Here is a 220,819-nt window from a genome sequence, read left to right on the forward strand (position 1 = left end):
TCCTGGCAACAGGTCTCCGTCGGACGCCACCGGGCCGGTGAACGCTGCGACGTCCACGTCGGCCCCGACACCCTCCAGTTCTGGATCGGCAACGAGCTGCTGCGCACCGTGCGACGCGACAGCACCGGCCCCGTCCGCAACAAACGACCCTTGGGAGGTGCACTGACCAAGACCCGCAGGACAAACTGACGTAAGGAGTGTCAAGGATCAACCGACGTAAAACCGTCAACCATCAGCCGAATGCCTACAGGGGCGCTCACGGCTGGGCGCTCACGGCCAACCGGTTCAGCCGGCCAGCTCGACCACGGCGATCGGCTCGTAGTGGGGGCGCCCCTTGGCCTCACCACGGTGCGACGCGAAGAGGGTGACCTCGTCCGCCGTCCACGCCGGGCCGGCATACGCATCGAGCACGCGCAGCCACCGTGTGGCCTCGAAAGGGTGGCGTGAGCGGGCCACCGTGAGGTGCGGCGTGAACGGCCCGCCCTCGGGGCTGGCGCCGACGTGGCTGCAGGCGCGGCGCACGGCACGCGCCAGGCCGGCAAGGGACTCCAGGGACTCCGGGTCCCCGTCGACGCCCATCCAGGTGACTCTGGCCTCATAGGGATTGGGAAAGGCGCCGCCACCCTTGAGGCGCAGCGACATGGGTCGACGTTCGCCCACGGCCTCGGCGATCCCGTCGACCAGGGACTCGACCAGCCGGCTCGGCACGTCGGCCATGAAGGCGGTGGTGACGTGCCAGAGGCTGGAGTCGGTCCACCGCAGGTCCGGGCCGGCGTCACGGCGGGGGTCGAGGAACTCGGCGAGGTCCTCCAGGGCGGTCTCGGTCGGCACGACGGCGGCAAAGATGCGCATCAGGCCATTGTGGCCGCGCCACGCTCGATTAGATTGGACGCCGGGAGGAAGGGGCCAACCATGCAGCTGACGTCGTTGCGGCAGGACTGGACCCTGCCGCGCACGTGGTTCGTGTCCGCTCGACTGCTCGAGGTGGCCGCCGCGGTGGCAGTCGTCGCGACCGCCTACCAGAGCTGGCTGGTCTTCCAGTCGACGGGGCAGAGCTACGGGGCAGACGGGGAGCCGCGCACGGAGGCGACACCGTTCCTCGACAGGCTGTTCGTGTTCGCGATGTACGGGTTCGGCTTCGGTCAGTCTCCGACGGGGATGCTCATCGGATCGCTGCTGCTGCTGGCAGTCCTCGGCATGCTCCACTTTGCGCAGCCGGTCAGCCACGCCGGACTCCTGCGCTGGGAGACCTTCGCCGTCTGGGTGGCCGCGGTCCTGCTGAACCTGGTCTTCGTGGTGTCCTCGGCAGTGGGACTGGTCCGCGGTGACCCCAACGCACCCTCGGCGGACAGCGAAACCGTCACCTACGATCCCGGGCCCAGCACGACCGAGCAGCTGCTCAACGGTCTGGCCATGCCTGTCGTCTGCCTCTTGCTGCTGGCACTGGTCGCGATCTGGTGGCTGCGGCTTCCGGCGGAGTTCGACGAGCCGGACGACGAACAACCCGTCCGAGAGCCCCGCCGCTGGCGTCCGGCGCCGGCCCAGGACGCCAACATCGACGACCTCACCCTCGACGGTGTCGAGCTGATCGAACCCGTCGAACGCCTCCACCCACGCACCAGCAGCGGCGACGGGTCGACGGCGAGCGGCTACGACGACTACTTCCGACGCTTCTAGGTCCTGAGCTCCTCGCGTCCCGGCCCCGAAACCGGCCCGAAACCGGACCCGGTCGGGCGAACCCCGTCACCCGCGTCCGCCCTCGGTCCCGACGAGGCAGGATCTTTATCGAACGGGTGCTTCGACCGGGTCTGTCGCGCACGGCGCACAGCGTCCGATTCGTTAGGCTTGCGGTGTGATTTCCAGGGACGACGCCATGTCGATGTTGGGCGCCGTGACGACCCTCCGTGAACAGGTCGAGCAGGCCGGTCTGCCCCTCGACATCCCCGACGTCGTGGTCGGACGGGCCACCCGCGATGCCCTCATCAAGCAGCTCGACGACTACGTCATCCCGCGGCTGCGCTCCCTCGACGCGCCCCTGCTCGCGGTGGTCGGTGGCTCGACGGGGGCCGGCAAGTCCACCCTGGTCAACTCCATCGTGGATGCCGAGGTGAGCCGCTCAGGGGTGCTCCGCCCGACGACGACCACCCCTGTCCTGGTCCACCACCCCCAGGACGCGCGGTGGTTCTCCGACGACCGCGTGCTGCCGGGGCTGAGCCGGGTGACCGGGGCTGCGGCCAGCGCCGGGGTCAACGCCCTGCGCCTCGTCGTGTCGAGCTCGCTGCCCCCCGGCATGGCCCTGCTGGATGCTCCCGACATCGACTCCGTGGTGAGTGCGAACCGGGCACTCGCGACCCAGCTGCTCGCGGCAGCCGACCTCTGGCTCTTCGTCACGACGGCCGCCCGGTACGCCGACGCCGTCCCGTGGGACCTGCTGCGCCAGGCGTCCGAGCACGGCACTGCCATCGCCATCGTGCTGGACCGCGTGCCGCCCGAGGCGATGGCCGACATCCGCAGCCACCTCGCCTCGATGCTGCGTGAGCAGGGTTTGTCCACCGCGCCCATCTTCGGGATCCCGGAAGCCGACCTGACCGACGAGGGACGGCTGCCCGAGCCCGACGTCGCCCGCCTCCGTTCGTGGTTGACCGCGCTCGCCAGCGACGCCCGCGCCCGCTCGGTCATCGTCAAGCAGACTCTCGACGGCGCCCTCGGCAGCCTCGACCACCGCGCTGGCGTCCTCGTCACGGCCTCCCGGCAGCAGGCCCAGGCGGTGGACGCCCTGCACGACGCCGCCGAGGCGGCATACCGCGAGGCGCTGGCCAACGTCGAACACGGCATGACCGACGGCACGCTGCTGCGCGGCGAGGTGCTGGCCCGCTGGCAGGAGTACGTCGGCACTGGCGAGTTCTTCAAGCAGGTCGAGTCGACCATCTCGAAGGTGCGTGACCGGATCACGGCGGCGCTGAAGGGTCAGGCCCCGCCCGCGGGCGACCTGGGGGAGGCGCTCCAGACCGGGGTCGCCGCCCTCATCAACGCCCAGGGGCAGGGTGCCGCCGCGACGGTCGCGCGCACGTGGCGCCAGCTCCCCGGCGGAGATCGGCTGCTCGAGCAGACACCGGAGCTGTCCAAGGCGTCGACCGACCTGGCGCCACAGGTCGAGCGGCTCGTCCGCGACTGGCAGGTCGAGGTGCTCGAGCTGGTGCGTGGCGAGGGCAAGGACCGCCGCACCACGGCACGCATCGCGGCCTACGGCCTCAACGGCATCGGCGTGATCCTGATGCTCGTGGCGTTCGCCCACACCGGGGGCCTGATCGGGGCCGAGGTCGGCATCGCCGGTGGCACCGCGGTGCTCGCCCAGAAGGTGCTCGAGGCGATCTTCGGCGACCAGGCGGTGCGCGACATGGCGGCCAAGGCGCGCAAGCGCCTGCTCGAGCACGTGCAGGAGCTGTATGCCGTGGAGCGACGTCGCTACGACGGTGCCCTCGACGGGGTGGAGACGACAGAAGGCCAGGCCGAACGCCTGGCCGACGCGGCGGCAGCGGTGAAGGCGGTTCGATGAGCCCGTTGAAGATGGGCAGCAAGCAGGTCAAGTCCGTGAGTGTCGAGGAGCTGACCGCGCGCACCCGTGCCCTCGAGCAGGCGGTGGCCGCTGGGGGGAACCAGCTCGACCCGGCCGCGGTGGCGTCCGCTCGCGCGGTGGTCGACAAGATCGCCGGACGAATCTCCAAGACCGGCAACCACACCGTCGTCGCCCTCGCGGGGGCAACGGGTTCCGGCAAGTCCAGCCTGTTCAACGCCCTGGTCGGTTCAACCGTGGCCATGGTCGGGGCCCGCAGGCCGACGACGTCGCGCCCTGTGGCTGCGGTGTGGGGCGACGACGACGCCACGGACCTGCTCGACTGGTTGTCCGTGGCCCAACGCCACCACGTGGACCCGCTGACGACGGACCCGACCGGTGGCCCCGACAGCCCGTGGAACCTCGACGGGCTGGTGCTTCTGGACCTGCCCGACTTCGACTCGCGGGTCGAGGCGCACCGCGCCGAGTCAGAGCGAGTGCTCGAGCTCGTCGACGTGTTCGTGTGGGTCACCGACCCGCAGAAGTACGCCGATGCTCGACTGCACGACGACTATCTCCGCACCTTGTCGACCCATCACGCCGTGACGGTCGTGGTGCTGAACCAGGCCGACCGCCTTTCCTCGGACGCGATGGGCCAGATCCGTCGCGACCTCGCGCGGCTGGCGGCGGAGGACGGCATCCCGGGGGTCCAGGTGATCTCGACCTCGGCCACTGCTGGCACGGGGATCGACGACCTCCGGCTCCGCCTTGCGACGGCGGTCGCTGCCCAGAACGCGGCCCAGCATCGGCTCCTAGCCGACGTCTCGGCCAGCGCGACCACCTTGCGCGGCGGGGTGGCCCTGACCGAGCCGACGCTGTCCGACACCGTGGACGCGGAGCTCGTCAACGCGCTCGCCCGTGCTGCCGGGATCCCGACGGTCGTGGCAGCCGTCGAGAGGGACTACCGCAACCAGGCCTGGGGACGCACCGGGTGGCCGTTCACCCGCTGGGTGCGCGCCCTGCGCCCCGACCCGATGAAGCGGCTGCGCCTCAACACCCGCGATGCGGTGGAGGAGAAGCTCGCCGTCACGGCAGGTGACGTCCGAACCGTTTTCGGGCGTTCCTCCCTTCCCCCGCCCACCCCGGCAGCCCGGTCGGCCGTCGAGCTGGCTACCCGAAAGGTCGGGGACGAGGCCGCAGAGGGCCTGCCCAACCGGTGGGCCGAAGCGGTCGCCGACGCGGCGACGCCGCCCGGTCCCGAGCTGGCCGACGCCCTCGACCAGGCGGTCGTGGGCACGTCGCTGAAGATGCGCCCCCCGATGTGGTGGCAGGCCTTCGGGCTCGCCCAGCTACTTCTTGCCTTCGTCGCCGCCCTCGGGTTCCTCTGGCTAGCCGCGCTCGTGGTGATGGGGTGGCTGGCGCTTCCCGACGTGGACCCACCACGGCTCGGACCTCTGCCCTACCCATTGCTGATGTTCGCCGGGGGCCTGCTGCTGGGGCTGGCGCTCGCAGCACTCGCCCGCACCCTCGGGCGCGCAGGCGCCCGTCGCCGTGGACAGCGAGTCCGGAACATGTTGACCGACAAGGTCGCCGGGGTCGCCCGCGAGCGCATCGTGGGTCCGGTGCGGCTGGTCCTGGACCGGCACCGCGCCACCCGTGAGTCGTTGGACCGGGCGGGGGTGCGGCTGGCCCCGGCCAGCTCGCGACGCTAGACGTCCCGACACGGCAGCGATGCGGCACGGATGCGCCGGGGTTCGTGCACAGGCACGTCCAGCCCCCTGACACCGTCCACAGGCGCTCCGGCGCACGCTCGTCCGCGGCCTCGCGTTGCCTCACTGTTGCGTCCAACCCACAGGGAAACGACACAGATGAGGTGAGCGAGATGAACGAGTCCTACATCACGGTGACCGGGCGAGTGGTCGCCGATCCGGAGTCGCGCACGACACGCAACGGAGTGCCCTTCGCGGCCTTCCGGCTGGCGTCGACGGTGCGACGGCCGAACCCGAAGACGCGCGAGTACGAGGACGCCGGCACCAGCTTCTACAACGTCACGGCCTTCAGGTCGCTCGGCGCCAACGTGGCCCACTCGCTCAAGAAGGGCGAGCCGGTGGTGGTCTACGGACGGCTGCGGGTCAACCAGTGGATGCGCCAGGACAACACCCACGCGACGTCGGTCGAGATCGACGCCTACAACGTCGGCCACGACCTCAGCTGGGGCACCACCGCGCTGACGCGGGTGACCCGCGCCCAGCTGGACACCAACGACCGGATGGCCGACGAGGGCGTCCAGGGTGCGATGGCGGCGCTCGAGGGTGAGCTCCCGGCCCAGGAGGAGGACTTCGGCTCCTACGACCCCGGCGACCTGGCCGCTCGACGCAGCACAGGGGACGAGCAGGACACCGGTGATCCCGAGACGGACGACTACGTGGTGGCCCAGGAGCCGACGGGCCTGGTGCCTCGCGGAGAGGGCGAGCGCGAGCTCTCGACGGTCTGACGCGGATTCGGGCGTGGGGGCCCCGGCCGATAGCCTTGCCCCCATGCCCGAGTTCATCTACGTCATGTCGAAGGCCCGCAAGGCCCACGGCGACAAGGTCATCCTCGATGACGTGACCATCTCCTTCTACCCCGGCGCCAAGATCGGCGTGGTGGGGCCCAACGGAGCCGGCAAGTCCTCGGTCCTGAAGATCATGGCCGGGCTGGACCACCCTTCCAACGGTGAAGCCCGCCTCACGCCCGGCTTCACGGTCGGGATCCTCATGCAGGAGCCCGAGCTCAACGAGGAGAAGACGGTCCTCGGCAACGTCGAGGAGGGGGCCGGCGAGATCAAGGCCAAGCTCGACCGCTACAACGCGATCTCCGCGGAGATGGCTGAGCCGGACGCCGACTTCGACGCCTTGATGGAGGAGATGGGCAAGCTCCAGGAGGCCATCGACTCCGCCGACGCCTGGGACCTCGACTCCCAGCTCGAACAGGCCATGGACGCCCTGCGCTGCCCGCCGCCGGATGCGGACGTCACCGTGCTCTCGGGTGGGGAGCGCCGCCGCGTCGCGCTGTGCAAGCTGCTTCTCCAGAAGCCGGACCTGCTCCTGCTGGACGAGCCCACCAACCACCTGGACGCCGAGTCGGTCCTGTGGCTCGAGCAGCACCTCGCGGCCTACCACGGCGCCGTCGTCGCCGTGACCCACGACCGCTACTTCATGGACAACGTCGCCCAGTGGATCCTCGAGCTGGACCGCGGTCGCGCCTACCCCTACGAGGGCAACTACTCGACCTACCTCGAGAAGAAGCAGGCGCGCCTGCAGGTGCAGGGCAAGAAGGACGCCAAGCTCTCCAAGCGCCTCAAGGAGGAGCTGGAGTGGGTCCGTTCCAACGCCAAGGCCCGTCAGGTGAAGTCCAAGGCGCGTCTGGCGCGCTACGAGGAGATGGCGGCCGAGGCCGACCGGACACGCAAGCTCGACTTCGACGAGATCGCCATCCCGCCGGGGCCGCGGCTGGGCTCGACCGTCATCGAGGTCAAGAACCTCAAGAAGGGCTTCGGTGACCGCGTCCTCATCGACAACCTGTCCTTCACCCTGCCGCGCAACGGCATCGTCGGGGTCATCGGCCCCAACGGCGTCGGCAAGACCACCCTCTTCAAGACCATCGTCGGTCTCGAGGAGGCGGACAGTGGCTCGGTCAAGGTGGGCGAGACGGTCAAGATCTCCTACGTCGACCAGAGCCGAGGCGGCCTGGACCCGAACAAGAACCTCTGGGAGACCGTCTCCGGCGGCCACGACTACATCAACGTGGGCCACGTCGAGATCCCGTCCCGCGCTTACGTGTCGCAGTTCGGGTTCAAGGGCCCTGACCAGCAGAAGAAGACCGGCGTCCTCTCGGGTGGCGAGCGCAACCGCCTCAACCTGGCGCTCACCCTCAAGGAGGGCGGCAACCTGCTGCTCCTTGACGAGCCGACCAACGACCTCGACGTCGAGACCCTCGGTTCGCTCGAGAACGCCCTGCTCGACTTCCCCGGCTGCGCAGTGGTCATCAGCCACGACCGGTGGTTCCTCGACCGGGTGGCGACCCACATCCTCGCCTTCGAGGGTGACGACGAGGACCCGGCCAAGTGGTACTGGTTCGAGGGCAACTTCGAGTCCTACGAGGCCAACAAGGTCGAGCGCCTCGGGGCCGACGCGGCGCGGCCGCACCGCGTCACCTACCGCAAGCTCACCCGAGACTGAGCGTCACGCCGGCGCGGACGAGCTAGCCGGCGCGGACGAGGCGCAGGCCGAGTTCGGCGTAGGCCGCGCCGATGGCTTCGGGGGAGCGCTTGATCACTGGGTCGTACCAGCGGGCGACGTCGACCGCCATCGACATGAGCGCCAGGGTCGTGTCGGGCACGTCGTCGACGGTGAACTCACCGCTCGCGACACCGGCGGTCACGACGTCGCGCACGACGGCGTCGATCTGCTTGCGCAGCGTCAGGACGGCGTCGCGGTGCTCGGGAGTGAGGTTCGCGAACTCGTACTGCACGATGCGAGCCACCCGGAAGTGCTCGGCGTGCCAGGTGGCGAACCGGCCCATGATCGCCCGCAGCGCCTCGGTGGGGGAGCTGGCGCTGCTCGCGGCAGCCAACAGCATGTCGCGGGCGACCTCGTGGCCCTCACGGCTGAGCTGGTAGAGCAGCTCCTCCTTCGAGGAGAAGTGGACGTAGACGCCCGCCGGGGACAGCCCGGCCCGCGACGCGATGTCTCGCGTGGTGGTCGCGTGGAAGCCCCGGTCGGCGAACGCCTCGGCCGCTGCTTCGAGAAGTCGGTGGGGCGCGTCTGTGACGGAGTCCACGGTGCGTACGGGACTGGACATGGTTGACAGCATGCCTCAGCCATCGCAGACTAAGCAAGCGCTTAGTCACCTTGGAGGAATGTCATGCCCCGCAATGTGTACGGTCCCGACCACGAGTCCTTCCGCAGCTCGGTCCGCGAGTTCGTCGAACGCACGCTCAAGCCGCGTGCCGAGCAGATGCTCGAGGTGAAGTCGGTCGACCGCGACATCTGGAAGGAAGCCGGCAAGCAGGGCCTGTTCGGTCTCGACATCCCCGAGGAGTTCGGCGGTGCCGGAGCCGATGACTACCGCTTCAACGCGATCGCGGCCGAGGAGATCGCCGGCTTCAACTTCGCCGTGTCGTCCTGCTTCGGGATCCACTCCGACGTCTGCCCGCCCTACATCGTCGACCTCGGCACGCAGGAGCAGAAGGAGCGCTGGCTCCCGGGCATGGCCAACGGTGACCTGATCTGCGCCATCGCGATGACCGAGCCGTCGGGTGGTTCCGACCTCGCTGCCCTCAAGACCACCGCCGTCCGCGACGGCGACGACTGGGTGCTCAACGGCTCCAAGACGTTCATCACCAACGGCTACCAGGCAGACCTGGTCATCGTGGCCGCCCGGACCGACCCTGCCAAGGGCGCCAAGGGCATCACCCTGTTCATGGTCGAGGCGGGCATGGAGGGTTTCAGCCGTGGTCGCAAGCTCGACAAGGTCGGGCAGGAGGAGGCTGACACCTCCGAGCTCTTCTTCGAGGCCGTGCGCGTCCCCGACGCCAACCGGCTCGGGGCCGAGGGTCTCGGCTTCATCTCGATGATGCAGCGCCTGCCCCAGGAGCGGGTCGGCGCGGCGGTGGCCAACACCGCCCACGCCTTCCAGATCTTCCGCGAGACGGTCGAGTACACCAAGGAGCGCAAGGCGTTCGGCCAGCCCGTGGGCTCGTTCCAGCACAACAAGTTCAAGATGGCCGAGCTGCAGACCAAGCTCGAGGTCACCCAGGCGTACGTCGACGACTGCATCGCGGCGCACGCCGAGCAGAAGCTCAGTGCCGTCGACGCAGCCAAGGCCAAGTGGTGGTCCGCCCAGGTCCAGAACGACGTCCTCGACGAGTGCGTCCAGCTCTACGGTGGCTACGGCTTCATGAACGAGTACCGCGTCGCTCGGGCCTGGCGCGACGCCCGGGTCTCGAAGATCTGGGCAGGCTCGAACGAGATCATGAAGGAGCTCATCGGCCGTGACCTCGGACTCTGAGGTGAGCGCCGGGCAGGGGGTCCACGGGGGAACGGTCGCCATCGTCACCGGAGCCTCGCGGGGCATCGGGCTCGGTATCGCCGAGAAGCTGGTTGCCGAGGGCGCCCGAGTCGTCATCACGGCGCGCAAGCCCGAGGCGCTGGCAGCGGCCGTGGAGCACCTCGGCGGCGAGTCGAAAGCCATTGGTGTGGCAGGAAATGCCGCCGACGAGGCACACCAGGACGAGGTCATCCGAGTCGCCCACGAGCGGTTCGGAGGCCTCGACCACCTCGTCAACAACACTGGCATCAACCCGGCCTACGGCCCCATGCTCGACGCGCCGCTCGACGTGGCGCGCAAGATCATGGATGTCAACGTCCTAGCCGCGTTCTCGTGGATCCAGAAGGCCGTCGCCTCAGGGCTGGGCCGAGACGATCGGCCGGGAGCCGTGGTGAACGTCGCGTCCATCGCCGGGCTCGGCGCCACCGGCACGATCGGTTGGTATGCCGTGAGCAAGGCCGCCCTGATCCACCTCACCGTCGAGCTGGCCTACCAGCTCGGACCCGCCATCCGGGTCAACGCCGTCGCGCCGGCGATCGTGAAGACCCAGTTCGCCCAGGCCCTCTACGAGGGTCGGGAGGAGAAGGTGGCGGCGGCCTACCCGTTGAAGCGCCTGGGTGCGCCGGAGGACATCGCCGGAGCCGTGTCGTTCCTGCTGTCCCCGGACGCAGGCTGGGTCACCGGCCAGACCCTCGTCGTCGACGGAGGCGTCACGCTCGGGGGCGGCCTGTGAGCCCTGACCTGACGGGGCGCGGGGTCATCGTGACGGGCGCCGGCAGGGGGATCGGCGCTGCCTACGCCAGGGCGTTCGTGGCAGTGGGCGCCAGGGTCGTGGTCAACGACCTCGACGCGGAGGCAGCGGAGTCCACCGCGCTCGAGCTCGGGGCCGTCGCAGTCCCTGGTGATGCCTCGAGCGAGGCGGGCGTGACAGCCCTGGTCGGGGCGGCTCGTGAGCACCTCGGAGAGGTCGAGGTGTTCTGCGCCAACGCAGGCGTGGCTCGCGGGGGGACCGAGGCGGTCGACGAGAAGGCCTGGGAGGTGTCGTGGAACGTCAACGTGATGGCCCACGTCCGCGCCGCCAAGCTGCTCGTTCCCGAGTGGGTCGCGCGCGGGAGCGGCACGTTCATCGCGACCGTTTCTGCCGCGGGCCTGCTGTCGATCCCGGGCGCGGCTCCCTACGCCGTGACCAAGCACGCCGCGCTGGCCTTTGCCGAGTGGTTGTCGATGACCTACGGCGACAAGGGGATTCGGGTTCACGCCGTGTGCCCGCAGGGGGTGCGCACCGACATGCTCTGGAACTCCGGCTCTGCCGGCAGAGCCCTCATGGAGCCGGGCGCGGTCGATCCCGATGACGTCGCGCGCGACCTCATGACCGCGATGGACGACGGACGGTTCCTCGTCCTTCCCCACCCCGAGGTCGCCGAGATGTATGCCGGCCGGGCCGCCGACCCGGATCGCTGGCTTGCCGGAATGCGCCGGATGGCGGCCTCCCTCCCGGCGGTCACCATGGGCACCGGCTGACAGCGTGATCAACCACTGACACCATGGGCACCGACTGACTCTGCCCCTGACACTAGCCCTGACACTGACACTGACACTGACATCGGAGACTCCGTGAAGGCCTGGCAGGTCACCTCCCACGGCGAGCCGGCTGACGTGATGTGGCTGACCGAGCGCAGCGAGCCGCGCGTCCAGCCGGGCCACCTGTTGGTCCGCGTCCTGGCCGTTGCCCTGAACTTCCCCGACGTGCTCATGGCACGCGGCCACTACCAGGTGCGACCGGACCTCCCCTTCACCCCGGGAGTCGAGGTCTGCGCCGAGGTGCTCGAGCTCGGCGAGGGCGTCACGGGGATCGCCGTGGCCGACCGGGTGGTGGGCACCACGGCCGTCCCCCACGGCGGGTTGGCGCAGGTGTGCCTCATGCCCGCGACCGGCGCCTTCGCCGCACCGCCTTCACTCTCCGACGCCCAGGCGAGCGCCCTGACGATCGGCTACCAGACGGCCTACGTGGGGCTGGTCCGTCGGGCCGGCCTTCACGCCGACGAGACGCTGTTGGTGCACGCCGCGGCGGGCGGTGTCGGCTTGGCGGCCGTGCAGGTCGGCAAGGCCCTCGGTGCGCGGGTCGTCGCCGTGGTTGGCAATGCCGCCAAGGCAGACGTCGCCCGCCAAGCCGGTGCGGACGTCGTGGTCGACCGCTCGGCCGGCGACCTCGTGGCCGCCCTCAAGGGGGCAGTGGGACCCGACGGCGCCGACGTGGTGTTCGACCCGGTGGGTGGCGACGCCTTCGAGGCGTCGACCAAGGTCGTGGCCTTCGAGGGGCGGATCCTCGTCGTGGGCTTCACCAGCGGGACCATCCCGACGCCGGCCCTCAACCACGCGCTGGTCAAGAACTACTCGATCCTGGGGCTGCACTGGGGGCTCTACCTCCAGCGTGACCACGACGTGGCTGAGGCTGCCCACCTCCAGCTGGGGAAGTGGGCATCAAGTGGGGCCATCAAGCCCTTTGTCTCCCAAGAGGTGGCGTTCGAGGACGCGCGCAGTGCCCTCACCCGGCTCGGAGCCGGAGAGAGCACTGGACGCATCGTGGTGCTCGGCGCCTGACGTCAGCTGTGGGCAGCCGCCGGCTCAGCCGGCGAGGCCCTGGGCGACCTTCTCGAGGGCGTCGTAGGAGTCGTTGAGCCCGACCTCCATGCCGGACGCGAGCACCAGCTCGACGGTCTCGGGGGAGTCGTACGTGATCACGGCCCGAAGTGTCGTCAGGCCGTCCTGCTCGGTGAAGGTCGACTGGATGAGTGACGGCGGGCTCTGGATGTTGTCGAAGACCTCGGTGTGCACCAGGCGGCCCGGAGGGTCGAGCTCGCGGTACTCGCCGGAGAACGACACCTCGTCACCACCAGGGGTCACCTGGGCAAAGTGCCAGCGACCACCGACACGGAGGTCGACCTCGCAGACGGTGACGTCGCCGTGGCCGGCACCCCACCACTGGCGGATGTGCTCCGGCGTGGTCATGACCTCGTAGATGAGGGCGGCGGGCRCGGCGAAGGTTCGGGTGATGACGAGCTCGCTTCCCTGCTGGGTGACGGTGGCCCGCTGGTTGGTTTCGGCAGCTGTGTTGCTCATGACTTCTCCTCGTGGTGTGAGGTGGTGGGTGTGTCGGGGTGTGCATCGGGGGATGCGGGTCCCTGGATGCGGTTGAGGTACGCGTCGAGGTGGTCGAGGTTGGCCTCCCAGTGGCGGCGGTACTCCTCGAGCCAGGACGTGGCGCTCCTCAATGGCGTGGCGGTGATCCGGCAGTGACGCCGCTGCCCGTCACGGTCCTTGGCGATAAGCCCGGCCCGCTCCAGCACCGACAGGTGCTTGGAGATGGCCGGCAGGGTCATGGCGAACGGCTCTGCGAGCTCCCCGACCGTGAGGTCACCCCCGGCGAGGCGCTCGAGGATGGCGCGCCGCGTGGGGTCGGCCAGGGCGGCGAACGTGCTGCTGAGCTGATCGGGGTCCATTGTCCTTAACCGTTCGGTTTATTAACTGATGAGGAAACTATCGACCTGAGGACGCCCGGCTGTCAAGGGGTATGCCGCATCGCCGGCGTAGCGTGAGAACGTGCCCCGAACCCGAAGCCAGGACCTCAAGCCCTGGCTTCGCGCCGTCTTTGCCCTTCCGAATGCGTTGTACGCCAACGGGTTCGGATGGATCCTCGGTCACCGGTTCCTTCAGCTCACGCACACCGGACGCCACAGCGGAGAGCGCTTCACGGTTGTCGTGGAGGTGGTGCGCCGCGACAGATCGACCGGTGAGGCGACCGTCGTGTCCGGCTACGGCAGGAGCTCCGACTGGTTCCGCAACCTCGAAGCAGGCGGGCCGGCCGCAGTGGACTTCGGTCGCGGACCCAGGCCCGCGGCATACCGGGTCCTGGGGCTCGAGGAGGCGCAGGAGGTCTACGCCGCCTATGAGCGGCGCAACCTGCTCATCGCACCGCTGGTGCGGTGGACGCTGACCACGTTGCTCGGCTGGCGCTACGACGGGAGCACCGGAGCCCGCCGGCGCATGGTCGCCGAGCTCCCGATGGTCGCCTTGCGACCGTCCCGGAGTCGACCGGTTCAGTCGAGCGGGCCGCCGGCGACGTAGATGACCTGGCCGGAGACGAAGCCGGCCTCCTCGGAGCAGAGGAAGCCGATCGTGGCGGCGATGTCCTCGGGCTGGCCGACCCGCTGGACGGGGATCGCGGCCGCCGAGTGGGCGATGAAGTCCTCGAACGAGACTCCCAGCCGCTCTGCCGTCATCTTGGTCATCTCGGTCTGGATGAACCCCGGGGCGACGGCGTTCGCGGTCACGCCGAACTTCCCGAGCTCGATGGCGAGGGTCTTGGTGAAGCCCTGCAGGCCCGCCTTGGCCGCCGAGTAGTTCACCTGGCCGCGGTTGCCCTGCGCAGAGCTGGAGGAGAGGTTCACGATGCGGCCGAACTTCTCCTTGGTCATGTAGCCCTGGACGGCGCGCGTCATGAGGAAGGAGCCACGCAGGTGCACGTTGATGACCGCGTCCCAGTCCTCCTCGGTCATCTTGAAGATCAGGTTGTCGCGGGTGATCCCCGCGTTGTTCACCAGGATCGTCGGCGCCCCGAGCTCGTCCGCGACGCGCTGGACGGCGGCCTCGACCTGGGCGGCATCAGCCACGTCGACGCCCACAGCCAGCGCCCGGCCGCCGGCGTCGGTGATGGCCGAAACCGTGTCGGCACAGGCTGACTCGTCGAGGTCGAGCACGGCCACGGCGTGTCCCGCCGCGGCGAGACGCTTGGCCGTTGCTGCACCGATGCCGCGGGCGGCTCCGGTGACGATCGCGGTGCGCTGGGTGCTCATGCGGGACTCCTGTGAGGGCTTGGCGGGTGAGGTGTCCCGGCGAGTGTACTAAGCGCGCGCTTACCCCTGAGGCGACCGGTGGCGTGAAAAGGCTGTGGGCTCGGGCACAATGGGTTCGCTGGAGGCCGTCGACGTCCTTCTTCACCACGGCCCCAGGACGAGGGCTGCTCTACGACGAAGGCGATGCATGGAAATCTGGCCCGGCAAGTCATACCCGCTCGGCGCAACGTTCGACGGCACCGGCGTGAACTTCGCGCTGTTCTCGGAGGTGGCCACCAAGGTCGAGCTGTGCCTCATCGACGACGAGGGGGCGGAGACCCGCGTCCCGCTGCCGGAGGTGGACGGCTTCGTGTGGCACGCCTACCTGCCCGGCGTCCAGCCCGGGCAGCGCTACGGCTACCGCGTCCACGGTCCCTACGACCCGGCCAACGGTCACCGCTGCAACCCCCAAAAGCTGCTGCTCGACCCCTATGCCAAGGCGATCGACGGTCAGCCGGACGGCGACCAGTCGCTGTTCTCCTACGACTTCGGGTCGCCGAGCGAGGACCCGGCCAAGGCCAACGTCGAGGACAGCCTCGGCCACACGATGATGGGTGTGGTCATCAACCCCTTCTTCGACTGGGGCCAGGACCGCCTCCCACGGCACGAGTACCACAACACCGTCATCTACGAAGCCCACGTCAAGGGCCTCACCGAGACCCATCCCGACATCCCGGAGGAGATCCGCGGCACCTATGCGGGGATCGCCCACCCGGTGATCATCGAGCACCTCAAGAACCTCGGCATCACGGCCATCGAGCTGATGCCGGTGCACCAGTTCGTCAACGACTTCACGCTGCGCGACAAGGGCCTGTCGAACTACTGGGGCTACAACACGATCGGGTTCCTCGCCCCCCACAACGGCTATGCGGCCTACGGCACGCGCGGCGAGCAGGTGGCGGAGTTCAAGGGCATGGTCAAGGCGCTCCACGAGGCGGGCATCGAGGTCATCCTCGACGTGGTCTACAACCACACCGCCGAGGGCAACCAGCTCGGGCCCACCATCTGCTTCCGCGGGATCGACAACGCGGCCTACTACCGGCTGGTCGACGAGGACAAGGCCCACTACTACGACACGACCGGCACCGGCAACAGCCTGCTGATGCGGCACCCCCACGTACTGCAGCTCATCATGGACTCGCTGCGCTACTGGGTGACCGAGATGCACGTCGACGGCTTCCGGTTCGACCTCGCGGCGACGCTGGCCCGCCAGTTCCACGAGGTCGACAAGCTCTCGGCGTTCTTCGACTTGGTCCAGCAGGACCCGGTGGTCAGCCAGGTCAAGCTCATCGCGGAGCCCTGGGACGTCGGCGACGGCGGCTACCAGGTCGGCAACTTCCCGCCCCTGTGGACCGAGTGGAACGGCAAGTACCGCGACACCGTCCGCGACTTCTGGCGTGGCGAGAGCGCGACCCTCGGCGAGTTCGCCTCGCGCCTCACCGGCTCCAGCGACCTCTACGAACACAGCGGTCGCAAGCCCATCGCGTCGATCAACTTCGTCACCGCCCACGACGGCTTCACGCTACGGGACCTGGTGTCCTACAACGAGAAGCACAACGACGCCAACGGCGAGGACGGCAACGACGGCGAGAGCCACAACCGCTCCTGGAACTGCGGCGTCGAAGGTCCCACCAAGGACAAGAAGGTCAACGCGCTCCGGCTGCGGCAGCAGCGCAACATGCTGGCGACCCTCCTGCTCTCGCAGGGCGTGCCGATGCTGCTGCACGGTGACGAGCTCGGTCGCACCCAGGGCGGCAACAACAACGGCTACTGCCAGGACAACGAGATCTCGTGGATCGACTGGGACCTCGACCAGGACCAGCTCGACCTCATTGCCTTCACGCAGCGGCTCGTCGAGCTGCGCCGCGACCACCCGGTCTTCCGTCGCCGTCGCTTCTTCGCCGGGTCGGCCGACCACGGCGGCGAGAGCGCCGTGGGCGACATCGCGTGGTTCGAGCCGGGCGGCAACCACATGGACGAGGACTCCTGGGCCAACGGTTACGCGCGCTCGATGATGGTGTTCCTCAACGGCCAGACCATCCCGGAGCCCGACACGCGTGGGCAGCAGACCCTCGATGACCACTTCCTCGTCATCTTCAACGGCCACCACGAGGTGCTGCCGTTCGTCCTCCCGGGCAAGGAGTACGGCGAGCGCTGGGTCACCGAGCTCGACACCTCCGCCCAGGAGGTCGAGGCCAAGGAGTACAAGCCCGACGCCAAGGTCAAGGCCAACGGCCGCAGTGTCATCGTGCTGCGCTGCCCTCGTCCGCTTCCGTCCGGATCGCCCGCGGGAGCGGCCGCCGCCCGCCGATGAACGAAAGGCAGACACGTATGCCGAGTGGTGCAGCGCCGCACCGACCGGGACCCGGGCGGGTCGTGCCGTCCTCGACCTACCGGCTGCAGGTCCAGCCTGAGTTCACCTTCGGCGATGCTGCCGACCAGGCCGACTACCTTGCGGCACTGGGGGTATCACACGCCTACCTGTCGCCGATCCTGGCGCCGGCGCCAGGATCGGCGCACGGCTATGACGTGGTGAGTCACGAGTTCCTCAACGAGGAGGCCGGTGGGTCGGAGGGCTTCGACCTGCTGACGGGCGCCCTCCGGCAGGCGGGGCTGGGGACCGTCGTCGACGTGGTGCCCAACCACATGACGACCCCGACCCCGGCCTCGCTCAACCATCCGTGGTGGTTCCTGCTCCGCGACGGCCGCGAGTCGGACCACGCCCACTGGTTCGACGTGGACTGGGAGGCCGAAGACGGTCGGGTGCTCGTTCCGGTCCTCGGACAGCCACTGGAGTCGGTCCTCGCCGCGGGCGAGCTCGCCCTCGAGTCCGGGGGAGGCCCCCACGGCAACGAGACCGTGCTGCGCTACTTCGACCACGAGTTCCCCGTGCGAACCGGGACCGAGGGGCTCGACCTGCCGGAGCTCGTGGCTGCCCAGCGCTATCGACTCTGCGACTGGCACGAGGGTGGGAGCCGGCTCAACTACCGTCGCTTCTTCGACGTGACGACCCTGGCTGCCGTTCGGGTCGAGGTCGAGGACGTGTTCGACCACACCCACCGACTGTTGCTCGAAGAGTTCCGGGCCGGCACCATCGACGGCTTCAGGATCGACCACCCCGACGGGCTGGCAGATCCCGGCGGCTACCTCGCCCGGCTCGCGGACGCGACCGGGGACGCCTGGGTCGTCGCCGAAAAGATCCTCGAGGGACACGAGCAGCTGCCCGACGACTGGCGCTGCGCGGGCACGACCGGTTACGACACGATGCTGCGCGTCCAGCAGGTCTTCGTCGACCCTGCGGGCGAGCAGCCACTGACCGACCTGCTCACCGAGCTCGTGGGGGAGCAGCAGGACCTCGAGGCGGTGGTCCACACCGCGAAGCGACAGGTCGTCGCCCAGGTGCAGCAGGCAGAGGTCAACCGGCTGATGCGACTCGTCGGCCGGGTCCTCGTCGGTGAGGACCAGGCTGCCCTGCGACGTGGACTCGAGGCCCTGCTCGTGTCGATGGATCGCTATCGGGCCTACCTCGCCCCCGGGGCCGAGCCGGATCCCGAACAGCTCGCAGTGCTGGCTCACGCCGAGGCCCGGGCAGCCGAGCTGGTCTCGGAGGAGGACCGCGACGCGTTGGCGATGGTGGCCCAGCTCGCGTCCGGAGGGCACCTGCCCGGTGCGCAGGTCGACACCCGCGGTGCCCAGCGCGAGTTCGTCGTGCGGTTCCAGCAGACCTGCGGACCGGTGATGGCCAAGGGCATCGAGGACACCGCGTTCTACCGCTTCGCCCGCCTCACGGGGCTCAACGAGGTGGGCGGGGACCCCGGCCGCCTCGGCCTCGCCCCGGGCGAGCTGCATGCCTTCGCCGCCCGGCAGCTCGCCACCTGGCCGACGACGATGACGACGTTGTCGACCCACGACACCAAGCGTTCCGAAGACGTGCGAGCCAGGCTGTCCGTCATCTCCGAGGTGCCGCAGGAGTGGGCCCAGTGGGTGAGCGCGGCCCGTGACCTGGCCGCTCCCCACCGAGGATCCCGGCTCGACGCGCCCACCGAGTACCTGCTCTGGCAGACCGCCGTGGGCGCGTGGCCGATCAGCACCGACCGGCTGCAGGCCTACGCCACCAAGGCGGTGCGCGAGGCCAAGCAGCACACGACCTGGACCGAGCCCGACGCCGGCTACGAGGCAGACGTGGCGGCGTTCGTCGAGGCACTGACGACGGAGCCGGCTCTCACCGACCACCTCGCGGAGTGGGTGGAGCTGACCGCGGACGCTGCCCGCGCGACCACGCTGGGACAGAAGCTGCTCCAGCTCGTCGTCCCGGGCGTCCCGGACGTCTACCAGGGCACCGAGCTCGTCGACCTCTCGCTCGTCGACCCCGACAACCGTCGTCCCGTCGACTACGCCTCGCGTCGCGCCCGGCTCGCCCGGCTCGACGCCCGCGAGGCCCCGGGCGACGTCGACGACGAGAAGCTGCTCGTCACCTCGCGGGCGCTGCGGCTGCGGCGTGACCACCCCGAGTGGTTCACGGGCGGTCAGGCCACGTATGCCGCCGTCCCCACGTCGAACGAGCACGCCCTGGCAGTGGGTCGTGGCGATGCGGACGGGGTGCAGGTGGTGGCCGTGGCGACCCGACTCAGTGCGCGGCTGCGGTCCGACGGCGGGTGGGGCCAGGCGACGATCACGCTGCCCGAGGGCAGCTGGGTCGACCTGCTCGACGCCGACGGCCCCGGACGACCGGTGCACGGCGAGATGGAGCTCGCGGGCGTGCTGCGTGCCCTTCCGGTTGCCTTGTTCGTACGGCATGACAGCCTTGACCCGCGATGAAGACGGCTGACATTGAGATGAACACGGCGGAGACAGTCACGACGCTCCTGCCAGGGCCCGAGCTCACGGTCTGGGCTCCCCACGCCCACACGGTAGTGGTGGAGTGGGCTCTCGACGACGCCGCGGCCGAGCGCTCGGCCATGGAGGCCAAGGGGGACGGCTGGTGGCGCTGGCAGGCGCCCGCGAAGGTGCCGTCCACCGTGGGGCCGGGGACGGCGTCATACCCCGTCCTCGACTATGGCTTCCGGCTCGACGGCGGTCCGGTGACCCCGGACCCGCGGTCCGCATGGCAGCCGCATGGCGTGCACGCGGAGAGCCGCTACTTCGATGCCACGGCGCACACCTGGCGGGACGCCACCTGGGCTGGACCGCAACAGGGCGAGGGTGTGCTCGGCGGGGTCGTCTACGAGCTGCACGTGGGGACCTTCACCCCCGAGGGCACCCTCGATGCGGCGCAGCACCGGCTGCAGCACCTGGTGGACCTCGGTGTCGACGTGGTCGAGCTGATGCCGGTGGCGTCGTGGCCGGGGCGCTGGAACTGGGGCTACGACGGCGTCGGGCCGTGGGCCGTCGACGCGGCGTACGGCGGCCCGGCGGCTCTCCAGCGGTTCGTCGATGCCTGCCACCGCCTGGGGCTGGGCGTCTGCCTCGACGTGGTCTACAACCACCTGGGGCCGGTGGGGAACTACCTGTCCCGGTTCGGGCCGTACTTCTCCGGCACCCATCCGACACCGTGGGGCGACGGACTCAACCTCGACGGCGAGGACAGCCTGCACGTTCGGCGCTGGATCGTCGACAACGCGCTGCGCTGGTTCGGCGACTTCCACGTGGACGCACTGCGGCTCGATGCCGTGCACGAGCTGCACGATGACTCCGGTCGACACGTCCTCGCGCAGCTCGCCGACGAGGTGGCGGCGCTGAGTGCGCGACTGGGACGCCCGCTCGACCTGATCGCCGAGAGCGACCTCAACGACCCCCGCACCGTCACGCCCACGGGCGAAGGCGGGCACGGCATGGACGCGCAGTGGGACGACGACGTGCACCACGCCCTGCACGTCACCCTGACCGGCGAGACGCAGGGCTACTACGCCGACTTCGCCGGGCACTGTCCGGCGTTGCCCGACGGGGGGCCGCTCGCGGTCCTCGCCAAGACCTTGAGCAGGGCCTTCCTGCACGACGGCAGCTGGTCGAGCTTCCGCGAGGCTGACTGGGGCGCCCCCGTCGACCGCGCACGACTGGACGGGCGGCGGTTCCTGGCCTACCTGCAGACCCACGACCAGGTGGGCAACCGGGCGCTGGGCGACCGCATCTCCGCCCTCGTCACCCCCGGCCGACAGGCGATCGGCGCGGCCCTCTACCTCACCGGACCCTTCACCCCGATGGTCTTCATGGGAGAGGAGTGGGCAGCGCGGACGCCGTTCCAGTTCTTCACCGACTTCGACGACCCCGCGATGAAGGTCGCCGTGACCCAGGGCCGGCGACGCGAGTTCGAGGCCCACGGGTGGGCGGCCGACGACGTCCCGGACCCGCAGGACGAGCAGACCTTCCGCCGCTCGCACCTGAGCTGGGCCGAGCTCAGGGGAGAGGACAACGCGCGGATGCTTGCGTGGTATCGCGACCTGATCTCGTTGCGACGCATGGAGTTCGACCTCAACAACGGGCGGCTCGACGAGGTCGAGGTCGACTTCGACGAGAGCGACGGGTGGCTGGTCGTGCGGCGTGGCGCGTTCCGCATCGTCGTGAACCTCGGGGAGTCGCGCTGGACGGTGCCCCTCGACGCCGAGCCGGAGAGCGTTGTGCTCGCCTGGGAGCCTGCGCAGACCCGGTTGCGCGGCGGTGGCGTGCACCTGCCGCCCTTCACCGCGGCGGTCGTCCGGATGGGTCAGCCGACCCTGGGCTAGCCGACGGGGAGGTCGTGGGCCACCCAACCTCTCAGGACGAGGACTCCTTGACCCGGACCATGCCTTCTTGCGCCACGGTGGCCACGAGGGTGCCGTCGGCCGCGAACATCCGCCCGATGCCCAGACCGCGTCCGCCGGAGGCGGAGGGCGACTCCTGGCTGTAGAGGATCCACTCGTCGGCGTGCACCGGACGGTGGAACCACATGGCGTGGTCGAGGCTGGCCGGTCGCAGGCGCCGGTCGGTCCACGTCAGTCCGTGTCGACGGATGACCGGCTCCAGCAGGGTGTAGTCGGAGGCGTAGGCGAGAACAGCGGCGTGCACCAGTGGGTCGTCTGGCAGCCTGCCCAGGGCCTTCATCCAGACACTCTGGTGGGCCACCTGCTCCGGACCGGGAGCGACGAAGAGGTTGTTCTCGACGTGGCGGTGCTCGATGGGGCGCTTGGTGAGGTGACGGGCGCCCGGGTGGTCGATCCCGCCGAACTCGTCGGCCAGGGATCGCAGCTGGTCGGGGCCCGGGACCTCGGGCATCGGGTCCTGGTGGTCCAGTCCGCCGGACTCCTCCTGGAAGGAGGTGATCATCGACAGGATGGGCAGGCCGTCCTGGATCGCGTGCACCCGCCGCGTGGAGAACGAGTTGCCGTCGCGCATCCGCTCGACGGCGAACCGGATCGGCTTGGTGTCGTCGCCCGGGCGCATGAAGTAGCCGTGCAACGAGTGGATCCGCCGCGCCCCGTCGCCGTCGTCGATGTCCTGCATCGTCCGACCGGCGGCCATGACGCACTGCGCGAGCACCTGTCCGCCGAACACCCGGCCGTGCGGCATCTTCTGGCTGCGCCCGAGGAAGACCGTGGCACCTGACTCGCCGAAGTCGGCCCGGTCCCCGACCCCTTCGACGGTGATCCGGGCGGTACCCAGCTCCTCGAGGTCGAGGGTGTCGAGCAGGTCAGCCAGCGGGTCGAAGTCGGGGGAGCTCTCGTCGGTCACGCACCGACCCTAGCGGGGCCGCCCACCCGCTCACGCAGCAGACCGAAGGCCCCTGCTCACGCCGGCGGCGGTGACCGCTCACGCGACGAGCGGTGACCGCTCAGGCAACCAGCGGTGACCGCTCACGCGACGAGCGGTGACCGCTCAGGCAACCAGCGGTGACCGGCCGTGACGCGAGGGACGGGCTGACTGGGCGTCCGCCCAGGCCAGTGCGAGGCGTTCGACGGCCTCGTCGACGACCTCGGGCGAGTGCCCGGTGAAAGGCAGTCGGACGAAGCGTTCCATGCCGCCCTCGACGGCGAACTGAGCGCCCGGTGCCAGGACGACGCCGCGCTGGTCGGCCGCAGCACACAGGGGAGTGGACAGTGCATCCGGCAGTTCCACCCACAGGCACAGCCCTCCCTCCGGCATGCGGAAACGCCACTGCGGCAAGCGATTTCGCAGTGCGCCCACGAGCGCGTCCCGACTGGACACAATGGCAGCGCGCCGCTCGGTGATGATCTGCTCACGGTGGGCCAACAGGTCTGTCAGCACCAGCTGTTCGAGAACCGGGGCCCCCAGGTCGAGGGTCAACCTCGCGCTCACCAGGGTCGCCATCAGCTCACGCGGCGCGCGGATCCAGCCGACGCGCAGGCCACCCCAGAAGGACTTGCTCGCGCCGCCCAGCGTGACCGTGCGTGGGTGGTGTGCCGCGAGCGGCCGTGGCATGACCAGGCTGGGGTCGTGGGCCAGGTCGACGAGCGTCTCGTCGACGATGCCGACCGTGTGCGTGCTGGCCAGCGCGCCGGCCAGGTCGGCTCGCTGCGCATCAGGCATGAGGGCGCCGGTGGGGTTGTGGAAGTCGGGGATCAGGTAGGCCGCCCGGGGAGCGGTCTGCCGCAACGCGGCATCGGCCGCATCCACGTCCCAGCCGTCACGATCGAGCGGCAGGGCAACGGGACGTGCGCCCGAGCGACGCAGCGTGTCGATGGCGTTGGGGTAGGTCGGGCTCTCCAACAGCACCCGGTCGCCGGGCGAGAGCAGGGCCCGGGCGGCAACTGCCAGACCGGCCAGCGCTCCGCTGGTCACCATGATCTGGTCGGGGGTGGTTGCCAGCCCCCGCTCCGTGAAGCGGTCGGCCAGGGCTTCACGCAGGCTGGTCAGGCCCAGCGGGTGGTATCCCGTGCCGGCGAGGTAGCGAGGCAGTTCGAGCATGGCGCGCTCGTAGGCCGCCACCGTCCCGCCCGGGGCGCTCATGGAGGCGCAGGTCAGGTCGACGACATCACCGACGAGCTGGTCCGAGATGGGGTGCAGTGCGGTGCCCTGGCGCCGGCCAGACGTCTCCCCCGGTAGGGCCGCGACGCTCCCGGAGCCCTGGCGGGAGGCCAGGTAGCCGCGGTCGCGCAGCTCGGCATACGCACGGCTGACGGTGGTGCGGCTCACGCCGAGGGCGCTGGTGAGGTCGCGCTCGCTGGGTAGCCGGGTCCCGACCGGGACTCGACCATCGGCGACGAGCAGCCGGACGGCGTCGGCGAGGCCGCGGTAGGCCGGGGTCGTCTCCAGGGCTGCGCCGAGCATGGGGACCAGCCGGGACGCTGAGATGCTTCGTGCCACCATGCAGACCACTTTTGCACAATTGGATATGGAAGAACAGACCAATCAAGTCCAACCTTGGGTGCATGACCCGAACCAGCCTGGCCTCGATGACACCGGTGGAGCAGCTGCGCGCCGGGCGGACCACCCGGCGACTACTCCAGCTCGCCGTCGGCCTGACGCTCTACGGGGTCTCGATGGGCATGATGGTCCGGTCAGGTCTGGGGCTCGACCCGTGGGACGTCTTCCACTACGGGATCGCCCAGCACCTGCCGGTCAGCTTCGGAACCGTGACGATCATCGTGGGCGTGGCCGTGTTGCTGTTGTGGATCCCGCTTCGCCAGTGGCCGGGCCTCGGCACGGTGGCCAACGTCATCGTGATCGGCCTGGCGACCGACGCCACGCTCGCTCTGCTCGATGCGCCTCGCGCCATGCCTGTCCGGGTGGCGCTGCTGCTCGGGGGGATCGTGTCCAACGGCCTGGCGGGCGCGCTGTACATCGGCAGCCAGTTCGGTCCCGGTCCGCGGGACGGCCTGATGACGGGCTTGGTGCGACGCACCGGACGCAGTTTCAGGTTGGTGCGCACCAGCATCGAGGTCACCGTGCTCGTCGTGGGCTGGCTCATGGGCGGTGTCGTCGGCCTCGGCACGATCCTGTATGCCGTGTTGATCGGACCCGTGGTGCAGGTGTTCCTGCCGATCTTCACCGTGCCGTTGGACTCGCCGCGCACCGGCCGGCTGCCGGGTGGCAGCGCCGGCTCAGGCGTCGAGGGCCAGAACGAAGGGCAGCACGCCAGCGGCGCCGGCGCGACGCAGAGCGGCAGCGGCGACGGTGAGGGTCCAGCGCGAGTTGGCGACGTCGTCGACGAGCAGGACGGGGCCGTCGAGCCCGCGCAGCGCTGACGCCTGCTCGGGGCCGACCTCCAGACGGCCCCAGACACCGGCGAGCCGGAACGCGCTGTTGCCACCCGCTTCGCCGACCGGACCACCGTCCACCGGGTCGAGGGCGCCGAGCCACTGCATGCGGCCCAGCTCGGCGATGCCCCTGGCCAGCGACTCCACGAGCTGTGGCCTGGTGCGTGAGGGCACCATGGCGACGGCCACGGGACGCTGTGTCCACCCCCAGTCGCGCAGGATCGGCACGCACGCACGCAAGAGCTCGGGCGGCACCTCGGCATCGGGGGCCCTCAGCAGGCTGCGCAGCTGCTGTCCCCAGCCGAGGTCGGTCAGCCGCGCCACCGCGCGCCCGGTCTCCATGGCCTCGTCGGCCTTGATCTTGCCGCGGACGGGCACGCCGAGACGGTCCATTCCTGACGGCCACTGCGCGCGGGACTCCAGCTCCACGCCTGCACGCTCCAGCCGCCCACGGGCGGTCGTGACCGCAGTCTGCGGGATGTCGGTCGGGAACCAGACCCCGGCACACGAGTCGCAGCGGCCGCAGCTCGCAGCGGAGTCGTCGTCCAGCGACTCCTGGAGGAAGGCCATCCGGCACTCCGCTGTCTGCTCGTAGGTCACCATCAGGTCCTGCTCCCGGACGCGAGCGGCGGTGACTCGCTGATAGCGCTCGGCGTCGTAGCTCCACGGCTGACCGGTCGAGGTCCACCCGCCGGGCACCCGCTGGACCGCGCCGTCGACGTCGAGCACCTTGAGCAGCAGCTCGAGCCGGGTGCGACGGATGTCGACGATCGACTCGAGGGCCACGGTCGACAGCGCCTTGCTCGACTCGGCCAAGGCAGTCAGCACCGCGTCGGCCTGCTCCTGGCGGGGCATCGAGGCCGAGGCGAAGTAGGCCCAGATGTCCTTGTCCTCCGGGCCCGGCAGCAGCAGCACGTCGGCACGCTCGGTCGCGCGGCCGGCACGACCGACCTGCTGGTAGTAGGCCACCGGTGACGACGGCGCACCGAGGTGGAGCACGAACCCGAGGTCCGGCTTGTCGAAGCCCATGCCCAGTGCGGACGTCGCGACGAGCGCCTTGACCTGGTTGTCGCGCAGCATCGCCTCGAGCCGCTCGCGGTCGGCCGGGTCGGTGCGCCCGGTGTAGGCGCGAACCTCGTGGCCGGCCTCGCGCAGCGCCACGGCGATGTCCTCGGCGGCCGAGACGGTCAGGGTGTAGACGATCCCGCTGCCGGGCAGAGAGTCGAGGTGGGCCAGGAGCCAGGCGAGGCGCTGCTCGGGAGAGGTCAGCGCCATGACGCCGAGCCGCAGCGAGTCGCGGGCGAGCCCGCCCCGCAGCGTCAGCACGTCGTGGCCGCCTGCCCCGAGCTGCTCGACGACGTCGGTGACGACGCGGGCGTTGGCGGTGGCCGTCGTGGCGAGCACGGGGGTGTCGGCCGGGAGGGTGGTGAGCAGGTCGCGGATGCGGCGGTAGTCGGGACGGAAGTCGTGGCCCCAGTCGGAGACGCAGTGTGCCTCGTCGACGACGAGCAGGCCACAGCGGCGGGCGAGGTCGGGCAGCTGCTCGTCGCGGAACCGCGGGTTGTTGAGTCGCTCGGGGCTGACCAGGAGGACGTCCACCTCGTCGGCCGCGAGGGCCGCGGAGACCTGCCCCCACTCCTCGGCGTTGGCAGAGTTCATGGTGACCGCACGGATCCCCGCCCGGCCGGCCGCCGCGACCTGGTCACGCATCAGCGCGAGCAGGGGCGAGACGATCACGGTCGGGCCGGCACCGGCGGCCCGACGCAGAGCCGTGGAGACGAAGTAGACCGCCGACTTGCCCCAGCCCGTCCGCTGCACGACGAGCACGCGCCTCCGACCGCCCACCAGCGCCTCGACCGCGTCGAGCTGGCCGTCGCGGAACTGCGCGTCGTCGCGCCCCACCAGCCGGCGCAGGACGCTCGTGGCGGAGTCACGCAGGTCGGCGCCCGGGTCCTCGCCGAGCTCAGCGCGCCGGTCGAGGTCTGCAGTGGTCTCCATGGCGACCACCGTATGCCGCGGACCTGACACCCCTGCGAGGATGTCCACATGGCCCCCGACCACGACACCCACCAGGGCACGCAGCAGGTCACCGACGACGCGCCGGCGCAGACCATCGCCCGGGCATCGCGCTACCGGGTCAACGTGCCGTTGCGCTGGAGCGACATGGACGCCTACGGCCACGTCAACAACGTGCAGTTCCTCCGGTTGCTCGAGGACGCCCGGGTGATCGGCTTCGAGGACTGGTTCGGGCAGGACCGCTCGGTGCTCGACGAGGGCATCCTCGTGGCCCGTCACGAGATCGAGTACCTCGCACCGCTCCTCTTCCGCGTGCCCCCGATCGTCGTCGAGATGTGGGCCACCAAGATCGGCGGTGCCGGTTTCGACCTGGCCTACGAGGTGCGCGACGGCCGCGCCGCGACCGAGGGTGGGGACGGCGACATCATCTATGCGCGCGCCGAGACCACCCTCGTCCTCTATGACTTCACGACGAGCACGCCGCGGAGGATGGACCAGACCCTGCGCGCCATGCTCGAGGAGCACTCGGGCAGCCCCGTCCCGTTCCGCTGGCGACGACGCTGATGGAGCTGACCTTCCCGGACCTCCAGGGGATCGACGACCTGCGCACCTATGTCGCGCGCGCCAAGACGGCCGACGAAGACGGTGCGATCAGACTGCAGGCCCAGGGCCAGACCCTCGCTGCCTACGTCGGCGTGCTGCCGGGCAGCGGCCTGATGGCCGAGGGTGTGGTGATCGGTCTGAGGGCCATGCCGCTGGCCGCGCCCGCCGACGTCGACGTCACCGTCGCCCTCAGTGCGATCAGTGACCGGCTGGCACGGGGATCCGGCACGACGCTGCCCCTCCCGCCCTTGACGGTCAACGTCGCCTGGGCGGCGATGGCGCCACCGCGTGGCGGCTGGGAGCGCGTGGGTGCCCTCACCGCCGACGAGGTGTATGCCGTGGCACGCCACGGCATAGAGGAGGTCGCCTCCGGTGCGCCCGCCGACGCGGGTGGAGCAGCGGTGACAGCCCTCCGCAAGCAGGTGTGGGGCCGGCTCACGAGCACGACGCCGCCGGTGCCCGCAGGTGGTGCGTTCGYGGCATACGTGCTGGGCTTCGTCGCGCCGAGCCAGGGTCCGGTGCCAGCTCATGCCGCGGCGCCGGACTCAGAGGTGACGGTGTGGGCGCAGGGCCGCTGGACGCGGCTGTCCACGCCCGCAGGTCACGTCCTGATCCGCTGACCGGCCACCGCCACGAGGCTCGCGACGACGCTGAGCCCCAGCCACATCGTCACGAACACCGGTACGTCCTTGCCGGCGGCCGTGTGGCGGGCCGCGAACACCGCGCCGGCCGCAGCGATGCCGAGCACAGAGCCGAGGACGTCGGCGAGCTGGAGCGACGAGGAGGTCGAGCCGTGTTCGGACGCCGGTGTCAGCGTGAGGGAGAGCACGGACAGGCTCGCGGTGCCCAGGCCCATCCCGAGTCCGCACGCGACCAGGGCCAGGGCGACCAACCACGGGTGCCAGTCGAACTGGGTGACGGCCACGACTCCGAGCAGTCCCACGGTCAGCAGCAGCCCTCCGGCGACCACGAGCTCGTGGCGGCGCCCGGCCCAGCGGTCGCGGCCCTGGACCCACGACCCTGCGGACCAGCCGAGTGAGCCGACGGCGAGGATCGTGCCGGCAGTGGCGAGGGTCTGCCCGCGTTCGTTGACGAGCATCAGCGGGATGTAGGTGATGGTGCCGAAGAACGAGCAGGTGAGGAGGAACCGGGCCAGCATCACCGACGGCAGTCCTCGACGCATCAGCCAGGTCCCCCCGGGGAGCAGCAGCGGCGCGATGCCGGCGATGCCGAGGACGCCGACCAGAGCGACCACGGTCTTGGGCGACCAGCTGAGGTCGAGGTCGTGAGTGCCCCATTGCAGCGCCCCTGCGGAGGCCGCTATCAGCACCCCGAGCCAGGCTGCCCGCGCATGCTCTCGCCGGTCGCGGCTGGAGCCGTCGATCCCCTCGCTGGCGCTGGCGATCTGCCCTCGGCGGGCGAAGACCATGACGAGGGCCACGACGACCGGGAGCACCACGAGCCAGAACACCCAGCGCCACGACCACGTGGTGGTGACCCACGCAGAGATCGGCGGACCGAGCAGCGAGGGGAGGACCCACGCGGCCGAGATGACGCTGAACACCTTGGGGCGCAACGACTCCGGATAGGCGCGCCCGATGACGACGTAGCCCGCGACGATGATGAGGCCGGCGCCGAGGCCTGCCACACCGCGTCCGGCGAGGAACGGTCCGAAGGCCTGTGAGCCGCCGCAGAGGGCGCACCCGGCGGCGAAGAGCACCTGTCCGGCAAAGAGGGACGGCAGCGGCCCGGAGCGGTCGCACCACACCCCGGCGAGGACGATGCCCAGCAGCTGGGTCGTCAGCATCACCGAGAACGCGAGTCCGTAGGACCGGACGGCGTCCAGCTCGCGGGCCGCGTCCGGCATGGCGGTCGAGACCGCCATGCCCTCGAACGCGATGACGGTGATCAGGGCAAGGAGCGAGATGGACAGCAGCAGGTAGCGCGGGTGGAACACCCCCACTCGGGCCTCGCCCTGGTCCGACCCCGGGCCAACGCCCCTGGTGTCACCCCCACTTGCGAGCTCTCCGTGCGACGGGTGCGGAGTCGGGCTGGTCACCGGCTCAACGGTACGCCGCGCTCGGCGAGCACCTCGGCAAGGGTGTCGATGCGGTCGGACACGATCCCGTCGACACCGAGGTCGAACAACCGGTGCATCTCCGTCGCGTCGTCGATGGTCCAGACGTGCACGTGCTTGCCCATCGCGTGGACACGTTCGACCAGAGCGGGGGTCACCAGGTCGAGTCGGCGACCACCGACCACGTGCCCCGTGGGGATCTGAAGGACGGCGGCGGGGGAGCGCAGCCAGCCCGCGATCCGCTGCGGGGCCAGGCGGAGGGCGGCGACCTCGGCCGGCCCCGTCGCCGTCGCGAGCCCGGGCCCGAGCAGTCGACGCACGGCTCGCAGCCGACGGTCGGAGAAGGAGCCCACACACACCCGGTCGATCGCGCCGTGGGCGTGGATCACCTCGGCGAGGGGCTCAATGGCGCCCGGGGCCTTGACGTCGATGTTGAGGCGGGCGGAGGGGAACTCCTCCAGCAGGTCGGTCAGCAGCGGGATCGTCTCGGTCCCGTTGATCCGTGCGGACTGCACTGCTGCGTAAGGAAGTTCGGCGATCCGGCCGTGCCGATCCGTGACCCGGTCGAGCCGCAGGTCGTGGAATGCCAGCAGCACGCCGTCGGCCGTCGCGTGGACGTCGGTCTCGAGGTAGCGGTAGCCCATTCGCACGGCCTCGCGGAAGGCCGCCATGGTGTTCTCGAGGTGCAGGTTCGCCGGGAGCTTGGCGCCACCGCGGTGGGCCAGTCCGATGGGCGTCGGTGCGTCGAAGAAGGCAAAGTCCGCTGCTCTCACCGGTCCATTCTTCCCGGACGTGGTGATCGTCGTGGTGCCGGATGCCACCCTCGCCCCCCGTCGGGGTGAATGTGGCCCGCGGAATTGCCCACCGCGTTCACCCACATGCCTCTGACCTGCAGGAATACACTTGCTGTCAGCCAGTGCTGACGGGGCACGGCGGAGGGGGGATTTGACCATGCACGACCAGCTCGACCTCCTACGGACGCTCTCCGCCTTCACTGCAGACCTCGTCAGCGAGTACGACATGGAGGACATGCTCCAGAACCTCGCCGAGCGGGTCACCGAGGTCCTGGGGCTGGCTGGCAGCGGCGTCTCCCTCGACGTCGACGGGCGGTTGTCCTTCGTGTCGGCCGTGACCGGTCCCGTAGCGAAGCTCGAGCGCCTGCAGGAGTCGCTCCAGCGGGGGCCCTGCGTCGACTCCTGCTACTCGGGGGTCGTGGTCGCGATGGGTGACGTCAGGGACGCGGAGGACCGCTGGGGCGACTATGCCCAGGTCGCCCTCGGCCTGGGGGTCCAGGCCGTGGCAGGGATCCCGATGACGTTGAAGGGCAAGGGAATCGGTGCCCTGAATCTCTACGCGGCCGATGTACGTGACTGGTCCGTCGAGGATCTCGCCGCGGCCCAGGCGATGGCTGACATGGCCACGGCCTACCTCGCCAACGCGTCGCGGCTGCAGCAGCAGGTGGACCTGTCGGAACAGCTCTCCCGCGCCTTGACCTCGCGGGTCGTGCTGGAGCAGGCCAAGGGCGTGCTCGCCGAGGCGGCGCATGTCAGCGTGGACGAGGCGTTCCAGCGGATCCGCGTCTGGGCGCGCAACCACAACACCCCGCTGCACACCGTGGCGGCGCAGGTGGTCGAGGACGGCCTGAGGCCCTGACCCGAGCGAGCCCCGGCGGTTCTGGTCCGCGGGGCTGATTAGTTGTTGGAGCTGCCGGGCGTCATGACCAGGCCCGGCAGGTCGCCGCGCCGCCAGGCGGTCCGCCGGGACCTCAGCTCCGCGACCAGCGCGCGCTCCCGCGCGATCCAGGGCTGTCGCGCCGGGTTCACCACGAGTCGCCCGTTTCGGGGCACGAACGGCTCCAGGTTGCGCAGCACGTCCTCCGCCTCCGTCAGCTGGGCGACGAGCGCCCGCACCGTCTCGGACGGCAGGTGGCGGGCCGGCGGTATCGGGGCGGGCGAGCGCTGGGGCTCGGTCCGTGCGGTGTGGGACTCAGCCCGGGAGTCGGTCGGGGACTCGGACTCGGAGTCGGCCTGGGACTCGGCCTGGGTGTGGTTCTCGAGCTGCTGCGTCACGGCTACCTCCGCATGGCGTGCCTACAGGGCACTGCCGTGCGGTCCAGAGCAGTCATGGTCTCGTCGTCCCCCGCCCCGGGCGACGACCCCCCGATCATAGGCTGACCTGCGCGGCTGCGCACCCTTTGGGGACAAAAAACCGCAATTGGGACAGCACTGCACCATCACCATCACCACCAGCACCAGCACCAGCACCAGAACCGGGACGCGGAGGAGGGGTATGCCGCGTGGTGACCACGCGGCATACCCTCCTGGAGCGTGCTGCTAGAGCGCCGCCCAGACCGTGGTGTCCGTGGGCACCAGGCCGTCGTCGGTGAGGGGACCCGAGGCCACGAGGACCGACGCGCCGTCGGGGAGGGCTACTGGTTCGGTGCCGAGGTTGGCCACCACGAGGGTGTCCTCACCCTGACCGGTGTTGACGAGGGCGACCACGTCGTCGTCGAAACCCTCGGCGAAGACCAGTCCGCCGGTGCCGAGGTCGCGCTCCCGGCGGGTCCGCAGCAGTGACCTGTAGAGCTCGAGGGTCGAGCCCTCGACGCCGTCCTGCTGGTCCACGGCGTACTCGCCGTAGATCTCCGGCTGCGGCAGCCACGTCTGGTCGGAGGGCCCGAAGCCGAAGGACGGAGCGTCCTTCACCCAGGGGATCGGCACGCGGCATCCGTCGCGACCCAGCTCCTTGCCGGCGGAGCGCAGGTAGGTCGGGTCCTGCCGGGACGCACCGGGCATGTCGGTCGAGTCGGGCAGGCCGAGCTCCTCGGCCTGGTAGAGGTAGGCGCCGCCGGGCAGCGCCAGCATCAGCTGCGTGGCCGCACGGGCGCGCTTCAGGCCGAGCGCCCGGTCGGGCTGCGGATCCTCGGCGCCGATGCCGTTCGGACGCCGCTGGCCGACGGGCAGGCCGAGCCGCGAGGCGTGCCGCACCACGTCGTGGTTGGACAGCACCCAGGTGCTGGGCGCACCGACGGAATCGGCTGCTGCGAGGGAGGACTCGATGACTTCACGCAGGTCCGCGGCGCGCCACTGGGACTGCAGGAAGTCGAAGTTGAACGCCTGGTGCATCTCGTCCGGGCGGACGTAGCGCACCGCGCGCTCCTGCGGTCGGACCCAGGCCTCGGCGACGAGGATGCGGTCGGGCTCGCCGTACTCGGCCAGCACCTTGTGCCATCGACGGTAGACGTCGTGGACCGCGTCCTGGTCCCACATGGGCGGCATCGGGGCGCCGGGCTTCACCTCGCCGTCGAGGATGTGCAGCTCGGCGTCGTAGTTGGGCAGGCCCTTCTCCTTGATGAGGCCGTGCGCCACGTCGACCCGGAAGCCGTCGATGCCACGGTCGAGCCAGAAGCGCAGGATCGACTCGAACTCGTCGCCGATCTCGGGGTTGTCCCAGTTGAGGTCGGGCTGCTTGACGTCGAACAGGTGGAGGTACCACTGGCCGGGCTGGCCGTCGGCCTCGGTGATGCGGGTCCAGCCGTCGCCACCGAAGACGGAGTGCCAGTCGTTCGGGGGAGTGCTGCCGTCGGCGCCCAGTCCGTCGCGGAAGATGTAGCGGTCGCGCTCGGGGCTGCCCGGACCCGCGGCGAGGGCGGCCTTGAACCACTCGTGCTCGTCGGACGTGTGGTTGGGCACGAGGTCGACGATCACCTTGAGGCCGAGCTCGTGGGCCTTCGCGACCATGGCGTCGGAGTCCGCGAGGGTGCCGAACAAGCCGTCGATGTCGCGATAGTCGGCCACGTCGTAGCCGGCGTCGGCCTGGGGTGACTTGTAGAAGGGGCTGAACCAGACCGCATCGACGCCGAGCGCCTTGAGGTAGTCGAGCCGGGCGGTCACGCCGGGCAGGTCGCCGATGCCGTCGCCGTCGGCGTCGGCCCAGGACCGCGGGTAGATCTGGTAGATCACGGCATGGCGCCACCAGGCCGCGTCGGCCGAGGCAGCGGGGTGGATGGGTGCGGGTCGGGTGGATTCAGAGGAGAGGGTCGTCGTCACGGTCAACCATGCTGACGCATAGAACGCGTTCGGGGAAACCAGCCCTCCACCGTCTTGCACTGCGAAACCGACGTTGTCGACGACTGCGCGAAGACGACCGGCGCCATGCCGCCGCCGAAGGCCAGGGCGCTGACCGCCATCGAGAACGTGACCTCGACTCGTCCGGTTTGCCGTGGCCTCGGGGCGGGGCGACTTGTTGCGCGGCTCTGGTCACGGGCGGTCTGAATCGGCGCCTCATGACGACGTGCGAGCAACAGGTCGCGGGGAGTGATCAGCCGGTATGCCGCGTGGCTGGGCCACGCGGCATACCGAACCGTGGCTGGTCCGTCAGTCCTCGAGGGTGTTGACCATCGACTGCGCGGCGCGTTCGAGGTAGTCGCGCAGCAGCAGGTCGTTGGCCGGCGGCAGGTCGAGGGTGTCGACGGCTGCCATCATGTGGAGCAGCCAGCGGTCACGCTGCGCGGGGGTCACCTCGAAGGGGTGGTGGCGCATGCGCAGCCGCGGGTGGCCACGCTGCTCGGAGTAGGTGCCCGGTCCGCCCCAGTACTGCTCGAGGAACATGCGGAGCCGCTCCTCCGCGGGGCCGAGGTCGACCTCGGGATAGAGCGCCCGCAGCGGTTCGTCCTGCGCCACGCCGCGGTAGAACTCGTGGACCAGCTTGCGAAAGGTCTCGTGACCGCCGACCTGGTCGTAGAAGCTGCCGGACTGGTCGCCTCCGGGCGTCTGGGGGAGCTGGGTGCTCACGGTGTGCCGCCTGCCGGACCGAACGGCGTCATGACCGGCGCCGTGACGCCGTTCGCGTCGAAGGCCTCCTTGACCCGCTCACGGATCTCACGCGAGACGCCGTACTGCTCCTCGGGTGCGGTCTTGGCGATCACGCGGATCGTGACGACCGACCCGGTGATGGACTCGACACCCACCACCTGTGGTTCGTCGAGGAGCTTGTCCTGCCAGTCGGGGTTCTGGTCGAGGTCGTGCACCACGGTGCGGATGAGGGGGATCACCTTGTCGAGGTTCTCGGAGTACGCCACGGGGATGTCCACGAGCGCTGTCGACCAGCCCTGGCTCTTGTTCCCGATGCGGATGATCTCGCCGTTGCGGATGTACCAGACCACGCCCGAACCGTCGCGCAGCCGGGTGACCCGCAGGCTGACCTCCTCGACCGTGCCGGTGGCCTCGCCGGTGTCGATGACGTCTCCGACGCCGTACTGGTCCTCGAGGATCATGAAGATCCCTGACAGGAAGTCCTTCACCAGGCTCTGGGCGCCGAAACCGAGCGCCACCCCGCCGACGCCGGCCGTGGCGAGCACTGGTCCGAGCTGGATGCCGACCGTGGTCATGATCGTGAGGATCGTGATCAGGACGACGACGAAGGTGACCATGCTTCGCAGCAGCGAACCCATCGTCAGGGTGCGCTGACGGTGCCGCTCGTGGGCCGCCCCGGTGGCGTGGGCCAGGACGCGGCTGGCGCGAGTGGTGTCGCGGCTGCGCCGCGCGTCGGACTTCGCGATGGTCGCGGCGACCACCCGACCGATGGACCGCAGCGCCAGCCATCGCAGGATGACGGCCGCGAGCACGGTGATGACGATGTTCAACGGCTTGCCGGTGAACCAGTCCCAGACTTCGTGGGGGGTGACCTCGCTGAGTGCCTTGAGGAATGCGACTGCCTCAGGCATCGGCATCCCGCTGCTGGGCGCGAAGGGCGCGGGCGATCGGGTCGCGGTTCTCGACCACCAGGCGACGCAGGGCCGCGGGGGCATCCTGGTGACCGGTCAGCCACGCCTCCGTCGCCTCGTGGAGGCGCGCATCGGCGAGCGCCATCGGGTAGAAACCGCGGACGAGGATCTCGACGATCGCGTGCGACGTCTTGGTCTCGACGGTGTCGAGCATCGCGACGTACTTCTCGACGTAGGGCTCCAGCAGACGGGTGTCGTGGACGTTGCCGAAGCCGGCGGCCACGGCCTCGAGCACCGAGTTGGGCAGGCCGTCCTCCTCGACGCCGCGATGCCAGGCAGTTGCCTTGGCCTCGGCGGTGGGAAGGGCGGCGCGCGCCTGCTCGGCGCGCTCGCGACCGGTGGCGGTGTTGTCGCGCTGCAGCTCGGCGTCGATGTCGTCGGTCGTGGCCTCACCGCAGGCGGCGAGCGAGGTGAGCAGCGCCCACCGCATGTCGGTGTCGACCGCGAGCCCGTCCAGGACCTGCGTGCCGTCGACCAGACCGCGCAGGTATGCCGCGTCGTCACCACCGCCCTGGTGCGCGGCATACGCGCCCACCAGCTGGAGCTGGGCGTCGCTGCCGGGCGCGGCCGACAGGGCCAGCTCGCGCAGGGCCGCCGCCGCCGCGGCGAGCGTCGGCTTCCTGTGCTCGGGCGCGACGTAGAGGCGCAGGGTAGTCGACAGCTGGCCGAGCAGGGTCCGCAGCAGTGTCGAGTCCGACTCGCCGGGCAGGGAGGCCAGCACGAGGGAGACGAAGTCGCGGGCGCCCATCTCTGCGTCGCGGGTCATGTCCCATGCGGCACCGAGCACCAGGGCGCGGGGCAGGCTGTCGGTGAACCCACGGGGGTGCGCCAGGGCAGTCGCGAGGGAGCGAGGGTCGAGGCGGATCTTGGCGTAGGCCAGGTCGTCGTCGTTGACGAGCAGCAGGTCGGGCGCGGGACGACCGATCAGCTCGGGCAGGCCGGTCGACTCTCCGTCCACATCGAGCTCCAGTCGGTCGGTGCGCACGAGCGCGTCACCTTCGACAGAGTAGAGGCCGACCGCGAGACGGTGCGGGCGCAGCGTCGGGTAGTCCGGCGCGTGGGTCTGGGCGATCGCGGCAGAAGAGATCAGGCCCTGGTCGTCGGTCTCGATCTCGGGGCGAAGCGTGTTGACGCCGGCGGTCTCGAGCCACAGCTTGGACCACGTGCCGAGGTCGCGACCCGAGGTCTGCTCGAGCTCGTGCAGCAGGTCGGCGAGGGTGGTGTTGCCCCAGGCGTGCTTGGCGAAGTACGCGCGCAGACCGGCGGTGAACGGCTCACGCCCGACGTAGGCGACGAGCTGCTTGAGGACCGAGGCGCCCTTGGCGTAGGTGATGCCGTCGAAGTTGACCTCGACGTCCTCGAGGTCGTGGATCGGGGCCACGATCGGGTGGGTGGAGGACAGCTGGTCCTGGCGGTAGGCCCAGGCCTTCTCGGAGGTGCCGAACGTCGTCCAGGCGCTTGCCCACTGGGTGACCTCGGCCTGGCAGGTGGTCGACGCCCACTCGGCGAAGGACTCGTTGAGCCACAGGTCGTTCCACCACTTCATCGTGACGAGGTTGCCGAACCACATGTGGGCGAGCTCGTGGAGGATCGTCAGCGCCCGGCGCTCGACGATCGCCTCGGTGACCTTGGAGCGGAAGACGTAGACCTCGCTGATGGTCACGGCCCCGGCGTTCTCCATCGCACCCATGTTGTACTCGGGCGTGAAGAGCTGGTCGTATTTCTCGAACGGGTACTCGCAGTCGAACTCGTCCTCGAAGAAGGCGAAGCCCCGCTTGGTGCAGTCGAAGATGTTGTCGGCGTCCAGGTGCTCCAGCAGCGACTGGCGGCAGAAGATACCGAGCGGCACGGTGCCGCGCCGCGTCTCGACCTCGTCGCGAACCACGGCGTACGGCCCGGCGATCAGGGCGGTGATGTAGCAGGACATCCGAGGCGTCGTGCCGAACGCCCAGGTGGCCGCACCCTCGCCGGCCGGGGTCGGTTCGGGAGTGGGGGAGTTGGACACCACCTGCCAGTGGTCCGGCGCCGTGACGGTGAACCCGAAGGTCGCCTTCAGGTCGGGCTGCTCGAAGACGGCAAACATCCGCCGGCAGTCGGCCACCTCGAACTGGGAGTAGAGGTAGACCTCGCCGTCGACCGGGTCGGTGAAGCGGTGCAGCCCCTCGCCGGTGTTCATGTATGCCGCGGTGGCGTCGACTGTGAGCGTGTTGCGCTCCGCCGTGGTCGGCAGCTGGACGCGAAGCCCGTCGAAGTGCGTAGCGGGGTCGAGCGCCTCACCGTTGAGGGTGATCGCCTCGACCGACGGTGCGATGAGGTCGACGAAGGTCGCTGCCCCGGGCTCGGAGCTCGTGAACGTCACGGTGGTCGTGCTGCGGAACGTGGTGTCCGAGGTCGTGAGGTCGAGGACGACGTCGTAGTGGTCGACGGCGATGACGGCGGCGCGGGCGGTGGCCTCGTCGCGGGTCAGGTTCTTGCCAGGCAACGGTGCTCCTGCGGAGGTTCGGGGTGTGTTCGAAGTGCTCGGCGGCCATCCTCGCACGGCCGGGACGGCGCGGGACCACCGCTTGCGCGGCCGTCGGGGGCCAATGGCAGGATTGCGGGCGTGACCGTAGCCGAGACTGCCGAGAACGCCGAGACCGCCGAGAACGCCGACACCCTGACGTCTGCCGAGTTCTGGTTCGACCCGTTGTGCCCGTGGGCGTGGATGACCTCTCGCTGGGGCATGGAGGTCGAGCGGGTCCGCCCGGTCGACATCACCTGGTCGGTGATGAGCCTGTCCGTGCTCAACGAGGACCGAGACCTGCCCGACGGCTACCGCGAGATGATGGACCGCGGCTGGGGCCCGGTGCGCGTGATCATCGCCGCGGCCCGCGAGCACGGTGACAAGGTCATCAAGCCGCTGTACGACGCCATGGGCACCCGGATCCACCTGGAGGGCGAGCGCGACTACGCGAAGGTGATCGTCCCGGCACTCGAAGAGGTGGGCCTGCCGCCCGAGCTCGCTGACTTCGCCGACAGCGACCTCGTCGACGACGAGCTGCGCGCCAGCCACCAGCGCGCCATCGACCTGGTGGGCGACGAGGTCGGCACCCCGGTGATCGCGGTCGACGGCCAGGCCTTCTTCGGCCCTGTCGTGAGCCCGGCGCCCAAGGGTGAGGACGCCGGACGCCTCTGGGACGGTTGCGTCCTGGTCGCCTCGACTCCCGGGTTCTTCGAGCTCAAGCGGTCCCGCAACGTCGGCCCCATCTTCGACTGAGGAGCACACCATGCGCGTACACATCGGCGGCGACCACGCGGCATACGACCTGCTCGGCGAGCTGGTCACCTTCCTCGAGGCCGAGGGTCACGAGGTGACCAACCACGGGCCCCACGTCCTGGACGCCGAGGACGACTACCCCGTCTTCGTGCTCCGGGCTGCGGAGGCCGTCGCGGCCGACCCCGAGTCGCTCGGTGTCGTGCTCGGAGGCTCCGGAAACGGTGAGCAGATGGCCGCCAACAAGGTGAAGGGCATCCGTGCGGCCCTGTGCTACAACGCCGAGCTTGCCACCCTCGCCCGTGAGCACAACAACGCCCAGGTCATCTCGATCGGCGGTCGGATGAACACGGTCGAGGAGGCCAAGGCGATGGTCGCTGCCTTCCTCGCCACCCCGTTCTCCGGCGCTCCACGGCACCAACGGCGGATCGACATGGTCAGCGCCTACGAGCACGACGGCACGCTGCCCCCGCAGCCCTGATCTGCGTGGATGATGCGCGCGGTGGGGTGAGCTCCGACTACTGTTGACGGACGGGCTGGAACAGGGGCCGGCCCGCCCGCAGACGTCAAGGGTGCCCCCGCACCTGCCTTGCCGAAGGATCTCACCGTGGACATCGACAGGACGGTGCTAGCTCGCCGCTCCGTGATGTCCCGCGTCCAGCGCGGCCGGGTCAGGTTCGTGCGCTGGGGGCAGGCCGTCACCGCCATCGGCATCGTCGTCGTCACCGCGGGCCTGTGCTGGGCCATGGTGCGGTGGACGAACTACGTCCCGTTCTCGACCTACGTCCCGCTGGCCGTCCTCGCCGGACTGTTCCTCACCCCGAGGGTGCTGGCTGTCGTCGACGGCGCCATCCTCATCGCAGGTGGCTACACGATCTGGGAGAGGGAGATCACCCAGCCGGCCCTGTTGGGCGCCTATGCCGTCCTGACCCTCGTCATGATCATCATGTTCTCGGTCGCCACGTCGCGGGCCAGGCTCGGCGTGCAGGGAAACCTCGGCGAGTCGATGCTGGTCGACCTTCGCGACCGCCTGCGGACCCAGGGCGAGCTCCCCGAGCTGCCCGCCGGATGGGGAGCCGAGCTGTCGGTCCTGTCGGCCTACGGCGACTCCTTCTCCGGGGACTTCCTCGTCACGAGCAGGTCCGACGACGTCCTCGAGGTCGTGCTCGTCGACGTCTCGGGCAAGGGAATCGCAGCCGGCACCCGGTCGCTGTTGCTGTCCGGCGCGTTCGGCGGCCTGCTCGGGTCGATGCCGTACGACCGGTTCCTCCCGGCGGCGAACTCCTACCTGCTGCGCCAGGACTGGGAGGAGGGGTTCGCCACCGCGGCGCACGCCATGATCAACCTGACCACCGGTGAGTTCAGCCTCGGCTCCGCCGGGCACCCGCCGGGGGTGCGGTTCTCAGCCGGCTCGGGCCGGTGGGAGGTGCTCGAGGTCGAGGAGGGTCCCGTCCTGGGCGTCACCGAAGGCCCGGCCTTTCCGCGGATCCAGGGCCACCTGGGCCGTGGTGACGCGCTGCTGCTCTACACCGACGGAGTCATCGAGGTCCGCAACCGTGACCTGCGCGACGGGATCGACCGGATGCTCGGGACCGCTGAGCGGATGATCGGCAAGGGCTTCGAAGGCATGGCGGCCAAGATGTGCGCAGCCGCCCGTGCCGGCGAGACCGACGACCGGGCTGCCGTGCTCGTCTGGAGACGCTGAACAACCAGGCGGGTCACGGCCCCGACCCTCACCCCGCCGCGGTGGCTGCCTGGCGCTGGGCGGCGCGGCGGGTGATGTCGGCGCACTCGATGCAGACCGACTCGGGAATCACACCCAGCCGCATCAACCAGCCGAACACGATGCACCCCACACACACCCCGGCAAGGGCCTCCAACGCGGGGAAGACCACCATCACGACGCCGATCAGCACCACCGGAACGCTCGTGCCGGCGAGCCACAGGATGGTGGCTGCCGAGGTGAACGCCGCGCCCACGGCCGCGGCGAACCGCTTGGGTGGTCCGGCGGTGTACCGCGGCGTGGCGGACACCCTTGGCCGGACCCAGCGGTTCACGAGGATCGCCACGGGGCTGGCCGACGGCCCCCAGCCGGTGCGGAGCACGAAGTCCACCGCGAGCACGGCATACAGCCACCACTGATGCGCGGCGAGGGCGACGACACCCAGCACGAGGACGACGGCCGCGATGAGGCGCACGGTGACGTCGTCGACGATGTTGGGGAACCGGGAGATACGCATGTAGACATTATGGGTTACATAAGTGCTGGTTATCCATCGCTGTGTCGCAGGTCAAGACGCGGCGCTGCCGCCGCGTCCCAGGCTGCCTAGGCTGGTGCAGTGGACGGTGTCGTGGAGGGTGACGTGAAGGGCGACGGACGGGTGCGTTCCTACAACGCGCGCCGGGGTCGCCTCTCGGCGCTCACCCTCGAACGCATGGCAGTCCTCGGCCCCCGTCACTCGATCGCGGCGGACGGGCCCCTGGTCGCCCAGGAGGCCTTCGGTCGGGTCGCCCCGGTCGTGCTGGAGATCGGCTGCGGCCACGGAGCAGCGGCGCTCGCCTACGCCGCCACCCACCCGGCGCACGACCTGCTCGCGGTCGACGTCTTCACCCCGGCCCTGGCACGGATGCTGGCCGAGGCGGACCGACGCGGCCTGACCAACCTGTGGATGCACCGCGGTGACGCCGTGGAGCTGCTGGCGCAGCGGGTTGGCGTCGCGTCGCTGGCCGGGATCCACGTCTTCTTCCCCGACCCGTGGCCCAAGGCCAAGCACGCCAGGAGGCGCTTCATCTCCCGCGAGACGCTGGACCTCATCGCTTCGCGGCTGGCCCCCGGTGGCAGCCTGCTCGTGGCCACCGACCACGACGGGTATGCCGCGCACGTGCGGTCGGTGTTCGCGGCGCGGGGCGGGTTCGAGGTGACCGAGGGTGAGCGACCGCCGTGGCGGCCGACCGACGGCTTCGAGGCCAAGGGGCTGGAAGCCGGACGACGAGTGAGCGAGTTCCGCGCGACCCCGCGTTGACACCCGGGACGCTGAACTGGGGAAGAGCACGACCCGTTGGCACGGGAAGGCCCTCGCGCCCCGGGGTGGATCCCGGGACACGAGGGCCTGACTGAGCGGGCGACGAGAATCGAACTCGCGTAGCTAGTTTGGAAGACTAGGGCTCTACCATTGAGCTACGCCCGCGTGGACCGGCCGCCGTCGGGGCGTCAGGTCCGAGGCGTTAGCCTAATGCCCGCGATCGTGTGGCCAGAAATCGGCTCGCCGTCGACGGGGTATGGCGCAGGTTGGTAGCGCGTCCGCTTTGGGAGCGGAAGGCCGCCGGTTCAAATCCGGCTACCCCGACAAACAGCCAAGCCTGCGCAGGCTGCTGCCGGGGGAGCCGGATCAGGGGGCCGGGTCAGGGAGCCAGGGACCCCACTGACCGATCAGCCCTTGCCGCCTCCAGCGCGGAACTGCTGCCAGGCATCGCTCATCCGGTCGGCCTGGCCCTGCGTGAACATGTTCATGCAGGAGTCCTGCGAGTAGTCCATGAAGTTGTGGATCGGGTCGACCCCCGGCGCGGCGCAGGTGTCGGCGCCCACTGGGCAGTCGAACTGCGGGATCGCCTCGGGCGCTGTGTCAGCCACCCAGTCGCCGTTCGCGGCGCATCCGTGGGCGAAGGTGTGCTCGAGCATCAGCCAGTGGCCGGACTCGTGGGTGAGGGTGTCGCCCCCGGTGTACTTCGTGTAGCCCAGTCCTGTCCCGCCAGGCATCGACTCGGCCATCATGACCACGCCGTCGATGTAGTCGCGGCCGTTGTTGTAGCCCTTGGGGAAGTACGCCCAGCCGAGCAGGCCGCCACCCTGGGTCCCGTAGACGTTCAGGGTCGTGGCGTCACCGGTGTACAGCGCCCTCTTCATGTCGCGCTCAGCACCGCTGCCGGGGACTGCCGCGTACCACGCCGGGTTGGTCGTCCAGGTCGTGTCGACCAGCCGGAAGCGGAAGGGGGTGTCGGCTGCGTCGGAGGCCGTCGCGCCGGAGTACGAGTCGTTGAGCACCTTCATCTGGGCGGCAATGAGCTTCTGCCAGCGCGCCTTCTCCGCCGCGGTGAAGGCATCCTTGTCGACCATGTGGAAGACGGTGTCGATGCGCACACTGCCGTCGGCCAGGGTGGGCAGGTCATTGAGGACTCCGTAGGCGTTGGCCTCGTTCTTGGGGTAGAGCGCGGGCTCGGCGGCGGTGGAGCCGGGCTTGACCCTCGCGCCGCTGGCTCCGGCGTCGGCTGAACCGGGCAGGCAGGCGGCGACACCGGGTGAGGTGACAGCGGCTGCGTTCACGCTGGCAGCCGTGCCACCGCCCAGGAGGGCGAGCGCGCCGGCGGCGGTCAGTACGGCCAGGCGGAACGGGGTGCGGATACGCATGGATGTTCCCTTCGACAGATGAGCCCCGTCGTGCGGTGACGTGGGGTTTTGTGGACGTTACCCGGCGAAATGTCCCGGCGGGACGTACCGATGACGGAGAATTTCCTTCGACGCGGGAGGCGAACGGTGCCGCACGACGGTCACAGGCCGTACTCCTCCAGCAGGCGCAACCAGATCTCGCTCATGGTGGGATACGAGGGCACCGCGTGCCACAGGGACGTGAGCGGCACCTTCCCGACGATCGCCACGGTGGCCGCGTGGACGAGGTCGGCGACGTCCTGCCCGACGAACGTGGCCCCGACGAGGACGCCGCCGTCCTCGTCGACCACGATCCGCGCCTGGCCCTGGTAGCCCTCCGCCTGCAGCCCCGGACCTGCGGCCGAGTCCATCGGCAGGTCCACGACCCGGACTCGTAGCCCGCGTTCCCGCGCCTGCTCCTCGGTGAGACCCACGGAGGCCACCTCCGGGTCGGTGAAGACCACCTGGGGTGACCCCACAGCCACTGCCCACGGCGTGGTCCGGGTGGGGTCGGGCTCGCGCCCGGCCGCACGGGCGCCGACGAGGTCGCCGACCGCGCGGGCCTGGTACTTCCCCATGTGTGTGAGGAGGACCTGACCGTTGACGTCGCCCACGGCATACAGCCACGGCTGGTCGCCGGGGACGCCCTCGACCTCCATCTGCTCCGTGACCTGGACGTATCCCTCGTCGTCGAGCTGGCCGCCGACCGCCTCGACGCCGAGGGACTCGGTCGCGGGGGTCCGGCCGACGGCCACGAGGAGCTCGTCGGCGATGACGCTCGTGCCACTGGACAGCTCCACGGTGATCTCGCCGGTCGGTCCGAGTCGGGAGACGGACTCCGCCTTGGTCCCGAGCCGGAGGTCGACGCCGTCACGCTCGAGGGCTTCGGCGACCGCCTGGCCCGCGAAGGCTTCGTTGCCGCCCAGCAGTCCGTCGTTGATCTCGATCATGGTCACGGTCGAACCGAGTGCGGCGTAGACCTGGGCGAGCTCGCAGGCCACCACACCCCCGCCGAGCACCGCGAGCCGCTCGGGGATGCGCCGACTCGTCGTGGCTTCCCGGTTGGTCCACGGTCTCGACTCACGAAGGCCCGGGATCGGCGGGACGGTGGGAGCCGTGCCGGTGGCCAGGATCACCGCGTGACGGGCCCGGATGGTGCGGCCGTCGACCTCCACGGTGCGCTCGGCGACCAGGCGGCCCTCACCGCGCAGGAGGGTGATGCCCACGTGGTCGAGCCAGCCGACCTGACCGCTGTCGTCGAAGGTGTCGCTGGTGCCCACCCTGTTGACCCACGAGTCCCGGCGGGCGAGCACTCCTTGCGGGTCGAGGTGGGCGCCCTCGGAGCCCTGCACCCGCTGCGAGGCCCGGGTGGCGTGGATCGGCCGCAGCAGTGCCTTGCTGGGGGAGCAGGCGTAGAAGCTGCACTCACCGCCCACGAGGTGCTTCTCGATGATCGCAACCGTCAGTCCGGCCTTGTGAGCGCGGTCGGCAGCGTTCTCGCCCACGGCGCCGGCCCCGACGACGATGACGTCCCACTCCTGCGGCGCGTCGGACACGCTCTGATCTGGCATGTCCTCAACGTAGACGGCGAGTCCGAGGAGTGCTCGGCGGCGGGATGTGGGCCCCGGCCGCGACGGCCCCGGGGGATGGTCCCCCGGGGCCGTCGGCGTGACTGGTCAGGGTCAGAACGCTGAGGTGCCGTTCGGGGTGCCCAGACCGGTGGGGCCGTCCCAGCCGGCCTTGGCGGTGCACCAGGAGGCGCACGTCCCGTTGGATCCCGAGGTCACGTCGAACAGGCCCGCCGGGTTGGCGTACGGCAGCGTGTTCGCAGAACCGGCGGTGTTGCCGCTCAGCGCGTAGACCGAGGCGACGATCGGCGCCGACAGGCTGGTGCCGCCGTACTGGGCCCACGAGGACGAGGTCCTCGACGTCGGGGCGTACGTGGCCAGTCCGGTCGCCGGGTCGGCCACGGCAGAGACGTCCGCGATGGCACGACCGCTGCAGCTGGTCATCGCCGAGGTCTGACCGGCCGGTGCGGCGTTGAGGGTGGTGCAGCCCGAGCCGGCTCCGTTCCACGCCGACTCCGACCACCCGCGGGCGCTGGAGTCCTTGACCAGGGAGGTCCCCCCGATGGCCGTCACGTAGTGCGAGGACGCGGGGAAGCTGCCGCCCTGGTACCCGTTGTCACCGGTCGACGCGGTCACGGCGATGCCGGGGTGGTTGTATGCCGCGCCGTACGAGCTGTCGGGAAGGTCACCTCCGCCGTAGCTGTTCGAGATGGCTGCGACGCCGGGCTGCTGGGCCGCGGTGTTCACGGCCGCCCCGAGGTCGGTGAGGCTGGCGCTGTTGGCCTGGACCAGGACGAGCTTGCAGCCCGGGCAGGTCGCCGACAGGGCGTCGAGGTCGAGTGCCTGCTCGCCGGCCCAGCCGACGTTGAAGCGGGGCAAGGACGTCCCGCCCGTCTGGTTGATGATGCGCAGACAGCCGTTGGCGGTGGTGCAGGCGGACAGGCCCCACTGGGCGCGGTAGACGCCGAGGTCGCGCTCCGCGTTCGGGTAGCCGTAGGCGTCGACGATCGCGACCGTCCGACCGCCGGCGGGCAGCCCGGTCACCTTGTAGGCGCTCTGGATGTCGGTGGGGGTCTTGCCCGAGATCGCATGAGGCGTGACCACCGCGCCCGCGGGGCTGACCGCCCGACCGCTGGCGTCGACCAGCTTGAGTGCGTGGCACGCCGCGACCGTGGGCGAGCTGGGGGTCGCGCACACGCGTTGGGCGTGGGCGCTGGGGGAGGGGGCTGCCGAAGCGGCGGTGACCGCGGTCGTGACGAGCCCCAGGGATGCCGAGGCCGCCAACGCGACAGAGAGGATCTGCGTACGCATACGAGGTGTCTCCTGACATGGAAGGGGGCGGCCACTACCGCCCCACGCGTCGAAAGACTCACGGCGAAGGCCTGGTCTGGCAATGGATGTTTGCGGCCAAAGCGGTTGCAGGGGAAGAAATGGGATGACGGTGGGACGGCAGTGGGATGCCGCAGGGAGATCCTTGACGCAAAGTCGTGACGGATGTCATGGGCGCCCGGGCGAGCGGTGTGGCCGCGAGCCCACGCGGCATACTCCTGAGGCTGGTGTGCCGCCGGTTCGGAGCGTGGGCGCGCAGCGGCTACGATGAGGCGTTGGCCCGGTCGCCGCCTGTCACAGCCGGCGCAGCGGGCCTTCGCATTGCCCCACCGTGAGGTGACGAGCAGTGCCCCGCACCAGGGGCACGCCCAGCACCAGCGCAGAAGCACCCACGCCCAACACGTACGCATCACGCCCCCCACGACCTTGGAGTATCCCGCAGTGAAGAGTGCCGTCGAGACCCTCAACCCGACCCGGGTCAAGCTGACCGTCGAGGTGCCGTTCGAGGAGCTCAAGCCGAGCCTCGACGCCGCCTACGCCACCATCGGCTCGCAGATCCAGGTGCCCGGATTCCGCAAGGGCAAGGTTCCCTCGCGCATCATCGACCAGCGGGTCGGTCGCGGCGCGGTCCTGCAGGAGGCCGTCAACGAGGCGCTGCCGCAGTTCTACGGCCAGGCCGTCGAGGAGAACAAGGTCCGTCCGATCGGGCAGCCCGAGGTCGACGTGACCGAGGTGCCGGCCGAGGACGGCCAGGAGCTCAAGTTCACCGTCGAGGTCGACGTGCGTCCCGAGGTGAAGCTCCCCGAGGACTTCAGCGGGATCACCGTCGAGGTCGACGAGGCCAAGGCGTCCAACGAGGACGTCGAGGCCCGGCTCATCGCGCTGCAGGAGCGGTTCGGCACCCTCAAGGGTGTCGAGCGCCCCGTCGAGAACGGTGACTTCGTCTCCATCGACCTCAAGGCCACGATCGGCGAGGACGAGATCGACTCCGTGACCGGCATCTCCTACGAGGTCGGCTCGGGCAACATGCTCGACGGGCTCGACGAGGCGCTGACCGGGATGGCAGCCGAGGAGACCAAGTCCTTCACGGCGCCCCTCGCCGGTGGCGACCGCGAGGGCGAGGACGCCGACGTGGTCGTGACCGTGCAGTCGGTCAAGGTCCGCGAGCTGCCTCCGCTCGACGACGACTTCGCCCAGCTGGCGTCGGAGTTCGACACCCTCAAGGAGCTGCGCGAGGACGTCACCAAGCAGGCCGACCAGGCCGCCAAGTTCGAGCAGGGCGTCCAGGCCCGCGACAAGGTGCTCGAGCACCTCCTCGACACCATCGACATCCCGGTGCCGGACGGCGTCGTGGAGGCCGAGGTCAACCAGCACCTCGAGGGCGAGAACCGCCTCGAGGACGCCGAGCACCGCGCCGAGGTCGACGCCAACACCCGCAAGGCGCTCAAGGCCCAGTTCCTCCTCGACGCGATCGCCGAGAAGACCGAGGTCAAGGTCGAGCAGCCCGAGCTCATCGAGTACCTCGTCATGTCCGCCCAGCAGTACGGCATGGACCCGAACCAGTTCGCCCAGGCCATCGACCAGCAGGGTCAGGTGCCCGCGATGGTGGCCGAGGTCGCTCGTCGCAAGGCGCTCGCCGCCGTCCTCGAGCAGGCCACGGTCGTCGACACGGCCGGCCAGCCGGTGGACCTCAACGAGGTCACGGCCACCGACGTCGCCTCGCAGCTGTTCGAGGGTGACCACGAGGGCCACGACCACGGCACCACGAGGGTCACGACCACGCCTGATCGAGTCAGAACGGGGTCATAACAACCCATAACGTATGCCGCTCAGCCCTTCATAGGGTGAGCGGCATACGTCATTTGGGTGACCCGCATCAGCGCCGCCACACCGGACCATGAGGCATGGACATCAACTCCTTCCACAAGCTGCGGACCGCGGTGCAGGAGAACGCCCACCCGGCGGACCAGCTCGCGACCACCAGGCTTCGCCACGCGCTGCACGCAGCCCTCAATGCGAGCGGGTTGTTCGACGAGGTCGAGTTCGGGCACACCGAGGACCCGACCCAGCTGGTGATCGGGGTCTGCCGCTGCGCCGACGACGTGCTGCCGTGGGAGGCGGGCATGGGGGTCGAGCGGCTCTGGCTGTCCGTGGCCACCGACGTGCCGTGGGAGGCCCACACGATCGGGTGCACCGACAGCCTCATGGAGTTCGAGGGGGCGGTCACCGTGGACGACAGTGGCCACTTCATCACGGTCCACGTGGTGGCAGAGCCGTCTGCCACGACCATGGACGCCATCGTGGCCCGCCGGGCCGCCGACGAGGCAGCGGCGCCGGTCGGCGCCGAGTCAGAGCCCGCCCGCGGCTGAGCAGCCGGCGACCGAGCAGCCGGCGACCGAGCAGCCCGCGACCGAGCCGCCGGCGACCGAGCCGGCTCAGCGGGACGGAGGCGGAGCGGTCGTCGTCCCGATCCGCAGGTCGGTCGGTTGCACCGCGTCGTCGGGGCGCTGGCCGTCGAGCAGCTGACGCAACATCTCGCCCATCAGCCGACCCTTGGCGAGGCCGTGCTGGTCGATGGTGGTGAGCGTGCCCGCGAACCACGGCAGCTCGACCCCGTCGAACCCGGTCACGCTGAGGTCGCCGGGAACGCTCAGGCCGAGCTCTCCCGCGGCGCGCACGACACCCATCGCGAGCAGGTCCGACTGGGCCACGATCGCCGTGGGACGCTGCGCTGGGGGGATGTCCAGGAGCAGCCGTGCCGCGATCGCGCCCTGCTCCACGTCGGGGATGGCAGTCTGCGCGAGGCGCGGCGTCGCGGGGGTGTCGGTGCTGTCCGCCCCGAAGACGTCCAGGAAACCGAGTGCGCGGTCCCTCGTGTCAGCGAACCCCGCCGTGGCCACGTCGTCCCACGAAGCGGGACCGGTGGGGGAGTCATGCCGCAGCGGCATCATCAGGTGCGCCACGCGCCGGTGCCCCAGGTCGGTCAGGTGACGCCCCAGCGCCGCCGTGGCGCCGCGGTTGTCCAGGGAGAGCTGGGCGACGCGTGGGTCGGCGGGAGACCCGTCCCCCAGCATGGGTATGCCGCGTGCCGCCAGGTGGTCCACCGCAGGGTTGCTGTCGGGGCCGCACAACGAGAAGACGACGGCATCGAGGGCCGTCGCGGACAGCTGGGTGATCGCGCGTTCGGGGGTGCCTGCGGGCTGGGCGATCAGGAGCATCCCAGCCGGGATCTCGTCGAGCACCTGGGAGAGGCCGTCGAGCACGCTGACGGCGAACGGGTCGCGGAACGCGTGCAGCAGCCGACCCTCGACGACCACGCCCACGACCCCGGACCGGCCCTGACGCAGCGACGACGCGAGGGGGTCCGGCCCGGCATACCCGAGCTGCTCCGCTGCGGCGAGAACGCGTGCCACCGTGTCGGGTGCCACCGGGCCCTTGCCGCTGAAGGCGAGGGAGGCTGTCGACGTCGAAACCCCGGCAGCCTGCGCGACGGCGCGCAGGGTCGGTCGAAGTTGACGGGCGCGACTCATGGGGTAGACACTATCGAATCGATTCGACCGAATCGATTCGATCGCTCCGAAACCATCCCGAAAGAGCATGCAGTGACCCAGCCGACCGCCCCCGACACCGCCCGTGGGGCCACCCCGTCGACCACCGCTTCGACCACCGCTTCGACCACCTCAACCACGGCCCGGGCCATCCAGGCCCGCAACGCCGTCTTCGTGGTCTTTGCGTTGGCCGGCATCGCCTTCGCGACCTTCGCGTCGCGGATCGCGGACAGCAAGGTCCAGCTGGGGCTCACCGCCGGTGAGCTGGGGCTGACCCTGTTCGCGGCGTCCGCAGGCTCGCTCACGGCGCTGCCCTCGGCGGGTCGCATCGCGGGCAGGTTGGGTGCGTCCCGGACCATCCAGCTAGGCATGGTCTTCGGTTTTGCCGGTCTGGTCGTGATCGCCGCAGCCGTCGACCTGTTCGAGTCGCGCTGGGTCATGGCCGTCGGCCTCTACCTGCTCGGCATGGGCGTCGGGGTCTGGGACGTCGCGATGAACCTCGAGGGTGCGGCGGTCGAACGGCTGCTCGGCAGGACCGTCATGCCGCACTTCCATGCCGCGTTCTCCGGGGGCACCGTCCTGAGTGCACTGGTCGGCGCAGGGATGTCGTGGGGCCATGTCCCCCTGCTCGTGCACTTCGTCGGCGCCATCGCCCTGTCCGCGGTTCTCGGGATCTGGGCCCTGCGTTCCTTCCTGCCCCGCGAGGCCGAGGTCTCGGACCCGGACCAGTCGACGGACGCATCGCCTGCCAAGGCCCGGCCCCGTTCGGCGTGGCTCGAGCCGCGCACCCTGATGATCGGTCTCGTGGTCCTGGCGGCTGCGTTCACCGAAGGCACCGCCAACGACTGGATCTCGGTCGCCTTCGTCGAGGGTCACGGCGTCCCGGCCTGGGCGGGCGTGCTCGCCTTCGCCTCGTTCCTGGCCTTCATGACCCTCGGCCGGCTGGTCGGGACGCGGTTGCTCGACACCTACGGTCGCGTCCCGGTGCTGCGCGTCACCTTCGCCCTGGCTGCGGTCGGTTCACTCATGGTGATCTTCGGGCCGGCCTGGATGGCCTACGCCGGTACCGCCGTGTGGGGCGTCGGCGCGTCGCTGGGCTTCCCCGTGGGGATGAGCGCCTCGGCGGACGACCCCGCCCGCGCCGCTGCCCGCATGTCGGTTGTCGCGACGATCGGCTACACCGCCTTCATCGCCGGACCGCCCATGCTCGGCTTCCTCGGCGACCACTTCACGGTGCTCCGCGCCCTGATCGCCGTCACGGGCATGGTCGCGCTCGCCATGCTCGTCATCCCGGCCACCCGCGAGCTGGCGCGCGTCCGCGCGTCCGAGCCGGTGAGCCCTCCCTCAGCTTGAGTGCTGTGCGCTCAGGGCGAACATGGAGCGGATCGGGGACTTCTGCCCACCACGACCGCGTTAGGGTCACTGACAGGCAAGGACCTCAAGTGATGGAGACATGGTGAACGAGATTGTCGCCGCGGGCGAGGGCCCGCAGGGTGGTCTGGACGACCACATCTACAACCGTCTGCTCAAGGAGCGGATCATCTTCCTCGGCTCCGACGTGCGCGACGACAACGCGAACGCGATCTGCGCGCAGCTGCTGCTGCTCGCAGCGGAGGACCCGGGCAAGGACATCTGGCTCTACATCAACAGCCCCGGCGGCTCCATCTCCGCGGGCATGGCGATCTACGACACGATGAAGTGGATCCCCAACGACGTGGCCACGGTCGCGATGGGCATGGCCGCCTCGATGGGGCAGTTCCTGCTCTCCGCCGGCACCCACGGCAAGCGCTACGCCACGCCGCACGCCCGCGTGATGATGCACCAGCCGTCCGGTGGCATCGGGGGCACCGCCTCCGACATCAAGATCCAGGCCGAGCAGATGCTCTACGTCAAGCGCCAGATGGCCGAGCTGATCGCCGAGCACACCGGTCAGACCAAGGAACAGATCGAGAAGGACTCCGACCGCGACCGCTGGTTCAGCGCCGAGGAGGCCAAGGAGTACGGCTTCGTCGACCACGTGTTCAGCAGTGCCGCCCAGGCCGGTGGCCGTGGCGGCAGCGACGACAACCCGGTCACCCGGGACAAGTGAGGGATCGACACATGAACGCCAACATCAACCCCTCCATGCACGGCGGACGCCAGGGCGGTCTGCAGGTGCCCGGACCGTCGAGCCGCTACATCCTGCCGTCCTTCGAGGAGCGCACCTCCTACGGCATGAAGCGGCTGGACCCCTACACCAAGCTCTTCGAGGACCGCATCATCTTCCTCGGCGTGCAGGTCGACGACGCGTCCGCGGACGACGTCATCGCCCAGCTGATCGTCCTGGAGTCCCAGGACCCCGACCGCGACATCCTGATGTACATCAACAGCCCCGGTGGCTCGTTCACCGCGATGGCCGCGATCTACGACACGATGCAGTACATCCGTCCCGACGTGCAGACGTTCGTCATCGGACAGGCCGCCTCGGCCGCCGCGGTGCTCCTGTCGGCCGGCGCCAAGGGCAAGCGGTTCGCCCTGCCCAACGCGCGGATCCTCATCCACCAGCCGGCCCTCGAGGGCGGCATGGGTGGCCAGGCCTCCGACATCGAGATCCAGGCCAACGAGGTGCTCCGCATGCGCACCTGGCTCGAGGAGACGTGGGCCAAGCACTCCGGGCGCACGGTGGAGCAGGTCCGCAACGACATCGAGCGCGACAAGATCCTGTCTGCCGAGGAAGCCAAGGAGTACGGCCTCATCGACGAGGTCCTCGCGTCCCGCAAGGGCACCCTCGAGGGCTGACCCTCACCGGGGGCCTTCGTCCCCGACCGCGCACCATCCGGTATGCCGCCCGCTCACCTCGAGCGGGCGGCATACCGGCGTGTGGGCGTCTCGGAACGGCACACTGGTGGGGTGCGTCCGACCGCCATGAAGCGTGCGCTGCTCGTCGTCCCGCTGATGTTCGCCGCCCTGCTGGTGCTGCCGTCGGCTCCCGCGTGGGCGTGCTCCTGCGCCTCCGCGACACCGGTGCAGTGGGTGGATCGGTCCGACGTCGTGCTGCGGGGCACCCTCGAGGACGTGGACAAGCCGTCGGGGCCGGCAGTGCTGCAGCCGAGCGATCCCAGCGTGACGTACCGGTTCGCCGTCTCGGAGGTGTTTCGCGGTGAGGCCATGGAGACGACCTACGTGAGCTCCAGTGCCTCTGGGGCGTCGTGCGGACTGGAGGGCCTGCAGCCGGGGCGTGAGTACGTGGTCTTCGCCCAGACCCGCGGCGACACGCTCTGGGCCGGCCTGTGCGGCGGAACAGCCAGGGCGGCCAGCGGGCTGGTCGCGGACGTGCGGGAGGTCACCGGCCCGGGCCACGAACCCGTGCGACCCGGTCTCGTCGACGAGGCTGCGCGGCCCCCTGGCGCCGTCTCGGCAGCCCCCGAGGGTGCCTGGCTGGTGCCCCTGGTCGGCGGTGGCGTGCTCGCCCTGGTGCTCGTCGGTGCGCTGGTCGTGGTGCTGCGCCGGGGTCGCCGACGCGCCTGAGAGGGCGGCCGATCGGCCTGGCGGCGCCTTGTCCGCCCTCAGCGGACAAGGGCGACGAACACCCGACTCGGCGGTTTCAATGGAGCGAAGGCGGTACTTCGCGCTGTAGCGTCGGAGCGTTGCCCGTCCGAAGGGGAGGGGTGCACCGTCAGGCACATTCGTCAGACAGCTCGTCAGACAGACCGGAGGACTTCGCGTGGCACGCATGGGAGAAGGCGGCGACCTGCTGAAGTGCTCGTTCTGCGGCAAGAGCCAGAAGCAGGTCAAGAAGCTCATCGCCGGTCCGGGCGTCTACATCTGCGACGAGTGCATCGACCTGTGCAACGAGATCATCGAGGAGGAGCTCGCCGAGTCCTCCGAGCTGGGCCTCGACGAGCTGCCCAAGCCGCGCGAGATCTTCGAGTTCCTCGAGAACTACGTGGTCGGCCAGGACGTGGCCAAGCGGTCCCTGGCCGTCGCGGTCTACAACCACTACAAGCGGATCCAGGCTGGCGAGGCGGGCGGCAAGAAGGACGCCGAGTCGGTCGACATCGCCAAGTCCAACATCCTGCTCATCGGCCCCACGGGGTGTGGCAAGACCTACCTCGCGCAGACGCTGGCCAAGATGCTCAACGTCCCGTTCGCCATCGCGGACGCGACCGCCCTGACCGAGGCCGGCTATGTCGGCGAGGACGTCGAGAACATCCTCCTCAAGCTCATCCAGGCCGCGGACTACGACGTCAAGAAGGCCGAGACGGGCATCATCTACATCGACGAGGTCGACAAGATCGCCCGCAAGAGCGAGAACCCGTCCATCACCCGCGACGTCTCCGGCGAGGGCGTGCAGCAGGCCCTCCTGAAGATCCTCGAGGGCACGACTGCGTCGGTCCCGCCGCAGGGCGGTCGCAAGCACCCCCACCAGGAGTTCATCCAGATCGACACGACCAACGTGCTGTTCATCGTGGGTGGCGCGTTCGCCGGTCTCGAGAAGCTCATCGAGTCGCGCAACGGCAAGAAGGGTCTGGGCTTCGGCTCCGAGCTGCACAACCCCAAGGACCTGGCCGACTCGATCCACGAGGTGATGCCCGAGGACCTGATGAAGTTCGGGCTCATCCCCGAGTTCATCGGCCGCCTCCCGGTCATCACCACGGTCAGTCCGCTGGACCAGGAGTCGCTCGTGACGATCCTGTCCAAGCCGCGCAACGCGCTGGTCAAGCAGTACAAGAAGATGTTCGAGATCGACAACGTCGAGCTCGAGTTCACCGACGACGCCCTCGAGGCCATCGCCGATCAGGCGCTCAAGCGCGGCACGGGTGCCCGCGGCCTGCGCGCGATCATGGAGGAGGTGCTCATGCCGGTGATGTTCGACGTCCCGAGCGACGAGGGCATCTCCCGCGTCGTCGTGAGCCGCGAGGTCGTCCTCGACAACGTGCTGCCGACGATCGTTCGGCGCGACGAGGAACCCAAGCGCACCCGCAAGCGCTCCGCCTGACACCCTGGCCGCGGCGTCGCCCGACGACGTGTTGCTCGCCGGTGGTCACCAACCGCCCGTTCGGGGGGTGTGGTGACGTGCAGGTGGCAACAAGTCGGGGTGAGACCGGTCAGTGGTGGGGGCTGTCGTCGCGGCTCAGCAGCCAGACGCTGAAGGTGAGCAGCGCCACGGCTGCGATCGCGGCATACGTGAGCGACACCTCGCCCTTCACCGCCTGCTGGCCGGACAGCATCGCCACCGCCCAGAAGGGGACCGTCGCGGCCGCGACCACGGCGCCGCGACGGGCCCACCGCCGCAGGCTGAGCCGCGGGACGGGCACGGCCCCCGGCAGGCTGGCGGCGAGGCTTGCGGTGAGGTGCAGGACCAGGCCCGCCCAGGCCGCGGCGAGCAGGGTCGCCCAGGCAGTCGTGCTGCCCGGGACGGGTACGGCGGCGAGCCAGTGCAGGGCGTGGCCACCGAGCAGGACCGTCACGAGCCCGGAGTCCGGCTCGACCGCCGCGTAGACGGTGAGCGCGACGAGGACCACCGCGGCCACGATGATCGGGTGCGGCGAGGCGGCCAGGGTCAGCACGAGGAGGGCCAGCGAGGCGCTGACGAGCACCCCACGGAGCACGAGCTGGGAACGCGACATCAGCGACTCACCACCCGCGGCGCCCGGGAGCGGCGGCCGAGGTCGCGCAGCACGAGGTCGAGGGTCCCGGGGCCGGCCCAGGGGACGATCGGCACACCGGTCTGACGGGCCCGGCTCATCTCGTGGCTGCGTTCGAGGAGGCGAAGCCGCCACGCCAGCCGGGTCTCGGTGGGCTGGTCGGCGGCGGCTGGGGACAGCTGGGCCAGCGAGGCCTCGGGGATGTCCGGTCGGGCGAGGTCGGCCGGCAGAGTGTCGACGGTGACCACCGAGATCCCACGCCGCGACAGGGAGACGGCGTGGGCCAGGATCGCGGGGGAGATGGCCGGTGTGAGGATGACCGCGAGGGTGCCGGCCGACACGTGGTGGCGCAGCTGCGAGCGCAACCGCTTCTCGTCGCTGACCGTGCTGTCGGCGACCCGGACCCGGGCCAGGACGTCGAGCAGGCGGCGCAGGTGGTGGCTCCCGGCGGCAGCCTTGACGTGCGGCAGGTCCTTGGCGCCGAGCACGAGCAGTCCGACCCGGTCGCCGGTCCGCAGGTAGTGCTCGGCGATGGCCCCGGCTGCGCGAACGGCGTTGTCCAGGCTGCTGCTCGACCCGCCGACTCCTTCGCTGCGGCCGATGTCGTTCATGGCGTCGACGAGCAGCAGGATCTCGCTGTCCTGGTCGGCGTGGGTCGCGGTGACGTGCAGTTCCCCGGTGCGCACCGACACCGGCCAGTGCACGCGGCGCAGCCGGTCGCCGAAGCGGAACGGGCGGATCTGGTCGAGCTCGCCGCCGTCACCCGGGTGGTGCGAGCGGTTCTGCCCGACGAGGCCATCAGGCCGTGGGACGGGCACGCGGGCCGTGAACGTGTCGGGCAGTGGCACCGTCGGGATCGCGGGGAGGGAGACGGCCTCGGGCTCCCACCGGAAGGCGCCGAACGCCCCGCTCACGGCCACGGTCGCCGGTCCCAGCGGACGATGGCCCCAGCGAGTGCTCTGGCAGACGACCTCGAGGGACTTCGGTGCAGCGGTGTCGGCGCCGAACGCCGTTGCAGCGGCACGGAATCCGGGGCTGAACGTCGTGTGGGGCGTCGGCAGCAGGACCAGGCCTGCCTCCTCGACGCCGGGGCCGGGCGCGATGGTGGCGACCCACTTGGTGGCCTGGCCCTCGCGCAACAACGGATGGGCCACGGCCGCGTGCGCTGCGGGCGACCCCGCCGGTCGGACCGCGGTCGCCCACAGCCCCACGAGGAGCATCGGGGTCCCGAGCACGAGGGCGTCGGGGCGGCGCAGCACGACGCCCACGCCGACGAGCAGCAGCCCGAGGAACAGGGCCCGGATGTGTGCCGACGTCACCCGCCAGCGCGCTTCCAGCCGGCGTCCGGGTACCGCCGTCACGGACGCTCGAAACCGGTCCGCGGGCCGGCTGCGGTGGCGGTGGGCGTGGGCACCGAGGTGAGCACGCTGTCGACGACGCTGGCGGCGGACACGTCGTTCATCCACAGCTCGGGGCGCACGGTGACGCGGTGGTCGAGGCAGGCGTGGGCCACGGCCTTGACGTCCTCGGGGGTGACGTAGTCGCGGCCGCGCAGCACGGCATACGCCCGGGAGGTCAGGAGCAGTGCGAGCGAGGCGCGGGGGGAGGCACCCATGAGGAGGTTCTGGTGTGTGCGCGTCGCGGCGACCAGCCGCACGCAGTACTGACCGACGCCCTCGTCGACGGTGACCGTCTCGACCGCCTGCTGCATCTCGATCAGCCCGGGCCCGTCGGTGACGGCGCCGACTTCCTGCGCCTCCTGCTGGCGCGCCATCCGTCGCTGCAGCACCTCCCACTCGTCGGCCGCGTTGGGGTAGCCGAAGCTCACCCTCAGCAGGAACCGGTCGAGCTGCGCCTCCGGCAGCGGATAGGTGCCTTCGTACTCGACGGGGTTCGCCGTGGCGAGCACGTGGAACGGCTTCGGGAGCGCGAACGTCTCCCCCTCGACCGTGACCTGCCCCTCCTGCATGGCCTCGAGCAGGGCCGACTGGGTCTTCGGCGGCGTGCGGTTGATCTCGTCGGCGAGGAGCAGCCCGGTGAACAGGGGTCCCTTGCGGAAGGAGAAGTCGTGGGTGCGCTGGTCATAGAGGAACGACCCGGTCAGGTCGCTGGGGAGCAGGTCCGGGGTGAACTGGGCGCGCGCGAAGTCCAGTCCCAGTGCCTGCGCGAAGGACCTCGCCGCGAGGGTCTTGCCCAGCCCGGGGAAGTCCTCCATGAGCACGTGACCACCGGCCAGGATGCCGGACAGGACGATCTCCAGGCTCTGCCGCTTGCCGACGACAGCGCGTTCGACCTCGGCGAGGATGGCGGTCGCGCGGGACGCGACCTGGTCGAGGGTCAGGGTCACTTAGAGCTCCTCCAGAGTGGTGATGAACGCCGCGAGCTGGGCGGCGGTGACGCGAGTGGTCGGGCTCCCGGCGAGGTATGCCGTGAGCTGGGGTCCCAGCGCGACGGTGGCGTCGGCGGTGGTGTCGTCAGGCGTCGTGCCCTGGGCGAAGGTGAGGCCGCGGCGGTCCCGCAGTCTTTCCACGGCGAGGCCGCTCAGGGCGGCATGGAGCCGGGCGGCGGAGGCCGAGTCGCCCGAACCGGCTTCACGGATGTCGACAGCCAGGCGGCTGATCCGCGAGTCGGCGCCGCGGGGCGGAGCTGACTCCGTGAACGTGTTGTCCCAGTCCGTCGACTGCCGGGACTGCCACAGCCACTGGGCGAGCACGGCGAGGGCCGCGAGCATGGCCAGCGCGGCAAGGAGCATCCCCGCGTTGCCGAGGACGGGGACCGACACCGCGAGGGCGCCCACGGCCACAGAGACGCCGAGGACCACGAGAATCAGCTGGGCAGGTGCCAAGCCGGAGAGGCGGCGGATCACCGTGCGGCCGCCCCGGCTCGGCCAGCCCTGGCCTGCGCGAGCTGGGCGACGGTCCGCTGGAGCTCGGCCTGCACCTGCACGAGGGCCACGCGCGCCGTCGTGCGCTGCTCCTCGGTGATCGGGTGACGGGAGAACCGAGCCTCGCGGTAGAGCGCGGCCAGGGTGTCCAACGGTGCCCGGTCGACCCGGTACGAGCGCAGCACCGTGCTCACGAGCTCGGCCGACGTGCGCGAGTCGTCGTCCCTCACGCCGGCGCCGCGGACGGCGTCCTCGAGCGACACCCAGGCGGCGATCACGGCGTTGGCGGGGGTGCCCCGGGCGAGGAGCTCCACGCCCTCGCGGGCGCCCTCGAGCAGGACCTCGGGGAGGACGTCGACCGTGCCCTGCGGAGCGGCGGCATCGGCGCGCGTCGCCCAGCGGTCGCGCAGCGCCCGTCCGATGGCCACGAGCACCACGATCACGACCACCGCGAGCACCAGCTTCATCGCGAAGCCGACCAGGCTGACCAGCAACGGGTCGCTCGTCCGGACCGGTGCGGCCTTCAGGCCCTGGTTGGTGGCCGAGGGGATGGGGCCGGGTCCGTACTCCTCGCCCGGAGCCTTGGAGTCGGGGCCGGAGAAATCCTGCCGCGCGAAGACTCCGACCGGTCCGGCCGCGGACACCCAGGCGGCGAGCAACAGCGTTGCCAGCGTCCCCACCCCCAGGCCCAGTCCACGTCGCGTCACGGTCATCGACCTTAGGGATCTGGGCCCGATGTGGCGAGCGGATCGCCCCAATCCGTGCACAGTTCGTTACGCAGCGATGAGTTCTGCACTCCTGCCGGGTCTGTCCTCATGTGGCACCGATGTGCCTAGGCTGGACCAGCTGGTCGGAGGACTGCTGGCTGGGCGGACCAGCTCCTCGGAGGGCTGTGGACGGGACGACGAAAGGGGACCTGATGACCGAGGTGCGCGAGCGGCCTGACGTGGAGGACTTCCCCGAGGCCACCGACGGCTTCAGGCGAGAGCTGACGGCCCACTGCTACCGCATGACGGGGTCGATCCACGACGCGGAGGACCTCGTCCAGGAGACCTACCTGCGGGCGTGGCGGGCCTATGCCGCGTTCGAGGGGCGCTCGTCCGTGCGGACGTGGCTCTACCGCATCGCCACCAACGTCTGCCTCACCGCCCTCGAGGGCAAGGACCGCCGGCCGCTCCCCGCTGGGCTGGGGACGCCGTCGAGCAGTGCCGGCGACCAGCTGGTGGAGTCCACCGAGGTGTCCTGGCTGGAGCCAGCCCCGGACCCCCTGGTAGCGGGGGAGACGTCCGACCCGGCCGCCATCGTCGCGCAGCGCGAGAGCATCCGGTTGGCCTTCGTCGCGGCCCTCCAGCACCTGCCGGCCCGCCAGCGCGCCGTTCTCATCCTGCGCGACGTCCTGCGCTGGAAGGCCTCTGAAGTCGCCGAGGCGCTCGAGACGAGTGAGGCCGCGGTCAACAGTGCGCTGCAGCGCGCCCACGCCCAGCTCGCAAAGGCTCGCGTCACGCAGGACGACGTGCAGCCCGAGCTCGACCCGCAACAGCAGGAGATGTTGGACCGCTACGTGAAGGCGTTCTGGGACAAGGACATCACCGCCATCGTCGGGATGCTCACCCGCGACGCAGTGTGGGAGATGCCGCCGTTCACGGGCTGGTACCTCGGGGCAGAGAACATCGGCCGGCTCATCGACACGCAGTGCCCCGGTGGTGAGCACGACATGCCCATGGTCGCGACGAGCGCCAACGGCCAGCCGGCGTTCGGTCTCTACATGCGTCAGCGCGACGGGTCGTTCGCCCCGTTCCACCTCCAGGTGCTCACGCTCGACCGCACAGGCAAGGTCAGTCACGTCGCGGCGTTCTTCGACGCGGCGCTGTTCGACACGTTCGGGCTGCCCGCCTCGCTATCGGCCGGCTACACCGGTCCCTCGTGAGGCCGCAGGTGCCCGCCGCGACCGGTCACAGCCGGCCGCCCAGCGCAGTGGAGCTGCTCGAACGGGCCATCGCGTACACCCGTGCCAGCCTGGTCCTGGTGACCGAAGCCGACCTCGACCGCGCGACGCCCTGTCACGGGTGGTTGCTGCGAGACCTGCTCGGCCACATGGACGACTCGCTCGAGGCGATGGCAGCCGCGGCCCAGGCCACCTCGCTCAGCCTGGTGCCCTCCGTGCCACCGACCGAGGGCGCCGACCTCCTCGACAGCATCTGCATCCGGGCTCGGGGACTGCTCGGCCACTGGCAGCCGGTGCGTGGCTGCGCGGCGGACGCCGACATCGACGTGGCCGAGCTCAGCCTGCCCCGTGAGCTGCTCGGGGCGGTCGGCGCCCTCGAGATCGCCCTCCACGGATGGGACGTCGCCGAGGCGATCGCCCAGCCCAGGGCCATCCCGCCGGAGCTCGCCATGGACCTGTGGCCGGTGGCTCGCGACCACATCACGGCCGCCGACCGCCCTTTCCGCTTCGGTTCGCCGGTCGAGGTGTCGGACTGGGCGACGCCCGCGACGCGCCTGCTGGCCCACGCTGGCCGGTCGGCGCGGTGGTGCACACCGGTCTGAGCCTCGCCCCGGCCGGCACCCCGCCGGCACCCCGCCGGCACCTCGCCGGCACCTCGCCGTCGCCCGTGCTGGCGCCCCTGCCACGAGCCGGACCGGTAGAAGTTTGCGGCCCCACCCGCGAGGATGGGGCCATGTCCTCGGGGTTCCGGTTGCGCAGCGGTGACATCGGCCCCATCCAGCAGAGTCCGGTGACCTGTGGGTCGGCCTGCCTCACCGTCGCCCGCATGCTCGTCAACCCGGCCTTCGCACGCTGGATCACCACAGGTGAGGGCCCGCGCGGTGACGCACCCGCGGGAGCGACCGAACAGGAGCGCTTCGCGGCATACGAGCGCGTCGTCATGCGGCGCACCAACCGCCTGTATGCCGGGGGACGACGACTCAACCTGCCGTGGCCGCGCGCACTGGGCACGCCACCCTGGGGCGCCCGCAAGGAGCTCGAGTTCGGTGCCTCCCGCCGGGGCACGGACTACGAGCTGCGACCGGTGCGGCAGCTCACGCGCGGGGGACTCCGGGAGGCCCATGCCCGGCTGGTCGAGGTCGTGGCCGACGGCGAGCCCGCTCTGCTCTACATCGGCAACGGCCTGCTGCCGCGACACGTCACCCTCGTCCTGCCGGGTGACGGTGACCGCGTCCTGGATGTCTACGACCCGGCGACCGGTCAGGTGACCCTGCTCGACGAGGGACGCTTCGCCAGCCGTGAGCTGCGGATCGCGGGTTGGGATGTTCCGTGGATCACGGTGCAGCCCAACGGAACTCGTCGAGCTCAGGCCTTCGGCTTCTCCACCGGGATCAGTTCGGCGTCGCGCACCTCGGGCATCTCCGCCTCCGCGTAGTCGACAGTGCCGGTGATCCGGCCCGCCGCGCGCAGGTCGGCCTCGGCGAGCCGCACCCGCTCCGCCCACTCGGCAGAGCCGGCCAGCACGATCGAGGCCACCTCGGCACGCATGCCGACCTTGGCCTCCGACTTGGCCTTGCGCACGCCCGCCAGGGCCTCGCCCACGGCCGTCAGGACGTTCGCGTCGCCGCCGGCTCCCGCCGCCGTGTCCGCGGTCGTCGGCCAAGGGGCGCGGTGGACCGAGCCCTCGTGCCACCACGACCACACCTCTTCGGTCACGTAGGGCAGCATCGGCGCGAAGAGGCGCAGCAGCACGTCGAGGGCGATGCGCAGGGCGGCCCTGGCTGACGCGGCCTCGGCCTCGCCCTGGCCGCCGTATGCGCGGTCCTTGACCAGCTCGAGGTAGTCGTCGCAGAAGGTCCAGAAGAACGTCTCGCTCACCTCGAGCGAGCGCGTGTGGTCCCAGCCCTCGAACCCTGCGGTCGCCTTCGAGACGACGTCACCGAGCTGGGCGAGCATGGCGCGGTCGAGCGGGTTGGTGACGGCCGTCTCAAGCTCCCCGTCAACCTCCCCGAAGGAGAGGGCGAACTTCGTGGCGTTGAGGATCTTGATCGCCAGGCGACGACCGACCTTCATCTGCCCGGTGTCGTAGGCCGCGTCGGCGCCCAGGCGCCCACTCGCCGCCCAGTAGCGCACGGCGTCGGCGCTGTGCTCCTTCACGACGTCCTCTGGGGTGACGACGTTGCCCTTGGACTTGCTCATCTTCTTGCGGTCGGGGTCGAGGATCCACCCTGACAGGGCGGCGTTGCGCCACGGGACCGAGCCGAACTCGAAGTGCGACCGGACGACGGTCGAGAACAGCCAGGTCCGGATGATGTCGTGCCCCTGGGGGCGGACGTCCATCGGGAACACGCCCGCGAACAGCTCGGGGTCGTCGCGCCAGCGACCGGCGATCTGCGGAGTCAGCGACGACGTCGCCCACGTGTCCATGATGTCGGGATCGCCGACGAAGCCGCCGGCCTGACCGCGCTGTGACTCGTCGTAGCCTTCGGGAGCCTGGGCCGCGGGATCCACCGGCAGCTGGTCCTCCGCCGGCACGAGCTGCTTGTCGAAGACCGGCTCGCCGTTGTCGTCGAGCGGGTACCAGACCGGGATCGGCACACCGAAGAATCGCTGGCGCGAGATCAGCCAGTCGCCGTTCAGGCCRCTCACCCAGTTCTCGTATCGGGCCTGCATGAACGCCGGGTGGAACGAGACCTGGCGACCGCGCTCGATCATCTCGGCGTTGAGCTCCGCGTCGCGCCCGCCGTTGCGGATGTACCACTGCCGGGACGTGACGATCTCGAGCGGCTTCTCGCCGCGCTCGTAGAAGTTGGCCTTGCGCTGGGTGGGCTTCGGCTCCCCATCGAGGTCACCGGACTCGCGCAGGGCAGCCACGATCGCCTCGCGTGCGCTGAAGGTGGTCTTCGTCGCGACGTGCTCGGAGAACAGCTGCTCGCCCGGACCGCCGACCAGCCACTCCGGCACCTCGGCCTGGATCCGGCCCGAGCGGGTGATGACGGACCTCGTCGGCAGCTGCAGCTCACGCCACCACAGCACGTCGGTGAGGTCGCCGAACGTGCAGCACATCGCGATGCCGGCGCCCTTGTCGGGCTCGGCGCCCGGGTGGGCGACCACGGGGATCTCGACCCCGAACAGCGGTGAGCGGACCGTCGAGCCGAACAGGCCGGCATACCGCTCGTCGTCGGGGTGGGCGATCAGGGCCACGGCGGACGGGATCAGCTCGGGCCGGGTCGTCTCGATGTAGATCGGACCGTCCTCGCCGTGGAAGGCGACGCGGTGGTAGGCGCCGGGATAGTCACGCGCCTCCAGCTCGGCCTGGGCGACTGCGGTCTGGAAGGTGACGTCCCACAGCCCTGGCGCCTCGGACTGGTATGCCTCGCCGCGCGCGAGGTTGCGCAGGAACGCCTGCTGCGCAGTGGCTCGCGAGTGGTCGTCGATGGTGCGGTAGCTGATGTCCCAGTCGAGGCTGAAGCCCATCCTCCGGAACAGCGACTCGAAGGCCTTCTCGTCCTCGACCGTCAGCTCGTCGCAGAGCTCGATGAAGTTCTGCCGCGAGATCGGCAGGGTGTCGGCTGCCTTGAGGCTCTTGGCGTCACCGCGGTGCGGCGGCTCGAAGTCCGGGGCGTAGGGCAGCGAGGCGTCGCCGCGCACGCCGTAGTAGTTCTGCACTCGCTTCTCGGTGGGCAGCCCGTTGTCGTCCCAGCCGATCGGGTAGAACACCTCGAGGCCCTGCATCCGCTTGTAGCGCGCCATGCAGTCGGTGTGGGTGTAGGAGAACACGTGCCCCATGTGCAGGCTGCCGCTCGCGGTCGGGGGCGGGGTGTCGATCGAGAAGACCGCCTCGCGACCCTTCCCGAGTGCTGCAACCCGGTCGAACGCGTAGGTGCCCTGGTCCCGCCATACCTGCGCCCACTTGTCCTCGAGCCCGTCGATCGAGGGCTTGTCGGGGATCGTGGCGGCGCCGGACGTGGTGGGTGCATCGGTCATGGCGTGAATCTTCCCATCCCCCCGCGCTGGGTGACGAACTGGTTGCGGGTATGCCGCGTCCGGGCCCGCGTCAGGGCCCACGTCCGCCTGCCCGGCCCGCTCCGCGCGCCCTGCGGATCTGCTGCACCCCTAGGGTGGCCCCATGGAGCCCGTCTACACCCCCGTCATCGGGTTGGCCCGCGCGTTGTTCGCCGCCCAGGGCCTCAAGATCACCCTGAAGGGCACTGAGCACCTGCCGAGGCACGGGGGAGCGGTGATGGCGATCAACCACACCGGGTACTTCGACTTCACGTATGCCGGGCTGGCGGGTGTCGACGTCGGGCGCTACGTGCGCTTCATGGCCAAGAAGTCGATCTGGTCCAACCCGGTGGCCGGGCCGTTGATGCGGGGGATGAAGCACATCCCGGTCGACCGCGAGGCCGGTCTGGGGTCGTTCGACGCCGCGCGCGACGCGCTGCGCGCCGGCGAGATCATCGGGGTGTTCCCCGAGGCAACCATCTCTCGGTCCTTCGAGCTCAAGGCGTTCAAGTCCGGCACCGTGCGCCTCGCGCAGGAGGCCGGGGTCCCCGTGCTGCCGACCACGATCTGGGGTTCGCAGCGAGTCTGGACCAAGGGGCAGCCCCGTCGGATGGGCCGGCACGGCATCCCGCTGCTCATCACGGTCGGCCCTCCCATCGAGGTCGGCGCCGACGAGAACGCCGTGGCCGCCACTGCACGGGTGAGGGCAGCCATGGACGCCCAGCTGCGCGCGGACCAGGCGGTCTATCCGGCGTGGCCGGACTCCGAGCGACACCTGCTGCCGGCACGCCTGGGCGGCACCGCGCCGACCCCCGAGGAAGCGGACGCCATGGACGTTGCCGACCGCCGCCGCCGTCGCACGACCTGACCGTCGTTGCGGCGCCGGATGACGGTCGGCGCCCGTGCTCAGGACTTGTTGTGTCCGGCTGCCTTGCCGTTGGCCTTGGGCTTGTCGTGGCCCAGCGCCTTCCCCTTCGACGTGGCCTTGCCGTGGCCCAGGGCCTTGCCCTTGCCGCGACCCTTGTCGTTGGCGTTGGAATCGGCCCTTGCGGCGACTTTGGCGGCGGCTTTGACGGCCTTGTCGTTGGCCCTGGCGCTCACCCTGGCCTGGCGGATGGCCCTGCGGGTCTCCCGCGCCGAGGCGTGGCCGTTGCCGTGGCCGTTGCCACCCGACACCCCGGGCCCGCTCGGCGGCGGGACGACCGGCGGCGTGCTCGGCGGTGTGCTGGGCGGGGTGGTCGGGGGAGTGGTCGGTGTGCTCGGCGTGGTGGGCGTGGTCGGGACCTCGGTGGGCGTCGACGGCGTCGAGCCCTGGGGGACGAAGGACGCCAGCACGATCTCGGTTCCCTTCGACCGTCCCGGCAGGGTCACTGTCTGAGGTGTCCTGCCACCGCCCGTTGCCGGTGGCTCGTCGGTGCCGGGCCGACCTGGCACGACCGGTGGGTTCTCGGTCGTGGCGTCACCATCGGAGGACGGAGACCCCGGGCGGGCCGGACCCTCTGCCGTGACGAGCGGACCCCCTCCGTGATCGCCGAAGAGGCCATCGATGGCCACGGTGATGAGACCGCTCATCGCAGCCGCCATGCCCACGCCACCGACGGCGAGCCCCCACACACCCACTCCGACGCCGACCCGGGCCGGCCGGCTCAGGGCCCCCGTCACAGACCCGACGGCAGCCAGGGAGATCGCCGGCGGGGACCCGGTGGCGGCTGCCTCCAGGCCGAGTAGCTCGGCCAGGGGGAGCTGCTCGACAGCGCCCACGGCCGGTCCGGCTTCGGCCCCGATGGCCGCGCCCACCGCGCCCGCGGTCACGATGGTCGTGGGGGGCGCAGCGTGGGCGGGGCCTTTCGCCGTCGGTGCCGGACCAGCGAGGGCTGCTGTGATGAGCGGGGTGACGAGCCGCACGTCGGCGACCTCGCCATCGCGACCGGGAGCGCGGAGGGCCTCGGTCAGCTCCCCGAGCGACATCGTCAGGCGCTGCTCGCTGCTCTGGACGAGGGCCAGCACGTCAGTGGGCTCGTGGTCGGTCAGGCGGGACGTGGCATCGCGATCCAGGTTGGCGACGAGCCCCATCGCGAGCACCTCCGCCTGCTCGGGTGGGCACGCCCGCAGGGTCTCGATGGCGTGGTCCACGTCGTCGCCGGTCGTCGAGGCGGTCTCGGGTGCGGTGCTCCCGGTGTCAGTCCTCAGGCTGCCTGCCGCGGCGGCCCGAGCCGAGCCGATGATGAGCTCGAGCCAAGCGTCCTCATCGGGAGGGCAGGCCATCAGCTGAGGGAGTGCCGCGGTCCACGCGCCGAGGGCCAGGTCTGACAGGGCGGCGGGGTCAGCGTCGGTCGTGACGCGCAGGTACCGCATCAGCACCGGGTTGGTGGCCGCGTACAGTCGTGCGAAATCGTCCTCGACGCCCCCCTGGGCGCCGAGGAGGTATGTGGCGATTTCCCACGGCACGCGCCCATTCTCCTCCGGTTGACGGTCAGTCTGCCTCAGCCGTTCGGCCCGGAGTTGGCGATTTCAGTTGTGGATCCGGTGCTCGACGTGCTTAGCCGCAGGTCACAGGGCTGACCGAGTCGGATGACGCCTGGCAGCGTGTCCGATGTCGGCGGGCTGAGACGGCGTGTCCGATGTCGACGAGCTCAGACGGCGTGACCGAGGTGGGCCATCGCCTGACGCAGCAGCGCGCCGTGGCCACCGTCCATCTCCTCGAGCAGCGAAGGGGCCACCGCCTCGTCGGGGGTGAGCCAGGCCGGGTCGAGGGCGTCCTGCTGCGGCTGGCAGTCGCCCGCGACCGGGACGACGAATGCGAGTGACACCGCGTGCTGCCTCGGGTCGTGGAACGGGGTGACGCCCGGTGTGGGGAAGTACTCGGCGACCGTGAACGGCAGGGGGCTCGCCGGGATCTGCGGCAACGCCATCGGCCCGAGGTCCTTCTCGATGTGCCGGATCAGGGCGTCGCGCACGCGTTCGTGGTAGAGGACGCGACCCGAGACGAGCTCGCGGTTGATCGCTCCGTCGGAGGCTCGCAGGAGCAGGCCGACTGCGGTGAGCGCCCCCCGCTCGTCCACACGTACAGGGACGGCATCGACATAGAGGATCGGCAACCGCTCTCGCGCCGCATCGAGCTCCTCGCGGGTCAACCAGGACTCACTGCGGCCGAGTTCGAGGTGGCTCATGTCCCTGTTTCTACCAGTCACCCCACCGCATCACCTTTATCGGGTCACTACACCTGGACCCGACAAGGGTGGGAACGGCGGGAGAAGGGTCAGGACCAGTAGACCCGGCCGGGGTTGAGGATCCCGCGCGGGTCGAAGAGGGCCTTCACGGCGCGCTGGCGCTCCAGCTCCCGCTCGCCGAGCTCCTGCGCCAGCCACGGGGCCTTGAGCGTGCCCACACCGTGCTCGCCGGTGATGGTGCCGCCCATCTGCAGGGCGGCCGTGATGATCTCGGTGAAGGCCAGGTGCGCGCTCTCGCGACTGGCCGGGTCGGCGGGGTCGAAGAAGATGCTGGGGTGCAGGTTTCCGTCGCCCGCATGCCCTGCCATGACGATCTCCAGTCCGCGCTGCGCGGCGATGGCCTGCCCGGTCCGGATGAGGTCGGTGAGCCGTCCGACCGGCACGCAGACGTCCTCCAGGTAGCGGGCGCCCTTGGCCTCCAGCGCCGGGCTGAGCGCCCGCCGCCCGGCGAGCAGCAGATCGGCCTCCGTGGGGTCGTCGGCCACGGCGACGTCCACGGCACCCGCGTCGGCGAGCACCGCGGCATACCGTTGCACGTCCTCGGCCGTGTGGTCGGGGCGGTCGGACTGCACGAGCAGGGCGGCCTCGCAGTCCTGCGGGAAGCCGTAGTCGGCCAGCGACTGCACGGCGGCGATGGCGGCTCGGTCGAGCAGCTCGACGAGCGAGGGCACGTGACGTTCGAGCCGCAGGCCGACGATGGCGCGCCCTGCCGCGTCGAGCGAGTCGAACGTCGCGAGCACCGTGAGCGCGGGGTCGGGCGCAGGCACGAGCCGGGTGGTCACCTCCGTGATGACGCCGAGGGTGCCCTCGGACCCGACGAACAGCCCGGTCAGGTCGAGTCCGGCCACACCCTTGGCGGTGCGGTGGCCGGTGCGGATCACCTCGCCCCCGGGCAGCACAACCTGCAGGGCGCGCACGTAGTCGGCGGTGACGCCGTACTTGACGCAGCACAGCCCGCCCGCGTTGGTCGCGACGTTGCCGCCGATCGTGCAGAACGCCGAGCTCGCGGGATCGGGTGGGTAGAACAGGCCCTGCGCCGCGGCGGCGTCCTTGAGGTCCTTCGTCACGACCCCGGGGCCTAGCACCGCCAGGCCCTCGAGCGGGTCGATGGTGGTGATCCGGTCGAGCCCCTCCAGGTTGAGGACCACGCCGCCCTCGATCGCCACCGAGCTGCCCGTGAGGCTGCTGCGGGCACCTTGGGGCACGACCGGCGTGCGCGTCTCGTGGGCCCACCGCATTACTTCGACCACGTCGCCCAGGTCTCGGGCCCGCACGACCTCGAACTGGTGGGGAGCCGTGGCACCCACCGACTCGTCCACGGCGTAGGTGGCCTTGACGTCGGGGTCGGTGACGGCGCGGATGGGCAGCGAGGTGTCCGTGCTCATCCTCGGAGCGTATGCCGCGGGGCCGGCTCCTCGCCGCTGCGCCGGTCCACGAAACCCGCCTCTGCGTCGAAGGCGGCTCGGCGGGAGGCCCGCCGCAGGGTCCCGAGGACCGCTCGGCCGGTGACCGCGATGAGGACGACGTTGGTCAGGGCTCGCCCGATGTCCCACCAGAGCGAGGTGGCCAGTGAGAAGACCCCGAACCGGCGCAGGTTCTCCCAGGGGGCGGCACCCGCCACGAACGAGACGTCGCTGGCGAGCCCGCTGGCGAACGGCCAGAAGGAGAAGTTGAGGGCCACGCCGTAGAGGAGCCCGGACACCGCGCCATAGGCGGCCAGCGTGACGAGCTCCCAGCGCGCCGGCACGCGGGGCAGCAGGCCTGCGCCGAGGCCGACCCAGGCGGCGCCCAGCATCTGATAGGGCAGCCAGGGCCCGACACCGCCGGTGATGAGCGCGGACGCGAAGAGCGTCGTGGACCCCAGGACGAACCCGAAGCCTGGACCGAACACCCGGCCCCCGAGGACGAGCAGGAAGAAGACCGTCTCCAGACCGGCGGTGCCGGCGCCGAGCGGGCGCAGCGCGGCACCCACGGCCGACAGAACGCCGAGCATCGCCACCGCCTTGACGTCGAGCCCTCCCTCGCTGATCTCGAACAGCACCACCGCCATCAGCAGCGGCAGGAGCAGGGCGAACAGGAGCGGCGCGTCGGCGCTGTGGCCGAGGCGGGAGTCCGCGGTGGCGAACAACGGCCAGCCGAACGCGAGCAGCCCGGCGACCGACACGAGGACGAGCGCCACGGTGGAGCGAGGACGAAGCGCGATCACCCTGATCGGTGAGGCCATCAGCGCACCCCTCCCGCCGTCGCCGTGACCGCGGCCTGCACCTGGTCGAGCCGGAGGAGCCGGGTCGGCGCGAGGACCTTGGCGACCTGAGGCGCGAACGCGGGGGAGTCACACAGGATGTTCGCCGCCGGGCCGTCAGCGACGACCCTGCCTTCCGACATCACGACCACGCGGTCGGCGACGTTCGCGGCGAACTCCACGTCGTGGGTCGCCACCACGAGGGCGCGGCCGCTGGCCGCGAGGTCGCGCAACAGGTCGCCGAGGACCGCCTTGGCGGGGTAGTCCAGACCGCGTGTGGGCTCGTCGAGCAGCAACGCGCCCGGTGCGGCAGCGAGCTGGATCGCGAGAACGAGGGCGAGCTGCTGCCCCTCGGAGAGGTCGCGTGGATGGTGGTCGTCGGGTATGCCGGGTGCGAGCCTGTCGAGGGTGGCCCGCGTCGAGCCGGGCTCCGCTGCCGCCTCGTGGTCGGCCTGGCGGCACTCGGCTCCCACCGAGTCGAGGTAGAGCAGGTCTGGCGCACTCTGGGGCACCAGCCCGATGTGGCTGCGCCGGACCTTGGGGGACTCGGTGGCGGGGTCGACCCGGCCACCCGTGGCGGTGAGGACGGTGACCTCGCCCGCGCTGCGGCTGCCCGTGCCGTGCAGGGCCCACAGGAGCGAGGACTTGCCGGAGCCGTTGCGACCCATGAGGACAGCGACCTCTCCATCGTGCAGGGAGAGGTCGACCGAGCGCACGGCGGCCACGCTCCCGTGCCTGACGTCCACGCCCACGGCTGCAACCCGATCGTGGCCACCCGTGGTTGAGGTGACAGGCGCGGGAGCGGTGGGGGACCCGTCGGCGGCAGCGTCTGCGGCGCGGGTCAGGTCCCGTCGAAGGGTGGTCGCGGCCCGCCTGGCGTCACGGACCGTCAAGGGCAGCGGTTGCCAGCCGGCCCATCGACCGAGGTGGACGACCGGTGGGGCGAGCGGAGCGGTGGCCATGACGTCCCGCGGGAGGCCGTCGCTGACCGTGCCGTCGTCCGCCACCAGGATCACGCGGTCCGCGGTGCCGACGATGCGCTCGAGCCGGTGTTCGGACAGCACCACTGTCAGGCCCAGGTCGTGGACCAGGCGCGACAGCGTCGCGAGGACCTCCTCGGCTCCCGTCGGGTCGAGCGCCGACGTGGGCTCGTCGAGGACCAGCAACCGGGGGCTCGCGGTGAGGACCGAGCCGATGGCGACGCGCTGCTGCTGGCCACCGGACAGGTCGCGCAAGGGCGCATCCCGCAGGTCCGCGATCCCGAGCAGGTCGAGCACCTCCTCGACGCGGCGTCGCATCGCCGGGGGATCGAGGGCGAGCTGTTCGAGCGTGTAGGCCAGCTCCTCCTCCACCGTGTCGGTCACGAAGCCGGCCAGCGGGTCCTGCCGCACCACCCCCACGATGCCGGCGAGGTCCCTCGGACGGTGCGTGCGGGTGTCCCGACCGCAGACGGTGACCCGTCCGGAGAGGTGGCCACCGGTGAAGTGCGGGACGGTTCCGTTGACGGCGCCGAGGAGGGTGGTCTTCCCCGAGCCCGTGCGGCCGGTGACGACGACGAGCTCCCCCTCCTCGAGCACGAACGACGCCTCGCGGAGGGCGGGGCGGGGGCTGCCGGCATACCGGATGGTCACGGCGTCGAACACGACCGGCGCCCTGGGGTCGGTGCTCATCGACCACCACTCCTTCGGGCTGCCGGAGGGGCCGGAGCCACGAGGGCGGGCACGGCGGCCAGCAGGATCCCCAGCACGGCGAGGAGTGGCAGCGCCGGTGCCGCCAACGGCTGGATCGGCAGGGCGAGGGCGTCGGGTGCTCGCCCGGCCTGGACCACCATGAGTGCAGCGGCCGCCACCCCGGCCCCGGCGACCAGCCACTCCGGGAGGGCCCACGGGTCGGGCCGGTAGACGCTGCGCTGCACGCTTGCGCCACCGACGCGCACGCCGATGGCGGACAGGGCCAGCCCCAGGGCAAGCATCGGCATCCCGATCACTGCCGGTGCGGTGCCGTCGAGCAACCCGTACATGCCGACCCCGGCGCCCATCAGCCCGGAGAGGGTCAGCGCCCCGGTGAGGCGGCGGGTGGCGGCCGACTGCTCGGAGCGTCGGCCGTAGCCGCGCGAGTCCATCGCCGAGGCGAGGGACAACGACCGGTCGAGGGTGTCCTGCAGCACGGGCAGGGCGACCCGGCCGACCGACCTGATCCCGCCACCGCCCTCGCCGCGCAGCACCCTGGCGCGACGCACGCGTTGGACACTCTCGGCGAGCTGCGGGGCCACGGTCACGGAGATGACGACGGCGGTGCCGATCTCGTGCAGGGCGCTGGGCAGGGCGCGAAGCAGCCGTTTGGGGTTGGCCAGCGCGTTGGCGGCCCCGATGCACGCGATCAGGCTCGCGAGGCGCAGCCCCTCGGCGGCGGCAGCGAGGACGCCCTCGAGGTAGAGCGGGCCCAGCACCGTGATGCCGGGGAGCTCGACGCTCGGCAGCCAGTAGAGCCGCGTGGTGCCGAACTTGAAGCCCACCAGCACGTGCAGCACCACCCTGAGCACGATGATGAACCCGCCGAGCACGAGGTAGAGCCGGAACGCACGCGACCACGGCGAGCTGCCGCGCCTGGCCGCGACGACCAGGCTGGCCACGCTCACGGCCAGCAGCAGCAGGAGCGGGTTGTTCGTGCGCGAGCAGGCCACCGCCAGCCCGATCGCCCACACCCACCAGGCGACGGGGTGCAGGTGACGGGACAGCGGTGTGCCGGCGGCGCGCACGAGCGGCTACGCGGTTCCTCGACGACGCACTGCGAGGTATGCCGCGCCGGCACCGACCAGCCCCACCAGACCGAGGCCAGCGAGCAGGGTCAGCGGCGAACCGGAGTCGGGCGTGGCCGATGCTGCGTTGTCCGACTCACCGCTGCCGGTGGAGCCGGCGGAGGTGGTGCCCGATGACGTCGCGGAGGTCGTGGTGGTGCCTGGCGAGGTCGTGGTGGTCGACGGCTTGGCGCCCGGAGTCGCGCTGCTCGGCGATCCCGGCCGGGTGCCGGCGCCAGCGCCTGTGCCGGCACCGGCGCCGGCCGCGGGGGTCGAGCCGGAGGTGCTGGAGCTGCTGGGCCGGGCCGGGGTGGTGCCCGCGGGTTTGGGTGCGGGTGGCTTGCTCGACGAGCTGGAGGCGCTCGGCTTGGGCGACGGCTTGGGCGTGCTCGGGCTGGCAGCCGGAGGCGGGCTGCTGGGGGCGCCGCCGGACCCGAACGCGAACCCGATCACGGTGCCCGGGGCGGGGTTGTAGCTGGCCACCCCCGAGCTGCTGTAGGTCCACGATCCACCGCGCGAGGCATGGAAGAACGCCCAGTAGGCGTTGGCCGGCGGCATCTGGACGCACGGGTCGCTGGCCGGTGTCCCGTTGATCCGGCACACGACGGTGCCGGGGTAGCGCTGGGGGCTCACCACCGTGGCCACGGCCTTGAGGGCGGACATGGCCGACGCCGGATCGCCAGGCGCGCAGGACGTTGACGAGCTGGATCCGTAGTCGATGACGACGGTGACCCCGGACGTGCCCGAGCACGCCGCCGCCTGGGCGGCCCCGCCCGGGAGGGCGAGGCCGCCGGCGACGACGAGTCCGGCGACGGCGACGAGGCGCGCGAGCAGCCGCATCAGGCGTGCACGCCCTTGCGCCGTGCCAGCACGATGGCCCCTGCTCCGGTGAGCAGCAGCAGCGCTCCGAGGAGGGTCGCCGCCGCCACATCGGCACCGGTGAAGGCCAGGTTGCCGGGCACGGCCGATCCGGGGTCGGAGGGGTCGGCCGGCGCCGGCGCGGCCGCGGTGGTGCTGGTGCCGGCACTGTTCGAGCTCGTCGAGCTGGTCGAGGAGGTCGTGGTGGAGGTCGTGACCGCGGGGCAGTCGAGTTCGGGCGCCGTGGCGTCGGCGCCGACGGCCGACACTGCGTACAGCGGCGTGCCGGCGAGTGCGAGGGCGGCCTGCGACGTCGAACGACGGTCCTGGTCCACAGGGGCTGCGGCGGTTCCGGCGTCTGCCTGGTCGTCGTAGGCGGTCTGGTCGTAGGCGATGCCACCGCGAACGCCTGCCGGGAACGTGCAGCCGTACTGCAGTGCGGCGACGAACGATGCGGCGCGACGAGCATTGGCGCTGCGTCCACCTGCCAGGAAGGCCTGTCCGGCGAGACCGGTGGTGTTGGCGTTGAGTCCTGTCTGGGGTCCGCCGCCTCCGACACCCCCCGACGCTGCCTGGCGCGTGGCGAGGTAGTCGAGGCCTGCGCTGACCTGAGCCGTCGCGCCGCCGATCGCGATCAGGGCCTGGACGGCCATGGCCGTGGCATCCGGGTCCGCGGAGGCAGGATCGGTGCAGCCGGCATCGGTCATGAACAGCAGGAAGCCACCGTTCGAGCACTGCTGGGTCAGCAGGTACGCCCGCGATGGGGCGCTCGTGGTGACGGCGGCCCGGTGCAGTCCGATGAGGGCGAGTGACTGGCCGAACGTGTTCGAGAAGTCGCCGTACTGCGACTGGTCCGAGAACCGGCCGTTCTGTGCCTCTCGCGCCTGCAGGGTCGCGACGAGGTTCTGACCCCCGAAAGCGGTCGGGTCCACACCTTGCGCGATGGCGACGTTGAGGAGCTTCGCGACCGCGCCCGCCGCGATCTCATTGGGATCGCCGAAGCCGACGTAGTCGAGGACGTGGTTGGCGAGGTACGCGGTGGTCAGGGCGGCCTCATCCTGCCCGGCCCCCGCTGCCGCGAGCGCCAGCACGGCGTCCGCGGTGACGCCGTAGTCGGCGAACGTGCCGAAGCCGGGGACCACGGTGGAGAAGTGGTGCTGGCCTGCGGCAAGCTCCCTGACGAGGTAGCCGGCGGCGACCAGGGCCGGGTCGGTGGAGGTCTCGGGGAGGACGGCGGCAGCGTTCAGCCCATACCGGCCCGCCCGGCCGCCGGGGACCAGTCCGAGGGTGGGGGAGGTGGTCTTGGCGGCGCTCGACTTGGTCAACCCGGTGGTGGCGGTCGTGGTGCTGGGAAGGGTGCTCGTCCCGGTGGTGGTCGAGCCTGTGGCGGACGTGGTCGTCGAGGTGTCGCTGGGGGGCGGGGTCGTGGTGGTGGCCGAGGTCGAGCCGGTGGGCTCGCTCGTGGCGCTGCCGGTCCCGGTGCTCGTGGTCCCGGTGCTCGTCGTGCTCGTGGTGCTGACCGGGGTGGGCTCGGTCGTCCCGGCGAACGCCGCGCCGGGCAGGACCAGGGCTGCCCCCAGTGTCAGGGCCAGTGCAGCGGCCGGACGGGCGCTGCGGAGGGTGCGGTGCATGGTGCCTCTTCACTGCGAACGGTGTCGCGACGGGTGCACCGGCACCAGAACGTGAAAGACCCCCGGCGTCGCTGGAGCGACATCGGGGGGCGGCCTCGGACCTGGTGTCCGGGCTCCGCCCCGCGTACCTCGACGGAAATGGAGCCGCTTCGCGATCCAGGTGTTCCGGCTCGCCGCGTTTCACTGCGGCCTACGGTTGCGGGTCAGCGCCGGAGTTGGACCGGCTTCCCCTGGTGTCGCGTCGTGGTGTTGCCCTGGGGCAACGCCGCTCAGACTACACCGCAGCACGGTGCCCTTCCGCCGCGCGGACGTGCCCTTCGTCACGGCCCGCTAGACTTGGGTGCACAGGCACTGAACCGGCCATCACCGGGGAGCCTCCGGAAGAACGGTCACGGCGCCACGCGGCATACGCGCGGGGTGGTGGCTCACTAGAACCGGACGGGTGGGTCCGTCACAACCTCGAGCAAGAGCGGTCGTATGCCGCGGGCCTCCTCGGGCGCGTGGGTGCGGCAAGCGAGGTGGTACCGCGGTGCCGCCGGGAATCCCGGCGATGTCGTCCTCGTGTGAAGAACACGAGTGATGTGAGGACCGCCGACACCATGACCTATCCGAAGGTCTCCAGCCACACCGAGCCCTCTGGCGTGCCCGCCTCGCCCCGATTTCCCGAGATCGAGGAGCGGATCCTCAGGTACTGGGACGAGGACGGCACCTTCGTCGCGTCGGTGGAGAACCGGTCGGCGGGCACGAACGGTGACAACGAGTTCGTCTTCTACGACGGGCCGCCGTTCGCCAACGGGCTGCCGCACTACGGCCACCTGCTGACCGGCTACGTCAAGGACCTCATCCCGCGCTACCAGACGATGCGCGGACGCCGGGTCGAGCGACGGTTCGGGTGGGACACCCACGGGCTCCCCGCGGAGCTCGAGGCGATGAGCCAGCTCGGCATCAAGACCAAGGACGAGATCCTCGAGCTCGGGCTGGAGAAGTTCAACGCCAAGTGCCGCGAGTCCGTGCTGAAGTACACGGGGGAGTGGCGCGACTACGTCACCCGTCAGGCGCGCTGGGTGGACTTCGACAACGACTACAAGACCCTCAACCCCGACTACATGGAGTCGGTCATCTGGGCCTTCAAGGCGTTGTACGACAAGGGCTACGTCTACGAGGGCTTCCGCGTGCTGCCCTACTGCTGGAACGACCAGACCCCGCTGTCCAACCACGAGCTGCGCATGGACGACGACGTCTACCAGAACCGCCAGGACCCGGCTGTCACCGTGGGCCTGCGCCTGGAGACCGGCGAGCTCGCGCTGGTCTGGACGACGACGCCGTGGACCCTGCCCGCGAACCTCGGCATCATGGTCGGCCCCGACATCGACTACGTCGTGGTCGAGTCCGACGTCACCGGCACCACCGAGCGCTACCTCATCGGTGAGGCGCGCCTCGCGGCCTACGCCAAGGACCTGTTCGGCGCAGACACCTCCGACGGCACCGACCCGGTCGACCCGCAGTCGCGCGTCGTGGAGCGGCTCAAGGGCAGCGACCTCGTCGGCCGGTCGTTCACCCCGCCCTTCTCCTACTACCTGGGCCACGAGCGTGCGCACAGGGTCTTCCCGGCGGAGTTCGTCACCACCGAGGACGGCACCGGGCTGGTCCACACGGCCGGCGCCTTCGGTGAGGAGGACAAGATCGTCACCGATGCCGCCGGCATCGAGCCGGTCATCCCCGTCGGTCCCGACGGCTGCTTCACCTACCCGGTGACCGACTACGAGGGTGTCCAGGTCTTCGACGCCAACGCGATGATCATCGACCACCTGAAGGCTCGGACGCGCGGTGAGGGCGAGACTGGTTCGGTCACCGAGGGCACCGTCCTGCTGCGCCGGGAGACCTACGACCACTCCTACCCGCACTGCTGGCGCTGCCGGCAGCCGCTGATCTACATGGCTGTCTCGAGCTGGTTCGTCGAGGTCACCAAGTTCAAGGACCGGATGCTCGAGCTCAACGAGCAGATCACCTGGGTGCCCGAGCACGTCAAGCACGGCCAGTTCGGCAAGTGGCTCGAGAACGCCCGCGACTGGTCGATCTCACGAAATCGCTTCTGGGGCAGCCCCATCCCGGTGTGGAAGTCGGACAACCCGGAGTACCCACGCCTTGACGTCTACGGCTCGTTCGCCGAGCTGCAGGCCGACTTCGGCGTGGAGGTCACGGACCTGCACCGGCCGTTCATCGACAACCTCACGCGGCCGAACCCCGATGACCCGACCGGGCAGTCCACCATGCGCCGGGTCGAGGACGTCCTCGACGTCTGGTTCGACTCGGGGTCGATGTCGTTCGCGCAGGTGCACTACCCGTTCGAGAACGCCGAGTGGTTCGAGCACCACTTCCCGGGTGACTTCATCGTCGAGTACATCGGCCAGACGCGGGGGTGGTTCTACACCCTGCACGTCCTGGCGACGGCGCTGTTCGACCGACCTGCCTTCTCGTCCTGCGTGAGCCACGGCATCGTGCTCGGCTCGGACGGCCAGAAGATGTCGAAGTCCCTGCGCAACTACCCCGACGTGCGTGAGGTCTTCGACCGCGACGGCGCCGACGCCATGCGGTGGTTCCTCATGTCGAGCCCCATCCTCCGGGGCGGCAACCTGGTCGTGACCGAGCAGGGCATCCGTGACGGCGTGCGCCAGGTGCTCATCCCGCTGTGGAACACCTGGTACTTCTTCTCCTTGTACGCCAACGCTGCTGGTGGCGGACAGGGCTACGAGGCGAAGTGGTCGACGGCCTCCACCGACCCGCTCGACCGCTACCTGCTGGCCAAGCTCGGCGAGTACGTCCGCACCATGCAGGAGCAGCTGGACGGCTACGAGGTCGCCAACGCCTGCGAGACGACCCGTGGCTTCCTCGACGTGGTGACCAACTGGTACGTCCGCCGCTCGCGCGAGCGCTTCTGGGACACCGGGACGGGCACGGGCTCGGGTTCGGAAGGCCGCGGTGCGGAGCAGGCGTTCGACACCCTCTACACCGCCCTCGAGGTCGTCTGCCGCGTGGCGGCGCCCCTGCTTCCTCTCACCACCGAGGAGATCTGGCGAGGACTGACAGGCGGCCGTTCGGTGCACCTCACCGACTGGCCGGACCACACCGACCTGCCGGCAGACCACGCCCTGGTCTCGGCCATGGACCGGGCCCGCGAGGTCTGCTCCGTGGCGTCGTCCCTGCGCAAGGCAGGTGGTCTGCGGGTGCGACTGCCACTCCAGGACCTCACCGTCGTGACGTCAGACGCGTTGTCGCTCAAGGACTTCGGCGGGATCATCGCCGACGAGGTCAACGTGCGCACTGTCACCCTCCGCGACCTCGGCGACGCCAGCGAGGCCGACTTCGGCATCACGCAGCGGCTCACCGTCAATGCCCGGGCAGCCGGTCCGCGGCTCGGGCGTGACGTCCAGCAGGCCATCAAGGGCAGCAAGTCCGGCGACTGGTCCGTGGCGCCCGATGGCACGGTGACTGCTGGGGGGCTGGACCTCGTCGAGGGGGAGTACACCCTCGAGATGGTGGTCGACTCGGAGCAGCAGGGCGGGGCCAAGGCCACGGCGATGCTGCCCGGTGGCGGCTTCGTGGTGCTCGACACCGAGGTCACCGCCGAGCTGGCCCAGGAAGGTCTCGCACGTGACGTCGTGCGGGCTGTCCAGCAGGCCCGCCGTGAGGCCGGTCTCGACGTGTCGGACCGGATCTCGCTGACCGTCACGGGGTCCCCGGCCGTCTGGGAGGCGACTGTGGCCCACCAGGCCCTGATCGTCGAGGAGACCCTGGCGACCCAGTTCGGCAGTGCCCCCCAGCTCGACGCGCTGCCCCAGCGCGAGGACGTCGCGGAGGCCACGGTCGGCGACGGCGAGCCGGTGCGCATCAAGGTCATGAAGCTCTGACGGAAGGAAGACTGAAACCCATGCCTGCCCCTGATGCCGCCCAGCGCGAGGCCGCGCACAACCTCGAGGTCATCAAGGCGATGCGAGAGGCCGAGGAGGCCATCCTCGCCCGCGCCCCCGAGCACGACCTGCAACCGAGCCTGGACCGGATCGCCGCGGTCATGGAGCTCCTCGGCGACCCCCAGCGCACCTACCCGGTCATCCACCTCACGGGGACCAACGGCAAGACGTCGACGACCCGGATCATCGACTCGCTGCTGCGTGAGATGGGCCTGAAGACGGGGCGGTTCACCTCACCCCACCTGCACAGCGTGCGCGAGCGGATCGCTTTCTCCGGCGAGCCGATCAGCGCCGAGAAGTTCCTCGAGGCCTACGACGACGTGCTGCCCATCATCGAGATCGTCGATGCCCGGTCGGTCGCCGACGGGGGGCCGCGGATGACCTACTTCGAGGTCCTCGTGGCCGTTGCGTATGCCGCGTTCGCCGACGCCCCCGTCGACGTCGCCATCGTGGAGGTGGGCTTGGGCGGCAGCTGGGACGCCACCAACGTGGCTGACGGTTCGGTCGCCGTCGTCACTCCCATCGCGCTGGACCACCAGCACTTCCTCGGCAACGACGTCGTCGACATCGCCACCGAGAAGTCCGGCATCATCAAGCCCGACTCCGTGGCGGTCATCGGTGTCCAGGAGCCGGACGTCGCCCAGATCCTCGCCGACCGTGCGGCCGAGGTCGGCGCCCGGATCGCGTTCGAGGGCAACGACTTCGGCTTGCTGACAAGGGACGTGGGTGTCGGCGGGCAGCAGATCGCCATCCGTGGTCTGGGTGGCGACTACGAAGACCTGTTCCTGCCCCTCCACGGCGCGCACCAGGCGCACAACGCCACGCAGGCCCTGGTCGCCGTGGAGGCGTTCTTCGGTGGGGGAGAGCAGCGGCTGGATCCCGACATCGTCCGGGCGGGCCTCGCCCGGGTCGCCTCGCCGGGTCGCCTCGAGATCGTGCGGCGTTCACCGACCGTCATCGTGGACGCAGCGCACAACCCCGCTGGCGCGATGGCACTGCGGGACGCCCTGGAGGACTCGTTCAACTTCGCGAAGATCGTGGGAGTCATCGCCATCCTCAAGGACAAGGACGCCACCGAGATGCTCGAGATCCTCGAGCCGGTGCTCGACCACGTGGTGGTCTCGCGCACGACCTCGCCCCGCGCCATGAGGCCTGACGACCTGGGTGAGCTGGCCGTGGACATCTTCGGCGAGGACCGGGTCACGGTGGTCCAGGACCTGCCCGACGCCCTGGACGTCGCGGCGGGACTCGCCGACGAGGGCGGCGTCGGGGGCGGTGTGCTGGCGACGGGCTCGGTCACCACTGCCGCCGAGGTGCGGATGCTGCTCGGCGCGACCGACGTCTGAGCCGGTCGCGCCGACAGCGTGTGGGTACGGCTACTTCTTGCCGATCTGCCCCACGTCGAGGTGGGTCTTTGCGTCGGCCTTGGCGTGCTTCTCGGCGCGCTTCTCCTTGATGGACTTGCCGGCCTTCTTGGCCAGGTGTTGTCGAGGTGACTTGTCGGCCATGGTGGTGCTCCCAGCGCTAGGAAGCCTGAATGACTCCGTTCTGTGACAGTACGCCAGGTCCGGCGCTCTCGGCCCGGCCACACGGCATACGCTCGGAGCATGTTCGGGAAGCTGATCGTCCTCGCCATCGTGGTCGCCGTGGCCTTCTGGCTGCTCACCAGGTTCCGTGACTCCCACCGGGGCGGTCGATGAAGGGCATCGTCTTCTACGGCGCGCTCGGCAAGTTCACCTGGCGGATGCTCGCGACCGTGCTCGGCAGCCAGGGGGTCGTGGTGTTCCTCGGCGCGCTGGTGGCCCGTGGCCTGGCCAGCGCCGAGGGTGACGACCGCAGCCATGCCTGGTTGTGGACCGGTGTCGGTCTCGCAGTGCTGTGCTGGCTCGCCGCCGGGATGATGCGTCGGCCGTGGGGGGTGACGCTGGGGTGGCTCATCCAGGTGCTGACCTTCGCCAGCGCGGTGGTGGTGCCCGCGATGCTCGGTGTCGGGCTCATCTTCCTGGCGTTGTGGGTGGGCTCGCTGGTCCTGTGTCACCGGGTGGAGGAGCAGGTGGCGGCGCGGCAGCGGGCCGACGTCGCCCAGCAGCAGTAGCAGCACCGGTCGCAGCACCGGTCGCAGGAGCAGCTGCCAGGAGGGCCAGCGGGAGCCACAGCTTCGCCGGCCAGATGGCGGCGCGCTCGGCCAGCCCCGACCAGTGGTCGGCGCCGAGCAGTCCCGCGAAGGTGACGACGCCAGCGAGGGCCACGCCGGCGAGGACCAGGCCAGCGCTGCGCAGTCGGCCAGGCGTCGACAACCGCGCGTGCAGCAGCAGGGCGAGCGGCTGCGCCACGAAGACCGGGAGCGCCACGAGGGAGTGGGCCAGGGGGTGGGTGTCCACGGGCAGGAGCCCGACGCCGACCGAACCCAGCCCGGCCACGACCCACAGCCAGCCGACCAAGGCGGGTCGTCCGTGCGCCCTGAGCAGCGGGAGGGCGCCCAGTGCCTGGAGGATCCCGAAGAGGATGAACGTGAGGTCCATCAGCACCGGGGCGGACGAGCACCCGACCTCGTGGGGCGAGCAGGACGTGCCGAGGGCGCTGATCGTGTCGTCGGCCAGCGAGTACTGCACGCCCGCGAGGAGAGCCAGCGCAACCTCGATGACGAGGTAGGCAGGCTGGACCAGCCACGCGGCATACCTGACGTCCTTGCTCGTCCCCGCCACCTCTTGCACACCGCGACGCTAGTCCCTGCCGTTGCTCGGTAGGCTGGCGGCCGTGACGACTCAGACCGAACGCTCCCTTGTCCTGGTCAAGCCCGACGGCTTCGCCCGCGGCCTCAGTGGCGAGGTGCTTCGCCGCATCGAGGCGAAGGGTTACACCCTCGCCGCGCTCGCGGTGACCACCCCCACCCGCGAGCAGCTCGCCGAGCACTACGCCGAGCACGAGGGCAAGCCGTTCTACGAGCCGCTCGTCGAGTTCATGTCCAGCGGTCAGGTGACCGCCGTCGTCATCGAGGGCAACCGCTGCATCGAGGGGTTCCGTGCGCTCGCCGGAGCCACCGACCCGACGGCCGCGCTGCCCGGCACCATCCGTGGTGACCTCGGCCGTGACTGGGGCAAGAAGGTCCAGGAGAACATCGTGCACGGCTCGGACTCCGCGGAGTCGGCTGCCCGCGAGATCGCGATCTGGTTCCCGAACCTGTAGTCGCTGGGGCCCGGACAAGCCTCAAAGCCCTGGAAGCACTGAGGGCTAGGACGTCTCGAGGTCGTCGAGACCGCTGATCACCACTTCGAGGAGCGCCGCCAGCTGGTCGCGCTCCTCGCGGGTCAGGCCGGCGAGGATGTCGGACTCGACGACGTTGGCCTCGCGCACCGCCGCCTCGAACAGCTCCCAGCCCTGCTCGGTGAGCTCGACGAGGACTCGGGTGCGGTTCTCCGGATCGGGGGAGCGGCGCACCACACCGCGTTCGGTCATCCGGTCCAGCCGGTGCGTCATCGAGGACGCGGCCACGTTCGTCGCGTCGGCCAGCCGGCTCGGCGTCAGCGTGCCGTCCGCCGTGGCCAGCTGTGCCACCACCGACCACTCGCCGTGGGAGAGGTCGAGGTCCACGAGCTGGCGCGTGTACCACTGCTCGAGCTTGCGGCCCAGGGAGTTCACCGCCGTGATCACGCGCTGCACGGACTCGTCGCCGCCTGCCGCGACGTAGGTCGCCACGGCTTCCCGGTACTGCTCCTGGGCGCTCTGGGCGCCTTTCACGTTCTTGGACCTCGGGGGCATGCCGTCATCTTCGCATGCTAAGATTTCGATATCGAAATATTCGAACTCGAAGAACTGTTGAAGTGACCATGCGCGCCCGTCTGTTGATCCTCGCCTCTGCCGTAGCCATGCTCGGCTGGGGCACTGTCCTGCCCTACCAGTACGCCTACGCCGCGACGACGCGCGGCTGGGGGTCGCTGGTTGCGGCGGCAGCATCGAGCCTGTTTTCGGTGGGCGCGCTCCTGGCCGCTCCCGTGGCTGGCCGCCTCGCAGACCGCATGTCGCCCGTCATGGTCGCGGTGGGCGCCAAGGTGGTCGCCGCGGCTGGTGCCGCCTCCCTCATCTGGGCGGACGGCCCGGTGTCGTTCCTCGTCGGCATGTTCGTGTTCGGCCTCGGGATCACCGCCGCGGGTCCCGCCCAGTCCGTGCTCGTGCTGCGCTGGGTGGGCGGCTCCGACCGCCGCCGGGTCTTCGCGTGGCAGTTCACCGGCCAGGCCCTCGGCATGGCCGTCGGGGCGTTCGGCGCCGGTTACGTCGTCGACCTCGACCGCGCTTCCGGCATGTGGCCCGCCTTCGCCGGCGCGGCTGCCGGCTTCCTCGTCTCCGGCCTCCTCCTGCTGGCCGCAGGTGCCAGGCGATGGGGTATGCCGGTGGGCTCGCTCGACGAGCCCGGCCTTGCCTCCGAGGGGGTCGGCTCGGCCGGCCCGCGAGAGGCACTGCGCGCCATCTGGGCCATTCCGGCCCTGCGCTGGACGGCGCTGGTCACGGTCACGCTGGCCCTGGGCTTCTACGCCCAGTTCGAGTCGGGGCTCCCTGCCTACGCCCTCACGGTCCTGCACGTGGAGGAGACCACCATCGGCCTGGCTGCCGCCGTCAACTGCGTCGTCATCATCGCGCTGCAGATGCTGGTCGTCAGGCTGACGGCCAAGCGCAGCGGGGCGACCCTGCTGATGGGTGTGGGCGCCATCTGGACGCTGTCCTGGCTGGTGCTCGCCGCCTCCTCGCTCGCCCCTGAGCTGTCCGCGGCCCTGTTCGTCACGACGTTCGGGATCTTCGCGGTCGGCGAGACGATGTATGCTCCCGTGCTCAACCCGCTGACCGCCAGCCTGGCTCCGTCCGGCCTCGTCGGCACCACGCTCGGCCTGTTCACTGCGCTGCAGACCGGTTTCTCGGCCGCCGGCCCGCTGGTGGCTGGGGTGGTGCTCGGGGCGGGCTTCGGAGGCCTGTTCATCGGCCTGCACGTGGCGATCAGCCTGCTCGCCGTGTTCGGGGCTTGGCGGCTGCGTGTGGCGATGCGCCCACGGCGGTCGGCCGTGCCGCGCCGCGTCGAGGCCGAGCTGGCAGCCTGATCCACGCGGCATACCTCACCTTGCCACCCGCAAAACGGCCGTTGCGACGCAACCCGGGAGCGGGCGGCTGGATGACGTGGGGTCGAGACCTGGCGATCGACCTGGGCACCGCCAACACCCTGGTCTACGAGCGGGGTCGCGGCGTGGTCCTCGACGAACCCTCGGTCGTGGCCGTCGAGGCAGCCACGGGCAAGCTGATCGCCGCAGGCGCGCGGGCCAAGGAGATGCTCGGTCGCACGCCGGGCCACGTCCGAGCGGTGCGGCCGCTGGCCGACGGGGTCATCTCCGACGCCGACGTGACCGAACAGATGCTGCGGTACTTCGTCGACCAGGTGCGTCCCTCCCGACTGGTCCGTCCCCGGATGGTCGTCTGCGTCCCGAGTGAGGTCACGGGAGTCGAGCGCCGTGCCCTCGAGGACGCCGCGGTGCGCTCGGGCGCTCGCCGGGTCTACGTCATCGAGGAGCCCATGGCTGCCGCCATCGGGGCGGACCTGCCGGTCAACGAGACCTCGGCCTCGATGGTGGTCGACATCGGCGGTGGCACGACCGACGTCGCCGTCATCAGCCTCGGAGGGATCGTGACGGCCCGTTCGGTCCGCGTCGGTGGCGACGAGATCGATGAGGCGGTGATCGCGCACGTCAAGAGCGAGTACTCCTTGCTGCTGGGGGAGCGCAGCGCCGAGGACATCAAGGTCGCGGCGGGATCAGCCTTTCCCCTCAGTCAGGAGACGAGTACCCGCGTCCGGGGCCGCGACCTGGTCAGCGGCCTGCCCAAGACCGTCACCATCTCCAGCCAGGAGGTCCGCCGAGCGATCGAGGGGCCGGTGCTGCAGATCGTCGAGCTCGTGCGGGCGACGCTCGACGTCTGCCCACCGGAGCTGGCAGGCGACATCCTCGACAACGGGATCACGCTGACGGGCGGGGGAGCGCTGTTGCGCGGACTCGACGAGCGACTCCGGCACGAGCTCGGCGTCCCGGTGCGGGTGGCCGACGACCCGTTGCGGGCCGTCGTGCGCGGCTCGGGACGATGCATCGAGGAGTTCTCGACCCTCCAGCGGGTCCTCATCGACACCCGCCGTTTCTGACCGATGCGTGCCCCCTCCCGACTCAGGCTCCTGGTGGTGCTGGTGGTCTTGACCGTCGTCGCCCTCTGCGTCGACGTGTCCGGTGGCCGGGGTGTGGCACCGCTGCGGTCGGCGGGTGGAACGGTGCTCGGGCCGCTCGAACGCCTCCTGTCAGCCCGGGACCCCCAGGGCACCCGGGACCCTCAGGACCCCCACGACCTTCAGGAAATCGTGGATGCCCGCGTCCCGCGCGACGAGGTCCTGCGCGCCCAGGCTTCGCAGAAGTCCGTGACAGGGCAACAGCTCCAGGGGCTCCTGGACTCGCCCGACCTGGCCGGGGGCGCGTTCGTCCCCGCGCGGGTCGTCGCCGTCGGCCGCGAGGGGGCAGCGGGACCCGAGCGGGTGACGCTCGACGCCGGGTCGCGCGACGGTGTGCGGACCGACCTGTCCGTGGTCGGCGTCGACGGTCTGGTCGGGCGCGTGGTGACGGTCTCCCCGTGGACCTGCGACGTGCTGCTCGTCGGCAGCGCTGACCTCCTCGTGGGCGTGCGGGTCGGAGCGGCCGGCACCCTGGGCGCGGTGGGCAGCGGGGCCCAGGGCGCACACCGTCGTCCTGCGGGCGAGCTCAACCTCACCGTCGTCGAGCGCGGTCTGGTGCGGACGGGTGACGCGGTGACCACGTTGGGCAGCGTCGGAGGATCGCCCTTCCCCCCGGGGCTGAGGGTGGGCACCGTGGAGCGCGTCGACGACGCCCCCGGCGACCTCACGCCCACGGCCTCCGTCCGCCCCGCGACCGACGTGACCACCCTTGGAGTGGTCGGCATCCTGTGCACCGGTCCGCGCTCCACGCCGAGGCCGGCCGTCACGGGTGGGGGCTGACCGTGCCCGTGCCCAGCCTCGCCCTCACCCTTCGTGGCCTCCTGCTGCTGGTCGCCGCCGTGGCCACGGTGACCCTGGCTGCCCGCTCGCAGCTGGTCCTGCCCGACCTGGTCCTCCCCGTCGTGGTGGCCGGCGCCCTGCGCACCGGCGCCGCCCGCGGTGCGCTGCTCGGCCTGGCGGGTGGCTGGCTGGTCGACCTGATGCCACCAGGTTCGGCGGTGCTCGGCACCGCAGCCCTGGTGTATGCCGCGGCCGGGCTCCTCGCCGGGGCCGGAAGGCGCGAGGGAGAGACGCCGTTCGGCTGGGTCGCCGTCGTGGGACTGGGTAGCGCCGCACTCGTCGCGACCGGACGGCTCGTGGTCGCGATGCTGTCGGGGGCGGCTGTCGACTGGCACGTCGTCGGGCTGCGCCTAGTGCTCACCGCGCTGCTCTGCGCGATGTTCGTGCCCGTGCTCGTCAACCTCGAGCGGCGACTGGCCCGAGGACGACGATGAAGCGCGGGTGGCGAGCGTGAGGCGCTCGCGCATCGCGCGGGACCACTCGCCTCGGGTGTGGGTCCTCGGACTCGTGGTGCTGTGCTTCATGGGCACGCTCCTCGGTCGGTTGGGGCAGGTCCAGATCGTGGGCCACGAGGATTACCAGCGGGCAGCGGCCACCCTCAACACCCGCACGGTGACCGAACCTGCCGTCAGGGGCCGCATCCTCGACCGCACCGGTCTGCCCCTCGTGGACAACACGACCGAGACCGTGGTCACCGTCGACCGGGGACAGCTCGTCGAGTCAGAGGACGGTGGGCGCGACCTCGTCCATCGCGTGGCCCGTGTGCTGGGGGCGGACTTCGACCAGCTGTGGGGGCGCACCCAGCTCTGCGGGGTGCAGGGCGCGCCACCGGCGCCGGTCTGCTGGGCCGGATCCGCCTACGTGCCGATCCCGTTGGCAAGCGGCGTCGATCCCCGCAGGGCACTGAGTCTCCTCGAACGTCCGGATCTCTTTCCGGGAGTGGGGGTCTCGGCTCAGCCAGTGCGGGACTACCCCGCCCAGCGGACCGTCAACGCGGCTCACGTGCTCGGCTACCTCGCTCGATCGGACGCCGAGGACGTGGCGGCGTCGAGGGGCGCGATCGGCGACCTCGACCTGGTGGGTCGGTCCGGGCTGGAGCAGCAGTACGACACCCAGCTCCGCGGCACCCCTGGGACCAGCACGGTCGCAGTCGACCCCCGCGGCATCGTCACCCGGACGCTCGGGCAGACCGACCCCGTTCCCGGTCGGGACGTCGTCACCAACCTCGACGCCAGGGTGCAGGCCGCCGCGGAGGCTGCCCTGGCGTCGGCCGTCGCCTCGGCGCGCAAGCACGGTCACCGGGCTGACTCCGCGGCGGCGGTGGTCCTGGACGTCACCAATGGTGGTGTCGTCGCGGCAGCGAGCTACCCGTCCTACGACCCGGATGTCTGGACGGGGGGCGTGACCCCGGCCGAGCTCGCGCGACTCACCGACGCGTCAGCCGGGACCCCGCTCGTCTCCCGCGTGACCTCGGCGGCGTTCTCGCCCGCCTCGACCTTCAAGGTGGTCAGCCTGCCTGCCGCTGTCAGGGCCGGGAACTCGCTCGACGGGACCTACAATTGCACGTCCGGCTACACGATCGGGAACCGCAGGTTCGCCAACTTCGAGTCCCGCGCCTATGGGCGGATCTCCCTGCGCAAGGCGGTGGAGGTCTCCTGCGACACGATCTTCTACGACTTCGCCTACCGGTCCTGGTTGGCGCAGGGCGGGCTCGCGGCGAAGTCCGATGCCAGGGACCCTTTCGTCGCGATGGCCGACGCGTTCGGCCTCGGACGGGCCACGGGCATCGACCTGCCCGGCGAACAGGCCGGGCGGATCCCCGGCCGTACGTGGAAGCAGCGGCAGTGGGACCAGACCCGCACCGAGACCTGCAGGCACGCCAAGTCCGGTTACCCGGAACTGCTGGCCACCGACCCGAGCCGCGCGGCATACCTCAAGGGGCTTGCCGTCGAGAACTGCCAGAGCGGCTTCCAGTTCCGTGCCGGGGACGCGGCCAACTTCGCGATCGGGCAGGGTGACATCACGGTCACGCCCCTGCAGATGGCTCAGGTCTATGCAGCCATCGCCAACGGTGGAACGCTCTGGAAGCCGGAGGTCGCGCGCGCCTTCGTCGCTCCTGGGGGGTCAACGGGCGGGGCCACCGAGCGGGTCGCTCCCGTCAGGACGGGGACCGTGCCCTTCCCCGCCGGCACGCTGTCCTTCCTCCGGGGCGCGCTCGTGGGGGTCGTGACCTCGGGCACCGCCAGGGGAGCGTTCGCCGGCTTCCCGCTCGACCAGTGGCCAGTGGCGGGGAAAACCGGGACCGCAGAGGCGTTCGGCAAGCAGGACACCGCCTGGTTCGTGTCCTACGCACCGGCCACCAGACCTCGGTATGCCGTGGCGGTGGTGGTCTCGCAGGGGGGCACCGGAGGCGAGGGGGCCGCACCCGTTGCCCGGCGGATCCACGAGGTCCTGCGCACCCTGAGGTAGGGATGGGCGAAGTGGGGCGATGGCAGGACAGTCAGTAGGCTGACCGCCATGGCTGACTTCGATGTCGTAGTTCTCGGTGCTGGTCCTGGCGGGTACGTCGCGGCGATCCGCGCCTCCCAGCTCGGTCTCAAGGCCGCGGTGGTCGAGTCCAAGTACTGGGGCGGGGTCTGCCTCAATGTCGGGTGCATCCCGTCCAAGGCGCTCCTGCGCAACGCCGAGCTGTCCCACATCCTGACGCACGAGAAGGACAAGTTCGGGATCGAGGGCGACGCAACGATGGCGTTCGGCCCGGCCCACGCCCGCTCGCGCGCGGTGTCCGCCGGCATCGTCAAGGGCGTCCACTTCCTGATGAAGAAGAACAAGATCACCGAGATCGACGGCTGGGGCACGCTGACCAGCCCGACCTCGATGGACGTCGCACTCAGCTCCGGCGAGAAGCAGACGGTCACCTTCGACAAGCTCATCATCGCCACCGGTGCCACGACCCGGCTCATCCCCGGTACGTCCCTCTCGGACCGGGTCGTGACCTACGAGGAGCAGATCCTCACCGACCAGCTGCCCCAGTCGATCGTCATCGCCGGGTCCGGTGCGATCGGCGTCGAGTTCGCCTACGTCATGAAGAACTTCGGGGTCGACGTGACCATCGTGGAGTTCCTCGACCGGATGGTGCCGACCGAGGACGCCGAGGTGTCCAAGGAGCTGCTCAGGCACTACAAGAAGCTCGGGGTCACGGTCCTGCTGTCGACCAAGGTCGAGTCGATCGACGACAGCGGCGAGAAGGTCAAGGTCACGGTGTCGCCCGCCGCAGGTGGTGAGTCGACGGTCATCGAGACGGACAAGGTGCTGCAGGCCATCGGCTTCGCCCCGCGCCTCGAGGGTTACGGCCTCGAGTCCCTCGGCGTGGCCACGGAACGCGGAGCCATCGTCATCGACGACCACTGCCGCACCAACGTCGACAACGTCTATGCGATCGGCGACGTGACCGGCAAGCTCATGCTGGCCCACACGGCCGAGGCGCAGGGTGTCGTCGCGGCCGAGACCATGGCCGGGGCCGAGACCATGCCGGTCGAGTACGACTTCATCCCCCGGGCGACGTTCTGCCAGCCGCAGATCGCCTCGTTCGGCTACACCGAGGAGCAGGCCCGGGGCAAGGGCTTCGACGTCAAGGTCGCGAAGTTCCCCTTCTCGGCCAACGGCAAGGCGATGGGACTCGGCGACGCCGTCGGCTTCGTCAAGGTCGTGGCCGACGCGAAGCACAACGAGATCATCGGCGCCCACCTCATCGGCCCCGAGGTGACCGAGCTGTTGCCCGCGCTGACCCTGGCCCAGAAGTGGGACCTCACCGCAGACGAGGTCGCCCGCAACGTCTTCGCCCACCCGACGCTCTCCGAGGCGGTCAAGGAAGCAGTCGAGGGCATCGCCGGCCACATGATCAACCTCTGATCGCCACCTCGCCGATCCTTGTCGTCTCGCCGTCCGCTCACGGACAGTTCGGAGTTCCCGGTATGCCGCGCGTGAGCCTGCCGATCACGACCGAGAGGCTCGTCCTGCGCAGCTTCCGTCCCGGTGACGAGGACGACGTCTTCACCTACCGGTCGGTGGCGTCGGTCGTGAGGTACATCCCGGGCGAGCCCAAGACCCGCGAGCAGGTGGCGGACCTGGTGGCCGAGCGGGCCACGGCCGGCCGGCTCGACGAGAAGTCGCCGATCCTCACCCTCGCGGTGGAGCTGCACGGGCGCGTCATCGGCGACGTGCTCATCCACCTCGACGGACTCGACGGCCACGACGGACGGCAGGCCGAGATCGGCTGGGTGTTCGCCCCCGACGTGGCGGGTCAGGGGTACGCCACCGAGGCGGCCCGTGCCATCACCGAGGCCGCGTTCCGAGAGGTCGGGGTCCACCGCGTGTGGGCCCAGCTCGAGCCTGTCAACACCGCGTCGTCGCGCATCTGCGAACGGCTGGGCATGCGACGCGAGGCACTGTTCGAGAGGGCCTCCTGGTTCAAGGAGCAGTGGACCGACCTGGCGATCTATGCGCTCCGCGCCGACGAGTGGTCGGGCCGGGCGACAGAGGGTGCTGGGGCCGGCTCCTGACTTCCCCGAGGGCGACTCCGACGCCGAGCTCGGAGCGCCGCTCGCCGCTGCCCGCGCTGACCGGACTGYGCGTCCTGGCCGCGGCGTGGGTCGTGCTGTTCCACTACCGGCCCGACCTCGAGGCGCTCGCTCCGTGGACGGTGCCTGCCGACACCCTGATGCGTGCGCGGTACCTCGGCGTGGACTTGTTCTTCCCCTTGAGCGGTTTCATCTTGGCCTACAACTACGCCGACTCCATGCGGGCCTTCTCCGGGCAGTCGACCGTGTCGTTCATCCGCAGCCGGTTCGCGCGCGTCTGGCCGGTGCACTTCGTGGCGCTCAACATCGACCTGGGCATGGCTGTCGCCATGGGCACCCTCGGGATCGGCGAGGGCGGGCAGCGGCGCACGCCCGCGGCATACGGGCAGAACGTGCTCATGGTGCAGAACTGGTTCAACGACCGCCCGAGCTTCAACGGTCCGGCGTGGTCGATCGGCTCCGAGTGGTTCGCCTACCTCGTGGCACCGGCGCTCTTCGTGCTCGCGGCGCGCGTGGTCAGGGCGCGCAGCTCCCTGCTGCTCGCCGCCCTGTCGTATGCCGTGATGCTCACCGTCTTCGCGGCGTTCGCCCTGCCCAACGGCAACCTCGAGCACATGTTCTACGTCCGCATCATGGGGGAGTTCGTCGCAGGGATCTTCCTCTGCCTCGCCTGGGTGCGTGGCGGTGTGGCCCTCGGACGACTGGCTCCGCTGCTGCCGTCCGTCGTGCTCGTGGTGGCCCTGGTCCCGGCGGTCGCCTCAGGGGACTACTGGATGGCCCCGGTGATGGGGCTGGTCGTGGCGGTCGTGGCGACGGCCGGCGGCTCGGTCGGGCGCTGGCTGTCCACGCCGCTCATGGTGGCCGCGGGGGAGGTGTCGTACTGCCTCTACATGACGCACTACCTGATGCGTCCTGTCGTCACTGGGCTGCGCGAGTGGGGCGACGACGCGTGGTGGACGGCGGGTCTGGCAGTTGTGGCCGTGGTGCTCGTCCTCGGGGGCGCCGCCTGGCTGATGCACGTCGTGGTCGAACGCCCGGCGCGCACGCTCTTGCACGCGCGTTCGCTGTCCGCGACCCGCCCGGCGCCCGAAGCCCAGACCGAACGTGAGCCCGAACTCGTGGGCGCCCGCGGCTGAGCGGCCTACGTCGTGGGCTCGGTTGCCCGCTTGGCGGTTGCCTTCTTGGCGGTTGCCTTCTTGGCCTTGGGCGGCAGGGTGGCGATGTGGTCCCGCGCCCGGTCCGTCCAGGTGGACGTCTCCTCGTCGGACAGGTCGGAGGGCAGCGACAGCCATCCGTTCATGGGGCGCTCGGCGGGTCCGAACGGGCCGCTGCCGGGGAGGGCCTGCAGCTCCTCCAGCCCCGCGGGGTCGAGCTTGACCCCGACGTCCTCACCGAACAACCCGGCGTACATGTTGCCGTTGACGAACGCGCCGACACTGCCGAACATCGGCTTGACCTCAACGCCCGGCGCGTCGCTGATCAGGCTGCGGAAGCGGGTCTTGGCCTCGTCACTGTGCTTGGGCATCTGCATGTCCCCATCCAACACTGCTTGCGCCGGCTGGGGGAGCCTGCAGCGGCGCACGCGCGGTGCACCGGCGGTGCATCGGCGGTGCATCGGCGGCGATTAGGGGCCCAACCCGCCCGCTGGTAACCTTGCAACCGCCGTAGACCGGCCGCGGATCCAGAGAGCCCAGGTGAACCAGCCCTGGCGCACCGCGCAACGATCACACAAAGGAGCAGTGCCGACTCATGCCGTTGAGCCTCGACGTCAAGAAGAAGATCATGTCCGAGTACGCCACGCACGAGGGCGACACCGGTTCCCCCGAGGTTCAGGTGGCGATGCTGACGCAGCGCATCCTCGACCTCACCGAGCACTCGCGCCAGCACAAGCACGACCACCACAGCCGCCGCGGCCTGCTCCTCCTGGTCGGCCAGCGTCGCCGGCTCCTGCGCTACCTCGAGAGCGTCGACGTCGAGCGTTACCGCTCGCTGATCAAGCGCCTCGGTCTGCGCCGCTAAGCATTCGACAGGGACGGTCCTCCATGAGGGCCGTCCCTCTCGCATGGGGCCGGCACTGATGCCGCCCAGCACGACAGAAACCAGTGCACAACGACGATGCACCGGGACTACAGATAAAAAAGGAGGGCCCAATGGAGGGTCCAGAGATCCACTTCGCCGAAGCGACCATCGACAATGGTTCGTTCGGCACCCGCACGGTCCGGTTCGAGACCGGACGCCTGGCCAAGCAGGCCGGTGGCGCAGTTGCCGCCTACCTGGATGAGGACACGATGCTCCTCTCCACCACCACCGCCGGGAAGCACCCCCGCGAAGGTTTCGACTTCTTCCCCCTGACGGTCGACGTCGAGGAGCGGATGTATGCCGCGGGCAAGATCCCCGGCTCGTTCTTCCGCCGCGAGGGTCGCCCGTCCACCGACGCGATCCTCACCTGCCGGCTGATCGACCGCCCCCTGCGCCCGACCTTCACCAAGGGTCTGCGCAACGAGGTCCAGGTCGTCATCACGGTGCTCGCGCTCAACCCCGACCACCAGTACGACGTGCTCGCCATCAACGCGGCCAGCGCCTCCACGCAGATCTCGGGTCTGCCGTTCTCCGGTCCGATCGGTGGCGTCCGCGTCTCCCTGATCGACGGCCAGTGGGTTGCCTTCCCCAACTTCTCGGACATCGAGCGCTCGACCTTCGACATGGTCGTCGCCGGCCGCATCGCGGGCGATGACGTCGCGATCATGATGGTCGAGGCCGAGTCCACCGAGTCGACCTGGAACCTCGTCAAGAACGAGGGCAAGCAGGCTCCGACCGAAGAGGTCGTCGCCGAGGGCCTCGAGGCCTCGAAGAAGTTCATCAAGGTCCTGTGCGAGGCCCAGGCCGACCTGGCGAGCAAGGCCGCCAAGCCGGTCCAGGAGTTCCCGATCTTCCTCGACTACGAGGGCGACGCGTATGCCGCCGTCGAGGCTGCGACCTCGGACGACCTGGCGCAGGCGCTCACCATCGCCGGCAAGCAGGAGCGCGAGGACCGCATCGACGAGCTCAAGGACTCCATGAAGGAGAAGCTCGCCGGTGAGTTCGAGGGCCGCGAGAAGGAGCTGTCCGCGGCCTACAAGTCCGTGCAGAAGAAGCTGATCCGTCAGCGCATCCTGCGCGACAAGGTCCGCATCGACGGCCGTGGCCTCGCCGACATCCGCGCCCTGGGCGCCGAGGTCGAGGTGCTGCCGCGCGTGCACGGCTCGGCCATCTTCGAGCGTGGCGAGACCCAGATCATGGGCGTCACCACGCTGAACATGCTCCGCATGGAGCAGCAGCTCGACACCTTGTCGCCGGTGACGCGCAAGCGCTACATGCACAACTACAACTTCCCGCCCTACTCCACCGGTGAGACCGGTCGGGTGGGTTCGCCGAAGCGTCGCGAGATCGGTCACGGAGCGCTCGCCGAGCGTGCCCTGATGCCAGTGCTGCCGACCCGCGAGGAGTTCCCCTACGCGATCCGCCAGGTGTCCGAGGCTCTCGGCTCCAACGGCTCGACGTCGATGGGCTCGGTCTGCGCGTCCACCCTGTCGATGCTCAACGCCGGTGTGCCGCTGCGCGCCCCGGTCGCCGGCATCGCGATGGGCCTCATCTCCGAGGAGGTCGACGGTGAGACGCAGTACGCCGCGCTGACCGACATCCTCGGTGCGGAGGACGCCTTCGGTGACATGGACTTCAAGGTCGCCGGAACCCGCGAGTTCGTCACGGCCATCCAGCTCGACACCAAGCTCGACGGCATCCCCGCCTCGGTGCTCGGCGGCGCGCTGACCCAGGCTCGCGACGCGCGCCTGCACATCCTCGACGTCATGAACGAGGCGATCGACGCACCCGACGAGATGAGCCCCTTCGCTCCTCGCGTCATCTCGGTGCAGGTCCCGATCGACAAGATCGGCGAGGTCATCGGGCCGAAGGGCAAGATGATCAACCAGATCCAGGACGAGACCGGCGCGCAGATCTCGATCGAGGACGACGGCACGATCTACATCGGTGCGACCGACGGCCCCTCGGCCGAGGCCGCCCGGGCGCAGATCAACGCCATCGCGAACCCGCAGATGCCGGAGATCGGCGAGCGCTTCCTGGGCACCGTGGTCAAGACCACGACCTTCGGTGCGTTCATCTCCCTGCTGCCGGGCAAGGACGGCCTGCTGCACATCTCCGAGGTGCGCAAGCTCGTCGGTGGCAAGCGGATCGAAGCCGTCGAGGACGTCCTGGCCGTGGGCCAGAAGGTCCAGGTCGAGCTCAAGGAGATCGACCCGCGCGGCAAGCTGTCGCTGGCGGCGGTGCTCGCGGAGGGCGAGGGCGGCGACGCTCCCGCCGCCGAGGGTGACGCGCCTGAGGCCAGCAGCACCGAGGGCGACGCCCCCGAGGCCGAGGCCGGCGAGTCCACCGACGACCGTGGCGAGCGTCGTGAGGGTGGTCGCAGTCGCAACCGCCGTCGTGGCGGCCGTGGCGAGCGCGGTGGCGAGGACCGTGGCGGCGACGCGCCCGAGAGCGCGGCTCCGGCCACCTCGGAGGACGCGGCCGGCTGAGCCGACGCACACCAGCCTGACGAGCGGGCCGGCACACCTCAGGGTGTGTCGGCCCGTTGGCTTTGCCCCCGGTGGGCGAGGAGGCGATGCGCCACGCGCGTCAGGGCACCTGGCGGGCGCGCACGCAGCAGAGGTCTGCGGCAGGTTCGAGGCGGGTCTGCACGTGTCGGCACCCGAGGGCTTCGACGGCGCCGGTGACCAGGGCGAGGTTGATCCCGCAGACGAGGTCGGTGTGGTCCCGCGCGAGCCGGTCGAACGGACAGTTGGCCAGCTCGAGCTCACGCTCGTCGTCCGTGGGAGAGGGCTCGTAGCCGTGCCGGGCGAGCAGCTCTGACACGGCGCGCAGCTCAGCGCGCGGGCCGCGTGGGAGCGGGCTGCCCGCTGCCAGGGCTCGACCCGCGTCAGTGGCCGCGTCGTCGATCGCCCGGTCGAGCGACACCCGGTCGCGCCCGACCCGCTCGACGGCATCGGCGAGGACCGCGGCGGCCAGGTCGTAGTGCCGAGCCGGGAGCGACACCGACACCTCGGCACGGGCGCGCCGGTAGAGCTTGGACGGCCGGCCGGCGCCGGGGCCCGCTCGACCACTCAGGCGGCGGAACTCGACCTCCAGCAGGCCCTCGTCGACGAGCCGGTCGAGGTGGAACTTCACGGAGTGCAGTGGCAGCCCCACGGCCTCGGCCGCCTGCTCACGACTGACCGCCGTGCGTTGCCGCGACACGTGGTCGTACAACGCCCGTCGTGACGGCTCCGCGAGGGCGCCCACGGACCCGATGCTGTCGTGCACGTCGTGCGCTTCCGGCGACATCAGGCTCCTCGAGCGACTCGTTGACTAACGGGGACGCCGCTCCTAAAGTCAATCTAACACTGTTTTAGAAAGTACAGCAGGTAGTCGGGTAGTCCAGCAGACAGCCGAGCAGAGAGCCGAGCCAGAGGATGACGCATGACTGACGACCGGACCTTCGTCGTGATCGGTGGCGGGCTGGCGGGCGCCAAGACCGCCGAGGCCCTGCGAGGGCGGGGCTTCGAAGGGCGGGTGGTGCTCTTCGCGGGCGAGCCGCACCTGCCCTATGAGCGACCGCCGCTGTCGAAGGACTACCTCAAGACGGGGGAGAAGCTCGAGGACGTGTTCGTCCACGACGAGGACTGGTATGCCGGTCACGACATCGACGTGCGCACCGGCACCACGGTGGCCAGCATCGACCGCGACGACCACGAGGTGGTGGCCGACACAGGTGAGCGCACGGCATACGACCGCGTGGTGCTGGCGACCGGGTGCGCTCCGCGACGGCTCACCATCCCCGGTGCCGACCTCGACGGGGTGTACTCGCTGCGCACCATCGAGGACAGCCAGGCGATCCGTGCGGTGCTCGTGCCGGGACGGCGGATCGTGTTCATCGGTGGCGGCTGGATCGGACTGGAGGTGGCGGCTGCGGCGCGCGAGGCCGGTGCCGACGTCACGGTGCTGGAGGCGCTCGACCTGCCCCTGGTGCGGGTGCTCGGCCCGACGATCGCCGAGGTGTTCGCGGACCTGCACCGAGCGCACGGGGTGGACCTGCGTACCGGGGTCACCGTCGAGGCCGTGGAGGGCGAGTCTGCCGTGACGGGGGTGCGGCTCGCGGACGGTTCGGTCGTGCCGGCGGACGCCGTCGTCGTGGGGATCGGGGCAACGCCCAACGTCGCGCTCGCGCAGGCTGCGGACCTGGACGTCGACAACGGCGTGACGGCGGACGCGGTGGGGCGCACGAGCGACGCGGACATCTTCGCGGTGGGTGACGTCGCGAACGTCGAGCACCCGTTCCTCGGGCAGCGGATTCGCGTCGAGCACTGGGCCAACGCCCTCAACCAGCCCTCGCTGGTGGCAGCGGCCATGCTCGACCAGGAGGGGCCGGAGGCGGAGCTGCCCTACTTCTACACCGACCAGTACGACCTCGGGATGGAGTACCACGGTCTCGGGAGCCCGGACGACGAGGTCGTCGTGCGCGGCGACCTGTCGGCGCGGGAGTTCGTGGCCTTCTGGCTGCGCGACGGGCGGGTGACCGCCGGGATGAACGTCAACGTGTGGGACGTCGGTGATGCGGTGAAGGGCCTGATCCGGTCGAAGGCCGTCGTCGCGCCTGACCGGCTGGCAGACCCTGGGGTCCCGCTGGACGAGCTGGGCGCGAAACCCTGACCTGACCTTTACCTTCCGGACCTGTCCCAGCCGTTTCGCATTCGCCGTCGGCGTGGTGTGATGCTCCATCGGCCCGGACCACCGTCCCAGGGCTGTCAATCCTGAGTTCGTGGAGGACTGCTGTGCGCGTACCCCGCAAGCACGTGTTGGGAGCGGTGGGCGCCATAGCCCTCACCGCTGGAGTTGTTGCCGTCGCCCCGATGAGTGCGCTGGCAGCGCCCTCGGTCGGTGCGCCGGTAGTGATCAACGAGGTCTACGGAGGCGGCGGCAACACCGGCGCGACGTACCGGAACGACTTCATCGAGCTGGTCAACACCAGCGCGTCCACGGTCAACCTCAACGGCTGGTCGGTGCAGTACGCCGGCTCGACCGGGGTCTCGTGGCAGGTCACCGGGCTCGCCGGGTTCCTGCCGGCGGGCGGCAGCTACGTCGTCCGGGAGGCTGCTGGGACCGGCGGCTCCACCGAGGTCCCCTTCGACGCTTCGGGAACCATCGCCATGGCCGGCGGCGCAGGCAAGGTGGCGCTGGTCAACAACGTCACAGCGCTCGGCGGGACGGCCAACCCCTGCACCGCCAAGTCCGGCACCAACCCGTGCTCGGCCCAGCCCTCGGTCGTCGACTTCGTCGGCTTCGGCACGGCGAACGACTACGCGGGCACCGGACCGACGGCCGCGCCCAGCAACACGGTGTCGGTGAGCCGCAAGGCCGGTCCGCAGAACACCGCCGACAATGCTGCCGACTTCGTGGCCGGGGCGCCGAGCCCGACGGCCTGCGGCACCACCTGCACCACCCCGCCCGCCCCGGCCGAGAAGACGATCGCCGAGATCCAGGGCACGGGTCCGAGCACCCAGCTGTCTGGGCAGACGGTGACCACCAAGGGCGTCGTCACGGCGGCCTACCCCACGGGTGGGTTCCACGGCTTCTACCTCCAGACCCAGGGGACCGGTCCCGAGCCGAGCTCCTCGGGCGCCTCGGACGGCCTCTTCGTCTTCCAGACGGGTGGCTCCGGCAGCCCCCTCGACCCCGACGTCGAGGTCGGCAACTACATCCAGGTGACCGGTGCCGTCAGCGAGTTCCGCAGCTCGTCCTCCGACCCGGGGACCCTGACCGAGATCACCGCGTCGGCCTCGAACATCAGCGACGCCGGCGATGAGTTCAGCCCTGTCCAGGCGCTGACCGTGCCGTGGCCGACCACCGATGCAGGGCGTGAGTCGATCGAGGGAATGCTCTTCCAGCCCCTCGGCGACTACACCGTCACCAACACCTTCGGCACCAACCAGTTCGGCGAGGTCGGCCTGGCCGTGGGTGACCACCCGCTGCTGCAGAACACCGAGGTGGGCGCCCCCGGCAGCCCCGAGGCCGCCGCCGTGGTGGCCGACAACGCCAGGCGTGCGGTCACCCTCGACGACGGTGCCTCCAGCAACTTCACGGCGAGCAGCTTCAGCCCGGCGACGTGCGCCGGCCGCCCGATCCCGTGCCTGCTCAACGGCGACCTGACGCCTGCGTACGTCTCGAACACCAAGCCGGTCAGGGTCGGCGAGGCGGCCACCTTCAGCGCTCCTGTCGTCGTGGACTACCGGTTCAACCTGTGGCGCTTCCAGCCGACGGCCCAGGTGGTCGGGCCCGACAACGCGACGTCGCCGGTGGCGTTCGAGAACACCCGAACGGCTGCGCCCGACACTGCCGACATCAACCAGCTCGGCACACCCGACCTCAAGGTCGCGTCGTTCAACGTCCTCAACTACTTCACCGATCTCGGTGACGCCGACCCGACCTGCGTGGCGTTCTACGACCGCGACGACAACGGCGACACGGTCCGCGGCGTCGACGGCAGCCCCTGCACCCGCCGTGGTGCCTGGGATGCGGCTGACCTCGCGCGCCAGACCGAGAAGGAGGTGTCGGCGATCACCGCCCTCGACGCCGACGTCGTCGGGCTGATGGAGATCGAGAACTCCGCACGTTTCGGTCACGACCGTGACGCTGCCCTGGCAGCGCTGGTCGCCGCGCTGAACGAGAAGGCGGGAGCGGGCACCTGGGCCTTCGTCCCGTCCTCGACCGACCTGCCCTCACCGGACGAGCAGGACTTCATCACCAGCGCCATCATCTACAAGGCGGCCAACGTCATGCGCGTCGACCGGTCGCGCGCCCTGGGCGACCAGAGCCAGGACGGCCAGGCCTTCGGCAATGCCCGTGAGCCGATCGCCCAGACGTTCAGGAAGAAGACCGGCAAGGGCGACAAGTTCCTCTTCGTCGTCAACCACTTCAAGTCCAAGGGTTCGGCTGGTCCGTTCCCGGGTGACGCTGACAGCGGTGACGGCCAGGGTGCGTCGGTCACCAGCCGCATCCTGCAGGCGCAGGCCCTGCGCGACTGGGTGCCCGGCGTCGCGGCCGAGTACGGCGCCAAGGGGATCGTCATGGCGGGTGACTACAACTCCTACACCATGGAGGACCCGCTGGACGTCCTCTACAAGGCCGGCTACACCGACGTGGGCAGCCGCTTCGACCCGAACAGCTACTCGTACTCCTTCAGCGGGCTCTCCGGTTCGCTGGACCACATCCTCGTCAACGACTTCGCGCTGCGGATGTCGACCGGGGCCGACCACTGGAACATCAACTCCGGTGAGTCGGTGGCCATGGAGTACAGCCGGTACAACTACCACTCGACCGACTTCCACGACCCGGGCCCGTACCGGTCGTCCGACCACGACCCGGTGGTCCTCGGCCTCACGGCCTTCGTGAAGTAGTCGAACCAGCGCCGCGAGCGACGGGTCCGGTCTCCCGAGTGGGGGACCGGGCCCGTCGTCGTGGACGGGTGGTTACGCTGACCACCGTGAGTGACACGATCAAGGTGGCCGTGATCGGTGCGGCAGGACGCATGGGCGGCCAGGTGTGCCGGGCGGTCACCGACGCGCCCGACCTGGAGCTGGTGGGGCGGTTCGACCAGGGCGACGACCTCGGCGACCTCGGCGGTGCCGGTGTCGTCGTGGAGTTCTCGGTCCCGTCCGCTTCCCCGGCGAACGTGGCGCACTGCGTCGACCGCGGCGTGCACGTCGTCGTGGGCACGACGGGATGGGACGAGGGGCGCCTCGCGACGGTGCGCGACCAGCTCGCCCAGCACCCGTCAGTGGGCGTGCTCATCGCCCCGAACTTCGCGATCGGCGCCATCTTGATGATGCGCTTCGCCCAGCAGGCCGCGCGTTTCTACGAGTCGGTCGAGGTCATCGAGCTGCACCACCCCGACAAGGTCGATGCGCCGTCGGGCACCGCAGCCCGCACGGCCGGCCTCATCGCCGCGGCCCGCGCCGACGCCGGCCTCGGTGCAGTCCCGGACGCCACCACCCAGGACCCCGACGGGGCACGCGGAGGGCGGGTCGACGGCATACCGGTGCACTCGATCCGACTGCGCGGGCTGGTCGCCCACCAGGAGGTGCTGCTCGGTGCTGAGGGCGAGCTGCTGACCCTGCGCCACGACTCGTTCGACCGGACCTCCTTCATGCCCGGTGTCCTCGCGGGGGTGCGGGAGGTCGGCGCCCACCCCGGGCTGACCGTCGGGCTGGAGCACTACCTCGGCCTGGACGCCTGAGTGCGCGAGAAGGTCACCGCTGTCGTCCTGCTCGTGGTGCTGGGCTTCTACTCCGCGACGATCGGCTGGCGAGGGGTCGAGCTGGTCCGGGACGGGCGTCCGGTCGCTGTGCTGTTCGGCGTCGCGGTGATCCTCATCCCCGTGGTCGCCCTGCTGGCGATGGTGCCGCTGGTCAGGCTCGCCCGCGACGGATCGCGGATGATGACCCAAGCCCGGGAGTCCGGCGCGCACGGCGCGTGGGCTGACGAGCTCCACCAGGCCGAGGCCTGCCGGGTCGCCCGGGATCGCAAGGGCGAGCAGGCGCACTACCGCGCCGCCGTCAGGGCCTGGCGGACCTCGCGTCCCTGACGCACCCGGCATACCGTGGTGGCATGCACCGTTCGCGCATCGGCATCGTCCTCATCGACCACCCGGGCGAGCACTACGACGCGGGCCTCGCCTTCTGGGCCGGTGCCCAGGGTGTGCGTCCGGTCGAGGACGGTCCCTATGCCAGCGTCGGCGAGATCGGGTCGCTGAACCTCGAGGTCCAGCGATTGGAGGACGGACCGCCGCGCGTCCACCTGGACATCGAGACGGACAACGTCCGCGCCGAGGTCGCGCGACTGACGGCGTTGGGCGCGACCACCGTGGACGACCGGGAACGCTACGTGATCATGGCCGATCCGGGTGGGGTGATCTTCTGTGTGGTCGGGATCCAGACCGGCGACCGGTTCCTCGAGGATGCGCGGGAGTGGCCCTGACCGCTGCGGTCAGGGCAGACCGAGCAGCCTCAGCCCAGCCGCGACCGCGGCGGCCAGCACCACCACGACGATGAAGGGCGCCCGCAGCAGCAGCGCCAGCATGGCGACACCGACGGCGGCAGCGCGGGAGTCGAGGGTGATCGCGCCCGAGCTCGAGGTCAACGTCTGCACGCCGACGAGGGCGGCCAACAAGGCGATGGGCAACGCCGAGGTGATCCGTGTCGTGCGTTCGCCCTCGAGCCACGACGTCGGCACGACGTAGCCGAGGTACTTGAGCAGGAAGGCCAGCCCGCACGCGATGAGCAGCGCGGTCCACGTGCTCATGGCGTGCCCCCCGGCCTCGCGGCCCCCGGCCTCGCGCCCCCCGGCCTGGCGGTCCCCGGCCCGGAGTTGCCAGTCCGCGGCGACACCTCGTCGGGCCACTGGTGCGGCGGCGGTGGGTCGTGGTGGGCGCGTCGCCACACGCCCGCCAGGAGTGCGGTGCAGGCGGCGACCAGGACGGGGACACCGGCGGGAGCATGCGGCGCGACGAGCACGGCGATCAGTGCGGCCAGCACTGCGATGGCGACGGCATCCCTCGACTTCAGCCGCGGCCACAGCAGGGCGCAGAAGGCTGCGGCCGCGGCGGCGTCGAGTCCATAGCGGCGGGGGTCGCCCATGGCATCGCCCACGAGCGAGCCGACCAGCGTCGTCGCGTTCCAGAGCACGAAGACCCCTGCGCCCGTCACCCAGAAGCCGAGTCGCGCGGCGACCGTCTCGGGCTGCGCGACACTGACCGCTGTCGACTCGTCGATCGTCAACTGGGCTGCGAAGACCTTCCGGAGTCCCCGGACGTCCAGCATCCGCGCGACCTGCAGCCCGTACAGGCCGTTGCGGACGCCGAGGAGCGTGGAGGTGGCGATGGCGGCGGGCCCCCCGGCCGCCCCGGCGGCCATGACCCCCACGAACGCGAACTGCGAACCCCCCGAGAACAGCAGCAGCGACAGCACCTGCGTCTGGAGGATCGACAGACCCGCAGCCACCGACAGGGCGCCGAAGCTGACGCCGTAGGTTCCTGTTGCCACCGCTACCGACAGGGCTTGGCGCACGACCTGGGAACGTCGCTCCGGGGTCAGGGTCGAGCTCACGGGCCCGGAGGTTCCGGCGTGATGTCGGCGACCAGGCGGACCTCGCGCGCGGTCCCACCGTCGGGAGAGACCACCCGGTCGCGGAACGCGCCGTCCGGGTTCAGCCCTGCATCGAGGAGGAACGCCCGAGTGGCTTCGTCGCCGGCCAGCACCCAGGTGTGCAACCGGTCGGCGCCGGCGCCGCGCAGGGTGTCGACGGCCGCGTTCAGCAGCCGTGACCCGTGGCCGACCCGACGCGCCTGCGGGTGGACCGCGAGCGCAGACAGCTCACCGGTGCCCGGGGACGCATCGGGGTCCTGGCTCGGGCCGATGGCCGCGAACCCCACGACCTGGTCGCCCGCACAGGCCGCGAGCAGCCGGTAGACCCCTGGGGGAGGCGCGGCAAGGGACTGGCGCCAGACGGCCGCGAAGGCTTGTGGCTCGAAGGTCTCCAGCACCTCCGCCGGCAGCACCGCGGCATACGCCTCGCGCCACACGGTGGCCTGGACGAGCCCGACGGCGGGGGTGTCGGTCTCGCGCGCCACCCTGACGCTGGCGTCGGCGAGTGGTCCGGGGGAGGAGGTGTGACCGACGTGGTCGTGCTGGTGAGCCATGGCCTGCATCCTGCCATCGGTGTTTCGAACCTCGTCAGGCGCGCTCGTACGTCACCCAGCTGAAGCCGTCGCGCCGCTCGCGCCGGACCTCGTGCCAGTGGCTCGCGTCGATGTCGGGAAAGCGCACATCACCCTGGGGCGACTGGTCCACCTCGGTGATCAGCAACCGGTGCGCCCACGGCATCGCCTCGGTGTAGACCTGCCCACCGCCGCAGACGAACACCTCGGCCGCGGGACCGGCCAGCGACAACGCCTCGCTGAGCGAGTGGGCCGTCTCCACGTCGGGGTGGCTCCAGTCGGGCTGGCGGGTCACGACGATGGTCCGGCGACCCGGCAGCACCCGGCCGATCGAGTCGAAGGTCTTGCGTCCCATGACCATCGGATGGCCCATGGTCGTCCGCTTGAAGTAGGCGAAGTCCTCGGGCAGGTGCCACGGCATGTCGTTGTCGGCCCCGATGACGCCGTTGCGGCCGACCGCGGCAATGAGCGTCACGTTGGTCATGGGCACAGGGTAGCGACCACGCGGAGGTCACCGCCGGGCCCGCACGGTCCGCGGCCTGACTCAGACCGCGATGGGCGCCTTGATCGAGGGGTGCGCCTGGTAGCCGACCAGCTCGAAGTCGCCGAGGTCGAACTGGTCGATCTCCTTGCCGGACGCGATCTTCATCTGCGGCAGGGGGAGGGGCTCTCGGGTCAGCTGGAGGGTGGCCTGTTCGACGTGGTTGGAGTACAGGTGGGCGTCGCCGAGGGTGTGCACGAAGTCACCGGGCTCGAGGTCGCAGACCTGCGCCACCATCATGGTGAGCAGCGCGTAGGAGGCGATGTTGAACGGGACGCCGAGGAAGATGTCGGCCGAACGCTGGTAGAGCTGGCAGGAGAGCTTGGGCCGGTGCCCGTCCACCGCGGGGGACACGTAGAACTGGAACATCGTGTGGCACGGCGGGAGCGCCATCGAGTCGACGTCCGCGACGTTCCAGGCCGACACGATGTGCCGACGGCTGTCAGGGTTGGTGCGGATCGACTCGATGACCTTGGCGATCTGGTCGACGTGGCCGCCGTCTGGGGTCGGCCAGGACCGCCACTGGTAGCCGTAGACCGGCCCCAGGTCGCCGTTCTCGTCCGCCCACTCGTCCCAGATGGTGATGCCGCGTTCCTGGAGCCACCGCACGTTGGAGTCGCCGCGCAGGAACCAGAGCAGCTCGCCGATGATCGACTTGAGGTGGAGCTTCTTGGTCGTGAGCACCGGGAAGCCCTCGGACAGGTCGAACCGCATCTGGTAGCCGAACACGGAGCGGGTGCCGGTGCCGGTGCGGTCGGACTTGTCCGTCCCGGTCGTCATGACGTGGTCGAGGAGGTCGAGATACTGCTGCACGGACGCAGCGTAACGCCGGGCGGCGACAGGGCACCGAAGCAGACCAAAACCGCAGCGTATGCCGCGTGGCCGGCGCCGCGGCATACCTCGGTCGCCGCGTCGATGCCGCCAGCTCGGCGTCACCTTCCCGCCAAATTGCGTCCCGGTCGGTGTCCGCCGCGCGGGGCGTGCTCTGCGGGGCGATAGCCTGCAGGCATGAGCACCTCGTCCCCGTTCGGCCGCGTCCTGACCGCCATGGTCAGCCCGATGAAGCCCGACGGAAGCCTCGACCTCGAGGGCGCCCGCCGACTGGTCGCCCACCTGCTCGACAGCGGCCACGACGGCATCGTCGTCAACGGCACCACCGGTGAGTCCGCCACCCTGAGCGACGACGAGTCCATCGAGATGGTGCGCCTCGTCGCCGAGGCCGTCGACGGTCGCGCGGCGGTCGTCGCCGGGGTCGGCTCCAACGCCACCGCACACAGCGTCGAGATGGCCGGTCGTGCGGCGGAGGCCGGCGCCACCGGGCTCCTGCTCGTCTCGCCCTACTACAACAAGCCGACCCAGCGCGGGCTCGTCGCGCACTGCCACGCGGTGGCCGACGTGACCGACCTGCCGGTCATGCTCTACGACATCCCGGGCCGCACCGGCATCCCGTTCGACACCGCCACGCTCCTCGAGCTCGCCGCCCACGACCGGGTCGTCGCGGTCAAGGACGCCAAGGGCGACGGGTGGGCCTCGACCAAGGTCATGGCCGCGACCGACCTGCTCTACTTCTCCGGCGACGACGCCGCGAACCTGCCCTGGCTCGCCCTCGGTGCCATCGGGGTGGTCAGCGTCGTCGGCCACGTCGCCGGCAAGGACTATGCCGCGATGGTCGCAGCCGTCGACGGCGGCGACCTCGACGGCGCCCGAGACATCCACCGACGGCTGGTCCCCGCCGTCGACGCCATCATGAGCACCTCCCAGGGTGCGATCATGGCCAAGGCCGCGCTCGTCGAGCTCGGCGTCATCGACCACGCGACGGTGCGCTTGCCGCTCGTCGAGTCACCACCGGAGCACCTGGACATCCTGCGCGCCGGTCTCAAGGAGTCTGGCCTGCTGTGAGTCATCCCCACCCCGAGCTGAACCTGCCCCGGCCGCTCGCGAAGAACGGCGTGCGCATCATCGCGCTCGGCGGTCTCGGCGAGGTCGGCCGCAACATGGCGGTCATCGAGCACGACGGCCAGCTGCTCGTCATCGACTGCGGCGTGTTGTTCCCTGAGGACCACCACCCCGGCGTCGACCTGATCCTCCCCGACTTCGAGTACCTCGAGGACCGGCTCGACGACATCCAGGCGATCGTGCTGACCCATGGCCACGAGGACCACATCGGCGCGGTGCCCTACCTGCTCAAGCTGAAGCGCGACATCCCGATCGTGGGGTCGATGCTGACACTGGCGCTCATCGAGGCCAAGCTCAAGGAACACCGGATCACGCCGTACACCCTCGGGGTCAGAGAGGGGATGCGCGAGAAGCTGGGCGTCTTCGACTGCGAGTTCGTGGCGGTCAACCACTCGATCCCGGACGCCCTCGCGGTGTTCGTCCGGACACCCGGCGGAACGATCCTGCACACCGGTGACTTCAAGATGGACCAGCTGCCGCTCGACAACCGGCTCACCGACCTGCGCGCGTTCGCGCGGCTGGGGGAGGAGGGCGTCGACCTGTTCATGACGGACTCGACCAACGCCGAGGTGCCCGGCTTCACGACGCCGGAGAAGGACATCGCGCCGGCCATCGACAAGGTCTTCCGCGACGCGGAGCGCCGGATCATCGTGGCCTGCTTCTCCTCGCACGTGCACCGCGTCCAGCAGGTGCTCAACGCCGCCGAGACGGCCGGCCGCAAGGTCGCCATGGTGGGCCGGTCGATGGTGCGCAACATGGGGATCGCCGCCGAGCTGGGGTACCTCCACGTGCCCGACGGCGTGCTCGTCGACGTCAAGAAGCTCGACAAGTTCCCCGACGACAAGGTCGTCCTGATCTGCACGGGGTCGCAGGGCGAGCCGATGGCGGCCCTGTCGCGGATGGCCAACCGTGACCACCGCATCGACGTGGGAGAGGGCGACACGGTCCTGATGGCCTCGTCGCTCATCCCCGGCAACGAGAACGCCGTCTACCGCATCATCAACGGCCTCATGCGGCTCGGTGTCAACGTCGTGCACAAGGGCAACGCCAAGGTGCACGTCTCCGGCCACGCCAGCGCCGGTGAGCTGCTCTACTGCTACAACATCGTCAAGCCCCGCAACGTGATGCCGGTGCACGGCGAGTGGCGACACCTCGTCGCCAACGCCGAGCTCGCGGTCCAGACCGGTGTGCCGCGCGAACAGGTCGTGCTGGCCGAGGACGGCGTGGTCGTCGACCTCGTCGACGGCGTCGCGCGCATCGTCGGGGCGGTCCCGTGCGGCTACGTCTACGTCGACGGGTCCTCGGTGGGTGAGTTCGACGAGGCGCTGCTCAAGGACCGCCGGATCCTGCGTGACGAGGGGTTCATCTCGGTCATCGTCGTGATCGACTCCGCCACGGGCAAGATCGCCGCGGGACCGGAGATCCAGGCCCGGGGTTTCGCCGAGGACGACGAGATCTTCAGCCAGGTGCGGCCCAAGATCGAACAGGCGCTCGCCGAGGCCACCGGCAACGGCGTCACCGACTCCCACCAGCTCGAGCAGGTCATGCGTCGCGCGATCGGTGGCTGGGTCGGCGGCAAGATCCGTCGCCGCCCGATGATCATCCCGGTCGTCATCCAAGCCTAGCCTGCGCCTGCTCCACCCGAGAAGGGCGCGCTTCACCCGAGAACCGTTTCCGGGTGAAGCGCACCTTTATCGGGTCACCCGATAAAGGTGCGGCAGGTGGGGCTCGGGTATGCCGCGGGGGCGGCTACCAGGGGCGCGCGAGGTCGAGCGCGCGCGGGTCGCCGACCGGCAACCACCCCTGCGGTCCGTTGACGTAGTCGGCGCGGGGTCCGTGCTCGGCGAGCTCGGCCACGGCTGACAGCAACCGCTCGACGTGCTCAGCGGTCGTGGCCAGCCCGACACTGGCGCGGACGGCGGTCGTGGACCCGACGGCGTGGGGGTCGTCGAGCAGGGCGTCGACGCACAGGTGCGCACAGAACTTGCCGTCCCGGACCCCGATGCCGTGCTCGGCCGACAGGGCCGCGGACACCAGTGACGAGTCGACCCCGTCGATGGTGAAGGTCGCCACGGCAACGCGCTCGTGGTCCGGGCTGAAGAGGGAGTAGGTCTGCACGCCGTCGATGGCGGCCAGACCGTCGAGCAGACGCTGGCCCAGCGTGCGCTCGTGCTCCTCCACCGCGTCCGCGTGCGCCCGCAGGGCATGGCACGCGGCAGCGAGGGCGATCGCGCCGATGACGTTGGGACTGCCGCCCTCGTGGCGTGCGGCCCCCTTCTGCCACACGACTGCGCGCTCGGTCACGGACTTGGTGGCGCCGCCGCCGGCGAGGTAGGGCGCCGCAGCGTCCAGCCAGTCCGCCCGGCCTGCCAGGACTCCCGTGCCGAACGGTGCGTACAGCTTGTGGCCGGACAGCACGGCGTAGTCGACACCGAGGTCGTCCAGGTCCACGCGGCGGTGGGGGGCGTACTGCGCGGCGTCGAGGACCACCCTCGCGCCCGCCTGGCGGGCGATCGCCGCCAGCTCGCGGACCGGCCAGATCTCTCCCGTGACGTTGGAGGCGCCGGCGAGCACGACCAACCGGTGGCGGCCGGGGTGGTCGCGAAGCGCAGTCCGCAGGAGCGCCCTCGCGTCGCTGATGCTGCCGGGGACCGGAAGCCGGTGGGTGCGCTGGTGGGGCCACGGCAGAAGCGCGGCGTGGTGCTCGGACTCGAAGACGAAGACCTGCGTGTGGCGCGGCAGACATCGCGCCAGGAGATTGAACGAGTCGGTGCTGTTGCGGGTGAAGACGACCTCGTCGCCCTCGCGTGCCCCGACGAACGACCGCACCTCGGCCCGCGCCTGCTCGTACCAGGACGAGGTCACCCGGGAGGCCCAGCCATTGCCGCGGTGGACCGAGGAGTAGGTGCGCACCGCCGTGTCGACGGCCTTCTTGACGCTGACCAGCGCCGGCGTGGACGCCGCGTGGTCGAAGTTGGCGTAGTCCACGGCCCCGTCCAGCGTCGGCACGAGCAGCGACTCCGACACGACCGCGGGCAGCGGGCCGACCTCGCCCAGTGACCGGGCATCGGGAACAGGGCGGAGGTGGCTCTGGGTGCGGGCGTGCGCGAGGGGGGCGCTGCGACGGAAGGCTGGTGGCGGGGTGCTCGCGATCGACATGGGTAGAGCTCCTGGTCCGGGTGGGACCCGAGAGCTCCCGAGTCCGCGCTTGCCGGCTGCGGGTGCAGTCGGCCCGGTCGTCACCCGGAGCACCCCACCGCGGAGGAGGGTTGCTGGTCAGCAAGCCGGGGCTGTGCGCTGACACTCATGACCTGTCGTCGAGGGTAGCGGCACGGGTCAAGCGGGATCCAGCACGTGGGCGTGGGTTCCCGCGATCTGAGATGGCGGAAGTCCGTGACCGCCAGGTGGCCGGAGGCAGGGCCGAGCGATCTGGCGGGGCGGGTCGGCATCGCCGTCCCCACGCGACCCTTCCCCCTGTGCGCGCCTGTGCCGACGACCACTGCTGGTCGTCGGCACAGGCCCCGCCAGACGCAAGGCCCAGCGTCCCACCGGGCGTGCGCCCTGGTAAGGGCTACCTGCCCTTCGTACCCGATCGGGGAGGGCAACTCGGCCGTTCGGGCCAGGGCGATCCGGACACATTGCCTGCGGGTGGAACGCGTGTGACGCGTGTGTCCCGTGTGACCTTCGCGTAGCCTGCGGAGCATGGCGACACGTCCGTCCACACCAGCACGATCAAATGCAGGGTCGCGCTCGTCGGGGAGCCGGGGCACCGCAACACGCCCCGCCAACCGCAAGAGCAGCACACCCCGCAAGTCCCCCGCGCGTGGCAAGGCCAGCGGTGGCGGACTGCCGCTGCCCCTGCGCGCGGTCCGCGGCACCTGGATGGGCATGGCACACGTGGCCGGCGGCGCGGTGCGCCGGGTCGGCACCAGCGCCCGTGAGCTCGAGCCCGAGCACCGACGTGACGGGCTCGGCTTCTTCCTCATCGGAGTGTCGATCCTCGTCGCCGCCCGGGAGTGGTGGGCCTTCGAGGGCGCCCTCGGCGACGTCGTGCACGCCGTCGTCGCAGGCACCTTCGGACGCGTCGCCTATGCCGTGCCGCTCGCCCTGCTCTTCCTGGGCATCCGCTTCCTGCGCGCGCCGCAAGAGGACTCGGCCAACTCCCGCCTCGGTGTCGGCCTGGGCGCCCTCGCCTTCGCCGCCTCGGGGTTGGCCCACGTCGCCGCCGACATCCCCACCCCACCCCAGGGCGCCGACGGGATGCGTGACGGTGGCGGCATCATCGGGTTCCTGGCATCCAGCCCGCTCGAGGCCGCGGTGTCGGTCTACGGCACCGTGCCGATCCTGTTGATGCTGGGCTTCTTCGGCCTCCTGGTGATGACCGCGACGCCCGTGCACATGGTCCCCACCCGCCTCGCCGAGCTGCGCGACCACCTCCTCCACCGTGGGACGGTCGACGCCGGGAAGGACCCGCTCGCCGACGCGGTCGAGGACAAGCCCAGGCGTCGTCGCCGCGTGATCGACCCGGAGGGTCCGCTCGAGGGGGACGAGGCGTTCGAGCAGGCCGCTCTCGTGGCACCCGACGGTCGGCGGTTCCGCCCCGGCGAGAAGCGCCCCACCTCGCCCGGCGTTCTGGCCCCTTCGGCGACTGCCGAAACCACCTCGCCCGCCAAGGGCCCGGCCATCGAGGTCAAGGCCGCCCTTGAGGCGCCCCCGACGACCCCGCTGCCACAGCGAGTCGAGCAGCTCGCGCTCGCCGGCGACATCACCTACACGTTGCCCGACAACGCCATCCTTGAGCCGGGTTCCCCGCACAAGACCCGCAGTGCCGCGAACGACCGCGTGGTCGAGTCGCTGAGCCAGGTGCTCGAGCAGTTCGACATCGATGCCCAGGTCACCGGCTTCAGCCGTGGACCGACGGTCACCCGCTACGAGGTCGAGCTCGGCCGTGGCACCAAGGTCGAGCGCGTCACCGCGCTCTCCAAGAACATCGCGTATGCCGTGGCCTCGGCCGACGTCCGCATCCTGTCGCCGATCCCGGGCAAGTCCGCGATCGGCATCGAGATCCCCAACGCCGACCGCGAGAAGGTCAGCCTCGGCGACGTGCTCCGCAGCCAGGCAGCGCGGGGCAACGAGCACCCGATGGTGATGGGCGTCGGCAAGGACGTCGAGGGCGGCTACGTCATCGCCAACCTCGCCAAGATGCCGCACCTGCTCGTCGCGGGCGCCACCGGCGCGGGCAAGTCCAGCTTCGTCAACTCGATGATCACCTCGATCCTCATGCGGGCCACGCCCGACGAGGTGCGCATGGTCCTGGTCGACCCCAAGCGGGTGGAGCTCACGGCATACGAGGGGATCCCGCACCTCATCACGCCGATCATCACGAACCCCAAGAAGGCCGCCGAGGCGCTTGCCTGGGTGGTGCGTGAGATGGACACGCGCTACGACGACCTCGCGCAGTTCGGTTTCAAGCACATCGACGACTTCAACAAGGCGGTCAAGGCGGGCAAGGTCAAGCCGCTGGCGGGCTCGGAGCGGGTCATCCACCCGTACCCGTACCTGCTGGTCATCGTCGACGAGCTCGCCGACCTGATGATGGTCGCGCCCCGGGACGTCGAGGAGTCGATAGTCCGGATCACGCAGCTGGCACGGGCCGCGGGCATCCACCTAGTGCTGGCGACCCAGCGCCCGTCCGTCGACGTCGTCACCGGCCTCATCAAGGCCAACGTGCCGTCGCGGATGGCGTTCGCGACCTCGTCGCTGGCAGACAGCCGGGTCGTGCTCGACCAGCCCGGTGCCGAGAAGCTGATCGGTCAGGGCGATGCGCTGTTCCTGCCGATGGGCTCCTCCAAGACGATGCGCGTCCAGGGTGCGTGGGTCACCGAGTCCGAGATCCAGCAGGTCGTCAAGCACGTGACCGGCCAGCTCAAGCCCAGCTACCGCGACGACGTCACGGTGGTGGCGGCCAAGAAGCAGGTGGACGACGACATCGGCGACGACCTCGAGCTGCTGCTCCAGGCCACCGAGCTCGTCGTGACGACCCAGTTCGGCTCGACGTCGATGCTCCAGCGCAAGCTGCGCGTCGGGTTCGCCAAGGCAGGTCGGCTCATGGACCTGCTCGAGTCCCGCGGGGTGGTGGGTCCGTCCGAGGGTTCCAAGGCGCGCGACGTGCTGATCAAGCTCGACGACCTGCCCATGACCTTGGCGCTCATGCGTGGGGACGAGGTGCCCGAGATGGAGCCGGTGTTCGACGGACAGGCGGCGGATCCTGACGACACGGGTGTCGAGCGGACGGACGAGGTCGCCCTTGCGGGTTCCGGCTACACGCCCGGTTACGCGCCCGACTCACGCTACGACAACGACCCGGTGGCGAGAGGGCTCGCCGGTCGCGAGGAAGTCGAGGAGTCCCTCGACGCCTGGGAGCTCACCGGCAGGGACTGACCAGCCCAGAGATGAAGGGCGCGGGATGAAATAGACCTGTGCCCTTCGTCGTTGCGCAGAGGTGACTGCCGCTCCCGAGACCCTGACTGACGCCACCGCCCCGACTCCGACAGCCCCGACTTCGACCGCGACCTCCACGCGCACGCCGTCACCGCATCCCAGCACCGGTGTCCAGCCGGCCCCGACGGGCCGTTCGTACCTCCGCTTCGTCCTCGTGCTCGGCGCGTTGATCGCGATCGGTCCGCTGACCATCGACACCTACCTGCCGGCGCTGCCGTCGATCACCCGCGACCTCGCGGCGTCGGAGTCGGCCGTGCAGGGCACGCTGACCGGCATCCTGCTGGGCATGGGGCTCGGGCAGCTCCTCGTCGGGCCGCTTGCGGACGCCATCGGACGCCGCCGACCACTCATCGCCGGGCTGGCGCTGCACATCGCGGCCTCGGTGTTCTGTGCGTTCGCCCCGACCATCGAGCTGCTCACCGTCGGCCGGGCGATCCAGGGGCTGGGCAACGCGGCCGTGTCCGTGGTTGCCATGGCGATGGTGCGCGACCTCTTCGCGGGGTCGGCTGCCGCGACGATGCTGTCCCGCCTGATGCTCGTCATGGGTCTCGCGCCGGTGCTCGCCCCGACCTTGGGCGGCTTCATCCTCCGGCTCACCTCGTGGCGCGGGGTGTTCGTCATCCTCGCCGTGGCGGGTGTGCTCCTGGTGACACTGGCCAGTCTCGCCCTGCGCGAGACGCTTCCTGCGGAGCGACGCAGGCCGCTGGCCCTCCGCCCGGTGCTCAACACCTACGGCATGCTCCTGCGCGACCGCACCTTCGTCGGGCTCGTCCTCATCAGCGGCCTGATGTTCGCGACGCTGTTCTCCTACATCGGCGGCTCCTCGTTCGTGCTGCAGGACATCTACGGCCTGAGCGTGACCCAGTTCGGGCTGGCCTTCGGCCTCAACTCGCTGGGCTTCCTCACCGGGTCGCAGGCGAACCCCTTCCTGCTCAAGCGGTTCCAGCCGCGCCAGCTGGTCCGGGCGGGCGTCTCGATCGGTGCGGTCGCCGCACTGGTGCTCCTGGCGTCGGCGATCACGGGTGTCGGTGGGCTGACCACGGTCCTCGTGCCGCTCTGGTTCCTCTTGTTCGCGTGCGGTCTCACCCTGCCGAACACCCCCGCACTGGCCCTGACCCGGCACGGTGAGGCCGCGGGGACCGCTGCTGCCCTGCTCGGCGCGTCGCAGTTCGTCATCGGTGGTGTGTCCGCCCCCCTCATCGGCGCGATGGGTTCGGGCTCAGCCGTCCCGATGGCGCTGGTCATGGCGGTCACTGCCTGCCTCGCGGCCGTGGTGGCCGCCCGGACGCTGCGCGTGAGGGTCGTCACGAACTGAAGCACGCCACCTGACGACTCGGCGCCCACCCTGGGGACTCGGAGACCCTTGGGACTCGGCGCACACCCTTAGGGTGTCGCCATGCGTGAATGGTTCAACGCCGTCAAGGGGCACCCCAGTGGGGTGCTCCTCGCGGCGCAGCTGCTCGAGGTGCTGGCGTACCCCTTTGCGGGGGACACGCCGCTCGGGCGCACGCTCATCGGGGTGTTCGGCGTGCTGGTGCTCTCGATCGCGGTCTATGCCGTCAGGGCGACGCCGGCCCTGACGTGGGTCGCGGTGGTGCTGGGCGTGCCAGTCGTGGCCCTGACCGTCGCCGAGGGGCTGGCCCCGGCGAACCACCAGGTGGTCTTCTGGTCAGCCATCCTGCACGCGGCCTTCTACGGCTACACCGGGTACGGCCTGATCCGCTACCTGTTCGACGACTCCTGGGTGACCCGCGACGAGATCTTCGCGGTGGGAGCTAACTTCACGGTCGTGTCGTGGATGTTCGCCCACCTGTTCATGGCCGTGCAGGTGGTCTATCCGGGGTCGTTCACGGCCTACCAGGGTGAAGGACACCGGACCTTCCTCGAGCTGCTCTACCTGTCCTTCGCCAACCTGACCAGCGTCGGGCTCTCCGACGTGACCGCCGTCCTGCCCTTCGCGCGCTCGGTCGTGATCATCGAGCAGGTGGCCGGCGTCATGTACGTCGCGCTGATCATCGCCCGCGTCGTCGGCCTGACCATCTCCCGCTGGCGCAACTAGCAGGACGACTACCCGGAGACCGGCACGCCGTCGAGGTCCTTGAGGGTGGCCAGGCTGGGCCCGCGCTGCTCCTGCAGCGACCTCGCGCCTGCCTCGGCGTCCCTCATCACGCGCAGGATGTTGCCGCTCGTGAGCTTTCCGAGGTCGTCGTCGGACCATCCGCGGTCGGCCAGCGCGGCCAGCAACCGGGGGTAGCCGGTGACGTCCTCGAGCCCCTCGGGCAGCGTGGCCACCCCGTCGTAGTCGCCACCCAGCCCGACGTGGTCGACTCCGGCCACCTCGCGGACGTGCTCGACGTGGTGGACGACGTCGGCGAGCGTGGCCTTCGGTGTGGGCCGGCTGAGGCAGTACTCGTCGTAGAACGGGCTGTATGCCGCGGCGTCGGCCGGCGTGATCCCCTCTGCCGCCGCCGCCGCGTTCAGCTCCTCGCGCCAGGCTGCCGCCTCGGGGTTCACGAACGTGGGCACGAACGTCACCATGCAGACGCCGTTGTTGTCCCGCAACGACTCCAGGACGTCGTCGGGCGCGTTGCGCGGGCTGTCACAGACCGCCCGCGCCGAGGAGTGGCTGAAGATCGCCGGTACCTCTGCCACCCGCAGGGCGTCGCGCATCGTGTCGGCCGAGACGTGGCTGAGGTCGACGAGCATGCCGATCCGGTTCATCTCGCGCACCACCTCGACGCCGAACGCCGACAGACCTCCGTGCACCGTCACGTCGGTGGCCGAGTCGGCCCAGTCGACGTTGCTGTTGTGGGTCAGCGTCAGGTAGCGGACGCCCAGGACGTGCATCATGCGCAGGGTCGCGAGCGAGTTGTTGATCGAGTGCCCGCCCTCGGCCCCCAGCAGGGAGGCGATCCGCCCCGACTCCCAGGCGGCCGCCACCTCGTCCGCGGTGCGGGCGAAAGCCAGCCGGCCGGCATACCTCGCCACCATCTGGTGGCCCGCGTCGATCTGCTCCAGGGTGGCGCTCACGGCGTCGTCACCCTGGAGCGAGGCAGGCACGAAGACCGACCAGAACTGGCCGCCGACGCCACCCTGGGCGAGGCGGGGCAGGTCGGTGTGCGTCGGGGTCCCCCCTGCCTCGATGTCGAGCCGGTCGAAGTCGTAGCCGACCTTCTCGCGCGCCTCCCACAAGAGGTCGTTGTGCCCGTCGATGACCGGATGGCGCGCCAGCAGGGCGCTGATCCGGGCGGTGGTCGCATCGGCTGTCGCGGTCATGACGCCACGCTACCCACCTCTAGAGTGGGGACATGAGTTCGACAACGCAGCGCAGCGTCGCCCTGGTCACACTGGGGTGCACCCGCAACGAAGTCGACTCCGAGGAGCTCGCCGGCCGCCTGGCCGCCGAGGGCTGGTTGCTCGTGGACGACGCCGACGACGCGGACGTCGCGGTGGTCAACACCTGCGGGTTCGTCGAGCAGGCCAAGAAGGACTCGATCGACGTGCTCCTCGAGGCCTCGGCTCGCAAGGGGCACTCGAAGACCCAGAAGGTCGTCGCGGTGGGATGCCTCGCCGAGCGCTACGGCCAGCAGCTGGCAGACGAGCTGCCCGAGGCCGACGCCGTGCTGGGGTTCGACTCCTACGCGGACATGTCGAGCCACCTGCGGGCCGTCCTCGACGGTCACGCGCCGGCCTCGCACGTCCCGTCCGACCGACGCCAGCTGCTCCCGTTGTCCCCGGTCCAGCGGCAGGACGGGTCGGCCGGTGTGGCACTGCCCGGACACGGCATCCCCACTGACCCCACCTCACCGGAGCAGGTCTCGACCGAGCCCGTCGACGTCACCGTGGACGGACCGGTCCCGGCGTCCGGCCCGCGGGTGATCCGCGCCCGTCTCGACGGTCGCCCCTGGGCTCCCCTCAAGATCGCCAGTGGCTGCGACCGACGGTGCGCGTTCTGCGCCATCCCGATGTTCCGCGGTGCGTTCGTGTCGCGGAGGCCGCACGACATCGTCGCCGAAGCGCGCTGGTTGGGGGAGCGCGGCGTCAAGGAGCTGTTCCTCGTCAGTGAGAACTCGACGTCCTACGGCAAGGACCTCGGGGACATCGGGCTGCTCGAGAAGATCCTGCCCGACCTCGCTGCGGTCCCGGGGATCGAGCGCGTCCGGGTGAGCTACCTGCAGCCCGCCGAGATCCGTCCCGCACTGCTCGACGCGATGGCCTCCGTGCCGGGCGTCGTGCCCTACTTCGACATCTCCTTCCAGCACGCCTCGGCCGGACTGCTCCGCTCGATGCGGCGCTTCGGCGGGCGCGAGGCCTTCCTCGGACTCCTCGACGAGGTGCGCGCCCGGGTGCCGCTGGCCGGCATCCGGAGCAATGTCATCGTGGGGTTCCCGGGTGAGACCGAGGACGACCTCGCCGAGCTCGAGGCGTTCCTGCTGGCTGCCCGACTCGACGTCGTCGGTGTGTTCGGGTACTCGGACGAGGATGGCACCGAGGCCGAGACCTATGGCAACAAGCTGCCCGATGATGTTGTCGCAGAACGTGTTTCGAGATTCACAGCGCTCATCGAGGAACTGAACCTCCAGCGTGCCGAAGAGCGCATCGGTGAGATCGTGGACGTCCTCGTCGAGTCGGTGCCCACGGGCGATGACGAGGACGAGGAGACGTCCGTCGTGGGTAGGGCGGCCCACCAGGGACCCGACGTCGACGGCGTGACCATGCTCGATCCCTCCCAGTTCCCCGACGTCGTGGTCGGCGACATCGTGCGGGCCGTCGTGACCGGGACCGAGGGGATCGACCTGCTGGCCGTGCCATGCTGAGCGAGTCGGCCCCGGCCCCCGACCCGGCCGCGGCGCCGGTGGCGGTCCCGCCCCCGAGCTCCTGGAACATCGCCAACGCCCTCACGGTCACCCGGATCCTGCTCGTGCCGGTCTACGGCTGGCTGCTGCTGGTCGACGGTGGGGACCGTCCGTTGATGCGCTGGGCGGCGGCGGTGGTGTTCATCTTTGCGACCCTCACCGACCGCATCGACGGCGACATCGCCCGGCGTCGCGGCCTGATCACCAACTTCGGCAAGATCGCCGACCCCATCGCCGACAAGACCCTGATGGGGATGGCCTTCGTCGGGCTCTCGGTCCTCGGTGAGCTGCCGTGGTGGGTCACCGTCGTCGTCCTGGTGCGCGAATGCGGAGTGACGGTGMTGCGGTTCTTCGTGATCCGCCACGGCGTGATGCCCGCGGGTCGGGGCGGCAAGGTCAAGACGGCCCTTCAGTTCTTCGGCCTGCTGTTGTTCACGCTGCCGCTGTCGTCCTTTGCCGGAGCGGACGCCTGGAACCTCGTCGCGGACGTGGTGCTGGGGCTCGCGGTCGTCGTGACCGTCGTGACCGGACTGGACATCGCGCTGAAGGCGTTGCGCCTGCGGCAGACCAGCGAACGTTCGGCGATGAAGCGCGCGCGCCGAGCCGCCCGACACGGATGAGCATCGCTCCCGAGGTGGTGGCCGCCCTGGCTGCGGCCTCGCGCAGCATCGCGACCGCCGAGTCGCTCACCGGTGGCCTGGTCTGCGCGGCGCTCACCGACGTGCCCGGCGCCTCAGCCGTGGTGCGGGGCTGCGTGGTGGCCTATGCGACCGAGCTCAAGACCCAGGTTCTCGGGGTCGACGCCGGCCTGCTTGCGACCGGTGGTGCGGTCCAGGCCGAGGTGGCCCGCCAGATGGCCACCGGGGTATGCCGCGTGCTCGGCTCCGACGTCGGCGTCGCCACCACCGGTGTGGCCGGGCCGGACCCGCAGGACGACCGCCCGGTCGGGACCGTGTTCGTCGCGGTGGCGTTCGACGGCGAGGTGGCGGTCCGGGAGCTGGCGCTGACCGGCGACCGTCAGTCGATCCGGCGGGAGACGGTGTCACATGCCCTCTCGCTCGTGACCGAGATATTGCGCGCGGCCGCCAACGATCCGCATCTCAGGGCCTGACCACGGCAGGGCGCTGACCTGCGCAGACCCACGGACGCCCCTTGGACCGACCACGCACGCCTCACGGACGCCCCGCGGCGACTGCCGTCGTGGCTGCTGTGATCGGTGGGGCGGAAGATTCTCACGCCGTGGACCGTTGACCACGTCGTGCCGCGTGTTCTGCGTTCCCGCGCGCGCAGCGTCAGGGGCTCGGGGTAACGTTGGTGCCCTGCAACCGGCAAGTCGAGCAGTGAAGGAGGGCGTCATGATTCTGCTTCGTCGTGAACTTGGTGACGTGCTCCGTGAGCAACGCCAGTCGCAGGGACGCACCTTGCGCGAAGTTTCCGCAGCCGCATCCGTGTCGCTCGGCTACCTCAGTGAGGTCGAGCGCGGCGAGAAGGAAGCATCCTCCGAGCTGCTCGCCTCGATCTGCGGGGCGCTGCGTCTGCCGTTGTCCGAGGTCCTCGGCCAGGTGTCCGAGCGGGTCGCCGAGACGGAGGCGCTCACCGCGCCGGTCTCGTTGCCGCTTCCGGCGACGGCCATGGTTTCCGCCTCCGCTGCCTGATCGCCCGGACGGCTGGCACCCTCTGCCCTGGTGGGAGCCCGATCAGGTGCGACGCTTTCCCGTGGTCCGGCTGGTCCCCCGTGCCGAGCCGAGCGGGCGTTGGGGTCGACCGTCGTCGGTGGGCGCCAGGCCGTCCTGGCAGCGAGGGCAGTAGAACATCGTCCGTTCCCGCATCGGGGGGCCGATCATCGCGACGCGCACAGTCGTGCCGCACCGTCGACAGGGCCGACCCGAGCGGGCATGCACATACGACTCCTCCCCACGTCGCCGGATCCCGGTGCTGGACTGGATCCCATCGTGTCGAGCCTGGTCGAGCAGCCGCTGAGCGCGGGTGACGACTCGCTCGAGCTCCTCGTCCGCGAGCTCCGATACAGGAGTCCAGGGCCCGAGCCGCGACACGAAGAGCGACTCGCACGCCCACAGGGTGCCGATGCCCGCAAGATTGCGCTGGTCGAGGAGCGCGGCCCCGATCGAGGTCTGCGACCTCCGCAGGTTGGCCAGTGCCCGCGAGAGGTCCCAGTCGCTCCCGAGCAGATCGGGTCCGAGGTGGCCCACGACCGTCGCCTCGTGGTCGGTCGGGAGCAGCTCGAGCAGCCCGAGCCGCAGTCCCAGGGCGGTCCACGAAGAGGTGCCGACCGCCGCGCGCAGGTCGTCGCGACGCAGCCAGCCGGCGGTGTCATCCGGTGCCGCGACCCGCCACTGACCCTCCATCCGCAGGTGTGAGTGCAGGGTCAGCCCGCTGTCGAAACGGTGGAGGAGGTGCTTGCCACGACTGACGACCTCGAGGGTGCTGGCTCCGCGCAGGTCGGCCGTGGCCACGCCGGGGAACCGCAGGTCACTCAGCACGACCACTGCGCCGGCGAGCGCCTTGTGCAGTCGTTGGGCGGTGCGCCAGACCGTGTCGCCCTCAGGCACCAGGGACCCCGATGGCAGCGGCTGTGGACCTCACCGCCGCAGTCTCAGGCCGCGCGGGGTGGCGTGGAAGCCTGCCCTGGCCAGGGCGGCTGCGAGCGGGTGGGCAGACCCCAGCACGGCGCCGCCGTCGGCCTTCTCGACGGTGAGCCGGCCCAGTGCACCCTCGCGGACGGCGAGTGCCAGGGCATCGGCCGCGCCCTGGAGGGACTGCTCGTCGTCCGTCCACGAGAGAAGCGTCTTGCCGCCACGCTCGACGTACAGGACGAGCTCGCCGTCGACCAGGACCACCAGGGCCCCAGCCTTGCGGGCCGGCTGGTGTCCACGCTTGCCGGCGGGAGACGTGTCGGCGGCAGACGTGCCGGCTGGGGTCTTGCCGGCTGGTGATGCGATGCCCGAGGAACCAGCCACCGAGGGCCCTCCGGCCGACGCGCCGTCGCCCGGGTCGTCCGCACCCGTCGCCCGGTCAGGCCACGGGAGGGCCGCACCGTACGCGTTGGCCGGGTCGGTGGCGGCGAGCACCATCGCCGGGACGGCTCGGTCGGCATCGTCGCCCACTGGTCGGGCGCCGGCCCGGAGCCGGTCGACCGATCCGGTGGTGGAGAACTGGGAGGCGCCCAGGGACTCGACGAAGTAGCCGCGGCGGACCCGCCCCGACTCCTCGGCAGCCGCCAGGACGCGGTAGACGCCGGCGAACCCGCCCGGAACGTCCTCTGCGACGACCGAGCCGCGCGTGACCACGCCGTAGCGGTCGAGCAGGACCTCGGCCGTGGCGTAGGCGCGGACGGTGGCGTCCAGCTCGACCTCAGGAAGCAAGGACCAGCGTCCGGCCCCAGCGGGCGGCCCGCTGCGGGTCGGCACGGTGGGACGACCCAGCCCACGCTGTCCCGAGAGGGCACCGAGCGAGCTACGTCGTCCGGCATACCTGGTGGTGCGTGGGCCGGGACGGCTGCGCTTGTGGCTGGTGCGGCCGCCGGCGAGCAGGGCGCGAAGGGGGATGAGGGTGTCGTTGGTGGCTCGGCCGTCCCAGACGAGTGCCCACAGGTCGGCGAGCAGGGACTCGTCGTCGCTGCTGCCCACGGCCTCGGCGAGGGTGCGGAAGAAGTAGGCCCCGCCACCCGCGAGGGCCTCGGCGATCGCCTGCTCACCGTCGGTGAGCGTCCGGTCAGGGGGAGGTGCCATGGTCAGGTGGGCGGTGTCGGCGAGGTGCAGCGACACCCAGCCGTCGTCGCCGGGCAGTGCCCCGTGGCCGCGCCAGAGGACCTCGCCGCTGGTCGTGAGGTCGTCGAGCAGCGTGGGGGAGTAGTCCACGATCCTGCTCGGGAGGACCAGGCTCTCGAGGGCACTTGCCGGGAGCACGGCTCCCGCCAGCTGCTCGACGGCGCGGACCAGACCTTCGCGACCGCGCAGGCCTCCACCCACCGACTGCCACTGGGGGAGGAACCTGGCCAGCTCGACGGCGGGGACCGGCTCGACCTCGGCGCGCAGCGCGGCCAGGGAGCGACGGCGTAGCAGGCGCAGCACCTCTGCATCGCAGTAGTCGAGGCCGTGCAGCCCACCACCGTTCTCGGTGGGGAGCAGCTCACCCTCGACGACGCGACCTGAGGAGACGAGTCGGCGGAGGGCGTCGAGGGCAACTGCCGGACCGATGCCCCACCAGGCGGCCACCGCCGCGGCGGGGAAGGGGCCGTGGGTGCGGGCGTAGCGGCGGACCAGGTCGCCCAGCGGGTCCGGGACGGACTCGAGGAAGGTCTGCGCTATGCCGACCGGCAGGGAGCTGCCCAGGGCATCACGCAGGCGTCCGGCATCCTCGATCGCGGCCCAGCGCTCCTGGCCGGCGACACGCACGCGGATGAGGCGTCGGGCCCCCTCGAGGTCCACCAACCACGCGCCGATCTCGTTGCGTGCCAAGGACTCCTGCGACCGGCGGACGATCTCCTCGAGGGGGAGCGGCCCCAGGACCCGCAGCATGTCGGCCACGTCCTCGGCGTCGCGGCAGGCGCGTTCGGGGACCAGGCGCTGCAGCTCGGACTCGGTGCGGGTCACCTGGGCAGGGTCGAGCAGGTCGCGCAGGGACAGGCCCTCGCCACGGCCCAGCAGCTCGGCCAACAGGGTCGGGTCCAGCGCCAGGGCGGCGGCGCGTTTTTCTGCCAGCGGGGAGTCGCCCTCGTAGAGGAACTGGGCGACGTAGCCGAACATCAAGGACCGGGCGAAGGGGGACGGCTGGGCCGACTCGATGTCGACCAGGGTGACTTCGCGTGACTCGATCGAGCGCATCAGGGCGGTCAGTCCGGGCACGTCGAACACGTCCTGGACACACTCGCGGACCGTCTCCAGGACGATCGGGAACGACGCGTACTGGCTGGCGACCTCGAGCAGCTGAGCCGCCCGCTGCCGTTGCTGCCACAGGGGTTGGCGACGGTCGGGACGCCGGCGGGGCAGCAGCAGGGCACGCGACGCGCACTCCCTGAACCGCGCGGCGAACAACGCCGATCCGCCTATCTCGGACGTGACGAGGTCATGGACGTCGTCGGCCTCGAGGCGGATGAGCTCGAGCAGCTCGGCGCCCACGCCGCGACCCGAACCGCCGTCGTCCTCGAACTCGAGGTCGGGAAGCCGGAACACGATCCCGTCGTCGCCGTGCATCGCCTGGACGTCGACGCCGTAGCGCTCGCGCATCCGTGCAGACACACACAGCGCCCAGGGGGCGTGCACCTGCCCACCGAAGGGCGAGTGAACCGCCACCCGCCAGTCCCCGATCTCGTCGCGGAACCTCTCGACCACGATGGTGCGGTCGTCGGGGACGTGGCGGGTCGCCTCCTGCTGCTCGGCGAGGTAGCCGAGCAGGTTGTCCGCTGCCCACTCGTCGAGCCCTGCGGCGGTGACCCGGTCCCTCGCCTTGGCGGGCGAGAGTCCGACCACCTCGCGAACGAAGGCCCCCACGGCTCGCCCCAGCTCGGCGGGCCGGCCCTGCTGGTCCCCCTTCCAGAAGGGCAGACGCCCCGGAAGGCCCGGCGCCGGAGTCACGAGCACCTGGTCGTGGGTGATATCCTCGATCCGCCAGGTCGAGGTGCCCAGCGTGAACACGTCGCCCACCCGCGACTCGTAGACCATCTCCTCGTCGAGCTCGCCGACCCGGCGCCCGGCACCCTCGCTGGAGGCGAGGAACACGGCATACAGACCGCGGTCGGGGATGGTGCCCCCCGAGGTGACGGCCAGGCGCTGGGCGCCCGGACGTCCCGTCAGAACCCCTGTCACGCGGTCCCACACGATGCGCGGGCGGAGCTCGGCGAACTCGTCACTGGGGTAGCGCCCCGACAACATGTCGAGCACCGACTCGAGGATCGATCGCGGCAGTGAGGCGAACGGCGTCGCCTTGCGGACCACCGACTCGAGGTCGTCGACGGACCACTCGTCGAGGGCGCACATCGCCACGACCTGCTGGGCGAGCACGTCGACCGGGTTGGCGGGGACGCGCAGCGACTCGATCGCGCCGGCTCTCATGCGTTCGACGACGACTGCGGTCTGGACCAGGTCACCACGGAACTTGGGGAACAACACGCCCCTCGACACCGCTCCGACCTGGTGGCCGGCTCGACCGACCCGCTGCAGTCCGGATGCCACCGACGGTGGTGACTCGACCTGGATGACGAGGTCGACCGCGCCCATGTCGATGCCGAGCTCGAGCGAGCTCGTGGCGACCACGGCGGGCAGCCGCCCGGCCTTGAGGTCCTCCTCGATGAGCTGGCGGTGTTCCTTGCTCACCGAACCGTGGTGGGCGCGGGCCAGCACCGCGGGCGCGCCGGACGACGCCCCCGACTGCGCCATGAGCTGGGCCGGGGTGCGGTTGCCGGTATGCCGCGTGGCCGGCTCGGCCGGCTCGTCGCCTCGGGCCTGTCGCATGGTCTCCAGACGTTCGTCCCAGATCTCGTTGAGCCGAGCCGTGAGCCGCTCGGCGAGGCGACGCGAGTTGGCGAAGACGAGCGTGGACCGGTGGGAGGCGATGAGGTCGACGATGCGTTCCTCCACGTGCGGCCAGATCGAGGCCCGGCGCTCGGCTCCCGACGCGGGTCCTGACAGGTCGTCCTCGATGACCTCCCCGAGCGCCGACATGTCCGCGATGGGGACCACGACCTCGAGGTCCCACTCCTTGGTGGACGGCGGCCGCACGATCTCGACGGGTCGGCCTCCGGCGAGGTAGCGCGCGACCTCGGCCACCGGCTCGACCGTCGCGGACAGGCCGATCCGCTGGACCGGCTTGTCGAGCAGGGCGTCGAGGCGCTCGAGGGACAGCGCGAGATGGGCGCCCCGCTTGGTGCCGGCCACGGCGTGGACCTCGTCGAGGATGACGGTCTCGACACCGGCCAGCGCTTCTCGCGCCTGCGAGGTGAGGATGAGGAACAGCGACTCGGGTGTGGTGATGAGCACGTCGGTGGGGGTGCGGGCGAAGGCCCGCCGCTCGCTGGCAGGGGTGTCGCCGGACCGCACCGAAACGGTGATGTCCGGCGGCGTCAGCCCGAGCCGGGTCGCCGCGTGCCCGATCCCGACCAGTGGCGAGCGCAGGTTGCGCTCGACGTCGACGGCCAGTGCCTTCATGGGCGAGACGTAGAGGACCCGGCAGCGCTTGATCTTGTCGACCGGGGGAGGCTCGGCCGAGAGTCGGTCGAGGGCCCACAGGAACGCCGACAGCGTCTTGCCCGATCCGGTCGGCGCCACGACCAGGGCGTGGTGGCCGGAGCTGATGGCATCCCAAGCCCCCGCCTGTGCGGCCGTGGGCGCGCTGAACGAGCCCCTGAACCACTCGGCAGTGGCTGGGGAGAAGCGGTCGAGGACGTCCGTTGCCATGAGGGCTACAGCCTCTCACCCCGCACCGACAGGTCCCCGGTAGAGCGTCGCGCAGGCGTGCGCGACGCCCGATGTGAGAGGAGCGCATCGAGCGTCGGCGTTGATTCGCGCGCCCCTCGACCCTCGGGGGCGGAAGGGAGGGGCGCGCGGTGACCTGCCTCGGGTCGCGATGAGAGTCTGGGGATGCGCACGAGCCCCGGACAGTCACTCATTCGCAACCATGGTCCGGGGCAGCGCCACCACTGTACTCCGGCCCTTGCCTGAGGTGAAGGTCTGCGCTCGTTCAATCGGGGCCGGGGGCTCGTCGACCGGCGAGGGCTCCCGCCCGTAACCTCTACGGCATGGTCAATGTGTGGTCGGACGGCGGCTGCGTTGGCTGACGCCGAGGACGTCCGCAGACTGGCCACCTCGCTGCCCCACGTGGTGGAGGTCCCCAGCTCAGGATTCGACTTCCGCGTGGGCGACAAGGGTTTCGTCTGGTCCTATCCGGAGCGTCGGCCCGGCAGGCCGCGGCTGATCCGCACCGACATCGCGGTGCTCTTCGTCGGCGACGAGGGTGAGAAGCAGGCACTGCTCCTCGGTGAGCCCGATGTGTTCTTCACCGCCCCCGGATACGAGAACGTTCCCCTGGTGATGCTGCGGCTGGCGCAGGTGGGGGTCGAACGCCTCCGCGAGCTCGTGACCGACGCCTGGCTGATGCGCGCACCCCACGACCTCGTCACCGACCTCCCCCTGGACAGCGACTCCGCCACCAACCCCGGCTGAGCCTGCGTCGCCTGGGCTGGGCCGACGCCGCCTACACTCACTGCGTGCGGCTGAGCCATTTCTGGGTGTTGATGAACGACGAGTTCGGGGAGGGCTACGCCTCCTCGCTCGCGCAGCACCTCGTGCTCGGGGTCCTCGGCGAGCGCACGGTGGTCCAGGCTCTCGAGGCGGGGGAGAGCCCTCGTCGGGTCTGGCTCGCGCTCTGCGACGCGATGGACGTGCCCGAGTCCCGTCGGCTCGGCATCGAGCGGAGACCGGCGAAGTGACTTCCGTCGACTGGTCCGCCCACCCGTTGGTCCTTGCACCGATGGCCGGCGGGCCGTCGACCGTCGCCCTCGCCGCAGCAGCCGGCGAGGGCGGAGTGTTCCCCTTCCTCGCGGGCGCCTACCTCACCCCGGAACGCCTTCGCGACGACGTCGTCGCCCTGCGGGCAATGACGTCAGATCCCTTTGGGGTCAACATCTTTGCGCCGTCACCGGACAGCCCGTCCATGCAGCAGGAAACCCTCGAGTATGCCGAGCTGCTCGCACCGTGGGCGGCGTCGGCGGGCGTCGAGCTGGGGACACCGCGCTACGACGACGACGCGTTCGAGGCCAAGGTCGACCTCCTCGTGGAGCTGTCGCCCGCCCTGGTGAGCTTTGCCTTCGGGTGGCCGCCTGCGGACGTGGTCACGCGGCTGCAGGCCGCCGGGGTCGCGGTGTGGGTCACCGTGAACGAGGCCACGGAGGTCGAGTGGGCGCAGGAGCTCGGCGTGGACGGCCTCGTCGTGCAGGGTTGGGAGGCGGGAGGTCACCGCGGCGGCCCGGTCGACACCGGCGCCACCCAGTCCGGGCTGCTGCCCCTGGTCGAGGAGATGGTCCGCCACACCTCACTGCCGGTGATGGGCGCTGGAGGGGTCATGACCGGGGCCGACGCAGCCGCCGTCCTGCGCGCCGGCGCGACTGCGGTGGCCCTGGGCACGGCGTTCCTGGACTGCCCAGAGGCCGGGACCGCACCAGTGCACCGGCATGCCCTGACCCATCGGACCGGCACCACCGTGACCCGCGCCTTCACCGGACGCAGTGCCCGTGCCCTGACCACGACGTGGACCGAGCTGTTCACCGAGGCCGCGCCCGCGGCATACCCGCACGTCCACCACCTCACTGCGCCCTTGCGGGCGCACGGGAAGGCCACTGGGGAGGCCGAGCTCGTCAACCTGTGGGCCGGCACGGGCCACGGCCGGCTGCGCCGGCTGCCGGCGGCCGAGCTTGCCCGGACCCTCGTCGCCGAGCTCGAGGCCACCCAGACCACCTGACGGCCTGGACCACCTGACAGAAATGCGCGTGAGTCTGTCGGTGGACCTCGCTAGGTTGGGGCGAGTGAGTGGTGACGACGAGATCCTGCTGAGCGCGACCGGACTGACCAAGAAGTTCGGGGAGTTCACGGCGGTGGACGGGATCGACTTCGCCGTCCGCAAGGGCGAGTGCTTCGGGTTCCTCGGGCCCAACGGCGCCGGCAAGTCCTCCACGATGCGAATGGTCGGCTGCGTGTCCCCGGTGACGAGCGGCGAGCTGCGCCTCTTCGGGCTCGACCCGGCCGGCAACGGCCCCGCCATCCGGGCCCGGCTGGGCAACTGTCCGCAGCGCGACACGCTCGACGAGGAGCTCACCGTCGAGGAAAACCTCCGGATCTACGGGCGCTACTTCGGACTCTCCCGCAAGGAGGTGCGCTCGCGGGCGGCTGAGCTGCTCGACTTCGCCCAGCTCACCGACCGCGCCAAGGACAAGGTCGAGCCGCTGTCGGGCGGGATGAAGCGACGTCTCACGATCGCGCGCTCCCTCATCAACTCACCCGAGATCCTCCTGCTCGACGAGCCGACCACCGGTCTGGACCCACAGGCCCGACATGTGTTGTGGGACAGGCTGTTCCGGCTCAAGCGGTCGGGCGTGACGCTCGTGCTGACCACCCACTACATGGACGAGGCGGAGCAGCTCTGCGACCGGCTCGTCGTCATGGACCACGGACGGATCGTCGCCGAGGGGTCGCCGCGCTCGCTCATCGACGAGTTCTCCACGCGAGAGGTCCTCGAGCTGCGCTTTGACGCCGAGGACCACAAGGACTTCGCCGAGCAGGTCACCGGGATCGGCGAGCGGGTCGAGGTGCTGCCCGACCGGCTCCTCGTCTACGCCGACGACGGTGACCAGGCCGCGGCGGTGGTGCACTCGCGCGGGATCGCACCCCTGTCCTCGCTCGTGCGCCGAGCCACGCTCGAGGACGTGTTCCTGCACCTCACCGGCCGAACGCTGGTGGACTGATGTCGCTCCAGCAGCCGCACCCGCAGCTTCATCACCAGTCCCGGGCGGACCATGGCATCCGCCAGCCGCTGTCTGCCGCCGAGCGGGTCCTGGCCGTCTTCACGTACTTCCTCACGGTCTACCGACGCACGTGGCGGGGGAGCATCATCGGTCGGTTCCTGTCGCCGCTGTTCTTCCTGCTGGCGATGGGCATCGGGTTGGGCTCGCTCGTCGACGACCGGGTGGGCGGAGTCGGGGGCCTGCCTTACCTGCAGTTCGTCGTCCCGGCCATCGTCGCCACCCAGACGATGTGGGTCGCGATGGGGGAGTCGACCTACCAGGTCCTCGGCTACATCAAGTGGAACATGGGCTACCACGCCATGCTCGCGTCCCCGATGTCCGTACGCGACGTGCTGCGGGGCCACTTCCTCGCGGTGGCTGCCCACCTCACGACGGCCACGGCGATCTTCATGGCGGTGGCGTCCCTGTTCGGTGGCTTCGGGTCCGTGTTCGCAGTCCTCTGCCTGCCGATCGCGATCCTCACGGGGATGGCGTTCACCACCCCGATCTTCGCCTTCACCGCCAGGCAGGAGGGCGATGACGGCTTCAATATCCTGTTCCGCTGGATCGTGACGCCGTTGATGCTGTTCTCCGGCACGTTCTTCCCCATCGAGCAGCTGCCCGGCTGGATGCAGCCCATCGCGTGGGTCACTCCGCTGTGGCACGGGGTCGAGGCGTGTCGTGCAGTGGCGACGGGTGCCGCGGTCGGCGCGCCGTTCTTCGGTCACCTGCTCGTGCTGGCCGTGTATGCCGCCGTGGGCTGGTGGCTCGCGGAGAAGTCCTTCGCGAGGCGGCTGGTCCCGTGAGCACCTCGACCTCCAACCCCCGGCCCGCGTCCGGTCCCGCGTCGGGGCCCGTCCGCGGGCAGGCGTCGGCGCGGCTGGCCAGGCTGGTGCCGATGCCTGCCGGGGCCGGGCTGGCCAGAATGCTCATCGAACGCAACGTCACGTCGTTCCGCCACGGCTGGATCGCGCTGGTGACCGGGTTCGCCGAGCCGGTGTTCTACCTGTTCTCCCTCGGCATCGGCATCGGTGCGCTCGTGAAGACCGTCACCACCGACTCGGGGGCAGTGGTGTCCTACCCCCAGTTCGTGGCGCCCGCGCTGCTGGCCGCCTCGGCGATGAACGGCGCAGTGTTCGACTCGACCTTCAACGTGTTCTTCAAGCTGCGCTACGCCAAGCTCTACGACGCGGTGCTTGCGACACCGATGGGTCCGCGTGACATCGCCGTCGGCGAGATCGCGTGGTCCCTCATCCGTGGTGGTCTCTACTCCGCTGCCTTCCTCGTCGTCGCGCTGCTCGCAGGGGCCGTCGGGTCGTGGTGGGCCCTGCTGGCCCTGCCGGCGGCGATCTTCATCGGGTTCGCCTTCGCCGCGCTGGGGATGTTCGCGACCACCTTCATGAAGTCCTGGGTGCACTTCGACTACATCACCTTGGCAATCCAGCCGATGTTCCTCTTCTCGGCGACCTTCTTCCCGCTGTCGACCTATCCCGAGGCGCTCCAGTGGCTGGTGCGGGTCACGCCGCTCTACCACGGGGTCGCCCTCGAACGCGCGCTGATGCTCGGAGATGTCGGCTGGGGGGTGCTCGTGCACGTGGGCTACCTCGTGGTGCTGGGTGGGATCGGCGTCGTGGGAACGGCACGTCGCCTCGAGAAGCTCCTGCTCTCGTAGTCCCTCGGGCGCCTAGCATCGGGATCATGGTGGAGCCTGCGGACGGGGTCGTGGTGGGCGCTGGCGCGGTGCGATCGGCCGGCTTCGCCGACCTCGACCCGCTGACGGGCTACCGGCTGTGGGCCCTGCGCGCCCAGGTGTTCGTCGTCGAGCAGGACTGCCCCTACCTGGATCTCGACGGCCGTGACCTCGAACCGGCGACTCGTCACCTGTGGGTCGAGCAGGACGGCGCACCGGTGGCCACGCTGCGAGTCCTGGACGACGGGGAGGCGCTGCGCATCGGCCGGGTGGCGACCGCGCCGCACGCGCGCGGCCAGGGCCGGGCCGCACTGCTCATGCGCGCCGCGCTCGAGGCGGCAGGGGAGCGGCCTGTGGTGCTCGACGCCCAGTCGCACCTCGTCGACTGGTATGCCGGGTTCGGCTTCGCACCCAGCGGGCGCGGCTTCGTGGAGGACGGCATTCCGCACACGCCGACGCGCCGCCCTGCCTCGCCCTGAAGGCTGATCGGACTCGCCGCGGCGTGTCGCGTGCCGGATGCCGTATTTCGAACAGGTGTTCGGTATGTTCGTCCACAGGTGGAACCACGACAGACCCACCGTCCACAGGCCGTGCGAGCGGCCCCGGACGGCTGTCGGTGCCGACACCTAGCGTCTGACCCGACAAGCGATCAGCTGCCCCAGGGTCGAAGGCAGGCGCGCCCGACTCGAAGCGAAAGAAGGAATGGTGGCCAGAATGGCTGGAGCGAACACTCCCACTGTGGACCAGAAGGCAAAGTCCCTCGACAGCGTGATGGGGCAGATCGAGAAGTCGTTCGGCAAGGGCGCGGTCATGCGCCTCGGCGACGACGTCCGGCCCCCCATCGACGTGATCCCCACCGGCTCGATCGCGCTCGATGTCGCGCTCGGCATCGGTGGCCTCCCGCGCGGTCGCGTCGTGGAGATCTACGGCCCGGAGTCCTCGGGCAAGACGACGGTCGCGCTGCACGCGGTGGCCAGTGCGCAGAAGGCCGGCGGCATCGCGGCGTTCATCGACGCCGAGCACGCCCTCGACCCTGACTACGCCAAGAAGCTCGGGGTCGACACCGACGCGCTCCTCGTCAGCCAGCCCGACACGGGGGAGCAGGCGCTCGAGATCGCCGACATGCTGATCCGCTCGGGCGCCATCGACATCATCGTCATCGACTCCGTCGCCGCGCTCGTGCCACGTGCCGAGATCGAGGGCGAGATGGGTGACAGCCACGTCGGTCTGCAGGCCCGGCTGATGTCCCAGGCCCTGCGCAAGCTCACCGGTGCCCTCAACAACACCGGCACGACGGCCATCTTCATCAACCAGCTGCGCGAGAAGATCGGTGTCATGTTCGGCTCGCCCGAGACGACGACGGGTGGCAAGGCGCTGAAGTTCTACGCCTCCGTGCGCCTGGACGTGCGTCGCATCGAGACCCTCAAGGACGGCAGCGAGCCGGTCGGCAACCGCACCCGGGTCAAGGTCGTCAAGAACAAGGTGGCGCCGCCGTTCAAGCAGGCCGAGTTCGACATCCTCTACGGCCAGGGCATCTCCCGTGAGGGTGGGCTCATCGACATGGGCGTCGAGCAGGGCTTCGTCCGCAAGGCCGGAGCTTGGTACACCTACGAGGGTGACCAGCTCGGCCAGGGCAAGGAGAACGCTCGTCAGTTCCTCAAGGACAACCCCGACCTCGGCAACGAGATCGAGAAGAAGATCAAGGAAAAGCTCGGGATCGGCCCGCAGGTCGACAAGCCGGCCGACTCGATCCCCGAGGTGCCGGTCGAGTTCTGAGCCACGGCTCGGGCGACCCACCACTGAGCGATCCAGACTGATCCCGACTGATCCCGACTGATCCCGACTGATCCCGACTGAGTGATCCCGAATGACTGAACGACACGACGCGGCCAGGGCAGCCTTCGAGGCGGCCCTGGCCGCGACGTCCGCGACCGCTCCGGCCGACGAGCGGCAGCCGAGATCGGCACGCCCACGGGCCTGGCAGCCCATCCCCGGTGGCCCCGAGGCAGACCTGCAGACCCGTGACGGCGAGCCGGATGCCTACGACGTCGCGCGCCAGATCGTGCTGAGACAGCTCGCGTTGTCGCCCAAGAGTCGCCAGCAGCTGCGTGACAAGCTGCGCCAGCGCAACTGCCCCGACGACATCGCCGAAGCAGTGCTCGACCGGATGGCCTCGGTCGGGCTGGTCGACGACGAGGCCTACGCGGGGATGCTCGTCCGGTCGCAGCAAGCCGGTCGGGGACTGGCCCGGCGCGCGCTGGCCCGCGAGCTGCGGACCAAGGGCGTCGACGACGAGACGGCCCGGGCGACGCTCGAGTCGATCAACCCGGAGGACGAGCGGGACCGTGCCGCACAGCTCGTGACCAAGCGGCTCAGGTCGATGCACGGGCTCGACCCCGTCGTCCAGAAACGCCGGCTCGCGGGGATGCTGGCCCGCAAGGGCTACCCCGCCGACCTGGCCATGGCTGTGATCCGTGAGGCGATCGCCGACGCCCCCGAGCACCAGCGAGACTGAGCTGGCGCATTCACCACGTACCCTTGGCGTGCGATGAGTACCACCACGACTGCACCCAGGACCTACGACGTCCGCACGCACGGCTGCCAGATGAACGTGCACGACTCGGAGCGGCTCGCAGGCCTGCTCGAGACCGCGGGCTACGTCGACGTCAACAGCCTGCCTGCGACCACGCGGCCGGAGGCGGCTGACGTCGTCGTCTTCAACACCTGTGCGGTGCGTGAGAACGCCGACAACAAGCTCTACGGCAACCTCGGCCAGCTGCGTCCCGCGAAGACCAGGAACCCCGACATGCAGATCGCGGTCGGCGGCTGCATGGCCCAGAAGGACCGCTCGACCATCGTGCAGCGGGCCCCCTGGGTCGATGTCGTGTTCGGCACCAACAACATCGGCAGCCTGCCCGCCCTGCTCGACCGGGCCCGCCACAACAAACGGGCGGAGGTCGAGATCCTCGAAAGCCTCGAGGTGTTCCCCAGCACCCTGCCCACCCGACGCGACTCTGCCTACGCAGGCTGGGTGTCGATCTCGGTGGGCTGCAACAACACCTGCACGTTCTGCATCGTTCCGAGCCTGCGCGGCAAGGAGGCCGACCGGCGCCCCGGTGACGTGCTCGCCGAGGTGCAGGCCCTGGTCGAACAGGGGGTCGTCGAGATCACCCTGCTGGGGCAGAACGTCAACACCTACGGCGTCGAGTTCGGCGACCGGTTCGCGTTCGGCAAGCTCCTGCGGGCCTGCGGCGAGGTCGACGGACTCGAGCGGGTGCGCTTCACGAGCCCGCACCCGGCGGCCTTCACCGACGACGTCATCGCCGCGATGGCGCAGACCCCCAACGTCATGCCGAGCCTGCACATGCCGTTGCAGTCGGGGTCGGACAGCGTCCTGAAGCAGATGCGCCGGTCCTACCGGAGCGAGAAGTTCCTCGGGATCATCGACCGCGTGCGGGAGCAGATCCCCGACGCCGCGATCACGACAGACATCATCGTGGGCTTCCCGGGCGAGACCGAGGCGGACTTCGAGGAGACGCTGCGGGTGGTGCGCGAGTCCAGGTTCGCGAGCGCGTTCACCTTCCAGTACTCGATCCGCGCGGGCACCCCGGCTGCGACCATGGCGGACCAAGTGCCGAAGGCCGTGGTCCAGGAGCGGTACGAACGGCTCATCGCCGCACAGGAGGAGATCTCCTGGGCCGAGAACCGCACCGTCGAGGGTCGGGACGTCGAGGTCCTCGTCGCCACCGGCGAAGGTCGCAAGGACACCGCGACCCACCGCCTCTCGGGCCGCGCCCGCGACAACCGTCTGGTCCACTTCGCCGTGCCGGAGGGTGCCGAACGCCCTCGCCCCGGCGACATGGTCACTGTCGGTGTCACCTACGGCGCGCCCCACCACCTCGTTGCTGATGCCGCCCTTGAGGGTGGCGCCTACTCGGTGCGGCGCACCGCGGGTGGCGACGCCTGGGCCGCCCTGCAGGACGCGCCGGTCCCGGGCAAGCCGGGTGTGTCCCTGGGTATGCCGGGTGTGGGTCGACCGGCCGCGGTCCCGGCGCCCTCGTGCGGCTGAGCGCGGCGCCACCCGGAATCCGGTGCGGCCGGCACCGTCTGGAAGACTTCCCGGCATGACCGTCCGCCCCATCGTCATCACCGGCGAGCCCGTGCTCCACCGCCGGGCCGAACCCGTGGCGAAGTTCGACGACGACCTGCGCGACCTCGTCGCGGACATGTTCGACACCATGGACGCTGCCCACGGAGTTGGCCTGGCCGCTCCCCAGATCGGCGTCGGCCTTCGCGTGTTCACCTGGCAGATGGACAACGAGGACGGCGTCCCCGCGCGGGGGGCCATCGTCAACCCCTACCTCACGTCCACCAAGCCCTCACTCGACGAGCCGGACCCGCACGACGAGGCCGAGGGATGCCTCTCGGTGCCAGGGGAGAGCTTCCCGCTCAAGCGCGGCGAGTCGGCGACGGTGACCGGTTTCGACGTCGATGGTGCGGAGCTCTCGTTCTCGGCCACCGGCTGGTTCGCCCGCTGCATGCAGCACGAGTACGACCACCTCAACGGGTTCCTCTATGTCGACCGACTGAGCGAGCGGTGGGCCAGGAAGGCGCGCAAGGCGGTCAAGAAGCAGGGATGGGGCAAGCCCGGGTTCGCATGGCACCCCGGTGTCGACCCGGATCCGTTCGGCCACGACCACGACCATGACGACCCCGATAGCGCGCACTGGCACGACCACGAGCACGACCTGTGACCCGATGACCCCCATGGTCGTCGGCGTCGTCGGGCCCACCGCGACCGGCAAGTCAGACCTCGCGCTGGACCTGGCCGAAGCCCTTGGTGGCGAGGTGGTCAGTGCGGACGCCAGCCAGCTCTACCGCGGGATGGACATCGGGACGGCCAAGGTCCCGCTCGCCGAGCGCCGCGGCATACCCCATCACCAGCTCGACGTGCTCGAGGTGACGCAGGAGGCGAGCGTTGCCGCCTACCAAGCGGCGGCTCGAGCCGACTTCGCCGCCATCCAGGGCCGCGGGCACCACCCGGTTCTGGCAGGCGGCTCGGGACTCTATGTCCGGGCTGCCCTCGACGTCCTGGACATCCCCCCGACAGACGCCGCAGTGCGCGCGAGGCTCGAAGCCGAAGCCGACGCGGTCGGTGCTGCCGCGAGCCATGCTCGCCTCGAAGAGCTGGATCCCGTTGCGGCACAGGCGATGGAGCCAGGCAACCTGCGACGGATCGTGCGCGCCCTGGAGGTCATCGAGCTGACCGGGCGGCCGTTCTCGGCCACGATGCCCACGCGCACCTTCGTGCAGCCCGCCGTCATGGTCGGCCTGCGAATGCCGCGCGCCCGACTGGACGAACGCATCGCCACCAGGGTGCGGCACATGTGGGAGCAGGGGCTGCTGGGGGAGGTGCGTCACCTCGAGTCGCTGGGGTTGCGCGAGGGCCGGACGGCCTCACGCGCGCTCGGCTACGCGCAGGCGCTGGCTGAGCTCGACGGGATCCTCACCACCGAGCGGGCGCAGGAGCAGACGACCGCGCTGACCCGACGCTTCGCCCGCCGTCAGGAGTCGTGGTTCAACCCCGACCCGCGCATCACGTGGCTCGATGCGCTCGCCCCCGACGTGACCGACCAGGCAGCTGCCCTGGTCCGGGCGGCAATCAGGGACAATGGGGCCCATGGCTGACCAGACCCCCTTCACCAAGGGCCACGGGACCGAGAACGACTTCGTGCTCGTGCCCGACCTCGAGGGTGTCCGCGACCTGACCGCGCAGCAGGCGGCCCGGCTGGCCGACCGGCGCGCGGGGATCGGTGGTGATGGCGTCATCCGGGTGGTGCCGACCGCCCTGGCGACCGAGGGCGGCATCCTGGCGCAGGCTCAGGCTGCCAGGTGGTTCATGGACTACCGCAATGCCGATGGCAGCGTCGCCGAGATGTGCGGCAACGGGACGCGGGTCTTCGCGGCGTACCTGCGCCGTGAGGGCCTCGAGACGGCGGACGAGTTCTCCATTGCGACCAGGGCCGGCACCAAGCTGGTCCGGTTCGAGTCGCCCGACCTCATCGCGGTCAACCTCGGGCCGTGGCGCCTGGCCCAGCAGGTGATCGCCGACGAGGAGGGGTTCGACGCACTCGTCCACCTCGACGGGCACGAGCCCCTCTCTGCGCTCAGCCTCGACCTCGGCAATCCCCACACCGTGGTCGCGCTGCCTGAGCAGATCGACCTGGATTCCCTCGACCTGCACCGGCTTCCGCTGGTGAACCCGCTTCCTCCGCACGGCAGCAACGTGGAGTTCGTCCGGCCCATGGGCGTCGGGCACATCCGCATGCGGGTGCACGAGCGTGGCGTGGGGGAGACCCGGTCGTGCGGCACCGGTGCCGCCGCCGCAGCCCTGGCCACCCGCTTCTGGGCCGGCGACGTGACGGACACGTGGACCGTGGACGTCCCCGGTGGCCGACTCAGGGTGCGGGCCCTCCCTGGCCACGACGTCGAGCTGGCCGGCCCCGCTGCCCTCGTCGCCGACGGCACCACTGACCTGGTCTGACCCGCTGCTCTGGCCCGTCCGGCTGCTCTGGCCGGCCTGACGGCTCTGGCTGGTCCTGGTGCCCCACGTTCGCCCCGGGGTGCGAAGCCCGAAATGCCGGAATACGGTCGTTTCATGAGCCCTCAGCGTCCCCGTACCCTGCTCTCCACCGCGCTCGTCGGAGCCCTCACCGCAGCCGTCGCCCTGGTCGCCCCCGTGGCGGCGTCGGCCGGGCCGGAACACCACGCTGGTCGAGGTGCTGCCCAGCTGCCCAAGGTGCCGCAGATGACCGGCTACGGCGGTGCAGTCTCGTCGGTGGACCGCGACGCCAGCCAGGCCGGGATCGACGTGCTCCGACGCGGGGGCAACGCCGCTGACGCCGCGATCGCCGTGGCGGCGATGCTCGGCGTCGTCGAGCCCTACACCTCCGGCATCGGTGGAGGTGGCTTCTTCGTGTGGCACGACGGGCGTAGCGGCAAGGTCTCGACGATCGACGGCCGGGAGGCCGCGCCCGCGACCTTCACCGAGGAGTCGTTCATCGACCCCGCCACGGGAGCTCCACTGCCGTTCGCCACGGCGGTCAACTCCGGCCTGTCCGTGGGGGTGCCGGGGACCCCGGCGCTGTGGCAGCGCGCCCTCGACCTGCACGGCACCATGCGGCTGGGACGGCTCCTCGAACCAGCCGAACGCAAGGCCGTCGACGGCATCGTCGTCGACCAGTCCTTCCACGACCTGACCGCTGAGAACGAGGCCCGCTTCGCGCGCTTCCCCGAGACTTCCCGAGTCTTCCTGCGCGGTGGCAAGGCGCCGGCGGTGGGCAGCCGATGGAACAACCCCGACATCGCCAAGGCCTACCGCGAGATCCGGCTGCACGGAATCCAGTCGATCTATCGCGGCACGCTCGGGCGGGCCATCGTCGACGAGGCGCGCAACCCCAGCACCGCACCGGGCGACACCGTCCTGAAGGGGCAGATCACGCTGCGCGACCTCGCTGCCTACAAGGCCCTCGACCGCAAGCCCACCCATGCCAGCTACCGCGGGCTCGACGTCTACGGCATGGGCGTTCCGAGCTCCGGTGGCATCGCCGTGGGCGAGATCCTCAACCTGCTTGAGGCCTACGACCGGCAGACCGGGCGTGACCTGTCGCAGGTGAGCAACGCCGAGTACCTGCACCGCTTCAGCGAGGCCTCCGCCACCGCCTTCGCTGACCGTAACCGCTGGGTCGGTGACGTCTCGGACGTCCCCACCCGGGAGCTGCTCAGCCAGGGCTTCGCCAACGAGCGCGCCTGCCTGTTCTCCGAGGCGACGGCGATGACGCGCCCCGTCCCGTTCGGGTCGCCGGACGGCTCGTATGCCTCGTGCGCCCCGGGCGCGGGTCGCACGCCGGCCGCGCCGGACGGCCGCTCGACGACCAGCCTCTCGGTGACCGACCGCTGGGGCAACGTCGTCTCGTTCACGACGACGATCGAGCAGTACGGCGGCTCAGGCCTGACCGTGCCGGGCTACGGGTTCCTGCTCAACAACGAGCTCACCGACTTCAACTTCGCGCCGCTCAAGGAAGGGGTCCCGGACCCGAACCTGCCTGGTCCCGGCAAGCGCCCGCGCTCGTCGATGAGCCCGACGATCATCCTCGCGGACGGCAAGCCGTTCCTGAGCGTGGGCAGCCCCGGCGGCGCCACGATCATCACGACCGTCGCCCAGATCATCACGGAGTACCTCGATCGTGACCTGTCCCTCGTCGACGCCATCGCGGCACCACGGTTGTCCTCGCGCAACGGCACCGAGAACGCCGAGCAGGCCCTGCTTGACTCGCCCGAGGCCGCGGCGCTCCGCGCCCAGGGCCACGTGCTCGCCCTCCAGGACCCGATCGGCAACGCTGTGGCGATCCGGCTCCTCGGCCACGGCAAGGCCGAGGCGGCGGCCGAGACGACGCGGCGTGGCGGTGGGTCGGCGATGGTGGTGCGGCCGAGTCGCTAGGCGCCTGCCGCGTCGGCAGGCGAACGACGCACCTCGAGGATCCGGAAGCCCTTCTCCGAGGTGAACCGCGACACGGCATGCACGTGGGGGTCGAGGTTCTCGACCAGCCAGCGCTGCAACGAGTCCGAGCCGAGGTTCTTCTGCACGACGAGGTAGGCGACGCCGCCCGGCGCCAGCCGGGGGAGCCAGGTGAGCATCAGGTCGTGCAGGACCGCCTTGCCGACCCGGATGGGCGGGTTCGACCAGATCGCGTCGAACCGCACTTCTTCGGGTATGCCGTCCGGCTGGCTCGCGTGCACGCTGTCCAGTCCCAGCGACGCCGCGGTCGTGCGCAGGAGGTCCAGCGCACGCTCGTTGACGTCCACGGCATACACGGTCGCCTGGGGCGATCGGAGCGCCAAGGTGAGGGCGATCGGGCCCCAGCCGCAGCCGAGGTCCAGCAGGGCGCCCTGCGTGGGTGGTGCGGGGGCGTGCCGGAGCAGGACGGCGGTGCCCTGGTCCACCCCGCCGGGGCTGAAGATGCCCGCGGCCGAGCGAACGTCGACGGTCTTCCCGGCCAGTCGCACCGTGATGGTGCGCTGCTGTGCGGGGCTCGCCGGTGCGGCCGTGAAGTAGTGGTCTGGCGTGCTCATCGGGGCCAACGGTAGACGGAAGGACATAAACCGGTCGCTGCGCCCGTTGAAAAGGTGAGATTCTTGAGGGGACATGACACTGAAACGATCAGACATCTTTGACCTGAAGGCCACCGCGCTGGCGACCGAGGACAGATTCCTCGACAGCGACGGGGCCGGCTACGACGGCGACCAGTACGACCGCGAGGACCGCGCTGCCCTGCGCCGTGTCGCGGGGCTGTCCACCGAGCTCGAGGACATCACCGAGGTCGAGTACCGTCAGCTGCGGCTCGAGCGCGTGGTCCTCGCGGCCGTCTGGACCGAAGGCACCGCCGAGGACGCCGACAACTCGATGCGTGAGCTCGCCGCACTGGCCGAGACCGCGGGTTCGACCGTGCTGGCCGGGCTCGTCCAGCGCCGCGCCAAGCCGGACACCGGCACCTACCTCGGCTCGGGCAAGGCCATCGAGCTGCGTGACATCGTCATCGCCGAAGGCGCCGACACGGTCATCTGCGACACCGAGCTCACGCCCAGCCAGCGGCGCGCGCTCGAGGACGTCGTCAAGGTCAAGGTCATCGACCGGACCGCCCTGATCCTCGACATCTTCGCCCAGCACGCGAAGTCCAAGGAGGGCAAGGCCCAGGTCGAGCTGGCCCAGCTGCAGTACCTCCTGCCGCGCCTGCGTGGTTGGGGTGAGTCGATGTCGCGGCAGGCCGGTGGCCAGGCTGCCGGCGGCCAGGGCATGGGGTCGCGTGGTCCCGGTGAGACCAAGATCGAGCTCGACCGGCGCCGCATCAACACCCGGATGGCCAAGCTCCGGCGCGAGATCAAGGAGATGAAGACCAGCCGCGACACCCGCCGCCTCAGCCGCAAGGCCCACGAGGTGCCGAGCGTCGCCATCGCCGGCTACACCAACGCTGGCAAGTCCTCTCTCCTCAACCGCCTCACGGGCGCCGGCGTGCTGGTCGAGAACCAGCTGTTCGCGACCCTCGACCCGACCGTCCGTCGTGCCGAGACCGAGGACGGTCGCCTCTACACCCTTGCCGACACGGTCGGTTTCGTTCGGCAGCTCCCCACCCAGCTGGTCGAGGCCTTCCGGTCGACGCTGGAGGAGGTGGCCGACGCCGACCTGCTGCTGCACGTCGTCGACGGCTCCCACCCCGACCCCGAGGGACAGATCAGCGCGGTCCGGGCGGTCCTGGCCGACGTCGAGGCCGCCAACGTCCGCGAGGTTATCGTCGTCAACAAGGCCGACGCGGCCGACCCGGAGGTGCTCGACCGGATCCGGCGTCACGAGAAGCACTCGATCGTCGTCTCGGCCCGCACCGGCGCCGGGCTGGACGAGCTCCGTGCCCTGATCGCCGACGAGCTCCCGCGCCCCACGATCGACGTCGAGGTGCTGGTGCCGTATGACCGCGGCGACCTCGTCAGCCGCCTGCACGAGGAGGCAGAAGTGCTCTCCAGCGAGCACACCGGAACCGGCACCCTGCTCAAGGCTCGTGTCCACGCGGAGCTCGCCAGCGAGCTCGCGGGCTTCGCGGCGGCCTGAAGCGCTCAACCCGGTCACGCGCCTTGGACATCAGGTTGGGCGGCTTGGACACGGCCCAGGTCCAGGCCCTGCTGGCCGAGCACGTCGAGGACATGCGGCGCTACTCGCCACCGGAGAGCGTGCACGCGCTCGACCTCGACCGGCTGCGGACGCCGGACCTGAGCTTCTGGAGCCTGTGGGACGGCGAAGACGTGCTCGGCTGCGCGGCCCTGCGCGAGCTCGACTCCACCCACGGCGAGCTGAAGTCGATGCGCACCGCACCGGCATACCGTCGGCGTGGGGTGGCGGCAACGCTGCTCGACCACGTCGTGGTCGAGGCCGGGCGGCGCGGTTACACCCGGCTGAGTCTCGAGACAGGCTCGCCCGAGGAGTTCGCGCCCGCACGGACGATGTATGCCGCGTACGGCTTCACGGCCTGCGGCCCGTTCGGGCCCTACCTCGCCGACGAGTTCAGCGTGTTCATGACCCTGGACCTCACGACCACCGCGTGATTCGGCAGTAGGTCAGAGGCGGCGCATTGCCGTCGTGAGGACCACCGGCTCGCCGGCCTCGTCGGAGGCTTCGAGGTCGACCACCGCCTCGATCACCCAGTCGTGGTCGCCCTCGGGGTCGTGGATGGTCTGTCGTGCGTTCCAGAGGCGGTGCTCGGTCTCCGGCTCCAGCGCCCCCGGCGGGGGCCCCTGCGACGGGGTGATCGTCAGGAGCTGGGGTCCGCGGGCCTCGGCGTCGGTGCCGATCGTGTCGTGGTCGGCGTAGTAGGCCCCGAGCGCCTCGTCCCACGCTGCCCCGTCCATCAGGGGGTGGCGTGGCGGCTCGGGGAGTGCTGCCTGGGAGGCGTCGAGAGCCGCGAGGTCGCCGAACCGGTCACGGCTGGCGAGCTCGATGCGACGGAACATCGCGTTGCGGACCATCACCCGGAAGGCACGCTCGTTCGACGTGATCGGGCGGGTGGGTCGGGTGCCGCCGTGTGCTGCCAGTCCTTCGAGCTCCTCCAGGCGTTCGTTGGCGTCGGTGTCGGTCAGCGCCTCCCACTCGTCGAGGAGGGAGGAGTCGGTCTGGCGAACCGTCTCGCCGAGCCACTCGAAGAGGTCGTCGAACTGCTCGCTGTGGTGGGCGTCAGGCACCGTCTGACGCAGCGTCCGGTAGGCATCGGTGAGGTAGCGCAGGACCAGGCCCTCGGACCGGGCCAGCTGGTAGGTCGAGACGAACTCGGTGAAGGTCATGGCGCGCTCGTACATGTCGCGGACCACCGACTTGGGTGACAGCGCCGACTCCGAGACCCACGGGTGACTCTGCCGGAAGATCTCGAACGTCGCCTCGAGCAGGTCGGCGAGCGGCCGCGGCCACGTCACGTCCTCCAGCAGAGCCATCCGCTCGTCGTACTCGATTCCCTCCGCCTTCATCTCGCCCACCGCCTCGCCACGGGCCTTGAACTGCTGCGCCATGAGGACCTGGCGGGGGTCATCGAGGATCGCCTCGATGACCGAGACGACGTCGAGGGCGTACGTCGGGGACTGCGGGTCCAACACGTCGAGCGCGGCCAGGGCCAGCGGTGCCAACGGCTGGTTGAGGGCGAAGTCGTGCTGGAGCTCACCACGCACCTCGATGGTGCGCCCGTCAGGGTCGGGCGGCGAGATGCGGCGGAGCACGCCGGTGTCGAGCAGGCTCCTGCCCAGCGTGATGGCGCGACGGGACAGCCTGGCCTGCCCGCGCGGCGTCTCGTGGTTGTCCCGCAGGAGATGGCTCAGGGCGCGCACCGGGTCGCCAGGCCGCTGGACGACGTTGAGGATCATCGAGTGGTCCACCCGCATCCGGGAGACCAGCGGCTCGGGTTCCGCGGCGACGAGCTTGTCGTAGGTCTGCTCGGTCCACGACACCTCTCCGTCGGCCGGCTTGCGACGCTGGACCTTCTTGAGCTTCTTGGGGTCGTCGCCGGCCTTGGCAATCGCCCGCGCGTTGTCGATGACGTGCTCGGGGGCCTGGACGACCACCGACCCGCTGGTGTCGAACCCCGCGCGCCCGGCCCGTCCGGCGATCTGGTGGAACTCGCGGGCCTTCAGAACCCGTTGCCGGGACCCGTCGAACTTGACCAACCCGGTGAACAGGACGGTGCGGATCGGCACGTTGATGCCGACGCCGAGGGTGTCGGTCCCGCAGATGACCTTGAGCAGGCCGTCCTGGGCGAGCTGCTCGACCAGCCGCCGGTAGCGCGGCAGCATCCCCGCATGGTGCACCCCGATCCCGGAGCGGACCAGCTTGGACAGGGTCCGTCCGAAGCCGGCGGTGAACCGGAACCCGCCGATGCGCTCGGCGATCGCGGCCTTGTCCGCCTTGACGGTGCCCCTGATCGACAGCAGCGCCTGGGCCTGCTCGAGCGCCGCTGCCTGGGTGAAGTGGACGATGTAGACGGGGGACTGGTGGGTGGTGAGCAGCTCCTCGATCGTCTCGGAGAGCGGCGTCAGGGCCCAGGTGAAGCTCAGGGGCACGGGTCGTTCGGTGCCGGTGACCATGGTCGTCGCCCGGCCGTTGCGGCTGGTCAGGTCCTCGGCGAGGTCGGTGAGGTCGCCCAGGGTCGCGGACATCAGCACGAACTGCGCCTGCGGCAGCTCGAGCAGGGGCACCTGCCAGGCCCAGCCCCGGTCGGGCTCGGCGTAGAAGTGGAACTCGTCCATGATGACCAGACCCACGTCGGCGTCGGCTCCCTCGCGCAGGGCGAGGTTGGCCAAGATCTCGGCGGTACAGCAGATGATCGGCGCGTCGGGGTTCACGGAGGCGTCGCCCGTGAGCATGCCGACCTCGGACGCGCCGAAGATCTCGCACAACGCGAAGAACTTCTCGCTCACCAGCGCCTTGATGGGAGCGGTGTAGAAGCTCACCCGATCGGTGGCCAGCGCGGCCAGGTGTGCTCCCGTGGCGACGAGGGACTTGCCAGAACCCGTCGGCGTGGACAGGACGACGTTCTCCCCGGCCAGGACGGCGAGCAGGGCCTCGTCCTGGTGCGGATACAGCGGCAGCCCACGGTCGCGCGCCCAACCGTCGAACGCGGCATACACGTCGTCCGGCTCCGCGACCCCGGCCGGGAGGAGGTCGGTGAGCAGTGGTGGGCTCGCGGCCTCGGGGCTCGCGTGGTCAACAGTCATCGCCGCCATCCTCGCAGGGCGTGGTCCGGTCCGCGGCCACGCCCGGCTCCACCCTCGGGTATGCCGGTGGCTTACGTGCGCGTGGCCCAGCGCGCGAGGTCGACGCGGTTGGCGCACCCCGTCTTGCTCAGGAGGTGGCTGACGTGCGAGCTGACGGTCTTCTCGCTGACCACGAGGGACCTGGCGATCTCGCCGTAGGTGCGACCGGCGACGATGTGTCCGAGGATCTCCGTCTCGCGCGCCGTGAGGCCGACCTGGCGTGCGTCCCCGGTGGCTGGACCGCTGGTGACCGGGTCGGCGAGGCGGACGTGGGTGCCCCGGGCCAGCGCCTCGAGCTCCGCGATGATGGGCTGCGCGCCCAGCATCCGGGCCAGGGCGTACGAGCGGCGCAGCGCGTCGACACCGTCGTCGCGACTGCCATGGCTCGCGAGCAACAGCGATCCCGCCTGCCGCCACAGCGAGTAGCACTCCTCCCAGGGCAGCAGCTGGTGAAGGGCGTTCGACGCCTGCTCCCACAGGAGGGGCTCGTCAGCGGCCTGACGGGCGCGGGCAACCTCCGCGTGGTACATCGCCCCGAGACCGGCCAGCTGCCGCTCGTAGAAACGACTCATCCCGCCCATCTCGGCGAGGGTTTCCGGGAACCTGGCTGTGAGTGCATCGAGCTCGGCAAGGAGACCCGCAGGGTCGGAACCGGTGTCGCGCTCCTGCTGCACCAGGTCGGCGAGAGCCCGTGCGGCGAGGGGTAGCAGCCACTCACACATGGTGGCGGGTGCCCCCTGGTTCATCGCGCTCGTCAAGGCCGCATCGAGCGCGGCGCGGAGGTGCCCGCCCGAGAGCAGCACCATGGCTCGGACGGCGTCGAACTCGAAGGCCAGGAAGGTCGACGTCTCGGCGAACAGCTCGTCCGCGCGGGCCAGGTGACCCTCTGCCTCGTGCGTCTGGCCCTGGATTGCTGCCATCCAGGCGGCGCTCAGGCGGGTCTGGACGTCGGCGAGCGTTCCCGGTGTGGATCCCAGGGCCATCCGGAGCAGCTGTGAGCAGGCCTCCAGGTTGCCGGCGTGGAGCTGGCCGAAAGCCTCGTTGCACGCCAGCCACGCCATCACCGGGTGCGGCATCCCCAGGTCGGCGAGCTCCGCCCTGCGCCGACCGACCATGGCAATCCACTCGGGGCTGATCGGTCCTTCGACGGAGTTCGCCTCCCACAGCGTCGCGTGCACGAACGCAAACCCGTCCCGGGCCTCGACGGCCGCCTGGACGGCGTCGCGTCCCAGCCGCTGCCCGTCGTCCGGACGATCTTCGTGCACCGCCAGCATGGCGTTGGCTGTCAGGGCATAGGTCAGCGCGCGGGGGTTGCCGCAGGCTCGGGCACGCTCCAGCGCAGCCGTGGCGAACTGAGGGGAGGAGGCGTCGTCCTGCCACAGAGCGGCGTGCGCCAGCTCGGCGAGGGCGAGCGCGTGCTGCCATGACTCGGGCTCGTGTCCCGCGAGCTCGACGGCCCGTCGCATCTCGGCGGGGTCGAGGAAGCCTCGGCCGGTCATGAACCGCAGGTGCTGTCGGCGCACCAGGAGCTCGGCCACGGCGAGCGGTTCCTGTCCCTCGTCGAGCCTGCTCAGCAGGGCCTCGACCGCGTGGAGCTCCTCCTCGAAGTCACCGACGAACTCGGCCGCCAGACGCAGCCGCTCCCACAGGGCGGTAGCCGGTTGCGGGGCATTGCCGTCGAGCTGCTCACTGACCTCGAGGGCGCGCCGCAGCAGCCTCACCTGCATGGTCGTGGCGCCCAGGTCCTGGGCCAGCTCGGCCGCGCGGAGCCCCACGGCATACGACTCCTGGGCATGACCTGCCTGGCGGTGGTGGTCGGCGATGAGGCTGAGGGTCTCTAGTGTCGACTCGTCCGCCGACACTGCGCCGGCCGCAGCCGAGGCAAGATCCTGCTCGAGGGCCCCGGCAAAGGCGGTATGGAGGTGTTCGCGTTCCAACCGGCCAAGACTGCCCGCCAAGGCCTCTGCCTGGAGGGGGTGGTGGAACCAGTAACCGCCTCTCCCGTCGGCTTCGAGAAGGTTGCCGTCCACGCAGTCGCGCAGTGCGGAGCGCAGGTCGGTCACGCCGGCCAGGGCGGCCACGCGGTCCAGTGCACCGTCGCCCGCGACCCGGCCCTGGACGGCGAGAACCCGGGCGAGCTCGCGAGCCGGGGTGTCCAGCCGGTGCCAGGCACGCAGGACCGCTGCGGAGAGGTCCTCCGGGAGGCTGGGCCCGAGCGCAGACGCGGTGGGGGAGAGGCCCTGGACGAGCAGTCGGTTCAGGTAGGAGTTGCCTCCAGTGCGGCGGTACACCTCTCGCACGAGGGTGTCGTGCGGCACCTCCCCCAGCACGCCCGTGAGTTGGGCGCGGGTCTCCTCGAGGTCGAGCGGTCCGAGGGACATCTCGACGAACCCCGGGAGGCGCCGCACGTCGGCCAACCAGCGCTGCAGAGGATGGCCGGGACCCGCCTCCCCGCGGCGCACCGTCACCAGCAAGGCCAGGCGGCGGGTAGTCAGCCCGGCCAGCACCCACATCAGCACGTCGAGCGTGGCGGGATCGGCCCACTGCAAGTCGTCGACCACGAGGGCGACCGGAGTCTGGGTGCAGCGGTCCTCGAGCCACCGGTCGAACTCCTCAGCGGCCTCGACACCGGCAGCACGCCGCAGGGCGGGTCGCTGCTCGGCAGGGAGCCCACCCACCGCGGCGCGCAGCGGCAGGAGGGGAACGCTCATCGAGGACAGCGGCAGGCAGGCGCCGGTGAGGACGAGGAAGTCCCGGGCCAGCGCGCAGGCCTGCTGCGCCAGCCTGGTCTTGCCGACCCCCGCTTCGCCCAGAACGAGCACGGCACGCCCGTGCCCCGCCCGTGCCGATGCCAGGGCCGCGGCCAGTTCGCCGAGCTCGCCGGAGCGGCCGACGAAGCCGTCGCTCGAGAGCAGGTCCGCAGGGGGCACGTCCCCAGTGTGTTCCTGTGCCCGTCGGGCCGACACCCGATATTTGAGGGGTTTCGGCGGTGCTTCTGAGGGGGTGCACCCGATGTGGGTCAGGGCCTCCCGGCCGGACCGTGGAGGGGTCAGCACCACACACCTCTCAGCACCAGGAGCACACCGTGAACACCATCCAGCAGACCCGGCGGATTCTCCCCATGATCACCGCCACAGCACTCCTCGTCGCACTGGGCACGCTCCCGGCCGCCGCCCGCCAGGACGCCGGCCCCGCGCCCCTCGAGCCGACGGTCACCTACTTCTGCGCCATCCAGCGCGTGGACACCCAGTTCGTCGGGTGCGACAACCTGACGGGGAACGGGGTTCCGGCACCCGCCTGGGTGGACGAGAGGTGACCTGACCCGGAACCGACCACTGTGACCCCGGCGCCCGCGGCGCCGGGGTCACGGCTGCGAGCTGCGAGGGGTGGGGACAGGCGACGGATCGAGCCGGCGCACGGCATACGCTGACCCAATGGCCAGTCTCGACGACCTCCTGCACGCCGCCGTCCAGGGAGTCGGTGGGGTCGAGCGTCCTGGCCAGGTCGAGATGGCGCACGCCGTCGAGGACGCCGTGGCCAGGGACGAGCACCTCCTCGTGCAGGCGGGCACCGGCACGGGCAAGTCGCTCGCCTACCTCATCCCGGCCGTCATGCACGCCCAGAAGACCGGCAAGCCCGCTGTCGTCGCCACCGCGACCCTCGCGCTGCAGGCCCAGATCGTCGACCGCGACATGCCGCGGCTGGCCGAGTCCATCGCACCCCTGCTCGGGAAGCGGCCCACCTACGGGCTGGTCAAGGGCCGTCGCAACTACCTGTGCGCCCACAAGCTCGAGGGTGGGTTCCCTGACGACGAGGAAGGGCTGTTCGAGGTCGCCGAGGTCGACCGCGCGGCCTCGCGCCTGGGCCAGGAGGTGGTGCGGCTGCGCGAGTGGGCCGACACCACCGAGTCCGGCGACCGCGACGAGCTGGTGCCCGGGGTGAGCGAGCGGGCGTGGCGACAGGTCTCGGTCAGCGCCCACGAGTGCATGGGCAGCAAGTGCCCGGCGTTCGCCGACTGCTTCGTCGAGCGCTCGCGCGACGCGGCCAAGGACTGCGACGTCATCGTCACCAACCACTCGTTCATGGCGATCGACTCCTTCGAGGGCCGACAGATGCTGCCTGAGCACGACCTCCTCATCGTGGACGAGGCGCACGAGCTGGTCGACCGGGTCACGTCCACGATCACCGACGAGATCACGCCCTCGATGGTCGCGGCCGCGGCCAAGCGAGCCGCACGCCTCGCCGAGTCCACCGACGCCGTCGACGACGCCTCGGTCTTCCTCCAGGGGGTCCTCGACCAGCTCCCCGAAGGCAAGCTGAACGGCATACCCGACTCGCTGTCGCTCGCGCTCGCCCGGGTGAGGGACACGACGAGGCAGGTGCAGTCCGAGCTCAAGCCGGAGAAGGGCGTCGAGCCGGACGGTGCCCGCAAGGTGGCGCAGGCCGCCATCGACGAGATGTTCGAGAACTCATCGCGCGTCCTCGAGCAGCGCGACCTCGACGTCGTGTGGGTGAGTCGCGACCAGCGACGCGGCTCGGTGCTTCGCGTGGCGCCCATGAGTGTGGCGATGCTGTTGCGCGACAAGGTTTTTGGCGACCGCACTGTCGTGATGACGTCGGCGACGCTCGAGCTGGGCGGGACGTTCGACGCCGTTGCCGGCACGATGGGTCTGCGGGGCGAGGGCGCTCCCGAGTGGCGTGGACTTGACGTCGGCAGCCCCTTCGACTACCCCCAGCAGGCGATTGCCTATGTGGCGCAACACCTTCCTGCACCGGGACGCGACGGCCTGAGTGAGCAGACGCTCGACGAGATCGAGGCGCTGGTCAGGGCGGCCGGTGGGCGGACCCTCGGCCTGTTCTCCTCGATGCGCGCGGCCAAGGAGGCCACCGAGGCGATGCGGGAGAGGTTCGACGGCGACATCGGCTTCCTCTGTCAGGGCGAGGACCAGATCACGACCCTCGTGCGACAGTTCGCACGAGACCCGCAGACCTGCCTGTTCGGCACCCTCACCCTCTGGCAGGGCGTCGACGTGCCCGGCTCGGCCTGCCAGCTCGTCATCATCGACCGCATCCCTTTCCCGCGCCCCGACGACCCCCTCTCGTCGGCGCGTTCACAGGCCATCGCCCGGATGGGGGGCAACGGCTTCATGGCCGTGTCGGCGACCCACGCCGCGCTACGCCTCTCGCAGGGGGCGGGGCGCCTCATCCGCCGCGCCGACGACCGTGGCGTCGTCGCCTTCCTCGACTCCCGCATGATGACTGCGCGGTATGCCGGGTTCCTCCAGCGTTCGCTGCCCCCGTTCTGGCCGACCACCGACCGCGAGCGGGTGTTGGCGGCGCTGAGGCGGCTCGACGAGACGGCGGCGCCTCCGGTGCAGGTGCACGAGCCGGCCCTCCGCGGCATCACCGGCGCCCTGGTCGGCCCGTCCATGGGGGCCACGGGGGAGGACGTGGCGGAGCATCCTCGACCGGTGGCGGACTCGCCGCCACCCGCAGAGTCGACGCGCACCGCGGTGACCGGCGGCCACGCCTGGACGGCCGAGTCCGACGAGGAGCTGCGCGACGGGATCGAGCTCGGGTTGTCCGTCGACGAGCTCGCCGAGAGCCTGGAGCTGCCCGCCGATGTCGTCGCAGCCCGCCTCAAGGGCCTCGGCCTCGAGGCATCCGGAGCTGCCACCCTCGCCTTCGAGTAGGGCGATACTGACGGGATGGCGGACTCCTGCACCCTGCACATCGTCGGAGCCGGGCCCGTGGCCGAGGCGCTCGTCGCCCTCGCCACCCCGCTCGGCTGGTCGGTGACCCTGTCGAGCGACGATCCCTCCGTCCCCGAGGGCGTGGACGCGCTCGTCGTGACGAGCCATCACGACGACGTGGACGGCCCCGCCCTCGCGGCGGGTCTGGCGGCCGGCACCGCATACATCGGGGGCATGGGTTCGCGCCGGACGCAGGAGCGGCGGCGCGGCTGGTTGCTCGACCACGGCGTGACGCCTGACGAGCTCGCCACGGTGCATGCGCCCATCGGGCTCGACATCGGGGCCAACGCACCGGGGGAGATTGCGGTGGCGATTCTGGCCGAGGTCATCGCTGTCCGCGCGGGGCGCAGCGGTGGCGGTTCGGTGAGCGACAGGGAAGGTCCGATCCACCCGGAGCTCGTGCCGGGCGAGGCCTACTGTCCGGGCGGCTGAGGCTGTCCCCGGCGCATGGGAGGCTGTCCCCGTGACCGCCACCGCGACGCGCACCGTGCCCCCTCTCGTCCTCATCAGCGGACCCGAGGCCGTCATCGCCGACCGTGCGCTCAGCACCACCCTCGACGAGCTCCGGGCCTCTGCTCCCGAGCTCGAGGTCATCCGGTTGGCCGCCGAGACCTACGAGGCGGGCGCGCTCGGCATGCATGCCAGCCCGTCGCTGTTCGGGGGCGAGAAGTGCATCGTCGTCCAGGACCTCGACGAGGCGCCGGACGAGCTCCAGGAAGACCTGCTCGCCTTCCTCGTCGCCCCCGACGCCGAGGTGACCCTGGTGGTCACCCACAAGTCGGGGCAGCGTGGCAAGAAGGTCCTGGACCTCCTCAAGAAGTCGCAGGCGCGCGTGCTCGAGGCTCCTGCCATCAAGACCGACCGTGACAAGACCGACTTCGCCATGCGCGAGTTCCGTCGGGCGGGGCGCCGCGTCACCCCCGATGCCGTGCGCGCACTGATCGAGGCCATCGGCAAGGACGTGCGCGAGCTCGCCTCCGCGTGCCAGCAGCTCGTCGCCGACACCACCGGCACCATCGACGAGGACCTGGTCGCCAGGTACCACGGAGGCAAGGTCGAGGCGACCGGCTTCAAGGTGGCCGACGCCGCTGTCGCGGGCAACGCCGGCGAGGCGCTCCGGCTGCTGCGCCACGCCATCGCCACGGGGGTCGACCCGGTGCCGATCGTGGCCGTGCTCGCCCAACAGCTGCGCCAGCTCGTCAAGGTGGGCGCAGCTGGTCGTGGGCGATCGGCGGATGTGGCGCGCGACCTCGGCATGGCCCCGTGGCAGGTTGACAAGGCCCGGCGCGGGTTGTCCGGGTGGGGGCCCGAGGGGCTCGCCGACGCGATCCAGGCAGTCGCAAACGCCGACTTCGAGGTCAAGGGCGGTGGCCGCGACCCGGTCTACGCCGTCGAACGCGCCGTCCTCACGATCACGCAGGCCCGCAGCGGCCGGTGAGCACCCAAGCGCGACCTGACCGCGTCGGGAGCACGCGGCATACCCACGTTTTGGGGGAGTGGGCTCCTCGCTGGTAGATTTGCCCCTCGCGTGCGCGCATGGTCGTGCGCGCATGCAGCACCATCCAGAGCCTCTCAACCACAGGCGCCCCACCAGCCTGGTCCCGAGAGACTTCTGCCGCCCTCTAACGGCAACCACCGACCAACCAAGAGAGACACACCTGTGGCAAACATCAAGTCCCAGCTCAAGCGGATCAAGACGAACCGCACGGCGACCGAGCGCAACAAGGCCGTCAAGAGCGAGCTCAAGACCTGGATCCGCAAGTTCCAGGCAGCCGTCGACTCCGGCGACGCCTCTGCGGCGAATGACGCTCTCGCGACCGCGAGCAAGAAGCTCGACAAGGCCGCGAGCAAGGGTGTCATCCACGCCAACCAGGCCGCCAACAAGAAGTCGGCCATGGCGAAGAAGGCCGCCTCGCTCTGACGCGAGTCGCCTTCCACGGCACACCTCACGAAGGGCCGGTCACCTACGGGTGACCGGCCCTTCGCGTTGTCCTCGGGCCATGCCCCTCCGGCAGCGGCACCGCCGCGGGTATGCCGCGGGGCTGAGCTCAGCTCGCGGCTCGGTCAGCTCGCGGTGCGGTCAGTTCGCGGCGCGGTCAGCTCGCGGCGCGGACGGCCGCCGCGACCTGGTCGAACCGGTCGCGGTCGAGCACCGCGCCCTCGCGTCGCACAGCGGAGGAGTCCACGCGCAGGATGCGATCCACTCGGACCTCGCTGGGACGGCCCTGGCGGTCCCAGTCGCCCGAGCCGATGTCCTGCCAGTACCGACCATGTCGGGCTTCCTGCTCGTGGTCACGGTCGTGGTCCTTGCTGGTCAGCATGAGAGCCAGCAGCCACGCGCCGTCGCGACCGATGACCAGCACCGGTCGGTCCTTGCCCTGGCGGTGGTCCTCCTCGTAGGGCACCCAGGTCCAGACGATCTCGCCCGGGTCGGGCTCGCCGTCAGGCTTGGGGGCGTAGTCGAGGGTCGGCGTGCCGGTGAAGTCGCCGGGATAGCCGGTGGCTGCTCGTTGATGCGCGGCACTGGCCGGGGAAGTCGTGGTGCCTCGCGCGGGACGCTGTGTGTCGCGGGTCGACATGGCCGCGTCGCGGGTCGGCGTGGCCGCGTCGCGGGCGGATGTTGATGCTCGTCGCCAGAGACGGGCCAGGCGTGATCGCAGGGAGGCCGGTTCCGATGCCATGGGCATCACGCTATCCCGGCTCAGAACGGTGGGTCGTCTCCCAGACTCGCCGGTCGGCGCAACGTCCGACCCGGGCAGCCGCGCGCGTAGGCGCGGTCGAGGGTGAAGCGGACCCGTCCAGTGGTCAGCTGGGTGGCGAGCCCCTCGGCACGGTCGGGCACGACCCGCCGCCTGTTGCGGTGGCGTTCGGCCCGGCTCAGCTCGTGGGCGAGTTCTTCCTCCCACACCGACCAGAGCACTCCGGGCGCGTCGACCGGCCCCACGGCCTCGGCTTCGACTCTGGCATGCGGGTGCCTTTGCGGCCGGCGTTCTGGGTGCTGGAGTTCTGGGTGCAGGCGTTCTGGGTGCTCTGGTTCCGGTGGCGTGGGTTCTCGTTGCTCGGGCCCTCGTCGCTCGGGCCCTCCGACTCCCTTGAGCAGGGTGACTCGCGCCGGTGGCTCGCCGTCGAGGCGTTGCAGGAAGTCGGTGGGGAGGGTCGAGCGCACTCTGCCGGTCGGGTCGGTCCAGGTGACGGTGGCGTTGGGCTCGATGCGGACCCGCCATCGGACGGTCTGCTTGATGCGGTGGTGTCGGCGGCACAGGCACATCAGGTTGGCCGCATCGGTCGGCCCCAGTGGCCAGGGTCGGACGTGGTCGAGGTCGCAGAAGCGGGCGTTCACCGTGCACCCGGGGAAGCGGCACTGCCCATCCCGGGCTCTGACCAGGTCGACCAGCGCCGCTGGTGGACGGTAGGCCTTGGACTCGGTGAGACGCTGTCGACCAGTCCTGTCGGGGTCGATGGCCGCGGCCAACAGGGCACCGGTCTTGGCGTCGCAGGCGACCACCTCGTGGCGCACGGTCGGTGCGATGCCTGCCGCGCCGTCGCTCGATGTGTCGCTCGTGGTGTCGCTGGTGGAGTCGCTAACGCAGTCGCTCGTGGAGTCGCTCGTGGAGTCGCTGTTGGTGTGGCTCGTGGTGTGGCTCGTGGTGTCGAGATGGGAGTCAGCAGCATCTCCGAGGGTGTCGAGCCACGACCTCAGCACCTGGGTGGTGCCCGGCATCCCCAACCCAGCCACCGTCACCAGCGTGTCGGCGTCACGTGCACCTGCTGCGCTCCCGGCGACTGCCTCCACCGCCGGTCCTGCCTCGGTCGGCACCGTCTTGCCGCGGGGCTCCGCCATCTGCGTGATCGTGGTTGGCGCCGTGTCGCCAACGGACTCGTGAGTCGTCGCCGTGCGCTGGTCCTGCGCGGTCAGCTGGTCCGGCGCGGCGAGCTGGTCGGCGGGGACGGCGAGCTGCACGACGAACGTGCCGGTGGCGCGGGAATGGATCAGGTCCATCAACGCATCCGCGCGGGCCTGCTCCACCCCTGTCGCCCTGCCGCCGCGGACGTACTCGCGCGCCAGCCCGTCTACCACCGCCCACCCGCTGCGCGACATCTCGGCCGGGAAGCTGCCCATCCAGGTGTCCACCCCGGGCTCGTCCCCGGGCCAGCGGCGCAGGCTCCGCTCGGACCGCGCCCGGGACGCCTTGGCCCGCATCAGGTCCGGGTCCACCGCCCCCAGGACGCGGCGCACCCGCCGCCGCAGCGCCGCCGCCGGCTCCGAACCGAGGCCGTCGGCGATCCGCGCGACCACCAGGGCACAGGTCTCGGGTGCAGCGTCCCGCAGCTCCTCACCCACGACCCGGGCGCGGTACTCGTCGAGGCGGCCTTCACCCATGGCCGCGAACACCCCCGGCACCCGGGTCACCAGGTCCACGGCCGCGCCGAGGCGGCTGCCGGCGACTGCGTCGCTGACCCCCAGCTGGTCACTGACCAGGGCCGGCGCGTCCAAGCGCTCGTGCCCCAACCCGCGGTGCTGCTCCACCATCGTCCCGTCCTCCAGGACCACGTCCTCGATCGCCGCCACGTGCGCCATCGCCAGCATCTGCAGCGCCGCAGCCTGGTTGATCACCGACTGGCACTCACCCACCAGGTCCACCAGCTCACCCAAGGACCGGTCACGCCCATCCGCGCGCAACCGGGCCAGCTCCCCTTGGAGCTCGCTGGAAGTCACGGACGCATCGAACATGCGTTCGACTCTATCGGGACCCTCCGACAGCGCGAATCGCCTCGGCGACCAGGGCGAAGCGTGCCGCGTCGATGGCTGCGCCCTCGCGCCGGATGCCGCTGGGTTTCACGCGGATGATCCGGTCCACCTTCACCTCACTGGGCCGCCGTTGCCGGTCCCAGGCACCCACGCCGATGCTCACGCGGTTCGGCGCCGCACGCCGGTTTCGCTCTGAGTCGCCGCGCAGCTTGGTGGTCAGCATGACGCCGAGCAGCCAGCGCCCGTCCCGCCCGATCAGCAGGACGGGACGGTCCTTGCCCTCGCGGTGGTTGTCCTCGAACGGCACCCAGGTCCACACGATCTCACCCGGATCCGGCCTCCCATCGGCGACGGGGGAGTACTCCATCGCGGGGGTGCCGACGAAGTCTCCCGGGTAGGCGCCGGTGACCCATCGCCACAGTCGCCCGAGCCACCCCTGGTTGGTCATGGCCGTGGTCTGCGTCGAGTTCCCCATCGGCCCGAGGGTACTGACGATCGCCCGACACCACGGCTGGTTCGGCCAGGTCCGAAGGCGCCGGTCAGGACCAGCCTCGGCGCGCTCCCAGCAGGGCGAGAAAGGTTCGCGCCATCTGACGTTGGTGGTCGCGGACGGCGCTGAGCGAGCCGGGGAACGTCGGCTTCACGCACGCGTCGACCATGTAGCCCACGATGACCGCGAGGAAGGCATCGACGGCCTCCGGGTCGACATCGTCGAGAAGCGGCGACCGCTGGACCATCCAGTCGACGTCGAGACCGTGGTGCGCCATCAACGGCAGGAGCCCGACGAAGTCGCACCACGCGGGCCCACGCGCGACCCAGTTCCAGTCGAGCAGACGCGCCCGGCCCTCCGGGGTGATGAGCATGTTGTCCGGCCTCAGGTCGCTGTGCACCAAGCGATCTCCGACGAGGGCCTCGCTGGCCAGCCGTCCGAGGCCGGCCACCTCGGCCGCTCGCTCGGATGGCAGTGGCGGTATGCCGTCCGGCCACGACCGCGCGCCGTTCGCCAGGTCGTCCAGGCACGCCAACGACGCGGCGTCGCCGCCGACGTCGAGCGCCAGGGAGGCGTCGGTCAGCCCGGCAACGACCGAAGGGTCCATCTGGGCGAGCTCGATGCACGCGGCGTGCGCCGCCTCGGCATCGCGCTGGGTCCACGGCGTCCCGGGCATGTCACCGTCGATGGCTTCGAGGACGACCAGTTCCCAGTCCCCGGTCGAAGTAGCCCCTACCAGCTGCGGCGCGGTCACCCGGCCCGCGAGGAGCCGCAGGATGCGCGCCTCGCGCGGAATGGCCTGCAGGGCGAAGGGCGCCGAGGGCCCGGCAGCCTTGGCAAAGACTCGGCGACCGTCGCGCAGGCCCAGCAACCCGGCATACGCGCCGGTGAAACCCGTGGTCACTGGTGGGGGGGCGACCTCGACCGGCGACCCGGCCACGGTCGCGATGCCGTCGCGCACCTCCGGTGGCAGCGCTGCGAAGGCCGGTCGCACGGAGGTGTGCCGGTAGTCGACCTCATCGGTCACGGGCGGTCCTTGGGCCTCCACAGCAGCCGGCCCGGACGGCGGCGGTCGCGCAGGGCGTGGGAGCGCCAGACCAGGACCGGGTGCGACGCCAACGCGTTGACCACCCAGACGAAGAAGCCCTTCTCCGTGGTGGCCCGGTCGGCCAGCGCGTTCACGTCGACCGTGCGGTTGAGGTACTTGCCGGCGGCGAGCGTCGCCATCGCCCCGGCGCTGCCGTGGGGGACGAGGGAGTACCCGAAGTTGTCGGCGGTGTACTCCTGGCTGCGGCTCAGCGTCGACCCGACGAACGGGATCCACTGTGCCCCGCTGATGGCCAGGATCCGCCAGTAGCTCGTGTGGCCCGCGGCGATGTGCCCCACCTCGTGCCCGATGATGAACCGCAGCGCGTCCGGGTTCCGTGCCTGCCCGCCGATCTCGAACAGGTCGCTGTACACGAAGATGAACCGGCGGTACCCGTGCCCGGAGGCGGCGGCGTTGATCATGCCGTTGCCCAGGACGACGTACGCGTCGGGCACCTTCGGCAGACCGTAGTGCGCGCAGGCGTCGAGCAGCATCTGGTGTGCCTCGGGGTACTGCGTCGGCGAGATCTTCACGCCGGACAGGCGCAGGCTCGCGTAGAGCTGGCCACGCAGGAAGTAGATGAGCAGCGGTGCCGCCAGGAAGAACACGGCATAGGGATCGGGCTCCCGACGGTCGATGATGGCCGAGGCCACCTCGTAGCCCGACACGGCCCACACGAGCAGCGACCCGAGGATCACGACCACCAGGCAGAGGTTCTCGAGGGGGTGTCGCAGGTGGGACCGCACGTGCTGGCGGTACCCGGGTGGGGCAGGGGGGAGCAGCGGCGCCTCGCCGGCGGGCTGCGGTGCCCCTGGCGGGTGGGCGTACCGGATCTGTTCGGCCATGGTCCCCTCGATGCTGTGTCGGTCGCTCCGATGCTATGTCTCGACGGCTGGGCGATCCGCACCCAACCCGCCACAGGGGCGCACCATGGAGGAATGACCGGCCGACCTGCTGTCGTTGCACTCCCGTGACCGACGCCACCCTCTCCGCGCAGACAGAGCTCGACGAGCCCACGGTCCGCCCCGCGCACGTGAACCTCGCCCTGCTGGCGCTGGCCGTCGGTGGGTTCGCCATCGGTACCACCGAGTTCGTGACGATGGGGTTGCTCCCCGAGGTGGCGGCCGGGGTCGATGTCGACATCCCGACGGCTGGCCACATCGTGTCTGCCTATGCCGCGGGCGTGGTCGTGGGCGCACCGGTCCTGGCGACCCTGGGCACGAAGATGCCCCGCAAGCAGCTGCTGCTCTGGCTGATGGGGGCCTTCGCCGTGGCGAACGTGCTGTCCGCCTTCGCGAGCAGCTACGGGCTGCTCATGGCGGCGCGGTTCCTGTCGGGACTGCCGCACGGCGCGTACTTCGGGGTCGGGTCGCTGGTCGCGGCGTCGATGGTGCCAGCCCACCGTCGCACCTGGGCGGTGTCGATGATGATCACGGGACTCACGGTGGCCAACATCGTCGGTGTGCCCGTCACGACACGGATCGGCCAGAGCTATGGCTGGCAGTGGCCGTATGCCGCGGTGGGAGTGATCGCCCTGGTCACCGTCCTCGCGGTGTGGCGCTGGGTGCCGTTCTGCCCGCCCGACGGCGGGGTGAGCATGCGTTCGGAGCTGTCTGCCCTGAAGCGGCCACAGGTGTGGCTGGCGCTGGGGATCGGCACCGTCGGCTTCGGCGGCATGTTCTCCACGTTCTCCTACATCTCACCGACGATGACCGAGCTCGGCGGCTTCGGCCGCGCGACCATCCCGCTGATCCTCGCGCTCTACGGCGTGGGCATGACGGTCGGAGCGCTCCTCTCGGGTCCGGTGTCCCGCCTCGGCCTGCTCCGGGGGATCACCGTCCTCCTGGTGGCGATCGCCGTCATGCTGTTCCTGTTCGGCCCGGCCGTTCAGGCGGCGAAGTGGTCCGGCCTGATCGCCGTCTTCGTGCTCGGGCTGCTGCCCAGCATCCTCGTCCCGATGCTGCAGACCCGGCTGATGGACGTCGCCCACGAGGGCCAGGCCCTCGCGGCCGCCCTCAACCACTCGACCCTCAACATCGCCAATGCCCTCGGCGCCTGGCTCGGGTCGATCGTCCTCTCGGCGGGTCTGGGCTACGAATGGCCGTCCAGGGTCGGCGGCATGCTGGCCGTGGCCGGGATCGGCATCGCCCTGTGGTCGGCCCTCCTGCAGCGATCGACCAACCGGCGCCAGTCGAGCCAGGCGGCGAGGACAGGGGCGCCGGCAGCCACGAGCTGACGGCGCGTCACCGGCATACCCCGTTGCATGGGAGGATGGGCCGTTCCGTTCTCCCGATGCCCCGTGAGGTTTGAAGCACCCGTGTCCCCGATGGCCCGCACCGCGCTGCAGCCGCACGCAACGCCGCCGGACCTGATCCGGAACTTCAGCATCATCGCCCACATCGACCACGGCAAGTCGACGCTGGCCGACCGGATGCTCCAGGTCACCGGCGTCGTCGACGGCCGCGACATGCGCGCGCAGTACCTCGACAAGATGGACATCGAGCGCGAGCGCGGCATCACGATCAAGTCGCAGGCCGTCCGCATGCCGTGGGAGCTCGACGGGACGACCTACGCGCTCAACATGATCGACACCCCCGGGCACGTCGACTTCACCTACGAGGTGTCGCGGTCGCTCGCCGCGTGCGAGGGCGCGGTCCTGCTCGTCGACGCTGCCCAGGGCATCGAGGCCCAGACGCTGGCGAACCTCTACCTCGCCATGGAGAACGACCTCGCGATCATCCCGGTGCTCAACAAGATCGACCTGCCCGCGGCGCAGCCGGAGAAGTTCGCCGAGGAGCTGGCCGGCCTGATCGGCTGCGAGCCGGAGGACTGCCTGCTCGTCTCGGGCAAGACCGGTGTGGGCGTCGAACCCCTGCTCAACGAGATCGTCAGGCAGCTGCCGCCGCCCACGGGTGACGCGGACGCGCCCGCCCGCGCGATGATCTTCGACTCGGTCTACGACACCTACCGCGGTGTGGTCACCTACGTCCGGGTCATCGACGGCAACCTCAACCCCCGCGAGAAGATCGCGATGATGTCCACCAAGGCCACCCACGAGCTGCTCGAGATCGGGGTCAGCTCGCCCGAGCCCACTCCGGCCAAGGGGCTGGGCGTGGGGGAGGTCGGCTACCTCATCACCGGCGTGAAGGACGTGCGCCAGTCCAAGGTCGGCGACACCGTCACCAACGCGGCCAAGCCCGCCAAGGAGGCGCTCGGCGGCTACCGCGACCCCAAGCCGATGGTGTTCTCGGGTCTCTACCCGATCGACGGGTCGGACTACCCCGACCTGCGCGACGCCCTCGACAAGCTCAAGCTCAACGACGCCGCGCTGGTCTACGAGCCCGAGACGTCCGCCGCACTGGGCTTCGGCTTCCGCATCGGCTTCCTCGGCATGCTGCACCTCGAGATCGTGCGCGAGCGGCTCGAGCGCGAGTTCGATCTCGACCTCATCTCGACGCTGCCCAACGTCGTCTACGACGTGACGATGGACGACGGCAAGGTGCTCACGGTCACCAACCCGAGCGAGTTCCCCTACGGCAAGGTCAGCTCGGTCACCGAGCCGATCGTGCGCGCCACGGTGCTGGCACCGAGCGAGTTCATCGGCGCGATCATGGAGCTGTGCCAGCAGAAGCGCGGCACCCTGCGCGGCATGGACTACCTCTCCGAGGAGCGCGTCGAGATGCGCTACACGCTCCCGCTCGCCGAGATCGTCTTCGACTTCTTCGACCAGCTCAAGTCGCGCACCCGTGGCTACGCCTCGCTCGACTACGAACCCGACGGTGACCAGGTGGCCGACCTGGTCAAGGTCGACATCATGCTCCAGGGGGAGACGGTCGACGCCTTCAGCTCGATCGTCCACAAGGACAAGGCCTACGCCTACGGCGTGATGATGGCCGGCAAGCTCAAGGACCTCATCCCGCGCCAGCAGTTCGAGGTGCCCATCCAGGCTGCGATCGGCTCACGCATCATCGCCCGCGAGAACATCCGCGCGATCCGCAAGGACGTCCTCGCCAAGTGCTACGGCGGCGACATCAGCCGCAAGCGCAAGCTGCTCGAGAAGCAGAAGGCCGGCAAGAAGCGGATGAAGAACATCGGCAGCGTCGAGGTGCCGCCCGAGGCCTTCATCGCCGCGTTGTCCAACGACGCAGTCACGAAGAAGTAGCCGCTTCGCCGTTTCGCGGTGTTACCGTCCGGTAACATCAGCGCATGGTCGACACCTACGCGATGTACCGGCGCCTCACGGCATACCCGCAGGGCAAGCGTCTCTTCTCGCTCGTCTTCGAACAGGCTGCGCCCTACTTCCGCACCGCACGTCCCCGGTTCGTCGAGCTGGGACCCAACCGTGCCGAGCTGACCATCAAGAAGCGTCACCGCGTGCAGAACCACATCGGCACCGTCCACGTCATCGCGATCTGCAACGGCCTCGAGGCGGCCATGGGCGCCCTCGCGGAGGCGACCATCCCGCCGACGCGCCGGTGGATCCCCAAGGGCATGGAGGTGGAGTACACCGCCAAGGCGACCACCGACATCACCTGCGTCGCCGAGACGGACCCGGCCGACTGGGCGCGCGAAGGCGACGTGGAGATCCCGGTGCGGGTCAAGGGAGTCCGCGGGGACGGCACCCCCGTCGTGCAGGGCACCATCCGCCTCTGGGTCACCGACAAACCGGCTCGGTGAGCCGCCGCAGGCGAGCGCCACGACCCGGTATGCCGCGGGGCCGGGTCAGGCCCGCAGGCTCGCGCGCAGGGCGTCCACCTCGTCCTCGCTCCAGCCCTGCGCGCGCAGCCAGCCGCTGGCGCCGCCGTAGCGCTCGGTCAGCACGCTGAGGATCCGCTCCATCGTCTCCGGCTTGGGACGGTGGTGGTCCATCGGCTGTCCCGCCAGGACCTCGCCGTAGGCGGGGCGAGCCATCAACCTGGCCACGACCCGCTCGATCCGCTCACCCGTGGCGACGTAGTCGGCGACGACGTCCTCGTCGCTCACGCCAGCCACGGACAGGGCCAGACCCACGACGGTGCCCGTACGGTCCTTGCCTGCGGCACAGTGCACGATCGTCGCGCCGCGGCTGCGCGAGACGACCTGCAGGGCAGCGCTGACCGAGTCCGGCCGGTGGGCGAGGTAGCCGAGGTAGTGGCTGGCCCAGTAGTCGTCGTCGAGACGCGGCTCGGCGTCGGCAGCGGCCTGGGCAGCCTTGGACCAGGGGAGGACCAGCGCCTCCGCCGCCGTCACCTCCCGGACGTCGTCGCGGAAGAGTGAGTGGTGGTGGTGCGTGAGGTCCCGGGCACGCAACGGCCCCGGGCCCTCGATCTGCACCTCGACGTTGCTGCGCAGGTCGACGATGTCGGTGACGCCGATGCGCTCCACGAGGTCGACGATGTCGGCGTCGGTGAGGTCCTGGAGGTTGTCCGACCGCAGCAGTCGTCCGGTGGCGACGTGGCCACCGTCGGTGGTCGGCAGGCCTCCGACATCACGCATGTTGACGACGCCGTCGAGGTCGATCCAGAGAGGGGTGGTCACCTGCTCGACCCTACGCGTGAGACCCCCGGACATAGGTGAAGGCCTCGGAAAGTATGAGTTTCCGAGGCCTTCGACGGTCAGGACCGAGGTCCTGACCGACGCTCTCGCCGAAGCGATTGCGTGGGTTATTTCTAATCCAGGGACGACTGCGCCACAAGTGGTTCAGCGGAAATTTCTGGGACTTTCGGGGGCCATTTCGAGTCCACTCCGGCGTGTCCCCAAGACACGCCGTGTCCGGGCTGCGGGCGTCGCCTGCGAGGATGGAGCCATGCCCAGCGCCCTGCCCGACGGTGACCCCGCGCCGTCGGACGGGCTCCTCCCAGAGGCATCGCTCCAGGCTCTCGGGGACCGTCCGTTCGGCATCTACCTGCACGTACCGTTCTGCTCGGTGCGCTGCGGCTACTGCGACTTCAACACGTACACGCTGACCGAGCTCGGCGTCGACGGAGCCAGCATCGGCACGTTCGCTGACGCGGCACTGCGTGAGCTGGTGTTCGCGGTCGACGTGCTCGGCGAGGTGCCGACCGTCGACACGGTGTTCGTCGGCGGCGGGACCCCCACGATGCTGGCCGCGGAGGACCTCGCCCGGATGCTGCACGGCATACGGGACCGTTTCGGGCTGGCTCCTGGCGCCGAGGTGACCACCGAGGCCAACCCCGACTCGGTGACTCCCGCGGGGCTCGCCGTCCTCGCCGAAGCAGGGTTCACCCGGGTGTCGCTCGGAATGCAGTCGGCGGTGCCGCACGTCCTGCAGACCCTCGAGCGCACCCACGACCCGGCCAACGTCGAACGCGCGGTCGACGCCGCCCGCGCCGCCGGGCTCCAGGTCAGCCTCGACCTCATCTACGGCACCCCGGGCGAGTCCCTCGACGACTGGCGGACCAGCCTGGCTGTGGCGAGCTCGCTGGAGCCCGACCACATCTCGGCGTACGCCCTGGTGGTCGAGGAGGGCACCAAGCTGGCGGCCCAGGTACGGCGCGGACAGGTGCCCGCTCCTGAAGACGACGACGAGGCGGCCAAGTACGAGATCGCCGACGAGCACCTCGCCGCGGCGGGCTACACCTGGTACGAGGTGAGCAACTGGGCCCGGCGCGAGGATGCGCGGTGCCGCCACAACGAGGGCTACTGGGCCGACGGCAACTGGTGGGGGATCGGGCCGGGCGCACACAGCCATGTGGGCGGAGTGCGCTGGTGGAACGTCAAGCACCCCAACGCGTATGCCGCCCGCGTCGCCGAGGGGCTCAGCCCGGCTCACGGGCGGGAGACGCTGACCGACGAGCAGCGGTACGACGAGCGAGTGCTGCTCGGCGTGCGGCTCGTGGACGGTCTGCCGATCGCGGACCTGCGTGACGACGGGCGCCTCGCCGTCGCCGGCCTGATCGCCGACGGTCTCGTGGACGCGCAGGCGGCCCTGCGCCGTCAGCGGGTGGTGCTGACGAGGCAGGGCCGCTTGCTGGCGGACACCGTCGTGCGACGGCTCCTGGGGCTGCGCTGAAGTTCGGACTGTGCTGACGTTCGCACTGCGCCGACCGCCAGGCAGTTACCTCACCAGCTCGGGCGTGAGGGGGTAGCGGTACCACTCGCCGTGGTTGGCCTTGACCGCGGCGATGATCGAGAAGACCACCCAGGCGATGCCCGTGGCGATGAAGAAGGGGATCCCGATCAGCACGAACGAGAGGAGCCCGAAGACCCACAGCGCGATCGTGATGACGATCTGGAAGTTGAGCGCCTGCGCGGCGTGGAACCGGATGAACGGCCCCCGGTCCTTGAACACGAGGAAGACGATGAGCGGGCCGAGGAACGGGAAGCCCACCATGGCCGCGACGAACGGGGCGATGTGGACGAGGGTCGCCCAGGTCTTCTCGTCCTGGGGCGACATCGGCCGGGGAGCCACGCCGTAGGCCGCCGGCGGGGGCTGGGTCGGCGGCCGGTCCTGTGGCTGGTCCTGTGGCTGGTGCGGCGTCGGCTGGTAGCCGGGGGGCGCCTGTGGGGGCACCTGCGACTGCTGCGGCTGCTCTGGTTGGTCGGTCATGGGTCTCTCCGTGGTGAGGGTCTGCGTGGTGTCTGCACCCAGTGAAACGCACGACGACCTCCGAAAGTCCACCTTTCGGGGTGTAGGCAGGGGAGGTTCAGGGACAGGTCAGGGTCGACCCCGAGGCAGGGGTCGCCGAGGACGTCAGTGCCCCGGCTCGCTCACCCTGTGACATCTCGTGACTCCGTCACCCTGTGACATCTCGTGACTCCGTCACGAAGTCGATGAGCTCCTCGACGCTGGCCAGCAGGGTCGGCTCGAGGTCGGCGTAGGAGCGCACGGTCCCGAGGATCTGCTTCCACGCCCGCGCGATGTCGGCCTGGTCGTGGAGCGCCCAGCCCAGGTGCGCGCAGATGCCGTGCTTCCAGGACTGGCCACGGGGGATGACGGGCCACTGCGACAGCCCGAGCCGCTCCGGGCGCACGCTCTGCCACACGTCGACGTACGGGTGCCCCAGCACACGCACGTGCGCGGCATACGGTCCCCGCGCGGCGTCCTGCACCACCCGGTGCTCCTTGGTGCCCGGCAGCAAATGGTCGACGAGGACTCCCATCCGGCGGCCGGGGCCGGGCTGGAAGTCCGCGATCGCCGCGACCAGGTCGTCCACGCCGTCGAGCAGCTCCACGACGACGCCCTCGACCCGCAGGTCGGCGCCCCAGACCTTCTCGACCAGCTCGGCGTCGTGCCGGCCCTCGACGAAGATCCGCGAGCCGCTGGCCACCCGCGCGGTCGCTCCGTGGACGGCCCGTGAGCCGGAGGCGGTGCGCGAGGCGACGGCCCTGGCCTCCGCCAGCTGCGCGCGCGCGGCAGCGGTGGGCGGCGTCAGGATGACGGGGGAGCCGTCGAGCAGGAAACCCGGACCCATCGGGAAGCCCTTCGTGCGGCCGCGTCGGTCCTCGAGGTGCACGACGCGCATCCCGCCGGCCTTCTCGACGCGGACCACCGCACCGCACCAGCCGGTCTCGACGTCCTCGACGACCAGGCCGGTCTCGGCCTCCACCTCGCGGGAGCGGCCCCGCGGGGGGACCTTCCAGTCGCCGGACAGGACATCGGAGCCATAGCGGTCGGACACCGACGCAGGGTATGCCGCCTCGGGGCCTTGGCGGCGCGGGCGCGCCGCCCGTGCGGTCAGGACACGGGAACAACGTAGACTTGGCACTCGCTGAGCCTGAGTGCCAGCCTGTCCGTAGCCGGGCCAGATCGGTCGAAGGAGGTGCCTGATGAGTGAAGAACGTCGACTCGCAGTGTTGCGCGCGATCGTGCAGGACTACGTCCAGACCTCTGAGCCGGTGGGTTCCAAGGCCCTGCTGGACCGGCACCAGCTGGGGGTCTCGGCCGCGACCGTGCGCAACGACATGGCGGCACTGGAGGAAGAGGGCCTGATCGCGGCTCCGCACACCAGCGCCGGGCGCGTGCCGACCGACGCCGGCTACCGCCTGTTCGTCGACCGGTTGAGCTCGGTCAAGCCCATGACGGCGGCCGAGCGGGCCGCCATCGCCCAGTTCCTCGAGGGCGCCGTCGACCTCGACGACGTGGTGGACCGGACGGTCCGACTGCTCGCCTCACTGACGCGGCAGGTCGCCGTCATGCAGTACCCGTCGCTGACCCGGTCGACAGTGCGGCACATCGAGTTCGTCGCGATGGGCCCGACCCGCCTGATGGTCGTGCTCATCGTCAACACCGGCCGCGTCGAGCAACGCATCATCGAGACGAGCCACGACCTGTCCAGCAAGGACGGCGAGGCGACCCTCGGGCTCGTCCGGGTCAAGGTCAACGCGCGCGCCGTCGGGCAGCGGCTGGTCGACGCCGCGGCGTCCCTGGCGAGCCTCGCCGACGAGTTCGAGCCGGGCGACCGTGACCTGGTGCGGGCCGTCGTGCGGTCCCTCGACGACGCCCTCGTCGAGGAGCGCGAGGAGCGTGTCGTCCTCGCGGGTACGGCGAACCTCGCGCGCGTCGGCACCGACTTCCCGCTCAGCATCGGCCCGGTCCTCGAGGCCCTCGAACAGCACGTCGTGCTGCTCAAGCTGCTGGGCACCGCGCGCGAGACCTCCGACACGGTCTCGGTGCGCATCGGCCACGAGAACCCGTTCGCCGGGCTCCAGTCGACCTCGGTCGTCTCGACCGAGTACGGCTCGGGCTCCGAGCTCGTCGCCGGTCTCGGCGTCCTCGGCCCCACGCGGATGGACTACCCCACGACGATGGCGTCGGTGCGGGCCGTGGCGACCTACGTCTCCCGAATCCTCGCGCAGTGACGCGCGTCCGACCTCGTACCACCGACCGTCACCCCGGTGACACCAAGGACATTCGTTGAACGACTACTACCAGGACCTGGGTGTGTCCCGGGACGCCAGCCCCGACGACATCAAGCGCGCCTACCGCAAGAAGGCCCGCACGCTGCACCCGGACGTCAACCCGAGCCCGGAGGCGGAGGAGCAGTTCAAGAAGGTGTCGCAGGCCTATGACGTGCTCTCCGACGCCGACAAGCGCCGGTCCTACGACATGGGGTCGGACCCCTATGCCGGCGGCGCTGCCGGGTTCGGGCAGGGGTTCTCCTTCAGCGACATCATGGACGCCTTCTTCGGCGCCGGGGCAGGTCAGGCACAGCGGGGTCCGCGGTCGCGGCAGCGACGTGGCCAGGACGCCCTCATCCGGCTCGACATCGACCTCGGCGACGCCGTGTTCGGTGCCGAGAAGGAGCTCGCCATCGAGACGGCCGTGGTGTGCTCCACCTGTCACGGTGACGGTGCCCAGCCGGGCACCGCTCGCCGCACCTGTGACGTGTGCGGCGGTCGCGGCGAGATCCAGCAGGTCCAGCGCTCCTTCCTCGGCCAGGTGATGACGACCCGTCCCTGCGTCACCTGCCAGGGCTACGGTGAGGTGCTCGTCAGCCCGTGCTTCGAGTGCTCCGGTGACGGCCGGGTCCGCACCCGCCGTACCCTCAAGATCAAGGTGCCTGCCGGAGTGGACACCGGCACCCGCATCCAGCTCGCAGGCGAGGGTGAGGTCGGCCAGGGCGGCGGTCCCGCCGGCGACCTCTACGTCGAGGTGGCGGTGCGGCCCCACCAGACCTTCCAGCGGCGTGGGGACGACCTGCACTGCACCGTCGAGCTGCCCATGACCGCCGCCGCTCTCGGCACCACCGTCAAGCTCGACACGTTCGACGGCAGCAACGAGCTCGAGATCAAGGCCGGCACGCAGCCCGGCGACGCCATGACGCTGCGTGGCCTCGGGGTCACGCACCTGCGCGGCACCGGCCGCGGCGACCTCATCATCCACGCCAACGTGCAGACCCCGACCCGCCTGGACGAGCAGCAGGAGGAGCTCCTTCGCCAGCTGGCCACGCTACGCGGTGAGGAGCACCCGGCCGGGCGGTTGTCCCCGGCCCACCCCGGGCTGTTCGGCAAGCTCCGCGACGCCTTCAAGGCCAAGTAGCCAGGTCCGCCCGACGTGACCCTGCCGCTGTTCCTCGTCGAACCAGCCGTCCTCGTCGAGGCTGCCGCGGGCACGCGCGTGGTCCTCGATGGTCCGGAGGGCCGGCACGCAGCCACCGTCCGCCGGATCGCCCCCGGAGAGCGGGTGATGCTTGCCGACGGCGCCGGCCTGCGCGTCACCTGCACGGTCCAGGCGACCGGCAAGGCAGAGCTCGAGCTGGTCGTCCTGGAGGTGTGCCGCGAGCCGGAGGTTGTGCCCCGGTTCGTCCTCGTGCAGGCCCTGGCCAAGGGTGACCGCGACGACCAGGCCATCGAGGCGGCGACCGAGTTCGGGGTCGACGAGGTGGTGCCCTGGCAGGCGTCGCGCAGCATCGTCCAGTGGCGTGGTGAGCGTGGCGACAAGGCCCGCCGCAAGTGGGAGTCGACGGTCACCGCAGCGGCCAAGCAGTCCCGCCGCGCGCGAGTGCCGGTCGTCGCAGAGCTGGTCACGACCAAGACCCTCGCGGCGCGCATCGCCGGCGCCGCGGCGGCATACGTGCTGCACGAGGACGCGACACAGACCCTTGCGGCCCAGGCGCTCCCGACCGACGGCGACGTCCTCGTCATCGTGGGCCCGGAAGGCGGGATCACCGCCGAGGAGGTCGGTGCGTTCGAGGAAGCAGGGGCGCTGACCGTCCGCCTCGGCGACACCGTGCTGCGGTCCTCCAGCGCCGGGCCTGCCGCGCTCGCGGTGCTGAGCGCGGCCGGCCGCTGGCGCTGAGGGACCCTAGCGGACCGAGAAGGACACGACCTTCTCTGCCGCCAGCTTGTTGCCACCCTCCATGCTCGGCTCGAAGACCCGGATCGAGTAGTCGCCGGCGGTGAGCTTGCCGAGGTCGATGGAGTAGGTGCCCTGCATCGGGGCTCCGATCGAGGCCGTGGTGTGCCCGGCCTTGACCTTGGTGCTGCCGCGCCTGAGCTCGTAGGTGACGTTGGCCTCGAACACGATCGCCAGGCCCTCCACGACCACCGGCTTGGCTGCCGAAAGCACCTGGTCGCGGCCGGGCGTGGTGACCCAGATGGGAGCGACGTCCTCATAGAGCCGGTCGGACGGCGGCCTGGTGAAGGTCTGGGCCGTCGAGATCGACCCGAACAGCGTGGTCGAACCGTCGGCGACCTCGAACCGCACAGGGAAGGTCTGCTGGATCGCGGCCTGCGCGGTCCACACGAGCTCCTGGACGGCGAGCCGCTTGTTCTCGTCACCGACGACGGCGTCCTTGGAGCCGCCGTTGGCCAGGTGGACCGTGATCAGCCTGTCGGTGACGGTCACGTCGCCGATGGTCTGGCCGGACCACGGCTGGAGGTAGCCGTCGGTGTTGCTGTAGGGCTGGGCGTTGATGGCCAGCACGAGCGCGGCCTTGGCCTTCTCCGCCGGGGTCGCACTCGTCGGGAGCTCGCTGCGGATGAAGTCCCGGAACAGCCGGTAGGTGGGCTTGTCGTCCCCGATCGGCCCGACGAAGTAGACGGGCAGTGACACCGACTGCGTCGCGGCCGGGCCACTGGTCGACGGCGACGAGGAGGGCGACGTCGTGGGACTCGTGCTGGCGGACCCGGTCGCGGACTGCGACGGCCCGGAGGTCTGCGGGGGCGTGATCGTGGGCCCGTCGTCCTGGGCGGACCACCACACGCCGCCGATGATCGCCGCCACGGCCGCAGCGGCCGCCAGCGGCATCATCCAGCGCCGGGTGCCCGTGCCACCGGCACCGGTCAGCGGGCCCGCCTCGTGGGCCTCGTGCAGGATCGTGTCGAGGCGGTTCGACGGGTGCACCTGCTGGACGTCCTGGGCCAGGGCCTGGCGCAGTCGCCGCTCGACCTGGTCGAACTCTCCCGGCTCGTAGTCGGGGTGCAGGAAGTCGATGCGATCGCTCATGACGCTGCCTCCATCCGGTCGCGCAGCGTGGCGAGCCCGCGGTGGGCATGGGCCTTGACCGAGCCCGCGGAGATGCCGAGGGCGTCGGCGATCTCGGCCTCGCTCAGGTCGAGGTAGTAGCGCATCGTCAGGACCTCTCTCTGGCGCTGGGGCAGTCGCCCCAGCGCGCTGATCATCGAACTGGTGCTCTCGGACTGGAGGGCGCGGTCCTCGGCGCTCGCCTCGGTGTGCCGTGTGTAGGCCGTGGGCTCACCCTGCTCGCGCGCGACGTAGCGCTCCTCGACCCCGCGGTGTCGCAGGCCCGAGCGCGCTCCGTTGACGACGGACCGACGTAGGTAGGCAGACGCCGCCTGGTGGTCGCGGATCGAGTCCCACCGTCGGTGCACGGCGATGAACGCGTCCTGGACGACCTCCTCGGCCGCGAGGTCGTCGCGCAGCAAGAGCCACGCCAGTCGGACCAGCCCGGTCCAGTGCGCGGCATACAGCTCGGCGATGGCCTCGTCGGCCGCCGGCCGGACCTCGCCACGGTGGTCATGCTCTGCCACGCTCAACAGTCTCACGACCTGATGACGCGCAGCCCTGTCAACCGGTTGACGCGCCGGGCGCAGGTTTCTCACCCAGGTGGAGCGACCTTCACGGGGGCGCCTGCAGGTTTCGTTCCGATTGGAGGGATACCTGCATGGGTAGGCTCGATTCATGGAGACTTCGGCGACGCGGCACACCGACCCCGACTGCCTGTTCTGCAAGCTCGTGGCGGGGGACATCCCGGCCACCGTGGTCTACGAGGACGAGGCGACCTTCGCGTTCCGGGACCTCGAACCCCAGGCTCCGACCCATGTCCTGGTGGTTCCGCGCCACCACGTGCCCGATGTCGCAGCGCTTGCGCAGGAGGCACCCGACGACGTCACGGCCCTGATCCGCGCCGTGGCTGCCGTCGCCGCGCAGGAGGGCATCGCCGACCGTGGCTACCGCTCGGTCTTCAACACGGGCGCGGAGGCACATCAGACCGTGTTCCACGCCCACGTCCACGTGCTCGGCGGCCGGTCCATGACGTGGCCACCCGGCTGAGCGGCACCGTAGACTGGTCGGACCATGCCAGATCCTGATCATCCGACCACGCTGGGGGGCGCGCCCGAGGGTGCCCTTCCGATGCCCACCCACACCGTCGAGATTCCTGCCCAGGTGCAGATGGTGACCCTCCTCGGTCCGCGCGACGAGCTGCTCCGCACCATGGAGCGGGCCTTTCCGCAGCTGCAGATCCACGTCAGGGGCAACGAGTTCCACCTGTCCGGCCCGAGTGCCGAGGTCGCGCTCGCCGAGCGCACCATCGACGAGCTGCTCCTGGTCATCGACGGCGGTCAACCGCTCAACCGCGACGCCGTCGAACRCTCCATCAGCATGCTGCGTGCCCAGACGACGGAGCGGCCCGCCGACGTGCTGACGATGAACATCGTGAGCAACCGCGGCCGCACCATCCGGCCCAAGACGCTCAACCAGAAGCACTACGTCGACGCGATCGACGAGCACACCATCGTCTTCGGCATCGGCCCGGCGGGCACGGGCAAGACCTACCTCGCGATGGCCAAGGCTGTCGCCGCGCTCCAGGCCAAGCAGGTCAACCGCATCATCCTGACCCGGCCGGCAGTCGAGGCGGGCGAGCGGCTGGGCTTCCTGCCCGGCACGCTCAACGACAAGATCGACCCCTACCTGCGGCCGCTCTACGACGCGCTCCACGACATGGTCGACCCCGAGTCGATCCCGCGGCTGATGGCTGCCGGCACCATCGAGGTCGCGCCGCTGGCCTACATGCGTGGGCGTTCCCTCAACGACGCGTTCATCATCCTGGACGAGGCCCAGAACACCTCACCCGAGCAGATGAAGATGTTCCTGACGCGCCTCGGCTTCGGGTCCAAGATGGTCGTGACCGGTGACGTGACCCAGATCGACCTCCCCGAGGGCACCCGGTCGGGGCTGCGGGTGGTCCGGGACATCCTCGGTGACGTCGAGGACATCCACTTCTCCCTGCTCACCGCCCAGGACGTCGTCCGGCACCGCCTGGTGGGCGCCATCGTCGACGCCTACGGCCGCTGGGACGATCAGGGCCAGCCCGTGCAGGGCGAGCGCCTCCGAGGACAGAACGGGCAGGGCGAGCAGCACGGTCAGGGAGGGCGAGGGCGTGAGCGTCGACGTTCTCAATGAAACCGACTTCGAGCTCGACGAGCTCGAGCTGGTGGCGCTGAGCCGCTACGTCATGGGGGAGATGCGGGTCCATCCGGGCGCCGACCTGTGCCTGCGACTGGTGGACGAGGCCGCGATGGAGGTGCTCCACGTCCAGTGGATGGACCTGCCCGGCCCGACGGATGTGATGAGCTTCCCGATGGACGAGCTGCGGCCGGCCCGGGAGGGCGACGAGCCCGAGGAAGGCGTCCTCGGCGACATCGTCCTCTGCCCGTCGGTCGCGGCCAAGCAGGCCGCCGACGCGGGACATGCGACCGAGGAGGAGCTCCTGCTGCTGACCACGCACGGGATCCTGCACCTGCTCGGGTACGACCACGCGGAACCCGAGGAGGAGCGCGAGATGTTCGAGCTCCAGCGGCAGCTGCTGCTCACCTTCCTCGCGGGCCGCGGGCGGCCCGCCACCTGATGGGGCGCCGATGACCGCACTCGTCTTCGCGGCCCTGCTCAGCATCGCTGCAGCCTTCCTCCTCTCAGCGGCCGAGGCGGCCCTGTGGCGGATGTCCCGGGTGCGGGCCCAGGAGCTGCTCGAGGAGAAGCGCACCGGCGCGGTGGCCCTGTCGCGCATCGTCGCCGACAGCGCGGCATACCTGTCCGTGACCGCGTTCCTGCGCATCGTGGCGGAGTCGACCACCGCCGTCCTGATCACGCTCGGGACCATCGACCTGGTCGACGGGTTCTGGCGCAGGCTGCTCATCGCCATCGGGATGATGGCCCTCGTGTCCTTCGTCGTGGTGGGGGTCTCGCCGCGCACCCTCGGGCGTCAACACTCGGATTCCGTTGCCCTGCTTGCCTCCCCGATCATCGTGGGGCTGCGCACCTTCCTCGGGCCGGTGGCCAGGGTGCTGGTCGCCCTCGGCAACGCCGTGACACCGGGGCGCGGCTACCGCGACGGCCCGTTCCAGAGCGAGTCCGAGCTGCGCGACCTCGTCGACCTGGCGGGTGAGAGCTCGGTCATCGAAGCCGGAGAGCGCGAGATGATCCACTCCGTCTTCGAGCTCGGTGACACCGTGGCGCGCGAGGTGATGGTGCCTCGCACCGACATGGTGACCATCGACGGCGAGAAGACGCTGCGCTCGGCGATGTCGCTGTTCCTGAGGTCCGGGTTCTCCCGCATCCCCGTGGTGGGCGACGGTTCCGACGACGTCCTCGGGCTGCTCTACTTCAAGGACGTCGTCCGCCGGGTCAACGCCGACCACGAGTCGGGCACCCTGCCGGTCACCGCGCAGATGCGACCCATGCACTACGTCCCCGAGAGCAAGCCGGTCGACGACCTCCTGCGCGAGATGCAGCGCGACCAGAGCCACTTCGCGCTCGTCGTCGACGAGTACGGCGGCACGGCCGGCCTCGTGACGATCGAGGACATCATCGAGGAGATCGTGGGCGAGATCGCCGACGAGTACGACCGCGAGGCGCCCGGGGTCGAGGACCTCGGCGACGGCACCTTCCGCGTCCCCGCCACCATGGACATCGACGACCTCGCGGACCTCTTCGGCGTCGACATCGAGGAGGACGAGGTCGACACCGTCGGAGGCCTCATCGGCAAGTCCATCGGACGGGTCCCGATCGTCGGCTCCCGCTGCGAGGTGGGCGGCCTTGCCCTCACCGCCGAGCGGATGGCCGGTCGTCGGCACCGCATCGCCAGCGTCATCGTGCAGCCCCTGGTCGTCGACGACGAGGCGGACGCCGACGGTGGGCGCGAGCGCACTACGGTGGAACCCGAGCGCGAGGGAGTGTCATGACTGCGAGTGGTTCCGGACCGACCGAGGGTGCTTCACCTTCGATCGCCACGCCATCGGACGCCACGCCATCGGAATACACCGCCGGCTTCGCCTGCCTGGTCGGGCGGCCCAATGCCGGGAAGTCGACGCTGACCAACGCCCTCGTGGGGGAGAAGGTGGCGATCACCTCCTCGAAGCCCCAGACCACCCGGCACACGATCCGAGGGATCGTCTCGACGCCGGCGTCGCAGCTCGTCCTGGTCGACACCCCGGGGCTGCACAAGCCGCGGACCCTGCTGGGGGAGCGGCTCAACGACGTCGTGCGCGAGACCCTGCTCGAGGTCGACGTCATCGGGTTCTGCCTCCCGGCCGACCAGAAGATCGGTCCTGGCGACGGGTTCATCGCCCGCGAGCTCAAGGAGATCCAGCAGGACCGGCGCCGGCCCGTCGTCGCGATCGCGACCAAGATCGACGCGGTCGACCGACAGCGGCTGGCCGAGCACCTCATCGCGATCGACCAGCTGGGGGACTGGGCGGCGATCGTGCCCTGCTCCGCCGTCGACGGTCGCCAGGTCGAGGACGTGGCGCAGGTGCTGTCGAGCTACCTGCCGCCGTCGCCGGGCCCCCTCTACCCCGTGGGACAGCTGACCGACGAACCGGACGTCGTCATGATCGCCGAGCTGGTCCGCGAGGCCGCCCTCGAGGGAGTCCGCGACGAGCTGCCGCACTCGCTGGCCGTGGTCGTCGAGGAGATGTTGCTGCGCCCCGGCCGCCCGGAGGACAAGCCGTTGCTCGACATCCGCGTCAACGTCTTCGTCGAACGGTCGTCCCAGAAGGCCATCATCATCGGCCGCGGTGGGTCGCGACTGCGTGAGGTCGGCACCACTGCCCGGATCGGCATCGAGAAGCTGCTGGGCCAGCGGGTCTACCTCGACCTGCACGTCAAGATCGCCAAGGACTGGCAGCGCGACCCCAAGCAGCTCCAGCGCCTCGGCTTCTAGTCGCTCCCGGTTCTGGACCATCCCCTCGTCCGCGTGTGGTGAGGCTCACGGCATACCTGGGAACCGTTGCAGGGCAACGGATCTGGCTCAAGCACTTGCCCCGTGTGGTGTCGGCGACTTGAGATCGTTGGTCGTTCTCGACAGGGTTGGCGGTCGGCCGCAATGGTTTTGAACCGCAACTGATACGTCACCGACGAGAACCGAAGGAGCGGCGCCCTCCCCAACGAGGGCGCCATAGCCACGTGGACACGACACTGACCAAGACGGGCCCCGTTGCCCCGGCAGAAGCTGCCGGCGAGCACGACGCCCTCGAGCACCTACCGGACAACCAGCACCCCGCCCTCGACCCCGTCGTGGTGGAGCACCAGGCCGACGAACCACAGAAGGTCGACACCATCGTCTTCGGTGTCACCGCCGCCATCGCGGTCGCCTTCGTCCTGTGGGGCTTCCTCAGCACCGACACCCTCAGCTCGGCGTCAGGGGCTGGGCTCGGCTGGGTCGTGCACAACATGGGCTGGCTCTTCTCGCTCGTGGCGTCGGGCTTCGTGCTCTTCGTCATCTGGATCGCGGCCAGCAAGTACGGGCGCATCACCCTCGGCCGTGACGACGAGGAGCCCGAGTTCAAGACGGTCTCCTGGATCGCGATGATGTTCTCCGCGGGCATGGGGATCGGCCTGATGTTCTACGGCGTGTCCGAGCCGCTCTCGCACTTCGTGACGCCGCCGCCCGGCACCGGGGCGGCCGGGAACCCCGAGGCGGTGCAGAACGCCATGGCCACCACGCTGTTCCACTGGACCCTGCACCCGTGGGCCATCTACGCGGTCGTCGGCCTGGCCATCGCCTACGGCGTGTTCCGCAAGGGGCGTTCGCTGCTCATCAGCTCGGCATTCGCACCGCTGCTGGGGGAGAAGCACACCAACGGTCCTGCCGGTCGCGTCATCGACATGCTCGCGATCTTCGCGACGCTGTTCGGCTCGGCCGCCTCGCTCGGCCTCGGCGCGCTCCAGATCGGTTCGGGCTTCCAGATCGTCGCGGGCATCGGCAAGGCGGGCAACATGCTCCTCGTCGCCATCATCGCCGTCCTCACGGTGTGCTTCATCCTGTCGGCCGTCTCCGGCGTCGCGAAGGGCATCCAGTGGCTGTCCAACATCAACATGGTGCTGGCCCTCGGGCTCGCGGTCTTCGTCTTCGTCGTCGGCCCCACTGTCTTCATCCTGGACCTCGTGCCCACGGCCGTGGGCTCCTACTTCCAGGACCTCGCGATGATGTCGGCGCGCACCGACGCCGCCGGCGGTTCCGCCATGAAGGAGTGGCTGTCTGGCTGGACGATCTTCTACTGGGCCTGGTGGGTCAGCTGGACCCCGTTCGTGGGCATGTTCATCGCGCGCATCTCGCGGGGTCGCACCATCCGCCAGTTCGTGACCGGCGTCCTGCTGGTCCCGAGCCTGGTGTCCCTGGTGTGGTTCGCCATCTTCGGTGGCGCCGGCATCGACATGCAGCGTGGTGGCACCGACCTGGCGGGTGCAGGGTCCTCCGAGGGGACGCTGTTCGCGATGCTCTCGCACATGCCCTTGTCGACGATCACCTCGATCGTCGTCATGGCGCTCGTCGCGATCTTCTTCGTCTCCGGCGCGGATGCCGCGTCCATCGTCATGGGCACGCTGTCCGAGCGAGGCACCCTCGCACCCAGCCGCAAGACGGTCATCTTCTGGGGCGCCGCCACTGGTGCGGTCGCCGCGGTCATGCTGCTGGTCGGCGGTGAGGACGCGTTGTCAGGGCTGCAGAACATCACCATCGTGGCGGCGCTGCCGTTCCTCGTCGTGATGATCGGGCTGGCCATCGCGCTGGTCAAGGACCTCAGCAGCGACCCGCTCATCGTCCGCCGCGCGTATGCCGTGGCTGCGATCGAGCAGGCTGTCGTGGCGGGCGTGACCGAGCACGGTGACGACTTCACCCTGACGTTCGAGGAGTCCGCTCCTGGCGAAGGTGTCGGCGATCTCGTGACCGTGGGGTCGACTTCCGACAACGAGCACGCAAGTTCTGCCACATCGTGAGCCGCTGAACCGCTGCACGACCGAGCCGACCTATCCTTGGTCCCATGAGAATTGGTGTCTTCGGGGCCACCGGGCAGGTCGGCTCGGTCATGCGCGCACTCCTCGCCGAGCGGGGCTTCCCGGTCGACGAGATCCGCTACTTCGCCTCGGCGCGGTCAGCAGGCACGACGCTGCCGTGGGCCGGTGGCGAGGTCGTCGTCGAGGATTCGGCCACGGCTGACTTCTCCGGGATCGACATCGCGCTCTTCTCCAACGGGGGAGCGGCCTCCAAGGAGCTCGCCCCCAAGGTCGCCGCAGCGGGGGCGATCGTGGTCGACAACTCGTCGGCCTGGCGCAAGGACCCGGAGGTCCCGCTGGTCGTGAGCGAGGTCAACGCCGACGACCTCGACACCATCCCCAAGGGCATCGTCGCCAACCCCAACTGCACGACGATGGCCGCGATGCCGGTGCTCAAGCCGCTGCACGACGAGGCAGGTCTGGTTCGCCTCACCGTGGCGTCCTACCAGGCCGTGTCTGGATCCGGTGGCAAGGGCGTCCAGGAGCTCGACGGCCAGCTGCGCGGTGGGTATGCCGCGGGCGCACCTGCCGACCTCGCCCTCGACGGGCGCGCGGTGGAGGTGCCGGCACCGAACGTCTACGCCGTGCCGGTGGGCTTCAACGTCATCCCGCTCGCCGGGTCGATCGTGGACGACGGCTCGCTGGAGACCGACGAGGAGCAGAAGCTCCGCAACGAGTCCCGCAAGATCCTGCACATCCCCGACCTCCTTGTCTCCGGCACCTGCGTGCGCGTGCCGGTCTTCACGGGTCACTCGCTGGCCATCCACGCCGAGTTCGCCGACGACATCACGCCGGAGCGCGCTCGCGAGCTGCTGGCCAAGGCGCCGGGTGTCGTCGTGACGGACGTGCCCAACCCGCTCGAGGCCGCCGGGCGTGACGAGGTCTACGTCGGGCGCGTGCGCGTCGACCAGGCCGCCCCCGCCGGCAAGGGACTGGTGCTGTTCGTCGTCGGCGACAACCTGCGCAAGGGTGCGGCCCTGAACGCCGTCCAGATCGCCGAGGAGCTGCTCAAGCGCCGCTGACCCGCAGTCGAGAGCGCACGACACGCTGACGGACTGCGGGTAAGCCCAGCGTGTCCTGCACTTTCGACGCTGTCAGCGGACGCCGCGCCAGAGCGACTCGGTCTCGCTGGCACCCGGGGACCAGGGCGCGATCCACGGCCCAGTGCCCTCGCTCTGGTCGAGCACACCTTCCTCCAGCCAGGTGTAGTCGCCCGCCAGCACGCCCTTGGCCAGACGCGTGTCGGCGTCGTCGCAGTTGGACCACAGGTCGGTGAACAGAGCCTCCACCCGGTGTCGGCTCTGCTGGCAGAACACGTCGGCCAGCTGGTAGGCCGAGCGTCCTCGGGCCTCGTCGTCCACGCGCAACATCTCTGCCCGGCTGCAAGCTGCCGCGATGGCGAACAGCTCGGCACCGATGTCGACGACCCGGCCCAGGAACACCTGCCGGTACTCCATCCTCGCCTGCCACCGCGACATGCCGTAGAAGGTCTGCCGGGCCAGCTTGCGACTGGACCGCTCGACGAACCGCAGGTGGGTCGCCAACGGTCCGAACTCGGCATACGAGGTGGGGGTTGCGCCCTTGCCGATCACGAGCTGCGGCAGCCACTTCGCGTAGAAGCCGCTGGCGCCCGCGGCTGCACGGGCCTTGTCCTCGAGCGAGGCGTCCTTGTCGGCGAGGGCGCCCGCGGCCTTGAGGTGGGCGTCGACGGCCTCGCGGGCGACGATGAGGTGCATGATCTCGGTCGACCCCTCGAAGATCCGGTTGATCCGCAGGTCGCGCATCATCTGCTCCGCCGGGACGGCGCGTTCGCCACGGGCCCTCAGCGACTCCGCCGTCTCGTAGCCGCGACCGCCTCGCACCTGGACGAGCTCTTCGGCGATCTGCCAAGCCATCTCGCTCGACCACAGCTTGGCCAGCGCCGCCTCGATCCGGATGTCCTTGCTGCCGGCATCGGCGAGCTGGGCCGACAGCTCCAGGACCGACTCGAGGCCGTAGGTGGTCGCGGCGATGAAGGCGATCTTCTCCGCCACGGCCCCGTGCTCGCCGACCGGACGGCCCCACTGGACCCGCTCGGCCGACCACTCGCGCGCGATCTTCAGCGCCCACTTGCCCGCGGCGGCGCACATCGCCGGGATCGACAGGCGTCCGGCATTGAGGGTGGTGAGCGCGATCTTGAGCCCCTCGCCCTCCTTGCCGAGCCGGTTCTCCGCCGGCACGCGCACCTGGTGGAAACGCGTGAGGCCGTTCTCGATGCCCTTGAGCCCCATGAAGGAGTTGCGTCGCTCGACGGTGATCCCTTCGGCGCTGCCCTCGACCACGAAGGCGGTGATGCCGCCCTTCTGTTGGTCGTCACCGTGACCCTCGTGGGCCGGCACCCGGGCCATGACGACGAGCAGCTCAGCGACGACGCCGTTGGTGGTCCACAGCTTCACCCCGTCGAGCAGGTATGCCGTGCCGTCCTCGGTCGGGGTGGCGGTGCTGCCCATCCGGGCCGGGTCCGAGCCGACGTCCGGCTCGGTCAGCAGGAACGCGGAGATGGCGCCTGCGGCGCACCGGGGCAGGAACGCCTGCTTCTGCTCGGGCGTGCCGACCAGCTTGACCGGCTCGGGGACGCCGATGGACTGGTGGGCGGACAGGAGGGCGCCAAGGCTCGGGTGCGCCGAGCCGACCAGCATCAAGGCCTTGCCGTAGGACGACATGGTCAGGCCGAGCCCGCCGTACTCGCGGGGGATCTTCATGCCGAAGGCACCGATGGCGGCGAGCCGGGCGAGGTCGTCGTCGGGGATCTTCGCCTCGCGCTCGATCCGGGCCCCGTCGATGTCGGCGCAGACCTCCCGCAGCCTGGTCAGGAACTCCTCGCCGCGTTCCTCGTCCTCGGGGGTGGCACGCGGGTGCGGATGGACGAGGTCGAGGTCGAAGTGGCCGAGGTAGAGGCCCTTGGCGAAGCTGGGGCGGTCCCAGTCCGACTCCCGGGCCGCCTCGGCGACCGCTCGCGACTCCCGCTCGGTGGCCTGCACCACTGGTTGCTGGCTGCTGCCGGCGCCGCTCGTGGTCGGCCGCTCCTGCTCGACGTCACTGCTCATGGCTCGCCTCCTGGGGGCCTCTCACGCTACCCGCGGGTAGCCCTCCGCGCGAGTGCTGAGGCAGGCCCGAGCCAGTCCGCCTGACCGCACGCTGTGACGTGAACCCTCGGCTTCACTCCGGTCCGCACACGGGTGTCGGGCTCACGCGAACATCGACCGCGCTGCGTCCAGGCCGGTGACGTGCACGGGGACTCGGTTGGTGACCGCGGCCCAGCGGTCGCTGGTCAGCCGGAGCCGATCGGACACCACCACCTCGTCGCCGCGGCGGTCGCGCGAGATGCCATCGGGTTGGTAGCCGAGCTTGCGAGACACCCCTTGGGAGGCGTGGTTGTCCTGGAAGACCTCCGTTGTCGCGTCGGTGGCCCCCAGGTGGTCGAAAGCCAGGGTCAAGAGGGCTGTGCGAGCCTCCGTGCCGAAACCCTGCCCGTGAAATCGCAGGCCGAGCCAGGACGACGTGGTGACCTCGCGGTTGACGCGGAAGTCGCGCGCCCTCAACGTCGCGATGCCCATGGTTGTCCCGGCTCGGTCGATGATCGCCATGCCAAGGCTCCAGCTGTCCTGCTCCCAGCAGGACAACCTGTACCAGTGCCCGCTCAGAACGGCTTTCGCTCGTTCTTCAGTGGTGCCTTCGGTCCAGGGCGTGAGGAAGGGGCGTTCGTCCGGACGGTGCACTCCCTCGCCAGCGAGCTCAGCCAAGGCGGTGAGCTCGTCCTCGGACGGGAGGTGCAGGGTGAGCCGGGGAGTGGTCAGGGTCAGGCCGAACGTGGGCCACAGGTCAGCAAGCACGGCACTCAGAGGTCAGTCATCCAGTGGCGCCAGGTCTGGGTGACTTGCATGCCCACGTGCTCGTACAGGCCGAGGGCGCCGGTACGCGAATCGGTGGACAGCTCGCTCACCGTGGCGCCGTGGTCCCTCGCGCGTCCGAAAGCATCCACGAGCAGCGCCCTCGCCAGACCCAGGCCGCGCTGGTCGCGCCGCACCGCGATCGCGTCGACGTAGCCAGTGCTGCCCGCGAGAATCGTGTAGCACACCCCGACCTCGCTGCCCTGCGGGTCGACGACGAACCGGATCTGCCACGGCTCGAACCCGGGGCGGAGCGGGCCACGGGGCGCCCAGTCCTCGAACGTCGACGGGTCGCGGTCGGGCCACTCGTTGAAGGCGTCCTCGATGAGCTGGAAGGCGACGCGGCCGTCGGCCGGCCCCGCGAACTCCCGAAGGGCGTAGCCCTCGGGCAGTGGCTGTGGCTCGATGGTCCGCTCCGCAGGCACCTGGAGCACCCACGAGGTCCACCCCAGCCGGTAGTCGCGGGCCTTGAGGAACGCCTCAGGGTTGGTGTCGCCGGGCACCGTCTGCCCGACGAGCTTCGAGCCACGGGCTCGGGCACAGTCCTCGAGCCAGTCGGCGAGCCAGGTGCCGATGCCGCGACCCCGGAACTCGGGGTGCACCGAGGCGTCGGCCCGACGCCCCTTGAACACCTCGCCCGAGGCCACGAGCCGGTCACCGTCCCAGATGCCGATGGCTTCCGTGGCGAGGTCGAAGCTGCCGCGGGCCCAGTCGCCCTCGATGTCCTCCACCTCGATGGCGGCCTCACCGACGTCATGGGTCTCCGCGGCGGTGACGATCTCGAAGACGGCGTGCGCGTCCGCAGGGGAGAGGGGGCGGGCCACCAGCCCGACGGGAAGCTCCATGGCGGAATCGTGCCGGGCTGAGGGGACCCGGTGCACCTGTATTTCGGGACGACAGTGCCAGGAGATTGTGAGAGAGTTCTCTCGAAACAACTCTCTCACAATCTCTGGTCAGGGGGCCACGGTGTCCACCAACCCGTACGGCGACGTCGAGCTGACCCCTCGGGGAATGCGCGCGCTCGCCCACCCTGTTCGGCTGGCGATCCTCAGCCGCCTCCAGGTGGACGGCCCGAGCACGGCCACCGCGCTTGCCCCTCAGGTCGGCGCGACCCCGTCGGTGACGAGCTGGCACCTTCGCCACCTCGCCGAACACGGCTTGGTGAAGGATGCGGCAGTCGAGTCCGACGGCCGCCAGCGGTGGTGGGAGGCCGTGGGTCGAGGCTTCCGCTTCACTCCCACCACCGACGACGCCGGGCGCGACGCGGCGACCCTGCTCTCCCGAGTCATGTTCGAGCAGGCCGAGGACCTCCCCGGCCGGTGGGCCAGGGACGTCGAGCCCCTGCTCGAGGACGACTGGCGCCAGTCGTCCGGCCTGTCCAACACGACCTTCGTGGTGACGGTGCAGGAGCTGGCTGACGTGGAGGCCGCGATCGAGCAGCTGCTCGCTCCCTTCGTCCTGCGCAAGGCCGACCGGGAGCCGGTGCCGGACGGGCGCAACGTGCGGATGCTGCGCTACCTGCTTCCCGAAGCGGACCTTCCCGAAGCTGGCCGCACCGAAGCGGAGCGGACCTCGTGAAGGAGACGACGGCAGGCCCAGCGGTCAAGGCCCCACTGTGGCGGGACCGACGGTTCGCCACCTACTGGGCGGGTCAGGGCATCTCGCAGTTCGGCGACCGGATCACCGAGCTGGCGCTGCCACTCATCGCGGTCACGGCCCTGCACGCCACCGCCCCCACGGTCGGCCTGCTGACGGCGGCGGTGTGGACGCCCAACCTGCTGTCGCTGTTCGTCGGCACGTGGGTCGACCACCAGGCGCGCAAGCGCCGGTTACTCATCGTCGCCGACCTCCTGCGCTGTGTCGTGCTGCTGACCCTGCCCGTCGCGCACTTCCTCGGGGTGATCACGATGGGTCAGCTCTTCGCCGTGGCGCTGCTCGCAGGAGCCGGGCAGGTGCTCTACCAGACCTCCTATCCGAGCTTCTTCGTCGGACTGGTGCGGCGTGACCAGTTCGTCGAGGCCAACAGCCTGCTCAGCGGCACCCGGTCGGCGTCGTTCGTGGCGGGTCCAGCGGTGGCTGGTGGCCTCATCCAAGCGGTGACGGCGCCGGTGGCCATGCTGGTCGACGCGGTCACCTTCGCCGTATCGGCGTTGCTGATCGGGAGGGTTCGCGTGCCCGACCTGCCGGTCGACACCTCCAACGAGGCCCGCCTGTTGCGTCGATCCCGCGACGGCATGGGCCTGGTCCTCAAAGATCCGTACCTGCGGGCGTCCCTGGCGTGCGCCACGACCATCAACCTGTTCAACCTGATGGCCGGCGCGCTGCTGATCCTCTTCGCCAGCCGCGAGCTCGGACTCTCGGCCGGGGTGATCGGCCTCGCGCTCGGCACCGGGGCGACGGGAGGACTGCTCGGCACGGTGCTCGCCGGACCGATGGCCCGGCGGATCGGGCTCGGGCGCACGATCGCGTTCGGCGCGGTCGTGTTCTCCGCGCCTTTCGCACTGCTGCCTCTGGCCCACGGTCCGACGTGGTCGAGGGCTGGCGTCCTGGCGCTCGTCGAGTTCATCTCGGCTCTGGGGGTGATGTGCCTCGACATCCCACTCAACGCCCTGATGACGGCGGTGACCCCGGACGGCGTCCGCAGTCGCGTCAGCGGTGCGTTCTCCACGGTGAACTACGGCATCCGCCCGCTCGGCGCAGTCCTCGGCGGGCTGGTCGGGGAGTGGATCGGGCTGGCGCCCACCATGGTGGTCGCAGCGGTCGGTGGCTCCCTGTCGGTGCTGTTCCTGCTGTGGTCTCCGGTCTTCTCGACCGCCTCCATCGAAGAGCTGGACGCGGTCCACGAGGTGAGTGGGGCTTGACGCGAACCACCTCTTGATATGCAATATATCGGGTGCCGATACCGTCCTCCCAGACCCCCGTGTCCCGTGCCCTGCTCCGCGACGACGTCTACCGGCGGGTGAGGGACGCGATCGTCGACGGCACCCTCGCCCCCGGCGAGCAGCTCCGCGACCAGGAGCTGGCGGTCTGGCTCGGCGTGAGCCGGACACCGGTGCGGGAGGCCCTGCTCCGCCTCCAGCAGGCCGGGCTCGTCGCCTCCCTCCCCGGCCGCTCGACCACGGTGGCTTCGCTCGACCACCGCGCGGCCCGTGACGCCCAGGCAGTCGTTGCCCAGATGCATCGGTTGGCCGTCCACGACGCCGTCGGACAGCTGACCGCCGACGACCTCGACCGCATGCGCGACGCCAACGCGCGCTTCCGTGCGGCTCTGGAGGCTGGTGACGCCGAGGCGGCGCTCGCCGCCGATGACGAGCTCCACGGCATACCGGTCTCGGCAGCGGGCAATGCGGCGCTGGCGGCCGTCCTCGACCAGTTCACCCCTGTCCTTCGGCGGGTCGAGCGACTGCGCTTCAGTTCGCTCTCAGGCCGCGGGTCGGTCGCCCTGCACGCCCGGCTCATCGACCTGTGCGAGGCGGGGGACCGCGAGGCCGCCGCCGAGGTCTCCCACGAGACGTGGCAGACCCTCGCACCCCTGCTCGACACCTGACCGCTTCAGCCCAGCCAGCCCTCTCAGCCCAGGAGACGCCATGTCGATCCACGACTTCGAGCGCTACCCGCTCACCTTCGGCCCGAGCCCGGTGCACCGCCTCGCGCGCCTCACCGAGCACCTCGGTGGCGCCCAGGTGTGGGCCAAGCGCGAGGACTGCAACAGCGGACTGGCCTTTGGTGGCAACAAGACCCGCAAGCTCGAGTACATCGTGCCGGACGCGCTCGCCCAGGGTGCAGACACGCTCGTGTCCATCGGTGGGTACCAGTCGAACCACACGCGTCAGGTGGCGGCGGTCGCGGCGCACCTCGGTCTCAGGTGCCGCCTCGTGCAGGAGAAGTGGGTGGACTGGGACGACCCGGTCAACGACAAGGTGGGCAACATCCTGCTGTCACGGATCATGGGCGCCGACGCCCGCCTGGACCCGCACGGCTTCGACATCGGCATCCGCTCGTCCTGGGAGGACGCCCTCCGCGAGGTCGAGGAGGCGGGCGGCAAGCCCTACGGCATCCCGGCCGGCGCGTCGGAGCACCGGCTCGGCGGGCTCGGCTTCGCCAACTGGGCCTACGAGGTGGTCGAGCAGGAGAAGGAGCTCGGGGTCTTCTTCGACACGATCGTCGTCTGCACGGTGACCGGGTCGACCCACGCCGGCATGATCGCCGGGTTCGCGGCGCTCGAGGATGGGGGCGGTCGGCCTCGCCGGGTGCTGGGGATCGATGCCTCGGCGACGATCGACAAGACGCGCGACCAAGTGCAGCGCATAGCGCAGCACACCGCAGACCTCATCGGGGTCGGCCGGCCGCTCCGTGACGACGAGGTGACGGTGCTCGAAGGCTGGGCCGGCGACCTCTACGGCATCCCGGTGGAGTCAACGGTCGACGCCATCAGGCTGAGTGGCCGGCTGGAAGGCATGATCATCGACCCCGTCTACGAGGGAAAGTCGATGGCCGGCCTCGTCGACCTCGTGACGTCCCGCGAGATCCCCGAGGACTCGACGGTGCTCTACGCACATCTCGGCGGGCAGCCCGCCCTCAACGCCTACTCAGGGATCTTCGACTGACCGGCGAAGGTCCAGCCGCGTTCGGCCAGCGCCTCTCGCAGGAAGCGCAGGGCGATCGGCCCCACGCCGTGGAGCGCCGCCAGCCCTTCCTCGCTGCGGTCCCTGACCTGCTCCAGGGTCCAGATCCCCTCGGCCCGCAGAGCCCGCGTCGCCGGGGCGCCGATGCGAGGCAGGGGAGTGCCGTCGGGGGCTGTGGCCCGGTCCAACCGAGGAGCACCCGACTCGGCGTCGACCACGGCCGCGCCGCGGGGTGAGAGCCGGTAGCCGATGTCGAGCGACTCCGTGAGGCCGAGCTCCTTGAGCTTGCGGACGTCACGCTTGAAGCTGGGGGTGTCCCGGCCCAGCTCGGCGGCAAGCTCCGGCGCGCGGACCGTGGGGAAGCGGTCGATGATCGCCAGCGTCGCCCTCGTCCAGGGGCCGATCCCCGAGGCGCGGTCGAGCCGGTCGAGTCGCTCGCGGATCGTGGCCACCTCGTCGGCCTCAGGCAGGGTGGCGCGCAGCTGCTCCCTCGGGTCGGCTCCCGCGTGGCGCAGCCCGACCCGCCACACCGGGCGGTCGGCCTTGGCCTCCAGCATCCGGCGCAGCTCGAGGAGGGACTTCGCGCCGGCCCGCCGGGCCTCCTCTGCAGTGATGCGCGAGGGGGCCACCTTGTCGACGGAGGTCACCTCCAGCAGGCCCACGCGGGTGCGCAGCCGGGTGCCCACGACGACCCGCGGACGGTCCCAGCGCCGGAACGCCAGATCGACGTCGCCCGCCTTGATGGCCGCGAGGGTGTCCGGTCGGATCATCATGGCGGCAACCTACCGGGCCAACGTCCGGATGGTGGGCGACGTGGTTCGGACGTTGGACGTGGGCCGGGCACGCGGCATACCCTCGTCCCGTGCGTTCCTTGCGCCTCCTCCTTCGCCGCCGCGGCGGGGCCTGACCGATCAGCCGCCCCTCGTCGCGGAGTTCGCGTTGCCGGCTGAGACCCTGAGTACAGCCACCTGCAGCGAATCGTGAGGCGAGAGAACATGATCCACCCCCAGCAGCCGTCGGGTATGCCGGTCGCGAAGTACGTGCCGTTCAAGGACCAGATCCCCTTCGAGCTGCCGGACCGCACGTGGCCGACGCGCGTCATCGAGCGTGCCCCGCGCTGGTGCGCGGTCGACCTGCGCGACGGCAACCAGGCGCTCATCGACCCGATGAGCCCGGACCGCAAGAAGCGGATGTTCGAGCTCCTCGTGCGAATGGGCTACAAGGAGATCGAGGTCGGCTTCCCCTCGGCGAGCCAGACCGACTTCGACTTCGTGCGGATGCTCATCGAGGACGACATGATCCCCGACGACGTGACGATCCAGGTTCTGACCCAGTGCCGCGACCACCTGGTCGAGCGGACCTTCGACTCCATCCGCGGGGCCAAGCAGGCGATCGTGCACTTCTACAACTCGACGTCGATCCTGCAGCGTCGCGTGGTCTTCGGGCTCGACCAGGACGGCATCGTCGACATCGCCCTCCAGGCAGCGCGACTGTGCCGCAAGCTCGAGGAGACCATCCCCGACACGATCGTCTACTACGAGTACAGCCCGGAGTCCTACACCGGCACCGAGCTCGAGTTCGCGGTGCGCATCTGCAACGAGGTGGCCGACGTCATCGACCCCACCCCGGACCACAAGATGATCATCAACCTCCCGGCCACGGTCGAGATGGCCACGCCCAACGTCTACGCCGACTCGATCGAGTGGATGATCCGCCACCTCGAGCGGCGCGAGTCGATCGTCGTGAGCCTGCACCCCCACAACGACCGGGGGACCGGCGTGGCCGCGGCCGAGCTGGCCTACCTCGCCGGCGCCGACCGCATCGAGGGCTGCCTGTTCGGCAACGGGGAGCGCACCGGCAACGTCGACCTCGTCACCCTCGGCATGAACCTCTTCAGCCAGGGCATCGACCCGCAGATCGACTTCTCCAACCTCGACGACATCCGTCGCACCGTCGAGCACTGCAACCAGCTGCCCGTCGGCGAGCGCCATCCCTGGGGCGGGGACCTCGTCTTCACCGCATTCTCCGGGTCTCACCAGGATGCGATCAAGAAGGGCTTCGAGGACATGGACCGCCAGGTCAAGGCGTCCGGCAAGTCCATCAACGAGCTCGTGTGGGGCGTGCCCTACCTGCCGATCGACCCGCACGACGTGGGCCGTTCCTACGAGGCCGTGGTCCGCGTCAACAGCCAGTCGGGCAAGGGCGGGGTTGCCTACCTGCTCAAGACCGAGCACCAGCTCGACCTGCCGCGTCGTCTCCAGATCGAGTTCAGCGGGGTCGTCCAGGCCAAGACCGACAGCGAGGGTGGCGAGGTCAGCGCGGCCCAGCTGTGGGAGATCTTCCAGGACGAGTACCTGCCCGCGGTCGACGGTGCCGTCAACACGTGGGGCCGCTTTACGCCGGTCAGCCACTCGCTCATCAGCGAGCAGGGCGGCGTCGACCGGATCAGCGCGACCATGCTCGACCGCGGCGTGGAGGTCACCATCGAGGGCACCGGCAACGGACCGATCGCCGCGTTCATCGACGCGTTGTCGACCCTCGGGGTCGACGTCCGCGTCCTCGACTACGCCGAGCACGCGCTGTCCGCAGGTGGCGACGCGAAGGCTGCCGCCTACGTCGAGTGCGCTGTCGGCGACCGCGTGCTCTGGGGTGTCGGCCTGCACTCCTCGATCGTCAAGGCGTCACTCACCGCGGTGCTGTCCGCCGTCAACCGTGCGGAGCGGATGGCCCCGGGCGAGTGACCTGAGGTATGCCGCGTGGCTGGGCCACGCGGCATGCCGTCGCCGTCTCCGTCGCCGTCTCCGTCAGCGGATGCGGGTTGTGTAGGTGGCGCTCGTCGGCGCCGACTCGTTACCCACGGGGTCGGTGGCCGTCGCCCGGACGGTGACGGAGCCGGCCTTGCCGGTGAGGACACCGGCTCGGGCGAAGTAGTCCTCTCCCAGGACGACCGACCACGTGCCGGAGGAGCTCGACGTGGTGGTCGTGTAGGGCGCCCCGTCGGAGTGCAGGACGCCGATGGTGAGCCCGCCTTCGGCGGTCGTGCCGGAGAGGGTGACCGTGCGGGTCTTGATCGTCGAGCCCGGTGTGGGCGAGACGATGGTGGGCGGTGCCGGGGCGAGCGTGTCGACCGTGAAGGTGCGGGTCTTCGTCGCGACGACCTGCTGCGAGGCGACCATGCTCACGGTCAGGGTGCGCTCGCCGTCGGCGACGTAGGCCAGGCCGCCGCTGTAACTGCCGTAGTAGCAGTTCTGCTCGGCGACCCACGGGTCGGAGTCGACGCTGATGCGCACGGTCGTGCCCTCGGCACACTGGCCGGAGAAGTCGACGAACGCGTTGTGGAGGCTGCCCTCCTGCGGGGTGTCGATGGTGAGGCGGGACGGGTCGATCGCGAAGCGGACGGCGGCGCAACCCTCACCGGTGAATCCCTCGCCGTCGGTGAGGCGAGCGCAGATCGTGTTGTCCCCGTAGGTCAGGTAGGCGTAGGCGTTCCAGTTGCCGTCGCCGTCGGAGAACGCCTCACGGACGTCGTGGCCGTTGATGGACACGATGACGGTCTGGCCCGGACGGTTGCTCGTGCCCCGGATGTAGACCGCCTCGGTGTCGACGGTCGACCCGTCGGCGGGGGAGGTGACCTCCACGACGACCGGTGGGGGCGCCACGACGGTGAACGAACGGTCGGCCGAGGCGAAGCTCGTCCCCGCATACCGAGCCTCCACCCTCAGCGAGTGCGACCCGGCGGCCACCCCGTAGTACTCCTGGTAGAAGAAGTCGTTGCTGCAGTCGACCGTGGCCGTGGAGCCGCCGTCCAGTGCGAGGGCGACCTGGGTGCCGTTCTGGCATGGACCGCTCACGGAGAAGCGGGTCGCCACCGACGCGCCCTGCTCGGGCCAGGCGACGGCGAACGCGTTCGGGTCAGGTCGGACGGTGCGGTTCACGCACGCGGTGGCGAGCGTCACGTCGTCGACCCGGACCAGCGCGCAGATGCTGTGGTCGCCGACCTGGAGGGAACCCACGGTGGTCGACCAGGCGCCGCGGCTGTCGACGGTGGGCGTCTGACCGGTCTCGACGCCGTCGACGACCATGGTCACGGTGCCGTTCGGCGAGCTCGCCTTGCCCGAGACCGGCACGAGGACCGCCGTGCCCGACGTCCCGTCCGCCGGACTCGTGATCGAGACGCTGGCGCGTACGGGTTTGGCCGCACCGGCCGGCACGGCGCCGCCGACGAAAGCGACCAGGGCGGCCACCAGGGCGGCGAGGACGCAGAGCGGGCGACGGGTGAGGTGCAGGCGCATGTGGAATCCCCCCATAGCGGACAAGTCGACACTGACTCGTGCCCGGAAGGATGACCCATCCCCACCAAGTTTGGCAACCCCCAATCTGCCCTGACCTGCACAAACGCCGAGGGGCGGCCGCTTGGCGCCGGCGGACCGGCTCGGTCGTCGCGTGCCGCGGGATCGGCGGGTCAGCGGACGCCGCGGGGGCGGAACTGGATCGAGATGCGCGGACCGACCGCCTTGGTGGTCTTGGGGATCGCGTGGTCCCACGTGCGCTGGCACGAGCCACCCATGACCACCAGGTCGCCGTGGCCGAGGGAGAAGCCCCTCGACTCCCCGCCACCCCGTGGCCGCAGGGCCAGGGTGCGGGCCGAGCCGATCGACAGGATCGCGACCATGGTGTCCAGGTCCTTGGCGCGGCCTATCCGGTCGCCGTGCCACGCGACGGAGTCGCGGCCGTCGCGGTAGAGACACATCCCGGCGGTCACGAAGGGCTCGCCGAGCTCCGCGGCATACCACCGGGACAGGGCGTCGCGGGCCTGCGTGAGGACCGGGTGGGGGAGAGCCTCGTCCTCGTCGTAGAACTTCAGCAGTCGGGGAACATCCACCATCCGCTCGTACATCTCGCGGCGCTCCGCGTGCCACGGCACCTCGCGGTGCAGGGACTCGAACAGCGTGTCGGCGCCGGCGAGCCAGCCCGGTCGGTAGTCGACCCACGCGCCGCGCGACAGCTCCGTGCGCGTCAGGCCCCCCGACAACGGGTGCAGCTCGATCTCGTCAGCGGTGTCGAGGAGCGAGCCCTGGAAGGCCATGGACATGCCCCCACGATAACCCATCTTCGAACAGGTGTTCTAGCCTTTGCGCGTCTGTCGGGCTCGGTAACTCCAAGCGGTTCTCCAAGTGGTGCTGCCGGGTGGCGCTACCGTCGTCCCATGGCGGAGAGGGACACCGGCGACGACAAGCTGGCCAGCGGACTGGCGTGTGGTTTGTGGGTGGGGCTGGTCGCAGTGGTGCTGCTGGTCCTGATCGTCGTCGTGGCGGTTTACGGCTTCGGTCTCTGAGCCGCGCGGCACGGCAGACGAGCTTCGGGCCCGGGACTTGCGACAATGGAGGCATGCCGCTCTACCGCGACGAAGGGATCGTCCTGCGCACCCAGAAGCTGGGTGAGGCCGACCGCATCGTCACCCTGCTCACGCGCACCCTGGGCAAGGTCCGCGTCGTCGGCAAGGGCGTCCGTCGCACCAAGAGCCGCTTCGGGGCGCGGCTCGAACCGGCGATGATGGTGGACGTCCAGTGCTACGAGGGCCGCAACCTCGACACCGTGACCCAGGCCGAGACGCTGGCCTCCTGGGGTGACGTGCTGGCGCGGGACTACACGACCTACACCGCCGCGGCCGCGATGCTCGAGACCGCCGACCGGCTCACCGAGGAGCGCGAACCCAACCTCCAGCAGTACCTCCTGCTCCAGGGCGCGCTGCGCTCGATGGCCGAGGGACTGCACGACCCCGGCCTGGTCCTCGACGCCTACCTGCTTCGCGCGCTCGCCGTGGCCGGCTGGGCGCCGAGCTTCCACGACTGTGCACGCTGCGGCGCCGAGGGGCCGCACCGCGCGTTCAACCTCGCCTCGGGTGGCACTGTCTGCCCCGTATGCCGTCCGGTCGGGTCTGCTGCGCCCGCGCCCGAGACGCTCGCACTCTTGGCCGCCCTGCTGGCCGGGGACTGGGTCATCGCCGACGCGTCGCAGGGGCGACACCGCCGGGAGGGCAGCACCCTGGCCAGCGCCTTCCTCCAGTGGCACCTCGAGCGGGGTGTGCGATCGTTGCGCCTCGTGGACCGACGTGACCCCGACCAGCCCCGGCTCGACTCCCGCGTGACGTGGTCGCCCGCACCGCTCAGCGTGGTGGAGAAGGTCGAGGCGGCACACGCCGCCGCCCAGGTGGCCAAGGCGTGAGCACGGCATACCCCCGGCCGTTCGCCCACCCGAGCGGCGCCCAGCCACCGTCGCTGCCCGCCGAGCTCGTGCCACGCCACGTCGCGATCGTCATGGACGGCAACGGACGCTGGGCCAACCAGCGAGGCCTGCCCCGCACCAAGGGCCACGAAGCCGGAGAGGCGGCCCTGCTCGACGTGACGGCCGGTGCGATCGAGGCCGGTGTGACCCACCTGTCGGCGTACGCCTTCTCCACCGAGAACTGGAAGCGCAGCCCCGACGAGGTGCGTTTCCTCATGGGCTTCAACCGCGACGTGATCCGGCGCCGTCGCGACCAGCTGCACGAGTGGGGCGTCCGCATGCGGTGGGTCGGTCGGCGGCCGCGCCTGTGGGGCTCGGTCATCAAGGAGCTCGAGATCGCCCAGGAGCTGACCAGGCACAACACCGGGCTGACCCTGTACTTCTGCGTCAACTACGGCGGGCGTGCGGAGATCGCCGACGCGGTGCAGCGGATCGCCGAGCAGGTGCAGCGCGGCAAGCTCAAGCCGGGATCGATCGACGAGAAGACGATCGCGCGGCACCTGCCCGAGGCCGACATGCCGGACGTCGACCTGTTCGTGCGCAGCTCGGGGGAGCAGCGGACCAGCAACTTCCTGCTGTGGCAGAGCGCCTACGCCGAGATGGTCTTCCAGGACACGCTGTGGCCCGACTACGACCGGCGCCACCTGTGGGCGGCCATCCAGACCTACGCCGAGCGTGATCGACGCTACGGCGGGGCAGTCGACCTTTCCACGACCTGAGGAGGGGCCTCCCACCGCCAGCAGCGGTCAGGACGAGGCGCAGGTGGCGCAGGTGCCGAAGATCTCCAGCGTGTGGCGCACCTCGGTGAACCCGTGCTCCGCACTGACCCGAGCCGCCCATGCCTCGACGGCCGCACCCTCGACCTCGACGGTCCGGCCGCACTCGCGGCAGACCAGGTGGTGGTGGTGGCCGGTCGAGCAGGCGCGGTAGACGGCTTCGCCCTCGTCGGTGCGCAACATGTCGATCTCGCCCTCGGCGGCCATCGCCTGGAGGTTGCGGTAGACGGTGGCGAGCCCGACCTTGTCCCCGCCCTCGCGCAGCAGGGCGTGCAGCTCCTGCGCAGAGCGGAACTCGCCGGTCTCGGCCAGGACGGCAGTGACAGCGGCTCGCTGGCGGGTGGGGCGCCGGGCGCCCTCGGTGGTATGCCGTTCCTGGACTCCGGTCATTGTGGTGCCTTCTCCTTCTCGGCCTCATGACTGCCGTCGTGCGGACTGCCGTCGGGTGAGCTGCCGTCGTGGTGGTGGCTGATCGCCTCGTGCCTGGCGGGGTCGTGCTCGTCGTAGTGACCCTCGTGCGGAGCGTGCCGGTGCCCGTCGTGGACGTAGTCGACGTGGTCGCCGTGGGCGACTGCGGGGTGGCCGCACTCGGGACCGTGCTCGTGGTCGTGGCGCTCGGCTCTTCGGTGCTGGTGGGCCCGCGCCCTGGCGACTGCCGCCGTGCCGGTGGCGGCCACCACGAAGAACCCGATGGCCAGCAGCACGATCGTTCCGCCGGAAGGGGTTTCGGCGTAGAACGACATGATCACCCCGCCGACACTGGACACGACGCCCACGAGCACCGCCCATCGCGTGGATGCGCGGAAGCTGCGCCCCAGCAGCTGGGCGGTCGCGTTGGGGATGATCATGAGGGCGCTGATGAGCAGCAGCCCGACCACGCGCATCGACACCACGACCGTCACCGCTGTGAGCACGGCCAGGGCGATGTTGAGGCCGGTGACGGGAAGCCCGCTGGCCCGGGCGTACTCCTCGTCGTTGGCGACGGCGAACAGCCACGGCCGGAGCAGCCAGGTCGCGAAGAGCACCACGAGGGCGAGTCCGGCGAACACCCACAGGTCGCGCTGGTCGGCCGTGGTGATCGCACCGAACAGGTAGGCCGTGAGGTTGGCCGGGCTGCTGCTCGGCGACTTCGCGATGATCACCACACCGGCGGCGATACCGCCGTAGAACATCACGGCGAGGGCGATGTCGCCACTGGTCCGGCCCCGCCCGCGGATCACCTCGATCGCGACCGCCGCGGCAACGGCAGCCACCAGGGCAGTGACGACCGGGGCCTGGCCGGTGAGCACGCCGACCGCGACACCGGCGAGGGCGACGTGACCCATGCCGTCACCGATGAGGGACAGCCGGCGCTGGACGAGGAAGACCCCGACGAGGGGCGCGGCGACACCGACCAGGACGGCGGCGATGAGGGCCTGCCGCATGAAGTCGAGGGACAGCAGCTCACTCATGAACGCACACCTCCGCGCGGGTCGAGGGGGCCGGCTGATGGGGCGCCGGGCAGTCTCGAGGTGGTCATGCGGTCCTCGTCCTCGTGGTGGTGGTTGTCGGCGGACGACGCGAACTCGCCTGTCCGGGCAGCGAACTCGTCACGCGACCCGTCGAAGGCGATCCGCCCGGCTTGCACGACCACGATCCGGGTGACGATGTCGGCGAGGGCGGCGAGCTCGTGGGTGACGATGACCATCGTGGTGCCGCGTCCGGCGAGCCGGGCCAGCACCGCCGACAGCACCTGCTGGTTGGCGGCGTCCACCCCGGCAGTCGGCTCGTCCATCAGCAGGACGTCGGGGTTGGACGCCAGCGCCCGGGCGATGAGGACGCKGCGCTGCTGGCCGCCCGACAGGGTTGCCACGTCGGCGTGCGCACGGTCGTTCAGCCCGACGACGTCGAGGGCGCGGTCGATGATGGCGGCGTCCTGCGCCGTCCTGATGACCGGTCGCCACCAGCGGTGGTGGGGCAGTCGTCCGACCGCGACGATCTCGGTGACGGTGGCTCGCACGGACGCCGAGAGGGTGTGCCGTTGGGGCACGTAACCGAGCCGGGCGAAGTCCGAGAAGGACTCACGCGGCTGGCCGAACAGCTCCACGTCGCCACCGAGGTGGTCGTTGAGGCCGAGCAGACCGCGGACCAGGGTCGACTTGCCGGACCCGTTCGGCCCGAGGACTGCCACCACCTCTCCGGGACGGACCGTCAGGGTGGCGCCGGTGACGACCGGCTGGTCGGCGTAGCCGAAGCTCGCGCGCCGCAGCTCGATGATCGGTGGCACGTCCGTGGTGGTCATGAACACTCCTGTCCCGCGCGCAGGATCCCGAGGTTGGCCCGCATCACCGCGGGGTAGTCGCGACCGGCCGAGGCGCTGGTGATGCCCTCGATCGGGTCGAGCACGGCCAGTCTCGCACCGGTCTCCCGGGCCAGTGTCTTGGCGACGTCCTCGCTCACGAGCGTCTCGGCATATACGGTGCTCGCGCCGGTCTCGCGGATGTGCCTGGTCAGCACCGCCATGGCAGCTGGGCTCGGTTCGGCGTCGGGGGTCAGGCCCGTGATCGACTCCTGGTGGAAGCCGTAGGACTCGGAGAGGTAGCCGAAGGCAGCGTGCGAGGTGACGAGCTCGTGGTTGGCGCAGCTTTTCAAGCCGGTCCGGAACTCGGCGTCCAGGGTGGTCATCGCCGCTCGGAACGCCTTCGCATTCGCCTGGTATGCCGCGGCGTTGGCCTTGTCTCGTGCCGCCAGCTCCGCGGCGATCGCGTCGCCGACGTCGGCGTAGCGCATGGGGTCGAGCCAGAAGTGCGGGTCGCGAGGGCTTGACGCGTCGGCTGCGTGCCCGGCGTGTTCCTCCTGCGTCTCGCCACCGTGGTCGTGACCGTCCTCGACCGCGACCAGGTCGAGCCGGGCGGCAGGGGAGACGTCGAGAGCCGTGTCGCGTGCCTGCCCCTCGACGGCGGCGTCGACAGCGGGCTGGAAGTGCTTCTCGTAGACCACGACGTCCGCCTCCGCGACCTTCGCGACCTGCCGCGGGCTGAGCTCGAGGTCGTGCGGCTCGGCGCCGGGCTTGGTCAGGCCTGTGACGACCACGTGGCTGCCCCCGATCTGGGACACGGCGTACTCCAGGGGGTAGAAGGCGGCCACGACACCCAGTCGACCGTCGTCGGCGCCGCGCCCCCCGGCCCCACCGCAGGCGGAGACCATGGCGATGGACAAGAGGCCTGCGACCAGACCGAGGGGGCGAAGCATCATGACAATCATTCTCATCTGAAGTGAGAACGATTGTCAAAATCGCCTGGCGACGCTCAGGTGCGCGGGATTGCTCGCGTGATGGTGATGGCCACGGCGATCAGGAGGACCGCGAACCTGCCCAGTCGTGCGGTTCGGTCCAGCGCCGGCCACGCCAGGTAGAGGGTCCAGCCGAGGAAGGCCACGACGACCGCGAGGAACAGCCAGCCCCACGTCGGGACGAGGACGCCGGCGACCATCAGGCCCAGGACCAGCAGGAAGGGGACCGCACGAGGCATCCGGTTCAGGGCGTTGATGACGGGCAGGCTGACGTCGGCGACGCGTTCACGCAGGGAGGGCACGGGCGAAACCCTATGTCGTCAGGTGCCTCGGACCTGCGCCAGCGCCGTCGCGAACCGCGGCAGGCTCTGCTCCATCACCGGGAGGGTCTGGGTCAGGGAGATCCGGAAGAAGCCCGGCGTCTCGAAGATCCTGCCGGGCATCACGATCACGCCCAGGTCTGAGAGCAGTCGCACGAACGCCTCGTCGTCGGGCACCGGCGAGCGGGGAAAGAGGTAGAAGGTCGCCTCGGGCACCCTGAGGTCGTAGCCGATCCGACGAAGTCCCTCGACCATGAAGTCACGCTTGACCTGCAAGTGAGCCACATCGAGGCTGAGCTCCTCGAGGCGCGGGGTGGCGTACTGCATCACGTTGTTCGGGAAGAGCCACCCCGCAGCGATCTGGACGCTCTCCACGGCCTCGATGATGGCGTCCACCACGTCGGCGGGCATCGACGGGGGCAGCGCGAGGTAGCCCAGCCGCTGCCCCGGTGACACCAGGACCTTGCCGTAGGAGTAGCAGAGCAGGGTGTAGGGGTAGTGCTGGCCCGGGCTGACGAAGCGTGCCCCGTCGAAGACCAGCCGGTTGTACGCCTCGTCGGACACGAGGTAGATCCGCCGGCCGTTCCTGGCGGACGCCTCCTCGAGCAGCGCGCCCAGGGCTTGCAGGGTCGACTCCGGGTAGATCCGACCGGTGGGGTTGTTCGGGGTGTTCACGATGACCACCCGAGTCCTCGGGGTGATCGCGGCCTCGATGGCGGCGAGGTCGAGGTCGAACGTCGCGGGGTCGATCCGCACCTTGATCGGCACCAGGCTGGCCTCGAGGACCAGGGACTCGTACAGGAACCACGGTGGCAGGCTGAAGATGACCTCGTCGCCGGGGTCCGCCACGGTCTTGAGCGCGGTGGCGATGGCACCGAAGCCGCCGGTGGTCATGCGGACGCGGTCGGCCGGCCACGCGATCCCGAGGTGCCGCGACAGCGAGGCGGCGGCCGCCTCCTGGGCCGGCTCCTGGCTGAACTTGTAGGCGAACCAGAGCTCGTCCTTGGGCAGGGCGGCCTCTCGCAGCGCCTCGACGTAGGCCGGCTGGGGCAGCTCGTGCGGGTCGCCGAAGGTGAAGTCGAGCACGCCGGGCTCGAGCCGGCGCTCCTGGTAGCCGGACTTGCGGGCGAAGTCGAAGAGCATCCGGAAGGACTCGGCCTGCTGGATCCGCACCGCCCGTGTGGAGACGGGGTGGTCACTCATGGCCACCAAGGCTAGACGGGGCCCGTGGTGGTCGGGACCACCATTCGACGGAGGCGGCCACGCGGCATACCCGTCGAGAGCCGAGCCGACGCACGCACAGTAACCTTCTGCGCATGGCTGCACCTTCCACCGTCGACACCGTCGTCTCCCTCTGCAAGCGCCGAGGCTTCGTCTTTCCCTGCGGGGAGATCTACGGAGGTACGAGGTCGGCCTGGGACTACGGCCCGCTCGGCGTCGAGCTGAAGGAGAACATCAAGCGCCAGTGGTGGAAGAGCATGGTCACCAGCCGCGACGACGTCGTGGGTCTGGACTCCTCGGTGATCCTTCCGCTCCAGACCTGGGAGGCCTCCGGCCACGTCGCGACGTTCTCCGACCCGCTCGTCGAGTGCCTGTCCTGCCACAAGCGGTTCCGCGCCGACCACCTCCAGGAAGCGGTGTTCGAGAAGTCGGGGGCCAAGCACGGGCTGACTTCGCCCGACGAGGTCAAGCTCGCCGACGTCGCCTGCACCAACTGCGGCACCCGTGGCCAGTGGACCGAGCCGCGCCAGTTCTCCGGGCTGCTGAAGACCTACCTCGGTGTCGTCGAGGACGAGTCGGGCCTGCACTACCTGCGGCCCGAGACCGCTCAGGGCATCTTCCTCAACTTCCTCAACGTGATGAACACGGCCCGCAAGAAGCCGCCGTTCGGCATCGCCCAGACCGGCAAGAGCTTCCGCAACGAGATCACCCCGGGCAACTTCATCTTCCGCACGCGCGAGTTCGAGCAGATGGAGATGGAGTTCTTCGTCAAGCCCGGCGAGGACGAGGACTGGCACCAGTACTGGATCGACGAGCGCACCCGCTGGTACACCGACCTCGGGATCAACCCCGACAACCTGCGCCACTTCGAGCACGCCCAGGAGAAGCTCAGCCACTACTCCAAGCGCACCGTCGACATCGAGTACCGCTTCGGCTTCACCGGCAGCGAGTGGGGCGAGCTCGAGGGCATCGCCAACCGCACCGACTTCGACCTCACGACGCACAGCAAGCACTCGGGCACCGACCTCGTCTACTTCGACCAGGCGAGCGGCGAGAAGTACACGCCCTACGTCATCGAGCCCGCGGCGGGCCTGTCGCGGAGCCTGATGACCTTCCTCGTCGACGCCTACACCGAGGACGAGGCGCCCAACACCAAGGGCGGTGTCGACAAGCGCGTCGTGCTCAAGCTCGACAAGCGCCTCGCCCCGGTCAAGGCCGCCGTGCTCCCGCTGTCGCGCAACGCCGACCTGTCGCCGAAGGCCCGCGACCTCGCGGCCACCCTGCGCCAGCACTGGAACATCGACTTCGACGACGCGGGGGCGATCGGTCGTCGCTACCGTCGTCAGGACGAGATCGGCACGCCGTTCTGCATCACCGTGGACTTCGACACCCTCGAGGACCAGGCGGTCACGATCCGTGAGCGCGACACCATGGCGCAGGAGCGCGTCTCGCTCGACAAGGTCGAGGAGTACCTCGGAGGGCGCCTGCTCGGCTGCTGACGCCAACCTTTTGCGTGGTCTCGTGCGTTACTGAGGTGAGATGACTCGCCGAGGTGGGAGGTGGCATGCGGCACGAGGTGGACGAGGAGTTCGCCCGCTACGTGCGGGCGCGCCAGCACCGGTTGCTTCGCGCGGCGTACCTCGTCTGCGGTGACGCCCACCTGGCCGAGGACCTCCTCCAGGGAGCGCTGACCAAGGTCGCAGCCCGTTGGGACAGGCTCCGGCACGAGAACCCTGACGCCTACGTGCGGCGGATCCTCTACCGCGACGCCGTGTCCTCGTGGCGCAGGACTCGGCGCGAGTCGCTGTCGTCCCTGCCGCTCATCGAGGTCCCGGTCCACGACCGATCGGAACAGACCGGGCAGCGGGTCGACCTCGAACGAGCCCTGGCAGAGCTCACGCCCAAGCAGCGCGCGATGGTCGTGCTGCGCTTCTTCGAGGACCGCAGCGAAGCAGAGACCGCGGAGGTGCTCGGCGTCTCGGTCGGCACGGTGAAGAGCCAGACGCACGCGGCGCTGGGTCGGCTGCGCACGCTGCTGCCGGACTTCGCGCCACACCTGTCCGGAAAGGACCAGCCATGACCGAACGGGATCTCGGCAGCCTCCTCGAGCGGGCCAGCGAGCAGCTGCCGGAGGTGGACTTCGCCCAGGGCGCGTGGGCTGCTGCCAAGGCCGAGCGAGCACGTCGCCGCCGGTTGGCGGTGGGCGCCGTCGGTGTCGTCGCGGCGGTGGGGCTGGCTGTCGCCGCCGTCCAGCTGGGGGGCTCCACCAAGCCCCGGCCGACGCCCGCCATCACCTCCACGACGCCGGCCCGCACCGGCACCCTGTCGGACGGAACGGCATACGCGGTCATGCCCCTGGAGGGCGCCGAGGCGCAGCTGCCCGACTTCGATGCCGGGCTGCCCTCGGTCATCGACGTCCGCGCCAGGAGCGCCGCCCACCCGTTTGCCGGCCCGCCCGCGTCAGTGGTCGCGGTCTACCTGCGCGCGGACGGGGACGTCTTCCATCCCGTGCTCGTGGCGAGGGACGGGACGCAGACCGTCGTCGACAAGGTCGACCTGGTGAGCACGGACGAGGCCAACGGGAACGCCGCGACGCCGCTGGGTCCCCGTGCCTTCGGCGGGGGAGGGCGGTACGTCGTGTTCCCCCAACGGGACCACGTGGTCCGCCTCGACACCCAGACCGGTGAAACGGTCTCCTATCCGGTGCCGTCCCTGGTCGTGGAGTGGGCCGGATGGAATGCCTCGGGCAGTGCGATTGTGGCTCGGGATGCCGATCATCAGGCCTGGGTCATCGACCCCGGGAAACCGGGCGCGAAGGCCGTGCGGGTCGATGCTGGGTACGACGGAACTTTCCGGGTCACGTCTGTCGACATGAACTCGGACGGGCTGATGGTCACGAGGTTCGACGAGCTGGGGCACCCAGGGGCTGAGTCCCCCGTGCGGGCCCCGGTGGCCTCAGTGTTTAAGGACACGGTCAGCACGGGTGTGTTGGCGGCGACGGGTGTGTTCTTCGACCAGAACGTGACGGCAGAGGTGATTCGGCGCGGCAACGGCCCGATCTACCAGGGACTGTTGGTCGTCGACGCGGGGTCTGCCTCGGCCCGTGTCCTGCTGGCACCGGAGAACCCGGACGGACAGACCGGCCGGTTCAAGGGGTGCTGCACGGTGCTCGGCTGGGCCGACGCCACGACCGTCCTGTACGAGTCGGTCGGCAGCCACGGCCGGTGGATCTTGGCCTGGAACGTCGACACCGGAGCGGTCTACGACGTGTCCCGTCTGACCACTGGCGCTGCCGACGACCCGCCGACCGCCATCGCGCTCAACGTTGGCGTGCGCAACTGACCCGGCACCTGTCCGATGGGGGCCCACCTGACAGACGTCATGGGGACGTCGTGACGACTGTCCGAGACCAGGGGCGGTCCCTCGCGGCATCGTGGCGCCATGCCACAGATGCAGACCCCCGCGAAGACGCTCGGGGTGCCACGAGCCGCGGAGGAGCTGCCTGCCATCGAGCTCCGCGGGCTCACCAAGAGCTTCGGCAGCGTGCGCGCCGTCCGGGGGATCGACCTGACGGTGCGACCCGGCGAGATCGTCGCGTTCCTCGGTCCCAACGGGGCAGGCAAGACCACCACCATCGACCTGGTGCTCGGGCTGTCCCGCCCGGACCAGGGGAGCGCGCAGGTCTACGGCATGGAGCCCTCGGCGGCAGTCCGACGTGGGCTGGTCTCGGCCGTGATGCAGACCGGCGGACTCCTCAAGGACCTCACGGTCGAGGAGACCCTGCGGCTCACCGCGAGCCTGTTCAGCAACACGCGACCGGTGGCCGAGGTGCTGGGTCGCGCCGGCATCTCGGACATCGCCGGACGGCGGGTCGTGAAGTGCTCCGGCGGCCAGCAGCAGCGGCTGCGGTTCGCCATGGCGTTGCTGCCGGACCCTGAGCTCCTCGTCCTCGACGAGCCCACGACCGGCATGGACGTCACGGGGCGTCGCGACTTCTGGGGGGCGATCCGTGAGGACGCCGAGCAGGGGCGCACGGTGCTGTTCGCCACGCACTACCTCGAGGAGGCCGATGCCTACGCGGACCGGATCGTCCTGGTCAGCCACGGCCAGGTGGTCGCCGACGGCACGGCGGCGCAGGTCAAGGCACTGGTGTCAGGCAGGACGGTCCGCGCGACGTGGCCAGGCGCGGATGTCGTTGCGCTGCAAGAACTTCCCGGGGTCGAAACCGTGGAGGTGAGGGGTGACTCCATCCTCATCGCGTCCACCGACAGCGATGCCGTCGCCCGTCACCTGCTCGTGTCCACCGACGCTCGCGACCTCGAGATCACCTCGCGCGGGCTGGAGGACGCCTTCATCTCGCTCACCACCGACGAAGGACAGCCATGAGCACCACCACGTCCACCACCGCGTCCGCGGTCCCGCAGCGGGACGTCCCACCTCTCGGCGGTTTCAACAGCACCCTGCTGCGGCTCGAGCTGCGCCGCATGCTCCGCAACCGGAGGACCGTGATCTTCTCGGTTGTGCTCCCCGTCGTCTTCTTCCTCCTGTTCGGGACCGGGAAGGACTACTCGCTGAAGAGCGCCGGGGCGCACGGCAACTGGGCGGCCTCGATCATGATCTCGATGGCGTTGTACGGCGCGATGCTCTCCACGACGGCGGGTGGCGCCATGGTCGCCACGGAACGCAGCCAGGGATGGAGCCGCCAGCTGCGGCTCACCCCGCTCACGCCCGCGGCATACATCGTCGTGAAGGTGCTCGTCGCAATGCTCCTCGGTGCGGTCTCGGTTGCTGTGACGTATGCCGCGGGGGGCTTCACCCAGGCGCAGCTGGACGGCCCCCTGTGGGTCGAGACAGCCCTGATCGCGTGGGTGGGGTCGCTCGTCTTCGCGGCGTTCGGGGTGTTCATGGGCTACCTGCTGCCGAGCGAGAACGTCATGCAGATCCTCGGTCCGGGCCTGGCCCTGTTGGCCTTCCTGGGTGGCTTGTTCACGCCGCTCGACCAGATGGGGTCGACGTTCCAGACGATCGCGAAGCTCACCCCGATGTACGGCCTCAGCGAGCTGGCCCATGCGCCGCTGAAGGGGACAAGTCCTGGGTGGGCGGCGGTCGTCAACGTGGCGCTGTGGCTCGTGGTCTTTGCGGGAGGGGCGGCATGGCGCTTCCGACGCGACACGGCGCGCGTCTGAGCCTGCTGCGGGCGTTGCGCCCATTCACCACCGACCCCGTCTCTGCGAGGCTGGGGCCTGTGAGCGAGCACAGCACCGAGGACGTGGTCCCGGGAACCCCCGGGCGCGTGGGGGCTCCCGAGCCGCGCCCGCAGTTCTTCGCGGGCACGGGCGAGAACACCTGGGGCGAACGAGTCCTCGGCTTCTTCTTCGCCAGCATCTGGCTGGTGTTCCTCTGGGACGCTGTCGGTGCGGCCTGGGAGCAGCGAGAGACCCTGCGCGCCGATGGTGGTCTGGTGGTGCTCGCGCTGTTCGTCGTGCTCTACCTCGTGCACTTCTCCCACCTGCGAGCGGCGGTCTGGGGGACCCGCGGGTCGATCGCCTCGCGTTGGTACGTCACGTCGGTGGGGCTCCTCTACTGGGCCGCCCTGGCGGTCCTGGCTGCCCTCGCCCCCCTCACCATCGGCCAGGAAGGTGCAGCCACGTGGGTGTTCCTCGCGGTGTCGGGGTTGTGGACCTTCCAGGTCCGCATCGGGTTGGCCATCGGTGGGGCGCTGGTGGCGCTCTACGAGTTCCTCACCTTCCACGTCGACGGCTGGCGTCACGACGCGAGCATCAGCATGTCGATGGTGCTCGCCATGGCCGCCGTCACCGGAGGGATGATCGCGTCGCAGCGGCAGCGTGCCCTGGCCGAGGCGCGTGAGGAGAACGCACGCCTGGCCATCCAGGACGAGCGCAACCGGATGGCCCGCGACGTCCACGACATCCTCGGCCACAGCCTCACGGTCATCACGGTCAAGGCCGAGCTGGCCGCGCGGTTGATGGACGTCAGCCCCGAGCGGGCCAAGGTGGAGGTCGGGGACCTCGAGCGGCTCGCCCGGGACGCCCTCGCCGACGTGCGCCAGGCGGTCGCGGGTTTCCGCGAGACGTCGTTGCCGGCCGAGCTGGCCCGTGCCCGGTCCTCGCTGGCATCCGCCGGGATCGAGGCAGACCTGCCCACCGCGGCCGACGCCGTGCCCAGCCACCTGCGCGAGCTGTGCGCCTGGACGCTGCGCGAAGGCGTCACGAACGTCATCCGGCACAGCGGTGCCACCAGCTGTCGAGTGACTCTCGACGAGCGGGGGATCACCGTCGTCGACAACGGTGCCGGCGCCCGGCCGGGCACGCCCGGCACCGGACTGCTCGGACTCAAGGAACGCGCTGAGGGCGCCGGCGCCCGGCTCGTCACGGGGCCCGTCTCACCACACGGCTTCGAGCTGTCGGTCACCTCCTCGCCGCCCCCGCGCTCCGTGGATCCGGACTGGCACGAGAGGGTTCAGGCATGACGATCCGCCTGCTGCTGGCCGACGACCAGGCCATGGTCCGCGGTGCCATCGCCACCCTCCTCGGGCTCGAACCCGACATGGAGGTCGTGGCGGAGGTCGGCAGCGGTGATGCCGTGGTCGCCGCGGCTCGCAGCAGCAAGCCGGACGTTGCGCTGATCGACGTCGAGATGCCGGGGCTGGACGGGATCGCTGCCACCGCGGCACTCCACGAGGCAATGCCCGGCGTGCGGGTGCTGATCGTCACGACGTTCGGCCGCCCCGGCTTCCTGCGTCGCGCGCTGCAGGCCGGCGCCAGTGGCTTCGTCGTCAAGGACACTCCCGCCCGCCAGCTCGCCGAAGCCGTGCGCCGCGTGCACTCGGGGCTGAGGGTGGTCGACCCGGCCCTGGCCGCAGACTCGCTGGCCGGTGGTGAGTCGCCGCTCACGGCGCGCGAGACCGAGGTGCTGATCGCTGCCCGCGAGGGCGGGTCGGTGGCGGACATCGCCCGGCACGTGAGCCTCTCCGAGGGCACCGTGCGCAACCACCTCTCGTCAGCGATCGGCAAGACCATGGCACGCAACCGCGCGGACGCCGTGCGGATCGCCGACGAGTACGGCTGGCTCTGAGCGGTGGTTGTGTAGCGCAGCGGGCTCAGTCGCCCGTCGCGACCGGACGGCTCGGGTCGGTGATCCACTCGCTCCACGACCCTGCGTAGAGAGCCGCCTCGATGCCCACTTCGTGGAGGGCGAGCACGGTGTGCGCGGCGGTGACCCCCGACCCGCAGTAGGCCACCACCGGTCCCGACGTCGGAAGTCCCTTGCGTGAGAACAGCTCTCGCAGGTCGTCGGCACCCAGGAACCGTCCGTCCGGGCCGACGCTGTCGGTCGCGGGGGCGTTGACGGCACCCGGCACCCGACCTGCCACGGGGTCGATCGGCTCGGTCTCGCCACGGAAGCGCTCGGGCGTCCGGACGTCGAGGAGCACGCCGTCCCTGGCTGCCGTGGCTGCTCCGACCGCATCGATCACGGGCATGCCGCCGGCGTGTGCCTCGAACGCGCCCGCGCCGGGTGCGGGCAGCTCCGACGTCACCGGACCACCTGCGGACCGCCAGGCCGCGAGACCGCCGTCGAGAACCCGCACGTCGCGAGCCCCGAAGTGGCGCAGCACCCACCACGCCCGGGCCGCGGCATACGACGGGCCCTGGTCGTAGACGACGATGCGCGAGTCGTTCGCGGCACCGCACCGCTGCGCCGCCGCGGCGACGGCGTGTGCCTGGGGGAGCGGGTGACGACCTCCGCGCCCGGGCGGCCCGGCGAGCTCGGCGTCCAGGTCGACGTGGTGGGCACCCGGGAGGTGCTCGGCGGCATACAGCTCTCGCCCGGGCGGGCCGGCTGCACTGGTGAGGTTCCACTGGACGTCCACGAGGACGACTGCACCCGGATCCCGGGTGAGGTCTGCGAGGAGCTCGGCGGCGCTGATCAGGGCACGCATTCGGCCAGTCAAGCACCAGATGGGACACTGGTGCCGCCATGACCACGACCTCAACGCGCTCCGCCCCGCAGCAGCAGGCGTCGACCGCCGTCCTGCCTCCGCTGCAGATCGGCCGGCACACCATCGAGTCCCCGGTCGTGCTCGCCCCGATGGCCGGCATCACCAACCGGGCATTCCGCAAGCTGTGCCGCGAGTACGGCGACCAGGGGCTCGACCAGGGCGGCGCCAGTGGCGCGACCTCGCTCTACGTCAGCGAGATGATCACCTCGCGCGCCCTTGTCGAGCGGACGCCCGAGTCGATGCGGCTCATCGAGCACGACCCCCAGGAGAACCCGCGGTCGATCCAGCTCTACGGCGTCGACCCAGCCACCGTCGCCGCGGCGGTGCGGATGCTCGTCACCGAGGACCGCGCCGACCACATCGACCTCAACTTCGGCTGCCCCGTCCCCAAGGTGACCCGCAAGGGCGGCGGCGCCGCCCTGCCCTGGAAGCGCGACCTCTTCCAGGCCATCGTCACCGGCGCGGTCCGGGAGGCCAGCCCGTATGCCGTGCCCGTCACCGTGAAGATGCGCAAGGGCATCGACGACGAGCACCTGACCTACCTGGAGGCCGGGCTCATCGCCGAGCGCGCCGGGGTCGCAGCCGTGGCCCTGCACGGTCGCACCGCCTCGCAGGCCTACTCGGGCGAAGCCGACTGGAGCGCCATCGCGCGACTCAAGGAGACCGTGCGGAGCATCCCGGTCCTCGGCAACGGCGACATCTGGTCGGCCGAGGACGCCGTCCGGATGGCCCACGAGACGGGCTGCGACGGCGTGGTCGTCGGGCGCGGCTGCCTGGGTCGTCCCTGGCTGTTCACCGACCTGGCGGCGGCCTTCGCCGGGACGCCGGCTCGTGTCGAGCCCACCCTCGGCGAGGTGACGGCCACCATGCGCCGTCACACCGAGTACCTCATCGACTTCTACGGCGACGAGTACAAGGCCTGTCGAGACATCCGCAAGCACATCGCCTGGTACCTCAAGGGATTCCCGGCAGGTTCCACAGTGCGCCACCAGCTGGCGCTCGTCGACTCGCTGGCCGCGCTGGACCGGCTGATCGCCACGATGGACGCCTCGGCCCCCTGGCCCGGTGATCCTGCCGAGGGGCAGCGCGGGCGCGCTGGATCACCCCGACACGTCGCCCTGCCCGAGGGCTGGCTCGACAGCCAGGAGCTCAGCGAGGCCCATCGCCTGGCGGTGTCCGAGGCCGAGCTGTCCGTCTCCGGCGGCTGAGGGGCTACAGCGGGAGGACGGTCGCGAGACGGCGGATGGCTTCCGGGACCTGCTCGACCGTGACTCGACGGAACCCCATCGCGAGGCCCGGCCTCGGCGGGGTGTCGAGGAACCGTACGGACACCGGCTCGAGCGACACACCGGCCTCCCACGCGGCCGATGCCACCGCCACGTCGTCCACGGTCCGGTCGACGAAGTAGGCGCACAGGTGCAGCCCAGCTGCCGACGGGAGCAGCTCGAGGACACCCGCCGGAAGGCTCTGCAGACCGTTCACGAGGGCGGCGCGGCGCTCGGTGTAGATCCGGGTGACCCGGCGGACGTGCGCGGCGAGCAGACCTTCGGCCATGAACCGCGCGAGGGCGCCCTGGGTGACGGCATCTCCCTGCCAGTCCGTCAGCAGCTTGGCCTGTCGCAGGGTGTGCTGGAGGGACTGGGGTGCGATGAGGTAGCCCACCCGCAGCGACGGCATCAGGGTCTTGGAGAACGACCCGACATAGACGACACGCCCGTCCCGGTCGAGGCTCTGCAGTGGCGCGAGCGGCCTGTCCTCGAACCTGAACTCGGAGTCGTAGTCGTCCTCGACGATCACCGCGTTCCGTCGAGAGGCCCACTCCAACAACGCGATCCGCCGCCGCAGTGACATCACCGCCCCGGTCGGGAACTGGTGGGACGGGGTGACGTAGACCATCCGGGCCGTGCGCGGGAGCTCGTCGACGACGAGACCCTCGGCATCCACGCGCACCCCCTGGACCCGGGCGCCGTGCGAGACGAACAGCCGCGTCGCGGCGGTGTACCCCGGGTCCTCGACGACGACGACGTCACCGGGGTCGAGCACTGACCGCGCGACGACGTCCAGCCCCTGCTGGGCGCCGTTGGTGAGCAGCACGTCCTCCGGGCCGGCGACGACGGAACGGGACAGGCCGGCATACCGTGCGATCTCCCGCCGCAGTGCGGCGTCCCCTTGGCCCTCGTACGCAGAGGCGGCCAGCAGGGAAGGACGGAGGGTGGCCGAGACGAGCCGCCGCCAGACCGCGAGGGGGAACAACGAGGTGTCGGGACCGCCGACGGACAGGTCGAACTCGGCCGCCGGCGAGTCGAGCACCGGGGGAGGCAGGGTCGACCAGACGGCGCGTGGACGCACGTCGCCCACCGGTGCGCTACGGGTGCGGTGCGGTCGGGCCTCCCTGCTCACGAAGGTGCCCGAGCCCACTAGTGTCGCCAGGAAGCCCTCGGCGGTGAGGCGGTCGTAGACCGTGGTGACCGTGCCGCGCGACAGGCCCAGCTCGGCAGCGAGCTCGCGTGTGGGCGGAACCCTCGAACCGGCGACCAGCCGCCCGTCGACAATGGCCTCGAGCAGGTGCTGGTAGAGGGTCGAGGCCCGGTCGCCGACGACCACGCCGTCGAGCGACAGGCCCAGCTGCGGGCGCAGGTGCGGGTTCACTCCGCCAGCCTAGATTGGTCCAATCAGGATGGCCAGAACTGGCTCTTCGCACGGGTCCAATCGACCGGCACGCTGGAGGCATGGCCAAGACCAGCACGACCCCCGACGCCACCCCCGACTCCGCCGCGACCAAGGGCAGGGGCACCCGGCCGTTCGGGCTGTCCGTGCCACAGGGGGCGGCCCTGTCGATCGGCGCGGTGCTCGGCACGGGCGTCATCACGCTTCCGGCCCTCGCTGCGGGCATTGCCGGACCGGCCTCGCTCGTCGCCTGGGCGGCCCTGGTGCTGCTCAGCGTCCCGCTCGCGTCGACCTTCGCCGCGATGGGTGCGCGGTTCCCCGACAGCGGTGGGGTCTCGACCTATGTGCGGGGTGCCTTCGGGCCCAAGGCCTCCGCAGCCGTCGGCTGGTGCTTCTACTTCGCGGTGCCGGTCGGGGCGCCGCCGGCGTCGCTGATGGCAGGTGGCTACGTTTCCGATGCGGTGGGCGGTGGGCGCGCGGTGGCGGTCGCTGTCGCGGCTGGCCTCATCGTCGGCGTCGGGCTGATGAACGCCGCCGGGCTGCGCCTGTCGGGGCGCATCCAGCTGGGCCTCACCGCAGTCCTCGCCACGCTGATGGTGGTCACGATCGCCGCCGCCCTGCCGCATGCGCGAGTGGACCACCTCCAGCCCTTCGCCCCCCACGGCTGGGCCGCCGTGGGGTCGGCAGCTGCACTGCTGGTCTGGGGGTTCGCAGGCTGGGAGGCTGTTGCGTCCCTCGCCGGGGACTACCGGCGCCCGTCCCGCGACGTGCCCAGGGCCACCGCTGTTGCCGTGGTGGTCGTGGGCACTCTCTACCTCGCCCTCGCTGCCACCAGCCTGATGGTGCTCGGGCCTGCCACCGGTTCCAGCGAGGCGCCGCTGTCCGACCTCCTCGCGGCGGGCGTCGGTGGACGGGTGCGCGTCGTCACCGCCGTGGTGGCCGTCCTCCTCACGGTCGGTGCCATGAACGCGTACTACGCCGGCGGGTCCCGGCTGGGGGCCGCGCTGGCCCGCGATGGTGCGCTTCCCGCATACCTCGCCGTGGGCGCCGGCGCCGGTGAGGTGCCACGACGGAGCCTGGCCCTCATCGCGGGGCAGTCGGTGCTCTGGCTGACCGCCGGCGAGGTGCTGCACCTGGGCATGACGCCGTTGATGCTGCTGGCCACCGGCTGCTTCACGCTCGTGTACGTGCTCGGCACGGCAGCGGCGGTGCGCCTGCTCCCGCGGGGCACCAAGGTGTGGTGGACCGCACTGGCCGCACTGACGTCAGTGCTCGGGCTGCTGGTCATGAACGGCTGGCACGTGCTGTGGGCACTCGGCATCGCCGCGGCAGCGGTGGGGTACCAGACCTGGCGCGGGCGTCGGACCGTCGTGGCAGGCTTCGCCCATGACGAGGAAAGGCACGCCCAGCCAGATCGGCACACCGGGCGGGACACCGGAGAGGCCTGCGACGTTCTTCTCGGGGCCTGAGGAGTTCGCGGCCTGGCTGGCGGCCAACCACGACACCGCCACGGAGCTCTGGATGGGCCTGTACAAGAGGCACGTCCCAGACCGCGGGCTCACCTGGGAACAGGCCGTCATCGAGGCGCTGTGCTGGGGTTGGATCGACTCGGTCGCGCAGCGCGTCGACGAGGACACGACGCGGCAGCGCTGGACCCCGCGCAAGCGCACGAGCAACTGGAGCTCGATCAACATCGCCTCGGTCGAGCGGCTCAAGGCGGAGGGGCGGATGCAGCCGCCCGGGTTGGCCGCCTACGAGCGGCGCCGCGACGACCGCTCCAGCATCTACTCCTACGAGAACCGAGGCGACCTCGAGCTGCCGCCGGAGTATGCCGCGCAGCTGGCCGGCGACGCGGCCGCCAGCGCCTTCTGGGAGGTCGCCACGGAGACCTACCGGAAGCACGTCGTGTACTGGGTGCTGACGGCCAAGCAGGCGGCCACCCGCGACAAGCGGATGGTCCAGCTGGTGGAGGACTGCGCGGCCGGCCGGCTGATTCCGAGCCAGCGCTACGGCACCCAGCCGAAGTGGGTGGAGCGAGCCGCCGAGGCCGCGCGGGCCGCCCAGCCGTAGGCTCGCGGCGTGGCATACAGCTCGGTCGACCGTGAGCGCTGGGTGCGGGAGGACCCTGCCACCAAGCGGGCCGACCGCGACGACTTCGCCCGTGACCGGGCCCGGCTCGTTCACTCCGCGTCGCTGCGCAGGCTCTCGGCCAAGACCCAGGTGGTGCAGCCCGGCGACGACGACTTCGTCCGCAACCGGCTCACGCACAGTCTCGAGGTCGCCCAGATCGGCCGCGAGTTCGGCCAGGCGCTGGGGTGCAGTGCCGACGTCGTCGACTCGGCCTGCCTCGCCCACGACCTCGGCCACCCACCCTTCGGTCACAACGGCGAGCGCGCCCTGGATGACGTCGCCCGCGACATCGGGGGCTTCGAGGGCAACGCACAGACGCTGCGCCTGTTGACCCGTCTGGAGCCCAAGCGAGTCCATCCCGACGGCCGTCCTGCAGGTCTCAACCTCACCCGCGCCACCTTGGATGCGGCCACCAAGTACCCCTGGGTGCGTGGCGAGAGCACCACTCCCACAACGAAGTTCGGCGTCTATGCCGATGACGTGCCGGTGTTCGACTGGTTCCGCGATGGCAGGGCCCCTGGGGAGCGCTGCATCGAGGCCGACGTCATGGACTGGTCCGACGACGTCGCCTACTCGGTGCACGACGTGGAGGACGCGATCGCCTCGGGCCGCCTGGACGTGCGACGGCTGCGTGACACGACCGACGTGGACTCGGTGCTGGCCGTGGCCACCGGGCTCTACGCCGCCGACCTGGGCGTCGACGCCCTCGGTGCGGCGCTGGAACGCCTGCTGGCCAGCGGCGCCGTCCCCACGGCATACGACGGCTCGCGGGTGGACCGGGCGGCGCTCAAGGACATGACCTCACGGCTCATCGGGCGGTTCGTCCACGGGGTCGAGGTGGCCACGCGCGAGCGGCACGGCGACGGGCCCCTCACCCGGTATGCCGCCGACCTGGTGGTGCCCGACCAGACCCGTGCGGAGTGCGCCGTCCTGAAGGCCGTGGCCGCCCACTTCGTCATGAACGCCCTGGAGCGGGTCGACGTGCTCACGAGGCAGCGGGAGGTCGTGGCCGACCTCGTGGCGGCCTACCAGCAGGACCCGGTCTCGCGTCTGGACCCCGACCTGCTCGGTGACTGGAAGAACGCCGAGTCCGATGCTGCTGCGCTGCGCGTCGTCGTCGACCAGGTGGCCTCACTCACCGACGTGCGTGCGGAGTACCTGCACCGCGCCTGGAGCTGACCCGAGCCGTCCCCCCCCGGGATGGCGCCGCGACGACCCGTCAGGGTGCCTCGAAGGCCCGCGCCTCGCCGACCACCGAGAGCCCGACGATCGAACCGGTGTGGGGTACGTCCGAGCCGTTGACGCGGGCTGTTACCACCGTGTGGTCGGCCTGCAGCCGCAGCGCCACGAGGGCGTCGTGCCCGAAGTAGGTCGTCGACAGGACCTCGGCGCAGGGGATGCCGGGCGCCATGTCGCGCAGCACGATCTGCTCGGGACGGATGAGCACGTCGACCGTGCCCGCGGGAGCCGGCTGGTGGACAGCGAGCCGCCCGAGCGCGGTGCTGACATCTGTGCCGTCCGCGCTACCGCGAAGGAACACCGCGTCTCCGAGGAAGGCGGCCGCGTGTCTGTCCGCAGGGGTGCCGTAGACCTCAGCAGGTGTCCCGACCTGGGAGAACCGGCCGTCGTGCATGATCGCGACCTGGTCGGCGAAGGACAGCGCCTCGGCCTGGTCGTGGGTGACGAGCACGACCGTGACGTCCTCGTGGGCCAGCGCCTGCGCGACGGCCTCGCGGGTCGAGGACCGCAGCCCGGCATCGAGGGAGGAGAACGGCTCGTCGAGCAGCACGACCGTGGGGCGCCTGGCGAGGGCCCGCRCCAGCGCCACCCGCTGCTGCTGGCCACCCGAGAGCTGGTCGGGGCGGCGGGTCGCCAGGTCGGGGGAGAGGCCCACGAGCTCGAGCAGCTCACCGACGCGCTCGCCCGCCCGCCGAGCGTGTCGGGGGAGTCCGTAGGAGACGTTGGCCCCGACGCTCAGGTGGGGGAACAGGTTGCCCTCCTGGGCGACGTAGCCGATGCCTCGCCTCTCCGGTGCCACCCACACGCCCGGGCCGGCCACCGTCCGGTCGCCGAGCTGAACCACTCCTTCGTCGGCAGGCTGGAACCCGGCCACCACGCGGAGCAGCGTCGTCTTGCCGCAGCCCGAGGCGCCGAGGATCGCTGACGTGGTGCCGGACGGCACGACGAGGTCGAGCCCGTGCAGGACGGGTCGTCCGTCGTACGACGCGGCGACGCCCGAGATGCGCAGCGTGGTCACAGTGCGGGCTCCTCGTCGGGTCGGCGTAGCAGGAGGTAGGTCAGGGGGGCGGACACCAGCACGAGCGCAGCGGCGTAGGGCGCCGCACCCGCGTAGTCGATGCTCTCACTCGCACTCCAGAACGCCGTCGCCAGTGTCTGCGTGCCGGTCGGGGCGAGCAGCAGCGTGGCGGTCAGCTCGGTCGACGTCGCGATGAACACCATGGCGAAGCCGGCCAGCGCCCCGGGCGCCGTGAGGGGCACCAGGACGCGCACGAAGGCCCGGAACGGTCCGTCACCCAGGGCCCGTGCGGCTTCCGTGAGCTCCTCGGGCGCGTGGGCCATGGCCGCCCGGATGCTCACCATGGCGCGGGGGATGAACAGGATGGCGTATGCCGCGACGAGGACGACGCTGGTCTGGTAGACCGGGCGGGCGTAGCGGACCGACAGGGTGACCAGTGCGAGGGCGATCACCACCCCGGGCAGGGACGAGGCCACGTAGGTGGCGCGCTCGACCAGGACGGACAGCCACGTGCGACGCCGGGCGATGAGCCAGGCCACGGGGAAGGCGGCGACCACCGTGACCACGCCCGCGAGGAGGGCCAGGCGCAGCGTGCCCCACAGGGTCGTCACGAGCTCTGCCGGGTCGAAGGCGCTCTCCGTGAGGCCCCCACTCCCGGCGCGGAACCAGTAGACGAGGCTCCCGAGCGGCACCCCGAGGGCCAGCACCGTCAGGGCGCCCATGCCCAGCAGGGCCGGAGCCGTCCACCTGCCGAGCCTCGCGGGGAGGGCTCGACGGGCGGCGCCGCGGCCAAGTCGCGCATGCCGCACCGTGCCGCGCAGCAACAGCTCGACCGTCAGCAGCCCGAGGCACAGGGCGATGAGCACCACGGCGAGCAGGCTGCCGGCACTGTTGCTGAAAGCCACCTGGAACTGTTCGAGGATCGCCGTCGTGAACGTGGGGAACCGCAGCATCGCGAGCACGCCGAACTCGGACAGCAGGTGGAGCGAGACGAGGAGCATGCCGCCGAGGGCGGCGGGCCGCAGCTGGGGCAGGACGGCGCGGAAGAAGGACCGCCAGGGACCCAGACCCAGCGACCGGGCAGAGTCCTCGAGGCTCTGGTCGAGCCCCCGCAACACCGCCGCCACGGGCAGGAAGACGAACGGGAAGTACGACAACGTCGTCACCAGCACGGCCCCACTCAGGCCCTGCAGCTCGGGACGCACCGTCACCCACGCATAGGAGTTCACGAACGCCGGCACGGCCAGTGGGCAGACCATCAGCACCCGCCAGAACCTCGCACCGGGCAGCGAGGTCCGCTCCACCAGCCAGGCGGCAGCGATGCCGATCGCTGTCGTCAGCGAGACCGTGAGCACCACCAGCGACCCGGTGTTGCGCAGCAGCTCACCGACCCGCGGCCGCCACAGGAGGTCCCAGGCCGGTCCCCAGCCGATGTCGAACGCCTTCACGGCCACGACCACGAGCGGCAGTACGCAGACAGCCGCGACGAGCAGGCTGGCCGCGACGACCGCTGCGGGGGTGGGGTTCGACCGACCCCGTCGTGGTGTGTGGAGTGGACTCATCGGGAGTACGGCACCTAGAGGATGCCGGCGGTYGTCATCAGCTCGATGACCTTGGGGCCGTTGAGCTTGAACGGGTCCACCCGCGGCGCCTCGAGGGTGTCAAGGGGCTCCAAGGCCTTGTCGGAGGCCACTCCGGTGCCCACGGCATACTCCTTGGCGTCGCTCGTGGCGAGGATGCCCTGGCCCTCCTTGGACGTCACGAAGGCAAGGAACTTCTGCGCGTTCGCGGCCTGCTTGGTGGACTTGAGCACCGCGCCGCCGGAGATGCTGACGAACGCACCCGGGTCCTGGTGGCGGAAGTAGAGCAGCTTGGTGTTCTTGCTGCCGGCCTTGGTGAGCGCCTGGTCGCGGTACCAGTAGTAGTGGTACATGATCCCCACCGGCACCTGTCCGGCGTTGACGGCCTTCATGACGGCGATGTTGTTCTGGTAGATCTGCGCACCGTCCTTGAGGCCCTTGAGCCAGGCGGCGGTCTTGGCCTCGCCCTGGGTCTCGAGGATCGCCGAGACGATGGCTTGGAAGTCGGCACCCCCGGCGGCCGCGCCCCACTTGCCCTTCCACTTGGGGTCCTGCAGATCCATGATCGACGTCGGCAGCTCGGCCTCGGTGATCTTGCTGGGGTTGTAGACCAGCACCGTGGAGCGGGCGGCGATGCCGACCCACTCGTGCGTCGACGGCGCGTACTCGGCGCCGACCTGGTTGATCGTGGCGTCGTCGACCTTCGCGAGGAGCCCGGCGTTCTGCACCGTCGTCATGGCGGGGGAGTTCTCGGTGAGGAACACGTCGGCGGGGCTCTTGGCGCCCTCCTGGACGATCTGCGCGCCCATCGAGGAGTCCGACCCGTAGCGGATCTGCACCTTGACGCCGGTGTCCTCCTGGAACTTCTTGGCCCACGCCTGGGTGAGGTTCTCGTGCTGGGCGCTGTAGATCGTCAGCTTGTCCGGATCGAGGTTCTTGCCTGCCTCGAGGCTGCCGTCGCCGCCGCAGCCCGCCAGGGCCAGGGTGGCTGTGGTCGCCAGGGCGAGCAGGGCGGTCCGTCGACGGATCACGGTGGTGGTTCTCCTGAACAACATGGGGGACGAGAAGGCAAGGCTTACCTTACCTTTCACGTCGTGGACCGCCCAAGTCCGGGTATGCCGCGTGGCTGGCTGCCGTTCTGGCCGCCTTCTCCGCGGGCCATGGACCCGGCCACGCGGCATACCTGACCTGTGGAGGTGGGCCACGCGGGAGAGGACGCACCGCCTAGACTCGGCCGCGACAAGGAGGGCCAGTGCCGGGTCGGATCAAGGCCGACGACGTCGCGCTCGTGAAGGAGCGCTCGTCGATCGAGGACGTCGTGCGCGAGCACGTGACCCTTCGACCTGCCGGACCGGGCTCGATGAAGGGGCTGTGCCCGTTCCACGACGAGAAGTCCCCGTCGTTCAACGTCCGTCCGACCGTGGGTGCCTGGCACTGCTTCGGCTGCGGCGAGGGCGGCGACGTCATCTCGTTCGTGCAGAAGGTCGAGCACCTGACCTTCACCGAGGCGATCGAGCGGCTCGCGCAGAAGCTCGGCATGGAGCTGCACTACGAGGAAGGCGGCAAGCCGGGCGGCGGGGAGTCCCTCGGACGGCGCTCGCGGCTGGTCGAGGCGCACCGCGTGGCCCAGGAGTTCTACCACCACGCGCTGCTCAACGCCCCCGAGGCCAGGGCCGGCCGCGACTTCCTGCGCGAGCGCGGGTTCGACAGCGAGGCCGCGAAACGGTTCGGCGTCGGGTTCGCCCCACGCGGCGGCGAGGACCTGTCGCGCCACCTGCGGTCCAAGGGTTTCTCCGACGAGGAGCTCGTCCTGGGCGGGTTGTCCGGGCGCGGGAGTCGCGGGCTCTACGACCGGTTCCGAGGGCGGCTGGTCTGGCCGATCCGCGACATCACCGGTGACACGGTGGGGTTCGGCGCGCGGCGGCTCTATGACGACGACCGGATAGCGGCCAAGTACCTCAACACGTCCGAGACCCCGATCTACAAGAAGTCGACCGTGCTCTACGGTCTGGACCTCGCGAAGAAATCCATTGCAGGAGAACGCAAAGCGGTCATCGTCGAGGGTTACACCGACGTCATGGCCTGCCAGCTGGCGGGCATCGAGGGCGCCGTGGCGACGTGTGGCACGGCCTTCGGCGTCGACCACATCAAGATGCTGCGCCGCATCATGCGCGACGAGGTCGACCTCGCGCCGGCCCGGGTCGTGTTCACCTTCGACGGAGATGCGGCGGGGCAGAAGGCCGCGATGCGTTCGTTCGCCGAGGACCAGCGCTGGGCGTCCCAGTCGTTCGTCGCGGTGGCCGACGGGGGCATGGACCCCTGCGAGCTGCGGATCGCCAAGGGTGATGATGCCGTGCGCCACCTCATCGACGACGCGGTGCCGATGTTCGAGTTCGCGGTGCGCACCACGATCGACCGGTTCGACATGGTGACGGCCGAGGGGCGGGTGCAGGCCATGCGCGCGGCCGCGCCGATCGTCAACTCGATCCGCGACAGCTCGATGCGTCCCGAGTACATCCGTACGGTCGCGGGCTGGATCGGGGTCGAGGTCGAGCAGGTGCAGGCCGAGGTCTCCCGCGCCCAGCGGATGGCTGCGCGGGACGCCAAGGAGGCTGCTGACGCGCCCGCCGGCCGCGAGCGACGTCCCGACGCCGACACCGTGCCTGAGCCCTCGATCGAGGAGGCCCGGGCGGCCCTGCCGACGCCGGACCTGCGTGACCCGATCGTCTTCGCCGAGCGCCAGCTGCTCCAGACGATGCTGCAGTACCCCGACAGCTTCACCACCGACGACGTCGACAAGGTGTCGGCCGACGCGTTCACCGCCCCGGCTCACCGAGCGGTCTTCGACGGGGTGCGCGGTGCGGGTGGGCCACAGCGCGGGCTCTCGGTGCAGGCGTGGGCCAACCGGGTCATCGAGGCCGCGCCCCTGGCGGTTCACGGCCTCGTCGCCGAGCTCGCCGTCGCGCCCTTGCCCACCCGCATGGACAGGGCGACCGGCCTGCCGGAGCGTCGCTACATCGACGCCCTCCTCACCCGCGTCCAGGAGGTCTCGCTGACCCGCCGGATCGCCGACGCGATGTCGGCGATGCGGCGGATGGCCACCGACTCGCACTCCGACCCCGCCGCCGCGCGCACCCTCAGCAGCGAGCTCCAGGACCTCCAGCGCGAGCTCGCCACCCTGCGCGACAGGGCCTCCTGATGGCGCTCTCGCTGAGACGCCCCGAAAAGCTGCCCGCCCCGGTCCGCGAGGCGGTCGGGCTGTCCGGGGGCGAACGCGTGCTCAGCTGGGGTCGGGAGGTGGCAAGCGGCATCACCGTGGTGGCCACCAACCATGCCCTGTATGCCGTGGACGCAGCGGGCGCGCGCACGCTCGCCCGCCCGTGGCACGAGGTGGACGGCGGCACTTGGTCGCCCGAGCTCACCCAGCTGACTGTGACCTGGGTGGATGGTTCGAAGCCGTCGCAGTGGGTCCTGGGAGCCACCAGCCTGCTCCCTGAGACGCTGCGCGAACGCGTCCAGGCGAGCGTCGTCCTGGCCCAGCGGATCGAGCTCGGCCCGCAGCGGTGGGCCAAGGCGGTCCTGCGTCAGGACCTGGCCACGGGCGACCTCGTCGAGCAGGTGGTGCTGGGCCGCGGGGTGCGCGCCGACGACGCCGAGATGACTGCCCGCACCGAGGCTGCACTGGCCTACCTGCGCGAGCAAGTCGGACGCTGACAGCACGGCCCGGCCGTTTTCAGAACTGCGCGCATCCTTTGCTATGGTTGCGCAGCGCCGAACGCGGGGGACCGCAGACGGACATTCCCCTGTAGCTCAATTGGCAGAGCAGCCGACTGTTAATCGGCAGGTTGTTGGTTCGAGTCCAACCGGGGGAGCCCGCCACACCACGAGGCCCCAGACCATCAGGTCCGGGGCCTTCGTCGTGCACTCTTGAGTCAGGCTGGTCGCGCGTGGTCAGGTGGCAGCGCCCTGGCCGGCGTCAGCCGGCGCGGGGACGGCTGTCGCCTCGTGGAGGGTCGTGCGGCCACGCTTGGACAGGCGCTTCTCGATGCGGCCCGCCACCACCGTCAGCGCGTAGTTGATGAGGATGAACAGCACCGCCGCCACGAGGTAGGCCTGCAGCACGTTGGCGAAGGCCGAACCCAGGGTCTTGGACCAGTTGAGCAGCTCGAGGTAGGTGATCGCGTAGCCCAGCGCCGAGTCCTTGAGGATTACGACGAACTGGCCGATCAGGGCGGGCAGCATGGCGGTGAGCGCCTGCGGTAGCTGGATCGACCGGAGGGTCTGCGACGCGGTCAGCCCGATCGACAGACCCGCCTCCGACTGGCCCTTCGGCAGCGAGAAGACACCAGAACGAACCAGCTCGGCAATAACCGACCCGTTGTAGAGCGTCAGGCCCGTGACGACACCCGCCAGGGGAGCCGTCTCTGGCGGGAACAGCCCGCTCCGGGAGTAGAGCCCGTAGCTAGCGATCATCATGATCAGGACGGGGACAGCGCGGAAGAACTCGACGACGATGCTGCTGACCCAGCGGACGGGGGCGATCTGCGACAGCCGGCCGATCCCGAAGAGGAGCCCGAAGGCGCCGGCGAGCAGGATCGAGATGAAGGCCGCCTTGAAGGTGCCCCAGAGCCCCTTCAGCAGGTAGTCGCGCCACACCGAGCGGTCTGTCAGGAACGGCTTCCACTGCTCGGCCTCGAGCTGACCCGCGTCCTTGAGCTTGCGGACGACGAGGAAGGCGATCGCGATGACGAGCAGGACGCCGAACACCGAGAGGATGGCGTGGCGTCTGCGGGCCCGGGGACCCGGCGCGTCGAACAGGACGTTGGCGCTCATCGCTTCACCGCCAGCCGACGGGACATCGTCGTGAAGAGCAGGCCGAGGGGGAGGGTCAGGATGACGAACCCGATGGCGAAGATGAGGAACACGATGAGGCCACCGGTCTCGTTCTCGATGATGACCGCCATCAGGTTGGCCGCCTCGGCGACCCCGACGACGGCGGCCACGGTGGTGTTCTTGATGAGGGCGATGAGGGTGGACCCCAAAGGAGCGATTGATCCGCGGAAGGCCTGTGGCAGCAACACTTCTCGCATGCTCTGGCCGAATGTCAGGCCGATGGCGCGGGCAGCCTCGGCCTGGCCTGCGGGGATGGTGTTGACGCCCGACCGCAGCGCTTCGCACACGAAGGACGCGTGGTAGATCGAGAGCATCACGATGGCCCAACGACTCGCGTTGCCGGCGATCGACGACGGGTCGAGGTTGAGCCCCAGGATGTAGGTCAGGCCCAGGACGCTGAGGACCACGAGCAGCGTCAGTGGTGTGTTGCGGAAGATGTTCACGTACCCCGTGCCAAGCAGTCGCAGGACGCGCACGGGAGACAACCGCATGATGCCGACGATGGTGCCGAGCACGAGTGACCCGATCGCCGAGAAGAAGGCGAGATAGACCGTCATGCCGAAGGCGCCGAGAACGTCGTACTTGCTCAGGATGTCACCCATGCAGGAAACCTTCCGTTGCTGTGGGGGTGCAGTCCGAACGCTTCGGTATGCCGCCCGCTCGGGCGAGCGGGCGGCATACCGACAGCGGTGTGGAACCGGTCAGGAGCAGGCGTCCTGCTTGGGCGGGTTGGTGGCCGCGTCGACCTTGAACCCGGCCGGGCCGAGGTTCTTGTCGACGGCTGCCTGCCACGCGTTGGAGCTGATCATCTTGCCGATGGCCGTGTTGATCTTCTCGCAGGTGGCCTTGTCACCCTTCTTGAGGCCGATGCCGTAGCGCTCCTCGGAGAAGGTCTTGCCGACGACCTTGAGCTTGCCCTTGTACTGCGCCTGGGAGGCGTAGCCGGCCAAGATCGTGTTGTCGGTCGTGAGGGCGTCGACCCCCTTGGACACCAGGGCGGTGACGCACTCGGAGTACGTCCCGAACTCCTGGAGCTGGACGCCGGGGTACTTGTCCTTCACCTTCTGGGCGGACGTCGACCCGGTCACCGAGCAGAGCTTCTTGCCGGTGAGTGCTTCCGGTCCGGTGATGGAGGAGTCGTCGGCGCGGACGAGGAGGTCCTGACCGGCGATGAAGTACGGGCCGGCGAAGGAGATCTTCTCCTTGCGCGCGTCGGTGATCGAGTAGGTCGCGACCACCATGTCCACCTGGCCGGTGGAGATCAGCGTCTCGCGCTGGGCCGAAGGTGCCTGGACGAACTGGATGTCGGCCGCGTCGTGGCCGAGCTCCTTGGCGACGTAGGTCGCGACGTCGACGTCGAGGCCGGTGTACTTCGAGCCCTCCTTGAGCCCCAGGCCGGGCTGGTCGAACTTGATGCCGACCTTGAACTTGCTGCCGCCACCACCGCCGCCCGAGCCGGTGTCCTTGGCGCTGTCGCCGCAGGCGGTCAGGCCGAGCGCGAGGACCGATGCGGCGGTCACTGCGCCAATCCGACGAATCTTCATTCCGTTTCCTCCTGATGTGTTGCCGCTGCGCTGGTGCGCCCCGGTGTGCAGTGCAGTGCGGGTCTGGATTGTCAGTGGGTCCTTGTTGTYAGTGGGCCACGATGGTCAGTGCGTCAGGATCTTGCCCAGGAAGTCCTTGGCGCGATCCGACTTGGGCGTGGTGAAGAAGCCCTCTGGGGTGTTCTCCTCGACGATCTGCCCGTCGGCCATGAAGACCACCCGGTTGGCTGCCTTGCGGGCGAAGCCCATCTCGTGGGTGACGACGACCATGGTCATCCCGTCCTTGGCCAGGGCCACCATGACGTCGAGGACCTCGGTGATCATCTCGGGATCCAGGGCCGAGGTGGGCTCGTCGAAGAGCATCACCTTGGGGTCCATGGCGAGCGAGCGGGCGATGGCCACGCGCTGCTGCTGGCCGCCGGAGAGCTGGGCGGGGAACTTCTGAGCCTGGTGCGCGACGCCGACGCGTTCGAGCAGCTCCATGGCGCGTTTCTCGGCCTCGGCCTTGGGGACCTTGCGAGCCTTGATCGGACCGAGGGTCACGTTGTCGAGGATCGTCTTGTGCGCGAAGAGGTTGAACGACTGGAACACCATCCCGACGTCGGCACGCAGCTTGGCCAGCTCCTTGCCCTCCTCGGGCAGGGGAACACCGTCGATGGTGATCGAACCGGTCTCGAAGGTCTCGAGCCGGTTGATGGTGCGGCACAGCGTCGACTTGCCCGACCCCGAGGGGCCGATCACGACGACGACCTCGCCCTTGCCGATGGACAGGTTGATGTCCTGGAGGACGTGCAGCTCGCCGAAGTGCTTGTTGACGCCCTTGAGAACGACCAGTGGCTCCGTCATGTCCGGCAACCTACCGGTTTGTCGCGATCAACGGATCCCTCAGGCAGCCACTGTCATGCAATAGCAACCCGACGTGAACTGGCCCTCAGGCGGGAAATGCTGGCGGGTAGCGGCCGGTTGCGCGACGGTAGTCGCGCAGGGTGATGCCGAGGAACGTTGCGGCATAAGCCACGAGGCAGGTGCCGCCGACCACGGCGGTGACGAAGCCGCTCGCTCCGAAGGCGTCGGAGACCAGGGCTCCGAACACCCCGGCCACGATGGCGTTGACGGCGACCATGAACAGACCCGTGCTGCCGAGGAAGTGGCTGCGCCCGCGAATGCGCGTCATCCCATACGTCCGCCGGACCCCGGCCAGATCGTCGCTGGTCCCGGTGACGAGGTAGGGCGCGATCCCCGGGTCCAGGTCGACGTAGGCGGCGCGCAGCCGGTTCATGCCGATGACCATGGACTCGTCGTCGGTCATGACGTTCGCGACCCGGATGCCGGTGAGGGTCCCGAGGACGAGCATGGCGGCGCTGAGGCCCACAGCCAGGACGCTGAAGGCATGTCCGAAGCCGGTCACCTGCACGGTGAGGCCGACCACGACGAGCGAGGCCGACTCGATGGTGAGCAGGATCGAGATCCGTGACATGACCTCCGACCAGGTCATGCTCCGCGTGGCGAGCAGGCTCCAGTGCTCGGTCGCGAGGATCTGCGCGCGAACGGCCTGTGGGACGTCGGTGCCCTCAGCCACGAGACCACGGTAGGGAGGGGGCGGCAGCCAGTCCTCCCGCACCTGCATGACCGCCTCGGGTCTGGACGGACAGTCACCGGCGGCGCACGCTTTTCCCATGAGGTTTCTCGACCTGCTCGCCTGGGTTGCGCTCGTGGTCGCGGTCACCGGGTACGTCGTCGGGCTGCGGTACAGCCGGCACACCGACGAGGCAGAACGGGGCCTGGTGGCGTGGATGGTCCTCGCGTGGGTGGCGGTCGCCTGGCTGGTCGGCAGCGAGCTGACGTAGCCACCTCGCCGGTGTGACGGAAATCGAGGCCCGGAAACCCAAGTCGGGCCGTTCGTCATGGGGTCCGCCTCATCCGTTCGGTGAGACCTCCCGTCGGCGCGCTCGATGTGGCGCGCAAAGGCGGAACGGGTTTGTAGCCTTTCCGCATGAGTGAGCCGAGTCCCCCCGTCAGCGACGCCAGGACACTGTCCGCCGAGGAGCGTGCCGACCTGGTGCGCTTGCTCCGCCACGGTGCCTGGCGTCCGTTCGGCGGCCCGCAGGGTGAGTAGGCCCGTTGCACGCGACCAGGACAACCGGGAGCGTCAAGGATCAGCCGAAACAACTGTCAAGCATCAGCCGAAGTCATTTCGACACTGGTGGGGCTGTAGGCATTCGGCTGATGGTTGACGGTTTTACGTCGGTTGATCCTTGACACTCCTTACGTCAGTTTGTCCTGCGGGTCTTGGTCAGTGCACCTCCCAAGGGTCGTTTGTTGCGGACGGGGCCGGTGCTGTCGCGTCGCACGGTGCGCAGCAGCTCGTTGCCGATCCAGAACTGGAGGG

General features: G+C 70.4%; 200 protein-coding genes, 3 tRNA genes, 2 pseudogenes and 2 riboswitches. Of the genes and pseudogenes, 121 read left to right on the forward strand and 84 right to left on the reverse strand.

Annotated elements, in window-relative coordinates:
* Positions 1-189, forward strand: a pseudogene (locus AC1DXJ_RS16830) (hypothetical protein); the annotation flags it as partial.
* Positions 190-285: 96 nt separating this feature from the next.
* Here the strand turns inward: AC1DXJ_RS16830 and thpR are convergent.
* Entirely contained in the window at positions 286-852 is a 567-nt protein-coding gene (thpR, locus tag AC1DXJ_RS16835; RefSeq protein WP_477624631.1) for an RNA 2',3'-cyclic phosphodiesterase, read from the reverse strand.
* 60 nt (positions 853-912) lie between these two features.
* Here thpR and AC1DXJ_RS16840 point away from each other — a divergent pair, with 60 nt between their 5' ends.
* From AC1DXJ_RS16840 to ettA, 5 genes are all read left to right on the forward strand, one after another.
* Complete coding sequence (locus AC1DXJ_RS16840; RefSeq protein WP_477624632.1) at positions 913-1,677, forward strand: hypothetical protein; 765 nt, start codon at positions 913-915, stop codon at positions 1,675-1,677.
* A 175-nt stretch (positions 1,678-1,852) separates the two neighbouring features.
* Positions 1,853-3,556: a dynamin family protein gene (locus AC1DXJ_RS16845; protein WP_477612410.1), complete on the forward strand. Its 1,704-nt coding sequence runs from the start codon at positions 1,853-1,855 to the stop codon at positions 3,554-3,556.
* Positions 3,553-5,265 (forward strand): GTPase, encoded by a 1,713-nt coding sequence (locus AC1DXJ_RS16850; RefSeq protein WP_477637511.1) that lies wholly within the window; start codon positions 3,553-3,555, stop codon positions 5,263-5,265. The genes AC1DXJ_RS16845 and AC1DXJ_RS16850 overlap by 4 nt, the downstream gene beginning before the upstream one ends.
* A 170-nt stretch (positions 5,266-5,435) precedes the next feature.
* Positions 5,436-6,047 carry a single-stranded DNA-binding protein gene (locus tag AC1DXJ_RS16855; protein WP_477613401.1) on the forward strand — a complete coding sequence of 204 codons (612 nt, stop codon included), beginning with the start codon at positions 5,436-5,438 and terminating at the stop codon, positions 6,045-6,047.
* 43 nt (positions 6,048-6,090) lie between these two features.
* Positions 6,091-7,773 (forward strand): energy-dependent translational throttle protein EttA, encoded by a 1,683-nt coding sequence (gene ettA, locus AC1DXJ_RS16860; protein WP_477612412.1) that lies wholly within the window; start codon positions 6,091-6,093, stop codon positions 7,771-7,773.
* Positions 7,774-7,795: 22 nt separating this feature from the next.
* Here ettA and AC1DXJ_RS16865 read toward each other — a convergent pair whose 3' ends face one another.
* The gene (locus AC1DXJ_RS16865; RefSeq protein ID WP_477612413.1) at positions 7,796-8,395 is read right to left on the reverse strand and encodes a TetR/AcrR family transcriptional regulator; all 600 of its coding nucleotides are present in this window, start codon (positions 8,393-8,395) and stop codon (positions 7,796-7,798) included.
* Between the two features lie 63 nt (positions 8,396-8,458).
* Between AC1DXJ_RS16865 and AC1DXJ_RS16870 the strand changes: the two genes are divergently transcribed.
* The 4 genes from AC1DXJ_RS16870 (at position 8,459) to AC1DXJ_RS16885 (ending at position 12,244) form a co-directional block, all read left to right on the forward strand.
* Positions 8,459-9,604 carry an acyl-CoA dehydrogenase family protein gene (locus AC1DXJ_RS16870; RefSeq protein WP_477637512.1) on the forward strand — a complete coding sequence of 382 codons (1,146 nt, stop codon included), beginning with the start codon at positions 8,459-8,461 and terminating at the stop codon, positions 9,602-9,604.
* Positions 9,588-10,376, forward strand: coding sequence for an SDR family oxidoreductase (locus AC1DXJ_RS16875; protein WP_477612415.1), 789 nt, complete (start codon positions 9,588-9,590; stop codon positions 10,374-10,376). Before AC1DXJ_RS16870 ends, AC1DXJ_RS16875 begins: the two co-directional genes overlap by 17 nt.
* Entirely contained in the window at positions 10,373-11,164 is a 792-nt protein-coding gene (locus AC1DXJ_RS16880; protein WP_477637513.1) for an SDR family oxidoreductase, read from the forward strand. Before AC1DXJ_RS16875 ends, AC1DXJ_RS16880 begins: the two co-directional genes overlap by 4 nt.
* Before the next feature lie 93 nt (positions 11,165-11,257).
* Positions 11,258-12,244, forward strand: coding sequence for an NADPH:quinone oxidoreductase family protein (locus tag AC1DXJ_RS16885; RefSeq protein WP_477637514.1), 987 nt, complete (start codon positions 11,258-11,260; stop codon positions 12,242-12,244).
* A gap of 24 nt (positions 12,245-12,268) precedes the next feature.
* Here AC1DXJ_RS16885 and AC1DXJ_RS16890 read toward each other — a convergent pair whose 3' ends face one another.
* Positions 12,269-12,763 carry an SRPBCC family protein gene (locus AC1DXJ_RS16890; protein WP_477637515.1) on the reverse strand — a complete coding sequence of 165 codons (495 nt, stop codon included), beginning with the start codon at positions 12,761-12,763 and terminating at the stop codon, positions 12,269-12,271.
* Positions 12,760-13,143, reverse strand: a complete 384-nt coding sequence (locus AC1DXJ_RS16895) for an ArsR/SmtB family transcription factor (RefSeq protein ID WP_477637516.1) — start codon at positions 13,141-13,143, stop codon at positions 12,760-12,762. Before AC1DXJ_RS16895 ends, AC1DXJ_RS16890 begins: the two co-directional genes overlap by 4 nt.
* 100 nt (positions 13,144-13,243) lie before the next feature.
* Here AC1DXJ_RS16895 and AC1DXJ_RS16900 point away from each other — a divergent pair, with 100 nt between their 5' ends.
* Positions 13,244-13,768, forward strand: coding sequence for a nitroreductase family deazaflavin-dependent oxidoreductase (locus AC1DXJ_RS16900; RefSeq protein ID WP_477624639.1), 525 nt, complete (start codon positions 13,244-13,246; stop codon positions 13,766-13,768).
* On the opposite strand, the gene fabG is transcribed toward AC1DXJ_RS16900, so the two are convergent.
* On the reverse strand, positions 13,741-14,496 hold the full coding sequence (fabG, locus tag AC1DXJ_RS16905; RefSeq protein ID WP_477612421.1) for a 3-oxoacyl-ACP reductase FabG: 756 nt from the start codon (positions 14,494-14,496) through the stop codon (positions 13,741-13,743). The genes AC1DXJ_RS16900 and fabG overlap by 28 nt on opposite strands.
* Positions 14,497-14,683: 187 nt before the next feature.
* On the opposite strand from fabG, the gene glgX reads away from it, so the two are divergent.
* The 3 genes from glgX to treZ are packed head-to-tail and all read left to right on the forward strand — an operon-like array spanning position 14,684 to position 21,254.
* A complete protein-coding gene (gene glgX / locus AC1DXJ_RS16910) occupies positions 14,684-16,849 on the forward strand; it encodes a glycogen debranching protein GlgX (protein ID WP_477624640.1) in 2,166 nt (721 codons plus the stop codon).
* 17 nt (positions 16,850-16,866) lie between these two features.
* The gene (gene treY / locus AC1DXJ_RS16915) at positions 16,867-19,353 is read left to right on the forward strand and encodes a malto-oligosyltrehalose synthase (protein WP_477637517.1); all 2,487 of its coding nucleotides are present in this window, start codon (positions 16,867-16,869) and stop codon (positions 19,351-19,353) included.
* Positions 19,350-21,254, forward strand: a complete 1,905-nt coding sequence (gene treZ / locus AC1DXJ_RS16920) for a malto-oligosyltrehalose trehalohydrolase (RefSeq protein ID WP_477637518.1) — start codon at positions 19,350-19,352, stop codon at positions 21,252-21,254. The genes treY and treZ overlap by 4 nt, the downstream gene beginning before the upstream one ends.
* A 31-nt stretch (positions 21,255-21,285) precedes the next feature.
* Here treZ and AC1DXJ_RS16925 read toward each other — a convergent pair whose 3' ends face one another.
* Together AC1DXJ_RS16925 and yczR are read right to left on the reverse strand one after the other, a co-directional pair.
* Entirely contained in the window at positions 21,286-22,239 is a 954-nt protein-coding gene (locus AC1DXJ_RS16925) for an acyl-CoA thioesterase (protein WP_477637519.1), read from the reverse strand.
* A gap of 144 nt (positions 22,240-22,383) precedes the next feature.
* Complete coding sequence (yczR, locus tag AC1DXJ_RS16930) at positions 22,384-23,835, reverse strand: MocR-like transcription factor YczR (RefSeq protein ID WP_477637520.1); 1,452 nt, start codon at positions 23,833-23,835, stop codon at positions 22,384-22,386.
* A 182-nt stretch (positions 23,836-24,017) separates the two neighbouring features.
* Between yczR and yczE the strand changes: the two are divergent.
* Positions 24,018-24,449: pseudogene (gene yczE / locus AC1DXJ_RS16935) on the forward strand (membrane protein YczE); the annotation flags it as partial.
* A 120-nt stretch (positions 24,450-24,569) separates the two neighbouring features.
* Here the strand turns inward: yczE and AC1DXJ_RS16940 are convergent.
* A complete protein-coding gene (locus AC1DXJ_RS16940) occupies positions 24,570-26,723 on the reverse strand; it encodes a RecQ family ATP-dependent DNA helicase (RefSeq protein WP_477637521.1) in 2,154 nt (717 codons plus the stop codon).
* Between the two features lie 48 nt (positions 26,724-26,771).
* Here AC1DXJ_RS16940 and AC1DXJ_RS16945 point away from each other — a divergent pair, with 48 nt between their 5' ends.
* Together AC1DXJ_RS16945 and AC1DXJ_RS16950 are read left to right on the forward strand one after the other, a co-directional pair.
* Positions 26,772-27,305, forward strand: coding sequence for an acyl-CoA thioesterase (locus AC1DXJ_RS16945; protein WP_477637522.1), 534 nt, complete (start codon positions 26,772-26,774; stop codon positions 27,303-27,305).
* Positions 27,305-27,964: a DUF8185 domain-containing protein gene (locus AC1DXJ_RS16950; RefSeq protein WP_477637523.1), complete on the forward strand. Its 660-nt coding sequence runs from the start codon at positions 27,305-27,307 to the stop codon at positions 27,962-27,964. The genes AC1DXJ_RS16945 and AC1DXJ_RS16950 overlap by 1 nt, the downstream gene beginning before the upstream one ends.
* Here the strand turns inward: AC1DXJ_RS16950 and AC1DXJ_RS16955 are convergent.
* Positions 27,946-29,403 (reverse strand): MFS transporter, encoded by a 1,458-nt coding sequence (locus tag AC1DXJ_RS16955; protein ID WP_477637524.1) that lies wholly within the window; start codon positions 29,401-29,403, stop codon positions 27,946-27,948. The genes AC1DXJ_RS16950 and AC1DXJ_RS16955 overlap by 19 nt on opposite strands.
* Positions 29,400-30,194, reverse strand: coding sequence for a glycerophosphodiester phosphodiesterase family protein (locus AC1DXJ_RS16960; protein ID WP_477612431.1), 795 nt, complete (start codon positions 30,192-30,194; stop codon positions 29,400-29,402). Before AC1DXJ_RS16960 ends, AC1DXJ_RS16955 begins: the two co-directional genes overlap by 4 nt.
* Positions 30,195-30,372: 178 nt before the next feature.
* Here AC1DXJ_RS16960 and AC1DXJ_RS16965 point away from each other — a divergent pair, with 178 nt between their 5' ends.
* Complete coding sequence (locus AC1DXJ_RS16965; protein WP_477631929.1) at positions 30,373-31,074, forward strand: GAF and ANTAR domain-containing protein; 702 nt, start codon at positions 30,373-30,375, stop codon at positions 31,072-31,074.
* 38 nt (positions 31,075-31,112) lie between these two features.
* On the opposite strand, the gene AC1DXJ_RS16970 is transcribed toward AC1DXJ_RS16965, so the two are convergent.
* The 5 genes from AC1DXJ_RS16970 to pepN all read right to left on the reverse strand — a co-directional run bounded on the left by AC1DXJ_RS16970 (position 31,113) and on the right by pepN (position 37,688).
* A complete protein-coding gene (locus AC1DXJ_RS16970; protein ID WP_477631930.1) occupies positions 31,113-31,490 on the reverse strand; it encodes a hypothetical protein in 378 nt (125 codons plus the stop codon).
* Between the two features lie 264 nt (positions 31,491-31,754).
* On the reverse strand, positions 31,755-33,470 hold the full coding sequence (locus tag AC1DXJ_RS16975; protein ID WP_477631931.1) for a glycoside hydrolase family 13 protein: 1,716 nt from the start codon (positions 33,468-33,470) through the stop codon (positions 31,755-31,757).
* A 327-nt stretch (positions 33,471-33,797) separates the two neighbouring features.
* The gene (locus AC1DXJ_RS16980) at positions 33,798-34,214 is read right to left on the reverse strand and encodes a globin (RefSeq protein WP_477631932.1); all 417 of its coding nucleotides are present in this window, start codon (positions 34,212-34,214) and stop codon (positions 33,798-33,800) included.
* Positions 34,211-35,146 (reverse strand): mechanosensitive ion channel family protein, encoded by a 936-nt coding sequence (locus AC1DXJ_RS16985; RefSeq protein WP_477631933.1) that lies wholly within the window; start codon positions 35,144-35,146, stop codon positions 34,211-34,213. The genes AC1DXJ_RS16980 and AC1DXJ_RS16985 overlap by 4 nt, the downstream gene beginning before the upstream one ends.
* Entirely contained in the window at positions 35,139-37,688 is a 2,550-nt protein-coding gene (gene pepN, locus AC1DXJ_RS16990; protein WP_477637525.1) for an aminopeptidase N, read from the reverse strand. Before pepN ends, AC1DXJ_RS16985 begins: the two co-directional genes overlap by 8 nt.
* A 222-nt stretch (positions 37,689-37,910) precedes the next feature.
* Here pepN and AC1DXJ_RS16995 point away from each other — a divergent pair, with 222 nt between their 5' ends.
* The 3 genes from AC1DXJ_RS16995 (at position 37,911) to AC1DXJ_RS17005 (ending at position 40,164) form a co-directional block, all read left to right on the forward strand.
* Positions 37,911-38,462 carry a mycothiol-dependent nitroreductase Rv2466c family protein gene (locus tag AC1DXJ_RS16995; protein WP_477613402.1) on the forward strand — a complete coding sequence of 184 codons (552 nt, stop codon included), beginning with the start codon at positions 37,911-37,913 and terminating at the stop codon, positions 38,460-38,462.
* A 10-nt stretch (positions 38,463-38,472) separates the two neighbouring features.
* Positions 38,473-38,940 (forward strand): ribose-5-phosphate isomerase, encoded by a 468-nt coding sequence (locus tag AC1DXJ_RS17000; protein ID WP_477631935.1) that lies wholly within the window; start codon positions 38,473-38,475, stop codon positions 38,938-38,940.
* 126 nt (positions 38,941-39,066) lie between these two features.
* A complete protein-coding gene (locus AC1DXJ_RS17005) occupies positions 39,067-40,164 on the forward strand; it encodes a PP2C family protein-serine/threonine phosphatase (protein ID WP_477612439.1) in 1,098 nt (365 codons plus the stop codon).
* A 28-nt stretch (positions 40,165-40,192) separates the two neighbouring features.
* Here the strand turns inward: AC1DXJ_RS17005 and AC1DXJ_RS17010 are convergent, their stop codons facing one another.
* Positions 40,193-40,699, reverse strand: a complete 507-nt coding sequence (locus AC1DXJ_RS17010) for a DUF4395 domain-containing protein (RefSeq protein ID WP_477612440.1) — start codon at positions 40,697-40,699, stop codon at positions 40,193-40,195.
* A gap of 99 nt (positions 40,700-40,798) precedes the next feature.
* On the opposite strand from AC1DXJ_RS17010, the gene trmB reads away from it, so the two are divergent.
* Positions 40,799-41,482: a tRNA (guanine(46)-N(7))-methyltransferase TrmB gene (trmB, locus tag AC1DXJ_RS17015; RefSeq protein WP_477612441.1), complete on the forward strand. Its 684-nt coding sequence runs from the start codon at positions 40,799-40,801 to the stop codon at positions 41,480-41,482.
* 94 nt (positions 41,483-41,576) lie between these two features.
* Here trmB and AC1DXJ_RS17020 read toward each other — a convergent pair.
* A tRNA-Gly gene (locus tag AC1DXJ_RS17020) sits at positions 41,577-41,647 on the reverse strand.
* An 85-nt stretch (positions 41,648-41,732) separates the two neighbouring features.
* Here AC1DXJ_RS17020 and AC1DXJ_RS17025 point away from each other — a divergent pair.
* Positions 41,733-41,806 (forward strand) — tRNA-Pro (locus AC1DXJ_RS17025).
* An 83-nt stretch (positions 41,807-41,889) separates the two neighbouring features.
* Here the strand turns inward: AC1DXJ_RS17025 and AC1DXJ_RS17030 are convergent.
* The 3 genes from AC1DXJ_RS17030 to AC1DXJ_RS17040 form a co-directional block, all read right to left on the reverse strand.
* Entirely contained in the window at positions 41,890-42,864 is a 975-nt protein-coding gene (locus AC1DXJ_RS17030; RefSeq protein ID WP_477631936.1) for a zinc metalloprotease, read from the reverse strand.
* Positions 42,865-43,004: 140 nt separating this feature from the next.
* Positions 43,005-44,453, reverse strand: coding sequence for a dihydrolipoyl dehydrogenase family protein (locus AC1DXJ_RS17035; RefSeq protein WP_477612443.1), 1,449 nt, complete (start codon positions 44,451-44,453; stop codon positions 43,005-43,007).
* 111 nt (positions 44,454-44,564) lie between these two features.
* Positions 44,565-45,761, reverse strand: a complete 1,197-nt coding sequence (locus AC1DXJ_RS17040; RefSeq protein ID WP_477637526.1) for a S53 family peptidase — start codon at positions 45,759-45,761, stop codon at positions 44,565-44,567.
* A 459-nt stretch (positions 45,762-46,220) separates the two neighbouring features.
* Here AC1DXJ_RS17040 and tig point away from each other — a divergent pair, with 459 nt between their 5' ends.
* Together tig and AC1DXJ_RS17050 are read left to right on the forward strand one after the other, a co-directional pair.
* Positions 46,221-47,588: a trigger factor gene (tig, locus tag AC1DXJ_RS17045; RefSeq protein ID WP_477637527.1), complete on the forward strand. Its 1,368-nt coding sequence runs from the start codon at positions 46,221-46,223 to the stop codon at positions 47,586-47,588.
* A 95-nt stretch (positions 47,589-47,683) separates the two neighbouring features.
* Positions 47,684-48,148, forward strand: a complete 465-nt coding sequence (locus AC1DXJ_RS17050; protein WP_477612446.1) for a hypothetical protein — start codon at positions 47,684-47,686, stop codon at positions 48,146-48,148.
* 66 nt (positions 48,149-48,214) lie between these two features.
* On the opposite strand, the gene AC1DXJ_RS17055 is transcribed toward AC1DXJ_RS17050, so the two are convergent.
* The gene (locus tag AC1DXJ_RS17055; RefSeq protein ID WP_477637528.1) at positions 48,215-49,309 is read right to left on the reverse strand and encodes a LacI family DNA-binding transcriptional regulator; all 1,095 of its coding nucleotides are present in this window, start codon (positions 49,307-49,309) and stop codon (positions 48,215-48,217) included.
* 72 nt (positions 49,310-49,381) lie between these two features.
* Between AC1DXJ_RS17055 and AC1DXJ_RS17060 the strand changes: the two genes are divergently transcribed.
* From AC1DXJ_RS17060 to clpX, 5 genes are all read left to right on the forward strand, one after another.
* Positions 49,382-50,680: an MFS transporter gene (locus tag AC1DXJ_RS17060; protein WP_477637529.1), complete on the forward strand. Its 1,299-nt coding sequence runs from the start codon at positions 49,382-49,384 to the stop codon at positions 50,678-50,680.
* Positions 50,681-50,780: 100 nt separating this feature from the next.
* Positions 50,781-51,416, forward strand: coding sequence for an ATP-dependent Clp protease proteolytic subunit (locus AC1DXJ_RS17065; RefSeq protein WP_477612449.1), 636 nt, complete (start codon positions 50,781-50,783; stop codon positions 51,414-51,416).
* Between the two features lie 11 nt (positions 51,417-51,427).
* Positions 51,428-52,105, forward strand: coding sequence for an ATP-dependent Clp protease proteolytic subunit (locus tag AC1DXJ_RS17070; RefSeq protein ID WP_477612450.1), 678 nt, complete (start codon positions 51,428-51,430; stop codon positions 52,103-52,105).
* Between the two features lie 111 nt (positions 52,106-52,216).
* Positions 52,217-52,834: a hypothetical protein gene (locus AC1DXJ_RS17075; RefSeq protein ID WP_477637530.1), complete on the forward strand. Its 618-nt coding sequence runs from the start codon at positions 52,217-52,219 to the stop codon at positions 52,832-52,834.
* A 196-nt stretch (positions 52,835-53,030) separates the two neighbouring features.
* The gene (gene clpX, locus AC1DXJ_RS17080) at positions 53,031-54,305 is read left to right on the forward strand and encodes an ATP-dependent Clp protease ATP-binding subunit ClpX (RefSeq protein ID WP_477637531.1); all 1,275 of its coding nucleotides are present in this window, start codon (positions 53,031-53,033) and stop codon (positions 54,303-54,305) included.
* A 109-nt stretch (positions 54,306-54,414) separates the two neighbouring features.
* Here the strand turns inward: clpX and AC1DXJ_RS17085 are convergent, their stop codons facing one another.
* The 5 genes from AC1DXJ_RS17085 to AC1DXJ_RS17105 are packed head-to-tail and all read right to left on the reverse strand — an operon-like array spanning position 54,415 to position 58,545.
* The gene (locus AC1DXJ_RS17085) at positions 54,415-54,936 is read right to left on the reverse strand and encodes a hypothetical protein (RefSeq protein ID WP_477637532.1); all 522 of its coding nucleotides are present in this window, start codon (positions 54,934-54,936) and stop codon (positions 54,415-54,417) included.
* A complete protein-coding gene (locus tag AC1DXJ_RS17090) occupies positions 54,936-56,315 on the reverse strand; it encodes a DUF58 domain-containing protein (RefSeq protein ID WP_477637533.1) in 1,380 nt (459 codons plus the stop codon). Before AC1DXJ_RS17090 ends, AC1DXJ_RS17085 begins: the two co-directional genes overlap by 1 nt.
* Positions 56,312-57,295 (reverse strand): AAA family ATPase, encoded by a 984-nt coding sequence (locus tag AC1DXJ_RS17095; RefSeq protein WP_477613403.1) that lies wholly within the window; start codon positions 57,293-57,295, stop codon positions 56,312-56,314. The genes AC1DXJ_RS17090 and AC1DXJ_RS17095 overlap by 4 nt, the downstream gene beginning before the upstream one ends.
* A gap of 6 nt (positions 57,296-57,301) precedes the next feature.
* Entirely contained in the window at positions 57,302-57,799 is a 498-nt protein-coding gene (locus AC1DXJ_RS17100) for a hypothetical protein (protein ID WP_477612455.1), read from the reverse strand.
* 17 nt (positions 57,800-57,816) lie between these two features.
* The gene (locus AC1DXJ_RS17105; protein ID WP_477637534.1) at positions 57,817-58,545 is read right to left on the reverse strand and encodes a DUF4129 domain-containing protein; all 729 of its coding nucleotides are present in this window, start codon (positions 58,543-58,545) and stop codon (positions 57,817-57,819) included.
* Between the two features lie 212 nt (positions 58,546-58,757).
* Here AC1DXJ_RS17105 and AC1DXJ_RS17110 point away from each other — a divergent pair, with 212 nt between their 5' ends.
* The 3 genes from AC1DXJ_RS17110 to AC1DXJ_RS17120 all read left to right on the forward strand — a co-directional run bounded on the left by AC1DXJ_RS17110 (position 58,758) and on the right by AC1DXJ_RS17120 (position 61,218).
* Positions 58,758-59,765, forward strand: coding sequence for a sigma-70 family RNA polymerase sigma factor (locus AC1DXJ_RS17110; RefSeq protein WP_477612457.1), 1,008 nt, complete (start codon positions 58,758-58,760; stop codon positions 59,763-59,765).
* Complete coding sequence (locus AC1DXJ_RS17115; protein WP_477637535.1) at positions 59,762-60,385, forward strand: TIGR03086 family metal-binding protein; 624 nt, start codon at positions 59,762-59,764, stop codon at positions 60,383-60,385. The genes AC1DXJ_RS17110 and AC1DXJ_RS17115 overlap by 4 nt, the downstream gene beginning before the upstream one ends.
* 131 nt (positions 60,386-60,516) lie before the next feature.
* Positions 60,517-61,218: a hypothetical protein gene (locus AC1DXJ_RS17120; RefSeq protein ID WP_477612459.1), complete on the forward strand. Its 702-nt coding sequence runs from the start codon at positions 60,517-60,519 to the stop codon at positions 61,216-61,218.
* Here AC1DXJ_RS17120 and valS read toward each other — a convergent pair.
* A complete protein-coding gene (gene valS, locus AC1DXJ_RS17125) occupies positions 61,149-63,770 on the reverse strand; it encodes a valine--tRNA ligase (protein ID WP_477637536.1) in 2,622 nt (873 codons plus the stop codon). The two genes, AC1DXJ_RS17120 and valS, sit on opposite strands and share 70 nt — an antisense overlap.
* Before the next feature lie 142 nt (positions 63,771-63,912).
* Between valS and AC1DXJ_RS17130 the strand changes: the two genes are divergently transcribed.
* Positions 63,913-64,656 carry a lysophospholipid acyltransferase family protein gene (locus tag AC1DXJ_RS17130; RefSeq protein ID WP_477624649.1) on the forward strand — a complete coding sequence of 248 codons (744 nt, stop codon included), beginning with the start codon at positions 63,913-63,915 and terminating at the stop codon, positions 64,654-64,656.
* Between the two features lie 38 nt (positions 64,657-64,694).
* On the opposite strand, the gene AC1DXJ_RS17135 is transcribed toward AC1DXJ_RS17130, so the two are convergent.
* The 8 genes from AC1DXJ_RS17135 to AC1DXJ_RS17170 all read right to left on the reverse strand — a co-directional run bounded on the left by AC1DXJ_RS17135 (position 64,695) and on the right by AC1DXJ_RS17170 (position 74,546).
* Positions 64,695-66,236, reverse strand: a complete 1,542-nt coding sequence (locus AC1DXJ_RS17135) for a hypothetical protein (protein WP_477612462.1) — start codon at positions 66,234-66,236, stop codon at positions 64,695-64,697.
* 185 nt (positions 66,237-66,421) lie between these two features.
* Positions 66,422-66,958, reverse strand: coding sequence for an NUDIX hydrolase family protein (locus tag AC1DXJ_RS17140; RefSeq protein WP_477637537.1), 537 nt, complete (start codon positions 66,956-66,958; stop codon positions 66,422-66,424).
* Between the two features lie 89 nt (positions 66,959-67,047).
* Positions 67,048-68,403 (reverse strand): FAD-binding oxidoreductase, encoded by a 1,356-nt coding sequence (locus AC1DXJ_RS17145; RefSeq protein ID WP_477612464.1) that lies wholly within the window; start codon positions 68,401-68,403, stop codon positions 67,048-67,050.
* Positions 68,400-69,242 carry an ECF transporter S component gene (locus tag AC1DXJ_RS17150; RefSeq protein WP_477612465.1) on the reverse strand — a complete coding sequence of 281 codons (843 nt, stop codon included), beginning with the start codon at positions 69,240-69,242 and terminating at the stop codon, positions 68,400-68,402. Before AC1DXJ_RS17150 ends, AC1DXJ_RS17145 begins: the two co-directional genes overlap by 4 nt.
* Complete coding sequence (locus AC1DXJ_RS17155) at positions 69,242-70,930, reverse strand: ABC transporter ATP-binding protein (protein WP_477624651.1); 1,689 nt, start codon at positions 70,928-70,930, stop codon at positions 69,242-69,244. Before AC1DXJ_RS17155 ends, AC1DXJ_RS17150 begins: the two co-directional genes overlap by 1 nt.
* Positions 70,927-72,018: an energy-coupling factor transporter transmembrane component T gene (locus tag AC1DXJ_RS17160; RefSeq protein ID WP_477624652.1), complete on the reverse strand. Its 1,092-nt coding sequence runs from the start codon at positions 72,016-72,018 to the stop codon at positions 70,927-70,929. The genes AC1DXJ_RS17155 and AC1DXJ_RS17160 overlap by 4 nt, the downstream gene beginning before the upstream one ends.
* A gap of 6 nt (positions 72,019-72,024) precedes the next feature.
* On the reverse strand, positions 72,025-72,897 hold the full coding sequence (locus AC1DXJ_RS17165) for a hypothetical protein (RefSeq protein ID WP_477612468.1): 873 nt from the start codon (positions 72,895-72,897) through the stop codon (positions 72,025-72,027).
* Positions 72,897-74,546, reverse strand: coding sequence for a prenyltransferase/squalene oxidase repeat-containing protein (locus tag AC1DXJ_RS17170; protein WP_477612469.1), 1,650 nt, complete (start codon positions 74,544-74,546; stop codon positions 72,897-72,899). The genes AC1DXJ_RS17165 and AC1DXJ_RS17170 overlap by 1 nt, the downstream gene beginning before the upstream one ends.
* A 103-nt stretch (positions 74,547-74,649) precedes the next feature.
* Positions 74,650-74,776, reverse strand: a riboswitch (cobalamin riboswitch).
* A 369-nt stretch (positions 74,777-75,145) separates the two neighbouring features.
* Between AC1DXJ_RS17170 and ileS the strand changes: the two genes are divergently transcribed.
* Together ileS and AC1DXJ_RS17180 are read left to right on the forward strand one after the other, a co-directional pair.
* A complete protein-coding gene (gene ileS, locus AC1DXJ_RS17175) occupies positions 75,146-78,454 on the forward strand; it encodes an isoleucine--tRNA ligase (RefSeq protein ID WP_477612470.1) in 3,309 nt (1,102 codons plus the stop codon).
* A gap of 20 nt (positions 78,455-78,474) precedes the next feature.
* Positions 78,475-79,860 (forward strand): bifunctional folylpolyglutamate synthase/dihydrofolate synthase, encoded by a 1,386-nt coding sequence (locus AC1DXJ_RS17180; RefSeq protein WP_477612471.1) that lies wholly within the window; start codon positions 78,475-78,477, stop codon positions 79,858-79,860.
* A gap of 30 nt (positions 79,861-79,890) precedes the next feature.
* On the opposite strand, the gene AC1DXJ_RS17185 is transcribed toward AC1DXJ_RS17180, so the two are convergent.
* Positions 79,891-80,022 (reverse strand): hypothetical protein, encoded by a 132-nt coding sequence (locus AC1DXJ_RS17185; RefSeq protein ID WP_255358323.1) that lies wholly within the window; start codon positions 80,020-80,022, stop codon positions 79,891-79,893.
* Between the two features lie 188 nt (positions 80,023-80,210).
* On the opposite strand from AC1DXJ_RS17185, the gene AC1DXJ_RS17190 reads away from it, so the two are divergent.
* Positions 80,211-80,609 (forward strand): DUF4233 domain-containing protein, encoded by a 399-nt coding sequence (locus AC1DXJ_RS17190; protein ID WP_477612472.1) that lies wholly within the window; start codon positions 80,211-80,213, stop codon positions 80,607-80,609.
* Here the strand turns inward: AC1DXJ_RS17190 and AC1DXJ_RS17195 are convergent.
* Positions 80,509-81,228 carry a DUF998 domain-containing protein gene (locus AC1DXJ_RS17195; protein WP_477612473.1) on the reverse strand — a complete coding sequence of 240 codons (720 nt, stop codon included), beginning with the start codon at positions 81,226-81,228 and terminating at the stop codon, positions 80,509-80,511. The genes AC1DXJ_RS17190 and AC1DXJ_RS17195 overlap by 101 nt on opposite strands.
* Before the next feature lie 43 nt (positions 81,229-81,271).
* Between AC1DXJ_RS17195 and ndk the strand changes: the two genes are divergently transcribed.
* Positions 81,272-81,700, forward strand: a complete 429-nt coding sequence (gene ndk, locus AC1DXJ_RS17200) for a nucleoside-diphosphate kinase (protein ID WP_477612474.1) — start codon at positions 81,272-81,274, stop codon at positions 81,698-81,700.
* Positions 81,701-81,745: 45 nt separating this feature from the next.
* Here the strand turns inward: ndk and AC1DXJ_RS17205 are convergent, their stop codons facing one another.
* Positions 81,746-82,273, reverse strand: a complete 528-nt coding sequence (locus AC1DXJ_RS17205; protein WP_477612475.1) for a MarR family winged helix-turn-helix transcriptional regulator — start codon at positions 82,271-82,273, stop codon at positions 81,746-81,748.
* A gap of 68 nt (positions 82,274-82,341) precedes the next feature.
* On the opposite strand from AC1DXJ_RS17205, the gene AC1DXJ_RS17210 reads away from it, so the two are divergent.
* The 8 genes from AC1DXJ_RS17210 (at position 82,342) to AC1DXJ_RS17245 (ending at position 91,320) form a co-directional block, all read left to right on the forward strand.
* Positions 82,342-83,601, forward strand: coding sequence for an MFS transporter (locus AC1DXJ_RS17210; RefSeq protein WP_477612476.1), 1,260 nt, complete (start codon positions 82,342-82,344; stop codon positions 83,599-83,601).
* 71 nt (positions 83,602-83,672) lie between these two features.
* Positions 83,673-84,686 carry a rod shape-determining protein MreB gene (mreB, locus tag AC1DXJ_RS17215; protein ID WP_477613404.1) on the forward strand — a complete coding sequence of 338 codons (1,014 nt, stop codon included), beginning with the start codon at positions 83,673-83,675 and terminating at the stop codon, positions 84,684-84,686.
* A 36-nt stretch (positions 84,687-84,722) separates the two neighbouring features.
* On the forward strand, positions 84,723-85,544 hold the full coding sequence (gene mreC, locus AC1DXJ_RS17220) for a rod shape-determining protein MreC (RefSeq protein ID WP_477637538.1): 822 nt from the start codon (positions 84,723-84,725) through the stop codon (positions 85,542-85,544).
* Between the two features lie 2 nt (positions 85,545-85,546).
* On the forward strand, positions 85,547-86,038 hold the full coding sequence (locus AC1DXJ_RS17225; protein ID WP_477612478.1) for a rod shape-determining protein MreD: 492 nt from the start codon (positions 85,547-85,549) through the stop codon (positions 86,036-86,038).
* Between the two features lie 16 nt (positions 86,039-86,054).
* Positions 86,055-88,073, forward strand: coding sequence for a penicillin-binding protein 2 (gene mrdA, locus AC1DXJ_RS17230; protein WP_477612479.1), 2,019 nt, complete (start codon positions 86,055-86,057; stop codon positions 88,071-88,073).
* Between the two features lie 48 nt (positions 88,074-88,121).
* Positions 88,122-89,516: a dihydrolipoyl dehydrogenase gene (gene lpdA, locus AC1DXJ_RS17235; RefSeq protein WP_477612480.1), complete on the forward strand. Its 1,395-nt coding sequence runs from the start codon at positions 88,122-88,124 to the stop codon at positions 89,514-89,516.
* Between the two features lie 62 nt (positions 89,517-89,578).
* Complete coding sequence (locus AC1DXJ_RS17240; RefSeq protein WP_477612481.1) at positions 89,579-90,166, forward strand: GNAT family N-acetyltransferase; 588 nt, start codon at positions 89,579-89,581, stop codon at positions 90,164-90,166.
* Entirely contained in the window at positions 90,124-91,320 is a 1,197-nt protein-coding gene (locus AC1DXJ_RS17245; protein ID WP_477637539.1) for an acyltransferase family protein, read from the forward strand. Before AC1DXJ_RS17240 ends, AC1DXJ_RS17245 begins: the two co-directional genes overlap by 43 nt.
* Before the next feature lie 5 nt (positions 91,321-91,325).
* Here the strand turns inward: AC1DXJ_RS17245 and AC1DXJ_RS17250 are convergent, their stop codons facing one another.
* A complete protein-coding gene (locus AC1DXJ_RS17250; protein WP_477612483.1) occupies positions 91,326-91,715 on the reverse strand; it encodes a TfoX/Sxy family protein in 390 nt (129 codons plus the stop codon).
* Between the two features lie 218 nt (positions 91,716-91,933).
* On the opposite strand from AC1DXJ_RS17250, the gene rpsO reads away from it, so the two are divergent.
* Together rpsO and AC1DXJ_RS17260 are read left to right on the forward strand one after the other, a co-directional pair.
* A complete protein-coding gene (gene rpsO / locus AC1DXJ_RS17255) occupies positions 91,934-92,203 on the forward strand; it encodes a 30S ribosomal protein S15 (protein WP_140737145.1) in 270 nt (89 codons plus the stop codon).
* 131 nt (positions 92,204-92,334) lie between these two features.
* Entirely contained in the window at positions 92,335-94,752 is a 2,418-nt protein-coding gene (locus tag AC1DXJ_RS17260; protein ID WP_477612484.1) for a polyribonucleotide nucleotidyltransferase, read from the forward strand.
* A gap of 100 nt (positions 94,753-94,852) precedes the next feature.
* On the opposite strand, the gene AC1DXJ_RS17265 is transcribed toward AC1DXJ_RS17260, so the two are convergent.
* Positions 94,853-95,557: a helix-turn-helix transcriptional regulator gene (locus AC1DXJ_RS17265; protein ID WP_477612485.1), complete on the reverse strand. Its 705-nt coding sequence runs from the start codon at positions 95,555-95,557 to the stop codon at positions 94,853-94,855.
* A gap of 135 nt (positions 95,558-95,692) precedes the next feature.
* Between AC1DXJ_RS17265 and AC1DXJ_RS17270 the strand changes: the two genes are divergently transcribed.
* The 5 genes from AC1DXJ_RS17270 to AC1DXJ_RS17290 all read left to right on the forward strand — a co-directional run bounded on the left by AC1DXJ_RS17270 (position 95,693) and on the right by AC1DXJ_RS17290 (position 101,245).
* Entirely contained in the window at positions 95,693-96,922 is a 1,230-nt protein-coding gene (locus tag AC1DXJ_RS17270; RefSeq protein WP_477612486.1) for an NAD(P)/FAD-dependent oxidoreductase, read from the forward strand.
* A 200-nt stretch (positions 96,923-97,122) separates the two neighbouring features.
* Positions 97,123-99,666, forward strand: a complete 2,544-nt coding sequence (locus AC1DXJ_RS17275) for an ExeM/NucH family extracellular endonuclease (protein WP_477612487.1) — start codon at positions 97,123-97,125, stop codon at positions 99,664-99,666.
* An 86-nt stretch (positions 99,667-99,752) separates the two neighbouring features.
* The gene (gene dapB, locus AC1DXJ_RS17280; protein ID WP_477612488.1) at positions 99,753-100,505 is read left to right on the forward strand and encodes a 4-hydroxy-tetrahydrodipicolinate reductase; all 753 of its coding nucleotides are present in this window, start codon (positions 99,753-99,755) and stop codon (positions 100,503-100,505) included.
* A complete protein-coding gene (locus AC1DXJ_RS17285; RefSeq protein WP_477612489.1) occupies positions 100,506-100,853 on the forward strand; it encodes a hypothetical protein in 348 nt (115 codons plus the stop codon).
* A 23-nt stretch (positions 100,854-100,876) separates the two neighbouring features.
* Entirely contained in the window at positions 100,877-101,245 is a 369-nt protein-coding gene (locus AC1DXJ_RS17290) for a VOC family protein (RefSeq protein ID WP_477612490.1), read from the forward strand.
* Between the two features lie 9 nt (positions 101,246-101,254).
* Here the strand turns inward: AC1DXJ_RS17290 and AC1DXJ_RS17295 are convergent, their stop codons facing one another.
* From AC1DXJ_RS17295 to AC1DXJ_RS17315, 5 genes are read right to left on the reverse strand one after another with little or no spacing between them, the layout of a single operon-like run.
* Positions 101,255-101,569, reverse strand: a complete 315-nt coding sequence (locus AC1DXJ_RS17295) for an AzlD domain-containing protein (protein ID WP_477612491.1) — start codon at positions 101,567-101,569, stop codon at positions 101,255-101,257.
* Entirely contained in the window at positions 101,566-102,372 is an 807-nt protein-coding gene (locus AC1DXJ_RS17300; RefSeq protein ID WP_477612492.1) for an AzlC family ABC transporter permease, read from the reverse strand. The genes AC1DXJ_RS17295 and AC1DXJ_RS17300 overlap by 4 nt, the downstream gene beginning before the upstream one ends.
* Positions 102,369-102,965 (reverse strand): N-acetyltransferase family protein, encoded by a 597-nt coding sequence (locus AC1DXJ_RS17305; RefSeq protein ID WP_477612493.1) that lies wholly within the window; start codon positions 102,963-102,965, stop codon positions 102,369-102,371. The genes AC1DXJ_RS17300 and AC1DXJ_RS17305 overlap by 4 nt, the downstream gene beginning before the upstream one ends.
* Before the next feature lie 34 nt (positions 102,966-102,999).
* Positions 103,000-103,467, reverse strand: a complete 468-nt coding sequence (locus AC1DXJ_RS17310) for a dihydrofolate reductase (RefSeq protein ID WP_477612494.1) — start codon at positions 103,465-103,467, stop codon at positions 103,000-103,002.
* Between the two features lie 60 nt (positions 103,468-103,527).
* Positions 103,528-104,337, reverse strand: coding sequence for a thymidylate synthase (locus tag AC1DXJ_RS17315; RefSeq protein ID WP_477612495.1), 810 nt, complete (start codon positions 104,335-104,337; stop codon positions 103,528-103,530).
* 195 nt (positions 104,338-104,532) lie between these two features.
* Between AC1DXJ_RS17315 and dapA the strand changes: the two genes are divergently transcribed.
* Both dapA and AC1DXJ_RS17325 read left to right on the forward strand, forming a co-directional pair.
* Complete coding sequence (gene dapA, locus AC1DXJ_RS17320; RefSeq protein ID WP_477612496.1) at positions 104,533-105,423, forward strand: 4-hydroxy-tetrahydrodipicolinate synthase; 891 nt, start codon at positions 104,533-104,535, stop codon at positions 105,421-105,423.
* Positions 105,420-107,105: a ribonuclease J gene (locus AC1DXJ_RS17325; RefSeq protein WP_477631941.1), complete on the forward strand. Its 1,686-nt coding sequence runs from the start codon at positions 105,420-105,422 to the stop codon at positions 107,103-107,105. The genes dapA and AC1DXJ_RS17325 overlap by 4 nt, the downstream gene beginning before the upstream one ends.
* Before the next feature lie 124 nt (positions 107,106-107,229).
* Here the strand turns inward: AC1DXJ_RS17325 and AC1DXJ_RS17330 are convergent, their stop codons facing one another.
* Positions 107,230-108,639: an aminotransferase class V-fold PLP-dependent enzyme gene (locus AC1DXJ_RS17330; protein WP_477612498.1), complete on the reverse strand. Its 1,410-nt coding sequence runs from the start codon at positions 108,637-108,639 to the stop codon at positions 107,230-107,232.
* A 40-nt stretch (positions 108,640-108,679) separates the two neighbouring features.
* Positions 108,680-108,792, reverse strand: a riboswitch (SAM riboswitch).
* A 390-nt stretch (positions 108,793-109,182) separates the two neighbouring features.
* On the opposite strand from AC1DXJ_RS17330, the gene AC1DXJ_RS17335 reads away from it, so the two are divergent.
* The 3 genes from AC1DXJ_RS17335 (at position 109,183) to AC1DXJ_RS17345 (ending at position 114,040) form a co-directional block, all read left to right on the forward strand.
* Positions 109,183-111,921 carry an FtsK/SpoIIIE family DNA translocase gene (locus AC1DXJ_RS17335; RefSeq protein WP_477612499.1) on the forward strand — a complete coding sequence of 913 codons (2,739 nt, stop codon included), beginning with the start codon at positions 109,183-109,185 and terminating at the stop codon, positions 111,919-111,921.
* A 61-nt stretch (positions 111,922-111,982) separates the two neighbouring features.
* Positions 111,983-113,296, forward strand: coding sequence for a multidrug effflux MFS transporter (locus tag AC1DXJ_RS17340; protein WP_477637540.1), 1,314 nt, complete (start codon positions 111,983-111,985; stop codon positions 113,294-113,296).
* A gap of 81 nt (positions 113,297-113,377) precedes the next feature.
* The gene (locus tag AC1DXJ_RS17345; RefSeq protein WP_477612501.1) at positions 113,378-114,040 is read left to right on the forward strand and encodes an ion channel; all 663 of its coding nucleotides are present in this window, start codon (positions 113,378-113,380) and stop codon (positions 114,038-114,040) included.
* A gap of 8 nt (positions 114,041-114,048) precedes the next feature.
* Here AC1DXJ_RS17345 and AC1DXJ_RS17350 read toward each other — a convergent pair whose 3' ends face one another.
* Positions 114,049-115,257: a dipeptidase gene (locus AC1DXJ_RS17350; RefSeq protein WP_477637541.1), complete on the reverse strand. Its 1,209-nt coding sequence runs from the start codon at positions 115,255-115,257 to the stop codon at positions 114,049-114,051.
* A 32-nt stretch (positions 115,258-115,289) separates the two neighbouring features.
* Between AC1DXJ_RS17350 and rimO the strand changes: the two genes are divergently transcribed.
* The 4 genes from rimO to AC1DXJ_RS17370 all read left to right on the forward strand — a co-directional run bounded on the left by rimO (position 115,290) and on the right by AC1DXJ_RS17370 (position 118,492).
* Entirely contained in the window at positions 115,290-116,798 is a 1,509-nt protein-coding gene (rimO, locus tag AC1DXJ_RS17355; protein WP_477631945.1) for a 30S ribosomal protein S12 methylthiotransferase RimO, read from the forward strand.
* The gene (locus AC1DXJ_RS17360; RefSeq protein WP_477637542.1) at positions 116,792-117,457 is read left to right on the forward strand and encodes a CDP-alcohol phosphatidyltransferase family protein; all 666 of its coding nucleotides are present in this window, start codon (positions 116,792-116,794) and stop codon (positions 117,455-117,457) included. The genes rimO and AC1DXJ_RS17360 overlap by 7 nt, the downstream gene beginning before the upstream one ends.
* The gene (locus AC1DXJ_RS17365; protein ID WP_477631947.1) at positions 117,454-117,948 is read left to right on the forward strand and encodes a CinA family protein; all 495 of its coding nucleotides are present in this window, start codon (positions 117,454-117,456) and stop codon (positions 117,946-117,948) included. The genes AC1DXJ_RS17360 and AC1DXJ_RS17365 overlap by 4 nt, the downstream gene beginning before the upstream one ends.
* Positions 117,949-118,192: 244 nt before the next feature.
* Complete coding sequence (locus AC1DXJ_RS17370; RefSeq protein ID WP_477612506.1) at positions 118,193-118,492, forward strand: helix-turn-helix domain-containing protein; 300 nt, start codon at positions 118,193-118,195, stop codon at positions 118,490-118,492.
* 42 nt (positions 118,493-118,534) lie between these two features.
* On the opposite strand, the gene AC1DXJ_RS17375 is transcribed toward AC1DXJ_RS17370, so the two are convergent.
* Positions 118,535-119,407, reverse strand: a complete 873-nt coding sequence (locus AC1DXJ_RS17375) for an Fpg/Nei family DNA glycosylase (protein ID WP_477637543.1) — start codon at positions 119,405-119,407, stop codon at positions 118,535-118,537.
* Between the two features lie 30 nt (positions 119,408-119,437).
* Positions 119,438-124,249 (reverse strand): ATP-dependent helicase, encoded by a 4,812-nt coding sequence (locus AC1DXJ_RS17380; protein WP_477637544.1) that lies wholly within the window; start codon positions 124,247-124,249, stop codon positions 119,438-119,440.
* A 372-nt stretch (positions 124,250-124,621) separates the two neighbouring features.
* Here AC1DXJ_RS17380 and AC1DXJ_RS17385 point away from each other — a divergent pair, with 372 nt between their 5' ends.
* The 14 genes from AC1DXJ_RS17385 to ggt all read left to right on the forward strand — a co-directional run bounded on the left by AC1DXJ_RS17385 (position 124,622) and on the right by ggt (position 137,537).
* Positions 124,622-125,014, forward strand: coding sequence for an MmcQ/YjbR family DNA-binding protein (locus tag AC1DXJ_RS17385; RefSeq protein ID WP_477637545.1), 393 nt, complete (start codon positions 124,622-124,624; stop codon positions 125,012-125,014).
* Positions 125,015-125,058: 44 nt separating this feature from the next.
* Entirely contained in the window at positions 125,059-125,280 is a 222-nt protein-coding gene (locus tag AC1DXJ_RS17390) for a DUF3046 domain-containing protein (RefSeq protein WP_477612510.1), read from the forward strand.
* Entirely contained in the window at positions 125,277-126,308 is a 1,032-nt protein-coding gene (locus AC1DXJ_RS17395) for a nitronate monooxygenase (protein WP_477631949.1), read from the forward strand. Before AC1DXJ_RS17390 ends, AC1DXJ_RS17395 begins: the two co-directional genes overlap by 4 nt.
* Before the next feature lie 64 nt (positions 126,309-126,372).
* On the forward strand, positions 126,373-127,308 hold the full coding sequence (locus tag AC1DXJ_RS17400) for an ABC transporter ATP-binding protein (protein WP_477612512.1): 936 nt from the start codon (positions 126,373-126,375) through the stop codon (positions 127,306-127,308).
* On the forward strand, positions 127,308-128,153 hold the full coding sequence (locus AC1DXJ_RS17405; RefSeq protein ID WP_477631950.1) for an ABC transporter permease: 846 nt from the start codon (positions 127,308-127,310) through the stop codon (positions 128,151-128,153). Before AC1DXJ_RS17400 ends, AC1DXJ_RS17405 begins: the two co-directional genes overlap by 1 nt.
* On the forward strand, positions 128,150-129,019 hold the full coding sequence (locus AC1DXJ_RS17410) for an ABC transporter permease (RefSeq protein ID WP_477612514.1): 870 nt from the start codon (positions 128,150-128,152) through the stop codon (positions 129,017-129,019). Before AC1DXJ_RS17405 ends, AC1DXJ_RS17410 begins: the two co-directional genes overlap by 4 nt.
* 26 nt (positions 129,020-129,045) lie before the next feature.
* A complete protein-coding gene (locus AC1DXJ_RS17415; protein ID WP_477631951.1) occupies positions 129,046-129,516 on the forward strand; it encodes a GNAT family N-acetyltransferase in 471 nt (156 codons plus the stop codon).
* Positions 129,517-129,751: 235 nt separating this feature from the next.
* Positions 129,752-130,813, forward strand: coding sequence for a recombinase RecA (gene recA, locus AC1DXJ_RS17420; RefSeq protein WP_477612516.1), 1,062 nt, complete (start codon positions 129,752-129,754; stop codon positions 130,811-130,813).
* Between the two features lie 91 nt (positions 130,814-130,904).
* Complete coding sequence (locus AC1DXJ_RS17425) at positions 130,905-131,552, forward strand: regulatory protein RecX (protein ID WP_477624653.1); 648 nt, start codon at positions 130,905-130,907, stop codon at positions 131,550-131,552.
* Between the two features lie 33 nt (positions 131,553-131,585).
* On the forward strand, positions 131,586-133,106 hold the full coding sequence (miaB, locus tag AC1DXJ_RS17430; RefSeq protein ID WP_477612518.1) for a tRNA (N6-isopentenyl adenosine(37)-C2)-methylthiotransferase MiaB: 1,521 nt from the start codon (positions 131,586-131,588) through the stop codon (positions 133,104-133,106).
* A 55-nt stretch (positions 133,107-133,161) separates the two neighbouring features.
* Positions 133,162-133,791: a peptide deformylase gene (def, locus tag AC1DXJ_RS17435; RefSeq protein ID WP_477612519.1), complete on the forward strand. Its 630-nt coding sequence runs from the start codon at positions 133,162-133,164 to the stop codon at positions 133,789-133,791.
* Positions 133,742-134,725, forward strand: a complete 984-nt coding sequence (miaA, locus tag AC1DXJ_RS17440) for a tRNA (adenosine(37)-N6)-dimethylallyltransferase MiaA (protein ID WP_477612520.1) — start codon at positions 133,742-133,744, stop codon at positions 134,723-134,725. The genes def and miaA overlap by 50 nt, the downstream gene beginning before the upstream one ends.
* A complete protein-coding gene (dapF, locus tag AC1DXJ_RS17445; protein WP_477612521.1) occupies positions 134,718-135,581 on the forward strand; it encodes a diaminopimelate epimerase in 864 nt (287 codons plus the stop codon). Before miaA ends, dapF begins: the two co-directional genes overlap by 8 nt.
* 114 nt (positions 135,582-135,695) lie before the next feature.
* The gene (ggt, locus tag AC1DXJ_RS17450) at positions 135,696-137,537 is read left to right on the forward strand and encodes a gamma-glutamyltransferase (RefSeq protein WP_477624655.1); all 1,842 of its coding nucleotides are present in this window, start codon (positions 135,696-135,698) and stop codon (positions 137,535-137,537) included.
* Here ggt and AC1DXJ_RS17455 read toward each other — a convergent pair.
* The gene (locus AC1DXJ_RS17455; RefSeq protein WP_477612523.1) at positions 137,534-138,169 is read right to left on the reverse strand and encodes a class I SAM-dependent methyltransferase; all 636 of its coding nucleotides are present in this window, start codon (positions 138,167-138,169) and stop codon (positions 137,534-137,536) included. The genes ggt and AC1DXJ_RS17455 overlap by 4 nt on opposite strands.
* A gap of 73 nt (positions 138,170-138,242) precedes the next feature.
* Between AC1DXJ_RS17455 and hflX the strand changes: the two genes are divergently transcribed.
* Both hflX and AC1DXJ_RS17465 read left to right on the forward strand, forming a co-directional pair.
* A complete protein-coding gene (hflX, locus tag AC1DXJ_RS17460; RefSeq protein ID WP_477624656.1) occupies positions 138,243-139,697 on the forward strand; it encodes a GTPase HflX in 1,455 nt (484 codons plus the stop codon).
* Positions 139,698-139,741: 44 nt separating this feature from the next.
* Positions 139,742-140,188, forward strand: coding sequence for a GNAT family N-acetyltransferase (locus AC1DXJ_RS17465; protein WP_477624657.1), 447 nt, complete (start codon positions 139,742-139,744; stop codon positions 140,186-140,188).
* A 12-nt stretch (positions 140,189-140,200) separates the two neighbouring features.
* Here the strand turns inward: AC1DXJ_RS17465 and AC1DXJ_RS17470 are convergent, their stop codons facing one another.
* Positions 140,201-142,837, reverse strand: coding sequence for a DEAD/DEAH box helicase (locus AC1DXJ_RS17470; protein ID WP_477624658.1), 2,637 nt, complete (start codon positions 142,835-142,837; stop codon positions 140,201-140,203).
* 71 nt (positions 142,838-142,908) lie between these two features.
* Entirely contained in the window at positions 142,909-145,806 is a 2,898-nt protein-coding gene (locus AC1DXJ_RS17475; protein ID WP_477624659.1) for a helix-turn-helix transcriptional regulator, read from the reverse strand.
* A 155-nt stretch (positions 145,807-145,961) separates the two neighbouring features.
* Here AC1DXJ_RS17475 and AC1DXJ_RS17480 point away from each other — a divergent pair, with 155 nt between their 5' ends.
* From AC1DXJ_RS17480 to rpsT, 5 genes are all read left to right on the forward strand, one after another.
* Positions 145,962-146,192, forward strand: coding sequence for a hypothetical protein (locus AC1DXJ_RS17480; RefSeq protein ID WP_477624660.1), 231 nt, complete (start codon positions 145,962-145,964; stop codon positions 146,190-146,192).
* A gap of 118 nt (positions 146,193-146,310) precedes the next feature.
* The gene (locus AC1DXJ_RS17485; protein WP_477637546.1) at positions 146,311-148,569 is read left to right on the forward strand and encodes an ATP-dependent DNA helicase; all 2,259 of its coding nucleotides are present in this window, start codon (positions 146,311-146,313) and stop codon (positions 148,567-148,569) included.
* 15 nt (positions 148,570-148,584) lie between these two features.
* Positions 148,585-149,061, forward strand: coding sequence for an XdhC family protein (locus AC1DXJ_RS17490; RefSeq protein WP_477637547.1), 477 nt, complete (start codon positions 148,585-148,587; stop codon positions 149,059-149,061).
* 31 nt (positions 149,062-149,092) lie between these two features.
* Positions 149,093-150,067, forward strand: coding sequence for a DNA polymerase III subunit delta (gene holA, locus AC1DXJ_RS17495; protein WP_477637548.1), 975 nt, complete (start codon positions 149,093-149,095; stop codon positions 150,065-150,067).
* A 222-nt stretch (positions 150,068-150,289) separates the two neighbouring features.
* Positions 150,290-150,550, forward strand: a complete 261-nt coding sequence (gene rpsT / locus AC1DXJ_RS17500) for a 30S ribosomal protein S20 (RefSeq protein ID WP_477612532.1) — start codon at positions 150,290-150,292, stop codon at positions 150,548-150,550.
* Between the two features lie 175 nt (positions 150,551-150,725).
* Here rpsT and AC1DXJ_RS17505 read toward each other — a convergent pair whose 3' ends face one another.
* From AC1DXJ_RS17505 to AC1DXJ_RS17525, 5 genes are all read right to left on the reverse strand, one after another.
* Complete coding sequence (locus tag AC1DXJ_RS17505; RefSeq protein WP_477631953.1) at positions 150,726-151,310, reverse strand: type II toxin-antitoxin system PemK/MazF family toxin; 585 nt, start codon at positions 151,308-151,310, stop codon at positions 150,726-150,728.
* A 20-nt stretch (positions 151,311-151,330) separates the two neighbouring features.
* Complete coding sequence (locus AC1DXJ_RS17510) at positions 151,331-153,361, reverse strand: HNH endonuclease signature motif containing protein (protein WP_477637549.1); 2,031 nt, start codon at positions 153,359-153,361, stop codon at positions 151,331-151,333.
* Positions 153,362-153,371: 10 nt separating this feature from the next.
* A complete protein-coding gene (locus tag AC1DXJ_RS17515; RefSeq protein ID WP_477631955.1) occupies positions 153,372-153,854 on the reverse strand; it encodes a type II toxin-antitoxin system PemK/MazF family toxin in 483 nt (160 codons plus the stop codon).
* A 64-nt stretch (positions 153,855-153,918) separates the two neighbouring features.
* Positions 153,919-154,896, reverse strand: a complete 978-nt coding sequence (locus AC1DXJ_RS17520; protein ID WP_477631956.1) for a phosphotransferase family protein — start codon at positions 154,894-154,896, stop codon at positions 153,919-153,921.
* On the reverse strand, positions 154,893-155,801 hold the full coding sequence (locus AC1DXJ_RS17525) for a M48 family metallopeptidase (RefSeq protein ID WP_477612537.1): 909 nt from the start codon (positions 155,799-155,801) through the stop codon (positions 154,893-154,895). Before AC1DXJ_RS17525 ends, AC1DXJ_RS17520 begins: the two co-directional genes overlap by 4 nt.
* Before the next feature lie 125 nt (positions 155,802-155,926).
* On the opposite strand from AC1DXJ_RS17525, the gene AC1DXJ_RS17530 reads away from it, so the two are divergent.
* The 3 genes from AC1DXJ_RS17530 to AC1DXJ_RS17540 all read left to right on the forward strand — a co-directional run bounded on the left by AC1DXJ_RS17530 (position 155,927) and on the right by AC1DXJ_RS17540 (position 159,633).
* Positions 155,927-157,192: an MFS transporter gene (locus AC1DXJ_RS17530; RefSeq protein WP_477631957.1), complete on the forward strand. Its 1,266-nt coding sequence runs from the start codon at positions 155,927-155,929 to the stop codon at positions 157,190-157,192.
* Positions 157,193-157,282: 90 nt separating this feature from the next.
* Positions 157,283-159,118, forward strand: a complete 1,836-nt coding sequence (lepA, locus tag AC1DXJ_RS17535) for a translation elongation factor 4 (RefSeq protein ID WP_477613405.1) — start codon at positions 157,283-157,285, stop codon at positions 159,116-159,118.
* A 44-nt stretch (positions 159,119-159,162) separates the two neighbouring features.
* A complete protein-coding gene (locus tag AC1DXJ_RS17540; protein WP_477624662.1) occupies positions 159,163-159,633 on the forward strand; it encodes a hotdog fold domain-containing protein in 471 nt (156 codons plus the stop codon).
* Between the two features lie 45 nt (positions 159,634-159,678).
* On the opposite strand, the gene AC1DXJ_RS17545 is transcribed toward AC1DXJ_RS17540, so the two are convergent.
* Positions 159,679-160,473: a tyrosine-protein phosphatase gene (locus tag AC1DXJ_RS17545; RefSeq protein ID WP_477631958.1), complete on the reverse strand. Its 795-nt coding sequence runs from the start codon at positions 160,471-160,473 to the stop codon at positions 159,679-159,681.
* Between the two features lie 268 nt (positions 160,474-160,741).
* On the opposite strand from AC1DXJ_RS17545, the gene hemW reads away from it, so the two are divergent.
* A complete protein-coding gene (hemW, locus tag AC1DXJ_RS17550; RefSeq protein ID WP_477637550.1) occupies positions 160,742-161,968 on the forward strand; it encodes a radical SAM family heme chaperone HemW in 1,227 nt (408 codons plus the stop codon).
* A gap of 45 nt (positions 161,969-162,013) precedes the next feature.
* Here the strand turns inward: hemW and AC1DXJ_RS17555 are convergent, their stop codons facing one another.
* Together AC1DXJ_RS17555 and AC1DXJ_RS17560 are read right to left on the reverse strand one after the other, a co-directional pair.
* On the reverse strand, positions 162,014-162,505 hold the full coding sequence (locus tag AC1DXJ_RS17555) for a DUF4870 domain-containing protein (RefSeq protein ID WP_477631959.1): 492 nt from the start codon (positions 162,503-162,505) through the stop codon (positions 162,014-162,016).
* 187 nt (positions 162,506-162,692) lie between these two features.
* A complete protein-coding gene (locus AC1DXJ_RS17560; RefSeq protein WP_477637551.1) occupies positions 162,693-163,577 on the reverse strand; it encodes a DUF3097 domain-containing protein in 885 nt (294 codons plus the stop codon).
* A 148-nt stretch (positions 163,578-163,725) separates the two neighbouring features.
* Here AC1DXJ_RS17560 and hrcA point away from each other — a divergent pair, with 148 nt between their 5' ends.
* From hrcA to AC1DXJ_RS17575, 3 genes are read left to right on the forward strand one after another with little or no spacing between them, the layout of a single operon-like run.
* Positions 163,726-164,757 carry a heat-inducible transcriptional repressor HrcA gene (gene hrcA, locus AC1DXJ_RS17565; protein ID WP_477612544.1) on the forward strand — a complete coding sequence of 344 codons (1,032 nt, stop codon included), beginning with the start codon at positions 163,726-163,728 and terminating at the stop codon, positions 164,755-164,757.
* A 55-nt stretch (positions 164,758-164,812) separates the two neighbouring features.
* Complete coding sequence (dnaJ, locus tag AC1DXJ_RS17570) at positions 164,813-165,937, forward strand: molecular chaperone DnaJ (RefSeq protein ID WP_477612545.1); 1,125 nt, start codon at positions 164,813-164,815, stop codon at positions 165,935-165,937.
* 15 nt (positions 165,938-165,952) lie between these two features.
* The gene (locus AC1DXJ_RS17575) at positions 165,953-166,696 is read left to right on the forward strand and encodes a 16S rRNA (uracil(1498)-N(3))-methyltransferase (RefSeq protein ID WP_477637552.1); all 744 of its coding nucleotides are present in this window, start codon (positions 165,953-165,955) and stop codon (positions 166,694-166,696) included.
* Positions 166,697-166,702: 6 nt separating this feature from the next.
* Here AC1DXJ_RS17575 and AC1DXJ_RS17580 read toward each other — a convergent pair whose 3' ends face one another.
* Entirely contained in the window at positions 166,703-167,845 is a 1,143-nt protein-coding gene (locus AC1DXJ_RS17580) for a Gmad2 immunoglobulin-like domain-containing protein (RefSeq protein ID WP_477637553.1), read from the reverse strand.
* On the reverse strand, positions 167,842-168,390 hold the full coding sequence (locus AC1DXJ_RS17585; protein ID WP_477631963.1) for a SigE family RNA polymerase sigma factor: 549 nt from the start codon (positions 168,388-168,390) through the stop codon (positions 167,842-167,844). Before AC1DXJ_RS17585 ends, AC1DXJ_RS17580 begins: the two co-directional genes overlap by 4 nt.
* Before the next feature lie 151 nt (positions 168,391-168,541).
* Here AC1DXJ_RS17585 and AC1DXJ_RS17590 point away from each other — a divergent pair, with 151 nt between their 5' ends.
* From AC1DXJ_RS17590 to AC1DXJ_RS17620, 7 genes are all read left to right on the forward strand, one after another.
* The gene (locus AC1DXJ_RS17590; protein ID WP_477631964.1) at positions 168,542-168,913 is read left to right on the forward strand and encodes a histidine triad nucleotide-binding protein; all 372 of its coding nucleotides are present in this window, start codon (positions 168,542-168,544) and stop codon (positions 168,911-168,913) included.
* A gap of 81 nt (positions 168,914-168,994) precedes the next feature.
* On the forward strand, positions 168,995-170,044 hold the full coding sequence (locus AC1DXJ_RS17595; protein ID WP_477637554.1) for a PhoH family protein: 1,050 nt from the start codon (positions 168,995-168,997) through the stop codon (positions 170,042-170,044).
* Positions 170,022-170,489, forward strand: a complete 468-nt coding sequence (ybeY, locus tag AC1DXJ_RS17600) for an rRNA maturation RNase YbeY (protein WP_477612551.1) — start codon at positions 170,022-170,024, stop codon at positions 170,487-170,489. Before AC1DXJ_RS17595 ends, ybeY begins: the two co-directional genes overlap by 23 nt.
* Positions 170,490-170,499: 10 nt before the next feature.
* Positions 170,500-171,822, forward strand: a complete 1,323-nt coding sequence (locus AC1DXJ_RS17605; RefSeq protein ID WP_477612552.1) for a hemolysin family protein — start codon at positions 170,500-170,502, stop codon at positions 171,820-171,822.
* Complete coding sequence (gene era, locus AC1DXJ_RS17610; RefSeq protein ID WP_477631966.1) at positions 171,819-172,802, forward strand: GTPase Era; 984 nt, start codon at positions 171,819-171,821, stop codon at positions 172,800-172,802. Before AC1DXJ_RS17605 ends, era begins: the two co-directional genes overlap by 4 nt.
* Before the next feature lie 356 nt (positions 172,803-173,158).
* Complete coding sequence (locus AC1DXJ_RS17615) at positions 173,159-174,856, forward strand: BCCT family transporter (RefSeq protein WP_477637568.1); 1,698 nt, start codon at positions 173,159-173,161, stop codon at positions 174,854-174,856.
* 44 nt (positions 174,857-174,900) lie between these two features.
* Positions 174,901-175,935 carry an aspartate-semialdehyde dehydrogenase gene (locus AC1DXJ_RS17620; protein WP_477637555.1) on the forward strand — a complete coding sequence of 345 codons (1,035 nt, stop codon included), beginning with the start codon at positions 174,901-174,903 and terminating at the stop codon, positions 175,933-175,935.
* Positions 175,936-176,007: 72 nt separating this feature from the next.
* Here the strand turns inward: AC1DXJ_RS17620 and AC1DXJ_RS17625 are convergent, their stop codons facing one another.
* From AC1DXJ_RS17625 to AC1DXJ_RS17635, 3 genes are all read right to left on the reverse strand, one after another.
* Positions 176,008-177,999, reverse strand: coding sequence for an acyl-CoA dehydrogenase family protein (locus AC1DXJ_RS17625; protein WP_477637556.1), 1,992 nt, complete (start codon positions 177,997-177,999; stop codon positions 176,008-176,010).
* A gap of 141 nt (positions 178,000-178,140) precedes the next feature.
* Positions 178,141-178,785: a GNAT family N-acetyltransferase gene (locus tag AC1DXJ_RS17630; RefSeq protein WP_477612556.1), complete on the reverse strand. Its 645-nt coding sequence runs from the start codon at positions 178,783-178,785 to the stop codon at positions 178,141-178,143.
* Positions 178,786-178,790: 5 nt separating this feature from the next.
* A complete protein-coding gene (locus AC1DXJ_RS17635; protein WP_477612557.1) occupies positions 178,791-179,687 on the reverse strand; it encodes a GNAT family N-acetyltransferase in 897 nt (298 codons plus the stop codon).
* Between the two features lie 121 nt (positions 179,688-179,808).
* Here AC1DXJ_RS17635 and AC1DXJ_RS17640 point away from each other — a divergent pair, with 121 nt between their 5' ends.
* The 4 genes from AC1DXJ_RS17640 to AC1DXJ_RS17655 are packed head-to-tail and all read left to right on the forward strand — an operon-like array spanning position 179,809 to position 183,449.
* Positions 179,809-180,420, forward strand: coding sequence for a helix-turn-helix domain-containing protein (locus tag AC1DXJ_RS17640; protein WP_477612558.1), 612 nt, complete (start codon positions 179,809-179,811; stop codon positions 180,418-180,420).
* A complete protein-coding gene (locus AC1DXJ_RS17645; protein WP_477612559.1) occupies positions 180,417-181,703 on the forward strand; it encodes an MFS transporter in 1,287 nt (428 codons plus the stop codon). The genes AC1DXJ_RS17640 and AC1DXJ_RS17645 overlap by 4 nt, the downstream gene beginning before the upstream one ends.
* Before the next feature lie 32 nt (positions 181,704-181,735).
* On the forward strand, positions 181,736-182,389 hold the full coding sequence (locus tag AC1DXJ_RS17650; protein ID WP_477612560.1) for a GntR family transcriptional regulator: 654 nt from the start codon (positions 181,736-181,738) through the stop codon (positions 182,387-182,389).
* A gap of 40 nt (positions 182,390-182,429) precedes the next feature.
* Entirely contained in the window at positions 182,430-183,449 is a 1,020-nt protein-coding gene (locus tag AC1DXJ_RS17655) for a 1-aminocyclopropane-1-carboxylate deaminase (protein WP_477612561.1), read from the forward strand.
* On the opposite strand, the gene AC1DXJ_RS17660 is transcribed toward AC1DXJ_RS17655, so the two are convergent.
* Positions 183,428-184,240, reverse strand: a complete 813-nt coding sequence (locus tag AC1DXJ_RS17660) for a hypothetical protein (RefSeq protein WP_477612562.1) — start codon at positions 184,238-184,240, stop codon at positions 183,428-183,430. The two genes, AC1DXJ_RS17655 and AC1DXJ_RS17660, sit on opposite strands and share 22 nt — an antisense overlap.
* 222 nt (positions 184,241-184,462) lie before the next feature.
* On the opposite strand from AC1DXJ_RS17660, the gene leuA reads away from it, so the two are divergent.
* Positions 184,463-186,208, forward strand: coding sequence for a 2-isopropylmalate synthase (gene leuA / locus AC1DXJ_RS17665; protein ID WP_477612563.1), 1,746 nt, complete (start codon positions 184,463-184,465; stop codon positions 186,206-186,208).
* A gap of 63 nt (positions 186,209-186,271) precedes the next feature.
* On the opposite strand, the gene AC1DXJ_RS17670 is transcribed toward leuA, so the two are convergent.
* Both AC1DXJ_RS17670 and AC1DXJ_RS17675 read right to left on the reverse strand, forming a co-directional pair.
* Positions 186,272-187,759, reverse strand: coding sequence for a hypothetical protein (locus AC1DXJ_RS17670; RefSeq protein WP_477612564.1), 1,488 nt, complete (start codon positions 187,757-187,759; stop codon positions 186,272-186,274).
* A gap of 170 nt (positions 187,760-187,929) precedes the next feature.
* A complete protein-coding gene (locus AC1DXJ_RS17675; RefSeq protein WP_477631969.1) occupies positions 187,930-188,559 on the reverse strand; it encodes an alpha-ketoglutarate-dependent dioxygenase AlkB in 630 nt (209 codons plus the stop codon).
* 114 nt (positions 188,560-188,673) lie between these two features.
* On the opposite strand from AC1DXJ_RS17675, the gene AC1DXJ_RS17680 reads away from it, so the two are divergent.
* The 3 genes from AC1DXJ_RS17680 to AC1DXJ_RS17690 are packed head-to-tail and all read left to right on the forward strand — an operon-like array spanning position 188,674 to position 190,471.
* Entirely contained in the window at positions 188,674-188,802 is a 129-nt protein-coding gene (locus AC1DXJ_RS17680) for a hypothetical protein (RefSeq protein WP_477612565.1), read from the forward strand.
* A 53-nt stretch (positions 188,803-188,855) separates the two neighbouring features.
* The gene (gene recO / locus AC1DXJ_RS17685; RefSeq protein ID WP_477612566.1) at positions 188,856-189,692 is read left to right on the forward strand and encodes a DNA repair protein RecO; all 837 of its coding nucleotides are present in this window, start codon (positions 188,856-188,858) and stop codon (positions 189,690-189,692) included.
* Positions 189,689-190,471 (forward strand): isoprenyl transferase, encoded by a 783-nt coding sequence (locus AC1DXJ_RS17690; protein WP_477612567.1) that lies wholly within the window; start codon positions 189,689-189,691, stop codon positions 190,469-190,471. The genes recO and AC1DXJ_RS17690 overlap by 4 nt, the downstream gene beginning before the upstream one ends.
* Positions 190,472-190,498: 27 nt before the next feature.
* Here AC1DXJ_RS17690 and AC1DXJ_RS17695 read toward each other — a convergent pair whose 3' ends face one another.
* The 6 genes from AC1DXJ_RS17695 to AC1DXJ_RS17720 are packed head-to-tail and all read right to left on the reverse strand — an operon-like array spanning position 190,499 to position 195,321.
* Positions 190,499-190,918: a Fur family transcriptional regulator gene (locus AC1DXJ_RS17695; RefSeq protein ID WP_477612568.1), complete on the reverse strand. Its 420-nt coding sequence runs from the start codon at positions 190,916-190,918 to the stop codon at positions 190,499-190,501.
* On the reverse strand, positions 190,915-191,979 hold the full coding sequence (locus AC1DXJ_RS17700; RefSeq protein WP_477612569.1) for a metal ABC transporter permease: 1,065 nt from the start codon (positions 191,977-191,979) through the stop codon (positions 190,915-190,917). Before AC1DXJ_RS17700 ends, AC1DXJ_RS17695 begins: the two co-directional genes overlap by 4 nt.
* On the reverse strand, positions 191,976-192,809 hold the full coding sequence (locus AC1DXJ_RS17705; protein WP_477637557.1) for a metal ABC transporter ATP-binding protein: 834 nt from the start codon (positions 192,807-192,809) through the stop codon (positions 191,976-191,978). Before AC1DXJ_RS17705 ends, AC1DXJ_RS17700 begins: the two co-directional genes overlap by 4 nt.
* The gene (locus AC1DXJ_RS17710) at positions 192,806-193,762 is read right to left on the reverse strand and encodes a metal ABC transporter substrate-binding protein (protein ID WP_477637558.1); all 957 of its coding nucleotides are present in this window, start codon (positions 193,760-193,762) and stop codon (positions 192,806-192,808) included. The genes AC1DXJ_RS17705 and AC1DXJ_RS17710 overlap by 4 nt, the downstream gene beginning before the upstream one ends.
* Positions 193,763-193,815: 53 nt before the next feature.
* Positions 193,816-194,100 (reverse strand): DUF6703 family protein, encoded by a 285-nt coding sequence (locus AC1DXJ_RS17715; RefSeq protein WP_477612572.1) that lies wholly within the window; start codon positions 194,098-194,100, stop codon positions 193,816-193,818.
* 18 nt (positions 194,101-194,118) lie between these two features.
* On the reverse strand, positions 194,119-195,321 hold the full coding sequence (locus tag AC1DXJ_RS17720) for an aminotransferase class I/II-fold pyridoxal phosphate-dependent enzyme (protein WP_477612573.1): 1,203 nt from the start codon (positions 195,319-195,321) through the stop codon (positions 194,119-194,121).
* Positions 195,322-195,434: 113 nt separating this feature from the next.
* Between AC1DXJ_RS17720 and AC1DXJ_RS17725 the strand changes: the two genes are divergently transcribed.
* From AC1DXJ_RS17725 to AC1DXJ_RS17755, 7 genes are all read left to right on the forward strand, one after another.
* Positions 195,435-196,838 (forward strand): glycine--tRNA ligase, encoded by a 1,404-nt coding sequence (locus tag AC1DXJ_RS17725; protein ID WP_477612574.1) that lies wholly within the window; start codon positions 195,435-195,437, stop codon positions 196,836-196,838.
* Positions 196,839-196,903: 65 nt separating this feature from the next.
* A complete protein-coding gene (locus AC1DXJ_RS17730; RefSeq protein ID WP_477612575.1) occupies positions 196,904-197,419 on the forward strand; it encodes a SigE family RNA polymerase sigma factor in 516 nt (171 codons plus the stop codon).
* Positions 197,416-198,681: a hypothetical protein gene (locus AC1DXJ_RS17735; protein ID WP_477612576.1), complete on the forward strand. Its 1,266-nt coding sequence runs from the start codon at positions 197,416-197,418 to the stop codon at positions 198,679-198,681. The genes AC1DXJ_RS17730 and AC1DXJ_RS17735 overlap by 4 nt, the downstream gene beginning before the upstream one ends.
* A gap of 108 nt (positions 198,682-198,789) precedes the next feature.
* On the forward strand, positions 198,790-199,725 hold the full coding sequence (locus tag AC1DXJ_RS17740; protein WP_477613407.1) for an ABC transporter ATP-binding protein: 936 nt from the start codon (positions 198,790-198,792) through the stop codon (positions 199,723-199,725).
* Complete coding sequence (locus AC1DXJ_RS17745; RefSeq protein ID WP_477612577.1) at positions 199,722-200,525, forward strand: ABC transporter permease; 804 nt, start codon at positions 199,722-199,724, stop codon at positions 200,523-200,525. The genes AC1DXJ_RS17740 and AC1DXJ_RS17745 overlap by 4 nt, the downstream gene beginning before the upstream one ends.
* Positions 200,526-200,584: 59 nt before the next feature.
* Entirely contained in the window at positions 200,585-201,829 is a 1,245-nt protein-coding gene (locus tag AC1DXJ_RS17750; protein WP_477612578.1) for a sensor histidine kinase, read from the forward strand.
* Positions 201,826-202,434, forward strand: a complete 609-nt coding sequence (locus AC1DXJ_RS17755) for a response regulator transcription factor (RefSeq protein WP_477612579.1) — start codon at positions 201,826-201,828, stop codon at positions 202,432-202,434. The genes AC1DXJ_RS17750 and AC1DXJ_RS17755 overlap by 4 nt, the downstream gene beginning before the upstream one ends.
* Positions 202,435-202,459: 25 nt before the next feature.
* Here the strand turns inward: AC1DXJ_RS17755 and AC1DXJ_RS17760 are convergent, their stop codons facing one another.
* Positions 202,460-203,299, reverse strand: a complete 840-nt coding sequence (locus AC1DXJ_RS17760; protein ID WP_477612580.1) for a sulfurtransferase — start codon at positions 203,297-203,299, stop codon at positions 202,460-202,462.
* Positions 203,300-203,337: 38 nt separating this feature from the next.
* Between AC1DXJ_RS17760 and dusB the strand changes: the two genes are divergently transcribed.
* Positions 203,338-204,567: a tRNA dihydrouridine synthase DusB gene (dusB, locus tag AC1DXJ_RS17765; protein WP_477612581.1), complete on the forward strand. Its 1,230-nt coding sequence runs from the start codon at positions 203,338-203,340 to the stop codon at positions 204,565-204,567.
* A gap of 4 nt (positions 204,568-204,571) precedes the next feature.
* Here the strand turns inward: dusB and pdxR are convergent, their stop codons facing one another.
* Entirely contained in the window at positions 204,572-206,008 is a 1,437-nt protein-coding gene (pdxR, locus tag AC1DXJ_RS17770) for a MocR-like pyridoxine biosynthesis transcription factor PdxR (protein WP_477637559.1), read from the reverse strand.
* An 80-nt stretch (positions 206,009-206,088) separates the two neighbouring features.
* Between pdxR and AC1DXJ_RS17775 the strand changes: the two genes are divergently transcribed.
* From AC1DXJ_RS17775 to AC1DXJ_RS17785, 3 genes are read left to right on the forward strand one after another with little or no spacing between them, the layout of a single operon-like run.
* Positions 206,089-207,495 carry an APC family permease gene (locus AC1DXJ_RS17775; RefSeq protein WP_477612583.1) on the forward strand — a complete coding sequence of 469 codons (1,407 nt, stop codon included), beginning with the start codon at positions 206,089-206,091 and terminating at the stop codon, positions 207,493-207,495.
* Positions 207,413-208,096 carry a YdeI/OmpD-associated family protein gene (locus AC1DXJ_RS17780; protein ID WP_477612584.1) on the forward strand — a complete coding sequence of 228 codons (684 nt, stop codon included), beginning with the start codon at positions 207,413-207,415 and terminating at the stop codon, positions 208,094-208,096. Before AC1DXJ_RS17775 ends, AC1DXJ_RS17780 begins: the two co-directional genes overlap by 83 nt.
* Before the next feature lie 9 nt (positions 208,097-208,105).
* Positions 208,106-209,335, forward strand: a complete 1,230-nt coding sequence (locus AC1DXJ_RS17785) for a deoxyguanosinetriphosphate triphosphohydrolase (protein WP_477637560.1) — start codon at positions 208,106-208,108, stop codon at positions 209,333-209,335.
* Between the two features lie 40 nt (positions 209,336-209,375).
* Here AC1DXJ_RS17785 and AC1DXJ_RS17790 read toward each other — a convergent pair whose 3' ends face one another.
* Genes AC1DXJ_RS17790 through AC1DXJ_RS17800 form a run of 3 tightly spaced genes read right to left on the reverse strand, consistent with a single transcriptional unit; the run spans position 209,376 to position 213,048 of the window.
* A complete protein-coding gene (locus AC1DXJ_RS17790; protein ID WP_477637561.1) occupies positions 209,376-210,413 on the reverse strand; it encodes an ABC transporter ATP-binding protein in 1,038 nt (345 codons plus the stop codon).
* Complete coding sequence (locus AC1DXJ_RS17795) at positions 210,410-211,975, reverse strand: ABC transporter permease (protein WP_477612587.1); 1,566 nt, start codon at positions 211,973-211,975, stop codon at positions 210,410-210,412. Before AC1DXJ_RS17795 ends, AC1DXJ_RS17790 begins: the two co-directional genes overlap by 4 nt.
* A 14-nt stretch (positions 211,976-211,989) precedes the next feature.
* Positions 211,990-213,048, reverse strand: coding sequence for an iron ABC transporter substrate-binding protein (locus AC1DXJ_RS17800; RefSeq protein ID WP_477637562.1), 1,059 nt, complete (start codon positions 213,046-213,048; stop codon positions 211,990-211,992).
* Between the two features lie 197 nt (positions 213,049-213,245).
* Between AC1DXJ_RS17800 and dnaG the strand changes: the two genes are divergently transcribed.
* The 3 genes from dnaG to AC1DXJ_RS17815 all read left to right on the forward strand — a co-directional run bounded on the left by dnaG (position 213,246) and on the right by AC1DXJ_RS17815 (position 215,865).
* Complete coding sequence (dnaG, locus tag AC1DXJ_RS17805; protein WP_477637563.1) at positions 213,246-215,192, forward strand: DNA primase; 1,947 nt, start codon at positions 213,246-213,248, stop codon at positions 215,190-215,192.
* On the forward strand, positions 215,192-215,707 hold the full coding sequence (locus AC1DXJ_RS17810; RefSeq protein WP_477637564.1) for a hypothetical protein: 516 nt from the start codon (positions 215,192-215,194) through the stop codon (positions 215,705-215,707). Before dnaG ends, AC1DXJ_RS17810 begins: the two co-directional genes overlap by 1 nt.
* An 85-nt stretch (positions 215,708-215,792) precedes the next feature.
* Positions 215,793-215,865 (forward strand) — tRNA-Asn (locus AC1DXJ_RS17815).
* Between the two features lie 79 nt (positions 215,866-215,944).
* Here AC1DXJ_RS17815 and AC1DXJ_RS17820 read toward each other — a convergent pair.
* The 5 genes from AC1DXJ_RS17820 to AC1DXJ_RS17840 form a co-directional block, all read right to left on the reverse strand.
* Complete coding sequence (locus tag AC1DXJ_RS17820) at positions 215,945-216,826, reverse strand: amino acid ABC transporter permease (RefSeq protein ID WP_477637565.1); 882 nt, start codon at positions 216,824-216,826, stop codon at positions 215,945-215,947.
* Positions 216,823-217,488 carry an amino acid ABC transporter permease gene (locus tag AC1DXJ_RS17825; protein WP_477637566.1) on the reverse strand — a complete coding sequence of 222 codons (666 nt, stop codon included), beginning with the start codon at positions 217,486-217,488 and terminating at the stop codon, positions 216,823-216,825. Before AC1DXJ_RS17825 ends, AC1DXJ_RS17820 begins: the two co-directional genes overlap by 4 nt.
* 99 nt (positions 217,489-217,587) lie before the next feature.
* On the reverse strand, positions 217,588-218,430 hold the full coding sequence (locus AC1DXJ_RS17830) for a glutamate ABC transporter substrate-binding protein (RefSeq protein WP_477631979.1): 843 nt from the start codon (positions 218,428-218,430) through the stop codon (positions 217,588-217,590).
* 105 nt (positions 218,431-218,535) lie between these two features.
* Positions 218,536-219,276: an amino acid ABC transporter ATP-binding protein gene (locus tag AC1DXJ_RS17835; protein ID WP_477612594.1), complete on the reverse strand. Its 741-nt coding sequence runs from the start codon at positions 219,274-219,276 to the stop codon at positions 218,536-218,538.
* A gap of 85 nt (positions 219,277-219,361) precedes the next feature.
* A complete protein-coding gene (locus AC1DXJ_RS17840; protein ID WP_477637567.1) occupies positions 219,362-220,009 on the reverse strand; it encodes a hypothetical protein in 648 nt (215 codons plus the stop codon).
* Between the two features lie 97 nt (positions 220,010-220,106).
* Between AC1DXJ_RS17840 and AC1DXJ_RS17845 the strand changes: the two genes are divergently transcribed.
* Together AC1DXJ_RS17845 and AC1DXJ_RS17850 are read left to right on the forward strand one after the other, a co-directional pair.
* On the forward strand, positions 220,107-220,277 hold the full coding sequence (locus AC1DXJ_RS17845) for a hypothetical protein (RefSeq protein WP_477631981.1): 171 nt from the start codon (positions 220,107-220,109) through the stop codon (positions 220,275-220,277).
* Between the two features lie 146 nt (positions 220,278-220,423).
* Complete coding sequence (locus tag AC1DXJ_RS17850; protein WP_477631982.1) at positions 220,424-220,546, forward strand: hypothetical protein; 123 nt, start codon at positions 220,424-220,426, stop codon at positions 220,544-220,546.
* Positions 220,547-220,819 lie beyond the last annotated feature (273 nt).

This window comes from Pedococcus sp. P2_D9 (genome assembly GCF_056404275.1).

What these genes read in the sequence shown, in the direction of transcription:
- AC1DXJ_RS17295 (WP_477612491.1), bottom strand. Translation starts at nt 101,569, where the DNA reads ATGAGCACGTGGACCGCGCTGCTCATCGCGTGCGGGCTGGCCTTCCTG.
- AC1DXJ_RS16940 (WP_477637521.1), bottom strand. Translation starts at nt 26,723, where the DNA reads ATGGAGACCACTGCAGACCTCGACCGGCGCGCTGAGCTCGGCGAGGAC.
- AC1DXJ_RS17370 (WP_477612506.1), top strand. Translation starts at nt 118,193, where the DNA reads ATGATTCTGCTTCGTCGTGAACTTGGTGACGTGCTCCGTGAGCAACGC.
- AC1DXJ_RS17590 (WP_477631964.1), top strand. Translation starts at nt 168,542, where the DNA reads ATGGAGACTTCGGCGACGCGGCACACCGACCCCGACTGCCTGTTCTGC.
- AC1DXJ_RS17795 (WP_477612587.1), bottom strand. Translation starts at nt 211,975, where the DNA reads ATGAGTCCACTCCACACACCACGACGGGGTCGGTCGAACCCCACCCCC.
- AC1DXJ_RS17035 (WP_477612443.1), bottom strand. Translation starts at nt 44,453, where the DNA reads ATGCCAGATCAGAGCGTGTCCGACGCGCCGCAGGAGTGGGACGTCATC.
- fabG (WP_477612421.1), bottom strand. Translation starts at nt 14,496, where the DNA reads ATGAGCACCCAGCGCACCGCGATCGTCACCGGAGCCGCCCGCGGCATC.
- AC1DXJ_RS17260 (WP_477612484.1), top strand. Translation starts at nt 92,335, where the DNA reads ATGGAGGGTCCAGAGATCCACTTCGCCGAAGCGACCATCGACAATGGT.
- AC1DXJ_RS17165 (WP_477612468.1), bottom strand. Translation starts at nt 72,897, where the DNA reads ATGCGGCTGCTCGCGCGCCTCGTCGCCGTCGCCGGACTCGTCGTCGCC.
- AC1DXJ_RS17030 (WP_477631936.1), bottom strand. Translation starts at nt 42,864, where the DNA reads ATGCGTATCCGCACCCCGTTCCGCCTGGCCGTACTGACCGCCGCCGGC.
- lpdA (WP_477612480.1), top strand. Translation starts at nt 88,122, where the DNA reads ATGGCTGACTTCGATGTCGTAGTTCTCGGTGCTGGTCCTGGCGGGTAC.
- AC1DXJ_RS16870 (WP_477637512.1), top strand. Translation starts at nt 8,459, where the DNA reads ATGCCCCGCAATGTGTACGGTCCCGACCACGAGTCCTTCCGCAGCTCG.
- AC1DXJ_RS17540 (WP_477624662.1), top strand. Translation starts at nt 159,163, where the DNA reads ATGGTCGACACCTACGCGATGTACCGGCGCCTCACGGCATACCCGCAG.
- AC1DXJ_RS16985 (WP_477631933.1), bottom strand. Translation starts at nt 35,146, where the DNA reads ATGCCTGAGGCAGTCGCATTCCTCAAGGCACTCAGCGAGGTCACCCCC.
- AC1DXJ_RS17205 (WP_477612475.1), bottom strand. Translation starts at nt 82,273, where the DNA reads ATGCCCCCGAGGTCCAAGAACGTGAAAGGCGCCCAGAGCGCCCAGGAG.
- mreB (WP_477613404.1), top strand. Translation starts at nt 83,673, where the DNA reads ATGACGTGGGGTCGAGACCTGGCGATCGACCTGGGCACCGCCAACACC.
- AC1DXJ_RS17755 (WP_477612579.1), top strand. Translation starts at nt 201,826, where the DNA reads ATGACGATCCGCCTGCTGCTGGCCGACGACCAGGCCATGGTCCGCGGT.
- dusB (WP_477612581.1), top strand. Translation starts at nt 203,338, where the DNA reads ATGACCACGACCTCAACGCGCTCCGCCCCGCAGCAGCAGGCGTCGACC.
- AC1DXJ_RS17730 (WP_477612575.1), top strand. Translation starts at nt 196,904, where the DNA reads ATGCGGCACGAGGTGGACGAGGAGTTCGCCCGCTACGTGCGGGCGCGC.
- AC1DXJ_RS17580 (WP_477637553.1), bottom strand. Translation starts at nt 167,845, where the DNA reads ATGAGCGATCGCATCGACTTCCTGCACCCCGACTACGAGCCGGGAGAG.
- ggt (WP_477624655.1), top strand. Translation starts at nt 135,696, where the DNA reads ATGAGCCCTCAGCGTCCCCGTACCCTGCTCTCCACCGCGCTCGTCGGA.
- AC1DXJ_RS17745 (WP_477612577.1), top strand. Translation starts at nt 199,722, where the DNA reads ATGAGCACCACCACGTCCACCACCGCGTCCGCGGTCCCGCAGCGGGAC.
- AC1DXJ_RS17000 (WP_477631935.1), top strand. Translation starts at nt 38,473, where the DNA reads ATGCGCGTACACATCGGCGGCGACCACGCGGCATACGACCTGCTCGGC.
- AC1DXJ_RS17170 (WP_477612469.1), bottom strand. Translation starts at nt 74,546, where the DNA reads ATGCACCGCACCCTCCGCAGCGCCCGTCCGGCCGCTGCACTGGCCCTG.
- AC1DXJ_RS16865 (WP_477612413.1), bottom strand. Translation starts at nt 8,395, where the DNA reads ATGTCCAGTCCCGTACGCACCGTGGACTCCGTCACAGACGCGCCCCAC.
- AC1DXJ_RS17655 (WP_477612561.1), top strand. Translation starts at nt 182,430, where the DNA reads ATGTCGATCCACGACTTCGAGCGCTACCCGCTCACCTTCGGCCCGAGC.
- AC1DXJ_RS17835 (WP_477612594.1), bottom strand. Translation starts at nt 219,276, where the DNA reads ATGACGGAGCCACTGGTCGTTCTCAAGGGCGTCAACAAGCACTTCGGC.
- AC1DXJ_RS17145 (WP_477612464.1), bottom strand. Translation starts at nt 68,403, where the DNA reads ATGAGCACGGACACCTCGCTGCCCATCCGCGCCGTCACCGACCCCGAC.
- AC1DXJ_RS17605 (WP_477612552.1), top strand. Translation starts at nt 170,500, where the DNA reads ATGACCGCACTCGTCTTCGCGGCCCTGCTCAGCATCGCTGCAGCCTTC.
- AC1DXJ_RS16840 (WP_477624632.1), top strand. Translation starts at nt 913, where the DNA reads ATGCAGCTGACGTCGTTGCGGCAGGACTGGACCCTGCCGCGCACGTGG.
- AC1DXJ_RS17275 (WP_477612487.1), top strand. Translation starts at nt 97,123, where the DNA reads ATGAGTGCGCTGGCAGCGCCCTCGGTCGGTGCGCCGGTAGTGATCAAC.
- AC1DXJ_RS17760 (WP_477612580.1), bottom strand. Translation starts at nt 203,299, where the DNA reads ATGCGTGCCCTGATCAGCGCCGCCGAGCTCCTCGCAGACCTCACCCGG.
- AC1DXJ_RS17180 (WP_477612471.1), top strand. Translation starts at nt 78,475, where the DNA reads ATGCCTGCCCCTGATGCCGCCCAGCGCGAGGCCGCGCACAACCTCGAG.
- AC1DXJ_RS17515 (WP_477631955.1), bottom strand. Translation starts at nt 153,854, where the DNA reads ATGGGGAACTCGACGCAGACCACGGCCATGACCAACCAGGGGTGGCTC.
- AC1DXJ_RS17120 (WP_477612459.1), top strand. Translation starts at nt 60,517, where the DNA reads ATGTCCTCGGGGTTCCGGTTGCGCAGCGGTGACATCGGCCCCATCCAG.
- AC1DXJ_RS17675 (WP_477631969.1), bottom strand. Translation starts at nt 188,559, where the DNA reads ATGTCCATGGCCTTCCAGGGCTCGCTCCTCGACACCGCTGACGAGATC.
- dapF (WP_477612521.1), top strand. Translation starts at nt 134,718, where the DNA reads ATGGCTGACCAGACCCCCTTCACCAAGGGCCACGGGACCGAGAACGAC.
- AC1DXJ_RS17680 (WP_477612565.1), top strand. Translation starts at nt 188,674, where the DNA reads ATGGCGGAGAGGGACACCGGCGACGACAAGCTGGCCAGCGGACTGGCG.
- yczR (WP_477637520.1), bottom strand. Translation starts at nt 23,835, where the DNA reads ATGGTGGCACGAAGCATCTCAGCGTCCCGGCTGGTCCCCATGCTCGGC.
- dapA (WP_477612496.1), top strand. Translation starts at nt 104,533, where the DNA reads ATGAGCACCTCGTCCCCGTTCGGCCGCGTCCTGACCGCCATGGTCAGC.
- AC1DXJ_RS17065 (WP_477612449.1), top strand. Translation starts at nt 50,781, where the DNA reads ATGGTGAACGAGATTGTCGCCGCGGGCGAGGGCCCGCAGGGTGGTCTG.
- AC1DXJ_RS16945 (WP_477637522.1), top strand. Translation starts at nt 26,772, where the DNA reads ATGGCCCCCGACCACGACACCCACCAGGGCACGCAGCAGGTCACCGAC.
- AC1DXJ_RS17240 (WP_477612481.1), top strand. Translation starts at nt 89,579, where the DNA reads ATGCCGCGCGTGAGCCTGCCGATCACGACCGAGAGGCTCGTCCTGCGC.
- AC1DXJ_RS17350 (WP_477637541.1), bottom strand. Translation starts at nt 115,257, where the DNA reads ATGACCGCGACAGCCGATGCGACCACCGCCCGGATCAGCGCCCTGCTG.
- AC1DXJ_RS17425 (WP_477624653.1), top strand. Translation starts at nt 130,905, where the DNA reads ATGACTGAACGACACGACGCGGCCAGGGCAGCCTTCGAGGCGGCCCTG.
- AC1DXJ_RS17725 (WP_477612574.1), top strand. Translation starts at nt 195,435, where the DNA reads ATGGCTGCACCTTCCACCGTCGACACCGTCGTCTCCCTCTGCAAGCGC.
- treZ (WP_477637518.1), top strand. Translation starts at nt 19,350, where the DNA reads ATGAAGACGGCTGACATTGAGATGAACACGGCGGAGACAGTCACGACG.
- AC1DXJ_RS17250 (WP_477612483.1), bottom strand. Translation starts at nt 91,715, where the DNA reads ATGCAGATGCCCAAGCACAGTGACGAGGCCAAGACCCGCTTCCGCAGC.
- AC1DXJ_RS17845 (WP_477631981.1), top strand. Translation starts at nt 220,107, where the DNA reads ATGAGGTTTCTCGACCTGCTCGCCTGGGTTGCGCTCGTGGTCGCGGTC.
- lepA (WP_477613405.1), top strand. Translation starts at nt 157,283, where the DNA reads ATGGCCCGCACCGCGCTGCAGCCGCACGCAACGCCGCCGGACCTGATC.
- AC1DXJ_RS17365 (WP_477631947.1), top strand. Translation starts at nt 117,454, where the DNA reads ATGAGCATCGCTCCCGAGGTGGTGGCCGCCCTGGCTGCGGCCTCGCGC.
- AC1DXJ_RS17695 (WP_477612568.1), bottom strand. Translation starts at nt 190,918, where the DNA reads ATGACCGGAGTCCAGGAACGGCATACCACCGAGGGCGCCCGGCGCCCC.
- AC1DXJ_RS17050 (WP_477612446.1), top strand. Translation starts at nt 47,684, where the DNA reads ATGGACATCAACTCCTTCCACAAGCTGCGGACCGCGGTGCAGGAGAAC.
- AC1DXJ_RS17510 (WP_477637549.1), bottom strand. Translation starts at nt 153,361, where the DNA reads ATGTTCGATGCGTCCGTGACTTCCAGCGAGCTCCAAGGGGAGCTGGCC.
- AC1DXJ_RS17505 (WP_477631953.1), bottom strand. Translation starts at nt 151,310, where the DNA reads ATGGCATCGGAACCGGCCTCCCTGCGATCACGCCTGGCCCGTCTCTGG.
- AC1DXJ_RS17130 (WP_477624649.1), top strand. Translation starts at nt 63,913, where the DNA reads ATGGAGCCCGTCTACACCCCCGTCATCGGGTTGGCCCGCGCGTTGTTC.
- AC1DXJ_RS17455 (WP_477612523.1), bottom strand. Translation starts at nt 138,169, where the DNA reads ATGAGCACGCCAGACCACTACTTCACGGCCGCACCGGCGAGCCCCGCA.
- AC1DXJ_RS17150 (WP_477612465.1), bottom strand. Translation starts at nt 69,242, where the DNA reads ATGGCCTCACCGATCAGGGTGATCGCGCTTCGTCCTCGCTCCACCGTG.
- AC1DXJ_RS17820 (WP_477637565.1), bottom strand. Translation starts at nt 216,826, where the DNA reads ATGAGCGCCAACGTCCTGTTCGACGCGCCGGGTCCCCGGGCCCGCAGA.
- AC1DXJ_RS17110 (WP_477612457.1), top strand. Translation starts at nt 58,758, where the DNA reads ATGACCGAGGTGCGCGAGCGGCCTGACGTGGAGGACTTCCCCGAGGCC.
- rimO (WP_477631945.1), top strand. Translation starts at nt 115,290, where the DNA reads ATGAGTTCGACAACGCAGCGCAGCGTCGCCCTGGTCACACTGGGGTGC.
- AC1DXJ_RS17825 (WP_477637566.1), bottom strand. Translation starts at nt 217,488, where the DNA reads ATGGGTGACATCCTGAGCAAGTACGACGTTCTCGGCGCCTTCGGCATG.
- AC1DXJ_RS16965 (WP_477631929.1), top strand. Translation starts at nt 30,373, where the DNA reads ATGCACGACCAGCTCGACCTCCTACGGACGCTCTCCGCCTTCACTGCA.
- AC1DXJ_RS17670 (WP_477612564.1), bottom strand. Translation starts at nt 187,759, where the DNA reads ATGCGCCTGCACCTCACCCGTCGCCCGCTCTGCGTCCTCGCCGCCCTG.
- AC1DXJ_RS17210 (WP_477612476.1), top strand. Translation starts at nt 82,342, where the DNA reads ATGCGCGCCCGTCTGTTGATCCTCGCCTCTGCCGTAGCCATGCTCGGC.
- AC1DXJ_RS17555 (WP_477631959.1), bottom strand. Translation starts at nt 162,505, where the DNA reads ATGACCGACCAACCAGAGCAGCCGCAGCAGTCGCAGGTGCCCCCACAG.
- AC1DXJ_RS17490 (WP_477637547.1), top strand. Translation starts at nt 148,585, where the DNA reads ATGGCGGACTCCTGCACCCTGCACATCGTCGGAGCCGGGCCCGTGGCC.
- AC1DXJ_RS17415 (WP_477631951.1), top strand. Translation starts at nt 129,046, where the DNA reads ATGGTGGAGCCTGCGGACGGGGTCGTGGTGGGCGCTGGCGCGGTGCGA.
- AC1DXJ_RS17290 (WP_477612490.1), top strand. Translation starts at nt 100,877, where the DNA reads ATGCACCGTTCGCGCATCGGCATCGTCCTCATCGACCACCCGGGCGAG.
- recA (WP_477612516.1), top strand. Translation starts at nt 129,752, where the DNA reads ATGGCTGGAGCGAACACTCCCACTGTGGACCAGAAGGCAAAGTCCCTC.
- AC1DXJ_RS17720 (WP_477612573.1), bottom strand. Translation starts at nt 195,321, where the DNA reads ATGAGTGACCACCCCGTCTCCACACGGGCGGTGCGGATCCAGCAGGCC.
- AC1DXJ_RS17085 (WP_477637532.1), bottom strand. Translation starts at nt 54,936, where the DNA reads ATGTCGCGTTCCCAGCTCGTGCTCCGTGGGGTGCTCGTCAGCGCCTCG.
- AC1DXJ_RS17380 (WP_477637544.1), bottom strand. Translation starts at nt 124,249, where the DNA reads ATGGCAACGGACGTCCTCGACCGCTTCTCCCCAGCCACTGCCGAGTGG.
- ileS (WP_477612470.1), top strand. Translation starts at nt 75,146, where the DNA reads ATGACCTATCCGAAGGTCTCCAGCCACACCGAGCCCTCTGGCGTGCCC.
- AC1DXJ_RS17055 (WP_477637528.1), bottom strand. Translation starts at nt 49,309, where the DNA reads ATGAGTCGCGCCCGTCAACTTCGACCGACCCTGCGCGCCGTCGCGCAG.
- AC1DXJ_RS17635 (WP_477612557.1), bottom strand. Translation starts at nt 179,687, where the DNA reads ATGGAGCTTCCCGTCGGGCTGGTGGCCCGCCCCCTCTCCCCTGCGGAC.
- AC1DXJ_RS17310 (WP_477612494.1), bottom strand. Translation starts at nt 103,467, where the DNA reads ATGACCAACGTGACGCTCATTGCCGCGGTCGGCCGCAACGGCGTCATC.
- AC1DXJ_RS17070 (WP_477612450.1), top strand. Translation starts at nt 51,428, where the DNA reads ATGAACGCCAACATCAACCCCTCCATGCACGGCGGACGCCAGGGCGGT.
- AC1DXJ_RS17810 (WP_477637564.1), top strand. Translation starts at nt 215,192, where the DNA reads ATGGCGCTCTCGCTGAGACGCCCCGAAAAGCTGCCCGCCCCGGTCCGC.
- AC1DXJ_RS17525 (WP_477612537.1), bottom strand. Translation starts at nt 155,801, where the DNA reads ATGGCCGAACAGATCCGGTACGCCCACCCGCCAGGGGCACCGCAGCCC.
- recO (WP_477612566.1), top strand. Translation starts at nt 188,856, where the DNA reads ATGCCGCTCTACCGCGACGAAGGGATCGTCCTGCGCACCCAGAAGCTG.
- AC1DXJ_RS17265 (WP_477612485.1), bottom strand. Translation starts at nt 95,557, where the DNA reads ATGTCGCCGGAAGCGCACGACGTGCACGACAGCATCGGGTCCGTGGGC.
- AC1DXJ_RS17700 (WP_477612569.1), bottom strand. Translation starts at nt 191,979, where the DNA reads ATGAGTGAGCTGCTGTCCCTCGACTTCATGCGGCAGGCCCTCATCGCC.
- AC1DXJ_RS17305 (WP_477612493.1), bottom strand. Translation starts at nt 102,965, where the DNA reads ATGGCTCACCAGCACGACCACGTCGGTCACACCTCCTCCCCCGGACCA.
- AC1DXJ_RS17485 (WP_477637546.1), top strand. Translation starts at nt 146,311, where the DNA reads ATGGCCAGTCTCGACGACCTCCTGCACGCCGCCGTCCAGGGAGTCGGT.
- AC1DXJ_RS17155 (WP_477624651.1), bottom strand. Translation starts at nt 70,930, where the DNA reads ATGAGCACCGACCCCAGGGCGCCGGTCGTGTTCGACGCCGTGACCATC.
- AC1DXJ_RS17660 (WP_477612562.1), bottom strand. Translation starts at nt 184,240, where the DNA reads ATGATGATCCGACCGGACACCCTCGCGGCCATCAAGGCGGGCGACGTC.
- AC1DXJ_RS16895 (WP_477637516.1), bottom strand. Translation starts at nt 13,143, where the DNA reads ATGGACCCCGATCAGCTCAGCAGCACGTTCGCCGCCCTGGCCGACCCC.
- AC1DXJ_RS17780 (WP_477612584.1), top strand. Translation starts at nt 207,413, where the DNA reads ATGACGAGGAAAGGCACGCCCAGCCAGATCGGCACACCGGGCGGGACA.
- AC1DXJ_RS16995 (WP_477613402.1), top strand. Translation starts at nt 37,911, where the DNA reads ATGACCTCTCGCTGGGGCATGGAGGTCGAGCGGGTCCGCCCGGTCGAC.
- AC1DXJ_RS17735 (WP_477612576.1), top strand. Translation starts at nt 197,416, where the DNA reads ATGACCGAACGGGATCTCGGCAGCCTCCTCGAGCGGGCCAGCGAGCAG.
- leuA (WP_477612563.1), top strand. Translation starts at nt 184,463, where the DNA reads ATGATCCACCCCCAGCAGCCGTCGGGTATGCCGGTCGCGAAGTACGTG.
- AC1DXJ_RS17625 (WP_477637556.1), bottom strand. Translation starts at nt 177,999, where the DNA reads ATGAGCAGTGACGTCGAGCAGGAGCGGCCGACCACGAGCGGCGCCGGC.
- AC1DXJ_RS17140 (WP_477637537.1), bottom strand. Translation starts at nt 66,958, where the DNA reads ATGAGCCACCTCGAACTCGGCCGCAGTGAGTCCTGGTTGACCCGCGAG.
- AC1DXJ_RS17740 (WP_477613407.1), top strand. Translation starts at nt 198,790, where the DNA reads ATGCAGACCCCCGCGAAGACGCTCGGGGTGCCACGAGCCGCGGAGGAG.
- AC1DXJ_RS17470 (WP_477624658.1), bottom strand. Translation starts at nt 142,837, where the DNA reads ATGACTGTTGACCACGCGAGCCCCGAGGCCGCGAGCCCACCACTGCTC.
- AC1DXJ_RS17345 (WP_477612501.1), top strand. Translation starts at nt 113,378, where the DNA reads ATGCGTGAATGGTTCAACGCCGTCAAGGGGCACCCCAGTGGGGTGCTC.
- AC1DXJ_RS17185 (WP_255358323.1), bottom strand. Translation starts at nt 80,022, where the DNA reads ATGGCCGACAAGTCACCTCGACAACACCTGGCCAAGAAGGCCGGCAAG.
- AC1DXJ_RS17335 (WP_477612499.1), top strand. Translation starts at nt 109,183, where the DNA reads ATGGCGACACGTCCGTCCACACCAGCACGATCAAATGCAGGGTCGCGC.
- AC1DXJ_RS16855 (WP_477613401.1), top strand. Translation starts at nt 5,436, where the DNA reads ATGAACGAGTCCTACATCACGGTGACCGGGCGAGTGGTCGCCGATCCG.
- AC1DXJ_RS17040 (WP_477637526.1), bottom strand. Translation starts at nt 45,761, where the DNA reads ATGCGTACGCAGATCCTCTCTGTCGCGTTGGCGGCCTCGGCATCCCTG.
- rpsO (WP_140737145.1), top strand. Translation starts at nt 91,934, where the DNA reads ATGCCGTTGAGCCTCGACGTCAAGAAGAAGATCATGTCCGAGTACGCC.
- treY (WP_477637517.1), top strand. Translation starts at nt 16,867, where the DNA reads ATGCCGAGTGGTGCAGCGCCGCACCGACCGGGACCCGGGCGGGTCGTG.
- glgX (WP_477624640.1), top strand. Translation starts at nt 14,684, where the DNA reads ATGGAAATCTGGCCCGGCAAGTCATACCCGCTCGGCGCAACGTTCGAC.
- AC1DXJ_RS17270 (WP_477612486.1), top strand. Translation starts at nt 95,693, where the DNA reads ATGACTGACGACCGGACCTTCGTCGTGATCGGTGGCGGGCTGGCGGGC.
- AC1DXJ_RS17405 (WP_477631950.1), top strand. Translation starts at nt 127,308, where the DNA reads ATGTCGCTCCAGCAGCCGCACCCGCAGCTTCATCACCAGTCCCGGGCG.
- AC1DXJ_RS17190 (WP_477612472.1), top strand. Translation starts at nt 80,211, where the DNA reads ATGAAGGGCATCGTCTTCTACGGCGCGCTCGGCAAGTTCACCTGGCGG.
- hflX (WP_477624656.1), top strand. Translation starts at nt 138,243, where the DNA reads ATGACACTGAAACGATCAGACATCTTTGACCTGAAGGCCACCGCGCTG.
- miaB (WP_477612518.1), top strand. Translation starts at nt 131,586, where the DNA reads ATGAGTACCACCACGACTGCACCCAGGACCTACGACGTCCGCACGCAC.
- AC1DXJ_RS17830 (WP_477631979.1), bottom strand. Translation starts at nt 218,430, where the DNA reads ATGAAGATTCGTCGGATTGGCGCAGTGACCGCCGCATCGGTCCTCGCG.
- thpR (WP_477624631.1), bottom strand. Translation starts at nt 852, where the DNA reads ATGCGCATCTTTGCCGCCGTCGTGCCGACCGAGACCGCCCTGGAGGAC.
- def (WP_477612519.1), top strand. Translation starts at nt 133,162, where the DNA reads ATGACCGTCCGCCCCATCGTCATCACCGGCGAGCCCGTGCTCCACCGC.
- hemW (WP_477637550.1), top strand. Translation starts at nt 160,742, where the DNA reads ATGCCCAGCGCCCTGCCCGACGGTGACCCCGCGCCGTCGGACGGGCTC.
- miaA (WP_477612520.1), top strand. Translation starts at nt 133,742, where the DNA reads ATGACGACCCCGATAGCGCGCACTGGCACGACCACGAGCACGACCTGT.
- era (WP_477631966.1), top strand. Translation starts at nt 171,819, where the DNA reads ATGACTGCGAGTGGTTCCGGACCGACCGAGGGTGCTTCACCTTCGATC.
- AC1DXJ_RS17620 (WP_477637555.1), top strand. Translation starts at nt 174,901, where the DNA reads ATGAGAATTGGTGTCTTCGGGGCCACCGGGCAGGTCGGCTCGGTCATG.
- AC1DXJ_RS17775 (WP_477612583.1), top strand. Translation starts at nt 206,089, where the DNA reads ATGGCCAAGACCAGCACGACCCCCGACGCCACCCCCGACTCCGCCGCG.
- AC1DXJ_RS17330 (WP_477612498.1), bottom strand. Translation starts at nt 108,639, where the DNA reads ATGTCGATCGCGAGCACCCCGCCACCAGCCTTCCGTCGCAGCGCCCCC.
- AC1DXJ_RS17850 (WP_477631982.1), top strand. Translation starts at nt 220,424, where the DNA reads ATGAGTGAGCCGAGTCCCCCCGTCAGCGACGCCAGGACACTGTCCGCC.
- hrcA (WP_477612544.1), top strand. Translation starts at nt 163,726, where the DNA reads ATGAGTGAAGAACGTCGACTCGCAGTGTTGCGCGCGATCGTGCAGGAC.
- ettA (WP_477612412.1), top strand. Translation starts at nt 6,091, where the DNA reads ATGCCCGAGTTCATCTACGTCATGTCGAAGGCCCGCAAGGCCCACGGC.
- AC1DXJ_RS17710 (WP_477637558.1), bottom strand. Translation starts at nt 193,762, where the DNA reads ATGATGCTTCGCCCCCTCGGTCTGGTCGCAGGCCTCTTGTCCATCGCC.
- AC1DXJ_RS17010 (WP_477612440.1), bottom strand. Translation starts at nt 40,699, where the DNA reads ATGCGTATCTCCCGGTTCCCCAACATCGTCGACGACGTCACCGTGCGC.
- AC1DXJ_RS16850 (WP_477637511.1), top strand. Translation starts at nt 3,553, where the DNA reads ATGAGCCCGTTGAAGATGGGCAGCAAGCAGGTCAAGTCCGTGAGTGTC.